Source organism: Enterobacter sp. PTB, from assembly GCF_051130085.1.
Classification (GTDB): domain Bacteria; phylum Pseudomonadota; class Gammaproteobacteria; order Enterobacterales; family Enterobacteriaceae; genus Enterobacter; species Enterobacter ludwigii.
The window spans coordinates 1-230,686 of the sequence record NZ_JBDKEE010000008.1; the positions used below are offsets into that span (position 1 = coordinate 1).

Annotated in this window: 203 protein-coding genes, 1 pseudogene, 1 riboswitch and 1 other annotated feature (1 of these 206 cut by a window edge); of the genes and pseudogenes, 123 read left to right on the forward strand and 81 right to left on the reverse strand. The window is 55.1% G+C overall.

The window, feature by feature from the left end:
• Positions 1–227: 227 nt before the first annotated feature.
• Positions 228–1,256: a 16S rRNA (guanine(1207)-N(2))-methyltransferase RsmC gene (gene rsmC, locus AAIR21_RS11780; protein ID WP_014168516.1), complete on the reverse strand. Its 1,029-nt coding sequence runs from the start codon at positions 1,254–1,256 to the stop codon at positions 228–230.
• Between the two features lie 102 nt (positions 1,257–1,358).
• Between rsmC and AAIR21_RS11785 the strand changes: the two genes are divergently transcribed.
• From AAIR21_RS11785 to AAIR21_RS11820, 8 genes are all read left to right on the forward strand, one after another.
• Entirely contained in the window at positions 1,359–1,772 is a 414-nt protein-coding gene (locus AAIR21_RS11785) for a DNA polymerase III subunit psi (protein ID WP_014168517.1), read from the forward strand.
• On the forward strand, positions 1,741–2,184 hold the full coding sequence (gene rimI, locus AAIR21_RS11790; RefSeq protein WP_025205607.1) for a ribosomal protein S18-alanine N-acetyltransferase: 444 nt from the start codon (positions 1,741–1,743) through the stop codon (positions 2,182–2,184). Before AAIR21_RS11785 ends, rimI begins: the two co-directional genes overlap by 32 nt.
• A 19-nt stretch (positions 2,185–2,203) precedes the next feature.
• A complete protein-coding gene (gene yjjG, locus AAIR21_RS11795) occupies positions 2,204–2,881 on the forward strand; it encodes a pyrimidine 5'-nucleotidase (RefSeq protein WP_014168519.1) in 678 nt (225 codons plus the stop codon).
• Positions 2,882–2,972: 91 nt separating this feature from the next.
• Complete coding sequence (gene prfC / locus AAIR21_RS11800) at positions 2,973–4,562, forward strand: peptide chain release factor 3 (protein WP_014168520.1); 1,590 nt, start codon at positions 2,973–2,975, stop codon at positions 4,560–4,562.
• 303 nt (positions 4,563–4,865) lie between these two features.
• Positions 4,866–5,483, forward strand: coding sequence for a molecular chaperone OsmY (osmY, locus tag AAIR21_RS11805; protein WP_020885287.1), 618 nt, complete (start codon positions 4,866–4,868; stop codon positions 5,481–5,483).
• Between the two features lie 129 nt (positions 5,484–5,612).
• Positions 5,613–5,774, forward strand: coding sequence for a DUF1328 domain-containing protein (locus AAIR21_RS11810; protein ID WP_003856556.1), 162 nt, complete (start codon positions 5,613–5,615; stop codon positions 5,772–5,774).
• Positions 5,775–5,894: 120 nt separating this feature from the next.
• Positions 5,895–6,947, forward strand: a complete 1,053-nt coding sequence (locus tag AAIR21_RS11815) for a patatin-like phospholipase family protein (RefSeq protein ID WP_020885286.1) — start codon at positions 5,895–5,897, stop codon at positions 6,945–6,947.
• A complete protein-coding gene (locus AAIR21_RS11820) occupies positions 6,944–7,726 on the forward strand; it encodes a TatD family hydrolase (RefSeq protein ID WP_183516779.1) in 783 nt (260 codons plus the stop codon). The genes AAIR21_RS11815 and AAIR21_RS11820 overlap by 4 nt, the downstream gene beginning before the upstream one ends.
• Here AAIR21_RS11820 and AAIR21_RS11825 read toward each other — a convergent pair.
• Positions 7,721–8,581 (reverse strand): YjjW family glycine radical enzyme activase, encoded by an 861-nt coding sequence (locus AAIR21_RS11825; protein WP_044866206.1) that lies wholly within the window; start codon positions 8,579–8,581, stop codon positions 7,721–7,723. The two genes, AAIR21_RS11820 and AAIR21_RS11825, sit on opposite strands and share 6 nt — an antisense overlap.
• Positions 8,556–10,103, reverse strand: a complete 1,548-nt coding sequence (locus AAIR21_RS11830) for a YjjI family glycine radical enzyme (RefSeq protein WP_183516778.1) — start codon at positions 10,101–10,103, stop codon at positions 8,556–8,558. The genes AAIR21_RS11825 and AAIR21_RS11830 overlap by 26 nt, the downstream gene beginning before the upstream one ends.
• Positions 10,104–10,364: 261 nt before the next feature.
• On the opposite strand from AAIR21_RS11830, the gene deoC reads away from it, so the two are divergent.
• From deoC to deoD, 4 genes are all read left to right on the forward strand, one after another.
• Entirely contained in the window at positions 10,365–11,144 is a 780-nt protein-coding gene (deoC, locus tag AAIR21_RS11835) for a deoxyribose-phosphate aldolase (protein WP_020885282.1), read from the forward strand.
• 56 nt (positions 11,145–11,200) lie between these two features.
• On the forward strand, positions 11,201–12,523 hold the full coding sequence (gene deoA, locus AAIR21_RS11840; protein ID WP_014168528.1) for a thymidine phosphorylase: 1,323 nt from the start codon (positions 11,201–11,203) through the stop codon (positions 12,521–12,523).
• Positions 12,524–12,576: 53 nt separating this feature from the next.
• On the forward strand, positions 12,577–13,800 hold the full coding sequence (gene deoB, locus AAIR21_RS11845; protein ID WP_020885280.1) for a phosphopentomutase: 1,224 nt from the start codon (positions 12,577–12,579) through the stop codon (positions 13,798–13,800).
• Positions 13,801–13,904: 104 nt separating this feature from the next.
• Positions 13,905–14,627, forward strand: a complete 723-nt coding sequence (gene deoD / locus AAIR21_RS11850; protein ID WP_013095492.1) for a purine-nucleoside phosphorylase — start codon at positions 13,905–13,907, stop codon at positions 14,625–14,627.
• Between the two features lie 46 nt (positions 14,628–14,673).
• On the opposite strand, the gene AAIR21_RS11855 is transcribed toward deoD, so the two are convergent.
• The 9 genes from AAIR21_RS11855 to AAIR21_RS11895 form a co-directional block, all read right to left on the reverse strand.
• Positions 14,674–15,375, reverse strand: a complete 702-nt coding sequence (locus AAIR21_RS11855; RefSeq protein WP_014168530.1) for a DUF1120 domain-containing protein — start codon at positions 15,373–15,375, stop codon at positions 14,674–14,676.
• A gap of 117 nt (positions 15,376–15,492) precedes the next feature.
• On the reverse strand, positions 15,493–16,062 hold the full coding sequence (locus AAIR21_RS11860; protein ID WP_350223475.1) for a hypothetical protein: 570 nt from the start codon (positions 16,060–16,062) through the stop codon (positions 15,493–15,495).
• Positions 16,059–18,473: a fimbrial biogenesis usher protein gene (locus tag AAIR21_RS11865; protein ID WP_183516776.1), complete on the reverse strand. Its 2,415-nt coding sequence runs from the start codon at positions 18,471–18,473 to the stop codon at positions 16,059–16,061. Before AAIR21_RS11865 ends, AAIR21_RS11860 begins: the two co-directional genes overlap by 4 nt.
• Before the next feature lie 15 nt (positions 18,474–18,488).
• Positions 18,489–19,193 (reverse strand): fimbria/pilus chaperone family protein, encoded by a 705-nt coding sequence (locus AAIR21_RS11870; protein WP_044867940.1) that lies wholly within the window; start codon positions 19,191–19,193, stop codon positions 18,489–18,491.
• A 71-nt stretch (positions 19,194–19,264) separates the two neighbouring features.
• Entirely contained in the window at positions 19,265–19,981 is a 717-nt protein-coding gene (locus tag AAIR21_RS11875; RefSeq protein WP_014168534.1) for a DUF1120 domain-containing protein, read from the reverse strand.
• Between the two features lie 252 nt (positions 19,982–20,233).
• Complete coding sequence (locus tag AAIR21_RS11880; protein WP_020885275.1) at positions 20,234–20,944, reverse strand: DUF1120 domain-containing protein; 711 nt, start codon at positions 20,942–20,944, stop codon at positions 20,234–20,236.
• Positions 20,945–21,215: 271 nt separating this feature from the next.
• Positions 21,216–21,908 carry a DUF1120 domain-containing protein gene (locus tag AAIR21_RS11885; RefSeq protein WP_113656601.1) on the reverse strand — a complete coding sequence of 231 codons (693 nt, stop codon included), beginning with the start codon at positions 21,906–21,908 and terminating at the stop codon, positions 21,216–21,218.
• A 408-nt stretch (positions 21,909–22,316) separates the two neighbouring features.
• Complete coding sequence (gene lplA, locus AAIR21_RS11890) at positions 22,317–23,333, reverse strand: lipoate--protein ligase LplA (protein WP_014168539.1); 1,017 nt, start codon at positions 23,331–23,333, stop codon at positions 22,317–22,319.
• Positions 23,334–23,372: 39 nt separating this feature from the next.
• Entirely contained in the window at positions 23,373–24,017 is a 645-nt protein-coding gene (locus tag AAIR21_RS11895; RefSeq protein ID WP_020885273.1) for a YtjB family periplasmic protein, read from the reverse strand.
• 117 nt (positions 24,018–24,134) lie between these two features.
• Between AAIR21_RS11895 and serB the strand changes: the two genes are divergently transcribed.
• From serB to nadR, 3 genes are read left to right on the forward strand one after another with little or no spacing between them, the layout of a single operon-like run.
• Complete coding sequence (serB, locus tag AAIR21_RS11900) at positions 24,135–25,103, forward strand: phosphoserine phosphatase (protein WP_020885272.1); 969 nt, start codon at positions 24,135–24,137, stop codon at positions 25,101–25,103.
• An 11-nt stretch (positions 25,104–25,114) separates the two neighbouring features.
• Entirely contained in the window at positions 25,115–26,500 is a 1,386-nt protein-coding gene (gene radA / locus AAIR21_RS11905; protein ID WP_014168542.1) for a DNA repair protein RadA, read from the forward strand.
• 35 nt (positions 26,501–26,535) lie between these two features.
• Positions 26,536–27,768: a multifunctional transcriptional regulator/nicotinamide-nucleotide adenylyltransferase/ribosylnicotinamide kinase NadR gene (gene nadR / locus AAIR21_RS11910; protein WP_014168543.1), complete on the forward strand. Its 1,233-nt coding sequence runs from the start codon at positions 26,536–26,538 to the stop codon at positions 27,766–27,768.
• 58 nt (positions 27,769–27,826) lie between these two features.
• Here nadR and AAIR21_RS11915 read toward each other — a convergent pair whose 3' ends face one another.
• Entirely contained in the window at positions 27,827–28,828 is a 1,002-nt protein-coding gene (locus tag AAIR21_RS11915; RefSeq protein WP_020885270.1) for a zinc-binding alcohol dehydrogenase family protein, read from the reverse strand.
• Between the two features lie 108 nt (positions 28,829–28,936).
• Here AAIR21_RS11915 and AAIR21_RS11920 point away from each other — a divergent pair, with 108 nt between their 5' ends.
• On the forward strand, positions 28,937–29,836 hold the full coding sequence (locus AAIR21_RS11920; RefSeq protein ID WP_014168545.1) for a LysR family transcriptional regulator: 900 nt from the start codon (positions 28,937–28,939) through the stop codon (positions 29,834–29,836).
• Between the two features lie 67 nt (positions 29,837–29,903).
• Here the strand turns inward: AAIR21_RS11920 and ettA are convergent, their stop codons facing one another.
• On the reverse strand, positions 29,904–31,571 hold the full coding sequence (ettA, locus tag AAIR21_RS11925) for an energy-dependent translational throttle protein EttA (protein WP_014168546.1): 1,668 nt from the start codon (positions 31,569–31,571) through the stop codon (positions 29,904–29,906).
• A 227-nt stretch (positions 31,572–31,798) separates the two neighbouring features.
• Between ettA and sltY the strand changes: the two genes are divergently transcribed.
• Positions 31,799–33,736 (forward strand): murein transglycosylase, encoded by a 1,938-nt coding sequence (gene sltY, locus AAIR21_RS11930; protein WP_014168547.1) that lies wholly within the window; start codon positions 31,799–31,801, stop codon positions 33,734–33,736.
• Between the two features lie 54 nt (positions 33,737–33,790).
• On the forward strand, positions 33,791–34,120 hold the full coding sequence (trpR, locus tag AAIR21_RS11935; RefSeq protein ID WP_020885267.1) for a trp operon repressor: 330 nt from the start codon (positions 33,791–33,793) through the stop codon (positions 34,118–34,120).
• Here trpR and yjjX read toward each other — a convergent pair.
• Positions 34,111–34,626: an inosine/xanthosine triphosphatase gene (yjjX, locus tag AAIR21_RS11940; RefSeq protein WP_014168549.1), complete on the reverse strand. Its 516-nt coding sequence runs from the start codon at positions 34,624–34,626 to the stop codon at positions 34,111–34,113. The genes trpR and yjjX overlap by 10 nt on opposite strands.
• A 50-nt stretch (positions 34,627–34,676) precedes the next feature.
• Between yjjX and gpmB the strand changes: the two genes are divergently transcribed.
• Positions 34,677–35,324 (forward strand): 2,3-diphosphoglycerate-dependent phosphoglycerate mutase GpmB, encoded by a 648-nt coding sequence (gpmB, locus tag AAIR21_RS11945; RefSeq protein WP_014168550.1) that lies wholly within the window; start codon positions 34,677–34,679, stop codon positions 35,322–35,324.
• On the opposite strand, the gene robA is transcribed toward gpmB, so the two are convergent.
• Entirely contained in the window at positions 35,321–36,190 is an 870-nt protein-coding gene (robA, locus tag AAIR21_RS11950; protein ID WP_014168551.1) for an MDR efflux pump AcrAB transcriptional activator RobA, read from the reverse strand. The genes gpmB and robA overlap by 4 nt on opposite strands.
• Before the next feature lie 211 nt (positions 36,191–36,401).
• On the opposite strand from robA, the gene creA reads away from it, so the two are divergent.
• Genes creA through creD form a run of 4 tightly spaced genes read left to right on the forward strand, consistent with a single transcriptional unit; the run spans position 36,402 to position 40,409 of the window.
• Entirely contained in the window at positions 36,402–36,872 is a 471-nt protein-coding gene (creA, locus tag AAIR21_RS11955; protein WP_014168552.1) for a protein CreA, read from the forward strand.
• 14 nt (positions 36,873–36,886) lie between these two features.
• Positions 36,887–37,576 carry a two-component system response regulator CreB gene (gene creB, locus AAIR21_RS11960; protein ID WP_044857571.1) on the forward strand — a complete coding sequence of 230 codons (690 nt, stop codon included), beginning with the start codon at positions 36,887–36,889 and terminating at the stop codon, positions 37,574–37,576.
• Positions 37,576–39,000, forward strand: coding sequence for a two-component system sensor histidine kinase CreC (gene creC / locus AAIR21_RS11965; protein ID WP_059306845.1), 1,425 nt, complete (start codon positions 37,576–37,578; stop codon positions 38,998–39,000). The genes creB and creC overlap by 1 nt, the downstream gene beginning before the upstream one ends.
• 56 nt (positions 39,001–39,056) lie before the next feature.
• Positions 39,057–40,409, forward strand: a complete 1,353-nt coding sequence (gene creD, locus AAIR21_RS11970) for a cell envelope integrity protein CreD (RefSeq protein WP_183516775.1) — start codon at positions 39,057–39,059, stop codon at positions 40,407–40,409.
• Positions 40,410–40,453: 44 nt separating this feature from the next.
• Here the strand turns inward: creD and arcA are convergent, their stop codons facing one another.
• Positions 40,454–41,170 carry a two-component system response regulator ArcA gene (gene arcA / locus AAIR21_RS11975; RefSeq protein ID WP_003856501.1) on the reverse strand — a complete coding sequence of 239 codons (717 nt, stop codon included), beginning with the start codon at positions 41,168–41,170 and terminating at the stop codon, positions 40,454–40,456.
• 95 nt (positions 41,171–41,265) lie between these two features.
• Between arcA and yjjY the strand changes: the two genes are divergently transcribed.
• The 7 genes from yjjY to AAIR21_RS12010 all read left to right on the forward strand — a co-directional run bounded on the left by yjjY (position 41,266) and on the right by AAIR21_RS12010 (position 48,047).
• On the forward strand, positions 41,266–41,406 hold the full coding sequence (gene yjjY, locus AAIR21_RS11980; RefSeq protein WP_001541509.1) for a protein YjjY: 141 nt from the start codon (positions 41,266–41,268) through the stop codon (positions 41,404–41,406).
• Positions 41,407–41,805: 399 nt separating this feature from the next.
• A complete protein-coding gene (locus tag AAIR21_RS11985; protein ID WP_183516774.1) occupies positions 41,806–42,492 on the forward strand; it encodes a tRNA/rRNA methyltransferase in 687 nt (228 codons plus the stop codon).
• A 211-nt stretch (positions 42,493–42,703) separates the two neighbouring features.
• Complete coding sequence (gene thrL / locus AAIR21_RS11990; RefSeq protein WP_015572623.1) at positions 42,704–42,772, forward strand: thr operon leader peptide; 69 nt, start codon at positions 42,704–42,706, stop codon at positions 42,770–42,772.
• Positions 42,711–42,828: a sequence feature (Thr leader region), on the forward strand. It overlaps the preceding gene by 62 nt.
• Positions 42,829–42,852: 24 nt before the next feature.
• Positions 42,853–45,315 carry a bifunctional aspartate kinase/homoserine dehydrogenase I gene (gene thrA / locus AAIR21_RS11995; protein WP_025205479.1) on the forward strand — a complete coding sequence of 821 codons (2,463 nt, stop codon included), beginning with the start codon at positions 42,853–42,855 and terminating at the stop codon, positions 45,313–45,315.
• A 1-nt stretch (position 45,316) separates the two neighbouring features.
• Positions 45,317–46,246: a homoserine kinase gene (gene thrB / locus AAIR21_RS12000; RefSeq protein WP_014168558.1), complete on the forward strand. Its 930-nt coding sequence runs from the start codon at positions 45,317–45,319 to the stop codon at positions 46,244–46,246.
• Positions 46,247–46,249: 3 nt separating this feature from the next.
• Positions 46,250–47,536 carry a threonine synthase gene (gene thrC, locus AAIR21_RS12005; RefSeq protein ID WP_020882536.1) on the forward strand — a complete coding sequence of 429 codons (1,287 nt, stop codon included), beginning with the start codon at positions 46,250–46,252 and terminating at the stop codon, positions 47,534–47,536.
• A gap of 211 nt (positions 47,537–47,747) precedes the next feature.
• Positions 47,748–48,047, forward strand: coding sequence for a DUF2502 domain-containing protein (locus AAIR21_RS12010; RefSeq protein ID WP_020882537.1), 300 nt, complete (start codon positions 47,748–47,750; stop codon positions 48,045–48,047).
• Positions 48,048–48,078: 31 nt separating this feature from the next.
• Here AAIR21_RS12010 and yaaA read toward each other — a convergent pair whose 3' ends face one another.
• Complete coding sequence (gene yaaA, locus AAIR21_RS12015) at positions 48,079–48,852, reverse strand: peroxide stress protein YaaA (RefSeq protein ID WP_183516773.1); 774 nt, start codon at positions 48,850–48,852, stop codon at positions 48,079–48,081.
• Between the two features lie 66 nt (positions 48,853–48,918).
• Positions 48,919–50,349 carry an alanine/glycine:cation symporter family protein gene (locus AAIR21_RS12020; protein WP_183516772.1) on the reverse strand — a complete coding sequence of 477 codons (1,431 nt, stop codon included), beginning with the start codon at positions 50,347–50,349 and terminating at the stop codon, positions 48,919–48,921.
• A gap of 262 nt (positions 50,350–50,611) precedes the next feature.
• On the opposite strand from AAIR21_RS12020, the gene tal reads away from it, so the two are divergent.
• The 3 genes from tal to AAIR21_RS12035 all read left to right on the forward strand — a co-directional run bounded on the left by tal (position 50,612) and on the right by AAIR21_RS12035 (position 53,709).
• Positions 50,612–51,565 (forward strand): transaldolase, encoded by a 954-nt coding sequence (gene tal, locus AAIR21_RS12025; RefSeq protein WP_014168563.1) that lies wholly within the window; start codon positions 50,612–50,614, stop codon positions 51,563–51,565.
• Between the two features lie 111 nt (positions 51,566–51,676).
• Entirely contained in the window at positions 51,677–52,264 is a 588-nt protein-coding gene (gene mog, locus AAIR21_RS12030) for a molybdopterin adenylyltransferase (protein WP_020882540.1), read from the forward strand.
• Positions 52,265–52,386: 122 nt separating this feature from the next.
• Complete coding sequence (locus tag AAIR21_RS12035) at positions 52,387–53,709, forward strand: MFS transporter (RefSeq protein WP_032681686.1); 1,323 nt, start codon at positions 52,387–52,389, stop codon at positions 53,707–53,709.
• Here AAIR21_RS12035 and satP read toward each other — a convergent pair.
• Positions 53,686–54,252, reverse strand: a complete 567-nt coding sequence (gene satP / locus AAIR21_RS12040) for an acetate uptake transporter (protein WP_183516771.1) — start codon at positions 54,250–54,252, stop codon at positions 53,686–53,688. The two genes, AAIR21_RS12035 and satP, sit on opposite strands and share 24 nt — an antisense overlap.
• Before the next feature lie 297 nt (positions 54,253–54,549).
• Here satP and dnaK point away from each other — a divergent pair, with 297 nt between their 5' ends.
• The 4 genes from dnaK to nhaR all read left to right on the forward strand — a co-directional run bounded on the left by dnaK (position 54,550) and on the right by nhaR (position 60,010).
• Positions 54,550–56,463, forward strand: coding sequence for a molecular chaperone DnaK (gene dnaK / locus AAIR21_RS12045; protein ID WP_014168568.1), 1,914 nt, complete (start codon positions 54,550–54,552; stop codon positions 56,461–56,463).
• Between the two features lie 87 nt (positions 56,464–56,550).
• Positions 56,551–57,696, forward strand: a complete 1,146-nt coding sequence (dnaJ, locus tag AAIR21_RS12050) for a molecular chaperone DnaJ (protein ID WP_020882543.1) — start codon at positions 56,551–56,553, stop codon at positions 57,694–57,696.
• 181 nt (positions 57,697–57,877) lie between these two features.
• Positions 57,878–59,053 (forward strand): Na+/H+ antiporter NhaA, encoded by a 1,176-nt coding sequence (gene nhaA, locus AAIR21_RS12055; protein ID WP_014168571.1) that lies wholly within the window; start codon positions 57,878–57,880, stop codon positions 59,051–59,053.
• Between the two features lie 57 nt (positions 59,054–59,110).
• The gene (nhaR, locus tag AAIR21_RS12060) at positions 59,111–60,010 is read left to right on the forward strand and encodes a transcriptional activator NhaR (RefSeq protein WP_014168572.1); all 900 of its coding nucleotides are present in this window, start codon (positions 59,111–59,113) and stop codon (positions 60,008–60,010) included.
• A gap of 59 nt (positions 60,011–60,069) precedes the next feature.
• On the opposite strand, the gene rpsT is transcribed toward nhaR, so the two are convergent.
• Positions 60,070–60,333, reverse strand: a complete 264-nt coding sequence (gene rpsT / locus AAIR21_RS12065; RefSeq protein WP_008502037.1) for a 30S ribosomal protein S20 — start codon at positions 60,331–60,333, stop codon at positions 60,070–60,072.
• A gap of 102 nt (positions 60,334–60,435) precedes the next feature.
• Here rpsT and AAIR21_RS12070 point away from each other — a divergent pair.
• The 8 genes and pseudogenes from AAIR21_RS12070 (at position 60,436) to AAIR21_RS12105 (ending at position 67,921) form a co-directional block, all read left to right on the forward strand.
• Positions 60,436–60,654: pseudogene (locus AAIR21_RS12070) on the forward strand (DUF2575 domain-containing protein).
• Positions 60,655–60,661: 7 nt separating this feature from the next.
• Positions 60,662–61,600: a bifunctional riboflavin kinase/FAD synthetase gene (ribF, locus tag AAIR21_RS12075; RefSeq protein WP_014168574.1), complete on the forward strand. Its 939-nt coding sequence runs from the start codon at positions 60,662–60,664 to the stop codon at positions 61,598–61,600.
• A gap of 34 nt (positions 61,601–61,634) precedes the next feature.
• On the forward strand, positions 61,635–64,451 hold the full coding sequence (gene ileS, locus AAIR21_RS12080) for an isoleucine--tRNA ligase (RefSeq protein ID WP_047356964.1): 2,817 nt from the start codon (positions 61,635–61,637) through the stop codon (positions 64,449–64,451).
• Positions 64,451–64,951: a signal peptidase II gene (gene lspA / locus AAIR21_RS12085; RefSeq protein ID WP_020882545.1), complete on the forward strand. Its 501-nt coding sequence runs from the start codon at positions 64,451–64,453 to the stop codon at positions 64,949–64,951. Before ileS ends, lspA begins: the two co-directional genes overlap by 1 nt.
• Before the next feature lie 92 nt (positions 64,952–65,043).
• Positions 65,044–65,493 carry an FKBP-type peptidyl-prolyl cis-trans isomerase gene (fkpB, locus tag AAIR21_RS12090; protein ID WP_183516770.1) on the forward strand — a complete coding sequence of 150 codons (450 nt, stop codon included), beginning with the start codon at positions 65,044–65,046 and terminating at the stop codon, positions 65,491–65,493.
• Position 65,494: 1 nt separating this feature from the next.
• Positions 65,495–66,445: a 4-hydroxy-3-methylbut-2-enyl diphosphate reductase gene (gene ispH, locus AAIR21_RS12095; protein ID WP_020882547.1), complete on the forward strand. Its 951-nt coding sequence runs from the start codon at positions 65,495–65,497 to the stop codon at positions 66,443–66,445.
• Positions 66,446–66,603: 158 nt separating this feature from the next.
• A complete protein-coding gene (locus AAIR21_RS12100) occupies positions 66,604–67,158 on the forward strand; it encodes a glucose-6-phosphate isomerase family protein (protein WP_047955031.1) in 555 nt (184 codons plus the stop codon).
• On the forward strand, positions 67,151–67,921 hold the full coding sequence (locus AAIR21_RS12105; protein ID WP_073397153.1) for a glucose-6-phosphate isomerase family protein: 771 nt from the start codon (positions 67,151–67,153) through the stop codon (positions 67,919–67,921). The genes AAIR21_RS12100 and AAIR21_RS12105 overlap by 8 nt, the downstream gene beginning before the upstream one ends.
• A gap of 26 nt (positions 67,922–67,947) precedes the next feature.
• Here the strand turns inward: AAIR21_RS12105 and AAIR21_RS12110 are convergent, their stop codons facing one another.
• From AAIR21_RS12110 to AAIR21_RS12130, 5 genes are read right to left on the reverse strand one after another with little or no spacing between them, the layout of a single operon-like run.
• Positions 67,948–68,766 carry a PTS system mannose/fructose/sorbose family transporter subunit IID gene (locus tag AAIR21_RS12110; RefSeq protein WP_025205463.1) on the reverse strand — a complete coding sequence of 273 codons (819 nt, stop codon included), beginning with the start codon at positions 68,764–68,766 and terminating at the stop codon, positions 67,948–67,950.
• Positions 68,766–69,563: a PTS mannose/fructose/sorbose/N-acetylgalactosamine transporter subunit IIC gene (locus tag AAIR21_RS12115; RefSeq protein WP_025205460.1), complete on the reverse strand. Its 798-nt coding sequence runs from the start codon at positions 69,561–69,563 to the stop codon at positions 68,766–68,768. The genes AAIR21_RS12110 and AAIR21_RS12115 overlap by 1 nt, the downstream gene beginning before the upstream one ends.
• Positions 69,564–69,573: 10 nt before the next feature.
• On the reverse strand, positions 69,574–70,068 hold the full coding sequence (locus AAIR21_RS12120; RefSeq protein ID WP_025205458.1) for a PTS system mannose/fructose/N-acetylgalactosamine-transporter subunit IIB: 495 nt from the start codon (positions 70,066–70,068) through the stop codon (positions 69,574–69,576).
• Between the two features lie 9 nt (positions 70,069–70,077).
• Positions 70,078–70,506 carry a PTS sugar transporter subunit IIA gene (locus tag AAIR21_RS12125; protein ID WP_025205457.1) on the reverse strand — a complete coding sequence of 143 codons (429 nt, stop codon included), beginning with the start codon at positions 70,504–70,506 and terminating at the stop codon, positions 70,078–70,080.
• 2 nt (positions 70,507–70,508) lie between these two features.
• The gene (locus AAIR21_RS12130) at positions 70,509–72,251 is read right to left on the reverse strand and encodes a class I mannose-6-phosphate isomerase (protein WP_183516769.1); all 1,743 of its coding nucleotides are present in this window, start codon (positions 72,249–72,251) and stop codon (positions 70,509–70,511) included.
• 188 nt (positions 72,252–72,439) lie between these two features.
• On the opposite strand from AAIR21_RS12130, the gene AAIR21_RS12135 reads away from it, so the two are divergent.
• The 8 genes from AAIR21_RS12135 (at position 72,440) to folA (ending at position 82,708) form a co-directional block, all read left to right on the forward strand.
• Positions 72,440–73,447 carry a LacI family DNA-binding transcriptional regulator gene (locus AAIR21_RS12135; RefSeq protein WP_020882554.1) on the forward strand — a complete coding sequence of 336 codons (1,008 nt, stop codon included), beginning with the start codon at positions 72,440–72,442 and terminating at the stop codon, positions 73,445–73,447.
• Positions 73,448–73,580: 133 nt separating this feature from the next.
• Positions 73,581–74,402, forward strand: coding sequence for a 4-hydroxy-tetrahydrodipicolinate reductase (gene dapB / locus AAIR21_RS12140; RefSeq protein ID WP_138613259.1), 822 nt, complete (start codon positions 73,581–73,583; stop codon positions 74,400–74,402).
• Positions 74,403–74,856: 454 nt separating this feature from the next.
• Entirely contained in the window at positions 74,857–76,005 is a 1,149-nt protein-coding gene (gene carA, locus AAIR21_RS12145; protein WP_020882556.1) for a glutamine-hydrolyzing carbamoyl-phosphate synthase small subunit, read from the forward strand.
• An 18-nt stretch (positions 76,006–76,023) separates the two neighbouring features.
• On the forward strand, positions 76,024–79,248 hold the full coding sequence (gene carB / locus AAIR21_RS12150; protein WP_014168589.1) for a carbamoyl-phosphate synthase large subunit: 3,225 nt from the start codon (positions 76,024–76,026) through the stop codon (positions 79,246–79,248).
• Between the two features lie 138 nt (positions 79,249–79,386).
• Positions 79,387–79,620: a YgdI/YgdR family lipoprotein gene (locus AAIR21_RS12155; protein ID WP_010427047.1), complete on the forward strand. Its 234-nt coding sequence runs from the start codon at positions 79,387–79,389 to the stop codon at positions 79,618–79,620.
• A 105-nt stretch (positions 79,621–79,725) separates the two neighbouring features.
• A complete protein-coding gene (gene kefF, locus AAIR21_RS12160) occupies positions 79,726–80,256 on the forward strand; it encodes a glutathione-regulated potassium-efflux system oxidoreductase KefF (RefSeq protein WP_020882557.1) in 531 nt (176 codons plus the stop codon).
• Positions 80,249–82,114, forward strand: coding sequence for a glutathione-regulated potassium-efflux system protein KefC (gene kefC, locus AAIR21_RS12165; RefSeq protein ID WP_020882558.1), 1,866 nt, complete (start codon positions 80,249–80,251; stop codon positions 82,112–82,114). The genes kefF and kefC overlap by 8 nt, the downstream gene beginning before the upstream one ends.
• A gap of 114 nt (positions 82,115–82,228) precedes the next feature.
• Positions 82,229–82,708, forward strand: a complete 480-nt coding sequence (gene folA / locus AAIR21_RS12170; RefSeq protein WP_008502023.1) for a type 3 dihydrofolate reductase — start codon at positions 82,229–82,231, stop codon at positions 82,706–82,708.
• A gap of 39 nt (positions 82,709–82,747) precedes the next feature.
• On the opposite strand, the gene apaH is transcribed toward folA, so the two are convergent.
• From apaH to lptD, 6 genes are read right to left on the reverse strand one after another with little or no spacing between them, the layout of a single operon-like run.
• The gene (apaH, locus tag AAIR21_RS12175; protein WP_025205445.1) at positions 82,748–83,596 is read right to left on the reverse strand and encodes a bis(5'-nucleosyl)-tetraphosphatase (symmetrical) ApaH; all 849 of its coding nucleotides are present in this window, start codon (positions 83,594–83,596) and stop codon (positions 82,748–82,750) included.
• 4 nt (positions 83,597–83,600) lie between these two features.
• The gene (gene apaG / locus AAIR21_RS12180; RefSeq protein ID WP_014168594.1) at positions 83,601–83,978 is read right to left on the reverse strand and encodes a Co2+/Mg2+ efflux protein ApaG; all 378 of its coding nucleotides are present in this window, start codon (positions 83,976–83,978) and stop codon (positions 83,601–83,603) included.
• Positions 83,979–83,981: 3 nt separating this feature from the next.
• Positions 83,982–84,803, reverse strand: coding sequence for a 16S rRNA (adenine(1518)-N(6)/adenine(1519)-N(6))-dimethyltransferase RsmA (rsmA, locus tag AAIR21_RS12185; protein WP_014168595.1), 822 nt, complete (start codon positions 84,801–84,803; stop codon positions 83,982–83,984).
• Entirely contained in the window at positions 84,800–85,786 is a 987-nt protein-coding gene (gene pdxA / locus AAIR21_RS12190) for a 4-hydroxythreonine-4-phosphate dehydrogenase PdxA (protein WP_014168596.1), read from the reverse strand. Before pdxA ends, rsmA begins: the two co-directional genes overlap by 4 nt.
• Positions 85,786–87,072, reverse strand: a complete 1,287-nt coding sequence (gene surA, locus AAIR21_RS12195) for a peptidylprolyl isomerase SurA (RefSeq protein ID WP_014168597.1) — start codon at positions 87,070–87,072, stop codon at positions 85,786–85,788. Before surA ends, pdxA begins: the two co-directional genes overlap by 1 nt.
• A gap of 53 nt (positions 87,073–87,125) precedes the next feature.
• Positions 87,126–89,477 carry an LPS assembly protein LptD gene (gene lptD, locus AAIR21_RS12200; RefSeq protein ID WP_434681100.1) on the reverse strand — a complete coding sequence of 784 codons (2,352 nt, stop codon included), beginning with the start codon at positions 89,475–89,477 and terminating at the stop codon, positions 87,126–87,128.
• 239 nt (positions 89,478–89,716) lie between these two features.
• Between lptD and djlA the strand changes: the two genes are divergently transcribed.
• On the forward strand, positions 89,717–90,532 hold the full coding sequence (gene djlA, locus AAIR21_RS12205; RefSeq protein WP_014168599.1) for a co-chaperone DjlA: 816 nt from the start codon (positions 89,717–89,719) through the stop codon (positions 90,530–90,532).
• Positions 90,533–90,562: 30 nt separating this feature from the next.
• Here the strand turns inward: djlA and rluA are convergent, their stop codons facing one another.
• The 6 genes from rluA to araB all read right to left on the reverse strand — a co-directional run bounded on the left by rluA (position 90,563) and on the right by araB (position 100,672).
• Positions 90,563–91,222 (reverse strand): bifunctional tRNA pseudouridine(32) synthase/23S rRNA pseudouridine(746) synthase RluA, encoded by a 660-nt coding sequence (gene rluA, locus AAIR21_RS12210; RefSeq protein ID WP_014168600.1) that lies wholly within the window; start codon positions 91,220–91,222, stop codon positions 90,563–90,565.
• A 12-nt stretch (positions 91,223–91,234) separates the two neighbouring features.
• A complete protein-coding gene (rapA, locus tag AAIR21_RS12215; protein WP_183516768.1) occupies positions 91,235–94,141 on the reverse strand; it encodes an RNA polymerase-associated protein RapA in 2,907 nt (968 codons plus the stop codon).
• Between the two features lie 128 nt (positions 94,142–94,269).
• Positions 94,270–96,627 (reverse strand): DNA polymerase II, encoded by a 2,358-nt coding sequence (gene polB / locus AAIR21_RS12220; RefSeq protein WP_148576535.1) that lies wholly within the window; start codon positions 96,625–96,627, stop codon positions 94,270–94,272.
• 74 nt (positions 96,628–96,701) lie between these two features.
• Complete coding sequence (gene araD, locus AAIR21_RS12225; RefSeq protein ID WP_032679615.1) at positions 96,702–97,397, reverse strand: L-ribulose-5-phosphate 4-epimerase; 696 nt, start codon at positions 97,395–97,397, stop codon at positions 96,702–96,704.
• 52 nt (positions 97,398–97,449) lie between these two features.
• The gene (araA, locus tag AAIR21_RS12230) at positions 97,450–98,952 is read right to left on the reverse strand and encodes an L-arabinose isomerase (RefSeq protein ID WP_014168604.1); all 1,503 of its coding nucleotides are present in this window, start codon (positions 98,950–98,952) and stop codon (positions 97,450–97,452) included.
• 10 nt (positions 98,953–98,962) lie between these two features.
• A complete protein-coding gene (araB, locus tag AAIR21_RS12235) occupies positions 98,963–100,672 on the reverse strand; it encodes a ribulokinase (protein WP_032681674.1) in 1,710 nt (569 codons plus the stop codon).
• Between the two features lie 336 nt (positions 100,673–101,008).
• On the opposite strand from araB, the gene araC reads away from it, so the two are divergent.
• Together araC and AAIR21_RS12245 are read left to right on the forward strand one after the other, a co-directional pair.
• A complete protein-coding gene (gene araC / locus AAIR21_RS12240; RefSeq protein WP_106503726.1) occupies positions 101,009–101,854 on the forward strand; it encodes an arabinose operon transcriptional regulator AraC in 846 nt (281 codons plus the stop codon).
• A 128-nt stretch (positions 101,855–101,982) separates the two neighbouring features.
• Positions 101,983–102,750, forward strand: coding sequence for a DedA family protein (locus AAIR21_RS12245; protein WP_014168607.1), 768 nt, complete (start codon positions 101,983–101,985; stop codon positions 102,748–102,750).
• 27 nt (positions 102,751–102,777) lie between these two features.
• Here AAIR21_RS12245 and thiQ read toward each other — a convergent pair whose 3' ends face one another.
• From thiQ to sgrR, 4 genes are all read right to left on the reverse strand, one after another.
• On the reverse strand, positions 102,778–103,479 hold the full coding sequence (gene thiQ, locus AAIR21_RS12250) for a thiamine ABC transporter ATP-binding protein ThiQ (RefSeq protein ID WP_183516767.1): 702 nt from the start codon (positions 103,477–103,479) through the stop codon (positions 102,778–102,780).
• Positions 103,463–105,073: a thiamine/thiamine pyrophosphate ABC transporter permease ThiP gene (thiP, locus tag AAIR21_RS12255; RefSeq protein ID WP_183516766.1), complete on the reverse strand. Its 1,611-nt coding sequence runs from the start codon at positions 105,071–105,073 to the stop codon at positions 103,463–103,465. Before thiP ends, thiQ begins: the two co-directional genes overlap by 17 nt.
• The gene (thiB, locus tag AAIR21_RS12260; protein ID WP_020882569.1) at positions 105,049–106,032 is read right to left on the reverse strand and encodes a thiamine ABC transporter substrate binding subunit; all 984 of its coding nucleotides are present in this window, start codon (positions 106,030–106,032) and stop codon (positions 105,049–105,051) included. Before thiB ends, thiP begins: the two co-directional genes overlap by 25 nt.
• 31 nt (positions 106,033–106,063) lie before the next feature.
• A riboswitch (TPP riboswitch) is annotated at positions 106,064–106,164 on the reverse strand.
• Positions 106,165–106,200: 36 nt separating this feature from the next.
• A complete protein-coding gene (sgrR, locus tag AAIR21_RS12265) occupies positions 106,201–107,856 on the reverse strand; it encodes an HTH-type transcriptional regulator SgrR (protein WP_079231409.1) in 1,656 nt (551 codons plus the stop codon).
• Between the two features lie 88 nt (positions 107,857–107,944).
• Between sgrR and sgrT the strand changes: the two genes are divergently transcribed.
• Both sgrT and AAIR21_RS12275 read left to right on the forward strand, forming a co-directional pair.
• Positions 107,945–108,097, forward strand: coding sequence for a glucose uptake inhibitor SgrT (gene sgrT / locus AAIR21_RS12270; protein ID WP_014168612.1), 153 nt, complete (start codon positions 107,945–107,947; stop codon positions 108,095–108,097).
• 119 nt (positions 108,098–108,216) lie between these two features.
• Positions 108,217–109,395, forward strand: coding sequence for a sugar efflux transporter (locus AAIR21_RS12275; protein ID WP_020882570.1), 1,179 nt, complete (start codon positions 108,217–108,219; stop codon positions 109,393–109,395).
• A gap of 202 nt (positions 109,396–109,597) precedes the next feature.
• On the opposite strand, the gene leuD is transcribed toward AAIR21_RS12275, so the two are convergent.
• The 5 genes from leuD to leuL form a co-directional block, all read right to left on the reverse strand.
• Positions 109,598–110,203, reverse strand: coding sequence for a 3-isopropylmalate dehydratase small subunit (gene leuD / locus AAIR21_RS12280; protein WP_183516765.1), 606 nt, complete (start codon positions 110,201–110,203; stop codon positions 109,598–109,600).
• A 10-nt stretch (positions 110,204–110,213) separates the two neighbouring features.
• Positions 110,214–111,614: a 3-isopropylmalate dehydratase large subunit gene (leuC, locus tag AAIR21_RS12285; protein WP_020882571.1), complete on the reverse strand. Its 1,401-nt coding sequence runs from the start codon at positions 111,612–111,614 to the stop codon at positions 110,214–110,216.
• 2 nt (positions 111,615–111,616) lie between these two features.
• Positions 111,617–112,708, reverse strand: a complete 1,092-nt coding sequence (gene leuB / locus AAIR21_RS12290) for a 3-isopropylmalate dehydrogenase (RefSeq protein WP_020882572.1) — start codon at positions 112,706–112,708, stop codon at positions 111,617–111,619.
• Entirely contained in the window at positions 112,708–114,279 is a 1,572-nt protein-coding gene (gene leuA, locus AAIR21_RS12295; RefSeq protein ID WP_014168617.1) for a 2-isopropylmalate synthase, read from the reverse strand. Before leuA ends, leuB begins: the two co-directional genes overlap by 1 nt.
• Before the next feature lie 91 nt (positions 114,280–114,370).
• The gene (gene leuL, locus AAIR21_RS12300) at positions 114,371–114,457 is read right to left on the reverse strand and encodes a leu operon leader peptide (RefSeq protein WP_071530973.1); all 87 of its coding nucleotides are present in this window, start codon (positions 114,455–114,457) and stop codon (positions 114,371–114,373) included.
• 635 nt (positions 114,458–115,092) lie between these two features.
• Here leuL and leuO point away from each other — a divergent pair.
• From leuO to mutT, 23 genes are all read left to right on the forward strand, one after another.
• Positions 115,093–116,037 (forward strand): transcriptional regulator LeuO, encoded by a 945-nt coding sequence (leuO, locus tag AAIR21_RS12305; RefSeq protein WP_032669418.1) that lies wholly within the window; start codon positions 115,093–115,095, stop codon positions 116,035–116,037.
• 380 nt (positions 116,038–116,417) lie between these two features.
• The gene (gene ilvI / locus AAIR21_RS12310; RefSeq protein WP_014168620.1) at positions 116,418–118,142 is read left to right on the forward strand and encodes an acetolactate synthase 3 large subunit; all 1,725 of its coding nucleotides are present in this window, start codon (positions 116,418–116,420) and stop codon (positions 118,140–118,142) included.
• Between the two features lies 1 nt (position 118,143).
• A complete protein-coding gene (ilvN, locus tag AAIR21_RS12315) occupies positions 118,144–118,635 on the forward strand; it encodes an acetolactate synthase small subunit (RefSeq protein WP_003856371.1) in 492 nt (163 codons plus the stop codon).
• A 179-nt stretch (positions 118,636–118,814) separates the two neighbouring features.
• Entirely contained in the window at positions 118,815–119,822 is a 1,008-nt protein-coding gene (gene cra / locus AAIR21_RS12320) for a catabolite repressor/activator (RefSeq protein ID WP_014168621.1), read from the forward strand.
• A gap of 598 nt (positions 119,823–120,420) precedes the next feature.
• A complete protein-coding gene (gene mraZ, locus AAIR21_RS12325) occupies positions 120,421–120,879 on the forward strand; it encodes a division/cell wall cluster transcriptional repressor MraZ (protein ID WP_025205427.1) in 459 nt (152 codons plus the stop codon).
• A gap of 2 nt (positions 120,880–120,881) precedes the next feature.
• Positions 120,882–121,823 carry a 16S rRNA (cytosine(1402)-N(4))-methyltransferase RsmH gene (gene rsmH / locus AAIR21_RS12330; protein WP_014168623.1) on the forward strand — a complete coding sequence of 314 codons (942 nt, stop codon included), beginning with the start codon at positions 120,882–120,884 and terminating at the stop codon, positions 121,821–121,823.
• Complete coding sequence (ftsL, locus tag AAIR21_RS12335; RefSeq protein ID WP_008501989.1) at positions 121,820–122,185, forward strand: cell division protein FtsL; 366 nt, start codon at positions 121,820–121,822, stop codon at positions 122,183–122,185. The genes rsmH and ftsL overlap by 4 nt, the downstream gene beginning before the upstream one ends.
• A gap of 15 nt (positions 122,186–122,200) precedes the next feature.
• Positions 122,201–123,967 carry a peptidoglycan glycosyltransferase FtsI gene (locus tag AAIR21_RS12340; RefSeq protein WP_014168624.1) on the forward strand — a complete coding sequence of 589 codons (1,767 nt, stop codon included), beginning with the start codon at positions 122,201–122,203 and terminating at the stop codon, positions 123,965–123,967.
• Positions 123,954–125,441: a UDP-N-acetylmuramoyl-L-alanyl-D-glutamate--2,6-diaminopimelate ligase gene (gene murE / locus AAIR21_RS12345; protein ID WP_047955043.1), complete on the forward strand. Its 1,488-nt coding sequence runs from the start codon at positions 123,954–123,956 to the stop codon at positions 125,439–125,441. The genes AAIR21_RS12340 and murE overlap by 14 nt, the downstream gene beginning before the upstream one ends.
• Positions 125,438–126,796 carry a UDP-N-acetylmuramoyl-tripeptide--D-alanyl-D-alanine ligase gene (gene murF, locus AAIR21_RS12350; protein WP_063156934.1) on the forward strand — a complete coding sequence of 453 codons (1,359 nt, stop codon included), beginning with the start codon at positions 125,438–125,440 and terminating at the stop codon, positions 126,794–126,796. Before murE ends, murF begins: the two co-directional genes overlap by 4 nt.
• On the forward strand, positions 126,790–127,872 hold the full coding sequence (gene mraY, locus AAIR21_RS12355; RefSeq protein WP_008501985.1) for a phospho-N-acetylmuramoyl-pentapeptide-transferase: 1,083 nt from the start codon (positions 126,790–126,792) through the stop codon (positions 127,870–127,872). The genes murF and mraY overlap by 7 nt, the downstream gene beginning before the upstream one ends.
• 2 nt (positions 127,873–127,874) lie before the next feature.
• Positions 127,875–129,191, forward strand: a complete 1,317-nt coding sequence (gene murD / locus AAIR21_RS12360) for a UDP-N-acetylmuramoyl-L-alanine--D-glutamate ligase (protein WP_020882576.1) — start codon at positions 127,875–127,877, stop codon at positions 129,189–129,191.
• Positions 129,191–130,435, forward strand: coding sequence for a cell division protein FtsW (gene ftsW, locus AAIR21_RS12365; protein ID WP_014168628.1), 1,245 nt, complete (start codon positions 129,191–129,193; stop codon positions 130,433–130,435). The genes murD and ftsW overlap by 1 nt, the downstream gene beginning before the upstream one ends.
• A complete protein-coding gene (gene murG, locus AAIR21_RS12370; RefSeq protein WP_020882577.1) occupies positions 130,432–131,496 on the forward strand; it encodes an undecaprenyldiphospho-muramoylpentapeptide beta-N-acetylglucosaminyltransferase in 1,065 nt (354 codons plus the stop codon). The genes ftsW and murG overlap by 4 nt, the downstream gene beginning before the upstream one ends.
• 58 nt (positions 131,497–131,554) lie before the next feature.
• Positions 131,555–133,030 carry a UDP-N-acetylmuramate--L-alanine ligase gene (gene murC, locus AAIR21_RS12375; protein WP_014168630.1) on the forward strand — a complete coding sequence of 492 codons (1,476 nt, stop codon included), beginning with the start codon at positions 131,555–131,557 and terminating at the stop codon, positions 133,028–133,030.
• Entirely contained in the window at positions 133,023–133,943 is a 921-nt protein-coding gene (locus tag AAIR21_RS12380; protein WP_020882578.1) for a D-alanine--D-alanine ligase, read from the forward strand. Before murC ends, AAIR21_RS12380 begins: the two co-directional genes overlap by 8 nt.
• Position 133,944: 1 nt before the next feature.
• Positions 133,945–134,787, forward strand: coding sequence for a cell division protein FtsQ (gene ftsQ / locus AAIR21_RS12385; protein ID WP_014168632.1), 843 nt, complete (start codon positions 133,945–133,947; stop codon positions 134,785–134,787).
• The gene (ftsA, locus tag AAIR21_RS12390; RefSeq protein ID WP_006173845.1) at positions 134,784–136,040 is read left to right on the forward strand and encodes a cell division protein FtsA; all 1,257 of its coding nucleotides are present in this window, start codon (positions 134,784–134,786) and stop codon (positions 136,038–136,040) included. Before ftsQ ends, ftsA begins: the two co-directional genes overlap by 4 nt.
• A 63-nt stretch (positions 136,041–136,103) precedes the next feature.
• Entirely contained in the window at positions 136,104–137,255 is a 1,152-nt protein-coding gene (ftsZ, locus tag AAIR21_RS12395) for a cell division protein FtsZ (protein WP_008501978.1), read from the forward strand.
• Between the two features lie 101 nt (positions 137,256–137,356).
• Complete coding sequence (gene lpxC / locus AAIR21_RS12400) at positions 137,357–138,274, forward strand: UDP-3-O-acyl-N-acetylglucosamine deacetylase (protein WP_014168633.1); 918 nt, start codon at positions 137,357–137,359, stop codon at positions 138,272–138,274.
• Between the two features lie 283 nt (positions 138,275–138,557).
• Entirely contained in the window at positions 138,558–139,061 is a 504-nt protein-coding gene (gene secM, locus AAIR21_RS12405) for a secA translation cis-regulator SecM (protein ID WP_165569255.1), read from the forward strand.
• Between the two features lie 60 nt (positions 139,062–139,121).
• On the forward strand, positions 139,122–141,827 hold the full coding sequence (gene secA / locus AAIR21_RS12410; protein WP_014168636.1) for a preprotein translocase subunit SecA: 2,706 nt from the start codon (positions 139,122–139,124) through the stop codon (positions 141,825–141,827).
• A 57-nt stretch (positions 141,828–141,884) separates the two neighbouring features.
• Positions 141,885–142,277: an 8-oxo-dGTP diphosphatase MutT gene (gene mutT, locus AAIR21_RS12415; protein WP_014168637.1), complete on the forward strand. Its 393-nt coding sequence runs from the start codon at positions 141,885–141,887 to the stop codon at positions 142,275–142,277.
• A 1-nt stretch (position 142,278) separates the two neighbouring features.
• On the opposite strand, the gene yacG is transcribed toward mutT, so the two are convergent.
• The 3 genes from yacG to coaE are packed head-to-tail and all read right to left on the reverse strand — an operon-like array spanning position 142,279 to position 143,846.
• Positions 142,279–142,473: a DNA gyrase inhibitor YacG gene (gene yacG, locus AAIR21_RS12420; RefSeq protein ID WP_020882580.1), complete on the reverse strand. Its 195-nt coding sequence runs from the start codon at positions 142,471–142,473 to the stop codon at positions 142,279–142,281.
• A 9-nt stretch (positions 142,474–142,482) separates the two neighbouring features.
• A complete protein-coding gene (zapD, locus tag AAIR21_RS12425) occupies positions 142,483–143,226 on the reverse strand; it encodes a cell division protein ZapD (RefSeq protein ID WP_014168639.1) in 744 nt (247 codons plus the stop codon).
• Entirely contained in the window at positions 143,226–143,846 is a 621-nt protein-coding gene (coaE, locus tag AAIR21_RS12430; protein WP_151712103.1) for a dephospho-CoA kinase, read from the reverse strand. Before coaE ends, zapD begins: the two co-directional genes overlap by 1 nt.
• 228 nt (positions 143,847–144,074) lie before the next feature.
• Between coaE and AAIR21_RS12435 the strand changes: the two genes are divergently transcribed.
• On the forward strand, positions 144,075–145,118 hold the full coding sequence (locus AAIR21_RS12435; protein WP_014168641.1) for a GMP reductase: 1,044 nt from the start codon (positions 144,075–144,077) through the stop codon (positions 145,116–145,118).
• A gap of 33 nt (positions 145,119–145,151) precedes the next feature.
• Here AAIR21_RS12435 and hofC read toward each other — a convergent pair whose 3' ends face one another.
• The 4 genes from hofC to nadC all read right to left on the reverse strand — a co-directional run bounded on the left by hofC (position 145,152) and on the right by nadC (position 149,223).
• Positions 145,152–146,336 (reverse strand): protein transport protein HofC, encoded by a 1,185-nt coding sequence (gene hofC, locus AAIR21_RS12440; protein ID WP_183516763.1) that lies wholly within the window; start codon positions 146,334–146,336, stop codon positions 145,152–145,154.
• Positions 146,326–147,708 carry a type II secretion system protein GspE gene (gspE, locus tag AAIR21_RS12445; protein WP_041162424.1) on the reverse strand — a complete coding sequence of 461 codons (1,383 nt, stop codon included), beginning with the start codon at positions 147,706–147,708 and terminating at the stop codon, positions 146,326–146,328. Before gspE ends, hofC begins: the two co-directional genes overlap by 11 nt.
• A 10-nt stretch (positions 147,709–147,718) precedes the next feature.
• Positions 147,719–148,156: a prepilin peptidase-dependent pilin gene (gene ppdD / locus AAIR21_RS12450; protein ID WP_047743422.1), complete on the reverse strand. Its 438-nt coding sequence runs from the start codon at positions 148,154–148,156 to the stop codon at positions 147,719–147,721.
• Between the two features lie 173 nt (positions 148,157–148,329).
• Positions 148,330–149,223: a carboxylating nicotinate-nucleotide diphosphorylase gene (gene nadC, locus AAIR21_RS12455; RefSeq protein ID WP_020882584.1), complete on the reverse strand. Its 894-nt coding sequence runs from the start codon at positions 149,221–149,223 to the stop codon at positions 148,330–148,332.
• Between the two features lie 87 nt (positions 149,224–149,310).
• Here nadC and ampD point away from each other — a divergent pair, with 87 nt between their 5' ends.
• Both ampD and ampE read left to right on the forward strand, forming a co-directional pair.
• On the forward strand, positions 149,311–149,862 hold the full coding sequence (ampD, locus tag AAIR21_RS12460) for a 1,6-anhydro-N-acetylmuramyl-L-alanine amidase AmpD (protein ID WP_020882585.1): 552 nt from the start codon (positions 149,311–149,313) through the stop codon (positions 149,860–149,862).
• Positions 149,863–149,871: 9 nt separating this feature from the next.
• Positions 149,872–150,726 (forward strand): beta-lactamase regulator AmpE, encoded by an 855-nt coding sequence (gene ampE, locus AAIR21_RS12465; protein WP_020882586.1) that lies wholly within the window; start codon positions 149,872–149,874, stop codon positions 150,724–150,726.
• 18 nt (positions 150,727–150,744) lie between these two features.
• Here ampE and AAIR21_RS12470 read toward each other — a convergent pair whose 3' ends face one another.
• The 3 genes from AAIR21_RS12470 to aroP all read right to left on the reverse strand — a co-directional run bounded on the left by AAIR21_RS12470 (position 150,745) and on the right by aroP (position 154,638).
• Positions 150,745–151,695, reverse strand: a complete 951-nt coding sequence (locus AAIR21_RS12470; protein WP_020882587.1) for a glycoside hydrolase family 43 protein — start codon at positions 151,693–151,695, stop codon at positions 150,745–150,747.
• Positions 151,696–151,705: 10 nt separating this feature from the next.
• Complete coding sequence (locus AAIR21_RS12475) at positions 151,706–153,103, reverse strand: glycoside-pentoside-hexuronide (GPH):cation symporter (RefSeq protein ID WP_014168649.1); 1,398 nt, start codon at positions 153,101–153,103, stop codon at positions 151,706–151,708.
• A gap of 164 nt (positions 153,104–153,267) precedes the next feature.
• Positions 153,268–154,638 carry an aromatic amino acid transporter AroP gene (gene aroP, locus AAIR21_RS12480; protein WP_014168651.1) on the reverse strand — a complete coding sequence of 457 codons (1,371 nt, stop codon included), beginning with the start codon at positions 154,636–154,638 and terminating at the stop codon, positions 153,268–153,270.
• A 537-nt stretch (positions 154,639–155,175) separates the two neighbouring features.
• Here aroP and pdhR point away from each other — a divergent pair.
• The 4 genes from pdhR to lpdA all read left to right on the forward strand — a co-directional run bounded on the left by pdhR (position 155,176) and on the right by lpdA (position 162,263).
• Complete coding sequence (pdhR, locus tag AAIR21_RS12485) at positions 155,176–155,940, forward strand: pyruvate dehydrogenase complex transcriptional repressor PdhR (protein ID WP_013095596.1); 765 nt, start codon at positions 155,176–155,178, stop codon at positions 155,938–155,940.
• Between the two features lie 123 nt (positions 155,941–156,063).
• Positions 156,064–158,727 carry a pyruvate dehydrogenase (acetyl-transferring), homodimeric type gene (gene aceE, locus AAIR21_RS12490; RefSeq protein WP_014168653.1) on the forward strand — a complete coding sequence of 888 codons (2,664 nt, stop codon included), beginning with the start codon at positions 156,064–156,066 and terminating at the stop codon, positions 158,725–158,727.
• A 14-nt stretch (positions 158,728–158,741) separates the two neighbouring features.
• On the forward strand, positions 158,742–160,640 hold the full coding sequence (gene aceF, locus AAIR21_RS12495) for a pyruvate dehydrogenase complex dihydrolipoyllysine-residue acetyltransferase (protein ID WP_434681144.1): 1,899 nt from the start codon (positions 158,742–158,744) through the stop codon (positions 160,638–160,640).
• A 198-nt stretch (positions 160,641–160,838) separates the two neighbouring features.
• Positions 160,839–162,263 (forward strand): dihydrolipoyl dehydrogenase, encoded by a 1,425-nt coding sequence (gene lpdA, locus AAIR21_RS12500; RefSeq protein ID WP_020882589.1) that lies wholly within the window; start codon positions 160,839–160,841, stop codon positions 162,261–162,263.
• A gap of 53 nt (positions 162,264–162,316) precedes the next feature.
• On the opposite strand, the gene AAIR21_RS12505 is transcribed toward lpdA, so the two are convergent.
• Positions 162,317–163,108, reverse strand: a complete 792-nt coding sequence (locus AAIR21_RS12505; protein WP_044858481.1) for a DUF2950 family protein — start codon at positions 163,106–163,108, stop codon at positions 162,317–162,319.
• Positions 163,109–163,118: 10 nt separating this feature from the next.
• Positions 163,119–164,657 carry a DUF3300 domain-containing protein gene (locus AAIR21_RS12510; protein WP_183516761.1) on the reverse strand — a complete coding sequence of 513 codons (1,539 nt, stop codon included), beginning with the start codon at positions 164,655–164,657 and terminating at the stop codon, positions 163,119–163,121.
• Positions 164,658–165,069: 412 nt separating this feature from the next.
• Here AAIR21_RS12510 and acnB point away from each other — a divergent pair, with 412 nt between their 5' ends.
• Together acnB and yacL are read left to right on the forward strand one after the other, a co-directional pair.
• Positions 165,070–167,667, forward strand: coding sequence for a bifunctional aconitate hydratase 2/2-methylisocitrate dehydratase (gene acnB, locus AAIR21_RS12515; RefSeq protein WP_020882592.1), 2,598 nt, complete (start codon positions 165,070–165,072; stop codon positions 167,665–167,667).
• A 188-nt stretch (positions 167,668–167,855) separates the two neighbouring features.
• Positions 167,856–168,218 (forward strand): protein YacL, encoded by a 363-nt coding sequence (gene yacL / locus AAIR21_RS12520; protein ID WP_014168659.1) that lies wholly within the window; start codon positions 167,856–167,858, stop codon positions 168,216–168,218.
• A gap of 31 nt (positions 168,219–168,249) precedes the next feature.
• Here the strand turns inward: yacL and speD are convergent, their stop codons facing one another.
• The 3 genes from speD to AAIR21_RS12535 form a co-directional block, all read right to left on the reverse strand.
• A complete protein-coding gene (gene speD / locus AAIR21_RS12525) occupies positions 168,250–169,044 on the reverse strand; it encodes an adenosylmethionine decarboxylase (protein ID WP_014168660.1) in 795 nt (264 codons plus the stop codon).
• The gene (gene speE / locus AAIR21_RS12530) at positions 169,045–169,914 is read right to left on the reverse strand and encodes a polyamine aminopropyltransferase (protein WP_014168661.1); all 870 of its coding nucleotides are present in this window, start codon (positions 169,912–169,914) and stop codon (positions 169,045–169,047) included.
• Between the two features lie 116 nt (positions 169,915–170,030).
• Entirely contained in the window at positions 170,031–170,378 is a 348-nt protein-coding gene (locus tag AAIR21_RS12535; protein WP_014882582.1) for a YacC family pilotin-like protein, read from the reverse strand.
• Between the two features lie 145 nt (positions 170,379–170,523).
• Here AAIR21_RS12535 and cueO point away from each other — a divergent pair, with 145 nt between their 5' ends.
• Positions 170,524–172,083, forward strand: a complete 1,560-nt coding sequence (cueO, locus tag AAIR21_RS12540; RefSeq protein ID WP_183516760.1) for a multicopper oxidase CueO — start codon at positions 170,524–170,526, stop codon at positions 172,081–172,083.
• Positions 172,084–172,179: 96 nt separating this feature from the next.
• On the opposite strand, the gene AAIR21_RS12545 is transcribed toward cueO, so the two are convergent.
• Positions 172,180–174,570: a glucose/quinate/shikimate family membrane-bound PQQ-dependent dehydrogenase gene (locus AAIR21_RS12545; RefSeq protein ID WP_020882595.1), complete on the reverse strand. Its 2,391-nt coding sequence runs from the start codon at positions 174,568–174,570 to the stop codon at positions 172,180–172,182.
• A gap of 207 nt (positions 174,571–174,777) precedes the next feature.
• Between AAIR21_RS12545 and hpt the strand changes: the two genes are divergently transcribed.
• Positions 174,778–175,314 (forward strand): hypoxanthine phosphoribosyltransferase, encoded by a 537-nt coding sequence (gene hpt, locus AAIR21_RS12550; RefSeq protein WP_025205381.1) that lies wholly within the window; start codon positions 174,778–174,780, stop codon positions 175,312–175,314.
• Between the two features lie 101 nt (positions 175,315–175,415).
• Here hpt and can read toward each other — a convergent pair whose 3' ends face one another.
• Positions 175,416–176,078 (reverse strand): carbonate dehydratase, encoded by a 663-nt coding sequence (gene can / locus AAIR21_RS12555; protein ID WP_020882596.1) that lies wholly within the window; start codon positions 176,076–176,078, stop codon positions 175,416–175,418.
• A gap of 107 nt (positions 176,079–176,185) precedes the next feature.
• On the opposite strand from can, the gene AAIR21_RS12560 reads away from it, so the two are divergent.
• The 4 genes from AAIR21_RS12560 to AAIR21_RS12575 all read left to right on the forward strand — a co-directional run bounded on the left by AAIR21_RS12560 (position 176,186) and on the right by AAIR21_RS12575 (position 179,736).
• Entirely contained in the window at positions 176,186–177,112 is a 927-nt protein-coding gene (locus tag AAIR21_RS12560; RefSeq protein ID WP_014168668.1) for an ABC transporter ATP-binding protein, read from the forward strand.
• On the forward strand, positions 177,109–177,879 hold the full coding sequence (locus AAIR21_RS12565; RefSeq protein WP_014168669.1) for an ABC transporter permease: 771 nt from the start codon (positions 177,109–177,111) through the stop codon (positions 177,877–177,879). Before AAIR21_RS12560 ends, AAIR21_RS12565 begins: the two co-directional genes overlap by 4 nt.
• Positions 177,880–177,984: 105 nt before the next feature.
• Positions 177,985–178,425, forward strand: a complete 441-nt coding sequence (locus AAIR21_RS12570; protein WP_025205377.1) for a PTS sugar transporter subunit IIA — start codon at positions 177,985–177,987, stop codon at positions 178,423–178,425.
• Positions 178,426–178,488: 63 nt separating this feature from the next.
• Complete coding sequence (locus tag AAIR21_RS12575; RefSeq protein WP_014168671.1) at positions 178,489–179,736, forward strand: polysaccharide deacetylase family protein; 1,248 nt, start codon at positions 178,489–178,491, stop codon at positions 179,734–179,736.
• Positions 179,737–179,776: 40 nt separating this feature from the next.
• On the opposite strand, the gene panD is transcribed toward AAIR21_RS12575, so the two are convergent.
• The 9 genes from panD to thpR form a co-directional block, all read right to left on the reverse strand.
• Entirely contained in the window at positions 179,777–180,157 is a 381-nt protein-coding gene (gene panD, locus AAIR21_RS12580; RefSeq protein ID WP_014168672.1) for an aspartate 1-decarboxylase, read from the reverse strand.
• A 57-nt stretch (positions 180,158–180,214) separates the two neighbouring features.
• Complete coding sequence (panC, locus tag AAIR21_RS12585) at positions 180,215–181,066, reverse strand: pantoate--beta-alanine ligase (protein ID WP_183516759.1); 852 nt, start codon at positions 181,064–181,066, stop codon at positions 180,215–180,217.
• A gap of 11 nt (positions 181,067–181,077) precedes the next feature.
• A complete protein-coding gene (gene panB, locus AAIR21_RS12590; RefSeq protein ID WP_014168674.1) occupies positions 181,078–181,869 on the reverse strand; it encodes a 3-methyl-2-oxobutanoate hydroxymethyltransferase in 792 nt (263 codons plus the stop codon).
• A 122-nt stretch (positions 181,870–181,991) separates the two neighbouring features.
• Positions 181,992–182,471 (reverse strand): 2-amino-4-hydroxy-6-hydroxymethyldihydropteridine diphosphokinase, encoded by a 480-nt coding sequence (gene folK / locus AAIR21_RS12595; protein WP_183516758.1) that lies wholly within the window; start codon positions 182,469–182,471, stop codon positions 181,992–181,994.
• Positions 182,468–183,865, reverse strand: a complete 1,398-nt coding sequence (gene pcnB / locus AAIR21_RS12600) for a polynucleotide adenylyltransferase PcnB (RefSeq protein WP_071605427.1) — start codon at positions 183,863–183,865, stop codon at positions 182,468–182,470. Before pcnB ends, folK begins: the two co-directional genes overlap by 4 nt.
• Before the next feature lie 42 nt (positions 183,866–183,907).
• The gene (gluQRS, locus tag AAIR21_RS12605; protein ID WP_014168677.1) at positions 183,908–184,798 is read right to left on the reverse strand and encodes a tRNA glutamyl-Q(34) synthetase GluQRS; all 891 of its coding nucleotides are present in this window, start codon (positions 184,796–184,798) and stop codon (positions 183,908–183,910) included.
• Between the two features lie 59 nt (positions 184,799–184,857).
• Positions 184,858–185,313, reverse strand: a complete 456-nt coding sequence (gene dksA, locus AAIR21_RS12610) for an RNA polymerase-binding protein DksA (RefSeq protein ID WP_001155232.1) — start codon at positions 185,311–185,313, stop codon at positions 184,858–184,860.
• A gap of 176 nt (positions 185,314–185,489) precedes the next feature.
• Positions 185,490–186,194, reverse strand: coding sequence for a DNA/RNA nuclease SfsA (gene sfsA, locus AAIR21_RS12615; RefSeq protein WP_014168679.1), 705 nt, complete (start codon positions 186,192–186,194; stop codon positions 185,490–185,492).
• The gene (thpR, locus tag AAIR21_RS12620; protein WP_014168680.1) at positions 186,184–186,738 is read right to left on the reverse strand and encodes an RNA 2',3'-cyclic phosphodiesterase; all 555 of its coding nucleotides are present in this window, start codon (positions 186,736–186,738) and stop codon (positions 186,184–186,186) included. The genes sfsA and thpR overlap by 11 nt, the downstream gene beginning before the upstream one ends.
• Positions 186,739–186,811: 73 nt before the next feature.
• On the opposite strand from thpR, the gene hrpB reads away from it, so the two are divergent.
• The 6 genes from hrpB (at position 186,812) to fhuB (ending at position 198,109) form a co-directional block, all read left to right on the forward strand.
• Positions 186,812–189,241: an ATP-dependent helicase HrpB gene (gene hrpB / locus AAIR21_RS12625; protein WP_183516757.1), complete on the forward strand. Its 2,430-nt coding sequence runs from the start codon at positions 186,812–186,814 to the stop codon at positions 189,239–189,241.
• A 176-nt stretch (positions 189,242–189,417) separates the two neighbouring features.
• Entirely contained in the window at positions 189,418–191,943 is a 2,526-nt protein-coding gene (mrcB, locus tag AAIR21_RS12630; protein WP_025205202.1) for a bifunctional glycosyl transferase/transpeptidase, read from the forward strand.
• 229 nt (positions 191,944–192,172) lie between these two features.
• Complete coding sequence (fhuA, locus tag AAIR21_RS12635; RefSeq protein WP_183516756.1) at positions 192,173–194,392, forward strand: ferrichrome porin FhuA; 2,220 nt, start codon at positions 192,173–192,175, stop codon at positions 194,390–194,392.
• Between the two features lie 50 nt (positions 194,393–194,442).
• Positions 194,443–195,240: a Fe3+-hydroxamate ABC transporter ATP-binding protein FhuC gene (fhuC, locus tag AAIR21_RS12640; RefSeq protein WP_020882606.1), complete on the forward strand. Its 798-nt coding sequence runs from the start codon at positions 194,443–194,445 to the stop codon at positions 195,238–195,240.
• Positions 195,240–196,130 (forward strand): Fe(3+)-hydroxamate ABC transporter substrate-binding protein FhuD, encoded by an 891-nt coding sequence (gene fhuD, locus AAIR21_RS12645; RefSeq protein ID WP_014168686.1) that lies wholly within the window; start codon positions 195,240–195,242, stop codon positions 196,128–196,130. Before fhuC ends, fhuD begins: the two co-directional genes overlap by 1 nt.
• Positions 196,127–198,109 carry a Fe(3+)-hydroxamate ABC transporter permease FhuB gene (gene fhuB, locus AAIR21_RS12650; protein ID WP_079231397.1) on the forward strand — a complete coding sequence of 661 codons (1,983 nt, stop codon included), beginning with the start codon at positions 196,127–196,129 and terminating at the stop codon, positions 198,107–198,109. Before fhuD ends, fhuB begins: the two co-directional genes overlap by 4 nt.
• 56 nt (positions 198,110–198,165) lie before the next feature.
• Here fhuB and hemL read toward each other — a convergent pair whose 3' ends face one another.
• Positions 198,166–199,446, reverse strand: coding sequence for a glutamate-1-semialdehyde 2,1-aminomutase (gene hemL / locus AAIR21_RS12655; protein WP_040018655.1), 1,281 nt, complete (start codon positions 199,444–199,446; stop codon positions 198,166–198,168).
• A gap of 177 nt (positions 199,447–199,623) precedes the next feature.
• On the opposite strand from hemL, the gene clcA reads away from it, so the two are divergent.
• Complete coding sequence (gene clcA, locus AAIR21_RS12660; protein WP_183516755.1) at positions 199,624–201,024, forward strand: H(+)/Cl(-) exchange transporter ClcA; 1,401 nt, start codon at positions 199,624–199,626, stop codon at positions 201,022–201,024.
• 85 nt (positions 201,025–201,109) lie between these two features.
• Positions 201,110–201,454 (forward strand): iron-sulfur cluster insertion protein ErpA, encoded by a 345-nt coding sequence (erpA, locus tag AAIR21_RS12665; protein WP_013095643.1) that lies wholly within the window; start codon positions 201,110–201,112, stop codon positions 201,452–201,454.
• A 56-nt stretch (positions 201,455–201,510) separates the two neighbouring features.
• Here erpA and AAIR21_RS12670 read toward each other — a convergent pair whose 3' ends face one another.
• Genes AAIR21_RS12670 through mtnN form a run of 3 tightly spaced genes read right to left on the reverse strand, consistent with a single transcriptional unit; the run spans position 201,511 to position 203,653 of the window.
• Positions 201,511–202,134, reverse strand: coding sequence for a TRIC cation channel family protein (locus AAIR21_RS12670; protein ID WP_014168690.1), 624 nt, complete (start codon positions 202,132–202,134; stop codon positions 201,511–201,513).
• A gap of 27 nt (positions 202,135–202,161) precedes the next feature.
• On the reverse strand, positions 202,162–202,962 hold the full coding sequence (gene btuF / locus AAIR21_RS12675) for a vitamin B12 ABC transporter substrate-binding protein BtuF (protein ID WP_183516754.1): 801 nt from the start codon (positions 202,960–202,962) through the stop codon (positions 202,162–202,164).
• The gene (gene mtnN / locus AAIR21_RS12680; protein WP_014168692.1) at positions 202,955–203,653 is read right to left on the reverse strand and encodes a 5'-methylthioadenosine/S-adenosylhomocysteine nucleosidase; all 699 of its coding nucleotides are present in this window, start codon (positions 203,651–203,653) and stop codon (positions 202,955–202,957) included. Before mtnN ends, btuF begins: the two co-directional genes overlap by 8 nt.
• 82 nt (positions 203,654–203,735) lie before the next feature.
• Here mtnN and dgt point away from each other — a divergent pair, with 82 nt between their 5' ends.
• The 3 genes from dgt to cdaR all read left to right on the forward strand — a co-directional run bounded on the left by dgt (position 203,736) and on the right by cdaR (position 208,130).
• Entirely contained in the window at positions 203,736–205,250 is a 1,515-nt protein-coding gene (dgt, locus tag AAIR21_RS12685; RefSeq protein ID WP_183516753.1) for a dGTPase, read from the forward strand.
• A gap of 131 nt (positions 205,251–205,381) precedes the next feature.
• Positions 205,382–206,818, forward strand: a complete 1,437-nt coding sequence (gene degP / locus AAIR21_RS12690) for a serine endoprotease DegP (protein ID WP_032679638.1) — start codon at positions 205,382–205,384, stop codon at positions 206,816–206,818.
• A 154-nt stretch (positions 206,819–206,972) separates the two neighbouring features.
• Positions 206,973–208,130 carry a DNA-binding transcriptional regulator CdaR gene (gene cdaR, locus AAIR21_RS12695; RefSeq protein ID WP_020882613.1) on the forward strand — a complete coding sequence of 386 codons (1,158 nt, stop codon included), beginning with the start codon at positions 206,973–206,975 and terminating at the stop codon, positions 208,128–208,130.
• A 90-nt stretch (positions 208,131–208,220) separates the two neighbouring features.
• Here cdaR and AAIR21_RS12700 read toward each other — a convergent pair whose 3' ends face one another.
• From AAIR21_RS12700 to map, 4 genes are all read right to left on the reverse strand, one after another.
• The gene (locus AAIR21_RS12700; protein WP_014168696.1) at positions 208,221–208,607 is read right to left on the reverse strand and encodes a DUF3461 family protein; all 387 of its coding nucleotides are present in this window, start codon (positions 208,605–208,607) and stop codon (positions 208,221–208,223) included.
• 111 nt (positions 208,608–208,718) lie between these two features.
• Positions 208,719–209,543, reverse strand: coding sequence for a 2,3,4,5-tetrahydropyridine-2,6-dicarboxylate N-succinyltransferase (gene dapD / locus AAIR21_RS12705; protein ID WP_183516752.1), 825 nt, complete (start codon positions 209,541–209,543; stop codon positions 208,719–208,721).
• A gap of 32 nt (positions 209,544–209,575) precedes the next feature.
• Positions 209,576–212,251: a bifunctional uridylyltransferase/uridylyl-removing protein GlnD gene (gene glnD / locus AAIR21_RS12710; RefSeq protein ID WP_113656567.1), complete on the reverse strand. Its 2,676-nt coding sequence runs from the start codon at positions 212,249–212,251 to the stop codon at positions 209,576–209,578.
• A gap of 63 nt (positions 212,252–212,314) precedes the next feature.
• Positions 212,315–213,109, reverse strand: a complete 795-nt coding sequence (gene map / locus AAIR21_RS12715; protein WP_183516751.1) for a type I methionyl aminopeptidase — start codon at positions 213,107–213,109, stop codon at positions 212,315–212,317.
• A gap of 321 nt (positions 213,110–213,430) precedes the next feature.
• On the opposite strand from map, the gene rpsB reads away from it, so the two are divergent.
• From rpsB to dnaE, 16 genes are all read left to right on the forward strand, one after another.
• Positions 213,431–214,156 (forward strand): 30S ribosomal protein S2, encoded by a 726-nt coding sequence (gene rpsB / locus AAIR21_RS12720; RefSeq protein WP_003856207.1) that lies wholly within the window; start codon positions 213,431–213,433, stop codon positions 214,154–214,156.
• A gap of 117 nt (positions 214,157–214,273) precedes the next feature.
• Positions 214,274–215,125 carry a translation elongation factor Ts gene (tsf, locus tag AAIR21_RS12725; protein WP_008501911.1) on the forward strand — a complete coding sequence of 284 codons (852 nt, stop codon included), beginning with the start codon at positions 214,274–214,276 and terminating at the stop codon, positions 215,123–215,125.
• A 150-nt stretch (positions 215,126–215,275) separates the two neighbouring features.
• On the forward strand, positions 215,276–216,001 hold the full coding sequence (gene pyrH, locus AAIR21_RS12730) for a UMP kinase (protein WP_003856194.1): 726 nt from the start codon (positions 215,276–215,278) through the stop codon (positions 215,999–216,001).
• A 166-nt stretch (positions 216,002–216,167) separates the two neighbouring features.
• Entirely contained in the window at positions 216,168–216,725 is a 558-nt protein-coding gene (gene frr, locus AAIR21_RS12735) for a ribosome recycling factor (RefSeq protein ID WP_014168702.1), read from the forward strand.
• Positions 216,726–216,820: 95 nt separating this feature from the next.
• On the forward strand, positions 216,821–218,020 hold the full coding sequence (gene ispC / locus AAIR21_RS12740) for a 1-deoxy-D-xylulose-5-phosphate reductoisomerase (RefSeq protein ID WP_020882617.1): 1,200 nt from the start codon (positions 216,821–216,823) through the stop codon (positions 218,018–218,020).
• 186 nt (positions 218,021–218,206) lie between these two features.
• Complete coding sequence (ispU, locus tag AAIR21_RS12745) at positions 218,207–218,965, forward strand: (2E,6E)-farnesyl-diphosphate-specific ditrans,polycis-undecaprenyl-diphosphate synthase (protein ID WP_014168704.1); 759 nt, start codon at positions 218,207–218,209, stop codon at positions 218,963–218,965.
• 12 nt (positions 218,966–218,977) lie between these two features.
• Positions 218,978–219,835: a phosphatidate cytidylyltransferase gene (gene cdsA, locus AAIR21_RS12750; protein ID WP_014168705.1), complete on the forward strand. Its 858-nt coding sequence runs from the start codon at positions 218,978–218,980 to the stop codon at positions 219,833–219,835.
• Positions 219,836–219,846: 11 nt separating this feature from the next.
• Positions 219,847–221,199: a sigma E protease regulator RseP gene (rseP, locus tag AAIR21_RS12755; protein ID WP_020882618.1), complete on the forward strand. Its 1,353-nt coding sequence runs from the start codon at positions 219,847–219,849 to the stop codon at positions 221,197–221,199.
• Positions 221,200–221,230: 31 nt separating this feature from the next.
• The gene (bamA, locus tag AAIR21_RS12760; protein ID WP_014168707.1) at positions 221,231–223,648 is read left to right on the forward strand and encodes an outer membrane protein assembly factor BamA; all 2,418 of its coding nucleotides are present in this window, start codon (positions 221,231–221,233) and stop codon (positions 223,646–223,648) included.
• Positions 223,649–223,770: 122 nt separating this feature from the next.
• Positions 223,771–224,265, forward strand: coding sequence for a molecular chaperone Skp (gene skp, locus AAIR21_RS12765; protein ID WP_020882619.1), 495 nt, complete (start codon positions 223,771–223,773; stop codon positions 224,263–224,265).
• 3 nt (positions 224,266–224,268) lie between these two features.
• Positions 224,269–225,294: a UDP-3-O-(3-hydroxymyristoyl)glucosamine N-acyltransferase gene (lpxD, locus tag AAIR21_RS12770; RefSeq protein WP_014168709.1), complete on the forward strand. Its 1,026-nt coding sequence runs from the start codon at positions 224,269–224,271 to the stop codon at positions 225,292–225,294.
• A 103-nt stretch (positions 225,295–225,397) separates the two neighbouring features.
• Complete coding sequence (fabZ, locus tag AAIR21_RS12775; protein WP_010426706.1) at positions 225,398–225,853, forward strand: 3-hydroxyacyl-ACP dehydratase FabZ; 456 nt, start codon at positions 225,398–225,400, stop codon at positions 225,851–225,853.
• A 3-nt stretch (positions 225,854–225,856) separates the two neighbouring features.
• Positions 225,857–226,645: an acyl-ACP--UDP-N-acetylglucosamine O-acyltransferase gene (gene lpxA / locus AAIR21_RS12780; protein WP_020882620.1), complete on the forward strand. Its 789-nt coding sequence runs from the start codon at positions 225,857–225,859 to the stop codon at positions 226,643–226,645.
• Entirely contained in the window at positions 226,645–227,793 is a 1,149-nt protein-coding gene (lpxB, locus tag AAIR21_RS12785; RefSeq protein WP_014168713.1) for a lipid-A-disaccharide synthase, read from the forward strand. Before lpxA ends, lpxB begins: the two co-directional genes overlap by 1 nt.
• Positions 227,790–228,386, forward strand: a complete 597-nt coding sequence (gene rnhB, locus AAIR21_RS12790) for a ribonuclease HII (RefSeq protein ID WP_014168714.1) — start codon at positions 227,790–227,792, stop codon at positions 228,384–228,386. Before lpxB ends, rnhB begins: the two co-directional genes overlap by 4 nt.
• A 38-nt stretch (positions 228,387–228,424) precedes the next feature.
• Positions 228,425–230,686, forward strand: partial view of a DNA polymerase III subunit alpha gene (dnaE, locus tag AAIR21_RS12795; RefSeq protein WP_014168715.1) — the 5' portion only. Its footprint extends 1,221 nt past the window's final position; 2,262 of the gene's 3,483 nt are visible here — the first part of the coding sequence; the start codon lies at positions 228,425–228,427; its stop codon lies off the right edge, out of view.

Genomic DNA, 230,686 nt, shown 5'->3' on the forward strand with positions numbered 1-230,686 from the left:
CGTAAGGACACTAACACCTGAAGCTAGCGCGTCTACCAATTCCGCCACCTTCGCATACCATCGACACTGTAAAAGTATCGTAACCACGGAGGCGCATTCTAGATGTTTTCAGCTTTACGTCAACAGAAAAATGCGCACGCTGTTTTGATTGCTGCAAAAATGGCCGATGGTAGCGCCAGGTTTTACCGGATAGCGGTTACGCGTATCCGGCCTGCCAGATAAGGGGATTACTTCTTAGCCTGACGCGTCATCACGGTGCGGTAAACCTTAAAGCGACCCGTCTGGGCGATGACTTCATGGAAGCCAAAGGTTTCATCCAGCACTTTCGGGTACGGTAAGAAGGCGTTAGCCACGATACGCAGTTCACCCCCGCTGTTCAGATGACGTACTGCACCACGGATCAGCGTTTGCGCCGCTTCAAGGCTGGTTTCCATGCCATCGTGGAACGGCGGGTTGGAGATGATCATGTCGAAACGGCCATTCACGTCAGAGAAGACGTTGCTGGCAAACACGTCGCCTTCCAGGCCATTTGCGGCAAGCGTTGCGCGGCTTGCTTCAACCGCCGGGGCGCTCACATCGCACAGGGTTAAGCGCACTTTTGGCGAATGGCTCGCCAGTACGGTCGCCAGTACACCCGCGCCACAGCCGACATCCAGCACTTTGCCTTTCGTATGCGGCGTCAGGGTGGAGAGCAGCAGCTGACTGCCCACGTCCAGACCGTCGCGGCTGAAGACGCCAGGCAGAGTTTTAATGGTCAGACCGTCAAGCTGATACTCATCCCAGAATTTCTCAGCATCAAAGGTCGCCTGTTTTTCCAGACGGCCGTGATACAGGCCACAGCGACGGGCGCTGTCGATTTTATTCAGCTGCGCATAGCCTTCCAGCATCTGTTCTGCGCTACGAACGCCGCTGCGGTTCTCACCGACCACGAAAATATCGCAGCCAACGGGCAGCAGAGAAAGCAGGTTCATCAGCTGGAACTGGGCTTCTGGCTTGTTCTTCGGCCAGTAGTAGATGAGCGTGTCGCAGTCGGCGATGTCGCTCTGTTCAGCGACCAGGCTAAAGCGCGCGCGGTCGTCCATCTGGCGGCTCAGTACCTGCCAGTGGTGGTAGTATTGGGTGTGGGCACGGCTTTCAGCACAGTCGAAACGTGCGGGCAGGTCATCCTGCATATCTCCGGCAAACAGAATACGGCTTTCTTCGAAATCATCACTGTGACGCAGCAAGACTTCACTTGCCGGGGTAAATGCAGACATGAATTGTTCCTCAATTAACTCAGGCGGGGATTATAGTAGGTAGATGGCGCAGTTTCGACACATTTGCTATATTTGCGCGCCTGAGAGACAGGAGTTTTCCCTATGACATCCCGACGAGACTGGCAGTTGCAGCAACTGGGCATCACCCAGTGGGCCTTGCGTCGCCCGACGGCGTTGCAGGGCGAAATCGCCATCTCCATCCCTGCGCACGTCCGGCTGGTGATGGTGGCGGAGGAACTGCCTGCCCTGAATGAACCCCTTATTGGTGATGTCCTTCGTAGCCTGAAGCTGACCACTGAACAGGTTTTACAGCTTACGCCAGATAGGGTCACCATGCTGCCATCCGACAGCCGCTGCAACAGCTGGCGTATGGGAGACATCGATGAGGTCTCCCTGGAAGGGAGCCAGATCTGCTCGCCAGCGCTGGACGAACTGAAAGCCAACCCAAAAGCGCGCAGCGCGCTATGGCAACAAATCTGCGAATATGAACACGATTTCTTCCCTCACGACGCCTGATCTGACCGCGGCGTACGCGATTGAAACGCGCGCCCATGCTTTTCCATGGAGCGAAAAAACCCTCGCCAGCAATCAGGGCGAGCGGTATCTGAATTACCGTCTGGACGTCGACGGCGCGATGGCCGCTTTTGCCATCACGCAGGTCGTTCTGGACGAAGCGACGCTGTTTAATATCGCGGTTGATCCCGCGTATCAGCGCCGGGGGCTGGGAAGAGAACTGCTTGAGCATCTCATTCGCGAGCTCGAAACCCGTGACGTTTTCACCCTGTGGCTGGAGGTGCGCGCGTCGAATGTCGCCGCCATCGCACTCTATGAAAGCTTAGGCTTTAACGAGGCGACTATCCGCCGTAACTACTACCCCACCGCAGAGGGACGTGAAGACGCCATCATAATGGCTCTGCCGCTTGGATAACTAAAATAAGGTTGTAACGATGAAATGGGACTGGATTTTCTTTGATGCCGACGAAACGCTGTTTACGTTTGACTCGTTTGGCGGCCTACAGCGGATGTTTCTCGATTATAGCGTTACCTTCACCGCTGAAGACTTTCAGGACTATCAGGCGGTAAACAAACCGCTGTGGGTGGATTACCAGAACGGTGCCATCACCGCGTTACAGCTGCAGCACCAGCGCTTTGATGTCTGGGCCGAGCGGTTAAACGTCAGCCCGGGTGCGCTTAACGATGCCTTCCTTAATGCTATGGCGGATATCTGCGCGCCGTTGCCGGGCGCGGTTTCCCTGCTGGACGCCCTGAAGGGCAAGGCGAAGCTGGGCATTATTACCAACGGTTTTACCGCCCTGCAGCAGATCCGCCTTGAGCGTACGGGCCTGCGCGATCATTTTGACGCGCTGGTGATCTCTGAAGAGGTGGGCGTACCTAAGCCGGATCCGCGTATTTTTGATTATGCGCTGGAACAAGCGGGCAATCCCGATCGTGAACGTGTGCTGATGGTCGGGGATACCGCGGAGTCGGATATTCGTGGCGGGATGAACGCCGGCCTGTCGACCGTCTGGCTGAATGCACACGGTCGCACGTTGCCAGAAGGTATCCAGCCGACCTGGACCGTCACGTCATTGAACGAACTGGAGCAGCTCCTGTGTAAACAATGATTGCCTGCCCCCCATTGATGGGTAAAATAGCAGCATTTTTCGTATCCCATGATGCGCGGCCTGACGCCGCGCTTATATAGAAGATTTCATTATGACGTTGTCTCCTTATCTGCAAGAGGTGGCCAGGCGCCGTACTTTTGCCATTATCTCTCACCCGGATGCCGGTAAAACGACCATCACCGAGAAGGTGTTACTGTTCGGACAGGCGATTCAGACTGCGGGTACCGTAAAAGGCCGTGGTTCCAACCAGCATGCAAAATCTGACTGGATGGAGATGGAAAAGCAGCGTGGTATTTCCATTACCACCTCCGTGATGCAGTTCCCGTATCATGATTGCCTGGTCAACCTGCTGGATACCCCAGGGCACGAAGACTTCTCGGAAGATACCTACCGTACGCTGACGGCGGTGGACTGCTGTCTGATGGTCATCGACGCCGCGAAAGGGGTAGAAGATCGTACCCGTAAGCTGATGGAAGTTACCCGTCTGCGCGATACGCCGATCCTCACCTTTATGAACAAACTCGACCGTGACATCCGCGACCCGATGGAGCTGATGGATGAAGTGGAAAACGAGCTGAAAATTGCCTGTGCGCCTATCACCTGGCCCATTGGCTGCGGCAAGCTGTTCAAGGGTGTCTATCACCTTTATAAAGACGAAACCTATCTTTACCAGACCGGCAAAGGCCATACCATTCAGGAAGTCCGTATCGTAAAAGGTCTGGATAACCCGGAGCTGGATGCGGCTGTGGGTGAAGAGCTGGCCGCGCAGCTGCGTGACGAGCTGGAGCTGGTTCAAGGTGCATCTCACGAATTCGACAGAGAGCTGTTCCTGAGCGGTGAAATCACCCCGGTCTTCTTTGGTACCGCGCTGGGTAACTTCGGCGTTGACCATATGCTTGACGGCCTGGTGGAGTGGGCGCCACAACCGATGTCACGTAAAACTGACACCCGTGAAGTGGAAGCGAAAGAAGAGAAGTTCACCGGTTTCGTCTTTAAAATTCAGGCTAACATGGACCCGAAACACCGTGACCGCGTCGCCTTTATGCGCGTGGTGTCCGGTAAGTATGAAAAGGGCATGAAGCTGCGTCAGGTACGTATCGGTAAAGATGTGGTGATCTCCGACGCGCTGACCTTTATGGCGGGCGACCGTTCGCACGTTGAAGAAGCCTATCCGGGCGACATCATCGGTCTGCACAACCACGGTACGATTCAGATCGGCGATACCTTCACCCAGGGTGAAATGATGAAGTTCACCGGTATTCCGAACTTCGCACCGGAACTGTTCCGTCGTATTCGCCTGCGCGATCCGCTGAAGCAGAAACAGCTGCTGAAAGGGCTGGTTCAGCTTTCCGAAGAGGGCGCTGTCCAGGTGTTCCGCCCTATCGCTAACAACGATCTGATCGTGGGCGCTGTCGGTGTGCTGCAGTTCGACGTGGTCGTTGCGCGTCTGAAGAGTGAGTACAACGTGGAAGCGATCTATGAATCGGTTAACGTGGCGACCGCGCGCTGGGTAGAGTGTTCTGACGTGAAGAAATTCGAAGAATTTAAACGTAAGAACGAAGTGCAGCTGGCGCTGGATGGTGGTGATAACCTGACGTATATCGCTCCAACCATGGTCAATCTTAACCTGACGCAGGAACGTTATCCTGATGTCCAGTTCCGCAAAACGCGCGAACACTGATCCCCTCTCAGAGCACGGCAATCGCCGTGCTCTTCTTTATTTCCTGTCTTATTAATCTCTTGCGGAATGTTCTTAATTCAACATTATTTCGCGTCTTTTGCTCGTTTTTTACCCAAATCTGAAAGCGGCACTGTGAGAGTGATCTATATTTAACTCAGTGTTTAACACCGGGCGTGGATGAATTAACTGTTCAATGCATGACTTTGGGTTCTCCATTTTGCCCGTGTGTTTATTCGCAATATATAAAACTAGCAATTAGGGAAGTATGTCGCCCGAATGACGGGTATACACAGGAATACATCGATGAATATGACAAGACTGAAGATTTCTAAAACTCTGCTGGCTGTGACACTGGGTAGCATCCTGGTAAGTGGTTCTGCTCTGGCTGAAACCAGCACTATGGATAAAGCGCAGTCCACCGCCGATACCGCAGGGCAAAAAATCGATAGCTCTATGAATAAAGTCGGTAATTTCATGGATGACAGCTCAATCACAGCAAAAGTGAAAGCCGCACTGGTGGATGATGAAGCTATCAAGAGCACCGATATTTCCGTTAAAACTGACAAGAAAGTTGTCACCCTGAGTGGTTTTGTAGAAAGCCAGGCCCAGGCCGAACAGGCGGTAAAAGTGGCGAAGGGTGTTGAAGGTGTAGCGTCCGTGAGCGACAAACTGCACGTTCGGGACAGCAAAAACGCGTCGGTGAAAGGGTATGCCGGAGATGCAGCCACCACCAGCGAAATCAAAGCTAAACTTTTAGCAGATGACATCGTGCCATCTCGTAAAGTGAAAGTGGAAACCACCGATGGTGTGGTTCAGCTTTCCGGTACGGTCGATTCTCAGGCGCAAAGTGAGCGCGCCGAGTCCATCGCGAAAGCGATCGATGGTGTTAAAAGCGTTAAAAACGATCTGAAAACGAAGTAAATCTGCACCATTCGCCCGTCTGGCTAACGTCAGCGGGCGAAATAAAAATGACTCTGGAAAATCGCCGGTGAGTGACCTGAGCGCGCTCACATTTAGCGGCCGACATTAACTATGGTAAAGGAGAAGCTTATGTTTCGTTGGGGCATTATATTTCTGGTTATCGCGTTAATTGCCGCCGCATTGGGCTTTGGTGGTCTGGCAGGTACAGCGGCATGGGCAGCAAAAATTGTCTTTGTCGTGGGTATTATTCTGTTCCTGGTCAGCCTGTTTACGGGTCGTCGACGTCCGTAGCAAACGCAATATTCCTTCAACAAAAAAAAGCCAGTCCTCGTGACTGGCTTTTTCTTGTTTCAGTCGCTGGTCGGGTGCGCTACTGTGTCATAACAGAAAAATGAAAACAGGAAAGCAGAGGTGGGGCAACGAATTCCCGTTACGCTCGGCAATATTGCGCCGCTGGCGTTAAAGCCGTTTCGCGCAGGCCCGCTTGCGCTGGTGTGTGAAGGTGGCGGACAGCGCGGCATTTTTACGGCCGGTGTGCTGGACGAGTTTATGCGCGCGCAATTCAACCCGTTTGACCTGTACTTCGGGACCTCTGCCGGGGCGCAAAACCTCTCTGCTTATGTCTGTAACCAGCCCGGCTACGCGCGAAAAGTGATCATGCGCTACACCACGGCGAAAGAATTTTTCAACCCGGTGCGCTTTGTGCGCGGCGGGAATTTGATTGACCTCGACTGGCTGCTGGATTCGACCTCAAGCCAGATGCCGCTGGCAATGGATACGGCGGCGCGCCTGTTCGACAGCGGAAAAGAGTTCTGGATGTGCGCCAGCCGTGGTGATGACTACACGCCGGGGTATTTCTCTCCTCAAAAAGAGAACTGGCTGGATATCATTCGCGCCTCCAGCGCCATTCCCGGTTTCTATCGTTCCGGCGCACTGCTGGACGGCATCAGCTATCTGGATGGCGGCATCAGTGACGCGGTGCCGGTACAGGAAGCTGCGCGACGCGGGGCAAACACCATTGTGGTGATCCGCACCGTCCCGTCGCAAATGTACTATACCCCGCAGTGGTTTAAACGCATGGAGCGCTGGTTAGGCGACAGCAGCCTGCAACACCTGGTCAACATCGCGAAGCAGCATGAAACGACCTATGGCGCCATGCAGCGCTTTATTGAAAAACCGCCGGGTAAGCTGCGTATATTTGAAATTTATCCGCCTAAACCGCTGGTCAGCATGGCGCTGGGCAGCCGCGTTCCTGCGCTGCGTACCGATTACAAAACGGGGCGTCTGTGCGGGCGTTACTTCCTGGCGACAATAGGCAAACTGCTGGCTGAACAACCGCCTATACATCGTCATAAAGCCATTATTACCCCACCGGCGGTGGTGGCGAATGATGCGCTGGCGATGCCGCTGGTGGATGCTCCGCAGGCGAATGACGCATTGTTAGATAATGAGGATCTGGCGTGACGTACCGGTTTATCGATACCCACTGTCATTTTGATTTTCCACCGTTTACGGGGGATGAAGAGCAAAGCATCACGCGAGCTGCACAAGCCGGCGTAGAGGCGATAATTGTGCCGGCGGTTGAAGCGGCATACTTTGAGCGGGTAATGGATCTCTCAAGGCGGCACCAGGCGCTGTACGCCGCGCTCGGCCTGCATCCCATTATGATTGAACACCATCTTGATGAGCATATCGACGCGCTGGACGCCATTGTGCAGACGGCTGGCGACAAACTTGTCGCCATCGGTGAGATCGGCCTCGATCTCTATCGCGACGATCCGCAATTTGCGCGCCAGCAGACGATCCTTGATGCGCAGCTGCGTCTGGCGAAGCGCCACGATCTGCCGGTGATCCTTCACTCCCGTCGGACCCATGACAAACTGGCAATGCAACTGAAGCGTATCGATCTTCCGCGAAGGGGGGTTGTGCACGGCTTTTCAGGGAGCCTGCAGCAGGCGCAGCGCTTTATTGCGCTGGGCTATAAAATTGGCGTCGGGGGTACCATCACCTATCCACGCGCCAGTAAAACCCGCGATGTGATGGCGCAGCTGCCGCTCGAAGCATTATTACTGGAAACCGACGCACCGGATATGCCGCTCAACGGTTTTCAGGGGCAGCCAAATCGCCCGGAGCAGGCCGCTCGGGTCTTTGACGCGCTTTGTGAGCTGCGTGAGGAGCCGGAAGAGGTGATTGCGCATGCCCTGCTGGAGAATACCCGCGCGGTATTTGGTATCACGCTATAGATAAAGCGCCGGTCGGATTACCACAATCTGCTGTTGTTCCAGCGCCCGCGCCAGCGGCTCAATATCTTCTGGCGTGGCGCTGCGCCAGGACGCCGCCTCACCGTAAACGCCGTGAGCATGAAAGGCGTTAATGCGTACCGGGACATTTCCCAACGCGTGGATAAACGCCGTCAGCGCTTTGAGATGCTCCAGATAATCACATTGCTCCGGGATCACCAGTAATCGCAGTTCCGCCAGCCGCTGGTGGTGTGCCAGCCAGCGGATACTGTGCTTAATCTGCGGATTTTCGCGTCCGGTCAGGAAGCGATGGTGTTCGTTCCCCCAGGCCTTCAAATCCACCATTGCCCCGTCGAATACCGGCAGCAGTTTTTGCCAGCCGGTTTCCCCTAACAGACCGTTGCTGTCCACCAGGCACGTCAGGTGTTGCAGGGCGGGATCGGCTTTGATCGCCGTGAAGAGCGCTACCAGGAACGGTAGCTGCGTTGTCGCTTCACCGCCGCTCACGGTAATACCTTCAATAAAGGGCGCGGATTTAGAGAGCTGAATGAGGATCTCGTCGACGCTAAAACGGTGCGCCATTGGCGTTGCCTGCTGCTGGCACAACTGCAGGCAGGTATCACACTGCTGACACTGACTCTCCTGCCACCAGACCCGCCCGGCCTGTATGTTCAGCGCATCGTGCGGGCAGTGGGGTACGCAGTCGCCGCAGTCGTTGCAGCGTCCGATGGTCCACGGATTGTGGCAGGTTTTGCAGCGCAGGTTGCACCCCTGGAGAAACAGAGCCAGGCGGCTGCCCGGCCCGTCCACGCAGGAGAAGGGGATCACCTGACTAACTAAAGCGCATCTGCTGTTCATGGCTTATCACGCGTGGCTGGCGCTCCAGGATGCGGGTGTGTCGGGCGGCTTCTTCTCCAAGCCAGGTGGTGTTAGTGCGTGACCCTGCTTCACGGTATTTCTCCAGGTCGGACAACCGCACCATATATCCGGTCACGCGTACCAGATCGTTACCGGCCACGTTGGCGGTGAACTCCCGCATTCCCGCGTTGAACGCACCCAGACACAGTTGCACCACGGCCTGCGGGTTGCGTTTGACCGTCTCGTCCAGCGTCAGGATGTCGCTAATCCCGGCGTGATAGTGCTTGTGGTGTGGCGCCACGCTCAGCAGGTGGCTAATCGGGTCCGGCTCCTCCCCGTAAGGCAACCGCGCGCCCGGCGTCGTACCGATATCAGAGCTTATTCCGGACTGGGCATGCAGCATCGCACGCTGTTTCCAGCCGTATTTTACCGGTGTGCTTTCAACAAACGCCGCGAGCTGTTCGCTGATCCGATACCCCAGCGCGTTGGCTTGGTCGTCTTTACCGTAACGGCCCGGGGAACCCGCTTTCTCACACAGCACGTTCACCGCTTCGGCCAGGCCGTACATGCCGAACATCGGCACAAAGTGGTCGGGATCAATCAGTCCCTCTTTGACGAGGAAGCTATTCTCAAAGAAGCCGGATTTTTGATACAGGAACTCGCAGCGGGCATTGATGACGGCCAGTTGCTGCTGGCAGTAGTGGGGCAACGTACGGCTAAAAAAGTCTTCGGGCGAGTCGCTGTGTTCGGCAATGGCCTTCAGGTTCAGGCGCACCAGCGTGCTGCCGCCGCCTGCCAGCGGCAGGGAGTTGTAACAACTCACGATGCCATAACGGCCTTTTGTGAAAATTTTATCATTCACCGGGCCGTTATAAATATGGGGTTTGCTGCATTCACAGAGGTTTTCGGCCACCCTGAGCAGCAGCGAATCTGGTGTGATATCGGGATCATAAATAAAGGTCAGATTCGGTGCGACCTGCTTCAGCTCTGCATCAGCGCGTAAAATCGCGCGGGTAACGGGCGTGTCCGCCGGGCCAATATTGGCATGCATAAACGCATCCGGAAGCGTTCTGTCGAGATAGCGCCAGAAACGTTTTATTCGGCTATCGATTTCTTCTTGTGTTAGAATATTAACATACGGTTGCAGTAATGCATCAAGATGACCGAGGAAGACCGGCATCGATGTGACAGAAGGAACATGGTGGTACAGGATGGTCAGCAGTGAGAGCGCGTCATCCAGATCCTTTGCCCCTTCCAGTTCCAGCCATGCCGAGCCGTTGGCGAGGAATCTGGCGTAATCAGGCAGAACATAGCGCGGTTTATAAGGCGCATGGCCTTCGAACATGTCGCAGATAAATCCCTCTTCCAGCGCGGTGCGAGCGGCCTGAGGCAGCGCGGGGTAGGGAAGATGGTTCTCCGCCTCCAGCGCCAGAAAATGACGTTTTTGCTCGGGGGTCAATACCGGGCTTGTCACAATTTGCTGGCAACGTTGTTGCAGTGCGTGAGGGCTGGCGTGGGACATATTCGCTTCCTTTATGGTTCTGCGGATGATGACCGAATTGTAGGAAGTCATCCCGGGGGGACTTTTGATCCCACACCGGGTATCGCTGCTTTAATCAGCAGCGACAGCAGTAAAATTTGAAGTTCATCTCATTACAGTAATGCAAATTTGTACGCAGTTTTCATTAACTGTGATGAATGTCGAAGTGTAAGTGCGGCTGGATGTTAGAATAGTCACAGACCGCAAGGTGAAATTTATACGGCGATGCCGTTGGAGAATGTTATGACCGATTTAACTGCAAGCAGCCTGCGCGCGTTGAAACTGATGGACCTGACCACCCTGAATGATGACGACACCAATGAGAAAGTCATCGCCCTGTGCCATCAGGCGAAAACGCCCGTCGGGAACACTGCAGCCGTCTGTATCTACCCGCGCTTTATCCCCATTGCCCGTAAGACGCTGAAAGAGCAGGGCACGCCGGATGTACGCATTGCAACCGTGACTAACTTCCCGCACGGCAATGACGACATCGAGATTGCGCTGGCTGAAACCCGCGCGGCCATCGCGTACGGCGCTGACGAAGTGGACGTGGTATTCCCGTACCGTGCGCTGATCGCCGGTAACGAGCAGGTTGGTTTTGACCTGGTGAAAGCGTGTAAAGACGCTTGTGCTGCGGCAAACGTGCTGCTGAAAGTGATCATCGAAACCGGTGAGCTGAAAGAAGAAGCGCTGATCCGTAAAGCGTCTGAAATCTCCATCAACGCGGGTGCGGATTTCATCAAAACCTCTACCGGTAAAGTGCCGGTGAACGCAACGCCGGAAAGCGCGCGCATCATGATGGAAGTGATCCGTGATATGGGCGTGGAAAAAACCGTAGGCTTCAAACCTGCGGGCGGCGTGCGCACGGCTGAAGATGCGCAGCAGTTCCTGGCGATTGCCGACGAACTGTTTGGCCCGGCGTGGGCGGATTCCCGTCACTATCGCTTTGGTGCATCCAGCCTGCTGGCGAGCCTGCTGAAAGCGCTGGGTCACGGCGACGGTAAGAGCGCAAGCAGCTACTGATTTTTATCCTGCGGCGGGCCATCCGCCGCATTTAACCTGTTTTCTCGGGGGTTACCGTGTTTCTCGCACAAGAAATTATTCGTAAAAAACGTGATGGTCATGCATTAAGCGACGAAGAGATCCGCTTCTTTATCAATGGCATTCGTGATAACACCATCTCTGAAGGGCAGATTGCTGCTCTGGCGATGACCATTTTCTTCCACGATATGTCGATGCCTGAGCGTGTATCGCTGACCATGGCGATGCGAGATTCAGGAACCGTTCTGGACTGGAAAAGCCTTAACCTCAACGGCCCGATTGTGGATAAACACTCAACCGGCGGTGTAGGTGACGTGACGTCGCTGATGCTGGGCCCAATGGTGGCGGCCTGTGGTGGTTATATCCCCATGATCTCCGGGCGTGGCCTGGGACATACCGGCGGTACGCTGGACAAACTGGAAGCCATCCCGGGCTTCGATATCTTCCCGGATGACCATCGCTTCCGCGACATTATTAAAGACGTTGGTGTGGCGATTATCGGCCAGACCAGCTCTCTTGCTCCTGCAGACAAGCGCTTCTACGCGACCCGCGATATCACCGCGACCGTTGACTCTATTCCCCTGATTACCGCCTCTATCCTCGCCAAGAAACTGGCGGAAGGCCTGGATGCGCTGGTCATGGATGTGAAAGTGGGCAGCGGCGCCTTTATGCCGACCTATGAACTTTCCGCGGCGCTGGCAGAAGCCATTGTGGGCGTCTCCAACGGTGCGGGCGTGCGTACTACCGCCCTGCTGACGGACATGAACCAGGTGCTGGCGTCCAGCGCAGGCAACGCCGTGGAAGTGCGTGAAGCCGTGCAGTTCCTCACCGGTGAATACCGGAACCCGCGTCTGCTCGATGTCACCATGGCCTTGTGCGTGGAGATGCTGATCTCCGGCAAGCTCGCCAGCGATGATGCCGACGCACGCGCCAAACTTCAGGCGGTGCTGGATAACGGCAAAGCGGCAGAGATCTTCGGCCGCATGGTAGCGGCGCAGAAAGGCCCAACCGACTTCGTGGAACACTACGCGAAATACCTGCCAACGGCGACGCTCAGCAAAGCGGTCTACGCCGATACCGAAGGCTTTGTCTCGGCGATGGATACGCGCGCGCTCGGCATGGCGGTCGTGTCGATGGGCGGCGGTCGTCGTCAGGCCTCGGACACCATTGATTACAGCGTCGGCTTTACCGATATGGCGCGTCTGGGTGACAGCGTCGATGGTCAACGTCCGCTGGCCGTGATCCACGCGAAAGATGAAGCCAGCTGGCAGGAAGCGGCGAAGGCGGTGAAAGCGGCCATTACGCTTGATGATAAAGCACCGCAAAGCACACCGACTGTCTATCGCCGTATCACCGAATAGCGGTATACTGATCTGATCGATAATTTTTGAAGCACTACGTACGGAGAACAATTATGAAACGTGCATTTATTATGGTGCTGGACTCATTCGGCATCGGCGCAACCGAAGATGCAGAACGTTTTGGTGACGTGGGTTCCGATACCATGGGTCACATCGCTGAAGCCTGTGCGAAAGGCGAAGCGGACAACGGTCGTAAAGGCCCTCTGACTCTGCCAAACCTGACCCGTCTGGGTCTGGTGAAAGCCCATGAAGGTTCTACCGGTAAAATTGCAGCCGGTATGGACGGCAATGCGGAAGTGGTAGGCGCGTACGCCTGGGCGCACGAGCTCTCTTCCGGTAAAGATACCCCGTCTGGCCACTGGGAAATCGCCGGCGTGCCGGTTCTCTTCGACTGGGGTTACTTCTCCGATCACGAGAACAGCTTCCCGCAGGAGCTGCTGGACAAGCTGGTTAAGCGTGCCAATCTGCCGGGCTACCTCGGTAACTGCCACTCTTCCGGTACCGTGATTCTGGACGAACTCGGTGAAGAGCACATGAAAACCGGCAAGCCGATTTTCTACACCTCTGCCGACTCCGTGTTCCAGATTGCCTGCCACGAAGAGACCTTTGGCCTGGATAAGCTTTACGAGCTGTGCGAAATCGCACGTGAAGAGCTGACCGAAGGCGGCTATAACATCGGTCGCGTGATTGCACGTCCGTTTATCGGTGATAAAGCGGGTAACTTCCAGCGCACCGGTAACCGTCATGACCTGGCCGTTGAACCACCGGCACCGACCGTACTGCAGAAGCTGGTTGACGAGAAAGACGGCCACGTGGTGTCCGTGGGGAAAATTGCAGACATCTATGCCAACTGCGGTATCACCAAAAAAGTGAAAGCCACTGGTCTGGATGCGCTGTTTGACGCCACCATCAAAGAGATGAAAGAAGCGGGTGACAAGACTATCGTCTTCACCAACTTCGTGGACTTCGACTCCTCCTGGGGCCACCGTCGTGACGTGGCCGGTTATGCCGCGGGACTGGAACTGTTTGACCGCCGTCTGCCGGAGCTGATGGAGCTGGTGGGGGAAGATGACATTCTGATCCTGACCGCCGACCACGGCTGCGACCCAACCTGGACCGGTACCGATCACACGCGCGAGCATATTCCTGTGCTGGTGTACGGCCCGAAAGTGAAACCTGGCTCACTGGGCCACCGTGAAACCTTCGCCGATATCGGTCAGACTATTGCGAAATACTTTGGTACGTCCGACATGGAATATGGCAAGGCCATGTTCTAAACACATCCGGGCGTATCCCCTCTCCCTCCGGGAGAGGGAGAACACCATGCAGGCCGGGCAGGCGCCGCCGCCACCCGGCAAAAACACGATAAAAGGAACTGAAGATGGCAACTCCTCACATTAATGCCGAAATGGGTGATTTCGCTGACGTCGTATTGATGCCGGGCGACCCGCTGCGCGCGAAGCATATTGCAGAAACTTTCCTCGAAGACGTGCGTGAAGTGAACAACGTTCGCGGCATGCTGGGCTTCACCGGTACGTACAAAGGCCGCAAAATCTCCGTGATGGGTCACGGTATGGGTATCCCATCCTGCTCCATCTACACCAAAGAGCTGATCACCGATTTTGGCGTGAAGAAAATCATTCGCGTAGGCTCCTGCGGTGCAGTACGTATGGACGTTAAGCTGCGTGATGTGGTTATCGGCATGGGCGCGTGCACGGACTCTAAAGTTAACCGTATGCGTTTCAAAGACCATGACTTTGCCGCCATCGCTGACTTCGGCATGGTGCGTAACGCGGTTGACGCCGCAAAAGCGCTGGGCGTAGACGCACGCGTGGGTAACCTGTTCTCTGCTGATCTGTTCTATGCACCAGACGGCGGCGAGATGTTCGACGTGATGGAAAAGTACGGCATCCTGGGTGTGGAAATGGAAGCGGCAGGGATCTACGGTGTCGCGGCTGAGTTTGGCGCGAAAGCACTGACCATCTGCACCGTGTCTGACCATATCCGTACGCACGAGCAGACGACCGCTGCTGAGCGTCAGACCACCTTCAACGACATGATCAAAATCGCGCTGGAATCCGTTCTGCTGGGCGACAAAGAGTAATGTTGTACTGCCGGGCGGCGTTCGCTGCCCGGCATGCTCTTCCCGGTTACAAATACACCACGCTGATGGTCGCCTGACCGTCAAACTCCGTATCTTCCGTTAAAGACAGATTCTTCAGATTCTCGACCGCCAGCGACACGTTCAGCGGGAAAGAGACGCTGGTGACCGCCATCGGGTCGTTTTTGCCCGCCGGCGCAACGCTCATCAGACCCAAATCTTTATTGGCGATGGTACCACCGTTGGCTTTCTGCCAGCGGCTCACGCCCGCTCCCGCGGTCACGGCCGTACGGATAGGCTCAGCGTTATTGCCGTTCGCCGTCACATCGCCTGGCGTGGTGTAGATGGAGTACGCGCCGATGTTTTTACCATCGTGCGTTTTGCCCAGCCCAAAGGTGTTCATCGCACCGCGAAGCTCACCGCCGTTAGCATTGGCGTTTTTCACCTTCAGGTTACTGCTGCCCGTGCTGGCGTTGGAATCGGTACGGTTATCCGCGATACTCCAGCCCACCTTTGTTGGCGTGGGGCAGTTGATCGTCAGCATCACCCCTTTTTCGCCCAGCTGCGTAGCCTGGGTTTGCGACAAATCGCCAATATGAATCCTGCCAAAATCGATCACGCCATTATTGCTCAGCTCCGGTACACACGAGGCACCGGCAAGCGAGGCTTTGACTTTCAGCACGGCGGTATCGCCCGCGTGTGCGGATGTGGCCGCCAGGGCCAGCGCGACAACGAGTAAACATTTTTTCATTGTTAATCCTTAACATAAATAAAAAGCATGACATTGCGGGGTATTAACCCGTCAGTATTTGTAACGGTAGTGCTTTTCTACGCTTCACGCAGGCAGGTACCTGACGCGTGAATGGGGTTATTCCTGTGTTAATAATTCCCAGGCCATATTGCTCTCAAGAAGGGTATTGTCAGCAACATGACGAAGCTGGCTGTTATTAATGACGGGAACAATCTTAAGGGTGAAGCTCATGTGTTTACCCCGCACCGGCACGGCATTTTGCCGGGCAACGAGACCTTCATTATTTTTGATAAACGCGCGTTGCGTCGGGCTGGAGGAGGGCGTAAAACCGATACGGTCCGTCGTTTTCGCCAGCGTGCAGGCATGCCCGTCAACCACCATACTGTCGGCAATAATGGCCAGTCGCCCGTCCTGACCAAAGAGAACCCCCCCGTTGACGCCGGCAGTGGACTGCACAAACAAGGCCATCACTCTCGGCTCCGGGCAGAAAACGTTGGCCGTAATTTCTTTGGCCGGCATTCGGTTCCAGTTCTTCTGCGAGGCGGCGATATCCGACGGTTTGAGTTGTCCAAACGAGACAACAGGCTGCGAAAACGTAACCTGACACTCTTCACTGGACGCGCGTGCGGAGAAGAGCAAAATCATGCTGGCAAACGCCGCGAATAAAAGGGAATAACAGGTTTTCACTGGCACATTCCTTCTGCTTTTTCGTAATAGGACTCGGTATTTTTGTCTTCGCTGAGCGAATACGTGATGTGGCAAATTTTTGCCATGTTGTCGTCCACCACATACAGGGCGGGCGCATCCGTGGCGTCGGGAATAAACACGCTGCCGTTATCCATTACGCTGACGATATAACGGCTGTCTTTATCCACCACGCTAAGCCCTCTGGCGAGCCATGACCCGTCAGGGCGTTTCACGCTCAGCATTAGACGACGCGTGTTCAGCACGTGGAAATCCACCTGCGCGAATGAGCCGTAAGCTGCGGAAACGGTCTGTATCCCGTTCGATAAATCCATTCCCTGTGGCAGGGAGCTGGCATCAATGACAATCTGAGAGGTTTGCCACTCGCGCAGACCCGGCACCACGGCTTGTCCCCACGCATCGGTCCAGACGGTTCCATCGGGCGTGGTGATTTGAATACCGCTTTCCGGCTCGCTTAATCGCGCAATGCCAAAGGTGTCTTTAATCGGGTAGGGTGCAAACGTAATGCCATGACCATGCAGGGCGATGCCGCCGCTGAGGGAGGTGCTGTAATTATGCTGGTTCCCGTCATTCAGCCCTGCGGCCATGCCCAGCTGTGCGTAGTGCAGGTTGGTGCTGACATTGCCGTTAAACGACTGGGTCTTGTCCTGATTGTCGCGATCGACCGAGAGGTTGTAATTGGTGTTTTGACCCCACGATCCGCTATCCTGAATACCGAGGTTTTGTTTTTCACCCTGGCTGCGCATATAGGTACTGATGCGCTCAGTGCCAAACGGAATGACCAGATTAAGATAGAGCAGGTCGCCATCACTTGTGCCGCCCTTCTCCGTCTCACTGCTGCTGAGGGCGTGCTGCCAGTTCACTGAGAGCGACGTGTGCCCCAGACTCTTGCCCCAGGAGACCATCAGGTAGCGGGAGCTACTGCTCTCTTCATCCCCGGCATTCTCGCTGTACTGGAATGAAAGCGAGCCAACCCACGCGTTGTTCCAGTTGAGGCTGGTATTCCAGGCGCTTTGATAGCGCTGGGATTCAGCGTCCATCGCCTCGTTTAACTCCCGGTAGCCGGTGCTGTAGGTTGATGCGCTGACCCCAAGCGTGAGTTGCTCGGGCAGGGAAAGGTGACTTTGCAATTCTATCTTGCGGCCATTTTGTTGACCGTAGAACTGCGCGCGGCTCATCTGAACGCTGGGAGAAAGCAGCCAGTATTCGGCTGGCGACCATTCCAGTATCGCCCCGAGGGCCTGATACTGCTCTGCCAGCACGCCCGCCGTGACGCCGGTGAGCTGGGGCGTAAACCGGGTTCCGTCAGAAAAATTAAATACCCAGGGCGACCCTTGTTCATCCCCGGTATCGCGAACTTTACCCAACGAGACGCTGAGCCCTTCAGTGCGCGTCATCCCGCTCACGTTCAGTGAGGAGGAGGGAACCGTAAACGTCGTGGTGGAACCGTCGGTTTCGACCACGCTGATGTCCAAATCCACGTTGCCACGCACCACCGGGACATCGGTCAGAGTAAACGGACCGGCATTCACCAGCGAAGAGTAGATAACCTGCCCGGACTGACGAACGTCAACGCGCGCCTGGTTGGTGCGGGCGATGCCGGAAATGGTCGTCGCCGGAATATTCGGTTGCAGGCCCGTTTCCGGCATGAACTGTACGCCATTAATTTGTGCGCCACTGAACAGCGCCGAGTTGACGTTAATCTGCCCCGCCTGAATGCGAAGTTTCCGTTCTTCGAAGACGTGTTCCGCGTAGGTATAGAGATTCTCTGTGCTGCGGGTTCCGTTATCGTCGGTCAGGATAAAGTTGCTGCGCAGCGTCCAGTTCGCCACGTTGAGACCGGCGCCAATATTGCCCTGGGAAAAGGTACTGTTTCCGCCGCTGCCGTACTCGTTGTAGTTGCTGAACGCACTGTAATTGATAAGACCCGCCGCACCGCCGTGCGCGTAGTATTTCGCGGCATAAAAACCATTGTCCATCGCCTCTGCGGGAACATAAATCTCAAGCGACTCCGCGTTGGGCAGCAGCGTGACGGTGGCCGTCGGGTAATCTTGCAGAAGATTATGGCAGGGCTCTTTTGCATCGATATTCAGCGGAAGAAGACCTGCCGCACGGGTAAAGTCATCATCCAGACACAGTTGCCCTTCCTCTCCCACGCGGATCGCAAGCGTGCCTTTATCGACGCCGTTAATTTTTACCTGCACGGCATGCGGCCCCGGCAGGTATCGCTGGGCCTGGGAGAAGTAGTGGGCGAGGTTGGTGCTGATACCGCGGGTCGCCAGAATATCGGTATTAAAATCCATACCGGCCGCCGATACCGACTGGGCGGGCAATGTCAAAGCCCCCAGTATGGCGGCGCGAAGCGTCTGATTACGCAAAGAGAACTCAATCACCAAAACATCCCTGTCTTACTGGCGCGTCAGGGAAGCGGTAAAGCTCTCAACTTCAATCCCGTAGCGGCTGGCCGGATTGAACTCAATGGCGTTATCGGTGCCGTTAACCGGGGTGTCGGTCTGCACCGTCATGGTCTCTCCCGGCAGGATAAACGTCTTGTTGACCAGACCTTCCGTATGCGAAGGCAGTAAGGTGACAGAGGTGGAGAAACGGACCACGTAGGCGGACGGATTCTGCACCTTGACCTCTTTCCCGGTGACTGACCAGGTCAGTAATTTCCAGGCGTCGGTGACCACCGGCAGATCTTTGGGATGGATCAGGACCGGTAAATCCTGACGCAGGTTGATCCCGACCTTCACGTTTTTATCCGTGCTCTTGGGCGGAATACCTTCGAACACCACGCGTTTGTACTGTTCAACGCTAAGCGGTTTGTCGGTTTCAAGAATAAAGCGAACCTGTTGCTCCTGGCCTGGCTCGAGGCGCACCACCGGCTGGGTGACGTTGAGTTTTACCCCCTGGTCGCCCCCGATATCCCGGATGGAGGTATAAAGCAGGGTGGGAATGCTGTCGGTGTTTTTCACGCTCATGACGCCGCCGTGGTTCGCTTCGTCAATCAGCAGCAGGGTGGTTTCAGGCACCATTCCGGCGGCAAAAAGCGAAGCCGGAAGGGCGAGGCACAGTGAGCAGATCAAACGTGTTGATGTGTGGATCGTAGACATAGTGGGTTTCATTCGCTGGTCAGGAAAAAAACTCCCCATGTAACTGGAGAGTTTTGCGTCAGGGGGCTGGATTAGAGGTAAACCAGGGTGATCGTTGACTGGCCTTCAAGCTCGGTTTTGTCGGTCAGGGTCAGCTTGTCGCTTGGGGCTACGGCCAGCGCAATCTTCAGCGGGAATGCCGCGCTCATGAAGGCTAAAGGTGCACGCTGGCCGCTTTTGGAAACGGTCATGACGTCGGTGCCATCGTTGGAGAGGATGCCGCTGGTCCACATGTTCATCCAGCTTCTGCTGCTGATCGTGCCGCCGGTATAGAGGGTAGCCGCGATAGGCTGTACCGCCGCGCCGTCTGCGGTAACGGAGGTCAGGTAGGTAGAAATGGCATACGCACCGATGTTCTCGCCGGCGCTGGTTTTACCTACGCCGTTCAGTTGGCTGGAGCCAGATGCCTGGCCACCGTTTGCGGTAGCGTTATCCACGTGGAACTGGTTGGCTGGCAGGCTGGCACCGGCGTTGGAGTCCGCGCGATCGTCGTGAAGCGTCCAGCCCACGCGTGTGGCGGACTGGCACTTGATGGTCAGGGTGACATCTTTATGACCTGCCTGATATGGCACGCTGGAGGAGAGGGAGTCCAGACCGATTTCACCGAAGTTGGCCAGACCCCCGTTGCTGATTTCCGGCACGCAGCCTGCGCTGGTCAGTGAGCCCTGTACTTTGAGCATGGCGGTCGGTTCTGCGCAAACGGCTGTTGCCGCCATGGATAGCACGGTGGCAAGAAGAAGCTTTTTCATTGTTATTCCTTAACCTGAAAGAGAGTGACTAAAAAAGATATTTTTAGTCCGCAAAGTGCTTGCATGAATACACGTGTTAAATAACAAGCGCCGCTGATTCTATTAATGATTCACAGAATGCAATAATTAGATTTTCTAACGAGCACATTGAGATTTTATTAAGTCATTACAATCAGATATGAATGGATTTATATTCTGCTTTAAAACGGCGGAATATCTCCGCCGGAGAAAAGAAAACATGACCTTAACGTATCAGAGATAAACCAGCGTAATGGTGGTTTCGCCGCTCAGTTGAGCTTCATCAGTCGTGGTCAGGCGATCGGTATTCACAATGGCCATCGAGACTTTAAACGGGAAGACGACGTTGGTAATCGCCAGCGGAGAAGATTTGCCTGGGGTGGTCGCCGTCATAATTTCTGCGTTACCGTTGGCAATAATACCGGTACTCAGGTTACGCCACATGTATTCGCCATTGCTGTTGACGTACGCCGGGGCATAAATGGCCTGAGCCGGAAGACCATTGGCGGTAACTTCATTCACGCGCGTTGCGATGGCATACGCCCCAATCTTTTCGCCCGCCGCCGTGGTGCCAACGCCATAGGTCGTACCAGCGCCCCAGGCATCACCCCCGTTATCCGCCGCATCGCGGATGTAGAACTGGCTGGACGTCAGGTCATTTGCCGCATTGGTATCTTCTTTATTGTCCGCGATGCTCCAGGCCACTTTGGTCGCTGAAGGGCAGGTAATGGTTAACGACATGTCCTTTTGACCCATCTGATTCGTCTGGGTAGGCGAAAGTTGATCCAGGGCAATGGTGCCAAAATCGATAGAACCGCCATTGCTTAATTCAGGCGTACAGGACGCATTATTCATTTTGCCCTTCACCTTCATCACAACGGTAGAGTCGGCGAGCGCAGCGTGAGAAGCCACGGCAATCAGAGTGGCGAGAAGAAGTTTTTTCACTGTTATTCCTTAACCAAAAAGTGGACATTTTCTTGTGTGCGTGTAATTAACGTATTGATTCACAAGCGCGGGAATTCTATTAATGGTCAGAGTTATTTGTGAAATGAGAAATTCTACACTCGGTTGTGAGTTTAATTAAGGGCTGTAAATACAATCATGTATGTATTTACGTCTTGCGAATAATATGATGGATGCAGTATGAATAAAGGAATAAAAAACGGCGAATTAAATTCGCCGTCAGAGATACGTTATCGCCTGAGCGATAATTTAATTAGAGGTATTTCAGCGTAATGGTCGCCTGACCATCCAGTTCGGTATCTTCGGTAATGCTCAGTCTGTTGGTATTCCTGATTGCCATGGAGACTTTCATTGGGAATACGGCTTCGGTAAAGGCCATCGGCACGAGTTCACCCGGTTTGGCGACGGACATGGTTTCGTAGTCATCCAGAACAAGACGACCCGTCGTATTTTTATTCCATTTAGTCAGATTAGTGCCTCCCGCGGTAATCGCATCAGCAGGTGCGCCGTCTACCGTGACATATGGCAGGTTGGTATACACTGCCCATCCGCCAATCTTCTGGCCCTCTTTGGTAAAACCTAAACCGCTTGTGTACTGAGGGCTGAATGTCGAGCTGCCATCAACGGCAGAATCATCGACTTCAATATAATGGCCATCAGCCAGACTGTCTTTGCGGTTGTCGTACATTGTCCAGCCGACTTTGGTCGCAGAATTACAGGTAATTGTCATGGTGATATCACGCTGGCCGAGCTGGTTATCCTCAGTCGCGCTCAGTGAGCCCATTGATATTTTGCCATAATCTACTGCACCGCCGTTGCTCATTGTAGGAGTACATGACGCGTTGGTCAGTTTGCCTTTCACTTTCATGACGGCGGTGTTAGCCGCATGGGCTGCGGTCATGGACGTTGCCGCAGCGATGGCCGCGACAAGAAGAATTTTTTTCATTGTTGTTCCTTAACGAAGAGAAATTATAGAACTGTCGACTAGTAATGTAATCAATAGGTTTTATATATGGGTATAACCACGGGCGGTAGTATATTGTGGCTGCTCTAAATGGTGTATTTAGAATTTCTAAACGGGCAGTAATGAAAATATAAAAGCATAGATGGTGTGAATATTTTCACGCATTTTACGGGCATATTTCCGCTTTTATTGTTCAATTTATTATTGAAAGTTATTAGCGGTTTTCGTAAGGCCGGGAAGCATTCAATGCCCTTCCCGACGATAATATAATATTTTTTAATAAGATGGGGCAGGCTGGATCCCTGAAGCCTGCTTAAAAAATAAGAATAAGAGGTTATCGCGTAAACAGGTTACATCACTCACCCGGCGAAGCACGCCGGGCAACATAGTTTAGCGTACGGCCTGCGAAAGCCAGGCAGAAAGCTCGCCCAGCTCGATTGCCTGATCGGGGAACTCGCCACGTAACGCCTCACATGTCAGCTGCACCGTGTCGGCACGATACAGGCAGCCCTGTAAGCGGCTGGCCAGCGCCTCCAGCGGCGCAGGGTTCAGGCTGTCCGTAAAGACCTGTGCCCGGGTAATGTGGCCTTTTTCCACGTCAAAATGAAGCTCCACGCCGCCCCAGGTGAAGCGCTCGTCCAGCAGGTGCGAGAAGGCCGGCGCCTGACCAAAGTTCCACTCCCAGCTGCTCTGACGGGCAAAGGTTTCCGCAAAGTTTGGCAGGTCAGGGGTGTTATCCGGGGAGATCACTTCGGCTTCGACCCGCTCGCCGTAGTGATCGAAAAACGCTTCGCGGATGGCATCGCAGATCTGTTCGTGGGTGATGCCCGGCAGTAATTCGATCAGGTTGGCGACGCGGCCTCGCACGGAGGTGATACCTTTGGCCTGCAGCTTTTTCTTATCGGGATTAAGGTAATTCGCAAGACGGCTGAGGTCGGCGTTCAGCAACAATGTCCCGTGATGGAATCCCCGGTCCAGGGTTTCACGGTAGGCGGAGCCGGAGACTTTGCGATCCCCGTCGGGGGTTTTGACGACCAGATCGTTGCGGCCTGACGCTTCGGCAGTCACGCCCAGCGATGTCAGGGCGTTAAGCACAATCGCGGTAGAAATGGTTTTATCGTATTCAGGTTTGCCCGCCATAAAGGTAAAGCAGGTATTGCCGAGGTCGTGAAATACCGCGCCGCCGCCGCTGCTGCGTCGCGCCAGGCGGACGTTATCCTCTTCCATACGCCGGGTATTACACTCTTTCCAGGGATTCTGCGCACGGCCAATCACCACCGTATCGGCGTTGCGCCATAAAAATAACACCCGTTGAGTGGCTGGCATCTGACGGAAGATGCACTCTTCTACCGCGAGATTGAACCAGGGATCGTGAGAGTCAGAGATAAGCAGGCGTAACGTCGTCATGGCAAAGTTCCTTTTCCGAATCGTAAGCCTACTTTATCACTATTCTTTCTTATCGCCCTCGTCCTCTTCGGGCACCGATTTACTGGCGGTCAGGAGGAAAGGCGATTGCTGCCAGCGGGTGCGTTTACCCTGCAGCAGCGTGCGTGCCAGCACCACACCGATGGCCAACGAGAGCAGCAGCATCAGGCGCAAAATATTGGTGGTGTTGTCCACCTGTTTTGCTTCGGTGGGCAGGGTGTGGGTGTCGAGCGTCAGGCGCAAATACCCGAGCGGACCATTTTTCCCCTGCACGGGTTCGACGATCTGCTGATTGAAATAGCCGCCGGCTTTTTTGCCGTCCAGCGCCAGCCTGTCACGGACGTCAACGTGCTCACCGGCACGGGCGATCAAGTCGCCCTGTTCGTCGTAGACACCAGCATCAAGAATGCGGCTGTTTTCGGTTAACTGGCGTAATATCTGACCTATGCGCTTCTCGTCCGGCGTTTCGGTGCGCATCGCCGGGGCGATGTTGAGCGTGACCTGACGCGCCAGAGTACGCGCCAGTTCCTCAAACTGCGGGTTACGTTGCCGCTGGTGGTTCTGGCTGAACCACGATGCTCCTTGCATCAGCGCGACCAAGAGTGCGAGACATATCAGGACAATCACGGCACGATGAAGTCGGAATTTCAGTTTTGCGCGAGCCATATTCCACCTGCTGAAAATTTACGGCTTAATGTTGCCAGAAGTGATGGTTACAAGGTAGCCTCATGCGTTATTTTCCCTCTGGAACCTTCCGGCGCGAACGAATTCACAGGAGCTTCAATGCCGAACATTACCTGGTGCGACCTGCCTACGGATGTCTCTTTATGGCCAGGATTGCCGCTCTCTTTAAGTGGTGATGAGGTGATGCCTCTGGATTACCACGCTGGCCGTAGCGGCTGGCTGCTGTACGGACGCGGCCTGGACAAACAACGCCTGACCCAATATCAAACCAAACTGGGTGCAGCGATGGTCATCGTGGCGGCCTGGTGCGTAGAGGATTATCAGGTCATCCGCCTGGCAGGTTCCCTGACGCAGCGCGCGACCCGCCTGGCGCATGATGCCGGCCTGGACGTGGCGCCTCTCGGCAAAATTCCACACCTGAAAACGCCGGGTCTGCTGGTGATGGACATGGATTCCACCGCCATCCAGATCGAGTGCATCGACGAGATCGCCAGGCTTGCCGGCAGCGGCGAGCTGGTGGCCGATGTGACCGAACGGGCAATGCGCGGCGAGCTAGATTTCACCGCCAGTCTGAGACAGCGCGTGGCGACCCTGAAAGGGGCGGACGCGAACATCCTGCGCCAGGTGCGTGATGAGTTGCCGTTAATGCCGGGGCTGACGCAGCTGGTGCTGAAGTTAGAAACGCTGGGCTGGAAAGTGGCTATCGCCTCGGGCGGGTTCACCTTCTTCGCCGACTACCTTCGCGACACGTTGCGCCTGACCACCGTGGTGGCGAATGAGCTGGAAATCATGGACGGCAAGCTGACCGGCCAGGTGATCGGCGATATCGTGGATGCCCAGTACAAAGCCAATACCCTGACCCGTCTGGCGGAAAAATATGAAATTCCTGTCGTCCAGACCGTTGCCATCGGTGATGGCGCGAACGACCTGCCGATGATCAAAGCGGCAGGCCTTGGCATTGCCTACCATGCCAAGCCTAAAGTGAATGAAAAGACGGAAGTCACCATCCGTCATGCTGACCTGATGGGGGTGTTCTGCATTCTCTCCGGCAGCGTGAATCAGAAATAACGAGGTAAACCGTGGCGAAAGCTCCAAAACGCGCATTTGTCTGTAATGAATGTGGTGCGGATTATCCGCGCTGGCAGGGGCAATGTAGCGCCTGTCATGCCTGGAACACCATCACCGAAGTGCGTGGTGTGGCGGCTTCGCCGAGCGTGGCCCGCAATGAACGCCTGAGCGGTTATGCCGGCAACGCCGGTGTCGCGAAAGTGCAAAAGCTCTCGGATATCAGCCTCGAAGAGCTGCCGCGTTTCTCGACCGGCTTCAAAGAGTTTGACCGTGTGCTCGGCGGGGGAGTGGTGCCGGGCAGTGCGATCCTGATCGGCGGTAACCCGGGAGCGGGTAAATCAACACTGCTGTTGCAAACGCTCTGCAAGCTCGCCGAACAGATGAAAACCCTGTACGTCACCGGTGAAGAGTCCCTGCAGCAGGTGGCAATGCGTGCGCACCGTCTTGGCCTGCCAACCGGCAACCTCAACATGCTTTCGGAAACCAGCATCGAGCAAATCTGCATGATTGCCGAAGAAGAGCAGCCGAAGCTGATGGTTATCGACTCCATTCAGGTGATGCACATGGCGGATATCCAGTCTTCACCGGGGAGTGTGGCGCAGGTGCGTGAAACCGCCGCCTATCTCACGCGCTTTGCCAAAACGCGCGGTGTGGCGATTGTGATGGTCGGCCACGTCACGAAAGATGGCTCGCTGGCGGGGCCGAAAGTGCTGGAGCACTGTATCGACTGCTCCGTCATGCTCGACGGCGATGCCGATTCCCGTTTCCGTACGTTGCGCAGCCACAAAAACCGTTTTGGTGCGGTGAACGAGTTGGGCGTGTTTGCCATGACCGAGCAGGGGCTGCGTGAAGTCAGCAACCCGTCTGCCATCTTCCTCAGCCGGGGCGATGAAGTGACCTCCGGTAGCTCGGTGATGGTGCTCTGGGAAGGGACGCGTCCGCTGCTCGTGGAAATTCAGGCGCTGGTGGATCACTCAATGATGGGTAACCCACGGCGTGTGGCCGTTGGCCTGGAACAAAACCGCCTGGCGATCCTGTTGGCCGTACTGCACCGCCACGGCGGCCTGCAGATGGCGGATCAGGACGTGTTCGTCAACGTGGTCGGCGGGGTCAAAGTCACTGAGACCAGTGCGGATCTGGCGCTGCTGCTGGCAATGGTCTCCAGCCTGCGTGACAGACCGCTGCCCCAGGACCTGGTGGTGTTTGGTGAAGTGGGTCTGGCCGGGGAGATACGCCCGGTGCCAAGCGGCCAGGAGCGCATCTCCGAGGCGGCGAAGCACGGCTTTCGCCGCGCCATTGTGCCCGCCGCCAACGTGCCGAAAAAAATCCCGGAAGGGATGCAGGTCTTTGGCGTGAAGAAACTCGCAGATGCGTTAAATGTCTTTGACGACTTATAATTACGTATTCGATTTTGCAGGAGGCACCGTAATTTATGTCATCATTTGACTACATCAAGACCGCAATCCGCCAGAAAGGCTGCACGCTGCAGCAGGTGGCGGATGCCAGCGGCATGACCAAAGGCTACCTGAGCCAACTGCTGAACGCCAAAATCAAAAGCCCCAGCGCACAAAAGCTGGAAGCGTTGCACCGCTTTCTGGGGCTTGAATTCCCGCGTATGCAAAAGAACGTCGGCGTGGTATTTGGCAAGTTTTACCCGCTGCATACCGGGCACATCTATCTGATCCAGCGTGCCTGTAGCCAGGTGGACGAGCTGCATATCATCATGGGTTACGATGAAACCCGCGACCGTCAGCTGTTCGAGGACAGCGCCATGTCGCAGCAGCCAACCGTGCCGGATCGCCTGCGCTGGCTGCTGCAGACCTTTAAGTACCAGAAAAACATTCGTATTCATGCTTTTAATGAAGAGGGCATGGAGCCGTATCCGCACGGCTGGGATGTGTGGAGCAATGGCGTCAAAGCGTTCATGGACGAAAAGGGGATCACCCCGAACTGGATCTACACCTCTGAAGAGTCCGATGCGCCGCAGTTCCGCGAGCATCTGGGCATTGAAACCGTGCTGATCGATCCAAAGCGTACCTTTATGAACATCAGCGGGGCGCTGATCCGCGAAAACCCGTTCCGCTACTGGGATTACATCCCAACCGAGGTAAAACCGTTCTTTGTGCGCACCGTTGCGATTCTGGGCGGCGAGTCGAGCGGGAAATCGACGCTGGTCAACAAGCTGGCCAACATCTTTAACACCACCAGTGCGTGGGAGTACGGGCGTGATTACGTCTTCTCACATCTGGGCGGTGACGAGATGGCGTTGCAGTACTCCGACTACGATAAAATCGCGCTCGGTCATGCGCAGTACATTGATTTCGCGGTGAAATACGCCAATAAAGTGGCCTTCATTGATACCGATTTCGTCACCACCCAGGCGTTTTGCAAAAAATACGAGGGACGCGAGCATCCGTTTGTGCAGGCGCTGATAGACGAATACCGTTTTGACCTGGTGATTTTGCTCGAAAACAACACCCCGTGGGTTGCCGACGGGATCCGCAGCCTCGGCAGTTCCGTCGACAGAAAAGAGTTCCAGAGCATGCTCATCGACATGCTGCACGAAAATAACGTGGAGTTTGTGCATGTGGAGGAGTCAGATTACGACAGCCGTTTCCTGCGCTGCGTAGAGCTGGTGAAAGAGATGATGGGGGAGCAGGGGTAATTCCCTCATCCTAACCCTCTCCTGACGGAGAGGGCCGGTGTGAGGGGGAACCCCCCCCTCAATACTCAACCACCACTTTGCCACGCATATGCCCGTCCAGCACTTTTCGGTGCGCTTCGGTGATGCTTTCGACGCTCAGCCCGTGCAGCGTTTCGCTCAGTGAGCTTTCCACCACGCCGTTATCCACCAGCTTCGCAACCTCGTTTAAGATCTCGCCCTGACGCGCCATGTCGGCGGTCTGGTACATGCTGCGGGTGTACATAAACTCCCAGTGCAGCGCGGCAGATTTGGATTTCAGTTTATCCTGGTTCAGCGGGTGTGCGTTCTCAACGATGGAGCAGATATGCCCCTGTGGTGCGATCAGTTCACTGACGGCATCCCAGTGGCCGTCGGTATCATTGAGAATGAAAATGTAATCCACAAACGTCAGGCCCTGTTTAGCCAGTTCACCTTTCAGGTCACGGTAATTCACCACGTGATCGGCACCGCGATCGCGACACCACTGAGCAGAATCTTCCCGCGAGGCGGTCGCGACGATCTTCACGTTGCTGCGATGTTTCGCAAACGGGATCGCCAGCGATCCTACGCCGCCCGCGCCGCCAATAATGAGCAGCGTTTTGTCCGGGCCGGCATCCTGGATATTCAGCCGTTCAAACAATCCTTCCCAGGCGGTGAGGGCGGTTAACGGCAAGGCGGCTGCGGCTGCCCAGCCGAGGCTTACCGGCTTATGCCCGACAATGCGCGCATCGATCAGCTGATGGGTGGTATTGCTGCCCGGGCGGGTAATATCGCCCGCGTACCACACTTCATCCCCCGGTTTAAAACCGCTAACGCCTGCACCCACGGCTTTCACAATGCCGCTGGCGTCCCAGCCGAGAACGCGTGGTTCTGTCAGGCCGCTTCTGACGATGCCCGCGTGAACTTTGGTATCGACCGGGTTGATGGAAACGGCTTTTACCTCAACCAGCAGATCGTGCTCGCCGGGCTGCGGCATCGGTTGGGTAATTTCAATGAAATCAGCAGGACTGTCTGGATTAACGGCAATGGCTTTAACTGACATGGTGAGCTCCTTTATGGAAAGCGTGTTGTTGAGACTAGTCTATTAAGTGCTCAGTCGCGTGATAAGATGGACAATTGAGAACGAAGTGTTCGTACAGGATGAACAATCATGTTTAAACAGCTTCAGGATATGGCGCTGTTTGCGCTGGTGGCAGAGCTGGGCAGTTTTACCGCGGCGGCACAGAAAGCTGAGCTGCCGAAATCCAGCGTCAGTCAGCGAATCAGCCAGCTTGAGCAGCAGGTGGGGATCCGCTTGCTCAATCGTACTACGCGCAGGCTGAACCTGACGTTCGCCGGCGAGCACTATCTGGTTCACTGCCGCGAGATGCTGGCGGCAAGTGAACGGGCGGAGTACGCCATTCAGCGGCTGCGTGAAAACCCCAGCGGTCGACTGCGCATCACCTGCCCGGCCGGGATCGGCGCGACGCTGCTGGCGCATTTGAATGCGGAGTTCCAGCTCCGCTATCCGGACGTTTCGCTTGACGTGTCCATTTCTGACGACGTGCTCGACCTGGTCGAGTCAGGTTTTGACGTGGCGCTGCGTACCGGTAAGCCGCAGGACTCCTCTCTGATTGGCCGTATGATCGGTCATTGCCCGCGTTATATGCTGGCCTCACCGACTTACCTGGCGCGCCGGGAGCCGCTGACGCATCCCCGGCAGCTGGTGGAACACCGCTGTATTACCCACAAGGCGTGGTCTGAATGGCTGCTGCAAAGCGAAAGTGAGGATTACCGTTATCTGCCGGATAACGCCCATCTGACGGATAATCTGGTGTATGCGCGCGAATGTGCCATCGCCGGCGCCGGGATCACGCTGCTTCCCGCTTTTTTGCTTGAGGATAAGGTTGAAAAGGGCGCGCTGGTGAAGGTGCTGCCGGAGTGGAACGTCGAGGGGAACGATTTGTGGCTGGCTTACCCGAGCCGCAAGCTGAACTCGCCGGCGCTGATGCGTTATATCGACTTTGCGATGCAGTGTGATGAGGTGAAGCGGTTTTACGTGGGGGGGTGAACGGTGCGTCACTCACAGAGTGTAGGAACAAACAAAAAAAACGGCAACTGACGTTGCCGTTTTACATTTATTTCGCGATACGTTTGTACTTAATACGTTTCGGCTCCAGCGCATCCGCGCCCAGCGTACGTTTCTTGTACTCTTCGTATTCGGTGAAGTTACCTTCGAAGAACTCCACTTTCCCTTCGTCCTGGTAGTCCAGGATGTGGGTTGCGATACGGTCAAGGAACCAACGGTCGTGCGAGATAACCATTGCACAGCCCGGGAACTCCAGCAGGGCGTTTTCCAGTGCGCGCAGGGTTTCAATGTCCAGGTCGTTGGTCGGTTCATCGAGCAGCAGCACGTTACCGCCAACCTGCAGCAGTTTGGCCAGGTGCAGACGACCACGTTCACCACCGGAGAGCTCGCCCACGCGTTTACCCTGGTCGGTGCCTTTGAAGTTAAAGCGGCCAACGTAAGCGCGGCTTGGCATTTCGGTGTTACCGATACGCATGATATCCAGTCCGCCGGACACTTCTTCCCACACGGTTTTGCTGTTATCCATGGCGTCACGGAACTGGTCAACGGAAGCCAGTTTCACGGTTTCACCCAGAGTGATTGAACCACTGTCTGGCTGTTCCTGACCGGACATCATGCGGAACAGGGTGGATTTACCCGCGCCGTTCGGACCGATGATCCCCACGATGGCACCTTTCGGTACGGAGAAGGTCAGGTCGTCAATCAGCAGGCGATCGCCATAAGACTTACGCAGATTGGTGACTTCAACCACTTTATCCCCCAGACGTGCGCCAGGCGGAATAAACAGTTCGTTGGTCTCGTTACGTTTCTGGTATTCGGTGTTGTTCAGCTCTTCAAAGCGTGCCAGACGGGCTTTGCCCTTAGACTGACGGCCTTTAGCGCCCTGACGAACCCACTCCAGCTCTTTCTCGATAGACTTACGACGCGCGGCTTCCTGAGAGGCTTCCTGCGCCAGACGCTGGTCTTTCTGCTCCAGCCAGGAGGAGTAGTTGCCTTCCCATGGAATGCCTTCACCACGGTCAAGCTCCAGGATCCAGCCTGCAACGTTGTCGAGGAAGTAACGGTCGTGGGTGATCGCCACAACGGTGCCTTCGAAATCGTGCAGGAAACGCTCCAGCCATGCCACGGATTCCGCATCCAGGTGGTTGGTCGGTTCGTCGAGCAGCAGCATGTCTGGCTTTTCCAGCAGCAGACGGCACAGCGCCACGCGGCGGCGTTCACCCCCGGAGAGGTTCGCGATTTTCGCATCCCAGTCTGGCAGACGCAGGGCGTCAGCGGCGCGCTCGAGCTGCACGTTCAGGTTGTGGCCGTCATGCGCCTGGATAATCTCTTCAAACTTGCCTTGCTGAGCGGCCAGTTTATCGAAGTCCGCATCCGGTTCAGCGTATTTGGCATACACTTCATCCAGACCTTTCAGTGCGTTAACGACGTCAGAAACCGCCTCTTCAACGGATTCACGAACGGTGTGTTCCGGGTTGAGCTGAGGCTCCTGCGGCAGGTAGCCAATTTTGATGCCAGGCTGCGGACGGGCTTCACCTTCGATGTCTGTATCGATGCCGGCCATGATGCGCAGCAGGGTGGACTTACCGGCACCGTTGAGACCCAGAACACCGATTTTTGCGCCCGGGAAGAAGCTCAGCGAGATATTTTTAAGAATATGACGTTTCGGCGGGACAACTTTGCCGACACGATGCATGGTATAAACGAATTGAGCCACGTTGGACTTCGCCTCTTTTATCGTGATGAGAAAGAATATCAGCCTCGAAGTGTAGCCTTTTTCACGTCCTAATCCCAGCCAGGAACGTCGGGAGTGTTAAAACGCGCAAGAAAGGTAAAAAAGTGTCCGCGACGTGGCGCGTTGCAGGATGCCTGGTTAGCATAAGTTAATTAGACTTTGACGTGGCAAGACGCTGCAATTGACGAAAAAACAATGAGGAAGAGCTTGTGGGAAAAGCCAAACAGGTGGTCTGGCGTCTGCTGGCTGCCAGCGTATGCGTGATGGCGGCAAGCCAGGCGGTGCATGCCGATTCACTGGATGAACAACGTAATCGCTACGCCCAGATTAAACAGGCGTGGGACAATAAGCAGATGGATACCGTGCAGGCGCTGATGCCGACCTTAAAAGCGTATCCTCTCTATCCGTATCTGGAGTATCGGCAGATCACTGACGATCTCATGAATCAACCCACGGTCACCGTGAATAACTTTATTCAGGCGAACCCGACGCTGCCGCCCGCGCGGACGCTGCAGTCTCGTTTTGTGAACGAGCTGGCACGTCGTGAAGACTGGCGTGGGCTGCTGGCGTTTAGCCCGGAAAAACCGAACACCACCGAAGCCCAGTGTAACTATTACTATGCGAAGTGGGTTACCGGACAGCAGGAAGAGGCCTGGGCGGGCGCGAAAGATCTGTGGTTGACCGGAAAAAGCCAGCCAAATGCCTGTGATTCCCTCTTTGGCGCATGGCGTGCGTCAGGTAAGCAGGATCCGCTGGCGTACCTTGAACGTATTCGCCTGGCGATGAAAGCCGGAAACACGCGGCTGGTTACCACGCTTGCGGGACAAATGCCGTCTGATTATCAGACGATCTCAACCGCCGTCATCGCCCTGGCGAACGATCCGAACAGCGTACTGACCTTTGCCCGCAGCACCGGTGCGACCGATTTTACCCGCCAGATGGCCGCGGTGGCTTTTGCCAGCGTGGCGCGTGACGACGTGGAAAATGCGCGGCTGATGATCCCGCAGCTGGTGCAGGCGCAGCAGCTCAATGAAGATCAAACTCAGGAGCTGCGCGACATTGTGGCGTGGCGACTGATGAGCACCGATGTAACCGACGAGCAGGCGCGCTGGCGAGACGATGCGATTATGCGTTCGAACTCCACGTCGCTGGTGGAGCGCCGCGTGCGTATGGCGCTGGGGACGGGCGATCGCCGGGGGCTGAATACCTGGCTTGCGCGTCTGCCAATGGACGCCAAAGAGAAAGACGAATGGCGTTACTGGCAGGCGGATCTGCTGATGGAGCGCGGGCGTGACGATGAAGCCAAAGAGATCCTTCATGCGCTGATGCAGCAGCGTGGATTCTATCCGATGGCGGCCGCGCAGCGTCTGGGTGAGGAGTACACGTTCCGCATTGATAAAGCCCCTGCTAACGCCAACCCGGCGTTGACTCAGGGGCCAGAAATGGCGCGCGTTCGCGAGCTGATGTACTGGAACATGGACAATACCGCCCGTAGCGAATGGGCGAATCTGGTGACCAGCCGTACGACCGATGAGAAGGCACAGCTTGCCCGCTATGCCTTTGATAACCACTGGTGGGATCTGAGCGTGCAGGCAACGATCGCCGGCAAGCTGTGGGATCATCTCGAAGAGCGTTTCCCGCTGGCCTATAAAGATCTGTTCGAGCGCTACACCAGCGGTAAAGACATTCCGCAAAGCTACGCCATGGCCATTGCCCGTCAGGAGAGTGCGTGGAACCCGAAAGTCCGTTCCCCGGTCGGGGCCAGCGGCCTGATGCAGGTGATGCCGGGAACCGCGACGCATACGGTGAAGATGTTTAACATCCCGGGATACAGCAGCCCGTCACAGCTGCTGGATCCGGAGACCAACATCAACATCGGTACCAGCTACCTGCAGTATGTTTATCAGCAGTTCGGCAATAACCGCATCTTCTCCTCAGCGGCGTATAACGCAGGTCCGGGCCGCGTGCGCACCTGGCTTGGCAACAGCGCCGGGCGCATTGACGCCGTCGCGTTTGTGGAAAGTATTCCGTTCTCGGAAACCCGCGGCTATGTGAAGAACGTATTGGCTTATGACGCCTACTATCGCTATTTCATGGGACAAAAAGATACCCTGATGAGCGATGCTGAGTGGCAGAGACGTTACTGATGGGGCGGGTTGTGTTATGCTGTACTCGTTAATGAGTACAACAGGCGGCATAACATGACCCAGCATTCCCCGTATTCCTCGGCAATGGCCGAACAACGTCATCAGGAGTGGCTTCGTTTTGTGGAGTTGCTCCGCCAGTCTTACGACCAGGATCTGCATTTGCCTTTATTGCAGCTGATGCTGACGCCGGATGAGCGTGAAGCCCTGGGCACACGCGTGCGGATCATCGAAGAGCTGTTGCGCGGTGAGATGAGCCAGCGTGAGCTCAAAAATGAACTGGGCGCGGGTATCGCGACGATCACCCGCGGATCGAACAGCCTGAAATCCGCGCCGGTGGAGCTGCGTCAGTGGCTGGAGTCTGTGCTGCTGGGCGCTCAGCGATAAATCGCGTTATGGAACGGGCTCAGGGCCAGAATCACCGCCTGGTGGTAAACGCCTGAACGCGTTAGTGCGCCAGCGGTAAAGACGCCAATCGCGCCTTCTTTGCGGCCAATTTCATCGATGCCGGTGTACTGAGACATCACCGGCCCGAGCGCTTCACCCGCGGATACTTTTTCCAGAATGATTTTTGGCAGCGGCAGGGTTGCTGAACGCGCTTCTCCACGCTGTTCACGGTTCTCGATGACCACCCAGCTGAACGTCGCGCCTTCGTCGATACCCGCTTCAATTGCCACCCAGAAGTCAGCATCCGGTGCGGCAGCCCTGGCGTTTGCCACGCGATTTCGTGCGCCAGCGCGCGTTTCCTCGCTGCCAAACGGCTGTTCAGGCACGCCGCTCTCGACGCCGATGGCATCAATATGGCAGGATCCTTCGCCGAAAATCTCTTCGAATGCCCTTAGAATTGCCTGAATTTTGGCAGGATTGGTGGTAGCAGAGACAACATGGTGCATAATTAAGCTCGATTCAAAAAAAACTCATCGCAGTATAACGGAAAAAAAGCATGTTACAGGTATACCTTGTTCGCCACGGTGAGACGCAGTGGAACGCCGAGCGACGTATTCAAGGCCAGTCAGACAGTCCTCTTACTGAAAAGGGTGTGCAGCAGGCGTGGCAGGTGGCAGAACGCGCCAGAACGCTGGGCATTACGCATGTTATCACCAGCGACTTAGGTCGCACACAGCAGACGGCGCGCATCATTGCCGATGCCTGTGGTTGTGATGTCATGATCGAGCCGCGTCTGCGCGAGCTGGATATGGGCGTGCTGGAAAAACGGCATATCGATACGCTGACGGAAACGGAAGAGGGCTGGCGTCGCACGCTGGTCAACGGCACCGAAGATGGCCGTATTCCGGAAGGCGAATCCATGCAGGAGCTGAGCGTGCGCATGCATGCCGCGCTGGCGGAATGCCTGAAGCTTCCGGCCGGGAGCCGTCCGCTGCTGGTGAGTCACGGTATTGCGCTGGGCTGCCTGGTGAGCACGATTCTGGGGTTACCTGCGTATGCAGAGCGCCGTTTGCGTCTGCGCAACTGCTCTATTTCCCGTATCGACTATCAGGAAAGCGCGTGGCTGGCGTCAGGTTGGGTCGTAGAGATGGCAGGGGACATTTCGCATCTTGATGCCCCTGCACTTGACGAACTTCAGCGTTAACGACGTATCGGAATTAAGAATTCCATACGCAGATTGATGGGGCCTTCTTCCGGTTTAGCATCGCTTGCCGGATAGTAGCGCTCAATATCCTGACCTTTACGGCGATTCAGGTTCAGCATTGGCATGCAGGTTCCGTAAACGGTCAGGATAAATTCCTGTACACCCGTTCCCAGCCCTTCATAAGCGAACATCACGTATTCGCCGCCTTCCAGCACCACGGGCTTTGAACCCTGAATATAGCCATTCGCCAGCTCTGGCGTTAACGCGGTGGTGTAGAACACCTCCTGCTCGTCGTCTTTTTCCTGGCTTGGGTGCGTTTCGTTGAGACCATACAGGATGGGCGGGATCGCCGGTGCATGGCTCAGGAAGTCGCGCCAGAACTGAACGCGCATCTGATGACGGAATTCTGAAATCTGCTCCAGCGAACAGGAGTAGCTTTGCGTCGTACCAATCAGGTGCGTTTCTGGCAGGGTGATAAATTCATATTTCGGCATTGCAAACTCACCCAGACGCAGCGGCGGACGCATGCCAAACGAGCTCCAGTCAGGCGAGCGGCGATAGAGCGCTGGCGTTAACGAGAACTGTTTTTTAAAGGCGCGGGTAAAGGTTTGCTGCGAGTCGAAACGATATTGCAGTGCAATATCCAGAATCGGCCGCGCGGTCAGGCGTAATGCCACCGCTGATTTTGACAGACGACGTGCGCGGATATAGGCCCCGATAGCATGACCGGTGACATCCTTGAACATCCTTTGCAGATGCCACTTGGAATAGCCTGCTTTAGCCGCCACATTATCCAGTGACAAAGGCTGGTCGAGATGACCTTCCAGCCAGGTGAGCAGGTCGCGAATAATTCCAGCCTGATCCATATACTATCCTCATCCTTAAAACAGCAGGTGCCTGATAACAGGTTAGCGGATAATAGCATTTTTTGATGTTTTAGCATTCAGTGTTTTTTTTGCTCATTAATGCCTTTTGTTCCTCGTTTTGGGTGAATATATTCTAATCCTGTGATCTTGCTACATTTTTGTCTACAGTGTTGAATAATCGCTCAGCGTAATTCTTAAAAATGGTAACAATATGAAATACAAGACTTTGATCTTCACTGCCCTGATGTTGACGGTGGGGCACGCCGCGCAGGCGGAACAGATTGGTTCTGTCGATACCGTTTTCAAAGTGTTCGGCCCGGACCACAAGATTGTGGTGGAGGCGTTTGACGATCCGGACGTGAAAAACGTCACCTGCTACGTTAGTCGGGCGAAAACCGGGGGCATTAAAGGCGGGCTTGGGCTGGCTGAAGATACCTCCGATGCGGCAATCTCCTGCCAGCAGGTCGGTCCTGTGGAGCTGAGTGACAAAATCAAAAACGGCAAAGCGCAGGGCGACGTTGTGTTCCAGAAACGGACCTCGCTGGTGTTTAAAAAGCTGCAGGTGGTGCGTTTTTATGACGCCAAACGCAACACGCTCGCCTATCTGGCCTATTCCGACAAAGTGGTTGAAGGCTCACCGAAAAACGCCATCAGCGCCGTGCCGATCATGCCATGGCACTAATTCAGGGATGAATCATGCAGCAACCTCTGGTCTGGCTGGTTGAGGACGAAATCAGTATCGCCGACACGCTACTCTACATGCTTCAGCAGGAGGGGTTTGCGGTGAAGGCTTTCGGGCGTGGGTTACCGGTACTGGAAGAGGCGCGGCGGCAGGTCCCCGCGCTGGCGATTCTGGATGTCGGGTTGCCTGACATCAGCGGCTTTGAACTCTGCCGTCAGCTTCTGGCGCAGCATCCGTCACTGCCGATCCTGTTTCTGACGGCGCGAAGTGACGAGGTGGATAAGCTGCTCGGACTGGAGATGGGCGCGGATGATTATGTCGCTAAACCCTTCTCCCCGCGTGAAGTCTGTGCCCGGGTGAGGACTATTCTACGGCGGTTACAAAAATCCACCGCCCCCACCGAGATCGTGCGTATCGGGCAGTTTGAACTGAATGAACCCGCCGCCAGAATCAGCTGGTATGGGGAGCCTTTACCGCTCACGCGCTACGAATTCCTGCTGCTCAAAACATTGCTGCAGGCGCCGGGCAGGGTCTTTTCTCGCCAGCAGCTTATGGACAAAGTGTGGGGCGAAGACGGCGATAGCTTCGATCGTACCGTGGATACGCATATCAAAACCTTGCGCGCCAAGCTGCGCGCGGTCAATGACGGGCTTTCGCCCATCAGTACCCATCGCGGGATGGGTTACAGTCTGGGGCTTTATTAATGCGTATTGGCATGCGTCTGCTGCTGGGCTATTTCCTGATTGTCGCTATCGCCGCGTGGTTTGTGCTGTCTATCTTCGTGCAGGAGGTCAAGCCCGGCGTGCGCAGAGCCACCGAAGGCACGCTGATTGACACCGCGACCCTGCTGGCGGAAGTGGGGCGAGACGACCTGCTCGCAGGCGATCCGCAGCAGGGCCAGCTGGCTCAGGCCTTTTCACGGCTCCATCAGCGGCCGTTTCGCGCCAACATTGGCGGCATTCATAAAGTCCGCAACGAGTACCACGTCTACATGACCGATGCCACGGGCAAGGTGGTGTTTGATTCGGCGGGCCTGGCGGTAGGAAAAGACTACTCCCGCTGGAATGACGTCTGGCTGACGCTTCGCGGGGAATATGGCGCGCGCAGCACCCAGAGCAACCCTGACGATCCGGAAAGTACGGTGATGTATGTTGCCGCACCGGTAATGGACAGGGGCAACATTATCGGCGTGCTGTCGGTCGGAAAACCTAACAGCGCCATGGCACCGGTTATTCACCGTAGCGAGCGGCGGATCCTGTGGGCGGGTGGGGCGCTGCTCGGCATTGCCCTGCTGATTGGTCTGCTGGTGGCGGGATGGATCAATCGTTCCATTGGCAGATTGTCGCGCTACGCCGATGCGGTGACCACGGACACGCCTCTCCCGCTGCCTAACCCCGGCAGCAGTGAGCTACGAAAGCTGGCGCAGGCGCTGGAAAATATGCGCATTCGCCTCGAGGGTAAGAATTACATTGAGCATTATGTGCATGCGCTTACTCACGAACTCAAAAGCCCGCTGGCGGCGATCCGCGGCGCGGCAGAGATCCTTAATGAGCAGCCGCCGCCGGCGGTGGCCGCGCGGTTTATCGATAATATTCTGGTGCAAAACGCGCGTATGCAGTCGCTGGTGGAAAAACTGCTCTCTCAGGCGCGTCTTGAAAACCGGGTAGAGATAGAGCCGGTGAGCGTGAGTATCAGCACGCTGTTTTCACGGCTTGCGGATTCACGCTCCGCCGTTATCACGGCGAAAAATATCATCCTGACCTGCCAGCCCACGTCGCTGCAGGTGCAGGGCGACCCCGAGCTGCTTGAACAGGCGCTGGGCAATTTGCTGGATAACGCCATCGATTTTACTCCACAGGGCGGGACGCTTCAGCTGGCTGCCGAGGAGACGCCAACCGAGATTCGGCTTACCGTAAGCGACAGCGGAAGCGGGATCCCGGACTATGCCATGGCGCGTATTTTTGAACGTTTTTACTCGCTCCCTCGCGAGAACGGGTTGAAAAGCAGCGGGCTGGGTCTGGCATTCGTGCAGGAGGTGGCGCGTCTGCATCAGGGGGACATTGCTCTGCATAACCAGCCAGAAGGCGGCGTGAAAGCCACGCTGACACTTCACCGTCACTTCACATAACTTCAAACTGGCCCCACATAGCCCCGGTACGCTCTCCACATCACAAAGGAGACGTAATGATGAAATCACCCCTGTTCTGGAAAGTAAGCACCCTGCTGGGGTGCATTCTGCTGTTATTAGTCCCGCTCTTTATGGTCAGTAACCTGATTTCGGAGCGTGAGAGCTACCGTAACGATGTTGAACACTCGCTTCGCCAAAGCACCAGCGGGCCGCAAAAGCTGGTAGGACCGCTGATTGCCATTCCTGTCACCGAGGTTTTTTACAAACTAGAAGATGAAAAAAAGGTCGAATACAAAAAAAGCTACCTGCACTTTATCCTGCCGGAATCTCTGCTCGTTGAGGGAAATCAGCGCGTGGAGTCCAGAAGCATCGGTATCTATGACGGACAAATCTGGAAAACCGATCTCAAAATAAAAGCGCAGTTTTCGACGGAGAAAATGGCGCAGCTGAAGGGCGAAACCATGACGCTGGGGCAACCATTCCTGGTGATTGGCGTGGGTGATGCCCGGGGCATTGGTACGGTGAAGGTCGCAAAAATCAACGGTGAGGCGCTCAGCGTAGAACCGGGAACCGGCGTGTATGGCACACTTGCCGGTATTCATATTCCGCTGAGTGATAAAGCCCTTGAGCCGAAAACGCTCGCCCTTGATATGTCGTTTAACCTGGCGGGGACGGGCAGTTTTGCGGTGGTGCCTGTCGGGCGTAATAGCGAAATGACGCTGAGCAGTAACTGGCCGCACCCGGGATTTATGGGATACTACTTGCCTGTTAAGCATCAGATTAGCGAGTCTGGTTTCCAGGCAAACTGGCAGAGCAGTTGGTTTGCTAACAACATGCAAAGCTGGTTCGCTGAGGGCGAGTCACCGGAGTGGAGTTCTATCCCGGCCTTTAGCGTGACGGTTGCCACGCCAGCGGATCAGTACCAACTAACAGACCGCGCGATCAAGTACGCTATTTTACTGATTGCCCTGACGTTTATGGCCTTCTTCGTGTTCGAAACCCTCACCGGATTGCGTCTGCACCCAATGCAGTATCTGCTGGTGGGGTTGTCGCTGGTCCTCTTCTATCTCGTCTTACTTGCCCTGTCTGAGCATGTCGGGTTTACGCCGGCCTGGATTATGGCAAGCCTTGTCGGCGCGATGATGAATGGTGTGTACCTGCAGGCGGTACTGAAAAGCTGGAGGCGAAGCGGGGTGTTTATTCTGGCGCTGCTGGGGCTGGATGTCGTGATGTGGTTCCTGCTGCGTTCTGAGGACAGCGCGTTGCTGCTGGGAGCTGCCGTACTGGCGATGGCACTGTTTGCAGTCATGTACCTGACGCGTCACCTTGACTGGTATTCACTCTCTCAGCCGAAGCGTCCTGTCCCCCCCGTTGAATCTGATGCGGATACGATGCGAGTCTGGAAATAAAAAACGGCGCGAAAGCGCCGTTTTTTTTTACTTCAGTTGCCGGATTACTCCTGCAGGTCGCCGCAGAAACGATAACCTTCACCGTGAATAGTGGCGATAATTTCCGGCGTATCAGGCGTAGATTCGAAATGTTTACGGATACGACGGATGGTCACGTCTACGGTACGGTCGTGCGGCTTCAGCTCACGGCCGGTCATTTTCTTCAGCAGTTCTGCACGGGACTGAATTTTGCCCGGATTTTCACAGAAGTGCAGCATCGCGCGGAATTCACTGCGCGGCAGTTTATACTGCTCACCGTTCGGGCTAATCAGTGAACGGCTATTGATATCAAGTTCCCAGCCGTTGAACTTGTAGCTGTCTACGCTACGACGCTCTTCGCTGACCGTGCCCAGGTTCATGGTGCGGGACAGCAGGTTGCGTGCACGAATGGTTAACTCGCGTGGATTAAACGGTTTAGTGATGTAGTCATCCGCACCGATTTCCAGGCCAAGGATTTTATCAACTTCGTTATCACGGCCTGTCAGGAACATTAACGCGACATTCGCCTGTTCACGCAGTTCGCGCGCCAGAAGAAGGCCGTTTTTGCCCGGCAGGTTGATATCCATGATCACCAGGTTGATATCATTTTCAGAAAGGATCTGATGCATCTCTGCGCCATCGGTCGCTTCAAAGACATCGTAGCCTTCTGCTTCGAAAATGCTCTTTAACGTGTTGCGTGTTACCAACTCGTCTTCAACGATAAGAATGTGCGGGGTCTGCATGTTTGCTACCTAAATTGCCAACTAAATCGAAACAGGAAGTACAAAAGTCCCTGACCTGCCTGATGCATGTCGCAAATTAACATGACCGGCCTAACGTGACTAAAGTACGTAATTGCGTTCTTGATGCACTTTCCATCAACGTCAACAACATCATTAGCTTGGTCGTGGGTACTTTCCCTTTGGACCCGACAGTGTCAAAAACGGCTGTCATCCTAACCATTTTAACAGCAACATAACAGGCTAAGTGACACCAGACACCCAATAAAACTACGCTTCGTTGACATATATCAAGTTCAATTGTAGCACGTTAACAGTTTGATGAAATCATCGTAGCCGAATGCTAGCCTTTGTCACAATTTTTCAATAAACCAACTAGTTGCGTACCTTGATTTATAAACGATACGAATCCAATCAGAAAAGAGTATTCATGAGGTCATTACCATTATAAAACATAAGGATAATAGCCTTCTGTTAACATTCTAACTGATTGTTCAGCCACAAAATAGTTTAGCGTTTTTAATTTGTTCTGAAACGCTATTTCGGTGATTTGTGTTGCATTTTTGTAAATTCGCGCCGCGTAATATGTTGAAGTGCATCACATTTTTATCCGCTAACTGATTAAAAAGAGAGCATAAATGCATCTGTCGATTGTACTGGTCGCCCCAGCCAGAGCCGAAAATATAGGCGCTGCGGCGCGTGCCATGAAGACCATGGGGTTTACCGATCTTCGCATCGTGGACAGCCAGGCGCACCTCGAGCCCGCGGCCCGTTGGGTGGCGCACGGTTCAGGGGATATTCTCGATAATATAACCACTTACGACACGCTCGCCGCTGCGCTGCACGACATTTCTTTTACCGTGGCGACCACGGCACGCAGCCGGGCAAAGTTCCACTATTACGCCACGCCGGCGGAACTGTTGCCGATGTTAACGGAGAAAAGCCAGTGGCTGACGAAGGCCGCGCTGGTCTTTGGGCGGGAAGATTCCGGTCTGACGAACGAGGAGCTGGCGTTGGCGGACGTCCTGACCGGTGCGCCGATGGTGGCGGATTATCCGTCGCTGAATTTAGGCCAGGCGGTAATGGTGTATTGCTATCAATTAGCCTCCCTAATACAAATTCCTCAACCCCAGGCTGAAGGGGCAGATGAAAACCAGCTGGCCGCGCTGCGCGCTCGCGTTGACCAACTGTTATTACAACTCGGTGTCGAGGAAGATCAAAAAATGGCGGACTGGCTGCATCAGCGACTTGGGCGTCTTGAACAGCGAGACACGGCAATGTTGCACCGTTTGCTGCATGATATTGAAAAAAAATTGGCCGAGTAAAATGCTGTCATAAGTTTTTACTATGGCGTATCCGTCTGTCTGGGTGGGGTGCGTCTGGGGGAATCGGATGAAAATAAATCTGCAAGCAGCGGGACGTGAGAGCGTCCCGAATTGTGATCAAATTAAAAATTCATTGACTTAAGGTGCCCAATCCTTTAACCCTAAAAGAATACAGCACAGACAGATAATAATGACAGAGTACACAACATCCATGAAACGCATCAGCATCACCACCATTACAACAACCATCATCATTACCACAGGAAATGATGCGGGCTGACGCGTACAGGAAAAACAGAAAAAAGCCCGCACCCAAACAGTGCGGGCTTTTTTTTCGGCTAAAGGAAACGAGGTAGAACCATGCGAGTGTTGAAGTTCGGCGGTACATCAGTGGCAAATGCAGAACGTTTTCTGCGTGTTGCCGATATCCTGGAGAGCAACGCCAGGCAGGGGCAGGTCGCGACCGTGCTCTCTGCCCCGGCAAAAATCACCAACCACCTGGTGGCGATGATTGAAAAGACCATCGGTGGCCAGGATGCACTCCCGAACTTGAGCGACGCCGAGCGTATCTTCGCTGAGCTGCTGCAGGGACTGGCGGAGGCGCAGCCGGGTTTCCCGCTCGCACAGCTGAAATCCTTTGTTGATCAAGAGTTCGCCCAAATCAAACACGTGCTGCACGGTATCAGCCTTTTAGGTCAGTGCCCGGATAGCATCAACGCGGCGTTAATCTGCCGTGGTGAAAAATTGTCGATTGCCATCATGGCGGGCCTGCTGGAAGCGCGTGGCCACAATGTGTCGGTTATCGATCCCGTTGAAAAACTGCTGGCAGTGGGTCACTACCTCGAGTCTACCGTTGATATAGCCGAATCAACCCGTCGCATTGCCGCGAGCAAAATTCCGTCTGACCATATGATCCTGATGGCGGGCTTCACCGCCGGAAACGAGAAGGGTGAACTTGTCGTACTGGGCCGCAACGGCTCCGACTACTCTGCTGCCGTGCTGGCAGCCTGTTTGCGCGCCGACTGTTGTGAGATCTGGACTGACGTCGATGGTGTATACACCTGCGATCCGCGCCAGGTACCGGACGCCAGGCTGCTGAAGTCGATGTCATACCAGGAAGCGATGGAGCTTTCCTACTTCGGCGCTAAAGTTCTTCACCCTCGCACCATCTCTCCCATTGCCCAGTTCCAGATCCCTTGCCTGATTAAAAACACCGGTAACCCGCAAGCGCCGGGCACGCTGATTGGCGCCAGTACTGATGAAGACGGCCTGCCGGTGAAAGGCATTTCTAACCTGAACAATATGGCCATGTTCAGCGTTTCCGGCCCGGGAATGAAAGGCATGGTCGGTATGGCGGCCCGCGTTTTCGCGGCCATGTCCCGCAACGGTATCTCGGTTGTGCTGATCACTCAGTCCTCTTCTGAATACAGCATCAGCTTCTGCGTACCGCAGGGGGATTGTCTGCGCGCCCGTCGTGCGCTGGAAGAAGAGTTTTACCTTGAGCTGAAAGAAGAGCTGCTGGAGCCGCTTTCTATCCAGGAACGCCTGGCGGTTATCTCGGTGGTGGGCGACGGTATGCGTACGCTGCGCGGTATCTCGGCCAAATTCTTTGCGGCGCTGGCCAGGGCCAACATCAACATTGTGGCCATCGCCCAGGGGTCATCTGAGCGTTCAATCTCGGTGGTTGTTGATAACGACGATGCAACAACCGGCGTTCGCGTGGTTCATCAGATGCTGTTCAACACCGATCAGGTGATCGAGCTGTTCCTGATTGGCGTGGGCGGTGTGGGTGGCGCGCTGCTGGAGCAGGTGAAGCGTCAGCAGGAGTGGTTGAAGAAAAAGCACATTGATCTGCGCGTGTGCGGTATCGCGAACTCTAAAGCGCTGCTGACCAACGTTCATGGCCTGAACCTGGAAAACTGGCAGGCTGAGCTGAATGATGCCAAAGAGCCCTTTAATCTGGGCCGGTTAATCCGTCTGGTGAAAGAGTATCACCTGCTTAACCCGGTCATTGTCGATTGTACCTCGAACCAGGCGGTGGCCGATCAGTACGCCGATTTCCTGCGCGAAGGTTTCCACGTGGTGACGCCAAACAAAAAGGCCAACACCTCGTCGATGGATTACTATCACCAGCTGCGTCTGGCGGCGAGCAAGTCACGGCGTAAGTTCCTCTACGACACCAACGTGGGCGCGGGCCTGCCGGTGATCGAGAACCTGCAAAACCTGCTGAACGCGGGGGATGAACTGCAGCGTTTCTCCGGCATTCTTTCCGGCTCGCTGTCGTTTATCTTCGGCAAGCTGGATGAGGGCATGAGCCTGTCGGAAGCGACCCGTGCCGCGCGTGAACTGGGGTACACCGAGCCGGATCCGCGAGACGATCTCTCCGGTATGGATGTGGCGCGTAAGTTGCTCATACTGGTGCGTGAAACGGGCCGTGAGCTGGAGCTTTCCGATATCGTGATTGAGCCTGTTCTGCCTGCCGGGTTTGACGACAGCGGTGACGTGAACACCTTTATGGCCAATTTAGCGCAGCTAGACGACGCTTTTGCCGCACGCGTTGCGAAAGCCCGTGATGAAGGTAAGGTATTGCGCTATGTTGGCAATATTGAAGACGATGGTATGTGCCGCGTGAAGATTGCTGAAGTGGATGGCAACGACCCGCTGTTCAAAGTAAAAAACGGCGAAAACGCCCTTGCGTTTTACAGCCACTATTATCAGCCACTGCCGCTGGTGCTTCGCGGCTATGGCGCAGGGAATGATGTTACCGCGGCGGGTGTATTTGCCGATTTGCTGCGTACCCTGTCATGGAAGTTAGGAGTTTAACATGGTGAAAGTTTATGCCCCGGCTTCCAGCGCCAATATGAGCGTCGGATTTGATGTGCTGGGTGCGGCGGTGACGCCGGTGGATGGTTCGCTGCTGGGCGATACGGTAACGGTTGAAGCGGCAGAGAGCTTTAGCCTGAATAACGTGGGCCGCTTCGCCAGCAAACTGCCGACAGACCCGCGCGAGAATATCGTTTATCAGTGCTGGGAGCGGTTCTGTCAGGAGATCGGCAAAAATGTGCCGGTCGCCATGACGCTGGAGAAAAGTATGCCGATTGGCTCTGGTCTGGGTTCCAGCGCCTGCTCCGTGGTCGCCGGACTGGTGGCTATGAATGAGCACTGCGGCAAGCCGCTGAATAATAACCGTCTGCTCGGGTTAATGGGCGAGCTGGAAGGGCGCATCTCCGGCAGCATTCATTATGACAACGTCGCCCCCTGCTTCCTCGGCGGTATGCAGCTGATGATTGAAGAAAATGGCATCATCAGCCAGCAGGTGCCAGGGTTTGATGAGTGGCTGTGGGTGCTGGCCTATCCCGGCATTAAGGTATCTACCGCTGAAGCGCGTGCGATCCTGCCTGCGCAGTATCGTCGTCAGGACTGTATCGCTCACGGACGTCATCTGGCCGGCTTTATTCACGCCTGCTACACCCGTCAGCCGCAGCTGGCAGCAAAATTAATGAAAGACGTTATCGCCGAGCCGTACCGCACTAAGCTGTTGCCTGGCTTTAACGAGGCGCGACAGGCGTCAATGGATACCGGCGCACTGGCGTGCGGTATCTCCGGCTCCGGCCCGACGCTGTTCGCCCTGTGCGATAAGCCAGACACGGCGCAGCGCGTGGCGGACTGGCTCTCTAAACACTACCTGCAAAATCAGGAAGGCTTTGTTCATATTTGCCGTCTGGACACGGCTGGCGCACGAGTACTGGGATAACGAATGAAACTCTACAACCTTAAAGATCATAACGAGCAGGTCAGCTTCGCGCAGGCGGTGACTCAGGGACTGGGCAAAAATCAGGGGCTGTTCTTCCCCCATGACCTGCCGGAATTTCAGCTGACCGACATTGATGAACTGCTGAAGCAGGACTTTGTCACCCGCAGCACTAAAATTCTCTCTGCCTTTATCGGCGATGAAATCCCGCAGGAGCTGCTGGAAGAGCGCGTGCGTGCAGCGTTCGCTTTCCCGGCACCGGTTAAGCAGGTTGAGCCGGATGTCGGCTGCCTTGAGCTGTTCCATGGTCCAACCCTGGCGTTTAAAGACTTCGGTGGCCGCTTTATGGCGCAGATGCTGACCCACATCAGCGGCGACAAACCGGTAACGATTCTGACGGCGACCTCCGGCGATACCGGTGCGGCCGTTGCCCATGCGTTCTACGGTCTGAAGAACGTTCGCGTGGTGATCCTCTACCCGAAAGGCAAAATCAGTCCGCTGCAGGAGAAACTGTTCTGTACGCTCGGGGGCAACATTGAAACCGTGGCGATTGACGGCGATTTCGATGCCTGTCAGGCGCTGGTCAAGCAGGCCTTCGATGATGAAGAGCTGAAAGTGGCGCTGGGTCTGAACTCGGCGAACTCCATTAACATCAGCCGTCTGCTGGCGCAGATCTGCTACTACTTCGAAGCGGTTGCACAGCTGCCACAGGAGGCGCGCAATCAGCTGGTCGTTTCCGTACCAAGCGGCAACTTTGGTGACCTGACGGCGGGCCTGCTGGCGAAATCGCTCGGCCTGCCGGTAAAACGCTTTATCGCCGCCACCAACGCCAACGACACCGTGCCGCGCTTCCTGAAAGACGGTAAATGGGCGCCGAACGCCACGCAGGCGACGCTTTCGAATGCGATGGACGTAAGCCAGCCGAATAACTGGCCGCGTGTGGAAGAGCTGTTCCGCCGTAAGGTCTGGCGTCTGGGCGATCTGGGTTATGCCGCGGTGACGGATGAGACCACCAAAGCCACCCTGCGTGAGCTGAAAGCGGTGGGGTACACCTCTGAACCGCATGCGGCGATCGCTTACCGTGCGCTGCGCGATCAGCTGAATCCGGGGGAGTATGGCCTGTTCCTGGGAACGGCTCATCCGGCGAAGTTCAAAGAGAGCGTGGAAGTGATTCTGGGTGAAACGCTGCCGCTGCCAAAAGAGCTGGCCGAGCGTGCGGACCTGCCGCTGCTTTCGCATGAACTGCCCGCGGATTTCGCCGCGCTGCGTAAGTTGATGATGACGCGCGGATAACGGTTCTGTCCTCCTGTGCAGGCCGGGTAAGGTGAAACTTACCCGGCTTTTTTTATGGAGAAATTAAGGAGAAAAATAGCAGTAAAAAAGCAGAAATTCCCAATAAATGCGGTCACTTAGCGATTAGGATTGCAGAGAATAACATCCCCCGTCCTCCTCACGTATTCTCCTTACATCGGCCCACATCGGGTAAATGAATAAGGAGTCACCTATGTCTAAACTGAAACCTGCTCTGCTGGTGCTTTCAATGATGCTGGTCGCTCCGATGGCGGTTCAGGCCTCTGAAATCACCCTCGTCCCTGCGGTAAAACTGCAGATTGGCGATCAGGATAATCGTGGTCACTACTGGGATGGTGGTCGCTGGCGCGACCATGACTGGTGGAAGGCTCACTATGACTGGCGCGATAATCACTGGCGCCCACATGACGAGCATCACGATCGTCATCATGATGACCACCATCACGATCGTCACGACGACCCGCGTCCTGGCCCGGACTGGAAACACCATTAATGCAAAACCCCGCCATCTGGCGGGGTTTGTTTTACTGCTCGTGGCGCTTAAACACCAGTTCGCCTTTTCCTGACGCTTCTTCATCGAAGAAGTAGCCTTCGCTGTTGAAGCCGGTCAGTTGCTCCGGCTTCGTCAGGCGGTTCTGAATGATGTAGCGGCTCATCAGCCCACGCGCTTTTTTGGCGTAGAAGCTGATGACCTTGAACTTGCCGTTTTTCTCATCGAGGAAAACGGGCTTGATAATTTCCGCATCCAGCTTTTTCGGCTTCACCGATTTGTAGTATTCATCGGAGGCCAGATTGATCACCACATTATCGCCCTGAGCACGCAGCGCAGCGTTCAGTTTGTCGGTGATGATATCGCCCCAGAAATGGTACAGATCTTTGCCTTTAGGGTTTTCCAGGCGGATACCCATCTCCAGACGATATGGCTGCATCAGGTCCAACGGGCGCAGCACGCCGTACAGACCTGACAACATGCGCAGATGCTGCTGGGCGAAGTCGAAATCGGCTTCGCTAAAATCTTCCGCCTGCAGGCCGGTATACACATCACCTTTAAACGCCAGAAGCGCCTGGCGGGCGTTGTTCGGCGTGAAGTCCGGGTGCCACTCGTGATAACGGGTCGCGTTAAGATCCGCCAGTTTGTCGCTGATACTCATCAGCGAGGCAATTTGTGGCGCAGAGAGCTTACGCGCGACGTGAATCAGCTGTTGCGAATAGTCCAGCAGTTCAGGCTGGGTATAGCGCTCGGTGGCGAGCGGGCTCTGGTAATCGAGCGTTTTAGCAGGTGAAATCAGAATCAGCATATCCAGTCCTTGCAGGAAATTTAGAGCGACTTTAGCAAAAAATCGCCCTCAATTGATCGATAGCTGTTATTGCCGTGGCAAATCATCCCAGGTGCCGGGCGCAATTTGCGCCTGGATGTCGGGATAGCGCGAGGCATCAAAGACCGGCGGTACGCCCAGTTTGCGCTGACGAAGATAGTCCCGTGCGATAAGCGTAACCACGGGTGAGAGCAGCAGGATCGCCGTCAGGTTAGTGATGGCCATGAGCGCCATAAAGACATCCGCCAGTTGCCAGACCAGCGGCATGCTGAGCAGCGAACCTGCTAACACCATCAGTATCACCCCGAGGCGCAGCAGCGTGATCATACGGCGGGAGTCCACTTTCAGGAAAATAAGGTTATTTTCGGCGTAGAGGTAATTCACAACAATCGAGCTGAAGGCGAATAACAGCAGGATGAGCGAGACAAACCCGGCTCCCCAGCCGCCCGTCAGATTCACCAGTGCCTGTTGAAGCAGTTGTATGCCGGCTGTTTCCGATGAGTGAGGTACCGGGCCGGCCAGCAGCAGGATCATGGCGCTGGCGGAACAGATAATAATGGTGTCCGTAAAAACGCCAATCATCTGAACAATGCCTTGTGCCGCCGGGTGAGGCGGCCAGGACGCGGCGGCGGCTGCGGCATTGGGCGTTGATCCCATACCGGCTTCATTGGAGAACATTCCGCGCTGAAAGCCCGACATCAGCGCCTGGCTGAAGGTATAGCCCAGTGCGCCCGATGCCGCCTCGCGCCAGCCAAATGCGCTTTTGAAGATGGTTGCAATCACTTCCGGCACCTGCTCGATATGCCGTGCGGCGACGAACAGGCTGGCGGCAACCCACAGCAGCGCCATGACAGGCACCAGCCACTGCATCAGGCGGGCGACACCTTTTAGGCCGGTCGAAATGGTCAGCAGGATACAGAGGGCTAAAACAAGCCCGGTGATCCACTCCGGACATGCAAAGGCATAGCGCAAAGCATGGGCGACAGAATTCGCCTGAACGGTATTGAAAATCAGACCGTACGCGAGCAGTAAAAACAGCGAAAACAGCACGCCCATCCAGCGCATTCCCAAGCCACGCGCCATGTACCAGGCCGGGCCGCCGCGAAACTGTCCGTTTTTATCTTTTTCTTTGTAGAGTTGGGCGAGGGCGCTTTCGGCAAAGGAGGTAGCCATCCCGATAAGCGCCGTGACCCACATCCAGAAAACGGCGCCCGGGCCACCGGCGCTGATGGCCAGTGCCACCCCCGCCATATTACCGCTGCCGAGGCGTGCGGCAATGCTGGTGCAGAGGGCCTGGAAAGAGGTTAATCCGCCCGGCTGGAGAGTGACGCTGTTTTTCAGACTTCTGCCAAATTTGCGAATATAACGAAACTGGATAAACCCGCTGCGTAGCGTAAACCAAATACCTGCACCCAGTAGCAGGTATATCATTATCGAACCCCAAAGGACTTCATTAATAAAGAAAAGGAAATCAGGCATTAACGTCCCTCTTGTTGATGCCAAAATGAATATGTAAGCGCTACCACTGATTGGACATGCTGTTACTTAGCAGCCTGTTAATATTCTGAGTTTATCATACTCTGTCTAAGCGCACTGTCTGCGGTTGCGCTACCCCTCCGTCGTGTTATCATCAGGGCAGACCGGTTACATCCCCCTAACAAGTAAACCTGTCATTTTTCCGCTGCAGGCATGCTGTCGGTAGCGTGAATTATCCAGGGCACGTTAAAAGAGAAACACTATCATGACGGATAAATTGACCTCCCTTCGTCAGTTCACCACTGTCGTAGCTGACACCGGAGATATCGCGGCAATGAAGCTGTACCAGCCGCAGGATGCCACCACCAACCCTTCTCTGATCCTTAACGCCGCACAGATCCCTGAGTATCGCAAACTGATTGACGACGCAGTGACCTGGGCGAAAGCACAGAGCAACGACCGCGCGCAGCAGGTTGTTGATGCCACTGATAAACTGGCCGTGAACATTGGTCTGGAAATTCTGAAACTGGTTCCTGGCCGCATCTCTACCGAAGTTGACGCACGTCTCTCCTACGACACCGAAGCGTCTATCGCCAAAGCAAAACGTCTGATCAAAATGTACAACGATGCCGGCATCAGCAATGACCGCATCCTGATCAAACTGGCGTCAACCTGGCAGGGTATTCGTGCAGCTGAACAGCTGGAAAAAGACGGTATCAACTGTAACCTGACGCTGCTGTTCTCCTTCGCACAGGCGCGTGCATGTGCGGAAGCCGGCGTATACCTGATTTCTCCATTCGTTGGCCGTATTCTGGACTGGTACAAAGCCAACACGGATAAGAAAGAGTACGCGGCATCTGAAGATCCAGGCGTCGTTTCCGTGACCGAAATCTACGAATACTACAAACAGCACGGTTATGAGACTGTGGTGATGGGCGCAAGCTTCCGTAACGTAGGTGAAATCATCGAACTGGCTGGCTGTGACCGCCTGACCATCGCCCCGGCACTGCTGAAAGAGCTGGCTGAAAGCGAAGGTGCTATCGAGCGTAAACTGTCCTACACCGGTGAAGTGAAAGCGCGTCCGGAGCGCATCACTGAATCTGAGTTCCTGTGGCAGCATAACCAGGATCCAATGGCTGTAGATAAACTGGCGGACGGTATCCGTAAGTTTGCTATCGACCAGGAAAAACTGGAAAAAATGATCGGCGACCTGCTGTAATCATTCTGCGTGACCGGGTCCCCGGTCACGCTACTTCTTTCGTACTCTGTCTGAATTTCCCCTCTGCGTGTATCATTCCCTTTAATCAGTACTTTTTTGAATGGAATGGATATGAATACCTTACGCATCGGCTTAGTGTCGATTTCTGACCGCGCCTCCAGCGGTGTTTATCAGGATAAAGGCATCCCCGCGCTGGAAGAATGGCTGGGCAGTGCGTTGACAACCCCCTTTGAGATCCAGACCCGCCTGATCCCTGACGAGCAGCCAATTATCGAACAGACACTCTGTGAGCTGGTGGATGAGATGAGCTGCCACCTGGTATTGACCACGGGAGGCACCGGACCTGCGCGCCGGGACGTCACTCCGGATGCCACGCTGGCGGTTGCCGATCGTGAGATGCCTGGCTTCGGTGAGCAGATGCGCCAGATCAGTCTACACTTTGTCCCGACGGCGATCCTCTCCCGTCAGGTCGGGGTGATCCGCAAGCAGGCATTGATTCTGAATTTGCCGGGCCAGCCGAAGTCCATCAAAGAGACGCTTGAAGGACTGAAAGCGGAAGATGGCAGCGTGATCGTGCACGGGATTTTTGCAAGTGTACCGTATTGTATACAGTTACTTGACGGCCCGTATGTGGAGACCGATGAGAAAGTGGTAGCAGCTTTTCGTCCGAAAAACGCCCGTCGCGAGACAATCTCCTGAAATTAATCAATATGTGACATTAGCTGAAGCGACGGTAGCGTGGTAAGGGTTTTACGGTATAGTAATATTTTCTTTACGTTTGCTGTAAAAATAAATCCACAACACAAGCCAAATGGTTCGCTATGTCACATAACACCCGACCTCTGAATCGACAGGACTACAAAACCCTCACGCTCGCGGCCTTAGGCGGTGCGCTGGAGTTTTACGACTTTATCATCTTCGTCTTCTTCGCCGCCGTGGTGGGGGAGCTTTTCTTCCCGGCAGATATCCCGGAGTGGTTGCGCCAGGTGCAAACCTTCGGCATTTTTGCCGCCGGGTATCTGGCACGACCGCTGGGTGGCATTGTGATGGCCCACTTTGGTGACCTGGTCGGGCGTAAGAAGATGTTCACGCTCAGCATTTTACTGATGGCCGTGCCGACGCTGGCCATTGGTCTGCTGCCTACTTACGCCTCAATGGGCATTGTTGCTCCGCTGCTGCTGTTGCTGATGCGCATTCTTCAGGGGGCGGCAATTGGCGGCGAAGTGCCGGGGGCCTGGGTATTTGTGGCGGAGCATGTGCCGGCGCGCCGCATCGGCATCGCCTGTGGAACCTTAACGGCGGGGCTGACTGTCGGTATCCTCCTCGGTTCAGTGGTGGCCACTATCGTGAATACCAGCATGACGCAACAGGCGGTTCACGACTGGGGATGGCGCGTACCGTTCCTGCTCGGCGGGGCGTTTGGCCTGGTGGCGATGTATCTTCGCCGCTGGCTGCAGGAGACACCCATTTTCCTTGAGATGCAGCAGCGCAAGGCGCTGGCGCAGGAGTTGCCGGTAAAAGCCGTGGTGGTGCGCCACCGAAGCGCGGTTGTGGTGTCGATGCTGCTCACCTGGCTGCTGTCGGCGGGCATCGTGGTCGTTATCTTAATGTCTCCGGTATGGCTGCAAAAGCAGTACGGTTTTGCGCCGGCGGTAACGTTGCAGGCAAACAGTATCGCCACCATTATGCTCTGCTTTGGCTGTCTGGCCGCGGGGCTGGCCGTTGATCGTATCGGTGCCGGCCTGACTTTCATCATCGGCAGCCTGCTGCTGGCTGCGTCGAGCTGGGCGTTTTACCACCTGGCAGGCAGCCATCCTGAACAGCTGTTCCTGCTCTACGGTACGGTCGGGCTGTGCGTGGGGGTTGTCGGTGCAGTGCCGTATGTGATGGTGCGAGCTTTTCCGCCGGAGGTCCGCTTCACCGGGATCTCTTTTTCCTATAACGTCTCTTACGCCATCTTTGGCGGGCTGACGCCGATTGCGGTCACGGTGTTGATGGGAGTATCCCCGATGGCACCTGCCTGGTATGTGCTCGCGCTGTCGGTGATGGGGCTGGTGTTAGGCATTTGGCTTCGGCAGAAACAGGGATGTCGTGCCCGCGAGGCGGACACGACAGATGGATCAGTGTTTTTCACCAATCGGTAGGATGGTGCGGTCAAACTGCTCGTTCAGCACTTCACCCATTGCCAGGTAGATAGCGCTTGCACCGCACACCAGACCAATCCAGCCGGCAATATGCACGATGCTTGCGTTATCCACGAGGTGGCCGATCGCCAGCAGGGCGAACAGCACGGTCAGGCTCAGGAAAACAAACTGCAGTGCGCGGTTGCCTTTCAGGGTGCCGAAGAACATAAACAGCGTGAAGATGCCCCACAGACCAAGGTAAACGCCCAGGAAATGTGCGTTTGCCGCGTCTGCCAGGCCCATTTTAGGCATCAGCAGGATCGCGACCAGGGTCAGCCAGAAAGAACCATAAGAGGTAAATGCGGTTAAGCCGAAGGTGTTGCCTTTCTTATATTCCAGCAGGCCCGCGAAGATTTGCGCGATACCGCCGTAAAAAATGCCCATCGCCAGGATAATGCCATCCATCGGGAACATCCCGATGTTGTGCAGGTTCAGCAGGATAGTGGTCATGCCAAAACCCATCAGGCCCAGCGGAGCCGGATTAGCCAACTTAGTGTTGCCCATAAGTCCTCAAAAAAATCATCATTAATATGGTGAAATGGTTAAACCCGCGTCAGTTCTCCCTGACGGGGCGCGGCATCATAATGGGCGCAATCAATGCCGTCTATGATCTCATCAGGGTGAAATTAAAAATTTTTTTTACCGTTCCCCCTTGATGGACGCTGGCGCGACCCCATCTTGTAGTCAACCGCAGTGTGTGGACCTGAAAAAAATCAATTGTGGGCAGTTGAAAAAGCACGTTCTGCCCTTATTACAGGTACACAACCACATGTTGACTGAATTTTAAGTGGAGACGTTTAGATGGGTAAAATTATTGGTATCGACCTGGGTACTACCAACTCTTGTGTAGCGATTATGGATGGCACTACCGCACGCGTGCTGGAGAACGCCGAGGGCGATCGCACCACGCCTTCTATCATTGCTTATACCCAGGATGGTGAAACTCTGGTTGGTCAGCCGGCTAAACGTCAGGCAGTGACAAACCCGCAAAATACCCTGTTTGCGATTAAACGCCTGATTGGCCGCCGCTTCCAGGACGAAGAAGTTCAGCGTGACGTTTCTATCATGCCTTACAAAATCATCGCAGCAGATAACGGCGATGCATGGCTTGATGTGAAAGGCACCAAAACGGCACCACCGCAGATCTCTGCTGAAGTGCTGAAAAAAATGAAGAAAACCGCAGAAGATTACCTGGGTGAACCGGTAACTGAAGCTGTTATCACCGTTCCTGCTTACTTCAACGATGCTCAGCGTCAGGCTACGAAAGATGCTGGCCGTATCGCAGGTCTGGAAGTAAAACGTATCATCAACGAACCAACCGCAGCGGCACTGGCTTACGGTCTGGATAAAGAAGTTGGCAACCGTACTATCGCGGTTTACGACCTGGGTGGTGGTACTTTCGATATCTCTATTATCGAAATCGACGAAGTTGATGGCGAAAAAACCTTCGAAGTTCTGGCAACCAACGGTGATACCCACCTGGGTGGTGAAGACTTCGATACCCGTCTGATCAACTACCTCGTTGATGAGTTCAAGAAAGATCAGGGCATTGACCTGCGTAACGACCCGCTGGCAATGCAGCGCCTGAAAGAAGCCGCTGAGAAAGCGAAGATCGAACTGTCTTCCGCTCAGCAGACCGACGTGAACCTGCCGTATATCACTGCAGACGCGACCGGTCCTAAACACATGAACATTAAAGTGACCCGTGCGAAACTGGAAAGCCTGGTTGAAGACCTGGTGAACCGTTCCATCGAGCCACTGAAAGTCGCTCTGCAGGATGCTGGCCTGTCCGTGTCTGATATCAACGACGTTATCCTCGTCGGTGGCCAGACCCGTATGCCAATGGTTCAGAAGAAAGTGGCTGAATTCTTTGGTAAAGAGCCACGTAAAGACGTTAACCCGGACGAAGCAGTGGCTATCGGTGCTGCTGTTCAGGGTGGTGTGTTGACGGGTGATGTGAAAGACGTTCTGCTGCTGGACGTTACCCCGCTGTCTCTGGGTATCGAAACCATGGGCGGTGTGATGACGGCGCTTATCACCAAAAATACCACTATCCCTACTAAGCACAGCCAGGTGTTCTCTACTGCTGAAGACAACCAGTCTGCAGTAACCATCCATGTGCTGCAGGGTGAGCGTAAGCGTGCGGCGGATAACAAGTCACTGGGTCAGTTCAACCTGGATGGCATTAACCCGGCGCCACGCGGTATGCCGCAGATCGAAGTAACCTTCGATATCGATGCTGACGGTATCCTGCACGTTTCCGCGAAAGACAAAAACAGCGGTAAAGAGCAGAAGATCACCATTAAGGCCTCTTCCGGTCTGAACGAAGAAGAGATCCAGAAAATGGTTCGTGAAGCAGAAGCGAACGCGGAATCTGACCGTAAGTTCGAAGAGCTGGTTCAGACCCGCAACCAGGGCGACCATCTGCTGCACAGCACCCGTAAGCAGGTTGAAGAAGCCGGCGATAAACTGCCAGCTGAAGACAAAACGGCTATCGAAGCTGCACTGAGCGCGCTGGAAACGTCTCTGAAAGGCGAAGATAAAGCGGATATCGAAGCGAAGATGCAGGAGCTGGCACAGGCTTCTCAGAAGCTGATGGAAATCGCTCAGCAGCAGCACGCCCAACAGCAGGCTGGCGCTGACGCTTCTCAGAACAACGCGAAAGACGACGACGTTGTCGACGCTGAGTTCGAAGAAGTGAAAGACAAAAAATAATCGCCCTGATGCAGGGTAATTAATCGGCACGGGCGTAGGAGAACTCTCCACGCCCGTGCTCGCATGTTAAGGGGCTTAAAAAAACCAATGGCAAAGCAAGACTATTACGAGATTTTAGGCGTTCCGAAAACTGCGGAAGAGCGTGAAATCAAAAAGGCGTATAAGCGCCTGGCCATGAAATTCCACCCGGACCGCAACCAGGGTGACAAAGAGGCTGAAGCCAAATTTAAAGAGATCAAAGAAGCCTACGAAGTCCTGACCGATGCACAGAAACGTGCGGCCTATGACCAGTACGGCCACGCAGCCTTCGAACAAGGCGGCATGGGCGGCGGTGGATTCGGTGGCGGCGGCTTTGGCGGCGGCGCTGACTTCAGCGATATCTTTGGCGATGTTTTCGGCGACATTTTTGGCGGCGGTCGTGGCCGTCAGCGCGCGGCGCGCGGCGCCGACCTGCGCTACAACATGGATCTGACGCTGGAAGAGGCCGTACGTGGCGTCACCAAAGAGATCCGTATTCCGACGCTGGAAGAGTGTGACGTTTGCCACGGCAGCGGCGCGAAAGCAGGCACCCAGCCGCAAACCTGTCCAACCTGTCACGGTTCCGGTCAGGTACAGATGCGTCAGGGCTTCTTCGCCGTGCAGCAGGCGTGTCCGCACTGTCATGGTCGCGGTACGCTGATTAAAGACCCCTGCACAAAATGCCACGGTCATGGTCGCGTTGAGAAAACCAAGACGCTGTCCGTTAAAATCCCGGCTGGCGTGGACACGGGCGACCGTATCCGTCTGGCAGGTGAAGGTGAGGCCGGCGAGCACGGTGCACCGGCAGGCGATCTGTACGTTCAGGTTCAGGTCAAGCAGCACGCCATCTTTGAGCGTGAAGGCAACAACCTGTACTGTGAAGTGCCCATCAACTTCGCCATGGCGGCACTCGGTGGCGAAATTGAAGTGCCAACGCTTGATGGTCGCGTCAATCTGAAGGTTCCAGGCGAAACCCAGACCGGCAAGCTGTTCCGCATGCGTGGTAAAGGTGTTAAATCCGTTCGCGGTGGTGCGCAGGGCGACCTGCTGTGCCGCGTGGTGGTTGAAACCCCGGTTGGCCTGAACGACAAGCAGAAACAGCTGCTGAAAGAGCTGCAGGAAAGTTTTGGCGGCCCGACGGGTGAGAAAAACAGCCCGCGCTCCAAAAGCTTCTTCGATGGCGTCAAAAAATTCTTCGACGATTTGACCCGCTGATCCGTTAGCTGGTGTTCATCTCAAAAGCCCGGAAGCGATTTCGGGCTTTTTCTTTTTGTAGCTGTCCTCATGGCTATCATTCGGTAAAACTGAATATATACTCAACATTAATCTGCTTTTGCCGAGCTGTTTGGCCTGGTATTATGGTTTTACCGAAGTATTGCTGTAAGAGAGAGCCTACGTGAAATTAATACACCGTTTTTTTAGCAGTGAAGCATCAGGCGGCATCATCCTGATTATTGCCGCTGCGGCCGCGATGGCGCTGGCCAATATGGGTTTCACACGCGACTTTTACCACGCGTTTCTGGAAACTCCCGTCGAGCTGAAAGTCGGGGCGCTGGAAATTAACAAGAACATGCTGCTGTGGATCAACGATGCACTGATGGCCGTGTTTTTCCTGCTGGTAGGGCTGGAGGTTAAGCGTGAGCTGGTCCTGGGCTCGCTTGCCAGCCGTCAGCGTGCCGCGTTCCCGGTGATTGCCGCATTCGGGGGGATGGTCATTCCGGCGTTGCTCTTCCTGGCGTTCACCTGGCAGGATCCGGTATCGCGTCATGGCTGGGCCATTCCGGCGGCAACGGATATCGCGTTTGCCCTGGGTGTGCTGGCCTTGCTGGGAAGCCGCGTGCCGGTGGCACTGAAAATCTTCCTGATGGCGCTGGCGATCATTGATGACCTGGGCGCGATTGTCATTATTGCGCTGTTCTACACCAGCGACCTGTCGATCCTGTCGTTGAGCGTTGCCGCAGGAGCGATTGCGGTACTGGCGCTGTTGAACATTTGCAACGTGCGCCGCATCGGGATCTACGTGCTGGTGGGGATGGTGCTGTGGACCGCGGTACTGAAATCAGGCGTGCACGCTACGCTCGCCGGGGTCATCGTCGGCTTCTTCGTTCCGCTTAAGCCGCAGGAGGGGAAATCGCCTGCCAAACAGCTGGAGCATGTACTGCACCCGTGGGTCGCCTTTATGATCCTGCCGCTGTTTGCTTTCGCTAATGCAGGCGTTTCGCTGGAAGGGGTAACCCTTGAGGGACTGACCTCAATGTTGCCGCTGGGCATTATTGCCGGACTGTTTATTGGTAAGCCGCTGGGTATTAGCCTGTTCTGCTGGCTGGCGCTGAAGCTGAAGCTGGCCTCACTGCCGCACGGCACCACGTTTAAGCAGATCATGGCGGTGGGCGTGCTGTGTGGCATTGGGTTTACCATGTCGATCTTTATCTCAACGCTGGCTTTTGGTGCCCATGCGCCTGAGCTTATCGTCTGGGCGAAGCTGGGTATCCTTATCGGATCGTTACTGGCCGCAGTCACTGGCTATACCTTATTGAAGGTCAAACTGTCCGGACCGGTCGTTCAGGCATAACAGGAAACCGGGAGAAGAACACCTTCTCCCGCTACACGATCAGGGAGCGAAGACACGATGTCTCATTTGAATTACAACCACCTTTACTACTTCTGGCACGTCTATAAGCAGGGCTCGGTCGTGGGGGCGGCAGAGGCGCTCTACCTGACGCCGCAGACCATCACCGGGCAAATCAAAGCGCTGGAAGAGCGGCTGCAGGGCAAGCTCTTTAAGCGCAAGGGCCGTGGGATTGAGCCAAGTGAGCTGGGCGAACTGGTTTTCCGCTACGCGGATAAGATGTTCACCTTAAGCCAGGAGATGCTGGATATTGTTAACTACCGCAAAGAGTCAAACCTGCTCTTTGACGTCGGCGTGGCGGATGCGTTGTCAAAACGGCTGGTCAGCGGCGTGCTGGATGCGGCGGTGGTCGAAGATGAGCAAATCCATCTGCGCTGTTTTGAATCCACGCACGAGATGCTGCTGGAGCAGCTGAGCCAGCATAAGCTGGATATGATTATCTCGGACTGCCCGATTGACTCTACGCAGCAGGAAGGGCTGTTCTCGGTGAAGATTGGCGAATGCGGGGTCAGCTTCTGGTGCATTAACCCGCCGCCGGAAAAACCGTTTCCAGCCTGTCTGGAAGAGCGTCGTTTGCTGGTGCCAGGCCGGCGCTCCATGCTTGGGCGCAAACTGCTGAACTGGTTTAACTCTCAGGGACTGAAGGTGGAGATCCTCGGCGAGTTTGACGATGCGGCGCTAATGAAAGCCTTTGGTGAGGCGCATAACGCCATCTTCGTTGCACCGACGCTGTACGTGCACGATCTCTATTCAGATAACAAGATTACGGAGATTGGCCGGGTCGATAACGTGATGGAGGAGTATCACGCGATATTTGCAGAAAGGATGATTCAACATCCGGCGGTACAGCGCATCTGTAACCGCGACTACTCGGCGCTGTTTACGCCACCGGCAATCTGAAGATATAAAAAAACCCGCGTTAAGCGGGTTCTTTTAAAACAAGCAACAACAAGTGGCGATTAAGCCAGTTTGTTGATCTGCGCGGTCAGGTTTGCTTTATGACGCGCTGCTTTGTTTTTGTGGATCAGACCTTTAGCAGCCTGACGATCCACGATTGGTTGCATTTCATTAAATGCGTTCTGCGCAGCAGCTTTGTCGCCAGCTTCGATAGCTGCGTATACTTTCTTGATGAAAGTACGCATCATAGAGCGACGGCTTGCATTGTGCTTACGAGCCTTTTCAGACTGGATAGCACGTTTCTTAGCTGATTTGATATTAGCCAAGGTCCAACTCCCAAATATGATCTATGTGGACAATTCAAAGGCCGAGGAATATGCCCTCTATACCTTCTTTTGTCAATGGATTTGTGCAAATAAGCGCCGTTGATTGGCGACGCTACGTTACGTAGTGATGGCGCAGGATTCTACCAGCTTGTCGCTCGTGAATACAGCTTTTCGGCACAAAAAACGCAGTTCACGGGCAGATTTTTTTGCTGTGAAAGGTCAGCCTGATGAAATCATTACGGCTTTCTGTTTTGCGCGAACAATCGCCGGTTAACCTTAACCGCTGTACAAGGTATACTTTGGCGATTTTCACTGTTTTGAGCCAGACATGAAGCTGATACGCGGCATACATAATCTCAGCAGAGCACCGCACGGGTGCGTGCTGACCATTGGTAATTTCGACGGCGTGCATCGTGGTCATCAGGCGCTGCTGCAGGGATTGCGTAAAGAAGGGGAGGCGCGTGGCCTGCCCGTTGTAGTGATGATTTTTGAGCCGCAGCCGCTGGAGCTGTTTGCCGGCGATAAATCACCGGCTCGCCTCACTCGCCTGCGCGAGAAGTTGCGCTACCTGGCAGAGTCCGGGGTGGACTACGTATTGTGCGTGCGTTTCGATCGCCGCTTTGCCGCGCTCACAGCACAAAATTTCGTCAGTGACCTGCTGGTCAGGCGCCTTGGCGTGCAGTTTCTGGCCGTGGGGGATGATTTCCGCTTTGGCGCTGGTCGTCAGGGCGATTTCTTGCTATTACAGAAGGCTGGCCTCGAGTACGGCTTTGATGTCACCAGCGCAATGACCTTTTGCGAAGGTGGCGTCCGGGTTAGCAGCACTGCGGTGCGTCAGGCGCTGGCCAACGATGAACTGGATACGGCGGAAACGCTGCTGGGACATCCGTTTAGCATTTCAGGCCGTGTGGTCCATGGCGATGCGCTGGGCCGCACCATAGGTTTCCCGACGGCGAATATACCGCTACGTCGTCAGGTCTCCCCGGTTAAAGGGGTATATGCGGTGGAAGTGGCTGGTCTGGGCGATAAACCGTATTTCGGTGTCGCCAATATTGGCACACGTCCTACAGTCGCCGGTGTCCGTCAACAATTAGAAGTGCACCTGCTGGACGTTGTAATGGACCTTTATGGTCGCCATATAGATGTGATACTGCGTAAAAAAATACGCAATGAGCAGCGATTTGCTTCGCTGGATGAACTAAAGGCGCAAATCGCGCGAGATGAATTAACGGCCCGCGAGTTTTTTGGGCGAGTAAACCCGGCTTAAATGCCTACGTGAAAAATACGGAACCGAGAATCTGATGAGTGACTATAAATCAACCCTGAATTTGCCGGAAACAGGGTTCCCGATGCGCGGCGATCTCGCCAAGCGCGAACCGGGAATGCTGGCGCGTTGGACCGATGATGACCTGTACGGCATCATCCGTGCAGCCAAAAAAGGCAAAAAAACCTTCATTCTGCATGATGGCCCTCCATATGCGAATGGCAGCATTCATATTGGTCACTCTGTAAACAAGATTCTGAAAGACATTATCGTGAAGTCCAAAGGCCTCGCGGGATATGACTCGCCTTACGTTCCGGGCTGGGACTGCCATGGTCTGCCAATCGAACTGAAAGTTGAGCAAGAGTTTGGTAAGCCGGGTGAGAAGTTCACCGCGGCAGAATTCCGCGCAAAATGTCGCGAATACGCGGCTACGCAGGTTGACGGTCAGCGTCAGGACTTTATCCGCCTGGGCGTGCTGGGTGACTGGTCACGTCCGTACCTGACCATGGACTTCAAAACCGAAGCCAACATCATCCGTGCGCTGGGTAAAATCATCGGTAACGGCCATCTGCACAAAGGCGCGAAGCCGGTGCACTGGTGCGTGGACTGCCGTTCTGCGCTGGCAGAAGCGGAAGTGGAGTATTACGACAAAACCTCTCCGTCTATCGACGTGGCCTTCCACGCGGTCGATCAGGAGGCGGTGAAAGCCAAATTTGGCGTGACCTCTGTCAACGGCCCCATCTCGCTGGTTATCTGGACCACCACCCCGTGGACGCTGCCAGCAAACCGCGCGATCTCCCTGTCCGGTGAGTTCGAGTACGCGCTGGTGCAGGTTGACGGTCAGGCGCTGATCCTGGCGAAAGATCTGGTCGAAAGCGTGCTGAAACGCGCGAACATCGCCGACTATACCGTGCTGGGCACCGTGAAAGGTGACGCGCTGGAGCTGATGCGCTTCAAACACCCATTCCTGGACTTCGATGTGCCGGCGATCCTGGGCGATCACGTGACGCTGGATGCGGGTACCGGTGCGGTACATACCGCCGGTGGTCACGGTCCTGACGACTACAGCATCAGCCTGAAATACGGTCTTGAAATCGCTAACCCGGTGGGTCCTGACGGTTCTTACCTGCCAGGCACCTACCCGGCGCTGGACGGTATCAACGTCTTCAAAGCGAACGACATCATCGTTGACATGCTGCGCACCAGCGGCGCGCTGCTGCACGTTGAGAAAATGCAGCACAGCTATCCGTGCTGCTGGCGTCACAAATCACCGATCATCTTCCGTGCGACCCCACAGTGGTTCATCAGCATGGATCAGAAAGGCCTGCGCGAGCAGTCCCTGAAAGAGATCAAAGGCGTGCAGTGGATCCCGGACTGGGGTCAGGCGCGTATCGAATCCATGGTTGCTAACCGTCCTGACTGGTGTATCTCCCGTCAGCGTACCTGGGGCGTACCAATGTCTCTGTTCGTGCACAAAGAGACACAGGAACTGCACCCGAACACCCTGGCGCTGATGGAAGAAGTCGCGAAGCGTGTTGAAGTTGACGGCATTCAGGCATGGTGGGATCTCGATTCCCGCGACATCCTGGGCGCTGATGCAGACAACTACGAGAAAGTGCCTGATACCCTGGACGTGTGGTTTGACTCCGGTTCAACGCACGCGTCTGTTGTTGACGTGCGTCCGGAATTTGCCGGCCACGCGGCAGATATGTATCTGGAAGGTTCTGACCAACACCGCGGCTGGTTCATGTCATCGCTGATGATTTCCACCGCCATGAAAGGTAAAGCACCGTATCGCCAGGTGCTGACCCACGGTTTCACCGTGGATGGTCAGGGCCGTAAGATGTCTAAATCGATCGGTAACACCGTCTCTCCGCAGGACGTGATGAACAAACTGGGCGCGGACATTCTGCGTCTGTGGGTTGCTTCTACCGACTATACCGGCGAAATGGCGGTGTCGGACGAGATCCTGAAACGTGCTGCCGACAGCTATCGTCGTATCCGTAACACCGCGCGCTTCCTGCTGGCGAACCTGAACGGGTTCGATCCGGTAAAAGATATGGTGAAACCGGAAGAGATGGTGGTGCTGGATCGCTGGGCGGTAGGCTGCGCGAAAGCGGCACAGGAAGATATCCTGAAGGCTTACGAATCTTACGATTTCCACGAAGTGGTGCAGCGCCTGATGCGCTTCTGCTCCATCGAGATGGGCTCGTTCTACCTCGACATCATCAAAGACCGCCAGTACACCGCGAAAGCGGACAGCGTGGCGCGTCGTAGCTGCCAGACTGCGCTGTTCCACATCGCAGAAGCGCTGGTTCGCTGGATGGCACCGATCATGTCCTTCACCGCAGATGAAATCTGGGGTTACCTGCCAGGCGACCGTGAGAAGTATGTCTTCACCGGCGAGTGGTATGAAGGTCTGTTCGATCTCTCCAGCACCGAAGCGATGAACGATGCCTTCTGGGACGATCTGCTGAAAGTGCGTGGCGAAGTGAACAAGGTTATCGAGCAGGCGCGTGCTGACAAGAAAGTCGGCGGCTCGCTGGAAGCGGCAGTTACCCTGTACGCCGAGCCAGAGCTGGCGGCGAAACTGACGGCGCTGGGCGATGAATTACGATTTGTCCTGTTGACCTCCGGTGCGAAAGTTGCGGATTATGCCCAGGCGTCTGCTGATGCACAGCAGAGCGAACTGCTCAAAGGACTGAAAGTCGCACTGAGCAAAGCCGAAGGTGATAAATGCCCGCGTTGCTGGCATTACACCACTGATGTCGGCCAGGTGGCGGAACACGCAGATATCTGCGGACGCTGTGTCAGCAACGTCGCCGGTGACGGCGAGAAACGTAAGTTTGCCTGATGAGTAAAACTCTCTGTTCAACAGGATTGCGCTGGCTGTGGCTGGTGGTGGTAGTGCTGATTATCGATCTGGGCAGCAAGTTCCTGATCCTCCAGAATTTTGCTCTGGGGGAGACGGTGTCGCTGTTCCCGTCGCTTAACCTGCATTACGCACGTAACTACGGTGCGGCGTTTAGTTTCCTTGCTGACAGCGGTGGCTGGCAGCGCTGGTTCTTTGCAGGTATCGCTATCGGTATCTGCGTGGTGCTATCGCTGCTGATGTACCGTTCGAAGGCAACACAAAAGCTAAATAACATCGCCTATGCGCTGATTATCGGTGGCGCGCTGGGCAACCTGTTTGATCGCCTGTGGCACGGCTTTGTGGTCGATATGATCGACTTCTATGTCGGCGACTGGCACTTCGCGACCTTTAACCTCGCCGACAGCGCAATTTGCATCGGCGCGGCGTTAATCGTGCTGGAAGGCTTCTTGCCGAACGCGGCCGCGAAGAAACAGGCTTAAATGTAAATGCCGGGTGGCGCATGCGCCCCCGGCCTACAGAATGTCTGGCCTCCCGTCTCTCACCGGTGGGTCAAAACAAGCGAGCAATTTGCATGTCTAAATCCATACAGAGCAACAGCGCGGTTCTCGTTCATTTCACGCTGAAACTGGATGATGGCTCCACGGCTGAATCCACCCGCAATAACGGCAAACCCGCCCTGTTTCGTCTCGGCGATACCTCCCTGTCCGAAGGTCTTGAGCAACAGCTGCTTGGCCTGAAAGAAGGCGAGAAAAAGGCATTTTCGCTGGAGCCAGATGCCGCGTTTGGCGTGCCAAGCCCGGACCTTGTTCAGTACTTCTCGCGCCGCGAGTTTATGGATGCAGGTGAGCCGGAAATCGGGGCGATCATGCTCTTTACCGCTATGGATGGCAGCGAAATGCCTGGCGTGATCCGCGAAATCAATGGTGACTCCATCACCGTTGACTTCAACCATCCGCTTGCCGGGCGCTCCGTCCATTTTGATATTGAAGTGCTGGAGATCGATCCGGTACTGGAGGCCTGAAATGCAGATCCTGTTGGCTAACCCGCGCGGCTTTTGCGCCGGTGTAGACCGCGCTATCAGCATTGTTGAAAACGCGCTCGAGATTTACGGCGCGCCGATTTATGTGCGTCACGAAGTGGTGCATAACCGTTATGTCGTCGACAGCCTGCGCGAGCGTGGCGCGATCTTCATTGAGCAGATCAGCGAAGTGCCTGACGGCGCGATCCTGATTTTCTCCGCACACGGGGTTTCTCAGGCGGTGCGTAACGAAGCGAAAAGCCGCGATCTGACCGTGTTCGACGCCACCTGCCCATTAGTGACCAAAGTGCATATGGAAGTGGCGCGCGCCAGCCGTCGTGGTGAAGAGTCGATCCTGATTGGCCATGCCGGCCACCCGGAAGTCGAAGGTACCATGGGCCAGTACAGCAACCCGGAAGGGGGGATGTACCTGGTGGAGTCGCCGGAAGATGTGTTTACGCTGAACGTCAAAAATGAAACGCGTCTCTCGTTTATGACCCAGACGACGCTCTCCGTTGACGATACGTCGGACGTGATTGACGCCCTGCGCCAGCGTTTCCCGAAAATCGTCGGCCCGCGTAAGGACGACATTTGCTACGCCACCACCAATCGCCAGGAAGCGGTGCGTGCTCTGGCTGAACAGGCGGACGTGGTGCTGGTTGTCGGTTCGAAAAACTCTTCTAACTCCAACCGTCTGGCTGAACTTGCGCAGCGAATGGGGAAAGCGGCCTATCTGATTGATGATTCCAGCGATATCCAGGAAGCGTGGGTGAAAAACGTGGCCTGTGTCGGGGTAACCGCCGGCGCCTCGGCTCCGGATATCCTGGTGCAGAACGTGATTTCCCGTCTGCAGGAACTGGGCGGCGGCGAAGCGGTCCCGCTGGAAGGACGCGAAGAGAATATTGTTTTCGAGGTCCCGAAAGAGCTGCGTATCGACGCACGCGAAGTCGAGTAAGTTTCCTCGCGCATGACCCGAATGCCGGCCACGTCAGTGGCCGGCATTTTTATTGCTGATTAACTGTGATTCACCTGACACATTGCGCCTTTGATGCGCAGGTTAATCGTTTAAATTGTTATGCTGGGCGGGTTGTTCTCCTCGGGCCGGAGAAGACGATGACTTCAGATATTATCCTGCCGCCTCTGGTGGCCTGGGCCAGTGGTACACTTGCCCGCGGCGCACTTATTCTTAAATCCACACGCCTTGCCGATCTCAATGGTTTGTTTGCCGATCGAGACGCCTGGGCACAATGCGATCCGCATCAGACGGTGTATGACGTCGAAATGCTGGAATCGCCTGCACAAGAAGGGGCGTTGTTTGTCGGCGTTACCCATTTACATGCAGGTAAAATTGGCCGGGAATTTTTTATGACCCGCGGCCATTTTCATCAACGTCGTGAACAGGGCGAAGTCTATTTTGGACTGCGGGGAAGTGGCCTGCTTTTACTCCAGACGACATCCGGCGAAACCCATCTGGAGTGCGTGATGCCGGGATCCGTCCATATTATTGCGCCTTTTACCGCCCACCGTTTGATCAATACCGGTGAGACCACGCTCTCTTCACTCGCGGTCTGGCCCGCCGTCGCCGGACACGACTATGCCGCATTACCCCACGGTTTTGCCGTGCGGGTATTGGCCACTGACGGTGGCTGGGAGGTTCAGAATGGATAACTTTGGGCTCGACATGACCATCACCCGACACCCGCTGGGGTTCAGCTACGGTGAGGACGTCACTGGCCCGATGCCAGAGATCCGTAAGCTTGATGAGATCCGCGCGTCGTTACGGGACCCTGACTGCTCAGGCCCGGAAGACGTTTATGCTATTGCGATGGATGTCGCCCGTCTGGCAGACCGGCAGGAGCTGAAAAAACGCATGCTGCTGTTTGGGGTCGTGACCTACGCGACGGGAACGCTGGGTGAAGAGCCGATCCGCAGCCAGGGGCATGTTCACCGTAAAAGCCGTCACAGCGGCTGGTCTCCGCCCGAGCTGTATGAAATCTGGCAGGGGCGCGCCATTATCTATATGCAGGAGTATGTTGCGGACGATCCCGGGCGCTGTTTCGCCGTACTGGCCGGGCAGGGTGAAAAGGTGCTGGTTCCGCCTGGCTGGGGGCATGCCACTATCTCTGCCTCGCCGGATGAACCGCTGACCTTCGGTGCGTGGTGCGACAGGGAATATGGTTTTGAATATGATGCCGTGCGGGCGCGTAAAGGACTGGCCTGGTATCCGCTGCTGCAGGGGAGCCATATCATCTGGCAGCACAACACGCATTATCTGCCGGGGCGGCTACAGATGATCACACCGCGTCGCTACAGCGAATTCGGCCTGACGGATGAGCCTGTCTATACGCAATTTATTGCCGATCCTGCTCGCTTTCAGTTTATCTCTCGCCCGGATAAAGTGGCCGAGCTGTGGCATAACTTCCACCCATAAAAAACCGGGGCATTGCCCCGGCTGTCTTATCCGGCAAACAGACCTGACGCGACGCCCAGCGCCGCCAGCGCAAGCAGCACAATCATGGCCCTGACCGGGGAGACGCCACGTTTTGCCATCAGATACCAGGTGCCCAGAACCACCAGAAGCGGTAATAGCTGCGGGAAGATACCGTCAAGCATCTGCTGAACATGGATGTTAACCCCGTCACGGGTGATAAATTCCAGTCCGGTGCCCAGCTTAACGTAGCTTGCCGCCACGCCGCCCATCACAAATACACCCAGCAGAGACAAAGCTTCGCGCAGTCGCGTTGACTTGCTGCTCACCAGCATCTCGACCGATCCTGAACCCATCTGGTAGCCTTTCAGAAACAGGAACCAGGATCCCGGGATAATGATGGCAAGCCAGGCGACGGTGTAGAACAACGGGCCAAGAACATTTCCTCCGGCGGCAAGCGCCATACCGATGCTCAGCAAAATGGGGATCAGCATGCCGGGGATCATTGAGTCACCAATCCCCGCGATTGGTCCCATCAGCCCTACCTTCAGGGTATTGATCGTTTCGCCATCAATGGGCTCGCCGTTGGCTTTTTTCTCTTCCAGCCCAAGCGCCATACCGTTTACGATGGCACCGATCTGCGGCTCCGTGTTGTAAAACGAGGCGTGTCGGCGCAGCATCTCGGTGCGCTGGGCGGCATTCGGGTAGAGTTTTTTGGCGACCGGTAACATGCTCAGACAGAAGCCGAACGATTCCAGACGCTCGAAGCTCATCGAAGAGAGGTTATGCATCATCCACGCTCGCCAGCAGCGGCGCAGATCTTTTCGGGTCAGTTTACGGTCTTCCATCAGAACTCATCCTCATCGTCGGCGGGCCTACCCGGCGTGACAGCCTGCGGCGCTTCCGGCTTGTAGTTGTAATGAATTAACGCCAGCAGGGCGCCCACAATCACCAGCGCCACCATGTTGAGCTTCAGGAACACAATGCATATGAAGCCCACCAGGAAGTAGATCAGCATGCTGTAGCTTTTGATGATCTGCTTAAGCAGGATGGCGATCCCAACGGCCGGTAAGATGCCCCCCAGCACGTTCATGGTCGAAAGCACGATGCCGGGTAGGCTGTCCATAAACCCGCTGATGTACTGCGCGCCAAAATAGACGGCGATAAACGTCGGCACAAAGCGCAGAACAAAGTTCATCACCTGCGGCCAGACCGCGCTGTTAAGATAAATTCCGCGCTCATCACCGAGCTCAAGCGCCACGTCGGCGCGGTGGTTCCAGAACGAGTTCAATACCATCATGGCGTTAAACAGGATCGTTCCGGCAATGCCAATGGTCGCCGCCAGCGCCACGGCCACCTCTGGCCCTTTGCCCGACAGAATCCCCAGCGCGATAGCAGGATAAGCGACAAAATTGAGGTCGGCAGGCATTGAACCGCCGGGGGTGACCATCGCGATATAAACGGCCTGCACCGCCACACCAATCATGATCCCGGTTTTAACGTCGCCCAGAATCAGGCCCACCAGCATCCCCGAAACCAGCGGGCGGGAGATGAGATACCAGCCGCCCGTCAGGCCAAACAGCCAGGGACTACTGAGTGCACCGAGATAGCAAAGCAGACCGATGAGAGAAGCTTCGAAAATCATCATGCGCTCCTTATTTCAGTTTTTGCCGGGCGTCCTGCCAGCTGTAAAAACTGGCATCGGGCACCAGACGAAACTCGATGGCATGCCCCTGTTCAGTCAGCCAGTCAAAGGCTGCTGCCTCCTCTGGCGTTACGGACTGATTAGGGCCAATGGTGGTGGTGTTGGCGCGGGCACTCATTGGCCCGACGTTAATTTTGCCATTGCCGTTCTTCAGGCTTATGCCTGCCTGTTCAAGACGTTGCAGGGTGACAGGCGATTTGCCAATCACGAAGTAGCGCTTATCGCTGGCAATCACTTTCGGCAGCTTTTCGATGGCGGTCAGGGTATCGAACAGCCACACTCTGGTATCTGACACCGCGCCTTTCATTACCGACGAGAGCAGCGGATCGGCCGCGACGGCATCGTCAATTGCCACGATGCCATCACAGGGCAGCTCTTTGGCCCAGCGCGTGACGAGCTGCCCGTGAATCACCCGGTCGTCAATACGTACAAACGAAATGCTCATATAAGCTCCTTAGAAATCGTCGTTCTGGGCGGATTCCACCCGTTTTGCCTGAACCAGGGTGGGCTGCGTTAATTCGATGAGCTGCGCCGCGGCGGCATGGACATCCCGGGCCATCAGAATGTCGTCGGTGAGCAAGAGCATGGGGAAGTTGACTCCTGCCACCACGGCGACCGGCGGATGCGTCTGGGGATTAAACGCGTATTCACAGGCCACATTCCACGGCGTTCCGCTCTGCATATCGCACAGGACGACGATGCCGTCTGCGCCCGCACCTGCGCGGTGGTATGCCGCAGCGAAATCACGGCGAAACCCCGCTATGCCAGCCTGTGCGTTCAGACATACCGCCTGTCGATGAGGAAGATCGCCATACACCATTTTTCCGCTTTCCAGCAGGGCGGTGGCCAGCGGGCCGTGTGTCGCCACAATAATGTGAATCATGGTTAACCTCTTACCCAGGCTTTAATGGTGGCAATGGATTTACCGCAGCTCGGCCCTGACGGAGAAATACGGTATTCGCCTGCGTCAGCGGGGACGATAAACGTTTCTGCGTAGTGCACGACGAACGGGGCGAATGCGCCGCCGGGGCTGTCTACCGTCGCCTCTTCACCTTCAACAAGATTAAGGACATTCACGCCTCCGTGGGGGGAGTGCGTCACCGGTTCACTGAACCAGTGGCGACGCGTTTCGATGAATTCACGCTCGTGAAGCCCGGTCCGCTCTTCGCGCCAGCCGGTGCCTTCGCCGAGGGGTTCACACTGATTCACAAGATGCTGTTCGACCCACTTCGTATCGCGTTGCCAGTCGATCACCTTTTCGCCATGCGCCAGATGAACCGGGCGGGGCTGCCCATCCATTCCCAGTCGTCCCCAGTCCCAGAGCTTGAAGGTGAAAATGTAAGGCGTGGCGCTGATCTCAAGTACCACGGTTCCTGCTCCAGAACAGTGAACCGTACCGGCGGGGATCAAAAAATGATCGTGCTTGTTCGCCGCAAGATGATTGACGAAGCGGGCGTCGTCGAACGGCTTTTCACCGCGGCTGGCCCGTCTGAGGTCGTCCATCATCTCTTCGGGCCGGGTACCCGTTCGGGTCCCCAGATACACCTGAGCCCCTGGTTCTGCCTCAAGGATGTAATAGCTCTCATCCTGGGTGTAATGCATACCAAAATGCTGCTGTATGTACTCCGTGGTCGGATGCACCTGAAAACTCAGGTTCTGCCCGCCGAGGGTATCAAGCAGGTCAAAGCGGATGGGAAATTCCGCACCAAAACGGGCATGCACTTTTTCACCCAGCAGCGCCCGGGGATGCAGCAGCACCAAATCCTGAGAGGGGATCTCGATCCGCACCGCGCCGTAACGAAGCAACAGGCTGTTTTCCTCGGGCACGCAGTCAAAACACCATGCGTAGTTAGGCGCAGAGGGATCGAGATCGAATTTCTGTTTCATCCATTGTCCGCCCCAGACGCCGGGGTCGAAAAAGGGCACTACACGAAAAGGACGTTGGGTGGTGTGTTGCAACCCGGCGCGCAGTGCATCGCCGCCGACCATCGCCGGATTATCCGCCTGGGTGGTATCCAGGAGATAATCAGTACGCCGTAGCAGCGGGGTTTTGTGACGATCGAATACGCGCCATTCAATGAAAAAGGCGCGTTTGTAGCGACGCAGAATATCCTCGTGTTGGTTCGCCGCGCCCCAGTTAGCCAGTTCACCGCTGCGCATGCGCTGCTGGATCTCCCAGCGCGGTAAATCGGCGTAGACCAGAATATCGCCTGCATTAACCAGCGCGGCACCCGGCCCGTAAATAACGATTATCCCTTCGCGGCACCGTTCGACCTGCGCCTGCAACGCCTCGCGTTTCACCGGGTCGATGAATTCCTCGAGCTGGTGGCAGGAGAGCACGCCGAAGACGCGGTCGTCAGTGAGATGTCGGGCCAGCAGCCGGCTTAAAGCGTGTTCGTCGAGACGCATCTGTTCGGCATTGAGCGTCAGCGTAGCCCCCAATGCTGGCAGCAGTTTTGTCTCCAGTTCCTCCAGCCTGACGCCGGGGTAGCAGTCAATGACCAGCACGGTGCGTGTATATTGACCCGCTCTGTGGGTAAGCTCGCGCACAATCGCGTCCCAGCCCTGCCAGGCACAATCGTCATACCCCTCTACTGCGACTTCCGGGATTTTATCGTAAGTTGCCATCTTTTCTCTCCGTCTTCGTTGCTTAAGGTTATTCGATTAACCTTGTTTGGGAAGGGTGATTAACGCGATTAACCCGCCAGTTCTGGCGATAAGTGGCGAAAAGGCGGCCATTATGTGAAGAGGCTCACGCGCAAAAGTGCAAAATTGAGGTTATTCGATTAATCTGATGTGAACGACAAGGAGCGATCATGACGGGTATCACGCTGGCTGATGTGGCAAAACGCGCCGGGGTTTCAACCGCCACCGTATCAATGGTGCTGTGTAATAAAGGGCGGATCTCGCAACGGACCCGGGAGCGCGTACTTCAGGCGCTCGATGAATCGGGCTATGTTTACAATCAGACGGCAGCCAACCTGCGAAACCGCAGCAGTAATCAGGTGGGGCTCCTGTTGCATGACATCACGAACCCTTTTTATGGCGAAATGACGGCAGGTCTAAGCCATGAGATGGAACGCCACGACCTTCTGCTGTTTCTGGCAAACAGCGAAGAGTCGTCCGAGCGACAGCAAAAGTTTGTGGATTCGCTGATGCGTAACAACGTCTGTGGCATGGTGCTGTGTGCCGCGCGAGAAACCCCGCAGGCCTTTTTCGATGGTCTTAAGCGACGCAATATTCCGGCAATTATGGTCGTGCGACCGCTAAACGATCCGGACTTTGATTTTGTGGGAACCGATAACTTCCTTGGCACCCAAATGGCGACAGAGCATCTTCTGAGGATGGGGCATCGTCAGATTGCCTTTATCGGCGGTAGCCTGAATTCGGGGTCTCGCGCTCAGCGTATCGGCGGATTTACCAGTAAATTACTGGAGTATGGTGTGACGCCGAATCCCGAATGGATCGTCACCTCACAGGCAAGCCAGAGTGATGGCGCGCGCGTGGCGGAAGCGTTGTTGATGAACCATCCGCAGATTACCGCTGCAGTGTGTTACCAGGACATTGTTGCCCTTGGCGTTATGCAGTGTTTACGCAAAATGGGACGCGAGCCGGGACGCCATTTTGCCCTGGTGGGCTTTGACGATATTACCGAGGCCGGGCTGGTACAGCCTGCACTGACTACCGTCTCCGTTGCCGCGAAGGAGATAGGACGTAAGGCCGGCGAACTGCTTTTCAGCCGGATACAGGGGAACCGGGAGCCGGCGAAACGCATTATTTTACCGCCCGCGCTGGTGGTCCGCGAATCGTGCGGTTTTCGCTGAAGATTATGCCTTTTGCTGATATTTCTTCCTGTTTATCATTAAATTCTAATTATCGTCGTTTTCAGTTGGCAGCATCTGCAAAGGCTGGTTAATCTGAAAACGGTTTACATCATTTTAACGTAAGAGAATAACTATGCATGATGCACAGATCCGTGTCGCCATTGCGGGCGCGGGTGGACGTATGGGTCGCCAGCTGATTCAGGCGGCACTACAGATGGATGGCGTGGAACTGGGCGCGGCGCTGGAGCGTGACGGCTCATCGTTGCTTGGCGCTGACGCGGGTGAGCTGGCGGGCGCGGGTAAGACAGGCGTTACCGTGCAGAGCAGCCTGGAGGCGGTAAAAGATGACTTTGATGTGTTCATCGATTTTACCCGTCCGGAAGGCACGCTCACGCATCTGGCATTTTGCCGTCAGCACGGTAAAGGAATGGTGATCGGCACCACCGGTTTTGATGATGCCGGGAAGCAGGCTATTCAGGATGCCTCACACGAGATTGCGATTGTCTTCGCCGCAAACTTTAGCGTGGGGGTGAACGTCATGCTGAAGCTGCTGGAGAAGGCAGCGAAGGTCATGGGCAGTTATACCGACATTGAGATTGTTGAAGCGCACCATCGTTATAAAGTCGACGCGCCATCCGGTACGGCGCTGGCGATGGGGGAAGCGATTGCTCATGCACTGGATAAAGATTTGAAAGACTGCGCGGTCTACACCCGTGAAGGGCACACCGGTGAACGTGTTCCCGGCACGATTGGTTTTGCTACCGTCCGCGCGGGCGATATCGTCGGCGAACATACGGCGATGTTCGCCGATATTGGGGAACGCGTCGAGATTACGCATAAGGCATCCAGCCGGATGACGTTTGCAAATGGCGCTGTACGCTCCGCCTTGTGGTTAAAAGACAAGAAAGAGGGTCTTTTTGATATGCGAGATGTGCTTGATCTCAACAATTTGTAACCGTTATTACCCATCGTGATGTGGTTATTGCAGTCGTAATGCTTTGATTGCATAGGGCAATATTTTATTGCCCTTTTATTTTATGTCTTTCATCATGATTTCCTGAATTTACACGCTAAAGTTCATCTCTTCTTCGTGTTTTGTGTTATCTGAATGTAAATTTTGACCGTCTGGTCCACTTTTTGATGCCACGAAGCGGCCTTTCCCATTAAACTTGCCGCGCAAGCGTTTTCCGTAGTGATTTACCTGATCTTTTTGCCGCTTAAGCTCTCCTGGCTCTCTCAGGCTCGCAAAAGAATATGACAAATCTCCGTTTTAAGTTGACTTTTAGCCACCAAATCCCCAGAATGCCGCCGTTTGCCAAAAATCCGCTGGCAACACATTTGCATTGATTCATGACGCGGTTATGAATTAATATGCAAATAAAGTGATTGAATATTCTCTGGAGGGTGTTTTGATTAAGTCAGCGCTATTGGTTCTGGAAGACGGAACCCAGTTTATCGGTCGGGCCATAGGGGCAACGGGTTCGGCGGTTGGGGAAGTCGTTTTCAATACTTCAATGACCGGTTATCAAGAAATCCTCACTGATCCTTCCTATTCTCGCCAAATCGTTACTCTTACTTATCCTCATATCGGCAATGTCGGCACCAATGCTGCTGACGAAGAATCCTCTCAGGTACATGCGCAAGGCCTGGTCATTCGCGACCTGCCGCTGATTGCCAGCAACTACCGCAATACCGAGGACCTCTCTTCCTACCTGAAGCGCCATAACATCGTGGCGATTGCTGATATCGATACCCGTAAGCTGACGCGTCTGCTGCGCGAGAAGGGTGCACAAAACGGTTGTATCATCGCAGGAGATAACCTCGATGCAGCCCTGGCGCTGGAAAAAGCGAAAGCTTTCCCGGGTCTGAACGGCATGGACCTGGCGAAAGAAGTGACCACAGCAGAAGCCTACAGCTGGACGCAGGGAAGCTGGACGCTGGCGGGAGACCTGCCGGAAGCGAAAAAAGAGAGCGACCTGCCATTCCACGTTGTGGCGTACGATTTTGGTGCCAAGCGCAACATCCTGCGTATGCTGGTCGACCGCGGCTGCCGCCTCACGGTTGTCCCGGCGAAAACCTCTGCTGAAGAGGTACTGAAGATGAATCCGGACGGTATCTTCCTGTCCAACGGTCCTGGCGACCCGGCACCATGCGATTACGCTATCGACGCCATCAAATCCTTCCTGGAAACCGATATCCCGGTATTCGGCATCTGTCTGGGTCATCAGCTGCTGGCGCTGGCGAGCGGTGCCAACACCGTGAAGATGAAGTTCGGTCACCACGGTGGGAACCACCCGGTGAAAGATATCGATAACAACACGGTAATGATTACGGCACAGAACCACGGCTTCGCAGTGGATGAGGCGTCAATGCCTGCTAACCTGCGCGTGACCCACAAGTCTCTGTTCGATGGCACCCTGCAGGGGATTCATCGTACCGATAAGCCAGCGTTCAGCTTCCAGGGCCACCCTGAAGCCAGCCCGGGCCCGCACGATGCCGCGCCGCTGTTCGATCACTTCATCGAACTTATTGAGCAATACCGTAAGACCGCTAAATAATCAGGAGCCGAGAAGACCATGCCAAAACGTACAGACATAAAAAGCATCCTGATCCTTGGCGCTGGCCCGATTGTGATCGGCCAGGCCTGCGAATTCGACTACTCCGGTGCCCAGGCGTGTAAAGCCCTGCGCGAAGAGGGTTACCGCGTTATCCTGGTGAACTCTAACCCGGCCACCATCATGACTGACCCGGAAATGGCAGATGCAACCTACATCGAGCCGATTCACTGGGAAGTGGTACGCAAAATCATCGAAAAAGAGCGTCCGGACGCGGTTCTGCCTACCATGGGCGGCCAGACGGCGCTGAACTGCGCGCTGGAGCTGGAGCGTCAGGGCGTGCTGGAAGAGTTCGGCGTGACCATGATTGGTGCGACAGCCGATGCCATTGATAAAGCTGAAGACCGTCGTCGCTTCGACGTGGCGATGAAGAAAATCGGCCTCGACACCGCGCGTTCCGGTATCGCACATACCATGGAAGAAGCGCTGGCTGTGGCGGCTGACGTTGGTTATCCGTGCATCATCCGTCCATCCTTCACCATGGGTGGCACCGGCGGCGGTATCGCCTACAACCGCGAAGAGTTCGAAGAGATTTGTGAACGCGGTCTGGATCTCTCCCCCACCAAAGAGCTGCTGATTGATGAATCGCTGATTGGCTGGAAAGAGTACGAGATGGAAGTGGTGCGTGATAAAAACGACAACTGCATCATCGTCTGCTCCATCGAAAACTTCGATGCGATGGGTATCCACACCGGCGACTCCATCACCGTAGCGCCAGCCCAGACGCTGACCGACAAAGAGTATCAAATCATGCGTAACGCCTCGATGGCGGTACTGCGTGAAATCGGCGTAGAAACGGGTGGCTCTAACGTTCAGTTTGCGGTGAACCCGAAAAACGGTCGCCTGATTGTTATCGAAATGAACCCGCGTGTTTCTCGCTCCTCCGCGCTGGCCTCGAAAGCCACCGGCTTCCCGATTGCGAAAGTGGCCGCGAAACTGGCGGTAGGATATACCCTCGATGAGCTGATGAACGACATCACCGGTGGCCGCACTCCAGCGTCCTTCGAGCCGTCCATCGACTACGTTGTGACCAAGATCCCTCGCTTTAACTTCGAGAAGTTCGCCGGCGCAAACGACCGTCTGACCACGCAGATGAAATCTGTTGGCGAAGTGATGGCGATTGGGCGTACTCAGCAGGAATCCCTGCAGAAAGCGCTGCGTGGCCTGGAAGTGGGTGCCACGGGTTTTGACCCGAAAGTGAGTCTGGAAGACCCTGAAGCGCTGACCAAAATTCGCCGCGAGCTGAAGGACGCAGGCGCAGAGCGTATCTGGTACATCGCCGATGCGTTCCGTGCGGGCCTCTCTGTTGATGGCGTGTTCAACCTGACCAACATCGACCGCTGGTTCCTGGTGCAGATTGAAGAGCTGGTACGTCTGGAAGAAAGAGTCGCGGACCTGGGCATCAATGGCCTGGACGCTGACTTCCTGCGCGTACTGAAGCGTAAAGGCTTCGCCGATGCGCGTCTGGCCAAGCTGGCGGGGGTACGTGAAGCGGAAATCCGCAAGCTACGTGACCAGTATGACCTGCACCCGGTCTACAAACGCGTGGATACCTGTGCAGCGGAGTTCGCGACCGACACCGCTTACATGTACTCCACGTATGAAGATGAGTGTGAAGCGAATCCGTCCGTCGACCGCGACAAGATTATGGTGCTGGGCGGCGGTCCTAACCGTATCGGCCAGGGCATCGAGTTTGACTACTGCTGCGTTCACGCCTCCCTGGCACTGCGCGAAGACGGTTACGAGACCATCATGGTCAACTGTAACCCGGAAACCGTGTCGACCGACTACGATACCTCCGACCGCCTCTACTTTGAGCCGGTAACGCTGGAAGATGTGCTGGAAATCGTGCGTATCGAGAAGCCTAAAGGCGTAATCGTGCAATACGGTGGCCAGACCCCACTGAAACTGGCGCGCGCGCTGGAAGCCGCTGGTGTGCCGGTAATCGGTACCAGCCCGGATGCAATCGACCGTGCAGAAGACCGTGAACGTTTCCAGCAGGCGGTTGACCGTCTGAAGCTGAAACAGCCGGCCAATGCCACCGTCACCGCTATCGAGATGGCTGTTGAGAAGGCGAAAGAGATTGGCTACCCGCTGGTGGTACGTCCTTCGTACGTGCTGGGCGGCCGCGCGATGGAAATCGTCTACGACGAAGCTGATCTGCGTCGCTACTTCCAGACGGCAGTGAGCGTGTCCAACGATGCGCCGGTTCTGCTCGACCGCTTCCTCGACGATGCCGTTGAAGTGGATGTGGATGCCATCTGTGACGGCGAAATGGTGCTAATTGGCGGTATCATGGAGCACATCGAACAGGCAGGCGTTCACTCCGGTGACTCCGCATGTTCCCTGCCAGCGTACACCCTGAGCCAGGAAATTCAGGACGTGATGCGCCAGCAGGTGCAGAAGCTGGCCTTCGAACTGCAGGTTCGCGGTCTGATGAACGTCCAGTTCGCTGTCAAAGACAACGAAGTCTACCTGATTGAAGTGAACCCGCGTGCAGCACGTACCGTACCGTTCGTCTCTAAAGCTACCGGTGTTCCGCTGGCGAAAGTGGCGGCGCGCGTGATGGCGGGCCAGACGCTGGCACAGCAGGGCGTGACGAAAGAAATTATCCCACCGTACTACTCGGTGAAAGAAGTGGTACTGCCGTTCAACAAATTCCCGGGCGTCGACCCGCTGTTAGGGCCAGAAATGCGTTCTACCGGGGAAGTGATGGGCGTGGGCCGCACCTTCGCAGAAGCGTTCGCGAAGGCGCAGTTAGGCAGTAACTCCACCATGAAAAAATCTGGCCGTGCGCTGCTCTCTGTTCGCGAAGGCGATAAAGAGCGCGTGGTTGACCTGGCGGCTAAGCTGCTGAAACAGGGCTTCGAGCTGGATGCAACCCACGGCACGGCCATTGTGCTGGGTGAAGCGGGCATTAATCCGCGTCTGGTGAACAAGGTGCATGAAGGTCGTCCGCACATTCAGGATCGCATCAAGAATGGCGAATACACCTACATCATTAACACCACCGCAGGTCGTCAGGCGATTGAAGACTCCAAGCTGATTCGCCGCAGCGCGCTGCAGTACAAAGTGCATTACGACACTACCCTGAACGGTGGTTTCGCCACCGCGATGGCACTGAACGCTGATGCCACCGAGAAGGTGATTTCCGTTCAGGAAATGCACGCCCAGATTAACAAGTAAGCCAACATACCCGGCAGTATTCGCTGCCGGGTATTATTCCCACCTTCAGAACCTTCTGGTTTTCCAACCGCATTCAGTCAGTTAGCCTAAAATGGTTAGGTCGATAACGAAATTCAACTGAGAGCAGGGGAAAACACCATGCAAAATAAACTTCTGATCGCGTCCGTTCTGGCTGCCACCGCCATGTTTACCGTTGCGGGCTGTTCATCTAATCAGGCAGTAAAAACCACGGATGGCCGTACGATAGTGACTGACGGTAAGCCGCAGGTCGATGATGACACCGGTCTGGTTTCCTATAAAAACGCCGAAACGGGTCAAACTGAACAGATCAACCGTGACCAGGTGAAATCCATGGGCGAACTGGATAACTAGTTCAGATTTCTGACGTTAGCCCGTCAATAATATTCACTATTAGCCTGTTGAATTACTGACTACACTCTTTTGGTAAAAGAAGGCAGTAAAACAACAGGCTAATTAATGATTCTGATAATTTACGCACATCCGTATCCGCATCACTCGCATGCAAATAAACGGATGCTTGAGCAGGTAAGGACGCTTGATAACGTAGAGATACGTTCCCTCTATCAACTTTATCCCGATTTTAATATCGATATCGCCGCCGAACAGGAGGCGCTCTCTCGTGCCGATTTAATTATCTGGCAGCATCCGATGCAATGGTACAGCACCCCTCCGCTCCTCAAACTGTGGATCGATAAAGTCTTTTCCCACGGCTGGGCGTATGGCCACAACGGTCACGCGCTTAAAGGTAAAAGCCTGATGTGGGCCGTGACCACCGGCGGGGGAGAAAGCCACTTCGATATTGGTGCTTTCCCGGGCTTTGAGGTGCTGTCACAGCCGCTGCAGGCGACGGCGCTCTATTGTGGGCTGAACTGGCTCCCTCCTTTTGCGATGCACTGTACGTTCGTTTGCGATGATGAGACGTTGCAGGCGCAGGCACGCCATTATAAACAACGGTTACTTGAGTGGCAGGAGGCGAACAATGGATAGCCATACGCTGATACAGGCGCTGATTTACCTCGGCGCGGCTGCGCTGATTGTACCCGTGGCGGTACGTCTGGGGCTGGGTTCGGTGCTGGGCTACCTGATTGCCGGCTGTGTCATTGGACCGTGGGGCTTCCGTCTGGTGACCGATGCCGAGGCGATTCTCCATTTCGCTGAGATCGGCGTCGTGCTGATGCTGTTTGTAATTGGCCTGGAGCTGGATCCCCGGCGGTTATGGAAACTGCGCGCTTCGGTATTTGGTGGGGGAGCGTTGCAGATGGTGGCCTGTGGTCTGCTGCTGGGTGGGTTCTGTATCCTGCTGGGCATGGACTGGAAAGTCGCGACACTCATCGGCCTGACGCTGGCACTCTCCTCAACGGCCATTGCCATGCAGGCAATGAACGAGCGTAACCTGACGGTCTCTCAGATGGGGCGCAGCGCGTTTTCGGTGCTGCTGTTCCAGGATATTGCCGCCATCCCGCTGGTGGCGATGATCCCGCTGCTGGCCGCAAGCGGTGCCTCAACGACCATGGGAGCTTTTGCGCTTTCCGCGCTGAAAGTGGTTGGTGCCCTGGCGCTGGTTATTCTGCTTGGCCGCTACGTGACCCGTCCGTTGCTGCGCTTTGTCGCTCGCTCCGGCCTGCGTGAAGTTTTCAGTGCCGTTGCGCTGTTCCTGGTGTTTGGCTTTGGTTTGCTGCTCGAGGAAGCCGGCCTATCGATGGCTATGGGGGCGTTCCTGGCAGGGGTGCTGCTGGCCAGTTCTGAATATCGCCATGCGCTGGAAAGTGATATCGAGCCGTTTAAGGGATTATTGCTGGGGCTGTTTTTCATCGGCGTGGGGATGTCTATCGACTTTGGCACGCTGGTAACGCATCCGCTTCGGATCCTCATCCTGCTGGTCGGTTTCCTGGTCATTAAGATGGGCATGTTGTGGCTGATAGCGCGTCCATTAACGGTGCCCAACAAGCAGCGTCGTTGGTTTGCCGTACTGCTGGGGCAGGGGAGTGAGTTTGCATTCGTGGTCTTTGGCGCGGCGCAGATGGCCAACGTACTGGATGCTGAGTGGGCGAAAGCGCTGACGCTTGCCGTCGCACTGTCGATGGCCGCAACGCCTGTTCTGCTGGTGGTGCTGGCGCGTCTGGAAAAAACGGGGAGCGAGCAAGAACGCGAAGCCGACGAGATCGACGAGGAGCAGCCACGGGTGATCATCGCCGGGTTTGGTCGCTTCGGGCAGATCGTGGGCCGTTTGCTGTTGTCGAGCGGGGTCAAAATGGTGATCCTCGACCACGATCCCGACCATGTTGAGACCCTGCGGAAATTCGACATGAAAGTGTTTTACGGGGATGCAACGCGTGTCGATCTGCTGGAGTCCGCCGGGGCGGCGAAAGCCGAAGTGTTGATTAACGCAATCGACGATCCGGAGACCAGCATGCAGATGGTGGAGCTGGTCAAGGAACACTTCCCCGAGCTGACCATTATCTCTCGCGCCCGCGATGTGGATCACTACATCCGGCTGCGTCAGGCAGGGGTGGAGGCGCCAGAGCGTGAAACGTTCGAAGGTGCGCTCAAGTCTGGCCGGATGGCGCTGGAAAATCTGGGGCTAGGTGCCTATGAAGCCCGTGAACGTGCGGACCTGTTCCGCCGCTTTAACACCGAGATGGTGGAAGAGATGGTGGCGATGGCGGGCAGCACAGCCACCGAGCGTGCAGCGGTGTTTAAACGCACCAGCGCGATGCTGACGGAAATCATTAACGAGGACCGCAATCACCTGTCGCTTATCCAGCGTCACGGCTGGCAGGGCACGGAAGAGGGCAAGCATACCGGCGATCCGGCGGACGAACCGGAGAGTAAACCTTCCGCGTGAAGTGGAGTTGCCAGCAATATTAAAAAATTTCTCTATCTTTACTCAGCCGCCAGTCGACGAAAGATTAAGCTTTCCGTATAGTGGCGGCAATTTTTTGCATCCGGGAAATTTTCAATGATCAGTCTGATTGCAGCGCTGGCGGTGGACCGTGTTATCGGTATGGAAAATGCCATGCCGTGGAACCTGCCTGCCGATCTCGCATGGTTTAAACGTACTACGTTAAACAAGCCGGTAGTGATGGGCCGCCTGACCTGGGAGTCGATTGGTCGTCCATTACCGGGCCGTAAAAATATCGTTATCAGTAGCCAGCCTGGCACTGACGATCGCGTCGAATGGGTGAAGTCCGTAGACGAGGCCATTGCCGCATGCGGTAATGCCGAAGAGATCATGGTGATTGGCGGTGGGCGTGTGTACGAACAGTTCCTGCCGAAAGCACAGAAGCTGTATCTGACCCACATTGATGCGGAAGTGGAAGGGGATACGCATTTCCCGGACTACGATCCTGATGAGTGGGAATCTGTCTTCAGTGAATTCCACGACGCGGATGCGCAGAACTCCCACAGCTACTGCTTCGAAATTCTGGAACGTCGCTAAGTGAATGTCCCTCTCCCGTCCGGGGGAGGGAAATCCTCATCAGGAGGCAACGGCCTCGTCTTCCCCTAAGTCCAGCTGTCGGTTGGATGGCTGAACAAAGTACGTTTTATCTTCCCAGCGCAAGCAGGTTAACTCTCCACCCCAGCAGCAGCCGGTATCGAGACCGTAGATCCCCTCCGGTGTGCCTTTTCCTTCAAGCGACGCCCAGTGGCCAAACACCACGTTATAGGCGTTGGTCACCGGACCGGGAATGGCAAACCACGGTTTAAGAGGCGCAGGGGCGCTTTCCGGTGTCTCTTTGCAATACATATCCAGCTGCCCGTTCGGGAAGCAAAAACGCATGCGGGTGAAAGCGTTCGTAATAAAGCGCAGGCGGGCCAGACCGCTAAGATCTTCGCTCCAGTGATTCGGCATATCGCCGTACATCGCGTCGAGGAAGAAAGGATACGAGTCGCTTGCCAGCACCGCTTCAACGTCACGCGCACAGGTTTTCGCCGTCTCAAGATCCCACTGAGGGGTGATCCCGGCATGCGCCATGACCAGTTTTTTCTCTTCATCGATCTGCAGCAGCGGCTGGCGGCGTAGCCAGTTGATGAGAACATCTGCGTCCGGGGCTTCCAGCAAAGGCGAGAGACGATCTTTGGGTTTGTTGCGACTGATCCCGGCAAAGACGGCCAGCAAATGCAGATCATGATTGCCCAGTACCATGCGCACGCTGTCGCCCAGTGATTTGACGAAGCGTAGAACGTCCAGCGAGCCAGGGCCCCGCGCCACTAAATCGCCCGTCAGCCAGAGCGTATCTTGTCCAGGCGTAAAGTCGACCTGTTTTAACAATGCGATCAGTTCATCGTAGCAACCGTGAACGTCGCCAATCAGATATGTAGACATTAGATTAATGAATGAGTGTTGTAACGGCGAGACGGAACACAGGAATAGCAACGCGGAACACATTGCCATCGACGTCGACCATTTCGTAATGGCCCTGCATGGTACCCAGCGGCGTTTCGATCACGGCACCGCTGGTATATTGATACTCTTCGCCAGGGTCGATGTGGGGCTGTTCACCAACCACACCTTCACCCTGAACTTCGATTTCGCGGCCGTTGCCGTTGGTGATAAGCCAGTAGCGCCCAAGCAGTTGCACAGGCATCCGCCCCAGATTGCGAATGGTCACGGTGTAAGCGAAGACAAAACGTTCTTCATCCGGTGAGGACTGGGATTCAACATAAACGCTTTGTACATGGACACATACGCGGGGCGAATCAATCATGGCTTAACTCTCCTTCGGCGGCGCATTTTCGCTGATGTAATTAGCCAGCTTGCAGTACTGTTCTACGGAAATATTTTCTGCACGCATTGCCGGGTCAATACCCAACTCAGTCAGCACTTCAACGGTAAACAGATTGCCCAGGCTGTTACGGATCGTTTTACGGCGCTGGTTAAACGCTTCCGTAGTAATGCGGCTCAGCACGCGCAGGTCTTTCACCGGGTACGGCATTATTTTATGCGGTACAAGACGCACTACCGCAGAGTCCACTTTTGGTGGCGGCGTAAAGGCGGTTGGCGGTACTTCGAGCACCGGGATCACGTTGCAGAAATATTGCGCCATCACGCTCAAACGACCATACGCTTTACTGTTCGGCCCTGCAACCAGACGGTTAACCACCTCTTTTTGCAACATGAAGTGCATGTCGGCAATGGCATCAGTATAGCTAAACAGGTGGAACATTAGCGGTGTGGAAATGTTGTACGGCAGGTTACCGAACACGCGCAGCGGTTGGCCCATTTTTTCCGACAGCTCACCAAAGTTCATGGTCATGGCATCCTGCTGATAAATCGTCAGCTTTGGCCCCAGGAACGGATGAGTTTGCAGGCGTGCGGCGAGATCGCGATCGAGTTCGATAACGGTCAGTTCGTCCAGGCGTTCGCCTACGGGTTCAGTCAGAGCGGCAAGACCCGGGCCGATTTCGACCATAGCCTGACCTTTCTGCGGATTAATGGCAGACACGATACTGTCGATCACGAACTGATCGTTGAGGAAGTTTTGCCCGAAGCGTTTTCGGGCTAAGTGGCCCTGATGGACTCGATTAGTCATTGAGTATTAACAATCATTTTGATGGCGAGATTAAGCGCCGTAATAAAACTGCCGACATCCGCTTTCCCCTGGCCTGCCAGATCCAGCGCAGTACCGTGGTCAACGGACGTTCGAATAAAAGGTAAACCGAGGGTGATATTCACCCCGCGGCCAAAGCCCTGGTATTTTAGCACGGGCAGGCCTTGATCGTGGTACATCGCGAGCACGGCGTCCGCATTATCCAGGTATTTTGGCTGGAAAAGGGTATCGGCAGGCAACGGCCCGCTTAAGTTCATCCCTTTTGCCCGCATTTCTTGAAGCACCGGAATAATGGTGTCGATCTCTTCGGTACCCATATGTCCGCCTTCACCGGCGTGCGGGTTCAGGCCGCAGACCAGCACATGCGGCTGTTTGATGCCGAATTTGGTTTGCAGGTCGTGATGCAGGATCCCGATGATCTCCCGTAAAAGAGACGGAGTAATGGCATCCGGAATGGCCCTGATGGGCAAATGGGTCGTCACGAGGGCAACGCGCATTGCTTCTGTCGCCAGCATCATGACCACTTTCGGGCTGTGCGAGCGCTCTTCAAAGAACTCCGTGTGCCCGGTAAACGGTATCCCCGCCTCGTTGATAACGCCTTTGTGCACGGGACCGGTGATCAGGGCGGCAAATTCGCCCTTCAGGCAACCGTCGCAGGCACGCGCCAGCGTCTCTACAACATAGTGGCCGTTTTCGGTACTGAGCTGACCCGGGATGACGGGAGTACGAAGTGGAACAGGAAGAAGCGTAAGCGTGCCGGCTTGCTGTGGTGCAGGCTGCTGGCCTTCAACGTAGGGGATGAGCGTTAAAGGCAGACCGAGCAGCGTTGCCCGGTCTTGTAACAGTGTTGCATCAGCGCAGACAACCAGTTCCACCGGCCAGCTGCGCTGGGCGAGCTGGACAACGAGGTCAGGCCCAATCCCGGCAGGTTCGCCGGGAGTGATCACAACACGATGCTGTTTCATTAGTTGCTCAGTACTTTCACATAAGCGCTGGCGCGTTGTTCCTGCATCCAGGTTGCTGCTTCTTCAGAGAACTTACGGTTAAACAGCATGCGGTAGGCTCTGTCTTTCTGCGCCGCGTCCGTTTTATCAACATTGCGGGTATCCAACAGTTCGATCAGATGCCAGCCGAAGGAGGAGTGCACCGGGGCGCTCATCTGGCCTTTGTTCAGCTTCATCAGTGCGTCACGGAACGCAGGATCGTAGATATCCGCGGCCGCCCAGCCCAGATCGCCGCCCTGATTAGCAGAGCCGGGATCCTGAGAGAACTCTTTCGCGGCATTCGCAAACGAGGTTTTTCCGCTCTTAATGTCTGCGGCAATCTGTTGCAGTTTCACGCGCGCCTGATCGTCAGTCATGATAGGTGACGGCTTGAGGAGAATATGGCGAGCGTGAACTTCGGTAACCGAAATGTTCTGACTCTGACCGCGCAGATCGTTCACTTTCAGGATGTGGAAGCCCACGCCTGAACGGATGGGACCCACGATGTCACCTTTCTTCGCCGTGCTCAGCGCCTGAGCAAAGATGGAAGGCAGCTCCTGGATACGTCCCCAGCCCATCTGGCCGCCTTTCAGCGCCTGTTGGTCAGCGGAGTAGGTGATGGCCAGTTTGCCAAAGTCACCGCCGTTACGTGCCTGCTCGACAATCGAACGCGCCTGGCTTTCAGCTTCCGCAGCCTGGTCGGAGGTTGGGTTCTCTGGCAGCGGGATCAGAATGTGGCTCAGGTTCAGTTCGGTGCTGGCGTCGTTCTGGTTACCCACCTGTTTTGCCAGCGCGTCCACTTCCTGAGGCAGGATCGTGACGCGGCGACGGACTTCATTGTTACGTACTTCCGAAATCAGCATCTCTTTACGGATCTGATTACGGTACGTTGCATAGCTGATGCCATCATAGGCCAGACGGCTGCGCATCTGGTCCAGGCTCATGTTGTTCTGCTTCGCGATGTTAGCAATGGCCTGATCGAGCTGCTCGTCAGTGACCTTCACACCCATTTTCTGACCCATTTGCAGGACAATCTGATCCATGATCAGACGTTCCAGGATCTGATGGCGCAGGGTAGCGTCATCCGGAAGTTGCTGACCTGCTTCACCCGAATTGAGCTTCACAGATTTCATCAAACCGTCAACGTCGCTTTCGAGCACGACGCCGTTGTTAACCACAGCGGCGACCTTATCAACAACCTGGGGGGCCGCGAAGCTGGTATTCGCGACCATAGCGACACCGAGCAGCAGCGTTTTCCAGTTCTTCATACTTTTTCCATTTCAATTAACCGCAAAGCGGATTACGTTGCAAATTAAGCACATTACAAGGAACTGCGGTACGGCAGAATGTTCGAGCGCAGCATCTGCTGCGTGCCCAGGCCGTAGTTGGAGCTCAGGCCGCGCAGTTCGACATTAAAGCCAATCACGTTATCGTATTTGCCCTGTTCATTCTTGGTATCCCAGCCGTTAAGCTTACGTTCGTAACCGACACGCAGCGCGTAGCAGCAGGAGTTATATTGCAGACCAACCATCTGGTCAGCAGGTTTACTGGTGTTGGTGTCAAAGTAGTAAGCACCGACGATTGACCAGCGATCGGCGATTGGCCAGCTCGCTGCGCCACCCACCTGCGAGATGCCGTCTTTGTACTGATCCGTATTCGCATAGTTTGGCAACGTGGCCTGAATATATTCCGGGCTGGCGTAACGATAGGTCAACTGCAGCATACGGTCTTCATCACGACGGTATTCAATCGCCGCACTGCTTGTCGCAACGTTGTTGAGACGCGTATCGTACTGCACACCCCCGCGTAAACCCCAGCGATCGGTCATACGCCAGTAGGTATCACCCGCCCACACCAGAGAACCCGTTTTGTTGTCTTTTTCCCAGTTAATGTCGTCATCACCGGTCCGGGACTCGGTGAAATAGTAGATTTGACCAACAGAAACGTTAAAACGTTCAACGGCGGCATCATCATAAACGCGCGTTGTGACGCCGGTCGTTAACTGGTTTGCTGACGCAATACGGTCGAGGCCACCGTAGGTACGGTCGCGGAACAGACCGCTGTAGTCAGACTGCAGGAATGAGGAGTCATAGTTCTGAATGTTGCTCTGATCGCGATACGGGACGTACAGATACTGCATACGTGGCTCAAGCGTCTGGGTATAACCCTCCGCCAGAAGACCCATATCGCGTTCGAAGATCAGTTTGCCGTCCATTTTGAACTGCGGCAGGACGCGGTTCACGGATTCTTCGAGATCGGTGCCGTAACGGTTGTTATACCAGTCGAGATTCTTCTGCTGGTAATGGGTGGCCATCAGTTTGGCCTCGGTATTCAGGCTCGACCAGTCATTTGACACCGGCAAATTGATGGTTGGCTCGAGGTGAACACGCGTGGATTCCGGCATATCCGAGTTGGTGTTAACGAAGTGCACGGCCTGGGCGTACACGTGGGTGTCAAACGGGCCAACATCGTTCTGGTACCAGTTAACGTCCAGCTGCGGTTCTGCACCATAAGTGCTTCTCGTCTGGGTATCAAAGACCTGGAATTGCTTGGTAGAGACCGTGGCGTTGAAGTTCTCAATAGCGTATCCCACGCTGAATTTCTGCGTGGCGTAGCCATCGGTACTGGACCCGTATTTGGAGTCAAAGTCGTTGAAATAGTAAGGGTCGCTGATTTTGGTGTAGTCGACGTTAAACCGCCAGACCTGGTCCATCACCCCGGCATGTTTCCAGTAGAACAACCAGCGGTGTTTATCACCTTCTGTTGGATGCTCATCCTGGAAGACTTTATCCGACGGCAGATAATCCAGTTCCATCAGGCCAGTACCCGCCTGCGTCAGGTAGCGGAACTCGTTTTCCCACATAACGTTGCCGCGCTTATGGATATAGTGCGGCGTGATCGTGGCGTCCATGTTGGGCGCGATGTTCCAGTAATACGGCAGATAGAACTCAAAGTAGTTCGTGGTGCTGTATTTGGCATTCGGGATCAGGAAACCTGAGCGGCGTTTGTCACCCACAGGAAGCTGCAGGTAAGGGCTGTAGAAAACGGGTACCGGACCGAGCTTGAAGCGGGCGTTCCAGATCTCGGCAACCTGCTCTTCACGGTCATGGATGACTTCACTTCCGACCACGCTCCAGGTATTAGACCCGGGCAGACAGGACGTGAAGGAGCCGTTTTCCAGAATCGTATAGCGGTTTTCACCGCGCTGTTTCATCAGGTCCGCATCACCGCGCCCCTGGCGACCTACCATCTGGTAATCACCTTCCCAGACGTTAGTGTCTTTGGTATTCAGGTTTGACCAGGCTTTCGGACCTTTCAGGATGACCTGATTGTCGTCATAGTGCACATTACCCAGCGCATCCACCGTTCGTACCGGCTCGGCCGCACCTTCCGGCTGCTTCTGGTGTAATTGCACTTCATCTGCCTGCAGACGGCTGTTGCCCTGGTTAATATCCACATTGCCAGTAAATGTCGCATTGTCAGGATATGTGCCTTTAGAGCTATCGGCAGTAATGGTTACCGGCAAGCTATTCGTATCGCCCTTTACCAGTGGACGATTATAACTTGGGACGCCAAGCATACACTGCGAGGCGAGATCGGCCGCCAGTCCCTGTTGGCTGTACAGGGCGGTGCCAATCATTGTGGCCAGGAGGGTGGGGATACGTTTTTTCATACGTTGTATTTTATTGTTCCGTCATCAGTGGCTACGGCTTACAAACGCTCAGAGACTATCTTACTCATCAGCGCAGTACCAGCGTTAATCCTGCCCGTTTGCGCGCCAGAGTGTTAGGCTCGCTATCGAATGACGAGTATGATAAAGCAAATTATAGGCGATGTCCTTCAATTGACCGTGGCTTGAACACTGTGATGATGACGTTGCGTCGGCCAGGAACATGACTAACCGGGGAGTATATGCAGTATTGGGGTAAAATAATCGGCGTTGCGTTCGCCATCATCATGGGTGCCGGGTTCTGGGGGATCGTACTGGGGCTTATTATCGGCCATATGTTTGATAAGGCTCGCAGCCGCAAAATGGCCTGGTTTGCCAATCAGCGTGAGCGTCAGTCCCTCTTTTTCTCCACCACGTTTGAGGTGATGGGGCACTTAACCAAATCAAAAGGGCGTGTGACGGAAGCCGATATTCAGATAGCCAGCGTCTTTATGGACCGCATGAATCTGCATGGTGACTCCCGTCTCGCGGCACAAAATGCGTTTCGCATCGGCAAAGCGGATAACTATCCGCTACGCGATAAAATGCGTCAGTTCCGCAGCATCTGCTTCGGCCGTTTTGATTTAATTCGGATGTTTCTGGAGATCCAAATCCAGGCGGCGTTTGCCGATGGTTCACTTCATCCTAATGAACGCGATGTTTTATATGTTATTGCGGAAGAACTGGGCATCTCCCGTATGCAGTTCGACCAGTTCCTGCGCATGATGCAGGGCGGTGCGCAGTTTGGCGGCGGCTATCACCAGCAGTCCTCTGGCGGTGCCTGGCAGCAGGCGCAGCGGGGGCCGACGCTGGAGGATGCCTGTAACGTGCTGGGGGTGAAGCCATCGGACGATGTGACCACCATCAAGCGTGCCTATCGTAAGCTGATGAGTGAGCACCACCCGGACAAACTGGTCGCGAAAGGCTTACCGCCGGAGATGATGGAGATGGCGAAGCAAAAAGCGCAGGAAATTCAGAAAGCGTACGAGTTGATTAAAGAGAAGAAAAGTTTCAAATAAAAAAAGGCCCGACACTGTCGGGCCTTTTTTTCAGAAGTCGACTGGGGCTTTAAACGTCATTGCATTGCCAAAAACCGGATGGGTGATGGTGAGCGTCTGCGCATGCAGCTGCAGGCGTGGCGCCAGCGCCAGTGCATCGGGCGGCGCGTAAAATCTGTCCCCCAGAATCGGGTGCCCCAGCGCAAGCATATGGACACGCAGCTGGTGCGAGCGCCCGGTAATCGGTTTAAGCAGCACGCGCGCAGTGTTATCTGGCGCGTACTCCAGCACTTCATACTCGGTTTGCGCTGCTTTGCCGGTTTCGTAACAGACCTTTTGTTTTGGTCGGTTTGGCCAGTCGCAGATCAGCGGTAAATCCACCAGACCTTCCGCCGGTTGAGGATGCCCCCAGACACGTGCGACATACTGCTTTTTCGGCTCGCGATCGCGGAACTGGCGTTTCAGCTCGCGTTCCGCCGCTTTATTCAGCGCCACTACAATCACACCGCTGGTGGCCATGTCCAGACGATGGACAGACTCCGCCTGAGGATAATCACGCTGAATACGCGTCATCACACTGTCTTTGTGCTCATCCAGACGCCCTGGCACGGACAACAAGCCGCTGGGCTTGTTGACCACCATAATGTGCTCATCCTGATAAAGCACCACCAGCCAGGGATCCTGAGGTGGATTGTAAGGCTCCATCACCATCTTGCGCTCCGTTTACTGATGCGTCACAACGATAAGACGCAGGGCATCCAGACGCCAGCCTGCCTGATTAAGGCTTTCCAGCACCTGCTGACGGTTGCTCTCGATCGCCGCCAGTTCGTCATCGCGGATGTTTGGGTTTACCGCTTTCAACGCTTCCAGACGGGAGAGTTCCGCGGACAGTTTGTCGTCGGCTTCTTGACGTGCGGCATCAATCAGCGCCCGGGCCGCTTTTTCGATCTGCGTTTCACCCAGCTGCAGAATAGCGTGCACATCCTGCTGTACCGCGTTGACCAGCTTACTGCCGGTATGGCGGTTCACGGCGCTCAGCTGGCGGTTAAAGCTCTCGAATTCAACCTGAGCGGCGAGGTTCGTGCCGTTTTTGTCCAGCAGCAGACGCACAGGCGTTGACGGCAGGAAGCGGTTGAGCTGCAGCTGTTTCGGCGCCTGCGCTTCGACAACGTAAATCAGTTCCAACAGCAGGGTACCCACTGGCAGCGCTTTGTTTTTCAACAACGAGATGGCGCTGCTGCCGGTATCGCCTGAGAGGATCAAATCCAGACCGTTGCGGATCAGCGGGTGCTCCCAGGTGATGAACTGCGCATCTTCGCGCGACAGCGCCACATCACGTTCAAAGGTGATGGTGCATCCATCTTCCGGCAGGCCAGGGAAATCCGGGACCAGCATATGGTCGGACGGGGTCAGGACAATCAAATTCTCGCCACGATCGTCCTGGTTTATGCCAACGATGTCGAACAGGTTCATGGAGAAGCTGATCAGGCTGGTGTCATCATCCTGCTCTTCAATGCTTTCAGCGAGCGCCTGGGCTTTTTCACCGCCGTTGGAGTGGATCTCCAGCAGGCGGTCACGGCCCTGTTCCAGCTGAGATTTCAGCGCTTCATGCTTATCACGGCAGGCTTTGATCAATTCATCAAACCCGTCGGTGTTCTCTGGCGCGGCCAGATAGCCGATCAGATCGGCGTGCACCTGATCGTAAATCGGGCGGCCGGTCGGGCAGGTGTGCTCAAACGCATCCAGACCTTCGTGGAACCAACGCACCAGAACGGACTGGGCGGTTTTTTCCAGGTAAGGAACGTGGATCTGAATATCATGCGCCTGGCCAATACGATCCAGACGGCCGATACGCTGTTCCAGCAGATCCGGGTTGAACGGCAAATCGAACATCACCAGGTTGCTGGCAAACTGGAAGTTACGGCCTTCAGACCCGATTTCAGAGCACAGCAGAACCTGGGCACCGCTGTCCTCTTCTGCAAACCATGCCGCGGCACGGTCACGCTCGACGATGGACATCCCTTCGTGGAACACGGCGGCGCGAATACCTTCGCGTTCGCGCAGGACCTGCTCCAGCTGCAGTGCGGTGGCTGCTTTGGCGCAGATCACCAGCACTTTCTGAGAGCGGTGCGCGGTCAAATAGCCCATCAGCCACTCAACACGCGGGTCGAAGTTCCACCAGGTGCCGGTATCGCCTTCAAATTCCTGGTAAATCTGTTCCGGGTAGAGCATGTCGCGTGCACGCTCTTCAGCAGTTTTGCGCGCGCCCATAATGCCGGAAACTTTAATGGCCGTCTGGTACTGCGTCGGCAGTGGCAATTTGATGGTATGCAGTTCGCGTTTCGGGAAACCTTTCACCCCGTTACGGGTGTTACGGAACAGGACGCGGCTGGTGCCGTGGCGATCCATCAGCATATCGATCAGTTCTTTACGCGCGGAATCCGCGTTGTCACTGTCGCTGTTGGCCGCCTGCAGCAGAGGCTCAATATCCTGCTCGCCAATCAGATCGCTCAGGGTGTTGAGCTCGTCATTCGAGAGATGTTTACCCGCCAGCAGCAGGGCAACGGCATCGGCGACCGGACGGTAGTTATTCTGCTCTTCAACGAACTGCTCAAAGTCATGGAAGCGGTTTGGATCGAGCAGGCGCAAACGGGCGAAGTGGCTCTCCAGACCTAACTGCTCCGGCGTTGCGGTCAGCAGCAGGACGCCTGGCACGCGCTCGGCAAGCTGCTCGATAGCCATGTATTCCCGGCTTGGTGCATCTTCGCTCCAGACCAGATGGTGCGCTTCATCGACCACCATCAGGTCCCATTCGGCATCGCACAGGTGCTCAAGACGTTGCTTGCTGCGGCGTACGAAATCCAGAGAGCAGATCACCAGCTGTTCCGTTTCAAACGGGTTGTCCGCATCGTGCTGGGCTTCTGCATAGCGCTCGTCATCAAACAGAGCGAAACGCAGGTTAAAGCGGCGCAGCATCTCGACCAGCCATTGATGCTGCAGGGTTTCGGGTACCACAATCAGCACGCGCTCGGCTGCGCCGGAAAGCAGCTGTTGATGCAGGATCATGCCCGCTTCAATGGTTTTCCCCAGGCCCACTTCATCTGCCAGCAGAACGCGAGGTGCGTGACGGCGGCCCACGTCATGGGCGATGTTCAGCTGGTGGGGGATAAGGCTGGTACGCTGACCGCGCAGGCCGCTCCACGGCATACGATACTGTTCACTCTGGAACTTGCGCGCGCGATAGCGCAGGGAGAAGCGATCCATACGGTCGATTTGCCCGGCAAACAGGCGATCCTGCGGCTTACTGAATACCAGTTTGCTGTCGAGCAGCACCTCACGCAGGATGACATTGGCCTCGTCGGTGTCCAGGCGAGTCCCGATGTAGGCGAGCAGTCCATTCTCTTCTTTTACGTCTTCGACCTTTAGCTGCCAGCCGTCGTGGCTGGTCACGGTGTCACCCGGGTTGAACATCACGCGGGTCACTGGGGAATCATTGCGGGCGTACAGGCGGTTTTCACCGGTAGCAGGGAAAAGGAGGGTAACCATTCGTGCATCCACGGCAACCACGGTTCCTAATCCAAGTTCGCTTTCTGTATCGCTGATCCAGCGTTGACCAAGTGTAAAAGGCATATTTGTTCGGCTCTAATCGTAAATTGCAGGCAATAGTTCAACCACCGTCAAAAAAGACAGTCATTGAAAAATGGGTCCGGGAATGGAAAGGGCGCTATGGTACTGGATGGCAGCCATTTCGTCACGTGTCAAAATAGGCCAAGTTGCCCTGTCACTAGTGTAGCAAAGTCGTCGTCGATGAAGGGCAAAATTCCGTCCGCGACCGGCTGAAGCTGACGCGTAAGATAGTGCTCGTAATCCAGAGGCGAGTGCTGGTAATCCACGGGTTCCGGGCCGCTGGTTGTCCAGAGGTATTTGATGGTTCCCCGGTTCTGATACTGCGGGGCACGTCCCCGGCGCACGTTCTCCTCATCCGCCAGGCGCGCGGCGCGGACGTGCGGCGGAACGTTGCGCTGGTATTCCGCCAGCGGGCGACGCAGGCGCTTGCGGTACACCAGCTGGGCGTCGAGTTCACCGGCCATCAGACTGGCAATTGTTTCACGCACGTAGTCCTGATAAGGCTCGTTGCGAAAGATACGCAGATAAAGCGTTTGCTGAAACTGCTGTGCCAGCGGCGTCCAGTCGGTGCGTACGGTTTCCAGCCCTTTAAAGACCATTCGCTGCTTGTCACCTTCCTGAATAAGACCGGCGTAGCGCTTCTTACTGCCCTGGTCCGTACCGCGAATGGTGGGCATTAAAAAGCGGCTGAAATGGGTTTCAAACTCCAGTTCTAACGCGCTGCTTAACCGCTCTTTTTGCAAACTTTCCTGCCACCAGGCGTTCACAAAAGTCACCAGTGATTTGCCGATTCGCGCGGCATCCTCTTCTGAATGCGCGCCCTTAAGCCAGACAAAGGTGGAATCCGTATCGCCATAAATAACGTCATAACCCTGGGATTCAATCAACGCTTTGGTCTGGCGCATGATGTCGTGCCCGCGCATGGTGATAGATGACGCCAGTCGTGGGTCGAAGAAGCGGCAGGCGCTGGTCCCCAGAACCCCGTAAAACGCGTTCATGATAATTTTCAGCGCCTGAGAAAGGGGCTTGTTGCCATGACGCTTAGCCTCGTCGCGACCGTGCCAGATGTTTCCCACGATTTCCGGCAGACAGTGCTTTTCCCGTGAGAAGCGGGCCCCGAGAAAACCTTCTGTGCTGTGCAAATCGTCAGGCTGCGCCATCCCTTCCACCAGCCCGACGGGATCAATCAGGAAGGTGCGAATAATGGACGGATAGAGGCTTTTGTAGTCCAGCACCAGCACGGAGTCATACAACCCGGGCCGGGAATCCATCACGTAACCGCCCGGGCTTGCCTGCGGCGGCACGTCACCGAGGTTGGGGGCGACATAGCCCGCCCGGTGCATACGCGGGAAATAGAGGTGGCTAAAGGCCGCCACGGAGCCACCGTGCCGGTCAGCGGCGAGGCCGTTCACCGTCGCGCGCTCGAGCAGGAAGGGCATGATCTCCGTTTTGTGGAAAATCTGCGTCACCAGTTCACAATCTTTCAGGTTGTAGGTGGCGAGCGCCGGTTTGTCTTCGTTAAAACGCCGGTCGATTTCATCCATTCTGTCCCACGGGTTGTCGATGGATTTCCCTTCGCCGAGCAGCTCCTGCGCCACCGCTTCCAGAGAGAAAGAGGAAAAATTCCAGAAGGCAGATTTGAGCGCCTCAATGCCGTCGATAATCAGGCGGCCATTGGCCTGCGCGAAAAACACACCGTTTTTAAAACCGTGCTCGCGCCATTCCAGCTCGCTGTTTCCGCGCCCCAGCATCAGGGGGATGCGGTAACGTTCAGCATGTTTTTGCAGCACGCGCAGATCGAACTGCACCACGTTCCAGCCGATCAACACATCGGGATCGCGATCGGCAAACCACTGGTTTAGCTTTTCCAGAAGCTGTGGCCGGCTGTTGACATACTCCAGCCGGAAATCCAGCGCGGACGCGTTGCCATTCGGGGGGCCAAGCATATAAACAACCCGATCCCCGCAGCCTTCAAGGCCGATACAGTACAGCTCACCGTGGCGAGTGGTTTCGATATCCAGCGAGACCCATTTCAACGGCGGCCGGTAGGTAGGGTTGGGTTTGAGACGGGCGTTAATAAGGCTGCCGTTTTGCGCGGTGCCGTCGACCCAGACGGGGGCAGTAATAAACCGCTCCATCAAAAAACGTTCTGGCGGGCGGATATCGGCTTCATACAGCGTCACGCCAGCGTCGCGCAGCAGTTTTTCATAACGCATCAGCTGGCGATGGGCGCGGCAGTAAAGGCCATGTACGGGCTGACGGTGGAAATCTTTCAGTTCAAGCGGCGTCAGGTGCCAGCCATTTTCACCGCGCAGCAGTTGCTTTACTTTCTCAACATGATCGTTCGGGATAAAAGCCACGGACTCCTGCGGCGGCAGGGTCACGTGCAGCGGGCCGTTGTCCGTCGCCAGCCAGAATGCCACCTCGGTGCCCTGAGGAGTATCCCGCCAGTGTCGGGTAAGTAAAAAACCTTCTTGCGCCTGCGCCACGCCGCTATCCCATAAAACAAAACCAGGCTTGATTATAGCCTGGTTGAATATTTTATACTGGGTATATATACAGTTTACTGCCCGTAATAGGCTTTTGCGCCATGTTTACGCAGGTAGTGTTTATCCAGCAGGGTTGGCTGCATATCCGGAAGCTGCGGAGCCAGCTGGCGGCAGAAGATGCCCATATACGCGACCTCTTCCAGCACAATCGCGTTATGTACCGCATCTTCGGCGTTTTTGCCCCAGGCAAAAGGTCCATGGGAGTGCACCAGCACGCCGGGCATTTGCGCAGCATCGATACCCTGTTTTTCAAACGTTTCGACGATAACGTTGCCGGTTTCCCACTCATACTCGCCGTTGATCTCTTCATCAGTCATCAAACGGGTGCAGGGAATGGTGCCGTAAAAGTAGTCTGCGTGCGTGGTTCCGGTCGCCGGAATGGACTGGCCGGCCTGCGCCCAGATGGTCGCATGACGCGAATGGGTATGCACAATACCGCCAATGGTCGGGAAGGCCTGGTAGAGCAGGCGATGCGTTGGCGTGTCGGAGGAGGGTTTTTTCTTTCCTTCCACCACTTCGCCCGTGGCGATGCTGACGACAACCATATCTTCTGCGGTCATTACCGTGTAATCCACTCCTGACGGCTTTATCACGAAGACGCCGTGCTCGCGGTCAACGGCGCTGACGTTGCCCCAGGTCAGCGTCACCAGATTGTGTTTGGGCAGCGCCAGGTTGGCTTCAAGTACCTGACGTTTGAGATCTTCTAACATGCAATCCTCCAGGAAAAGAGGCCCGCCCTGCGGCAGGCCAAAGGTTCCCCTGTTAACGTTTTGAACCGTAATAGACTTCATTCCAGCGCAGCGCGTCTTTGAACGCGGGCAGGCGGGTATCGTTATCAATGACGGTCAGTTCGATGTCGTGCAGTTCGGCGAACTGACGCATGTCGTTCAGATCCAGCGCGTGGCTGAAGACGGTGTGGTGCGCGCCACCGGCCAGGATCCAGGCTTCCGAGGCGGTTGGCAGGTCAGGCTGCGCTTTCCACAGGGCGTTGGCGACCGGCAGTTTTGGCAGAGAATGCGGGGTTTCAACCGCATCCACACAGTTCACCAGCAGGCGGAAACGGTCGCCCAGGTCAATGAGGCTGGCGTTGATGGCAGGACCGGTACGGGTGTTGAAGATCAGACGTGCCGGGTCGGCTTTTCCGCCAATGCCAAGGTACTGCACGTCGAGGATCGGTTTCTCTTCAACGGCAATGGAAGGACACACTTCCAGCATATGCGAGCCCAGTACCAGGTCGTTGCCGTTTTCGAAGTGGTAGGTGTAGTCCTCCATAAAGGAGGTGCCGCCCTGCAGACCGGTTGACATCACTTTCATAATGCGAAGCAGAGCGGCAGTTTTCCAGTCGCCTTCGCCGGCAAAGCCGTAGCCCTGCTGCATCAGACGTTGTACCGCCAGGCCGGGCAGTTGTTTCAGACCGTGGAGGTCTTCAAAGGTGGTGGTAAAAGCATGGAAGCCACCCTGTTCCAGGAAGCGTTTCATGCCCAGTTCGATACGTGCTGCATCCAGCACGTTCTGGCGTTTGTCACCGTGAATTTGTGCCGCAGGCGTCAGACGGTAGCTGCTTTCGTATTCGTCGACCAGCGCGCTTACGTCGCCATCGCTGATTTCATTCACCACCTGCACCAGGTCGCCCACGGCCCAGGTATTCACCGAGAAACCAAATTTAATCTGTGCGGCAACTTTATCGCCGTCGGTGACCGCCACTTCACGCATGTTGTCGCCGAAACGCACCACTTTCAGGTGACGAGTATCTTGTCGGGACACCGCCTGGCGCATCCAGGAGCCGATACGTTTTTGCGCATGCTGATCCTGCCAGTGGCCGGTGACGACCGCATGCTGCTGGCGCATACGTGCGCCGATAAAGCCGAACTCGCGGCCGCCGTGCGCGGTCTGGTTCAGGTTCATAAAGTCCATATCAATGCTGTCCCACGGCAGGGACGCGTTGAACTGGGTATGGAACTGCATCAGTGGTTTATTGAGGATGGCCAGACCGTTGATCCACATTTTGGCCGGTGAGAAGGTGTGCAGCCACACTACCATGCCGGCGCATTTATCGTCGTAGTTCGCGTCGCGGCAGATGTTCGTGATCTCATCCGGGGTCGTGCCGAGCGGTTTGAGCACCAGTTTGCACGGCAGTTTAGCCTCTGCATTGAGCGCGTTGACCACGTGCTCAGCATGTTTCGTCACCTGTTGCAGCGCTTCCGGCCCGTACAGATGTTGGCTGCCAATGACAAACCACACTTCATAATTATTAAAAATGGTCATTATTGTGTCCTTAATGTGTCAGGGTTGCCGTAGTGTCCGCGGTGTGTTTGGCCGGGGCGGCGACAGGGAGATAGTGAAGTTCGGCGCTTTTTGCCCATTGCTGATAGCGCTGATAAAGCTGTTCAAAACGCTGCGCCTGCTGAGCACGCGGCTGGAGGGTATTTTCGACAGCGCTCGCCATGTGCTGCTGCGCGGTCGGGATATCGGCATGAACGCCTGCCGCAACGGCCGCGAAGATCGCTGCACCGAGGGCGCAGCACTGATCGGAGGCGACAATCTGCAGTGGACGGTTCAGCACGTCACAACAGGCCTGCATGATTACCGGGTTTTTACGGGCGATGCCGCCCAGTGCCATCACGTTGTTGACGTCGATGCCCTGCTCGGTGAAGCACTCCATAATGGCGCGCGCCCCAAAGGCAGTTGCGGCAATCAGGCCGCCAAACAGCGCTGGCGCGTCGGTGGCGAGGTTAAGATCGGTGATCACCCCTTTCAGGCGCTGGTTGGCAAATGGCGTACGGCGACCGTTGAACCAGTCGAGCACCACCGGCAGGTGATCGAGAGAAGGATTCTTTGCCCACGCGGCGGTGAGCTGCGGCAAAAGCTGCTTTTTACTTTCGGCAATCTGGGTCTTCAGCTCAGGATGCGCCGCCGCCAGCTGATCCAGCGGCCAGCCCAGCACGCGGCCAAACCAGGCGTAGATATCGCCAAAGGCGGACTGACCCGCTTCCAGACCGATAAACTCCGGTACGACGCTACCGTCAACCTGGCCGCAGATGCCTTTTACCGCCCGATCGCCTACGCTGGCTTTATCCGCGGTAAGAATGTCGCAGGTGGAGGTGCCGATTACCTTCACCAGCGTGTTTGGCTGGGCGCCAGCGCCCACCGCGCCCATGTGGCAGTCAAACGCCCCGCCGGAGATCGCCACGTTTTGCGGCAGACCCAGGCGCGTCGCCCACTCTTCACAAAGCGTACCCACCGGAATATCGGCGGTGAAGGTGTCGGTAAACAGCGGGTATTGCAGACTCTTGTTGATGACGGGATCGAGTTCATCGAAGAACGCCGCCGGTGGCAGGCCACCCCAGCTTTCATGCCACAGGGATTTGTGTCCGGCGCTGCAGCGGCCGCGGCGGATATCCTGCGGACGCGTGGTACCGGAGAGCAGGGCTGGTACCCAGTCGCACAGTTCAATCCACGATACCGCGGCCTGCGCAACGGATGCGTCCGCGCGGGTTACGTGGAGGATCTTGGCCCAGAACCATTCACTGGAGTAAATACCGCCGATGTAGCGCGAGTAGTCCGTTTTACCGGGCTGGTGACACAAGCGGGTAATGGCCTCGGCCTCTTCAACGGCGGTGTGATCTTTCCACAGCACGAACATGGCGTTCGGGTTATCAGCAAACTCCGGACGCAGCGCCAGAACATGGCCTTCGGCATCCACAGGGGCAGGCGTTGAGCCGGTACTGTCGACGCCAATCCCGACGATCTCTGCCCGCTGTGCGTCGGTCAGTTCAGCCAGCACGGTTTTGATTGCCGCTTCCATCGACTCAATGTAGTCACGTGGATGGTGACGGAACTGGTTATTTGGCGCATCGCAGTAGCGCCCCTCTTGCCAGCGCGGGTACCACTCAACGCTGGTTGCTATTTCCTGGCCGCTTGTACAGTCCACTGCCAGAGCGCGAACCGAGTCGCTGCCAAAATCGAGGCCAATCGCAATTGCCATGGTGTTGCTCCATCAAAAAACAGGTATGAGAGAACATTAGAGACTGGAGGCGAAAATCGTCAGGCAGGATCCGCTAATCTTATGGACTAAATTGCTGTTGCAATAGAAAGTGTGACGCCGTGCAAATAATCAATGTGGACATTTCTGCCGCACTTATAGACACTTTTGTTACTGCTGATCTGCCCCCGTGGGCGGATAAATCAGGGGGAAAGGCTGAAACATGGCGGACGTAAAAGAGGCGTGATGCTTTTTGGATCTTTTCGCGGGCCATTTTTATACTGCTTTTATCGATATGGACAATTGGTTTCCTTCAGGACCCTTGGGAGAACTGAATCTATGGCCGAAACGCAAAACGATCCCTTATTACCGGGCTACTCGTTTAATGCTCACCTGGTGGCGGGGCTGACCCCTATCGAGGCTGAGGGATATCTCGATTTTTACGTCGACCGACCGCTCGGGATGAAAGGGTATATTCTGAACCTGACGGTGCGTGGGGAAGGGATTATCAAAAATAACGATCAGCAGTTTGTCTGCCGTCCGGGCGATATGCTGCTGTTTCCGCCGGGGGAGATCCACCACTACGGGCGCCACCCGGAGGCCAAAGAGTGGTATCACCAGTGGGTCTACTTCCGCCCGCGCGCCTACTGGCAGGAGTGGCTCTCGTGGCCGGCAATTTTTGCGCACACCGGTTTTTATCGCCCGGACGAGGTTCATCTGTCTCAGTTCCGCGAACTCTTTGCCCAAATTATTGAAGCGGGGCAGGCGGGTGGCCGGTATGCCGAACTGCTGGCGATTAACCTGCTTGAACAGGTGCTGTTGCGCCGGATGGAGGCGATAAACGCGTCACTTAATCCTCCGCTGGACAACCGCGTGCGCGACGCCTGCCAGTACATCAGCGACCATCTGGCCGACAGCCAGTTCGATATCGCCAGCGTCGCCCAGCATGTGTGTCTCTCACCGTCGCGGCTGTCACATCTGTTCCGTCAGCAACTGGGCGTTAGCGTCCTGAGCTGGCGTGAGGACCAGCGTATCAGCCAGGCGAAGCTCCTGCTCAGCACCACCCGCATGCCCATTGCCACCGTGGGGCGCAATGTGGGCTTTGAAGACCAGCTCTATTTCTCGCGGGTATTTAAAAAATGCACCGGTGCCAGCCCCAGTGAATTCCGGGCAGGATGTGAATAAACGGTAAAAAAAGATAAACAAGCAGGTGAACTGTGGAAGCAACCTGTAAACTATTCAGACAATTGTTGTCTTGACGCGGTGCAGGGCGCTAAGCAGAATCCCTGATTCGTTTTCTGACCGGAATAGTTATGCAGGCATTGCTGGAACATTTTATCACCCAGTCCGTTATGTATTCGCTTATCGCCGTTGCGCTGGTGGCGTTTCTGGAATCGCTTGCACTTGTTGGGTTGATCCTCCCCGGCACGGTGATGATGGCGGGGCTGGGCGCGTTGATTGGCAGCGGTGAAGTGAATTTCTGGCAGGCGTGGATGGCGGGGATTATCGGCTGTTTACTGGGGGACTGGATCTCCTTCTGGCTGGGCTGGCGCTTTAAGAAACCGCTGCACCGCTGGTCGTTCATGAAAAAGAACAAAGCCTTGCTGGATAAAACCGAACACGCGCTGCATCAACACAGCATGTTCACGATCCTCGTCGGTCGCTTTGTTGGACCAACGCGTCCGCTGGTGCCGATGGTCGCGGGGATGCTGGATCTGCCTGTTGCGAAATTCGTGGTGCCGAACATCATCGGCTGTGTTTTCTGGCCGCCGTTCTACTTTCTGCCGGGGATCCTGGCTGGGGCCACCGTTGATATTCCTGACGGAATGCAAAGCGGTGAGTTTAAGTGGTTGTTGCTGGCTACGGCCCTGCTGTTGTGGATCGCTGCCTGGTTGTGCTGGCGACTGTGGCGCAGCGCGAAAGCAAATGTTGATCGCCTGACGCGTTATCTGCCACGCTCGCGCCTGTTGTGGCTCGCGCCGTTAATGCTGGGGGTTGCCGTGGTGGCGCTGGTCGCCCTGATTCGCCACCCGCTGATGCCGGTGTACGGTGAAATCCTCTTGAAGGTGGTGAGCCGTTAATCTGTTTCCCTCTCCCGTGGGAGAGGGTCAGCCCGCACTAATGCCCAACAATGAAGACGCCCCTGCGTGACCGCTGAGCAGTTCCTCAGTGCCGCCATCCCAGGCAATTCGCCCTTCTGCAATGACCACCGATCGTGGCGCAATCCGCGCGGCATCCTCAATGCTGTGCGAAACCATCAGCATTGTCAGTTGCTGACGCTGGCACACGTCCTGCACCAGGGTAAGCATCTCCTGGCGCAAGGCAGGATCGAGTGCAGAGAAGGGCTCATCCAGAAGCAGTATGGGCTGCTCGCGCACCAGGCAGCGCGCCAGCGCCACCCGCTGACGCTGCCCGCCGGAGAGCGCTTCAGGGAGGCGGTCAATAAACGCGGTAATGCCCATCTGAGCGGCAATCAGCTCCAGCTTCTGGCGCTGACCGTCGTTGAGTTTCAGGCCAGGATCCATACCCAGGGCGATGTTTTGCCGCACCGTCAGATGCATGAACAGATTGTTTTCCTGGAACAGCATCGACACCGGACGTCGGGCGGGTGGCGTGCGCGTATGGTCGCGGTTTTCAATCACTATCGACCCGCTCGTCGGTTGCAGAAAACCGGCAATCAGATTGAGCAAAGTACTCTTTCCGGCCCCGCTCGGACCCAGAACCGCAATCATCTCTCCCTGACGAACCGAAAGGGAGAAGCGCATTGGCAGATGCTGGTAGAGCCAGGTTACATCAGTCAGTTTTAACATTACGCCCCGGAAGTTTTTCGATAACGGTAAATAAGGCAAAGCAGAGCATCAGTAACAGCAGCGCCGTGACGGCTCCCTCCTGGCTACGATAGGAGCCAATTTGCTGGTACAGCCAGTACGGGAGGGTGCGGAAATCTTCATTACCGAAGAGCGCCACGACACCAAAATCACCAATTGAGAGCACACAGGCGAAGGCCAGGGCCTGGGCCAGCGGGCGTTTCAGCGCACGCAGTTCGATAATCTTTAGCCGCTGCCAGCCCTGCAGACCGAGCGACTGGCACAGCAGCGCGTAGCGGCTGTTGATGTCTCGCATCGGATTTTCCAGCACCTTCAGCGCGTAGGGGATCGCCATCAGGGCATTGGTGAAAATCACGATGCCGTCAGCGTTTTCCGGCAGGCCAATAGTGCTGTTGAACAGTAAAAAGAACCCCGTCGCCAGTACAATGCCGGGCATCGCCAGGATCAGCATGCCTGTCAGCTCCAGGGCATGCCCGGCTTTACGGGCCTGACGCGCGTAAAGCTCGCGGCTGCTCCATAAAAGCATCATGGTCAGCATGACACACAGCAGCCCGGCGGCCAGCGCGATCCGTAACGAGGTCCACGTTGCCTGCCAGAGAACGGGCTGCTGCAACACGGTAACGAGATTCAGGTTCAGGCCATCGACGATGACGGCCATCAGCGGCGGAAGCAGCAGCAGCAGCGCCAGCGTGATAAGCAGCAGGTCAGCGATCCGGCTATGCATGCTGTCCTGCGGGTCGCGCCAGCCGGTTATCTGATTACTGCCCGGCGGGATGGCTTTGCTCAGACGCTGGCTCAGCAGCACAAGGCACAGGCAGCAAACCATCTGCACCATCGCCAGCAGCGCGGCGCGGCCGGGGTCATAGTCGTAACTGAGCGCCTGGTAAATTGCCAGTTCGATGGTGGTGGCCTGCGGGCCGCCGCCGAGTGAAAGCACGGTGGCAAAACTGGCGAAACAGAGCATAAAGATCAGAGCCGCAACCGGCGGGATCTGACGACGCAGCCACGGCCATTCGACCAGGCGGAAGAAGGATACGCCGCGCATGCCCAACTGGGCGGCAAGCTGGCGCTGTTCACCGGGGATGTTTTCCAGTGCCTGTAAAAAGAGTCTGGTCGCCATCGGCATATTGAAAAAGATGTGCGCCAGCAGAATGCCCTTCAGTCCGTAGGGCGAGATGCGCCACTCCAGACCCAGCAGGCTGAAAAGTGAAGCCAGCCACCCCTGACGGCCATAGACGCTCAGGATGCCAAACACGGCCACCAGGACCGGCAGGATCAGCGTCATGGCGCACAGGCGCAGCAGGGCCTGCCTGCCGGGGAAACGGCGGCGATAAAGCGCGCGTGCCAGGAAAATGGCGGGGATAACCGACAGCAGCGCAGAGAGAAAGGCCTGCCAGAAAGAGAAACGGATAACGTGCCAGAGATAACTGTCGTGCCAGAGCGCGAACAGGTCGCTCTCTGGCGCGTTAAACCACAAGGCAAGGAATGCGCCCAGACTGACCGCCACCATCAATACGGCGGCGAGCAGCCCAGGAATTAACCAGCCGGGAATTAACGGCTGACGGCGCGTTGCCATTCACTTACCCATGCTGCTCGCTGCGCGGCAACCTGCTGAGGCGTAAACTCCAGCGAGGTTTGCGGTTTGGTCAGTTTCTCAAAGCCCGCTGGCAACGTCACGCTGGTCACGGGGTACATCCAGTTACCCGCTGGAATGGCGTTCTGGAATGCCGGGGAGACCATAAATTTCAGGAACTTCTCGGCCAGTTCGGGCTGTTTGCTGGATGCCGTGCGGGCTGCCACTTCGACCTGCAGATAGTGCCCTTCAGCAAAACTGGCGGCGGCGTAATTGTCTTTCTTCTCGGCGATGATGTGGTAAGCCGGGGAGGTGGTGTAGCTCAGAACCAGATCACTTTCCCCTTTCAGGAACAGACCGTAGGCTTCGCTCCAGCCTTTTGTCACGGTGACGGTTTTGGCGGCCAGCTTCTGCCACGCTTGCGGAGCGTCATCGCCGTAGACTTTCTGCATCCACAGCAGCAGACCCAGGCCTGGCGTACTGGTGCGAGGATCTTCATAAATAACGCGCCATTTCTGCTCGCTTTCGACCAGTTCCTTCAGGCTTTTCGGCGGGTTTTTAAGCTTGTTTTTGTCGTAAACAAACGCGAAGTAACCGTAATCGAACGGCACAAAGGTGTCGTTCTGCCAGCCGCCCGGGACGCTGACGGCATCGGTGGCGACGCCGCTTTTGGCAAACAGTCTGGTTTTCGAGGCGGCCTCCAGCAGGTTGTTATCCAGCCCAAGCACCACATCGGCTTTACTGTTTTTGCCTTCCATGCGCAGGCGGTTAAGCAGCGAGACGCCATCTTCCAGCGCCACGAACTTCAGTTCGCACTGACAGTCAGCTTCAAAGGCTTTTTTCACCACCGGACCCGGACCCCAGTCGGCTGAGAAGGAGTCGTAGGTGTAGACCGTCAGGACGGGCTTCGCGACAGCAGGCAGCGCAAACAGCGCCAGAAGGGGGAGAACTTTTTTTAACACTTTGCACCTCAAGGTTGAGTGGCAAAGGATTTTGAGTGACAGCCTCAAATCCCTTCGCCGGCGTTATCCGGATCAGGTTCGACGGGTATTATCTCAGCGCACATCAGTGATGCAGCACCCCGTTGAGAACGGCGCTATTGTAATGATTTGGCAAATATTACGAAAGTGTTATGGCTCCGGCGGCGAAAACCAGGCGGATTTAAAATCAAACCAGCCCAGCGTATTCATTCTGACACCGCGCATACTACGCTGCCCCTGGATCATCAGCCAGTGGTGGATCAACGGCACGATCGCTTGTTCAGCCAGCAACCGCTGGCACCATGAGGCCAGATTCATGTCGCCGGCGCGCCAGCGTGCCGCGTCCTGCTGCCAGTCCCGGTCTATGCAGTGCTGGATAAGCGGGACCTCATACAGATGAGAGAAGAGCGAGAAATCAAGCGGCAGGGTAAAGTTGGCGCTGTTGAGCCAGATGTCGCTGACGATTTCTCCCTGATGCCATTCATCGTAATCCACCTCTTTGACATCCAGCCTCACCCCAACGGCGGCCAGCAGTCGGGTCATGATTCTGGCGATAAAGCGGTGTTCAACGTGCTCGCGATAGTAGGTCAGGGTGATGGACTCCAGCCCGGCAGGCTTGTCGCAGTATGTCGGACGGGCGTGATGCCAGCGAGGAAGCAGACCATACGCCGGGAACCAGTAGGTCTGGTACTGCTCCTCCGCATGATAAATCAGGCTGGAGGGCGACAACACGTGGCTTATCCATTTACGCACTTCATGGTTTGCCCCGCGATGGGTACGGCTGTCGAACAGCAGGTAGTAGCACCCTTCTTCGAGCCGGCTCTCCACGGCCTTTTCGCCCGTGGTAGGCCCTTCCAGCGTCAGCCCGGCGCTCAGCTCTTCGTTGAGATCCGGTAATACCCACACGTTCACTTCGTCGATCAGCGCCCGGTAGCCAAAATAGTCATCAAAAGCGCGGATTTTCAGCTGGTTGTTGTTATTGCGCGATACAGAGTAGGGGCCGGTGCCAATCGGCAGGCTGGCAAAATTATTCATCGACTCCCATTCACCGGGCAAAATCATCGACGGTACATAGCCCAGCAGCCACGGAAGCCATTTGTCCGGCTGAGACAGTTCAACATCCAGTGTCCATGCCGTAGGGGAGTGAACGCGTGAAATATGGGAATAGAGCGGTAGCGTGCAGGCGCGCTCTAAAGAGGCAATCACATCGACCATCTCCAGCTCGCGGCCGTGATGGAAATGAATACCAGGACGTAGAAAGAAGCGCCAGTGAAGAGGAGAAAGTTGCTGCCAGTGGTGCGCAATATCCGCTTCCAGTTCCCCATTTTCCTCATTTATGCGCGTCAGGCCGCTGAATATTTGTCGGGCCATATGGGTTTCAGAGCGGCGTAACGCCGTGCCGGGTAACAGGTTTTTCATCGGTCGATAGTAGAGCACCCGCAGAATGTGGCGACCCTGACGGAAGCTGCGCCCGAGATGCGACACCAGCATCTGGCGTACTGCCGCTTTGTCCCCCACCAGCTGCACCAGCTGGTCGATGCGGTCCTGTTCCAGCAGGTCTTCCGCCCGCTGCTGCTGCAACGCCAGCCCGGTATACAGGAAGGTCAGGCGCGAGCGTTTTCCGCGACCCGCCTCGGCCTCCCAGTTGAGCCAGCCCTGCTGCTGCATGGTATTAAGCAGCGTGCGCATGTGCCGGCGCGAACAGCTGAGCAGGTCCGCCAGCGCGTTCAGCGTGGTCTCCTGCGATCGCCCCTCGCAGCATTGCCAGAGGCGGATAAATTGTTGTTGCAGACGACCAGAGGGCATAAAAGGGGAACTCCTGACAAAAAATCAGCAATTTATTAATCCCTATATTAGGCCAATAATTCTTCCCGATGAAGTGAGGAGGTAAATTATGAAGAGGTCTACCGCACGTCAGTTTTATCAGCGTTATTTTTCAGCGACGCAGGGAGCGTCCTGGCTGGCCCGCCAGTGTGCAGAGCAACGGTTGAAAATCCTGGAAGATCTGATGCAGTGGGACGTTACGAAACCGACCTCTTCTTGCTAACTCGCCTCGATCATGTGTGACTGAGTATTGGTGCTTATCACCCGCCAGCAAAATGTTTTTGCTGGCTTTTTTCGTTTACTATTCACCCACTTTCGATTCGCTTTCACAAGGACTTGCGCATGCTCTGGTTGATGACGATGGGGCGACGCCTGAACGGCGTGTATGCCGCTTTTATGCTGGTGGCCTTTATGATGGGCGTGGCAGGGGCATTGCAGGCTCCGACGCTGAGTCTGTTTCTCAGCCGTGAGGTGGGGGCGCAGCCGTTTTGGGTGGGGTTGTTTTATACCGTGAACGCCATCGCCGGGATCCTGGTCAGTCTGGCACTGGCAAAACGATCGGACAATCGGGGCGATCGTCGCAAACTGATCCTCTTTTGTTGCGCCATGGCCGTGGGTAATGCGCTGCTGTTTGCCTTCAATCGCCATTACCTGACGCTGATTACCTGCGGCGTGCTTCTGGCGTCGCTCGCCAATACCGCCATGCCGCAGCTGTTCGCGCTGGCCCGTGAATACGCGGATAACTCGGCGCGGGAAGTGGTGATGTTCAGCTCGGTCATGCGTGCGCAGCTCTCTCTGGCCTGGGTGATCGGCCCGCCGCTGGCGTTTATGCTGGCGCTGAACTATGGCTTTACCACCATGTTTTCCATCGCTGCCGGCATTTTTGTCATCAGCCTGATATTGATTGCCTTTGCGCTACCCTCGGTGGCGCGAGTGGAGCAGACGACGGATAAACCCATCACCCAGGTGAGTGGCTGGCAGGATAAAAACGTCCGCATGCTGTTTATCGCGTCCATGCTGATGTGGACCTGCAACACCATGTACATCATTGATATGCCGCTGTGGATCAGCAGCGATCTGGGGTTGCCGGACAAGCTTGCGGGGATCCTGATGGGGACGGCTGCCGGCCTGGAAATTCCGGCGATGATCCTGGCGGGTTATTACGTTAAGCGTTTTGGAAAGCGCCGCATGATGATCGTCGCCGTGGCGGCGGGAGTGCTTTTTTATCTGGGGCTGATCGTCTTCCATTCGCGCGAAGCACTGCTTGCGCTGCAGCTGTTTAACGCCGTGTTTATTGGCATCGTGGCCGGGATTGGGATGCTCTGGTTCCAGGACTTAATGCCGGGACGGGCAGGCTCTGCCACTACGCTCTTTACCAACAGCATTTCAACGGGCGTTATTCTGGCAGGGGTGATTCAGGGGGCGTTGTCGCAAACCTACGGCCACGCGTCAGTGTACTGGATGATTGCGGCCATTTCCGTGGTGACGCTGGTGCTAACCTGCCGGGTAAAAGATGTGTGATTCTGAAAGGCGGCTTCACGAAATAAAACGATTTTCTGACAGGGTCTGAGAAGGCGCATAGCGCGCGTGGCGTCAGCCAAGGCTGTTTGCCTCAGGCTGACGCAAGAGGCAAACAGTGGAGAGTCCCACATCAATTAACACTGAGGGTGTACTGCACCCATTATGTTGGGCGATGTTGAGCTTCACCGGGATGGTACGCAGCCTACCCCATAAACGCAGGCTGTTTTTGCTCATAGGCGGAGATGGCATCTTCGTGCTGCAGCGTCAGGCCAATACTGTCCAGGCCATTCAGCATGCAGTGACGACGAAAGGCGTCAATGCTGAAGCTGTAGGATTTATCACCCGCTTTCACCACTTCCGCTTCCAGATCCACTTCAAACGAAATCCCAGGATTTGCCTTCACCAGGGCGAACAATTCGACCACCTGCGCATCGCTCAGCGTCACCGGCAGCAGCTGGTTATTGAAGCTGTTGCCGTAGAAGATATCGGCAAAGCTTGGGGCGATAACCACTTTAAACCCGTAGTCGGTGAGCGCCCAGGGTGCATGTTCACGGGAAGAGCCGCAGCCAAAGTTTTCACGCGCCAGCAGAATCGATGCGCCTTTAAATTCCGGGAAGTTCAGCACGAACTCGGGATTGGGCACTTCGCCTTTGTCGTCCAGGAAGCGCCAGTCGTTAAACAGATGCGCGCCAAACCCGGTACGGGTCACCTTCTGCAAAAACTGCTTTGGAATGATGGCGTCAGTGTCGACGTTAGCCGCGTCCAGTGGGACAACCCGGCCCGTATGTTGGGTAAATTTCTCTGCCATGATTGTCTCCTTATTTCAGGCTGCGAATATCGGCGAAATGACCGGTCACTGCCGCAGCGGCGGCCATTGCCGGGCTGACCAGGTGAGTACGCCCACCGCGGCCCTGACGGCCTTCAAAGTTACGGTTACTGGTGGAGGCACAACGCTCGCCAGGATTCAGGCGGTCATTGTTCATGGCCAGGCACATGGAGCAGCCAGGCAGGCGCCATTCGAAGCCGGCTTCGATAAAGATCTTATCCAGGCCTTCAGCTTCCGCCTGGGCTTTCACCGGGCCAGAGCCCGGCACAACCAGCGCCTGAACGCCAGGTGCCACTTTACGGCCTTTGGCAATCTCGGCCGCCGCGCGTAAATCTTCGATACGGGAGTTGGTGCAGGAGCCGATAAACACTTTATCAATGGTCACGTCAGTCAACGGAATGCCTGGCTTCAGACCCATATAGGCCAGCGCTTTTTCCGCACTGGCGCGCTCGACCGGATCGCTGAAAGAGGCCGGGTCAGGAATGTTATCGTTAACGGAAATCACCTGGCCCGGGTTGGTTCCCCAGGTGACCTGTGGCGCAATGTCTTCCGCCTGCAGCGTAACCACGGTGTCAAACGTCGCACCATCGTCGGTTTTCAGGGTTTTCCAGTACGCAACTGCCTCAATAAAATCCTGGTCTTTCGGCGCGTGCAGACGGCCCTTCACATAGCTGAAGGTTGTTTCGTCTGGCGCAACCAGGCCCGCTTTTGCCCCCATCTCAATGGCCATGTTGCAGAGCGTCATACGGCCCTCCATGCTCAGTGCCTGGATGGCTTCACCGCAGAATTCAACCACGTGACCGGTGCCGCCTGCGCTGCCGGTTTTACCGATGATGGCCAGCACGATGTCTTTGGCGGTAATGCCCGGGGCCGCTTTGCCTTTCACTTCAATCTTCATGGTTTTGGCGCGGCCCTGTTTCAGGGTCTGCGTCGCAAGAACATGTTCAACTTCAGAGGTACCAATACCGAACGCCAGGGCCCCAAACGCGCCGTGGGTGGCCGTGTGGGAGTCACCGCAGACAATAGTCATGCCTGGCAGGGTGATGCCCTGTTCTGGCCCCATTACGTGGACGATACCCTGATACGGGTGGTTCAGATCGTAGAGCTCGACGCCAAATTCATTGCAGTTTTTGATCAGCTCCTGCATCTGGATACGCGCCATTTCACCCGACGCATTGATATCTTTGGTTTGCGTGGAGACGTTGTGATCCATTGTCGCGAAGGTTTTACCAGGCTGGCGCACCGGGCGCTTATGCGCACGCAGTCCGTCGAATGCCTGAGGGGAGGTAACCTCGTGCACCAGATGGCGATCGATATACAACAGTGGGGTTTCGTTCGGTGCCTCGTAAACTACGTGCGCATCAAACAATTTTTCATATAACGTTTTCGCCATGATTACACCCCTTCAGCGACATAGCGGGCAATAATGTCGCCCATTTCATCGGTACTGACTGCCGCCGTGCCGCGTGCTAAATCACCGGTACGGACACCTTCTTCTAACGCACGGTTAATGGCGTTTTCAATTGCGGTTGCTGCATCACCGGCATCAAGGCTGTAGCGCAACAGCAAGGCCAGGGAGAGGATCTGCGCAATCGGGTTGGCAATGTTTTTGCCAGCGATATCGGGCGCGGAGCCGCCAGCAGGTTCGTACAGGCCAAATCCCTCTTCATTGAGGCTGGCTGATGGCAACATCCCCATAGAGCCTGTGATCATTGCGCACTCGTCCGAGAGAATATCGCCGAACAGGTTGGAACACAGCAGAACGTCAAACTGCGACGGATCTTTAATCAGCTGCATGGTCGCGTTGTCGATGTACATATGGGACAGTTCGACATCCGGATACTGTTTCGCGACTTCACTGACGATTTCACGCCACAAAATAGAAGACTGCAGAACGTTCGCTTTATCGATAGACGTCACTTTATGACGACGTTTGCGCGCCGACTCAAAGGCGATATGGGCGATACGTTCAATTTCAAAACGGTGATAGACCTCGGTATCAAAGGCTTTTTCATGCTGACCGCTGCCTTCGCGCCCTTTAGGCTGCCCGAAGTAGATCCCGCCGGTCAGTTCACGCACGCACAGGATGTCAAAGCCGTTAGCCGCGATATCTGCACGCAGAGGACAGAACGTTTCCAGCCCCTGATACAGCTTCGCCGGACGCAGGTTGCTGAACAATTTAAAATGTTTACGCAGTGGCAGCAGCGCGCCGCGCTCAGGCTGCCCGGCGGGCGGCAGGTGTTCCCATTTAGGGCCACCCACGGAGCCAAACAGCACTGCATCCGCATTTTCACACCCTTCAACGGTCGCTTTTGGCAGCGGAGTACCGTGATTATCGATGGCGATACCGCCCACATCATAGTGGCTGGTGGAGATTTTCATCGCAAAACGCGAACGAACGGCTTCCAGTACTTTCAGCGCCTGTGCCATCACTTCCGGGCCAATACCGTCACCCGGTAACACAGCAATATGGTAATTCTTCGACATTACACGGTTTCCTTGTTGTTCTCTTTATTCTGAGCTTTGCGTTGCAACTCTTTTTCAACTTCAGCGGCGCGCCAGATGTTGTTCAGCACGTGGACCATCGCCTTCGCGGAGGATTCAACAATATCCGTCGCCAGGCCCACACCGTGGAAACGACGGCCATTGTGGGTAACCACGATATCAACCTGACCCAGGGCATTCTCCCCATGGCCCTTGGCCGTCAGGTCATATTTCACCAGCTCTACGTCGTACTCGGTGACGCGGTTAATTGCGCGGTAAATGGCATCAACCGGGCCATTGCCGTTTGCCGCTTCGGCCTTAATGTCTTCGCCACAGGCCAGTTTGACCGAGGCAGTCGCAATGTCGCTGGAGCCTGACTGCACGCTGAAGTAATCGAGGCGGAAGTGCTCAGGCTCTTCCTGCTGTTTATTGATGAAGGCCAGCGCTTCCAGGTCATAGTCGAATACCTGACCTTTTTTATCGGCCAGCTTCAGGAAGGCGTCGTACAGCTGATCCATGTTGTAATCGCTGTCCTTATAACCCATCTCTTCCATACGGTGTTTCACCGCCGCACGACCGGAACGGGAGGTCAGGTTCAACTGAACCTGGTTCAGGCCGATGGATTCTGGGGTCATGATTTCGTAGTTTTCACGGTTTTTCAGCACGCCATCCTGATGAATACCGGAGGAGTGCGCAAAGGCGCCGGTACCCACAATCGCCTTGTTAGCCGGGATGGGCATGTTGCAGATCTGGCTGACGGTCTGGCTGGTACGCCAGATTTCGTTGTGATTGATGCGGGTATGCACATTCATGATGTCTTTGCGCACTTTGATCGCCATGATCACTTCTTCCAGTGAACAGTTACCTGCACGTTCACCGATGCCGTTCATCGCGCCTTCTACCTGACGTGCACCGGCGTGCACCGCAGCGATGGCGTTGCCAACGGCCAGCCCCAGGTCATCGTGGGTATGTACGGAGATAATCGCTTGATCAATGTTTGGTACGCGTTCATACAGACCGGTAATGATGTTGGAGAACTCAAACGGCATGGTGTAGCCGACAGTGTCCGGGATGTTGATGGTTTTAGCGCCCGCATTGATGGCAGCTTCCACCACGCGCGCCAAATCTTCAATCGGCGTACGGCCAGCATCTTCACAGGAGAATTCAACGTCATCCGTGTAGTTACGGGCACGTTTGACCATGTAGACCGCGCGCTCAATGACCTCATCCAGCGTGCTGCGCAGCTTGGTGGCAATGTGCATAGGAGAGGTAGCAATAAAGGTATGAATACGGAATGCTTCGGCAACCTTCAACGACTCGGCTGCAACATCGATATCTTTTTCCACACAGCGTGCCAGGCCACAGACGCGGCTGTTCTTAATGGTACGCGCAATGGTCTGCACGGATTCGAAGTCACCCGGAGAAGAGACAGGGAAACCGACCTCCATCACGTCGACACCCATACGTTCGAGAGCCAGCGCGATCTGCAGTTTCTCTTTCACACTCAGGCTTGCCTGTAATGCCTGTTCACCGTCACGTAAAGTTGTATCGAAAATAATGACTTGCTGGCTCATGGGTTAGGTCCTTGTCAGTCTTAGGGCGCCTTGCTACGAGCATAAAAAAACCCGCGCAGTGGCGCGGGTTTTTAGTCTTACTGGTGACGATTCAACGCTGAATTTCGCCCGCCAGTCTACCGCGCACAGTGGATGCGTTTAGTAGTAGTAGACCGGTGAAACGAATGGTGCGAATCATGAATCGTGCTCCGTTAAATTCAATATGCTTTTAGTGGTACTGGATACGACTGTGCATGTCAACCCCTGCAGGCAAAAACGCACCCGGCTGGCCAGGTTGACAGGATATGTGCTTTAGCTAATTGTGCTGGGTTTTGCTTTTCCGACCCTACAAATTGTCTAATTTTGGACTGAGAAAAAGGTTGCAGAAATAATTGAATATAATTGTGATGAATAAATTAAAAGTTCGCTACCCAATTGTGTGGGACGCAAATGGGTTTGATATCATTAAGTTATAAATGCGGTGAATGTTTTTTCTCACTTCGGAGTTCTTATGGTTATTACAGATTGTTAACTTATTTAATCGGGGTTGCAATAACAGTTTAATAATACTTAAGACATCATTAACCCGCTGGCGATTGTATATTGGTCTAGTTTATGGTTTCATTCAAATCCTAAAGTGAAGTATATCATTTGCAGTGGTGTTTATTTTATCGTTTGTCAGCGGCGAAAAGTCATTTTCGCTAAACTGTTCTTTATATTTTCCGAATTTAAAATAATTCTCTTTCGCTGATCGTATATGCATGGTAAATCATATTCTTCGGAATTATTACAGTACGTTGGCAAAGGGAGTGTAGCGTGACAGTGGAGTCAGAAGTGCCAGAAATTAATATTAAACAACCTCAAACTACTGATGGGATTAAACCGCAGTTACGTACGGTGGACCTTAATCTGCTCACGGTATTTGATGCTGTCATGCAGGAGCAGAATATCACCCGGGCGGCACATACGTTGGGGATGTCTCAGCCCGCGGTCAGTAATGCTGTTGCCAGACTTAAGGTTATGTTTAACGACGAGTTATTCGTTCGTTACGGGAGAGGAATACAGCCTACCGCACGGGCATTCCAGTTATTCGGCTCTATCCGTCAGGCGTTGCAGCTGGTTCAGAACGAGCTGCCAGGGTCAGGCTTTGAACCTTTAAGCAGTGAGCGTGTATTCAATCTTTGTGTTTGCAGTCCGTTAGATAATTATTTGACGTCGATTATTTATAATAAAGTTGAAGAGATCGCTCCCAATATCCATCTGGTTTTTAAATCATCCTTAAATCAAAACACCGAGCATCAGTTACGCTACCAGGAGACTGAGTTCGTTCTGGGATATGAAGAATTTCGACGTCCTGAATTTTCTTGCGTTCCGCTGTTTAAAGATGAAATGGTGTTGGTCGCCAGTAAAAAACACCCCCGACTCAATTCTCCGCTTCGGGAAAGTGACGTTTATAGCGAGCAGCATGCTGTTGTTGCGCTCGACAGATATGCTTCCTTTAGCCTGCCGTGGTATGACACGGCGGATAAACAGGCAAGCGTTGCTTATCAGGGAATGGCAATGGTCAGCGTATTGAACGTGGTCTCGCAGACACATCTGGTGGCTATTGCACCACGCTGGCTGGCTGAAGAGTTTTCCGGTCAACTACAACTGCAAATGTTGCCGTTGCCGCTCAAGCTGAATAGTCGTACCTGCTATCTCTCCTGGCATGAAGCCGCCGGTCGGGATAAAGGGCATCAGTGGATGGAAGAGTTGCTGATCAGTATTTGCCGTCGATAAGCGCATCAGGATAAATTGCATCTTCGCGTGTGATTTATCCTGCTTTTTTCTCTGTTATTGTTATTTTATTCTGTTGTGAATTTTTTCTTACTGCTCTCTGGCTCGCAAAAATAGATGATTTCCTGAATCGATGCGCTTTTCAGCGATGATTAATCATCTCATCCTCTAATACCAGATGAATTGACCATATCCTTCGTTAATACCTGTTTTTTCTGCTTTGCGAACCGTTTAGCTCACCCGGTCTGCTAATTGCCTGCCTCATAACGAGCGGTTAAGGTAACGATCACTCTGCAAAATATAAGATTGGTTTAACCCAGTCGTAAGACGGTGCGGAAATGAATTCTGCAGCTCGTCTATAACAAAATGCCTGGAGGCAAAGCATGGAGATGTTGTCTGGCGCGGAAATGGTCGTCCGATCGTTAATCGATCAGGGCGTGAAGCAAGTGTTCGGTTATCCCGGAGGCGCAGTCCTGGATATTTATGATGCGCTTCATACGGTAGGCGGCATTGACCATGTTTTAGTACGCCACGAGCAGGCGGCGGTGCATATGGCTGACGGGCTGGCCCGCGCGACAGGTGAAGTAGGCGTGGTATTAGTGACGTCCGGTCCCGGCGCGACAAACGCCATCACCGGCATTGCCACGGCGTATATGGACTCTATCCCGCTGGTTATTCTTTCCGGCCAGGTGGCGACGTCACTGATCGGCTACGACGCGTTTCAGGAGTGCGACATGGTGGGGATTTCGCGTCCCGTTGTGAAGCACAGCTTCCTGGTTAAGCAAACTGAAGACATCCCCGGGATATTGAAAAAAGCCTTCTGGCTGGCAGCAAGCGGGCGTCCCGGCCCGGTGGTGGTCGATCTGCCGAAAGATATCTTGAACCCGGCGAACAAGCTTCCTTATGTCTGGCCGGAGTCGGTGAGCATGCGCTCATATAACCCAACGACGCAGGGCCACAAGGGGCAGATCAAACGTGCCTTGCAAACGCTGCTGGCCGCCAAAAAACCGGTAGTCTATGTCGGTGGCGGGGCAATCAATTCTGCCTGTGAAGGGCAGCTTCGGGAGCTTATCGAGAAACTCAATCTTCCCGTTGCGTCGTCGCTGATGGGGCTGGGCGCTTTCCCGGCAACTCACCGTCAGGCTCTGGGGATGCTGGGTATGCATGGTACCTATGAAGCCAACATGACGATGCACCATTCCGATGTGATCTTTGCCGTCGGCGTGCGCTTTGACGATCGCACCACCAACAATCTGGCGAAATACTGCCCGAACGCCACCGTGCTTCATATTGATATCGATCCCACCTCTATTTCGAAAACGGTGTCTGCGGATGTGCCGATCGTCGGTGATGCCCGCCAGGTGCTGGAGCAAATGCTGGATCTGCTGGCACAGGAGCCGCCTTCCCAGCCGCTGGATGAGATCCGTGACTGGTGGCAGCAGATCGAACAATGGCGCGCGCGTCAGTGCCTGAAGTATGACACGCAAAGCGACAGCATTAAGCCGCAGGCGGTGATCGAAACTATCTGGCGGCTGACGAAAGGCGAGGCATACGTGACGTCTGACGTGGGTCAGCATCAGATGTTTGCCGCCCTTTATTATCCGTTTGATAAACCGCGCCACTGGATTAACTCCGGAGGGTTAGGAACGATGGGCTTTGGCTTGCCTGCCGCACTGGGCGTCAAGCTGGCTCTGCCTGACGAAACCGTCGTCTGCGTGACGGGAGACGGCAGTATTCAGATGAACATCCAGGAGCTGTCGACGGCCCTTCAGTATGAGCTGCCAGTACTGGTGCTGAACCTGAATAACGGTTATCTCGGGATGGTGAAGCAGTGGCAGGACATGATCTACTCTGGTCGTCACTCTCAGTCCTACATGACGTCACTGCCTGACTTTGTTCGTCTGGCTGAAGCCTACGGCCATATTGGGATGCGAGTGACCGATCCGGCAGAGCTGGAAACGAAGCTCGGTGAAGCGCTTGAGCACGTTAAAAATAACCGCCTCGTTTTTATGGATGTCATTGTTGATGGCACCGAGCACGTATACCCGATGCATATTCGCGGTGGTGGTATGGATGAAATGTGGTTAAGCAAAACGGAGAGAACCTGATATGCGCCGGATATTATCTGTTTTACTGGAAAACGAGTCTGGCGCACTGTCGCGCGTCATTGGCCTTTTTGCACAGCGCGGCTATAACATTGAAAGCCTGACCGTTGCGCCGACTGACGATCCGACGCTGTCGCGCATGACCATCCAGACCGTCGGCGATGCCAAAGTGCTTGAGCAGATCGAGAAACAGCTGCATAAGCTGGTCGATGTTCTGCGCGTCAGCGAGCTGGGGCAGGGTGCCTACGTTGAGCGAGAGGTCATGCTGGTGAAAATCCAGGCCAGCGGTTACGGGCGCGAGGAAGTGAAACGTAACACGGATATCTTCCGTGGGCAGATTATAGACGTCACGCCTTCTATATATACGGTTCAGCTGGCCGGAACGAGTGACAAGCTGGATGCTTTCCTGGCATCTGTGCGGGATGTGGCAAAAATTGTTGAGGTTGCGAGATCGGGGGTTGTTGGCCTGTCACGCGGCGATAAGATCATGCGTTAGTTGTCTAAAAGGTTCGCCTCTTTCTGCCCGGTCACCAAAGCCGGGCTTTTTTTTGTGTAATCAGCCGACAACAGAGATAAAAGCGGTTGCCGCGAAGGCTATTCTGCGTTTAGATGTTAAAAGATTTAACCATAACCTTGCCAAGGCCATGGACTCTTTTCATTTTTTAAGGGGCAATTGTGAAACTGGATGAAATCGCCCGGCTAGCCGGCGTGTCACGAACAACGGCCAGCTATGTGATTAACGGTAAAGCAAAGCAGTACCGTGTCAGCGATAAGACCGTTGAAAAAGTTATGGCGGTGGTTCGTGAACATAACTACCATCCGAATGCTGTCGCAGCTGGCCTGCGTGCCGGACGCACCCGCTCTATTGGCCTGGTGATCCCGGATCTGGAAAACACCAGCTATACCCGTATCGCCAACTATCTTGAACGTCAGGCGCGCCAGCGTGGCTATCAGTTGCTGATTGCCTGCTCGGAAGACCAGCCCGACAACGAGATGCGCTGTATTGAGCATCTGCTCCAGCGTCAGGTCGATGCCATCATCGTCTCCACCTCTTTACCGCCTGAACACCCATTCTATCAACGCTGGGCGAACGACCCATTCCCGATTGTGGCGCTGGATCGTGCGCTCGACAGGGAGCATTTCACGAGCGTCGTCGGTGCCGATCAGGATGATGCCGAGATGCTGGCGGCAGAGCTGAGAACCTTCCCGGCTGAAACGGTGCTGTATCTGGGGGCGCTGCCTGAACTGTCAGTCAGCTTCCTGCGTGAACAGGGGTTCAGAACCGCCTGGAAAGACGATCCCCGTGAGGTGCACTACCTCTATGCCAACAGCTATGAACGTGAAGCGGCCGCACAGCTTTTCGAGAAATGGCTGGAAACGCACCCGATGCCGCAGGCGCTATTCACCACCTCATTTGCTCTGCTGCAGGGGGTGATGGATGTGACCTTACGCCGTGAGGGTAAACTGCCTTCCGACCTGGCCATCGCGACCTTCGGTGATAACGAGCTGCTCGACTTCCTCCAGTGCCCGGTTCTGGCGGTGGCTCAACGCCATCGTGATGTGGCTGAACGCGTGCTGGAAATTGTGCTGGCAAGTCTGGACGAGCCGCGTAAACCGAAGCCGGGTCTGACGCGAATTAAACGTAATCTTTACCATCGCGGAATTCTGAGCCGCCATAAATGAAATGACGGGGCGGAGAAATCTGCCCCCTTTTGACGAAATAATTCGCCGGGATAATTCCCGTAGAGAAATTAGGATAATTCTTGCGAATTTACCTTCTGCTATTTTTCTTAATTCATTTTGGCGTTTAAGGGTTCCTTTAAAGGACGTTTAAACGATTTTAAATGCTCGTCTTTGTATTATTTTGTTACAAACCCTCTTCCGGCGATGAATATTCAGACGTTTTTCCTTCTCCTGTGCCAGCTTGCACGGCAACCGCCGCGTTTCGCGAGCCCTGGGGTGAATCTGGCGCTGTTATCCCCTGAGAATCTGTCATAAAATGCTGCCCGCGTCGCAAACTGACACTTTATATTTATCTGCGATGATATTGAGTGAGCCTTAACGCTAGTGTGCATATTCGGTTTTTTTCTTACAAATATTCATAACGTTAATTTTGCCTCGCCAGTTGTGCAGTTATTAACCAGGGCTGTTTATCTCTGTAAATAGAGGCCTTTCGGGCCTGTATAGGGAGAGTCCTGGCTTGACAAGCTTTTCCCTCGCTCCGTAAACTCCTTTAGGTGGGAATTTGTGGGTTAAAGTGGTGAGGAGGGGTGAGACTGGCATGTTCCGTGGAGCTACGTTAGTCAATCTCGACAGCAAAGGGCGTTTATCGGTACCAACCCGATACCGCGACCAGCTGATTGAGAACGCTACGGGTCAAATGGTTTGCACCATTGACATCAACTCCCCCTGCCTGCTGCTTTACCCCTTACCTGAATGGGAAATTATTGAGCAAAAGCTGTCGCGACTGTCGAGCATGAACCCGCAGGAACGCCGCGTGCAGCGGTTGTTATTGGGACATGCCAGTGAATGTCAGATGGATAGCGCAGGCCGGTTACTGATTGCCCCTGTGTTACGGCAACATGCCGGTCTGACCAAAGAAGTGATGCTGGTCGGGCAGTTCAACAAGTTTGAACTGTGGGATGAAACGACCTGGTATCAACAGGTCAAGGAAGATATCGACGCTGAGCAGTCTGATTCCGCGACATTATCGGAACGGCTGCAGGACTTGTCTCTATAAATATGATGGAAAATTACAAACATAAAACGGTGCTGCTGGATGAGGCCGTTAACGGCCTGAATATTCGTCCGGACGGCATCTACATTGATGGCACTTTTGGTCGCGGTGGCCACTCGCGCTTAATCCTCTCCCAGCTTGGAGCGGAAGGGCGTCTGCTGGCAATCGATCGCGATCCGCAGGCGATTGCCGTTGCGCAAACCATCGATGACCCACGCTTTTCCATCGTGCATGGACCTTTCTCTGCGCTTGCTGATTATGTTGCCGAGCGCGGCCTGACGGGCAAGATCGACGGAATCCTTCTCGATCTTGGCGTCTCTTCACCCCAGCTTGATGATGCTGAACGCGGCTTCTCCTTTATGCGCGATGGTCCACTGGACATGCGCATGGATCCTACTCGCGGTCAGTCTGCCGCCGAGTGGTTACAGACCGCGGACGAAGCGGATATTGCCTGGGTGATCAAAACCTTCGGCGAGGAGCGTTTTGGCAAGCGTATCGCGCGCGCCATCGTTGAGCGTAACCGCATCGAGCCGATGACCCGCACGAAAGAGCTGGCCGAGGTGATCGCGGCGGCGACGCCGGTGAAAGATAAGCACAAACATCCCGCGACCCGTACCTTCCAGGCGGTTCGCATCTGGGTAAACAGTGAACTGGAGGAAATAGAGCTGGCGCTAAAAAGCTCGCTCGACGTGCTGGCCCCGGGTGGGCGGTTATCCATCATCAGCTTCCATTCGCTGGAAGACCGCATTGTGAAGCGCTTTATGCGTGAACAAAGCCGCGGTCCACAGGTTCCAGCGGGGCTGCCGATGACGGAAGAACAACTCAGGAAGCTGGGTGGCCGTCAGTTGCGAGCATTAGGCAAGTTGATGCCGGGTGAAGAAGAAGTGGCACAGAATCCACGCGCCCGTAGTTCAGTGCTGCGTGTTGCAGAGAGGACGAACGCATGATCGGCAGAGTGACAGAGACCCTAAGCAAAGTTAAGGATTCGTTAGGAAGCAACGAGCGCCATGCCTTGCCTGGCGTGATCGGCGACGATCTTTTGCGGTTTGGGAAACTGCCACTCTGTCTGTTCATTTGCATCATTGTCACGGCCGTCACGGTGGTCACGACTGCCCACCACACACGCTTGTTAACTGCGCAACGCGAGCAGATGGTACTGGAACGCGATGCGCTGGATATTGAATGGCGAAACCTGATCCTTGAAGAAAATGCGCTCGGCGATCACAGCCGGGTTGAACGGATCGCAACGGAAAAGCTGCAATTGCAGCATGTTGATCCTTCTCAGGAAAATATTGTAGTACAAAAATAAGGGAAAACGCGACGCATGAGAGCAGCGGCAAAAACGCTTAAACCAAAACGTCAGGAAGAACAGGCCAACTTTATCAGTTGGCGTTTTGCGTTGCTTTGCGGCTGCATTTTACTGGCGCTGGGTTTCCTGCTGGGACGCGTGGCATGGTTGCAAATCATCGCCCCTGACATGCTGGTTCGACAGGGCGACATGCGTTCCCTTCGCGTTCAGGAAGTGTCGACGTCCCGCGGGATGATCACCGACCGCTCAGGCCGTCCACTGGCCGTGAGCGTACCGGTTAAAGCCATCTGGGCCGATCCGAAAGAGCTGCACGATGCGGGTGGTATTACGCTTGATAACCGCTGGAAGGCGCTCTCGGATGCCCTGAAAATGCCGCTGGATCAGCTCGCTTCCCGCGTCAACGCCAATCCAAAAGGGCGTTTTATCTATCTGGCGCGTCAGGTCAACCCTGACATGGCGGACTACATTCGTAAGCTGAAGCTGCCGGGTATTCACCTTCGTGAAGAATCCCGCCGCTACTATCCTTCCGGCGAAGTAACCGCTCACCTCATTGGCTTTACCAACGTTGATAGCCAGGGGATTGAGGGCGTTGAAAAAAGCTTCGATAAGTGGCTCACCGGCCAGCCTGGCGAGCGAATTGTTCGTAAAGACCGCTACGGCCGCGTTATCGAAGATATCTCTTCCACGGACAGTCAGGCGGCACACAACCTGGCGCTGAGTATTGATGAGCGTCTGCAGGCATTGGTCTACCGCGAGCTGAACAACGCTGTCGCCTTCAACAAGGCGGAATCCGGCAGCGCCGTGCTGGTGGACGTCAGTACGGGCGAAGTGCTGGCGATGGCCAACAGCCCGTCCTATAACCCGAACAACTTTACCGGCACCGCAAAAGATGCGATGCGTAACCGGGCGATTACCGACGTGTTCGAACCGGGCTCCACGGTGAAACCGATGGTGGTCATGACGGCGCTCCAGCGTGGCATCGTCAATGAAAACACGGTTCTGAACACGATCCCTTACCGTATTAACGGCCACGAGATTAAAGACGTGGCGCGCTACAGCGAATTGACCCTGACCGGGGTTTTACAGAAGTCGAGTAACGTTGGCGTTTCAAAGCTGGCGTTAGCGATGCCGTCCTCAGCGTTAGTAGAGACTTACTCACGTTTTGGGCTTGGAAAGGCGACCAATTTGGGGTTGGTCGGAGAACGCAGTGGCTTATATCCTCAAAAACAACGGTGGTCTGACATAGAGAGGGCCACCTTCTCTTTCGGCTACGGGCTAATGGTAACGCCGTTACAGTTAGCGCGAGTCTACGCAACGATTGGCAGCTATGGCGTCTATCGTCCGCTGTCCATTACCAAAGTTGATCCACCGGTTCCGGGTGAGCGTATCTTCCCGGAATCCATCGTTCGTACCGTCGTTCATATGATGGAAAGCGTGGCGCTGCCTGGCGGCGGCGGCGTGAAGGCGGCGATCAAAGGCTATCGCATCGCCATCAAAACCGGTACCGCGAAAAAAGTGGGGCCAGACGGCCGTTACATCAACAAATACATTGCCTATACCGCAGGCGTTGCGCCTGCCAGTAATCCGCGTTTTGCGCTGGTGGTCGTCATTAACGATCCACAGGCGGGTAAATACTACGGCGGCGCCGTTTCCGCGCCTGTGTTCGGGGCCATCATGGGCGGCGTGTTGCGCACCATGAACATCGAACCGGATGCGCTGGCAACGGGCGAGAAAAGTGAATTTGTAATTAATCAAGGCGAGGGTACAGGTGGCAGATCGTAATTTGCGCGACCTTCTCGCTCCGTGGGTGCTTAATGCACCGGAGCGAGCACTGCGAGAGATGGTACTGGACAGCCGTGCGGCTGCTTCTGGCGATCTTTTTGTGGCGGTGGTCGGTCATCAGGCGGACGGGCGTCGTTATATCCCGCAGGCGATTGCGCAAGGTGTTGCTGCCATTATTGCTGAGGCCAAAGATGAGGCAACCGACGGTGAAATCCGTGAAATGCACGGGGTGCCGGTCATCTATCTCAGTCAGTTAAACGAGCGTCTTTCTGCGCTGGCCGGACGTTTCTATCACGAACCGTCCGATCGGCTGCGTCTGGTGGGCGTGACAGGTACAAACGGCAAAACCACGACCACGCAGCTCATGGCGCAGTGGGCGCAGCTGCTGGGTGAAACCGGTGCGGTCATGGGAACTGTCGGTAACGGTCTGTTGGGCAAAGTGAGCCCGACCGAAAACACCACCGGCTCCGCGGTCGACGTACAGCACGTGCTGGCAGGCCTGGCAGGGCAGGGGGCAACCTTTGCCGCGATGGAAGTCTCTTCCCACGGTCTGGTGCAGCACCGCGTGGCGGCGCTGAAGTTTGCCGCCTCAGTATTCACTAACCTGAGCCGCGATCACCTTGATTATCATGGTGATATGGAGCATTACGAAGCGGCGAAATGGCTGCTCTACTCCACCCACCATAGCGGACAGGCCATCATCAACGCTGACGACGAAGTCGGTCGCCGCTGGCTGGCGAAGCTGCCGGATGCGGTTGCGGTGTCGATGGAAGACCATATCAACCCGAACTGCCACGGCCGCTGGCTGAAGGCGGTTGCGGTGGATTATCACGACAGTGGCGCCACCATTCGTTTTACCTCTTCATGGGGTGACGGTGAAATTGAAAGCCGTCTGATGGGCGCGTTTAACGTCAGCAACCTGCTGCTGGCGCTGGCGACGCTGCTGGCGCTGGGTTATCCGATGAACGCGCTGCTGGAAACGGCTGAGCGTTTGCAGCCGGTATGTGGCCGTATGGAAGTGTTCAGCGCGCCGGGCAAACCGACCGTGGTGGTCGATTATGCCCACACGCCGGACGCACTGGAAAAAGCACTGGAAGCGGCGCGTCTGCACTGCACCGGTAAGCTCTGGTGTGTGTTTGGCTGCGGTGGCGACCGTGATAAGGGCAAACGTCCACTGATGGGTGCCATTGCTGAACAGTTCGCGGATATTCCGGTTGTAACCGATGACAACCCGCGTACTGAAGAGCCGCGCGCCATTATTAACGACATTCTGTCGGGCATGCTGGATGCAGGCCGCGCCCGCGTGGTGGAAGGCCGTGCGGAAGCCGTGACCAACGCCATCATGCAGGCACAGGAAAACGACGTTGTGCTGCTGGCCGGGAAAGGCCATGAGGATTATCAGATTGTTGGCAACCGTCGTCTCGATTATTCGGACCGCGTCACGGCCGCGCGTCTGCTGGGAGTCGTGGCATGATTAGCATCACCTTAAGTCAGGCCGCTGCGGTACTGCAGGGCGAGCTGCTGGGTCACGATCTGACCATCGAGGCCGTGACGACCGATACCCGCAAAGTGACCCCGGGTTGTCTGTTTGTGGCGCTGAAGGGCGAACGTTTTGACGCGCATGATTTTGCACAACAGGCCAGGGAGAATGGTGCAGGGGCGCTGCTGGTCAGCCGTAAACTCGCGGTCGATCTGCCGCAGATCGTGGTGAAAGATACCCGTCTGGCATTCGGCGAGCTGGCGGCCTGGGTTCGTCAGCAGGTGCCGACGCGCGTCGTCGCGCTGACCGGTTCATCAGGCAAAACCTCTGTGAAAGAGATGACTGCGGCCATCCTGAGCCAGTGCGGAAATACGCTTTATACAGCAGGCAACCTTAACAATGATATCGGCGTGCCGATGACATTACTTCGCCTGACCAAAGAGCATGAATTTGCCGTGATCGAGTTAGGGGCAAACCACCAGGGCGAAATCGCCTGGACCGTGAGACTGACGCGCCCGGAAGCAGCGCTGGTGAATAACCTGGCCGCTGCACATCTGGAAGGTTTTGGTTCGCTGGAAGGCGTGGCGAAAGCTAAAGGCGAGATCTATACCGGCCTGCCGGAAGACGGTATCGCCATTATGAATGCCGACAACAATGACTGGCTGAACTGGCAACAGATCATTGGTTCCCGCAAGACCTGGCGCTTCTCGCCGAACGCGGCCAACAGTGATTTTACCGCGACCAATATTCATGTGACTTCGCATGGCACGGAATTCACCCTTAATACCCCAACCGGGGGCATTGAGGTGCTTCTGCCATTGCCGGGTCGTCATAATATCGCCAATGCGCTCGCGGCAGCGGCGCTGTCGATGGCGGTTGGTGCGTCGCATCAGGCGATTAAAACCGGTCTGGCAAATTTAAACGCCGTGCCGGGGCGTCTGTTCCCGATCCAGCTTGCGGAAAACAAACTGCTTCTGGATGACTCCTATAACGCGAACGTCGGCTCAATGACCGCGGCGGTGCAGGTGTTGTCTGAGATGCCAGGTTATCGCGTGTTGGTGGTGGGCGATATGGCTGAGCTGGGTGATGAAAGCGAAGCCTGCCATGTCCAGGTGGGGGACGCGGCGAAAGCGGCAGGTATTGATTGCGTGCTGAGCGCCGGAAAACTGAGCCAGGCGATTAGCCATGCCAGCGGTGTTGGCGAGCACTTTGCCGATAAAGCCGCGCTGATTGAACGCCTTAAGGCATTGATGACAGAAAAACAAATTGTGACTGTGTTAGTGAAAGGTTCACGTAGTGCCGCCATGGAAGAGGTTGTGCACGCATTACAGGAGAACGGGACATGTTAGTTTGGCTGGCCGAACATTTGGTCAAATATTATTCAGGCTTTAACGTCTTTTCCTATCTGACGTTTCGCGCCATTGTCAGCCTGCTGACTGCGCTGTTCATCTCTTTGTGGATGGGCCCGCGCATGATTGCCCGTCTGCAAAAACTCTCCTTCGGTCAGGTTGTGCGTAACGACGGTCCGGAGTCGCACTTCAGCAAGCGGGGTACGCCGACCATGGGCGGGATCATGATCCTGACCGCGATCGTTGTTTCCGTACTGCTGTGGGCTTATCCCTCTAACCCGTACGTCTGGTGCGTACTTACCGTGCTGGTGGGCTACGGCATCATTGGGTTTGTTGATGATTACCGCAAGGTCGTGCGTAAAGACACCAAGGGCCTGATCGCCCGCTGGAAATACTTCTGGATGTCGGTGATTGCGCTGGGCGTGGCCTTCGCGCTGTATCTGGCAGGAAAAGACACCCCCGCCACCGAGCTGGTGGTGCCGTTCTTTAAAGACGTGATGCCGCAACTGGGGCTGTTCTACATTCTGCTGGCCTACTTCGTCATCGTGGGCACCGGTAACGCCGTAAACCTGACCGACGGTCTGGATGGCCTGGCGATTATGCCAACCGTCTTCGTCGCCGCCGGTTTTGCGCTGGTGGCGTGGGCCACCGGTAACATGAACTTTGCTAACTATTTGCACATTCCATACCTGCGACACGCAGGCGAACTGGTTATCGTCTGTACGGCGATTGTCGGGGCTGGACTGGGCTTCCTGTGGTTCAACACCTACCCGGCGCAGGTCTTTATGGGTGACGTCGGTTCACTGGCTCTGGGCGGCGCGCTGGGCATTATTGCCGTGCTGCTGCGCCAGGAGTTCCTGCTGGTGATTATGGGTGGGGTGTTTGTGGTTGAAACCCTTTCAGTGATTTTGCAGGTCGGGTCCTTCAAGCTGCGCGGTCAGCGCATCTTCCGTATGGCACCGATTCACCATCACTATGAACTGAAAGGCTGGCCGGAACCGCGCGTGATTGTGCGCTTCTGGATTATTTCGCTGATGCTGGTGCTGATTGGCCTGGCAACGCTGAAGGTACGTTAATCATGGCAGATTACCAGGGCAAAAAAGTCGTTATCATCGGGTTGGGGCTGACAGGCCTCTCCTGCGTGGACTTTTTCCTCGCGCGCGGCGTGACGCCTCGCGTAATGGATACGCGTGTTTCTCCGCCGGGTCTGGATAAACTGCCGGAACAGGTTGAACGCCACCTTGGTGGTCTGAATGATGACTGGCTGCTGGCAGCCGATCTGATTGTCGCCAGCCCCGGTATGGCGCTGGCACATCCTTCACTCAGCGCCGCGGCCGATGCGGGCGTTGAGATTGTCGGTGATATTGAGTTGTTCTGCCGTGAAGCGCAGGCACCCGTTATCGCGATTACCGGCTCTAACGGTAAAAGCACCGTCACCACCCTTGTGGGTGAGATGGCGAAAGCGGCGGGCATGAACGTGGGTGTGGGAGGCAATATTGGCCTGCCAGCGCTAATGCTGCTGGATAAAGGCTGTGAATTGTACGTCCTCGAGCTTTCCAGCTTCCAGCTGGAAACGACCTCCAGCCTTCGTGCGGCCGCGGCGACTATCCTTAACGTTACTGAAGATCATATGGATCGCTATCCGTTTGGTCTGCAGCAGTACCGCGCCGCCAAACTGCGCATTTATGAAAATGCGAAGGTCTGCGTCGTCAACGCGGATGACGCCCTGACCATGCCGGTGCGCGGGGCGGACGATCGCTGTATTAGCTTTGGCATTACCATGGGTGACTATCATCTTAACCGTCAACTGGGCGAAACCTGGCTGCGCGTGAAGGGTGAGAAAGTGCTGAACGTGAAAGAGATGAAGCTTACCGGCCAGCATAACTACACCAATGCTCTGGCGGCGCTGGCGCTGGCGGATGCCGTAGGGCTGCCGCGTTCGTCCAGCCTGCAAGCATTGACCACCTTTAACGGCCTGGCGCACCGTTTTCAGCTGGCGCTGGAGCACAACGGTGTGCGCTGGATTAATGACTCAAAAGCCACCAACGTCGGCAGTACCGAGGCCGCCCTGAACGGTCTGCACGTTGAAGGTACCCTGCATTTACTGCTCGGCGGCGACGGTAAATCGGCGGATTTCTCCACGCTGAAACCGTATCTCGCCGGGAATAATATCCGCTTGTACTGCTTTGGTCGCGACGGCAGTGAGCTGGCTGAGCTGCGTCCTGACATTGCCGAGCAAACCGAGACCATGGAGCAGGCGATGCGGCTGATTGCCCCTCGCGTGAAGCCGGGTGATATGGTCCTGCTCTCCCCGGCCTGCGCCAGCCTCGATCAATTCAAGAATTTCGAACAGCGTGGCGATCTCTTTACCCGTCTGGCGAAGGAGTTAGGCTGATGCGTTTATCTCTCCCTCGCCTGAAAATGCCGCGCCTGCCAGGATTTGGCGTTCTGGCGTGGGTGTTTGCGGCACTCAAAGGCTGGGTGATGGGCTCTCGTCAAAAAGATAACGACAGCCTGGTCATGTACGACCGTACGCTCTTCTGGCTCACGCTGGGACTGGCGGCGGTTGGTTTTATCATGGTGACCTCGGCGTCAATGCCTGTCGGGCAGCGGCTGGCGAACGATCCATTCCTGTTTGCGAAACGTGATGGCCTGTACATCATCCTGGCGTTCTGTCTGGCGCTGGTGACATTACGTCTGCCGATGGAGTTCTGGCAGCGGCACAGTACCGCGATGCTGATCGCCTCCATCATTATGCTGCTGATCGTGCTGGTAGTGGGGAGCTCCGTAAACGGGGCATCGCGCTGGATTGCCTTTGGCCCACTGCGTATTCAGCCCGCGGAATTTACCAAGCTCTCCCTGTTCTGCTACCTGGCTAACTACCTGGTACGTAAAGTGGATGAAGTGCGTAATAACCTGCGCGGCTTCTTAAAACCCATGGGCGTTATTCTGGTGCTGGCGGTCTTACTGCTGGCGCAGCCTGACCTTGGTACCGTGGTCGTGCTGTTTGTCACCACGCTGGCAATGCTGTTCCTGGCCGGGGCGAAGCTGTGGCAGTTCATCGCCATCATCGGAATGGGTATCTCAGCGGTTGTGCTGCTGATCCTCGCCGAGCCTTACCGTATCCGCCGTGTGACCTCATTCTGGAACCCGTGGGAAGACCCGTTTGGCAGCGGTTATCAGCTGACGCAGTCGCTGATGGCTTTTGGTCGCGGTGAAGTCTGGGGTCAGGGCCTGGGCAACTCGGTACAGAAACTGGAGTATTTACCCGAAGCGCACACTGACTTCATCTTCTCCATTATTGGGGAAGAACTGGGTTATATCGGTGTGGTATTAGCGCTATTAATGGTATTCTTCGTCGCTTTCCGCGCCATGTCGATTGGGCGGAAAGCGCTGGAGATCGATCACCGTTTTTCAGGTTTCTTAGCCTGCTCAATAGGTATCTGGTTTAGTTTCCAGGCATTGGTTAACGTCGGGGCCGCAGCGGGTATGCTGCCGACCAAAGGCCTGACGTTGCCGTTGATCAGTTATGGTGGTTCCAGTCTGCTGATTATGTCGACGGCCATCATGATGTTGTTACGCATAGATTATGAAACGCGTCTGGAAAAAGCCCAGGCGTTTACACGAGGTTCACGATGAATCAACCGAAGCGGTTAATGGTGATGGCAGGCGGTACCGGTGGACATGTGTTCCCGGGGCTCGCAGTTGCGCACCATTTAATGGATCAGGGCTGGCAGGTACGCTGGCTGGGAACCGCGGATCGCATGGAAGCCGACCTGGTACCGAAGCACGGTATCGAGATCGACTTTATTCGCATTTCCGGCTTACGCGGAAAAGGCATTAAGGCCCAGCTTCTGGCACCGGTGCGTATTTTCAACGCCTGGCGTCAGGCGCGCGCCATCATGAAGCGTTTTAAGCCTGATGTGGTGCTGGGGATGGGCGGCTATGTTTCTGGCCCGGGTGGGCTGGCGGCCTGGTCATTGGGCATCCCCGTGGTGCTGCATGAGCAGAACGGCATTGCCGGTCTGACCAATAAATGGCTGGCGAAAATTGCCACCAAAGTGATGCAGGCTTTCCCGGGAGCCTTCCCGAAGGCGGACGTGGTGGGTAACCCGGTGCGCGTAGACGTGCTGGCGCTGCCATTACCGGATGCGCGCCTGCCTGGTCGTGAAGGGCCGGTCCGTGTGCTGGTCGTTGGCGGCTCTCAGGGCGCACGCATTTTAAACCAGACGATGCCGCAGGTTGCAGCAAAGCTGGGTGATGCGGTGACAATCTGGCACCAAAGCGGAAAAGGTGCTCAACAGATGGTTGAGCAGGCTTACGCCGATGAAGGCCAGCCGCAGCATAAAGTGACGGAATTTATCGACGACATGGCCGCAGCGTATGCCTGGGCCGATGTCGTGGTCTGCCGCTCTGGCGCATTGACGGTGAGCGAAATTGCCGCCGCCGGGTTGCCGGCTCTGTTTGTGCCGTTCCAGCACAAAGACAGACAGCAGTACTGGAATGCGTTGCCGCTTGAGAAAGCCGGCGCCGCGAAAATATTTGAACAGCCACAATTTACCGCCGATGCGGTCGCCACCACCCTGGCGGGCTGGAACAGAGAGGCATTACTGGAGATGGCGCAACGCGCACGCGCGACCGCTATTCCTGATGCAACGGAACGGGTGGCAAAAGAAGTGAGCCTGGCAGCCCAGGCTTAACCCTCGCAGCGCGTGTTGCGCTGCACGAATTTTTTAAGTAGTCGATGGCGTTTAGAGAATGAATACACAACAACTGGCAAAACTGCGTTCTATCGTGCCCGAGATGCGTCGCGTCCGGCACATTCACTTTGTTGGCATCGGTGGTGCTGGCATGGGCGGTATTGCCGAAGTGTTAGCTAACGAAGGCTATCAGATCAGCGGGTCTGACCTGGCGCCAAACCCTGTTACGCAGCAGCTGGCGTCGCTTGGGGCGACTATCTATTTCAATCATCGCCCGGAAAACGTGCGCGATGCGAGCGTGGTGGTCGTGTCGAGCGCCATCTCCTCTGATAACCCGGAAATCGTGGCCGCGCACGAAGCGCGTATTCCGGTGATCCGCCGTGCGGAAATGCTGGCGGAGTTGATGCGTTTTCGACATGGCATTGCGATTGCCGGAACCCACGGCAAAACCACCACCACGGCGATGGTCTCCAGCATTTATGCAGAAGCGGGCCTCGACCCGACGTTCGTCAATGGTGGTCTGGTAAAAGCGGCAGGCGTGCATGCGCGTCTCGGACACAGCCGTTATTTAATTGCCGAAGCGGATGAGAGCGATGCGTCGTTCCTGCATCTGCAGCCGATGGTCGCCATCGTCACCAATATCGAAGCCGACCATATGGATACTTACCAGGGCGACTTCGAGAACTTAAAGCAGACCTTTATTAATTTCCTGCACAACCTGCCGTTCTATGGACGCGCGGTAATGTGTGTAGACGATCCGGTGATTCGCGAGCTGTTGCCGCGCGTCGGACGTCAAATCACGACTTACGGCTTCAGCGAAGACGCTGATGTCCGCGTGGAAGATTACAAACAGCTGGGTGCGCAGGGGCATTTCACCCTGGCGCGTCAGGACAAAGAACTGCTGCATGTCACCCTGAATGCACCAGGGCGTCACAACGCCCTGAATGCCGCAGCGGCAGTGGCCGTGGCGACAGAAGAAGGCATTGATGACGAAGCCATTCTTCGTGCACTGGAAAGCTTCCAGGGAACCGGGCGTCGCTTCGACTTCCTCGGTGAATACCCGCTGGAGGCGGTGAACGGTAAACCCGGTACTGCCATGCTGGTTGATGACTACGGTCACCACCCGACGGAAGTGGACGCGACGATCAAAGCCGCGCGTGCAGGCTGGCCAGAAAAAAATCTGGTCATGATCTTCCAGCCGCACCGTTTCACGCGTACCCGTGACCTGTATGACGATTTCGCCAGCGTCCTGTCACAGGTGGATACGCTCCTGATGCTGGATGTTTATGCAGCGGGCGAAACTCCTATTCCTGGTGCAGACAGCCGTTCTTTATGTCGTACCATCCGCGGACGCGGTAAAGTAGACCCTATTTTGGTTTCCGATCCTGCTCAGGTGGCTGAAATTCTGGCCCCGGTGCTGACCGGCAACGATCTAATTCTGATTCAGGGCGCGGGAAATATCGGCAAAATCGCCCGTACCTTAGCTGAAATCAAACTGAAGCCGCAAACTCAGGAGGATGAGCATCATGGCTGATAAGATTGCTGTCCTGTCTGGCGGCACATCCGCCGAGCGCGAGGTTTCCCTGAATTCAGGTGCCGCTGTACTGGCGGGCCTGCGTGAAGGGGGTGTGGATGCGCACCTGGTCGATCCGAAAGAGACTGACGTAACCCAGTTAAAGGCGATGGGCTTCGATAAAGTCTTTATCGCGTTACATGGCCGTGGTGGCGAAGACGGCACCCTTCAGGGGCTGCTGGAACTCACCGGCATGCCGTACACCGGCAGCGGTGTCATGGCCTCCGCCATTTCTATGGATAAACTGCGCAGCAAACTGCTGTGGCAGGGCGCGGGTTTACCCGTTGCCCCCTGGGTTGCCCTGACGCGTCGCGAATTTGAAATGGGCCTCTCCGATAGCGTTAATGCACGCATTGCTGAGCTGGGCTTACCGGTTATTGTAAAGCCCAGCCGCGAAGGGTCGAGCGTTGGCATGTCCAAAGTTGAGAAAGCTGAGGATTTATCTTCCGCTTTAGCCCTGGCATTTCAACATGATGAAGAAGTTCTGATTGAAAAATGGCTCAGCGGGCCGGAATTTACCGTCGCGATGCTTGGCGAAGAAATTTTACCGTCAATTCGTATCCAACCGGCCGGAACCTTCTATGATTATGAGGCGAAGTATCTCTCTGATGAGACGCAATATTTCTGCCCAAGTGGTCTTGAAGCTGAGCGTGAAACCGATTTACAGTCCCTGGTGGTTAAAGCCTGGCATGTTCTGGGTTGCCGTGGATGGGGCCGCATCGACGTGATGCTCGACAGTGATGGACAATTTTATCTGCTGGAAGCAAATACTTCTCCGGGAATGACCAGCCACAGCCTTGTGCCGATGGCAGCGCGTCAGGCGGGGATGAGCTTCTCGCAATTAGTCGTACGTATTCTGGACCAGGCGGGCTGATATGTCTCAGGCTGCATTGAACACGCGCAACCGCGATGACGAAGAAGAATACTCTTCTTCACGCCGGAGTAATGGAACGCGTCTTGCAGGTATTATTTTCCTGCTCGGGGTGCTGTGCACCGTGTTTATCAGCGGCTGGATGGTTCTGGGCTGGATGGAAGATGCGCAACGGTTGCCGCTTTCGAAGCTGGTGGTCACCGGTGAGCGTCATTACACCCGTAACGATGACATTCGCCAGACAATTCTGGCGCTGGGATCGCCTGGCACCTTTATGACGCAGGACGTCAATATTATCCAGAGTCAGATTGAACGTCTGCCATGGATAAAACAGGCGAGTGTCAGAAAGCAATGGCCTGATGAATTGAAGATTCATCTGGTTGAATATGTGCCCATTGCGCGTTGGAATGATCAGCACATGGTTGACGTAGACGGAAATTCCTTCAGCGTCCCGGCCGATCGTGTCAACAAGCAAAATTTACCGATGTTGTATGGCCCGGAAGGTAGCGAAAACGAAGTGTTACAAGGTTTTCGTGAAATGGGGCAGGTGCTGGCGAAGGACAGGTTTACGCTAAAAGATGCTGCAATGACGGCGCGCCGCTCCTGGCAACTGACGTTAACGAATGGCATTAAGCTCAACCTGGGTCGCGGGGACACAATGAAACGTCTGGCGCGATTTGTAGAACTTTACCCGGTTTTACAGCAGCAGGCACAGACTGACGGCAAACGGATAAGCTACGTTGATTTGCGCTATGACTCAGGCGCAGCAGTCGGTTGGGAACCGGCTCCGGTCGAGGAACCTAATCAGCAACAGAATCAGGCACAGGTACAGGCAGAACAACAATGATCAAGGCGACGGACAGAAAACTGGTAGTTGGACTGGAGATTGGCACCGCGAAGGTTGCCGCTTTAGTAGGGGAAGTTCTGCCCGACGGTATGGTCAATATCATTGGCGTGGGCAGTTGCCCGTCCCGTGGTATGGATAAAGGTGGGGTTAACGATCTTGAGTCGGTGGTGAAGTGCGTACAGCGCGCCATCGATCAGGCTGAATTGATGGCAGATTGCCAGATTTCCTCTGTTTATCTGGCGCTTTCGGGTAAGCACATTAGCTGCCAGAACGAAATCGGCATGGTGCCGATTTCCGAAGAAGAAGTGACGCAGGAAGACGTTGAAAACGTTGTGCATACGGCGAAATCCGTGCGCGTTCGCGATGAGCATCGCGTGCTGCACGTGATCCCGCAGGAGTATGCGATTGACTACCAGGAAGGGATCAAAAACCCGGTCGGTCTTTCCGGCGTACGTATGCAGGCAAAAGTGCACTTGATCACATGTCACAACGATATGGCGAAGAACATTGTAAAAGCCGTTGAACGTTGTGGCCTGAAAGTTGACCAACTCATTTTCGCCGGTCTTGCAGCGAGCTATTCCGTGCTGACCGAAGATGAACGTGAACTGGGTGTCTGTGTGGTCGATATTGGTGGTGGTACAATGGACATGGCCGTGTATACCGGCGGTGCGCTGCGCCACACCAAAGTGATCCCGTATGCCGGGAACGTTGTGACCAGCGATATTGCTTACGCTTTTGGTACGCCCCCGAGTGATGCAGAAGCGATTAAAGTACGCCACGGCTGTGCGCTGGGGTCTATCGTTGGCAAAGATGAGAGCGTTGAAGTGCCGAGCGTGGGCGGACGTCCACCGCGCAGCCTGCAGCGCCAGACGTTGGCAGAGGTCATTGAGCCGCGTTATACCGAGCTGCTTAACCTGGTCAACGAAGAGATTTTGCAGTTACAGGAACAGCTTCGCCAGCAGGGCGTGAAACATCATCTTGCAGCGGGGATTGTATTAACCGGCGGGGCAGCGCAAATTGAAGGTCTTGCGGCCTGCGCTCAGCGCGTGTTCCATACGCAAGTGCGTATCGGTGCTCCGCTGAATATCACCGGTTTAACGGATTATGCTCAGGAGCCGTACTATTCAACGGCCGTGGGCCTGCTCCACTACGGGAAAGAATCTCATCTCAGTGGTGAAGCAGAAGTGGAAAAACGCGTCTCAGTTGGGTCGTGGGTCAAACGACTGAACAACTGGTTGCGAAAAGAGTTTTAATTTTTTTAAGAGACCGGAGAGAATTAGCGGTCTCGGGCGACAGGCACAACGGAGAGAGAAATTATGTTTGAACCTATGGAACTGACCAACGACGCGGTGATTAAAGTCATCGGCGTCGGTGGCGGCGGCGGTAACGCCGTAGAGCATATGGTGCGTGAACGCATTGAAGGTGTTGAGTTCTTTGCAGTTAACACCGATGCACAGGCACTGCGTAAGACGGCTGTAGGCCAGACTATCCAGATCGGCGGTGGCATCACCAAAGGGCTGGGCGCTGGGGCTAACCCGGAAGTCGGTCGTAATGCGGCTGAAGAAGATCGTGAGGCCCTGCGCGCTGCACTGGAAGGTGCGGACATGGTCTTTATCGCAGCGGGTATGGGTGGCGGTACGGGTACCGGCGCAGCACCTGTTGTGGCTGAAGTAGCGAAAGATTTAGGTATCCTGACCGTTGCTGTCGTGACCAAGCCTTTCAACTTTGAAGGCAAGAAGCGTATGGCTTTCGCGGAGCAGGGTATCACTGAACTGTCCAAGCACGTGGACTCGTTGATTACCATTCCGAACGACAAACTGTTGAAAGTTCTGGGTCGCGGTATCTCTCTGCTGGACGCTTTTGGCGCAGCCAACGACGTGCTGAAAGGCGCGGTGCAGGGTATCGCTGAACTGATTACCCGTCCGGGTCTGATGAACGTTGACTTTGCAGACGTTCGTACCGTGATGTCCGAAATGGGCTACGCGATGATGGGCTCTGGCGTGGCAAGCGGTGAAGACCGTGCAGAAGAAGCGGCTGAAATGGCTATCTCTTCTCCACTGCTGGAAGATATCGACCTGTCTGGTGCGCGCGGCGTGCTGGTCAACATTACCGCTGGCTTCGACCTGCGTCTGGATGAGTTTGAAACCGTGGGTAACACTATCCGTGCGTTCGCCTCTGACAACGCTACCGTGGTAATCGGTACTTCCCTTGACCCGGAAATGAACGACGAGCTGCGTGTTACTGTTGTTGCTACCGGTATCGGTATGGACAAGCGTCCTGAGATCACCCTGGTGACCAACAAACAGACTCAGCAGCCGGTTATGGATCGTTACCAGCAGCACGGTATGTCTCCTCTGACTCAGGAGCAGAAACCGGCCGCGAAAGTGGTTAACGACCCCACTCCGCAAACGGCGAAAGAGCCAGATTATCTGGATATCCCGGCGTTCCTGCGCAAGCAAGCTGACTAAGAATTGGCTGGAATTTGGGGATTTTCGCTCTTTGTGCTAAACTGGCCCACCGTCAGTGATATACACTTTCGGTTGGATAGTTAATTTGGCGAGATTATACGATGATCAAACAAAGGACACTTAAACGTATCGTTCAGGCGACTGGTGTCGGTTTACATACCGGCAAGAAAGTCACACTGACGTTACGCCCTGCGCCGGCCAATACCGGGGTCATCTATCGTCGCACCGACTTGAATCCACCGGTAGACTTTCCGGCCGATGCCAAATCTGTGCGTGATACTATGCTCTGTACTTGTCTGGTGAACGAGCATGACGTGCGGATTTCTACCGTAGAGCACCTGAACGCCGCCCTGGCGGGTCTGGGTATCGACAACATTATGGTTGAAGTCGATGCGCCAGAAATCCCGATCATGGATGGTAGTGCTGCTCCGTTCGTCTATCTGTTGCTGGATGCCGGCATCGAAGAACTGAACTGCGCGAAAAAATTTGTTCGTATCAAAGAGACCGTTCGCGTCGAAGATGGCGACAAATGGGCTGAATTCAAACCGTACAATGGTTTCTCGTTGGACTTTACCATCGATTTTAACCATCCGGCGATTGATGCCAGCACCCAACGCTATGCGATGAACTTCTCTGCTGATGCGTTTATGCGCCAGATCAGCCGTGCCCGTACGTTTGGCTTCATGCGTGATATCGAATATCTGCAGTCCCGCGGCCTGTGCCTGGGCGGCAGCTTCGATTGTGCCATCGTTGTTGACGATTATCGCGTACTGAACGAAGATGGTCTGCGTTTTGAAGATGAATTCGTTCGTCACAAAATGCTGGATGCTATCGGCGACCTGTTTATGTGTGGTCACAACATCATTGGTGCATTTACCGCGTTTAAATCCGGTCATGCACTGAACAACAAACTGTTGCAGGCAGTCCTGGCAAAACAGGAAGCCTGGGAATATGTGACCTTTGAAGACGAAGCTGAGCTGCCGCTGGCCTTCAAAGCACCGAACACGGTACTGGCGTAACGGTTAAAGCCGTTTCGTAAAAAATCGACTGGTTAACCTGGTACTCTCTCCGACCAGGGAGACCAGTCGTTTTTATTTTTACCCTTCTTCATTTATTTGCCCCAGCGTCACTTCTCGTTTGCCCGGTGCAGAAAATCTGTGCGTTAGCTGCATTCTTGACCGTTTTTCCCCGCAGCAATACGTCATTCCTGCTGCTGTGTATTGGCTTTAGTGGTAATATCTGGGCGCTTAAAAGAATAATTGAATTCAGCCTGTTGAAGGCTGGCTTAATGTGGTGGAGCAAGTGAGCGGAATACTGACGCGCTGGCGACAATTTGGCAGACGTTACTTCTGGCCGCATCTCTTATTAGGGATGGTCGCGGCGAGTTTCGGCTTGCCTGCGCTCAGCAACAGTGCGGAAGCGGCGACGCCGACGAAGACCTCCACAACCAAACACGATCTCAACACGCGGGTTAATTTTACTAACCTGGCGTGGCTTGAAGCCAATCGCCGCCCGAATTTCTCGGTGGATTACTGGCACCAGCATGCGATCCGTACCGTTATTCGCCATCTGTCATTTGCGATGGCTCCGCAGGCACTGCCTGTTGCTGAAGAGACGCTGCCGGTACAGGCGCAGCATCTTGCTCTGCTGGACACGCTTAACGCGCTGCTTACGCAGGACAGTCAACCACCCGTCATGGTGCGTCAGACCTCGCAAATCGCTAACGTTCCTCCTGCGACCTTCTCCGTTTCGACATGGATTAGCCAGGCCCACGGCATCCGCGCCGGGCCTCAACGCCTCAGCTAAATTAACCTTTTTTCAATACCTTAATTTATCTGCCCAACCTGGGGCGTTTGAGAATTTATTATGCTAATCAAATTGTTAACAAAAGTTTTTGGTAGTCGTAACGATCGTACCCTGCGCCGTATGCGCAAAGCTGTTACCGTCATCAATGGCATGGAACCGGCGATGGAGAAGCTCTCTGATGACGAGCTGAAAGCGAAAACCGTAGAATTCCGCGCGCGTCTTGAAAAAGGCGAAACGCTGGAAAGCCTGATCCCGGAAGCCTTCGCCGTTGTGCGTGAGGCCAGTAAACGTGTGTTTGGCATGCGTCACTTCGACGTTCAGCTGCTGGGTGGTATGGTGCTTAACGAGCGCTGCATCGCGGAAATGCGTACCGGTGAAGGTAAAACCCTGACCGCAACGCTGCCCGCCTACCTGAACGCACTGACCGGTAAAGGCGTTCACGTCGTTACTGTCAACGACTATCTGGCACAGCGTGATGCCGAAAACAACCGTCCCCTGTTCGAATTCCTGGGCATGACCGTTGGCATCAACATGTCCGGTCTGCCGGCCCCCGCCAAACGTGAAGCCTATAACGCGGATATCACCTACGGTACCAACAACGAATACGGCTTCGACTACCTGCGTGACAACATGGCGTTTAGCCCTGAAGAGCGCGTGCAGCGTAAACTGCACTATGCGCTGGTGGATGAGGTGGACTCCATCCTGATCGATGAAGCGCGTACCCCGCTGATCATCTCCGGCCCGGCCGAAGACAGCTCCGAGATGTACCGTAAAGTCGATAAAATCATTCCGCACCTGCTGCGTCAGGAGAAAGAAGATTCCGACACCTTCCAGGGTGAAGGCCACTTCTCTGTCGATGAAAAAGCGCGCCAGGTGAACCTGACCGAACGCGGTCTGGTGAAAATTGAAGAGCTGCTGGTGGCTGAAGGCATCATGGAAGAGGGCGAGTCTCTGTACTCTCCGACGAACATTATGCTGATGCACCACGTCACTGCCGCGCTGCGTGCCCACGCGCTGTTCACCCGCGATGTCGACTACATCGTGAAAGACGGTGAAGTTATCATCGTTGATGAGCACACCGGCCGTACCATGCAGGGACGTCGCTGGTCTGACGGTCTGCACCAGGCCGTTGAGGCCAAAGAAGGCGTTGATATTCAAAATGAAAACCAGACGCTGGCCTCTATTACCTTCCAGAACTACTTCCGTTTGTACGAGAAGCTGGCGGGGATGACCGGTACTGCAGATACCGAAGCATTTGAATTCAGCTCCATCTACAAACTGGATACCGTGGTCGTACCCACCAACCGTCCAATGATCCGTAAGGATATGCCGGACCTGGTGTACATGACCGAAGCGGAAAAAATTCAGGCGATCATTGAAGATATTCGCGATCGTACCGCTAATGGCCAGCCGGTGCTGGTGGGGACAATCTCCATCGAGAAATCCGAAGTGGTTTCCAATGAGTTGACCAAAGCGGGCATCAAACACAACGTTCTGAACGCCAAATTCCACGCCAAAGAGGCGGATATCGTTGCGCAGGCGGGTTACCCGGCAGCGGTAACAATCGCCACCAACATGGCGGGTCGTGGTACCGACATTATGCTGGGTGGTAGCTGGCAGGCAGAGATTGCCGAGCTGGAAAACCCAACGCCGGAGCAGATTGCTCAGATTAAAGCGGACTGGCAGGTACGCCATGACGCGGTGCTGGCATCCGGTGGTTTGCATATCATTGGTACCGAACGTCACGAATCTCGTCGTATCGATAACCAGCTGCGCGGCCGTGCGGGTCGTCAGGGCGATGCCGGTTCTTCCCGCTTCTACCTGTCTATGGAAGATGCGCTGATGCGTATTTTCGCCTCCGACCGTGTTTCTGGCATGATGCGTAAACTGGGTATGAAACCTGGCGAAGCCATTGAACACCCGTGGGTCACCAAAGCGATTGCTAACGCCCAGCGTAAAGTGGAAAGCCGCAACTTCGATATTCGTAAGCAGCTGCTGGAATATGATGATGTGGCCAACGACCAGCGTCGTGCCATCTATACCCAGCGTAACGAACTGCTGGACGTGTCCGACGTGAGCGACACCATCAACAGCATTCGCGAAGACGTATTCAAAGCGACTATCGACGCGCATATTCCACCGCAGTCTCTGGAAGAAATGTGGGATATCGAAGGTCTGCAGGAACGCCTGAAAAACGACTTCGACCTCGAACTGCCAATCAAAGAGTGGCTGGACAAAGAGCCTGAGCTGCACGAAGAGACCCTGCGTGAACGTATTTTCGAAACCGCGCTGGACGTATACAAGCGTAAGGAAGAAGTCGTTGGCGCTGAGATGATGCGTCACTTCGAAAAAGGCGTGATGCTGCAAACGCTGGACTCCCTGTGGAAAGAGCACCTGGCGGCGATGGACTACCTGCGTCAGGGTATCCACCTGCGTGGTTACGCGCAGAAAGATCCGAAGCAGGAGTACAAGCGTGAATCCTTCGCCATGTTTGCGTCCATGCTGGAGTCACTGAAGTATGAAGTGATCAGCACCCTGAGCAAAGTTCAGGTACGCATGCCAGAAGAAGTGGAAGCAATGGAGCAACAGCGCCGTGAAGAAGCTGAGCGTCTGGCACAGATGCAACAGCTGAGCCACCAGACTGACGAGAGCGAAGCTGCGGCAGCGATCGCGGCCCAGACTGGCGATCGTAAAGTTGGCCGCAACGATCCGTGCCCGTGTGGTTCCGGTAAAAAATACAAGGCGTGCCACGGTCGTCTGAGCTAAATTCATAACAAAACAAAAAGGCGCAGAAATCTGCGCCTTTTTTATGGAAGTGACAATATGAAAATACTGCAAATTGCCGTCGGGATTATTCGCAACCCGCAAAACCAGTTCTTTATCACCCAGCGCGCCGCCGACGCCCATATGGCGAACAAATGGGAGTTTCCGGGCGGGAAAATCGAGTCAGGCGAAACGCCGGAACAGGCGCTGATCCGTGAGCTTCAGGAAGAAGTGGGGATCACCCCGCTTGGCGCAACGCTGTTTGACAAGCTCGAATACCAGTTTCCCGATCGTCACATTACACTTTGGTTCTGGCTGGTGGAAAACTGGGAGGGGGATCCCTGGGGCAAAGAGGGGCAACCGGGTAACTGGGTTGAACTGCAGGCAAGCGATGCCGACAAATTCCCGCCGGCAAATGAGCCTGTGATTACCCGGTTAGTGCAGGGCGTTTAATTTACTGCTGTTCTTCACTCCAGTCATCGCTGTCCGAAAGAGTGCCTTCACTCGGAATGCGTTTCTCTTCCGCCGCCCATTCGCCCAGGTCAATTAACTGACAGCGTTTACAGCAGAATGGGCGGTATGGGCTCACTTCGCCCCAGACAACACTTTTGCCACAGGTTGGGCAGTTTACGATGGTTACGTCAGACATTGGCACTCCTTAACAACAGGCCAGTTCAAAATCGAGGCGTTCCGGCACGGTGCCATTTTCACTGTCCAGCGGCATAAAGCGAATCGCAAAACGGCTCTTATGCCCGGAAATTTGCGGGTAAAGCTGCACGTCGAGCGAAAGGTTCAGTCGCAGCAGATCGGCATCGTCCCCGTTATCCTGGTAAAAACCGTTCAGGCTGGTCTGCTTGCGGAACGGCGCAGAGTTACGGATAAGATCGAGGATCAGCGATAACGTCCGGTGCATCGGCTCCAGGCTTTCCAGCCAGATATTCACCTGCGCATCACGCTGCGTTTGCGGCATGTGCAGCCACATATGAAGCGTCGGCAGGTCAAAGCTGCAGCATCCACCGGGAATACTCAGGCGCTGGCGTACCAGGGCAATCAAGCGATCTTCACGCAAAAACTGGCCAACGCGAGGGGCAGCCATTAACGTGCTGCTACTGCTTTTTAACTGCTGACGCAGGGAATCGATACGGCTTTGATCAACACCCGGAACTTCCGCCCATGCCTGCAGTTTACGCTGCTGACGCTCAAGTTCTTTCAGTAATTCGGTGCGAACATCTCCACGCTCAATCACATCCAGCAGGTCGCCCACATTGCGGAAGAAGTGCAACGCAGTGGCGTGATCGTTGACAGGCAGATGTTGCGAGAGTTGTTGAATAAGAAATTCGATACGCAGCCAGGTACGCATTTTTTCGTTAAGCGGATGCTCAAAAAGGATGTGAGTCGACATTATGGTTTTTCCTGTGCAACGGCCTGCGCGGCGAAGGTCAAATACTGCGCGTGCAGACGGGCAACATCCGATGCAATGGCATCTGGTGCGCCGTTATTATCAATAACATCATCCGCAACGGCCAGGCGCTGATCGCGCGTGGCCTGAGCGGCAAGAATTTGTTCGGCATGTTCGCGCGAGACGCGATCGCGCGTCATGGTTCGCTGGATTTGCGTTTCGGGAAGGACATCAATGACCAGAACCCGATCGGCTTTCTTCTGTAGCTGATTTTCTACCAGCAACGGAACTACCCACAGCACATACGGTGAGCGGGCGGCGGCAATCTGACGCTGAGTTTCCTGGTGGATAATGGGGTGGAGCAGGGCATTAAGCCAGACCTTTTCCGCAGAATCGGAAAAAATGCATTCGCGAAGCTGTCGGCGATTTAGCGTGCCGTCTGCATTGATGATGGCCGGACCAAAATGTTCTTCAATGGTCTTTAACGCGGGTGTATTCGGTTCTACCACCTGACGGGCAATGATATCGGCATCGATAATCGCGATACCCAGGCGAGCGAAAGCGTCCGCAACGGTACTTTTGCCACTACCGATGCCGCCGGTTAATGCGACGGTATACCCCATTAAATCAAATCCTGGGAATTATTCATTATTAAAATCAGTTGGTTGAAATTCAAACGTGTGCCAGCCAATGTTTAGCTCTCTTTACCGGCTTTTTACCAGGTAAATTTATAGGATTGTAGCGTAAAAAAAGAGAATTTCGCAGTCTTGCGGAGCAGGTATTAGTGCGTATGATAACGTCACTGGAGTTGTGCTTTTAACATATTTGCCTCTAACCCCAGGAATCCGCACATGCGTATCGAAGAAGATCTGAAGTTAGGTTTCAAAGACGTTCTTATCCGCCCTAAACGCTCTACACTGAAAAGTCGCTCAGACGTTGAACTCGAACGTCAATTCACCTTTAAACATTCCGGTCAGACCTGGTCTGGCGTGCCGATCATCGCTGCCAATATGGACACCGTGGGAACCTTCGAGATGGCAACCGCGCTGGCACAGTTCGACATCCTCACGGCAGTTCACAAACACTACAGCCCTGAAGAGTGGAACGCCTTTGTGGCATCCGCTTCTGCTGAGGTCGTGAAGCATGTGATGGTCTCTACCGGAACCTCAGATGCCGATTTCGAAAAGACCAAACAAATCCTCAAGAGTAACCCCGCGCTGAACTTCGTCTGTATTGATGTAGCGAATGGTTATTCCGAACACTTCGTGCAGTTCGTGAGCAAGGCGCGTGAAGCCTGGCCGAACAAAACCATCATTGCGGGTAACGTAGTGACCGGCGAGATGTGTGAGGAGCTGATCCTCTCTGGCGCAGATATCGTCAAAGTGGGCATTGGCCCGGGTTCCGTGTGCACCACGCGTGTGAAAACCGGTGTCGGTTATCCGCAGCTTTCTGCGGTTATTGAATGTGCCGATGCTGCGCACGGCCTGGGCGGCCAGATCATCAGTGACGGCGGTTGTACTACCCCGGGTGATGTCGCGAAAGCTTTCGGCGGCGGCGCAGACTTCGTGATGCTTGGCGGTATGCTGGCAGGCCACGAAGAGAGTGGCGGTACCGTGGTGGAAGAGAACGGTGAGAAATTTATGTTGTTCTACGGTATGAGCTCTGAATCGGCGATGACCCGTCACGTGGGTGGCGTTGCAAAATACCGTGCGGCAGAAGGCAAAACCGTGAAGCTGCCGCTGCGCGGCCCGGTTGAGAATACCGCGCGTGATATTCTTGGTGGCCTGCGTTCGGCCTGCACCTATGTGGGGGCATCCCGCCTGAAAGAGTTGACGAAACGCACGACCTTTATCCGCGTTCAGGAACAGGAAAACCGCGTTTTCAATAGCCTGTAATCGCGTAAGCTGGCGCACATCCGTGTGCCAGCGTTATCCCGCACTCATCGCATCCCCGAGATGGAAGATAGGCAAATACATTGCCACCACCAGCGTGCCGATAATCACACCCGTCACAATCAGCAGCACAGGCTCCAGCACGGCAGCCAGGTTATCTGCTGACTGAAAGGTTTGCTCCGTGTGGTGACGCGCCAGGTTTACCAGCATGATGTCGAGCGCACCTGACGTTTCACCGGTTCGCAATAGCTGAATACACAGCGGAGTAAAAACCGCCGCCTTTTGAAAGGATGCCCAAAGGGGATTACCCTTTTCAATGTCTTCCCGGATGGCGCGGAGTATCCCCTGCCAGTACCTGCTCTCAACCGTCTCTTCTGCACTCTCCAGACCCTTTAAAAAAGCGATGCCCGCCTGCTGCGTGAGCGACAGCACGGTAAAAATTTGCCCCAGCTTTTGTCCTTTAGCCAGCGCGCCCATGACGGGGATATGCAGCAGTACGTGTTGCCAGCGTGGATCCTGCCGCAAACCCCAGGCGATGATCACGGGAAGGAGTAGCCCCGCGAACAGCGCGAGGGCATAGGACTGTATAAACGTTGCCATTCCCATGACTATCTGTGTCAGCATCGGGAGCGGGGTATTAAACGTTTTGTAGATGGCGGCGAATTCGGGCAAGACCAGAGTGACCATGGCCAGCACCACGAGTACCGCCAGAGCCAGGATTACCATCGGGTAACGCAGTGCCTTTTTCACTTTCGCACTGAGTTGCTGCTGTGATTTTTGTTGCTGGGCAAGTTCACGGCAGCACGTCTCCAGCTTCCCGGTTAGCTCGCCGGTCTTCACCATCGACACATACAGTGGGCTAAATACCGCGGGCCAACGCTTCAGCGCCTCAGAAAAAGGGCATCCTTCACTCAGCTCATCGGCAAGGCTTTGCAAGAGTGCCTGCCAGGGGGTTATCGGATGCTGGTCCGCCAGCATCTGCAGGCTGTCAGACAGTGTCAGGCCTGCCTGCAAAAGCGTGGCGAGCTGGTGAAATACCTCGTAGCGGTGATGTGGTCGCCAGCGATACCTCTGCGTGCAGCGGGTGATTGTCAGAGGATGTAGCGCTTTGCGCATCAGCCTGTCGAAAGCCGCATTGCGGTCAGTTGCCCACAGAGCCCCGCTTCGGGGCTCTCCTTCAACGGATAACGCACGCCAGCGCCAGAGGTGATTAGCAGCCATCGGGCATTCCCAGGATACGCAGCAACTCTTCGAGCGTGGTCAGTCCCTGTTCAACAGCCATACAGCCATGTTCGAAAAGGGAGGTCATTCCTGCCTGACGGGCGCTGGCCTCAATCACCTCTGACCCCGCTCCGCTGGCAATGGCCTGCCGGAGTGTCTGGTCAATGACGAGCACTTCAAAAATGGCGACGCGACCATAAAAACCGTGATAACAGCGCTCACAGCCGGTGGGTTGCCAGCGCGGCAGCGGCCGGGGCCAAACGGAGCGAGGCAGTTCTGCCCGCTTGTCGGTTTCCTGGCGGCAATGGGGGCATAAACGGCGCACCAGCCGCTGGGCGATGACCAGCGAGAGGGCGGAAGAGATCATCCATCGCGCCACCCCCATCTGCTGCAGGCGGATCAGGGTTTCCGCCGTCGAGTTGGTGTGTAGCGTCGACAACACCAGATGCCCGGTTTGTGCGGCATTAATGGCAATCTCTGCCGTTTCGCCATCACGAATTTCGCCGACCATAATGATGTCAGGATCCTGACGTAGCAGCGCTCTCAGCACCGTCTGGAAGGTAAGGCCCGCACGCGGGTTTATCTGCGTCTGGTTTAATCCTGCAAGCGGGATCTCTATCGGGTCTTCCACGCTGCAGATGTTCACATCCGGCGTGTTTCGAGCCTGCAGCGCGCTGTACAGCGTTACGGTTTTACCGCTGCCGGTGGGGCCGGTAACCAGAATCAGCCCCTGCGGCTGGTGGAGCACTTCGCTAAAGCCGGCCAGCTGTTTAGTATTCATCCCCAACGTTTCTGGCTCAAGAGATTGCTGAACCTGATGCAGCAGGCGCAGTACAATTTTTTCACCGCCGCTGCAGGGAAGCGTGGCGATGCGAAATGAGACCGGCTCGTTTGCCAGCTCAATCGTAAACTGACCGTCCTGCGGTAAGCGGCGCTCCGCAATATCGAGGTTACCCAGCACTTTTAACCGGGCGCTGAGCATGGTGGCCAGCGCGGCTGAAAGTGGGGGCTGCGGGCAAAGCACGCCGTCGATGCGCAGGCGAATCTGGCAAGTCTGCTCCATCGGTTCAATATGAATATCAGAAGCGCGTTGGTTTATCGCCTGCTGCAGCGTGTGGTTAAGAATATCCACCGCTGAGTGTGTCGGCGTAACGACGGGCAGATGCGTTTGTGTGGTTAACTGCCGGTGCTTTTCCATGCGCTCGGCGCTCCAGCACTCGATATCAATCCGTTTCTGGGTAGCGAAACGCAGGGCTTCCATCAGTTCAGGACCGGGGTTTCCCACGACGGCAATGCTAATCATGTCGCTATCGCTGCTCAGCAGAAGGGCATGGTGACGCAGACAAAGTGCGACAAGCTGATCGGTATTCATCATCTGCTCCTCAGTGGGTGTCGAAGCGGAAAACGTCTTCACAGGCCTGCTTGAGCGCGCTGTCGGTACCGATGTTGCAGTCACGCGTCCAACCCGTCATGCCGTTGCCATCATTCCATTGTGGCGTCATGACCACCTCCAGCCCGTTAAGGCTCTCCTGGCCGGTTAAGGTCACGACGCCTTTCGCCACGTTCATGCCTGAAACGTAGCGGGTAGTGGTGGGGGACGGGATACCATTACTGCCTCCGTCACAGCTCTCCACGCCGCCGTGATCCAGGGCGCAAAGCTCAATGGCGGTGCGGTAGGGAATGAAGGTTTGCAGCATATCGGTCAACGCTGCTTTTCGCAGGTAGTTCTGGTACGCGGGAACGCCGATGGCGCTCAGAATGGCAATAATGCCGATCACCACCATCAGCTCAATGAGTGTGAATCCTTGTTGTCTGTCCATGTCTGCTCCTTACGTTAAGTAGGGCTACTCTGGCAGTGAGACAGCGCAGAAACGAGGGGCAAAAAAAGGAACGTGAAGGGGCTTTCAGGGAATTCGTGACGTGTTGCAGGGTAGGGCAATGGTTTTGCGAGCGGGAGTGAATTTCCCCTCTCCGCAACGAGAGGGGAGGGTCATTATTTGAAGCGCATCGAGAGGTCGAGGGCGCGAACGTGCTTGGTCAGCGCCCCAACGGAGATAAAATCAACGCCGGTCTCGGCGAATTCACGGATCGTATCAAACGTCACGTTGCCGGATACTTCAAGCTGGGCTTTGCCGTTGGTCAGTTTTACCGCCTCGCGCATCTGCTCGGTTTCGAAGTTATCAAGCATGATGATATCGGCGCCGGCCTTGATAGCCTGCTCCAGCTCCTCCAGGTTTTCGACTTCCACTTCGACGGGCACATCCGGATGCAGCCAGAAGGCTTTTTCGACCGCCTGACGCACGGATCCCGAGGCAATGATATGGTTCTCTTTAATCAGGAACGCGTCAGACAACCCCAGACGATGGTTTGCACCGCCGCCACAGAGCACCGCGTATTTCAACGCAGTGCGCAGACCCGGTAGCGTTTTGCGGGTATCCAGCAACTGCGTGCGGGTACCCGCCAGCAGGTCAACGTAGCGACGTACTTCGCTTGCCACACCGGACAACGTCTGCACGAAGTTCAGCGCGGTTCGTTCGCCGGTCAGCAGTACACGGGAAGGCCCATCAAGTTCGAACAGCGGCTGATTTGCCGTAATCGCATCACCGTCGTCGACATGCCAGGTGATCTGCACCTCATCGCCTGCCAGTTGGGTAAAGACCTCTTCAACCCAACGCTTACCGCAAAAAATACCCTCTTCGCGCGTAATAATGACCGCATGTGAGCGAGTCTCTTTTGGCAATAATTGTGCGGTAATATCCCTGTCGGCGCTGACGTCACCGCCCAGATCTTCTTTCAGGGCATGGGCAACGCTTGCCGGAATATCCATATTAATACGTTCCAGAAGCGCTTCACGTCGGTTGTCGGGGTTGTAACGGCGAGGCGGCATGATAAAACTCCAAATTGGTAACGAATCATAATATTGAAACATGCTACTCTGAACCGAGTAACAGCACCATACATAAGGAGTTCCAGCATGTTGTTAGAAAACGGATGGCTGGTGGATGCGCGGCATGTGCCCTCGCCGCACCACGACTGCCGCCCGGAGGATGAAAAGCCCACACTGCTGGTTGTTCATAATATCAGTCTCCCGCCGGGTGAGTTTGGCGGCCCGTGGATCGACGCATTATTCACGGGGAACCTGGATCCTGATGCCCATCCTTTCTTTGCTGAGATTGCGCATCTGCGCGTGTCGGCTCACTGTCTGATCCGTCGCGACGGCGAAGTGGTTCAGTACGTCCCTTTTGATAAGCGTGCCTGGCATGCCGGCGTGTCGATGTACCAGGGACGCGACCGCTGCAATGATTTTTCCATCGGGATTGAGCTGGAAGGCACTGACACCACCCCCTACACCGATTCACAGTATCAACAGTTGGTGGCTGTAACCCAAACGCTGATCGGGCTCTATCCCGCGATAGCCGGGAATATTACGGGACACAGCGATATTGCCCCGGCGAGAAAAACCGATCCCGGCCCGGCTTTTGACTGGCCCCGGTTTCGCGCCTTGCTTACCGCGTCGTCAGAATAAGGAGATAACATGACGTTGTTTACCATGCTGCTGGTTATCATCGCTGAACGCCTGTTCAAACTCGGTGAGCACTGGCATCTGGATCACCGGCTGGAGGTGCTTTTCCGCCGGATTAAACATTTTTCCATGCTGCGCACGCTGCTGATGACCGCTGGCGTGATGGTTATAACGTTTTTACTGCTGCGTTCGCTTTACGGCCTCTTTTTCAACGTGCCGCTGCTGGTGGTGTGGATCCTGCTCGGCGTGCTCTGTATTGGCGCGGGCAAGGTGCGTATGCACTACCACGCCTATCTGAAAGCCGCATCTCGTGACGATGTCCATGCGCGGGGCGCCATGGCGAGCGAGCTGACGATGATCCACGGCGTGCCGCCGGATTGCGATGAGCGTGAATTTTTGCGCGAACTGCAAAATGCGCTACTGTGGATCAACTTCCGTTACTACCTGGCACCGCTGTTCTGGTTTGTGGTGGGCGGTCCGTGGGGGCCGGTACTGCTGATGGGCTATGCGTTTCTGCGCGCCTGGCAGACCTGGCTTGCCCGTTACCTTACCCCGCATGAACGTTTATTGTCGGGTATCGATGCCATTCTGCATGTGCTGGACTGGCTCCCGGTACGTCTGGTGGGCGTCGTTTATGCGTTAATTGGCCACGGTGAAAAAGCGCTGCCGGCATGGTTTGCTTCGCTTGCCGACCGCCACACGTCTCAGTATCAGGTGTTGACACGTCTGGCGCAGTTCTCGCTGGCGCGTGAGCCGCATACCGACAAGATTGAAACGCCGAAAGCGGCTGTCTCCATGGCGAAGAAAACGTCGTTTGTGGTGGTCGTGGTCGTGGCGTTGCTGACTATTTACGGCACGCTGGTCTAAGCCAGCGCGCCGTACCGGTCAGATCGTATCAGCAGGCGGGATGCCAAAGTCAGGCATCCCGTTTTCGCCCCAGCGCACGTGTTTCAGACGCGTGTGACGATTCGGGTCATAGAGCGGGTCGCCTTCAATCTCGGTGTAGTTTCGCGCGTGGTAGACCAGCACGTCTTCTCCCTCCGGCGTTTGCGTAAAGCTGTTATGCCCGGGCCCAAACTGACGATTCTCGACGCTGGTTCGGAAAACCGGACGCGACGCTTTATGCCAGTTCGCCGGATTTTGCGGATCGGCATTCATGTCTATCCACAGTAACCCCATGCAATAGTTCTCATCCGTGGCGCTGGCGGAGTAGCTGATAAACAGCTTATCTTCGTGAAACAGCACTGCCGGACCTTCGTTGACCCAAAATCCGCGGCATTCCCAGTCATACTCCGGTTTACTGAGCATCACCGGCTCGCCTTTGAGCGTCCACGGATTCGCCATTTCGCACAGATAGAGGTTGGAGTTTCCGGAGATATCCGGGGCTTTTTGTGCCCACAAATACCAGCGTTTTCCCTGATGGACGAACGTGGTGGCGTCCAGTGCGAAGGTGTCGAACGGGGTGGTAATCTGGCCTTTCTCGATCCACGTCCCGGTGAGGGGATCGTGGTCCGCACACTCCAGCGCAAACATGCGGTGCTGGAACATACCGAGGCTGTCCAGCGCCTGGGTATGGGTGGCTGCAAAATAGATATACCACTTACCGTCAATGTGGTGCAGTTCCGGTGCCCAGATCAGCTGGCTCATCGGCCCGGTCTCCGGTTTACGCCAGACCACGACCTCTTCGGCATCGCGTAGTCCTTCCAGCGAGTCGGCGCGACGGATCTCGAGCCTGTCGTACTGCGGCACGGAAGCGATAAAGTAGTACAGACCCTCGTGGTGCAGAATGTAGGGGTCGGCACGTTGTTCAATAAACGGGTTTGGCCAGGTGTGCATTCGGCTTTCCTTATTTCGTCTCAGCGGCTTTGAGTTCCTGATAATTATTCAGCTCGCGATAATTGTTGCGACGCTTCTCGAGGTCTTCCTGGATCTGCTTCATCGTTTCGCGGTCAACCTTCAGCAGACGTACCACGCCTGCGGTAATGAGATACCCGACGCCCGGAATCACGGTAAACAGCAATACAATGCCGTTGATGGCATCCGGACTTTGCGCTTTCGCCCCCGCGTCATAACCGTACCAGGAGAGCAGGAAACCAACCATCGCACCGGCAATCGCCAGCCCCAGTTTGAGGAAGAAGATGTTACCGGAGAAGCTGATCCCGGTGATGCGCTTACCGGTTTTCCACTCACCGTAGTCATCGACGTCGGCCATCAGCGACCAGTGCAGCGGAGACGGGATCTGGTGCAGGATGTTCAGCAGGAAGTAGAGCACCACAATGGTGACCGTGGCTTTCGGATCGAAGAAATAGAAGGCGCAGGAGAAAATCGCCAGCACGATGTTGGTCCAGAAGAAGACTTTGAGCTTACACCAGCGGTCGGTGAGGACTTTCGCCAGCATACTGCCGAGCATCATGCCAACCACGCCCAGGCTGATAAACAGCGTGGCGAAATGGGTACTCTGGCCCATAACCCAGGTCACGTAGTACATCGTGGCCGCCATGCGGATAAAGCCCGGGCACACGTTGCACAGGGTCAGCAGCAGAATGCGCACCCACTGGTCGTTCTTCCACACGTCTTTCAGGTCGTTTTTCAGCTCGTCATGAGTCTGTACCGCCGGGCGTACACGCTCGCGAACGGTATAGAAGCAGAACAGGAACATACCGGTACCAATCAGCGCCAGCACGGTCATTGCCATCTGGTAGCCTTTGGCTTTGTTGTCGCCACCAAACCAGTCGGCCATCGGTAACAGCGTCAGCGACAGCAGCAGCGTGGCGATACCTACCAGCACAAAGCGATAGGACTGGCAGGCAACACGTTCCTGCGGATCGTTGGTAATCACGCCGCCTAACGAACAGTAAGGAATGTTGATTGCCGTATAGGTTAAAGAGAGCAGGAAATAGGTGACGAAGGCATAGATAACTTTGCTGTTGTAGCTCCACTCTGGCGTGGTGAACATCAGGATGCTGAACAGCGCATAGGGAAAGGCAATCCACAGCAGCCATGGACGAAACCGGCCATATTTACTGCGGGTACGGTCGGCGATGGCCCCCATAATCGGATCCGTTACGGCATCAATTACGCGGACAGACAGCAGCAGTACGCCGACCAGTGCAGGCGCCAGGCCAAAAATATCGGTATAAAAATAATTAACAAACAACATGATGGCGCCAAAGATGATGTTGCAACCTGCATCGCCCATCCCATAGCCGATCTTTTCTTTTACTGACAGTTTAGCGTTATCCATAGACTGCTCTCCGGGTTACGGTATGGAGAGAATTATTTGCTGGCAAACGAATATATGCGTTGCAGTATCAGGGCGGTGATATGGATAAATACGCTGTTGGCGTGAAACTGTGAGGGAGGTAACAACACGCGGTACCTGCAAAACGCAGATACCGCGGGGGAGACTTAGTGAGCTTTCAGGGCGTTGCGGCTTTTCTGGCTAAACAGATAGCCGATACCAAGAACGGCAACCCAGACTGGGATCAGGTACACCGAGATTGCCATACCCGGGGTCAGCAGCATGATGACCAGCACTCCCGCCATAAACAGCAGGCAGATCCAGTTGCCCAGCGGATAGAGCAGGGCAGGGAAGCGAGTCTTCACGCCCTGCTGATGCTTGGCACGGCGGAACTTGATGTGTGCCAGGCTGATCATCGCCCAGTTGATAACCAGGGCAGAGACCACCAGCGCCATCAGCAGGCCAAACGCCGATTCCGGTGCCAGATAGTTAATCAGGACACACAGCGCCGTTACGATCGCCGAAACGATGATGGTGTTCACCGGAACGCCACGCTTGTCGACGTTGAGCAGCATCTTCGGCGCGTTACCCTGCTGGGCCAGGCCGAACAGCATACGGCTGTTGCAGTATACGCAGCTGTTATAGACCGACAGCGCCGCCGTCAGCACCACGATGTTGAGCGCATTCGCCACGACGGTATCGCCCAGCTCATGGAAAATCAGGACAAACGGGCTGGTGTCGGCAGTAACGCGCGTCCACGGCAGCAGAGAGAGCAGAACGGCCAGTGAGCCCACATAGAAAATCAGAATACGGTAGATAACCTGGTTGGTCGCTTTCGGGATGCTCTGCTCCGGGTTGTCAGCTTCAGCTGCGGTGATGCCGACCAGCTCCAGACCACCGAAGGAGAACATAATGATTGCCATCATCATCACGAGGCCCGTCATGCCGTGAGGCAGGAAGCCGCCCTGTTCCCAGAGGTTGCGTACCGTGGCCTGCGGGCCACCGTTGCCGCTAAACAGCAGCCAGCCGCCAAAGATGATCATCGCCACGACGGCAACCACTTTGATGATGGCAAACCAGAACTCCATCTCACCGAAGACTTTAACGTTGGTGAGGTTGATGGCGTTAATAATGACGAAGAAGGCCGCAGCAGAAGCCCAGGTGGGGATCTCCGGGTACCAGAACTGAATGTATTTCCCGACGGCGGTTAGTTCAGCCATGGCAACCAGAACGTACAACACCCAGTAGTTCCAGCCTGACGCGAAACCGGCGAAACTGCCCCAGTACTTATAGGCAAAGTGGCTGAAAGAGCCCGCAACCGGCTCTTCAACGACCATTTCACCTAACTGGCGCATAATCAGAAAAGCGATAAAACCGGCAATGGCGTAACCCAAAATAATGCCGGGACCGGCAGACTGGATAACGGATGCACTTCCCAGAAACAGTCCAGTGCCAATAGCACCGCCCAGTGCGATTAGCTGTATATGGCGGTTCTTCAGACCGCGCTTTAGCTGATCGCCGTGCTGTTGAGCTTCCATTTGAAACCTCGTGTGTGGTTGTTATGTTCACGCGACGCGTGTGTAATTATGAATATCCGTTTTCTGTATTTATTTCTTTACAGTCAATGAGACCGAAAAAAGCGGAGATGTCTTCCGTAAGCGCCAGAATAGTGGTAAGCGCCAGCGATTGCACCTGCTTTATGACGGGGCGATGACGAGTTGAATAAAAAGAAAGCATTTGTAAATCACCCCGCTAACCCTTCATACCCCAACCTATAGAATAGAAATGCTCCGTAAGTGGGCAAAATTTCATATTTTGCGTTGTTGAATCGCTTCAGATTGCAAAAACCCTCGTTTCATTAAGGTTAAAACTCCCACTAAGGGAGTAACTAACTCATTTGTGCGAAGTTACATTTCTGAAACGTTATTTCTGTAAGGTTGTTAAAATGTGCAGGGTTTACTGATTTCAATCAAAACCAATATGGACAGAAGGTGAATACTTTGTTACTTTAGCGATACGAACTTGAAATTGGTAAGACCAATTGACTCCGGGCAAAAAGGCGTAAGACAGGGAATATGGCCTACAGCAAAATTCGCCAACCAAAACTATCTGATGTGATTGAGCAGCAGCTGGAGTTTTTAATCCTCGAAGGGACACTGCGCCCGGGTGAGAAACTTCCGCCAGAACGCGAGCTGGCAAAACAGTTCGACGTTTCACGTCCCTCTCTGCGTGAGGCGATTCAACGTCTCGAAGCAAAGGGCTTGCTGCTTCGTCGCCAGGGCGGCGGAACCTTTGTGCAAAACAGCCTGTGGCAGAGCTTCAGCGATCCGCTGGTAGAACTTCTCTCTGACCACCCAGAATCCCAGTTTGATCTGCTTGAGACCCGTCACGCGCTAGAAGGTATCGCGGCCTATTACGCCGCACTTCGTAGCACTGATGAAGATCGCGTGCGTATCCGCGAACTTCATCAGGCCATTGAACGGGCACAGCAATCCGGCGATTTAGACGCCGAGTCCAATGCCGTTGTCCAGTATCAAATCGCCGTCACCGAAGCTGCACACAATGTTGTGCTCCTCCATCTGCTACGCTGCATGGAGCCGATGCTGGCCCAGAACGTTCGTCAGAATTTTGAATTGTTGTATGCCCGTCGGGACATGCTCCCATTGGTAAGCAACCATCGCACCCGAGTATTCGAGGCGATAATGGCCGGGGAACCGGAGCAGGCGCGCGAAGCGTCGCACCGACATCTGGCTTTCATTGAGGAAATCTTGCTGGACCGCAGCCGTGAACAATCGCGTCGCGAACGTTCATTACGCCGCATACAGCAACGAAAGGATTAAGCGCCAGGGTTTTTTAGAGCGCGGCAACTAAACGCAGAACCTGTCTTATTGTGTTCTTGCCCAAGAGCACAATGGGACAGGTTCCAGACAAATCAACGTATTAGATAGATAAGGAATACCCCCATGTCAGAACGTCTCCAAAATGACGTGGATCCGATCGAAACTCGCGACTGGCTACAGGCGATCGAATCGGTCATCCGTGAAGAAGGTGTTGAGCGTGCTCAGTATCTGATTGATCAGCTGCTTTCTGAAGCCCGCAAAGGCGGTGTGAAGGTTGCTTCAGGTGCAGGGGCTAGCAACTACGTAAACACGATTGCCGTTGAAGACGAACCGGAATACCCGGGCAATCTGGATCTGGAACGCCGTATCCGTTCTGCAATCCGCTGGAACGCCATCATGACCGTTCTGCGCGCGTCCAAGAAAGACCTGGAGCTGGGTGGCCACATGGCGTCCTTCCAGTCTTCTGCGACCGTTTACGAAGTGTGTTTCAACCACTTCTTCCGTGCAGCTAACGAGAAAGACGGCGGCGATCTGGTGTACTTCCAGGGCCACATCTCTCCGGGCATCTATGCACGTGCATTCCTGGAAGGTCGTCTGACTGAAGAGCAGATGAACAACTTCCGTCAGGAAGTTCACGGTAAAGGTCTGTCTTCTTACCCACACCCTAAACTGATGCCAGAATTCTGGCAGTTCCCGACAGTATCCATGGGTCTGGGCCCAATCGGTGCTATCTATCAGGCTAAATTCCTGAAATATCTGGAACACCGTGGTCTGAAAGACACTTCTGAACAGACCGTCTACGCCTTCCTGGGCGATGGCGAGATGGATGAGCCAGAATCGAAAGGCGCAATCACCATTGCGACCCGTGAGAAACTGGACAACCTGTGCTTCATCATCAACTGTAACCTGCAGCGTCTGGATGGTCCGGTAACCGGTAACGGCAAGATCATCAACGAACTGGAAGGCATCTTCGCAGGTGCTGGCTGGAACGTGATCAAAGTGATGTGGGGTTCCCGTTGGGACGAACTGCTGCGTAAAGACACCAGCGGTAAACTGATCCAGCTGATGAACGAAACCGTTGACGGTGACTACCAGACCTTCAAATCCAAAGACGGTGCCTACGTTCGTGAGCACTTCTTCGGTAAATATCCTGAAACCGCAGCACTGGTTGCAGACTGGACTGACGAACAGATCTGGGCTCTGAACCGTGGCGGCCACGATCCGAAGAAAATTTACGCTGCACTGAAAAAAGCGCGTGAAACCAAAGGTAAAGCGACTGTAATCCTGGCCCATACCATCAAAGGTTACGGCATGGGTGATACCGCAGAAGGTAAAAACATCGCTCACCAGGTTAAGAAAATGAACATGGACGGCGTGCGTTATATCCGCGACCGTTTCAACGTTCCAGTGACCGATGAGCAGGTAGAAAACCTGTCTTATATCACCTTCCCTGAAGGTTCTGAAGAGCATAAGTACCTGCACGAACGTCGTCAGGCGCTGAAAGGCTACCTGCCAGCTCGTCAGCCTAACTTCACCGAGAAGCTAGAACTGCCAGCGCTGGAAGATTTCTCTCAGCTGCTGGAAGAGCAGAACAAAGAGATCTCTACCACTATCGCTTTCGTTCGTGCCCTGAACGTGATGCTGAAGAACAAGTCGATCAAAGATCGTCTGGTTCCAATCATTGCCGACGAAGCGCGTACTTTCGGTATGGAAGGTCTGTTCCGTCAGATCGGTATTTACAGCCCGAACGGCCAGCAGTACACCCCGCAGGACCGTGAGCAGGTTGCTTACTACAAAGAAGACGAGAAAGGTCAGATCCTGCAGGAAGGTATCAACGAGCTGGGCGCAGGCGCATCCTGGCTGGCTGCTGCGACCTCTTACAGCACCAACAACCTGCCGATGATCCCGTTCTACATTTACTACTCCATGTTCGGGTTCCAGCGTATCGGTGACCTGTGCTGGCAGGCAGGCGACCAGCAGGCTCGCGGCTTCCTGATCGGTGGTACTTCTGGTCGTACGACCCTGAACGGTGAAGGTCTGCAGCACGAAGATGGTCACAGCCATATTCAGTCTCTGACTATCCCTAACTGTATCTCTTACGACCCGTCTTACGCGTACGAAGTGGCAGTCATCATGCATGACGGTCTGCAGCGCATGTACGGTGAAGCGCAAGAGAACATTTACTACTACATCACCACGCTGAACGAAAACTACCACATGCCGGCCATGCCAGCAGGTGCCGAGGAAGGTATCCGTAAAGGTATCTACAAACTCGAAACCGTTGCAGGTAGCAAAGGTAAAGTTCAGCTGCTGGGCTCCGGTTCTATCCTGCGTCACGTACGTGAAGCGGCACAGATCCTGGCGAACGACTACGGCGTTGGCTCTGACGTGTACAGCGTAACGTCCTTCACTGAACTGGCGCGTGATGGCCAGGATTGTGAGCGCTGGAACATGCTGCACCCAATGGAAACGCCACGCGTTCCATACATCGCTCAGGTGATGAACGACGCGCCTGCGGTTGCGTCTACTGACTATATGAAACTGTTCGCTGAGCAGGTTCGTACTTACGTACCGGCTGATGATTACCGCGTACTGGGTACTGACGGCTTCGGTCGTTCTGACAGCCGCGAAAACCTGCGTCACCACTTCGAAGTGGATGCATCTTACGTGGTTGTAGCAGCACTGGGCGAACTGGCTAAACGTGGCGAAATCGATAAGAAAGTGGTTGCGGACGCAATCACCAAATTCAACATCGATGCAGATAAAGTTAACCCGCGTCTGGCGTAAGAGGTAAAAGAAGAATGGCTATCGAAATCAAAGTACCGGACATCGGGGCTGATGAAGTTGAAATCACCGAGATCCTGGTCAAAGTGGGCGACAAAGTTGAAGCTGAACAGTCGCTGATCACTGTAGAAGGCGATAAAGCCTCTATGGAAGTTCCGTCTCCTCAGGCTGGCATCGTTAAAGAGATCAAAGTCTCTGTTGGCGATAAAACCGAGACTGGCAAACTGATCATGATTTTCGATTCCGCCGACGGTGCAGCAGCTGCTGCTGCACCTGCGCAGGAAGAGAAGAAAGAAGCTGCTCCTGCGGCTGCTGCACCAGCAGCTGCTGCGGCAAAAGAAGTCAACGTGCCTGACATCGGCGGTGACGAAGTTGAAGTCACTGAAATCCTGGTGAAAGTGGGCGATAGCGTTACGGCTGAGCAGTCCCTGATCACCGTAGAAGGCGACAAAGCCTCTATGGAAGTGCCGGCGCCATTCGCGGGTACGGTTAAAGAGATCAAGATCAACACCGGCGACAAAGTTTCTACCGGCTCTCTGATCATGATCTTCGAAGTGGCAGGTGCTGCACCTGCTGCCGCGCCTGCTCAGGCTGCTGCGCCAGCGCCGGCCGCTGCACCTGCTGCTGGCGGTGCGAAAGATGTCAACGTACCTGACATCGGTGGTGACGAAGTTGAAGTCACCGAAGTGATGGTAAAAGTGGGCGACAAAGTTGCTGCTGAACAGTCACTGATCACCGTTGAAGGCGACAAAGCATCTATGGAAGTACCCGCGCCATTCGCGGGTACCGTTAAAGAGATCAAAATCAGCACCGGCGACAAAGTGTCTACGGGCTCTCTGATCATGGTCTTCGAAGTGGAAGGCGCTGCGCCAGCTGCTGCTCCGGCTGCCGCTGCTGCACCAGCACCTGCCGCTGCACCGGCTCAGGCGGCTAAACCTGCTGCTGCCCCTGCTGCAAAAGCAGAAGGTAAATCTGAGTTCGCTGAGAACGACGCTTACGTTCACGCTACGCCACTGATTCGTCGCCTGGCGCGCGAATTCGGTGTAAACCTGGCGAAAGTGAAAGGGACTGGCCGTAAAGGTCGTATCCTCCGCGAAGACGTTCAGGCCTATGTGAAAGACGCGGTGAAACGCGCTGAAGCTGCCCCTGCTGCTGCCGCTGGCGGCGGTATCCCGGGCATGCTGCCATGGCCGAAAGTGGACTTCAGCAAGTTCGGTGAAATCGAAGAAGTGGAACTGGGTCGTATCCAGAAAATCTCTGGTGCCAACCTGAGCCGTAACTGGGTGATGATCCCGCACGTTACGCACTTCGACAAAACGGATATCACCGATCTGGAAGCGTTCCGTAAACAGCAGAATGCCGAAGCTGAGAAGCGTAAACTGGACGTGAAATTCACCCCAGTCGTCTTCATCATGAAAGCCGTTGCTGCGGCGCTTGAGCAGATGCCACGCTTCAACAGCTCCCTGTCCGAAGATGGGCAGAAGCTGACGCTGAAGAAATACATCAACATCGGTGTTGCGGTTGATACGCCAAATGGTCTGGTTGTTCCGGTCTTTAAAGACGTGAACAAGAAGAGCATCACTGAGCTGTCCCGTGAACTGACCACCATCTCCAAAAAAGCGCGTGATGGTAAGCTGACTGCCGGCGAAATGCAGGGCGGCTGCTTCACTATCTCCAGCATCGGCGGCCTGGGAACTACCCACTTCGCACCGATTGTTAACGCGCCGGAAGTGGCTATCCTCGGTGTGTCCAAGTCCGCGATGGAACCGGTATGGAATGGCAAAGAGTTCGTGCCGCGTCTGATGATGCCAATCTCTCTGTCCTTCGACCACCGCGTGATCGACGGTGCTGATGGTGCGCGTTTCATCACCATCATCAACAACACCCTGAGCGACATTCGCCGCCTGGTGATGTAATCGAAAAGCCGGCCAGTCGGCCGGCTTTTTTCTGTTAATCTCATGTGGTCTGTGAGGTTATTGGCGAAAAGCGACAATTCGTGAGCCGTTTGTTGTTTCAAAATTGTTAACAATTTTGTAAACTGCGGGCGGATAGAACGTCCCGGTGGATGAAGGGCGACAAGTACCTGGACCGCCGGAAATCAATAAGAGGTCATGATGAGTACTGAAATCAAAACTCAGGTCGTGGTACTTGGGGCAGGCCCGGCGGGTTACTCTGCTGCCTTCCGTTGCGCTGATTTAGGTCTGGAAACCGTAATCGTAGAACGCTACAACACCCTCGGTGGTGTTTGCCTGAACGTAGGCTGTATCCCTTCTAAAGCTCTGCTGCACGTTGCGAAAGTTATCGAAGAAGCCAAAGCACTGGCTGAACACGGTATCGTCTTCGGCGAGCCGAAAACCGATATCGACAAGATTCGTACCTGGAAAGAGAAAGTTATCACTCAGCTGACCGGTGGTCTGGCAGGTATGGCCAAAGGCCGTAAAGTGAAAGTGGTAAACGGTCTGGGTAAATTCACCGGCGCGAACACCCTGGAAGTGGAAGGCGAAAACGGCAAAACCGTTATCAACTTCGACAACGCGATCATCGCTGCGGGTTCCCGTCCAATTCAGCTGCCATTCATTCCACATGAAGATCCACGCGTGTGGGATTCCACCGATGCGCTGGAGCTGAAATCCGTGCCTAAGCGTATGCTGGTTATGGGTGGCGGTATCATCGGTCTGGAAATGGGTACCGTGTACCATGCGCTGGGTTCAGAGATCGACGTGGTTGAAATGTTCGACCAGGTTATCCCGGCTGCCGATAAAGACATCGTTAAAGTCTTCACCAAACGTATCAGCAAGAAATTCAACCTGATGCTGGAAACCAAAGTGACTGCCGTTGAAGCAAAAGAAGACGGTATTTACGTTTCCATGGAAGGCAAAAAAGCCCCTGCCGAACCACAGCGTTACGACGCAGTGCTGGTGGCTATCGGCCGTGTGCCGAACGGTAAAAACCTCGACGCGGGCAAAGCAGGCGTGGAAGTAGACGACCGTGGCTTCATCCGCGTTGACAAACAGCTGCGCACCAACGTGCCGCACATCTTTGCTATCGGCGATATCGTCGGTCAGCCAATGCTGGCGCACAAAGGTGTTCACGAAGGTCACGTTGCCGCTGAAGTTATCGCCGGCATGAAACACTACTTCGATCCGAAAGTGATCCCATCTATCGCTTACACCGAGCCAGAAGTGGCATGGGTGGGTCTGACTGAGAAAGAAGCGAAAGAGAAAGGCATCAGCTACGAAACCGCCACCTTCCCGTGGGCTGCTTCTGGCCGTGCTATCGCTTCCGACTGCGCAGACGGTATGACCAAACTGATCTTCGACAAAGAGACTCACCGTGTGATCGGTGGTGCGATTGTCGGTACCAACGGCGGCGAGCTGCTGGGTGAAATCGGTCTGGCTATCGAAATGGGTTGTGACGCTGAAGACATCGCGCTGACTATCCACGCTCACCCGACTCTGCACGAGTCTGTTGGCCTGGCGGCAGAAGTGTTCGAAGGTAGCATCACCGACCTGCCTAACGCGAAAGCGAAGAAGAAATAAGTTTCTTCATGATTGCGAAACGCCTCCTCCGGAGGCGTTTTTTTTTGCCTGCGTTATGGGGCGACCGGTTGCCAGGTGTGGTCCAGGTGATAAGCAGGTAACGCCTGCGCTTTCTTCTCTGACTCGCTGCCGAGGTCCGACTGATACACTTTGTCGGTCTGGTTTATTACAAAGCTCATCACGCCCGTCTGACCGTAGCTGACTGGCCATGCCACCATGGCAAAACCATTTTTATCCGGCAGGATGCGAAAACGGTAGCCGTGATAGCCAGTGCCGGGTTCTTTCGGGCTGAAGGCCGGACCGAGTGGGCTGGGGGCTTCGCCGGGCGAGGCCGGCCAGTATAAGCCGTCTTTTTTGCCGGCTGAGCTGACAATCTTCTGTGCATATTTCTGGTTCAGCGCAAAATAGCTTTGCTGTGCATCCACATACGCGTGCAGCGCCTCGATGGCGGCGAGTTCGTTGCGGCCAATCTCGCGGGTCAGGATCTCTTCAGCCCCTTCTTTGATATCAAATTGCCAGCCAGAGGCGGTTTTGATCACCGGAATCGGTAGCTGCCAGTCGCTGTCACCGACCACAAGATGTGCCTTATCCCCGTCAACGACCGTATTGTGCCGAACTTTCCAGTCGCGCAGGAAGCGATCCACGGCATCAGGATCCACCCCTTCCGGCGGCAGAAAATCACGCCAGTTCTCACCGAGCAGGGTGTTCATCGCGCTTTCATTTTGCTCACTGATGGCGCTGGCCAGCGCATCGGTTGCCTGGTCTGGCGTGCTGAAAGATTGCTGCGCCATTGCGGCGGCCGACAGCATGAATAACGCGATCCCACTGAGTAATTTGCTTTTCATGTCGGCTTCCTTAACGGTGACGGAATTCACGGTGTTCAGCACGCCCGGTAGACGTCTGGCGCGGTTGCTGATGGCGGGCAGCCTGTTGCCGGCTCTGGGCGCCTCGCTGCTGCTGGGCTTGCCAGTTGGCGGAACGACTGTCGTTACCGCTGAGCGCATTGGCGCGCGGCTGGCTACTCCGCGCAGGCTGCGAAACCCGTTTCTCTTGCCTTTGGGTGGTGGTCGGGCGGCTGTCTCGCGTCTTAGCGGCTGTCCGCTGTGCCGTTTGCGGTTTGGTGTCGTAGCCCCGGTAGTTGTTGCGCTGGGAAATTTGCTTCAGCTGGGCGGTTGACGCCTGGCGCTGTGCATCTTTGGTGCCCGGACGCGCGGTTTGCGGGAAGGTTTTTCCCGTTGATTTCTCCATCTGGCTCAGCGCAGCCTGCCGTTGGCTGTCCCGGTTGACCGGTTTTTGCTGCGTCGCGCTTAGCCCCGTTGCCGTGTTCGTTGAGTGGAAGCGATTGTTGAGCGTGTTAGTGGGATAGGGCACTCCTTCACGATAGGCCGGGTTATGCTGCCAGGTGCGGTTGGCGTCCGTCAGGCGCTGGCCGCTGATTTTATTAAAGTTCTCAACGTTGATATTGATGTTGTTATCACCGTTGCGGTTATAGCCGCCGTGGTGATCCCAGTCGTCATCATGGTGGTGATCCCAGTCATCGTCATCATCCCAGTCGATGTTGCTGAAAATAGCGTAGGTTGTCGCCACACCCAGGCTGAACCCTAAGCCTTTGACCAGGCTGTCCGTAAACTGCTCTCCCGGAGAGGGCGGTAAATAGACGGGCGGATAAGCGGTGTTCGGCCAGGTGCCATACACGGTATTCGGGTTGTAGGTGGGCACGTAAACCACCTGCGGGTCGGCGGACTCAATTTTAATGACCGTCGGGGCTGACGTCGTGGCGGTGCTTGTTGTCTGGCCGGTGGCCGTTTTCGCCGGGGCTGGTTTTGTCTCGGTGGTGACCGTTTGCTGCGGTGTTGATTGCAATGCACCGGTTTGCTGCGCCAGCAAACGCAGACGTTGCACGGAATCCATCACATCTTTCGGCTGCGCGAGAAACGCGTCGCCCAGGCTCTGCACCCAGGGTGGATTTTCGCCCATCAGGGACATCAGCTGAGGAAACGCCACCAGTGATTTTACGCTCGGATCCCAGGGTTGATTCGCCACGGCCTGAATGGCGGCATCGCCCTGCAGTTTAGGGTTGTCTTTTGACCACTGTGCCGCCTGGATGACGTTGGCCGGGTAAGTCGAAGCCATCAAAATTTGCGATAGCAGGGCATCCGGGTAGAGCGCGATGGGGGCGACCCACTGATCAATTTGCGCGGCCGTGTAGGCTGGCGCGGCGACCGGTGCTGGCTGAACGGCAGGGGCGGCAGGCGGCGCAGCCGGTTGTTGTGCGACGGGGGCAGGAGCCACAGGCTCCGTTGCGCGGCTTTTAACGAACATGACGCCTGAGGCGGCAAACAGCCCGACACTGCACAGAAGGACAAGCAGTTGTGGCTTAAAGGGCAACTTCATAAAATGACTCCAACGAGACAAGCGCTGTGCCGTGAGGCGTTACGGTTGGCGTGAGTATCAATCACCCGTCTTTTACTGTTTTGACTTTTGTGGGGAATCATCCGGTACGTCCGGATAAAGAGTGTGGGTATTTATTACACGATTATATCGGATGGCTGAAATGCCGCCGGAATATTCAGAAGGTCGCACTCACGGTTTTTGCAGTCAGAATTCGTTGCACCTGCCCGCTACACCATGCTTAACGATTCAGCAAATTTTTTAATGTTGCTTTTTTGTAAACGGATTAACACTGTGCAGAAATCCTGCTATGCTGCCCGACGCGGTATCGGGCATTTACCCTACAAACTGCTGTCTCACAGGAGCGTGAAGAGAACGCCCGCCGCATATGACAATGAGAGCGAGGAGAACCGTCGTGCTAGAAGAATACCGTAAGCACGTAGCAGAACGTGCCGCCGAGGGAATTGTACCCAAACCTTTAGATGCAACCCAAATGGCCGCGCTCGTCGAGCTGCTGAAGAACCCGCCTAAGGGCGAAGAAGAATTCCTGTTAGATCTGTTGATCAACCGTGTACCGCCTGGCGTAGATGAAGCTGCCTACGTAAAAGCCGGATTCCTTGCCGCCGTCGCCAAAGGCGAAGCAACCTCCCCACTGGTTACTCCTGAAAAAGCTATTGAACTGCTCGGTACCATGCAGGGTGGCTACAACATTCATCCGCTGATTGACGCACTGGATAACGACACGCTGGCACCGATTGCCGCCAAAGCGCTCTCCTCAACGCTGCTGATGTTCGATAACTTCTACGATGTGGAAGAAAAAGCCAAAGCCGGCAACGCCTACGCGAAACAGGTTATGCAATCCTGGGCCGATGCCGAATGGTTCCTGAACCGTCCTGCACTGGCTGAAAAAATCACCGTTACCGTCTTCAAAGTGACCGGTGAAACTAACACCGATGACCTCTCTCCGGCACCGGATGCGTGGTCTCGTCCTGATATTCCTCTGCACGCGCTGGCGATGCTGAAAAATGCCCGTGAAGGTATTGAGCCGGATCAGCCGGGCAGCGTTGGCCCGATCAAACAGATCGAAGCTCTGCAGGAAAAAGGTTTCCCGCTGGCATACGTCGGTGACGTAGTGGGTACCGGTTCGTCCCGTAAGTCCGCGACCAACTCCGTACTGTGGTTCATGGGCGATGACATCCCTCATGTGCCTAACAAACGTGGCGGCGGCCTGGTGCTGGGCGGCAAAATTGCGCCAATCTTCTTCAACACCATGGAAGATGCGGGCGCACTGCCGATCGAAGTGGATGTCTCTAACCTGAATATGGGCGACGTGATTGACGTTTACCCGTTCAAAGGTGAAGTGCGCAACCACGAAACCAACGAACTGCTGGCGAGTTTTGAGCTGAAAACCGACGTGCTGATTGACGAAGTGCGTGCCGGTGGCCGTATTCCGCTGATTATCGGTCGTGGCCTGACGACCAAAGCGCGTGAAGCGCTGGGTCTGCCGCACAGCGACGTGTTCCGTCATGCGAAGGATGTGGCGGAAAGCAATCGTGGTTACTCCCTGGCGCAGAAAATGGTGGGTCGCGCCTGCGGCGTCGCCGGTGTCCGTCCTGGCGCGTACTGCGAACCGAAGATGACCTCCGTGGGGTCTCAGGACACCACTGGCCCAATGACCCGTGATGAACTGAAAGACCTGGCGTGCCTGGGCTTCTCTTCTGACCTGGTGATGCAGAGCTTCTGTCACACTGCCGCGTATCCGAAGCCGGTTGACGTGACCACGCACCACACGCTGCCTGACTTCATCATGAACCGTGGCGGTGTGTCGCTGCGTCCGGGTGACGGTGTTATTCACTCCTGGCTGAACCGTATGCTGCTGCCTGATACCGTCGGTACCGGTGGTGATTCCCATACCCGTTTCCCAATCGGTATCTCCTTCCCGGCGGGCTCGGGGCTGGTGGCGTTTGCTGCTGCGACCGGCGTGATGCCGCTGGATATGCCAGAATCGGTTCTGGTGCGCTTCAAGGGCAAAATGCAGCCGGGTATCACCCTGCGTGACCTCGTGCATGCTATCCCTCTGTATGCCATCAAACAGGGTCTGCTGACCGTTGAGAAGAAAGGGAAGAAAAACATCTTCTCTGGCCGTATTCTGGAAATTGAAGGTCTGCCGGATCTGAAAGTCGAGCAGGCATTCGAACTGACCGATGCGTCCGCGGAGCGTTCTGCTGCTGGCTGTACCATCAAGCTGAACAAAGAACCGATTATTGAGTATCTGACCTCTAACATCGTGCTGCTGAAGTGGATGATTGCAGAAGGCTACGGCGACCGTCGTACGCTGGAGCGCCGTATCCAGGGCATGGAAAAATGGCTGGCGGATCCACAGCTGCTGGAAGCCGATGCTGACGCAGAATACGCGGCAGTGATCGACATCGATCTGGCGGATATCAAAGAGCCGATCCTGTGTGCACCAAACGATCCGGACGATGCGCGTCTGCTTTCAGACGTTCAGGGCGACAAGATCGACGAAGTGTTCATTGGATCCTGTATGACCAACATCGGCCACTTCCGTGCTGCCGGTAAGCTGCTGGATACCCACAAAGGCCAGCTGCCAACGCGTCTGTGGGTGGCTCCGCCAACCCGTATGGATGCGGCTCAGCTGACCGAAGAGGGCTACTACAGCGTGTTCGGTAAGAGCGGTGCGCGTATCGAAATTCCTGGCTGTTCCCTGTGTATGGGTAACCAGGCGCGTGTGGCTGACGGTGCGACGGTGGTTTCCACCTCTACCCGTAACTTCCCGAACCGTTTAGGTACCGGTGCTAATGTCTACCTGGCCTCTGCGGAGCTGGCGGCGGTTGCGGCACTGATTGGTAAACTGCCAACGCCGGAAGAGTACCAGACCTTTGTGGCTCAGGTGGATAAGACGGCGGTAGATACCTATCGCTATCTGAACTTCGACCAGCTCTCTCAGTACACCGAGAAGGCTGACGGGGTTATCTTCCAGACGGCGGTATAAACAGCTAAACCGTCTCCACGGAGGCGGTTTTGTGTTTGCACCCTCTCCTGTGGAGAGGGACAGGGTGAGGGCATCAGACCGCAAGGTCTTGCTCTCACCTTTTTATTTTCATTCCTCCTGCCTCCCACGCTTTTTTTCTTCCTCTCTGCTGCGATAATTAGCGTAATGGCTTTGCAGAGGAAAATACTATGGATTACGAATTTCTGCGCGACATCACCGGAGTGGTGAAAGTGCGTATGTCGATGGGCCACGAAGCTGTTGGACACTGGTTCAACGAAGAGGTGAAAGAGAATCTCGCCCTTCTGGACGAAGTTGAACAGGCGGCAAATACGGTGAAAGGCAGTGAACGCTCCTGGCAACGTGCCGGGCACGAATACACGCTGTGGATGGATGGCGAAGAGGTGATGGTGCGTGCCAACCAGCTTGAATTCTCCGGTGATGAGATGGAAGAGGGGATGAGCTACTACGATGAAGAGAGTCTGTCGCTGTGCGGCGTAGAAGACTTTTTGCAAGTCGTGACGGCGTACCGGGCGTTCATGAAACAGAAATAGCACACCGGAGCGTCCTTGCTCCCTGCGCGGCTTACACGGTCGGAATATTGCGGCCGTAGTAGATTTCGCGCATCTCTTTCCAGAGCAGGTCAGTAATGGCCTTGCGCTCTTCTTCGCTTAAATCTTCTGGTCGGGTATGGAACATGTAGTGCTTAAGGTCGAACTCCTTAAGTAACATCTTGGTATGGAAGATATTTTCCTGATACACGTTCACATCCATCATGTCATACAGCGACTTCATGTCGTCGGACATAAAGTTCTGAATGGAATTGATCTCGTGATCGATAAAGTGCTTCATGCCGTTAATGTCACGGGTAAAGCCTCGCACGCGATAATCAATCGTCACGATATCGGATTCCAGCTGGTGGATTAAATAGTTCAGCGCGTTCAGCGGGGAGATCACGCCGCAGGTCGACACTTCGATATCGGCACGGAAGGTACACAGACCGCCTTCAGGATGGCTTTCCGGGTAGGTGTGCACGCAGATGTGGCTTTTATCGAGATGGGCGACGACCACTTCCGGCAGCGGGCCCGGATGTTCTGTTTTATCGATAAGTTGAGGGTCGACCGGCTCTTCGCTGACCAGAATCGTGACGCTGGCACCCTGAGGTTCATAATCCTGACGGGCGATATTCAGGATATTCGCGCCGATAATCGAACAGGTTTCTGACAGGATCTCGGTCAGACGGTTGGCATTGTAGAGTTCATCGATATAGGCGATGTAACCATCGCGTTCTTCCGCTGTTTTGGCATAGCAGATATCGTAAATACAAAAACTCAGGCTTTTGGTCAGGTTGTTAAAGCCATGCAGTTTAAGCTTTTTCAATTAGCTCACCCCCTTAGTGGATAATGCGTCTTGCAGGTACTGCGGTAAGGCAAACGCTGCGGTATGAACTGCCGGATTGTAGTAACGGCACGTAAGACCGGCCTGGTGGAAGCGGGCCTGAATAATTTCGGTGGAGAGATGGCGCAGTACGTCGTTATCTGTCGCCCAGGCAAAGGTCATGATCCCGCCGTAGTACGTCGGAATAGCGGCCTGATAGAAGCTGACATCGCCAAAATAGGTGCTCAGCTTGCGATGGCTGTCGAGGGCTTCATCCTGCTGCAGGAAGCAGACGCCGTTTTGTGCCACGAAAATCCCGCCCGGCTTCAGGCAGCGCTTGCAGCCTTCGTAGAAATCGGAGGTAAACAGCGACGCGCCGGGACCGATCGGGTCGGTACAGTCGGAGATAATAACGTCGAAGGTCTGGGTCGTCTGATTAACGAAGTTAACCCCATCATCAATGACCAGACTGAAGCGCGGATCGTCATAGCTACCGGCGTTATGGTTCGGCAGGTACTGACGACAGAAAGAGACCACGCCGGCATCAATTTCCACCATCGTAATGGTTTCGATGGATTGATGGCGGGAGACTTCACGCAGCATTGCGCCATCACCACCACCGATAATCAGAACATGCTTCGCATGCCCGTGTGCCAGCAGCGGAACGTGGGTCATCATCTCATGATAGATAAACTCGTCGCGCTCGGTCGTTTGCACGACACCATCCAGCGCCATCACGCGGCCAAAGGCGGCATTCTCGAAGATGATCAGATCCTGGTGATCGGTTTTCTCATGATAGAGCACGTTATCAACGGCAAAGTACTGACCAAACTGGTCATGCAGTGTTTCATGCCACAACGTGTGGTCGGCCATACGCGGACTCCTCCTTTGTTAACATCCGTTACGCTCACAAAAAATGAGCGAAACATGATAGCTAACTATAACCGTGGTTGCACGGCTATAGGCTCAACAAGGGGGCGTCGGGAAGGTTATTTCACGTAGGCGAGCAGGCTGAGTGAATCGCGAGCCAGCGCTTTGCATTTTTTGGCGGTAGGGATACCAATACCGCTTAAATCGCGGTAGCTGTCTTCGCCGAGCGCCTTCATGTCGAAGCTATCGTAGTTGCTGAGATCCCATTGGTTTTGCTGGGCAAAAAAGACCAGTGCGCGACGAATCTGCCCGTTGGGCAAATTCTGGTAACCACAATCGTTTTTCAGAAAGACAAAAACTGCCGTCAGATCGGCCATATCTTCCGCTTCATTTTCACTCAGCGCGTAACTGTTCGCACACATCGCCATCAGGCTACCGAACAAAATTGTTCTGAAAAACGTCTTCATTGCTTCTACCACTGCATCACGGAAAATTAACGTTAGCATACTTGATGCCAGGCCGACGATCTTTATTATTGCCGCTTTACTTGACCTTCCGGTAAGGGGAGGGTTTATGCTCAAAAGATCGCCTGCTGGAAATAAGGAAATGAACATGCAACGCCGTGATTTTTTAAAATATTCCGTTGCGCTTGGCGTAGCCAGCGCTTTACCGCTGTGGAGCCGCGCGGCTTTTGCGGCCGACAGACCTGCCTTACCGATCCCTGATTTACTCACCGCGGATGCCCGAAGCCGCATCCAGCTTGTTGTCCAGTCCGGTAAAACGACCTTTGGCGCACACAGTGCGACAACGTGGGGTTATAACGGCAATCTTCTCGGCCCGGCACTTCAGTTACGTAAAGGGAAAGCGGTGACGGTGGATATCCATAACACGCTGGCAGAGGAGACCACGTTGCACTGGCACGGACTGGAAGTGCCGGGCGAGGTGGATGGGGGGCCGCAGGGCATCATAAAACCGGGCGGTAAGCGAAGCGTGACCTTTACCCCGGACCAGCGCGCCGCGACCTGCTGGTTCCACCCCCATCAGCATGGCAAAACGGGCCATCAGGTGGCGATGGGGCTGGCGGGGCTGGTGCTGATCGAAGATGACGAAAGCCGTTTGCTGCGCCTGCCCAAACAGTGGGGCATCGACGATGTGCCGGTCATTGTGCAGGACAAAAAATTCACCGCTGACGGGCAAATTGATTACCAACTGGACGTCATGAGCGCGGCGGTAGGCTGGTTTGGCGACACCCTGCTGACCAACGGTGCCATTTACCCGCAGCATGCGGCACCGAAAGGCTGGCTGCGCTTACGCCTGCTCAACGGCTGTAACGCCCGCTCACTGAATTTCGCCACCAGCGATAAACGCCCTCTGTACGTGGTCGCAAGCGACGGGGGGCTACTGCCTGAACCGGTGAAGGTGGATGCGCTACCGATGCTGATGGGGGAGCGTTTTGAGGTGCTGGTGGATATCAGCGACGGCAAACCGTTTGACCTGGTCACGCTACCGGTCAGTCAGATGGGAATGGCGGTTGCACCCTTTGATAAGCCGCACCCGGTGCTGCAGATCCAGCCGCTGCAGGTCACGGCCTCGGGCATGCTGCCGGATACCCTGACCACGCTCCCGGCGCTACCTTCTCTCGAGGGCCTGACCCAACGCAAGCTGCAACTGTCCATGAACCCGATGCTCGATATGATGGGCATGCAGGCACTGATGGCGAAATATGGCAATCAGGCGATGGCGGGTATGCACCACGGAGAGATGATGGGCCATATGAATATGGACCACGGTAAAATGGGCGGCATGGGGCACGGTGGCCATGATTTCGATTTCCACAATGCCAACATGATCAATGGCAAAGCGTTCGACATGAACACGCCAATGTTTGCTGCCACAAAAGGGCAGTTTGAACGCTGGGTGATTTCAGGCGAAGGCGACATGATGCTGCATCCGTTCCATATTCACGGCACCCAGTTCCGCATCCTTTCTGAAAACGGTAACGCGCCACAGGCGCATCGCGCGGGATGGAAAGACACCGTCAGGGTTGAAGGTGGCGTCAGTGAGGTGCTGGTGAAATTTGACCACGAGGCACCGAAGGCGTTTGCCTATATGGCGCACTGCCATCTGCTGGAGCATGAAGATACGGGCATGATGCTGGGGTTCACGGTTTAATATCGTGTGGCCTGATGCCCAGACCCCGGTCCAGAGGGGATAAGCAATAAAAACGGCAACCGAAGTTGCCGTTTTTTTTACCGTTGGCGGTGTTAATTATTTAGCGTCGTCGGGTAAAGCATAAGCCACAATGTAGTCGCCCATCTTCGTACCAAACGAACCATGACCACCCGCAGAGATGACAACGTACTGCTTGCCATTCACTTCATAGGTCATCGGCGTTGCCTGTCCACCTGCTGGCAGACGGCCTTGCCACAGTTTTTCACCGTTGGTCATGTTGTACGCGCGCAGGTAGTTATCGGCGGTTGCCGCGATGAACAGCACGTTACCGGCGGTAGAAATTGGACCACCCAGCATTGGCATACCCATATTGAACGGGACAGGAACCGGCATCGGGAACGGCATGCTGTCCTGAGGCGTACCAATACGTTTTTTCCAGACGATCTGGTTAGTTTTCAGATCCAGGCCGGAGATATAACCCCAGGCAGGCTGTTTACACGGCAGACCAAACGGCGACAGGAACGGGTTCAGCGTGACACCGTATGGCACGCCATACTGTGGCTGAATACCCGCTTCAGTACCGCTGCCTTTAGCATCTTTAGGCTGCTCCATTGGGTTGCCTGGACCGCGTGGAATAAGCTTAGAGACAAACGGCAGAGCCATCGGGTTGGCAATCGCCACCTGACGGTTAGGGTCAACGGAGATCCCACCCCATTCGAACATGCCCAGGTTACCCGGGAAGACCAGCGTGCCCTGCTCAGAAGGTGGCGTGAAGATACCTTCATAGCGCAGCTGATGGAACATCACGCGGCACACCAGCTGGTCAAACATTGTGGCACCCCACATGTCTGCACCGCTGAGATCTTTCTTCGGACGGAAGCTCAGGTCAGAGAACGGCTGTGTTTTGGTGACATAGTCGCCTTTGGCAGCGCCCTGCGGAACGGGTTTTTCGGGTGCCGGGACAACCAGCTTACCGTTGCTGCGATCCAGCACAAAGATGTTGCCCGTTTTCGCGGGTGCATAAATCACCGGAACGGTTTTGCCGTTAACGGTAATGTCAGCCAGCGTCGGCTGGGACGGCATGTCCATATCCCACAGGTCGTGGTGAACAGTCTGGTAGCTCCAGGCCAGTTTACCGGTGGTCGCGTTCAGCGCCACGATAGAGCTGGCATAACGCTCTTGCTCAGGTGTACGGTTACCCCCCCAGATATCTGGCGTGGTGACGCCCATCGGCAGGTAGACCAAGTCCAGCTTCGCGTCATACGCCGCCGGTGCCCAGGAGTTAGGTGAGTTAAAGGTAAAGGTGTGTTCGTCCGATGGGATCGCGTTTGGATCTTTCGCGCCCGGGTCGAAGGCCCACAGCAGTTTACCGGTGTTCACGTCAAAACCACGGATAACGCCAGAGGTTTCGCGGGTGGAGAAGTTATCGGTTACCGAGCCGGCAATCACGATAGTTTTATCGGTGATGATCGGCGGTGAGGTTGGCTCATACAGACCCGGCGTGGTGTCCGGCATGTTGGTCTGCAGATTCAGGATACCTTTGTTGGCAAAGGTCTCACACAGCTTACCGGTTTCGGCATTGATCGCGAACAGGCGGCCATCGTTTACCGGCAGCATGATGCGGCGAGGACAGTCGGCAATGACTTCAGGGCTCGCATTATCAGCACGCGCTTCGTGGTAAGAGACGCCGCGGCAGGTGATGTGCTGGAACGACGGGTTGGAGTTCAGCTGTGGATCGAAGTGCCATTTCTCTTTACCGGTGGCCGCATCAAGCGCGAACAGACGCTGGTGCGCGGTGCACAGATAAAGCATGTTACCGACTTTAATCGGCGTCACTTCGTTGGTCAGTTCACCCGGATCGTTTGGCATCTTCAGGTCGCCGGTACGGAATACCCAGGCTTCCTTCAGGTTCTTAACGTTGTCCGCGTTGATCTGCTTGAGCGGGGAGTAGCGCTGACCTTCCTGATTACGGCCATAAGCTGGCCAGTCGCCATCCGCGACCTGCGAGATAGCCGCAGCTGGGGTGGATTCGGCATTCAGCGTACCGTTAATCTCCTGCGGATCGTTAAAACCGGCCCAGGTGAGAATGCCGCCGCTGATCAGCAGGGCAACCACCAGCGCCGCAACGGCACCGCTTGAAGGAACAATCAGGCGACGCCACACGAACGGCAGGATCAGCCAGATACCAAAGAAGACCAGGATGTCACTGCGCGGCGTCAGTGCCCAGAAGTCGAAACCGACTTCCCAGACGCCCCAGATCATGGTTGCGAGGAGTAAAGCAGCATAAAGCCATAGCGCGGATTGTTTTCTACGCCACAACAGGACGGTTACGCCAAGCATAACCAGACCCGCAATAGGGTAGTACCAGGAGCCGCCAATTGCGGCCAGCCAGACGCCACCGATTAACAGATACAGGCCGCAGAAGGCGGCGAATAGCGCTGTTAATGTCACCAGTAGACGTGGCTGTTGAGTTTTTATTTCAGCCATAGAAAGTGTACTCGTCAGTTTTGTTAATTATTTGCTAGCAACTAATTATAGGTATTAACAAGTGTGATCGGAATCACAATATTTGCTTTTTATAACTCATGCGCCAGGTGTATCCATTTACTGATATAATGGCTGGCTTGCGTATCGATGCCGGAGTAACATTCATCCGCATTGAGAGATTTTCATTAAAATCATATGGTTAGTAATATGAAACATACTGTTGAAGTGATGATCCCGGAAGCCGAGATCAAAGCGCGTATCGCCGAACTGGGTCGTCAAATCACCGAACATTACAAGGACAGCGGCAGCGAAATGGTGCTGGTCGGTCTTTTACGTGGCTCTTTCATGTTCATGGCAGACCTGTGCCGTGAAGTGCAGGTGTCCCATGAGGTCGATTTTATGACCGCCTCCAGCTACGGCAGCGGCATGTCCACAACCCGTGATGTGAAAATCCTGAAAGATCTGGATGAAGATATTCGTGGCAAAGATGTGTTGATCGTTGAGGACATCATCGACTCCGGCAACACGCTCTCTAAAGTGCGCGAGATCCTGAGCCTGCGTGAGCCAAAATCCCTGGCGATCTGCACCCTGCTGGATAAACCCAGCCGCCGTGAAGTGCAGGTGCCGGTAGAGTTTGTCGGCTTCTCTATCCCTGACGAGTTCGTCGTGGGCTATGGCATTGACTACGCGCAGCGTTACCGTCATCTGCCGTATGTGGGTAAAGTGATCCTGCTCGACGAGTAAGGTTTGTGACGTGCGGCCTGTTGCCCTCTGACGAGGGGACACACAGTAAAAACGGCAACCCGGGTTGCCGTTTTGTTTTTATCTGAACCGCTTACAGGCAGCTATTTATGGTTGACGTGCTTGAGCTTCAGGTTGGCGATCCCGGAACGATAGCGCTGCTCCAGCGTTTCACGGTTGGTGGCGGTCACTTCCAGGTTACGAAGCAGACCATCGTGAATACCGTACGCCCAGCCGTGGATCGAGACTTTTTGCCCGCGTTTCCACGCCGATTGCATGATAGTGGAATGGCCAAGGTTATAAACCTGCTCCATCACGTTCAGCTCGCAAAGGGTATCGAGACGACGCTCCTGCGGCATTTCACCCAACAGTGAGCTATGTTTGAACCAGATATCGCGGATATGCAGCAGCCAGTTATCGATTAACCCGAGTTCGGTATTTTCAATCGCGGCCTGCACACCGCCGCAGCCATAGTGGCCACAAATAATGATGTGCTCGACCTCCAGAACGTCAACGGCGTACTGAACAACCGAAAGGCAGTTGAGGTCGGTATGGATCACCAGGTTGGCAACATTACGGTGCACAAACAGTTCGCCAGGCTCGAGACCTGTCAGGCGCTCTGCCGGAACGCGGCTGTCGGAACATCCAATCCAGAGAAAGCGTGGGTTTTGCGCCTGCGCGAGCTTTCCAAAAAATCCGGGGTCTTCCTCCACCAGCATTTTTGACCATAGTGCATTGTTGCTGATGAGTGTATCTATGTCGTTCATGGAGGTTAGCGACCTGTAACCGAGTGATTGCGTTGCGCTAATATAGGGTAACTCGACTTTTAATGAAACCACACAACGTGTGTCAGAACCTAAGGTAAGTTTAATTCATGGCGATTGCACTGGAGCTTGAGCAGCTCAAAAAAACCTATCCAGGCGGCGTTCAGGCGCTGCGTGGGATAGATCTCAAAGTGGAAGCGGGGGATTTCTACGCGCTTCTGGGGCCGAATGGGGCGGGGAAATCCACCACCATTGGCATTATCAGTTCGCTGGTCAACAAAACGTCCGGCCGGGTGAGCGTGTTTGGTTACGACCTACAAAAAGATGTGGTGAATGCCAAGCGCCAGCTCGGACTGGTACCGCAGGAGTTCAACTTCAACCCGTTCGAGACAGTGCAGCAAATCGTGGTTAATCAGGCGGGTTACTACGGTGTTGAGCGCAAAGAAGCGGTGGAGCGCAGCGAAAAGTACCTCAAACAGCTCGATCTGTGGGAAAAACGCAATGAACGTGCGCGCATGTTGTCTGGCGGGATGAAGCGCCGTCTGATGATTGCCCGTGCGCTGATGCATGAGCCAAAGCTGCTGATCCTTGATGAGCCCACCGCGGGCGTGGATATCGAACTGCGTCGTTCAATGTGGGGCTTCCTGAAGGACCTCAACGACAAAGGCACGACCATTATTTTGACCACGCACTACCTCGAAGAGGCGGAGATGCTGTGTCGCAATATCGGCATCATTCAGAACGGTGAGCTGGTGGAAAACACCTCGATGAAGAGCCTGCTCGCCAAGCTAAAATCCGAAACCTTCATTCTCGACCTGGCGGCGAAAAGCCCGTTGCCGACGCTGGAAGGCTATAACTATCGTCTGGTGGATACCTCAACGCTGGAAGTGGAAGTGCTGCGCGAGCAGGGCATTAACAGCGTGTTCTCACAGCTGAGCGCGCAGGGTGTTCAGGTATTAAGTATGCGTAACAAAGCGAACCGACTGGAAGAGCTGTTTGTCTCTCTGGTGCAGGATAAACAAGGAGACAAGGCATGACGCATCTTTACTGGGTCGCGCTGAAAAGCATCTGGGCGAAAGAGATTAACCGCTTTATGCGTATCTGGGTGCAAACCCTGGTACCGCCGGTGATCACCATGACGCTCTACTTCATCATCTTCGGTAACCTCATCGGTTCCCGCATTGGTGAAATGCACGGCTTTACCTATATGCAGTTTATTGTGCCGGGCCTGATCATGATGGCGGTGATCACCAACGCCTATGCTAACGTGGCATCATCATTCTTTAGCGCCAAGTTCCAGCGTAACATTGAAGAGCTGCTGGTCGCGCCGGTACCAACGCATGTGATCATTGCGGGTTATGTGGGCGGCGGCGTGGCGCGCGGTCTCTGCGTGGGGATTCTGGTGACTGCAATCTCCCTGTTCTTTGTGCCGTTCCAGGTGCATTCATGGCTGTTCGTGGCGCTCACGTTACTGTTGACGGCCATCTTGTTCTCGCTGGCCGGTCTGCTGAACGCGGTGTTTGCTAAAACGTTCGATGATATCAGCCTGATCCCGACCTTTGTGCTGACGCCACTGACCTATCTTGGCGGGGTGTTCTACTCCCTGACGCTGTTGCCGCCGTTCTGGCAGGCGCTGTCACACCTGAACCCGATTGTTTATATGATCAGCGGCTTCCGCTTTGGTTTCCTCGGCATTACGGATGTGCCACTGATTACCACGGTTGCGGTGCTGGTGGTGTTTATTATCGCCTTCTACCTGCTGTGCTGGTCTCTGATTCAGCGTGGACGCGGTCTGCGCAGCTAATCTTCCGCCCGGCGACATTCTGTTTGCCGGGCGCTTTTCTTTGATTGTTATCACCGTACGCTAACCTTCACTCCGCTAAACTACTTGCCTGCTAAGGAGAGAGTGATGCTGGGATGGGTGATCGCCTGCCATGATGAACAGGCGCAGGATATGCTGGATAAACTGGAGGCCAGATTTGGTCCGCTGGCGCAATGCCGTGCGGTTAACTACTGGCGTGGATTGAGCACCAACATGCTCAGCCGCATGATGTGCGATGCCCTGCATGAAACCGACACCGGTGACGGCGTCATCTTCCTGACCGATAAATCCGGCGCGGCACCTTATCGCTCTGCGGCATTGTTGAGCCACAAGCACGACAACTGTGAAGTGATATCAGGCATTAACTTTTTGCTGCTGGAATCCATGTATCCCTTCCGGGAAACCTTAAGCAGCGCTGAATTCCGTCATGCGATCGTCGACAAAAAAGTGGCCGGCGTCAGCAGCCTGTGGCATCAGCAGCAAAAAAATCCTCCCTTTGTCTTGCTCCATGATTTGTATAAGAATTAAACATTGGTATTGATGCTGCTTTTGTTACAATGGTGGCTGATTTTTCGTGTCGATTAATATTCCATGTTCATGCGCGTTGTGTTCCTTCTGTTGCTGCTGGTTTCCGGCGGCGCATCTGCCAGCCTGATCGCTCAGCAAGGGCTTCCCGCCCGATATATGCAAACCACCGAAGATGCGGCTATCTGGGCGCAAGTAGGTAACAATGTGGTCAATGTCGGCAATATTCGTGCCGGGCAAATCCTGGCCGTCGTCCCCACATCCGCTGATTACTACGAGTTTCGTTTTGGCTTCGGCACGGGCTTTATTGATAAAGAGCACCTGGAAGACGTGCAGGGCAAACAGCGCGTGGAAGACAGCCTTGGCGATTTAAATAAACCGCTGAGTAACCAGAACCTGATAACCTGGAAAGACACGCCTGTCTTTAACGCCCCCAGCAGCGGAAGCGCCCCTTTCGGCACGATGAGTGCTAACCTTCGCTACCCGATTCTGAATAAACTTAAAGACCGTCTGAACCAGACCTGGTATCAGATCCGCATCGGCAATCGTCTGGCGTGGATCAGCAGCCTGGATGCGCAGGAAGATAACGGCATCCCGGTCCTGACCTATCACCATATCCTGCGTGATGAAGAGAACACCCGTTTCCGACATACCTCCACGACCACCAGCGTGCGTGCGTTCAGCAACCAGATGACCTGGCTTCGCGATCAGGGCTATACCACGCTGACGATGGCTCAGCTTGAAGGGTATGTGCGTAACAAAATGAACCTGCCGGCGAAGTCTGTGGTGATCACCTTTGATGACGGGCTGAAGTCGGTGAGCCGCTATGCGTATCCCGTCCTCAAAGCGTATGGATTCAAGGCGACGGCGTTTATCATCTCGTCGCGTATAAAACGTCATCCGCAGAAGTGGGCGCCGAAATACCTGCAGTTTATGAGTGTCTCTGAGCTTGAGCAGATCCAGGATGTGTTTGATATCCAGTCCCATACCCACTTCTTGCATCGGGTGGACGGCAATAAACACCCGATCTTACTGAGCCGTAGCCATCACGTGATTTTGTTCGATTTCGCGCGTTCACGCCGGGCGCTGGCCCAATTTAACCCGCACGTGCTCTATCTCTCTTATCCGTTTGGCGCCTATGACGACAAAGCGGTAAAAGCAGCGAATGACGCAGGGTTCCACCTGGCGGTGACAACGGTAAAAGGCAAAGTGAAGCCCGGGGACAATCCGTTCCTGCTTAAGCGACTGTATATTTTAAGGACGGATTCGCTGGAGACGATGTCGCGGCTTATCAGTAATCAGCCGCAGGGATGAGATGAGAGAAGGCTGTGAGCGGTTCACAGCCTTCAGGATATCAGGCAACCTGGACCGGAATGGCTTTCGCAGTGCGTTTCATTTCGTTGTCGCCTTCGAAGTACGCCACTTTTGGCTGCCAGCGACGGGCTTCTTCGTCAGACATCATCACGAAGCTGGCGATGATAACGATATCACCGACGTCAGCACAGTGAGCGGCAGCACCATTCACGGAGATAATTCTGGAGCCGCGTTCCGCCGCGATCGCATAGGTAGAGAAGCGCTTACCGTTATTCACGTTCCAGATATCAATGGCTTCGTTTTCAAGGATGCCCGCTGCATCAAGAAAATCCTGATCAATGGCGCAGGAGCCTTCATAGTGCAGGTCGGCCTGAGTGACTTTCACACGGTGAAGCTTACCTTGCAGCATTTTGCGAATCATTACGTTTACCTTTAATCATCATGCGTTAACCCCCCGCGAACGAGGGGAGGTAGAGAGTTATGCCAGCTCAACCACTTTATTGTCGATAAGGCGTGCCTGACCGAGCCATGCAGCCATCAGAAGCACCGCGCGCTTGCTGGTATCGGTCAGCTCAAGCAGCGTATCGGCATCACGGATTTGGATATCGTCAGCGCGGAAGCCTTTGTCGTTCAGCGCCTGTTCGGCGAGGGCAACGATCTCTTCTGCGCTCAGCTCTTTAGCTACAAGCTGTTCCGCCATGGTATTCATGACCTTGCTCAATCCCGGCGCGATTTTACGCTCATCCGCGGTAAGGTACCCGTTACGGGAACTGAGCGCCAGACCGTCTTTGGCACGCACAATCGGCACGCCCACGATCTCAATATCATAACCCATGTCGGCGACCATCTTACGGATCAACGCCAGCTGCTGGAAGTCCTTCTCACCGAAGCAGGCAACGTCGGGCTGCACCAGGTTAAACAGCTTGCTGACGATGGTTGAAACGCCGCGGAAATGGCCCGGACGGCTGGCGCCTTCCAGCATGGTTGAAATGCCCGGCACGTCCACGTAGGTCGCGTCCTCGGTCCCCTGCGGGTAGACGTCTGCAGATGCCGGAGAGAAGACAATGTCGGCGTGGCGTTTTTTGAGTTTTTCGCAATCTTCCTGCAGGGTGCGCGGATAGCGCGCCAGGTCGTCGGCACGGTCAAACTGCATGGGGTTCACGAAGATACTGACCACCACGATATCTGCACGCGCTCTGGCTTCATCAACAAGCTTCATATGGCCGTCATGCAGGTTACCCATCGTGGGAACCAGTGCGATACGTTTACCTTCCTGACGTGCACGACGGATATGCTGGCGAAGCAGCGGCAGGGTTTCAATGATTAGCACAACAAGACTCCTTAATGGAAACTGTGTTCTTCACCCGGGTAAACACCGGATTCAACGTCGGCAATATACTGCCGCACAGCAGCACGCATGTCGCCTGCTTCTGCCAGGAAATTTTTGGCGAATTTAGGGATATGGCCGCCGGTAATACCAAAAGCGTCGTGCATCACTAAAATCTGACCGTCGGTAACGTTGCCTGCGCCAATGCCAATCACCGGAATCGACAGCGCTTCGGTGATGCGTTTTGCCAGTTCAACCGGCACACACTCCAGCACCAGCAGCTGTGCGCCAGCGGCTTCCAGCGCCAGGGCATCCTCAAACAGTGTCTGTGCCGCGTCACCGCGGCCCTGCACCTTATAGCCGCCAAAAATATTGACGGATTGCGGCGTCAGACCCAGGTGGCCGCAGACCGGCACGGCACGTTCGGTGAGCATTTTCACGGTCTCTGCAAGCCAGGCTCCGCCTTCGATTTTGACCATATTGGCCCCGGCACGCATGACGGTTGCCGCATTCTCGAACGCTTGCTCTGGGGTCGCGTAGGCCATAAAAGGCAGATCGGAAAGCAGCAGACAGGCAGGTGCTCCGCGGCGCACGGCACGGGTATGGTAGGCAATATCTTCGACCGTCACCGGCAGGGTGGAATCATGGCCTTGTACCGTCATCCCTAACGAATCTCCGACCAGCATGACAGTGATACCCTCTTCGGCAAAAAGCTTAGCGAAGCTGTAGTCATACGCAGTAATGGTGGCGAAGCGTCTCTTTTCCTGTTTGCATTTCTGCAGTAAGGAGATGGTGGTTGGTTTCATACTGTTTCCTGATAGCCCAAAAGCGAATCTTTGCGCATTCTAACAGTAACATTTGAGGGAACAATGATTTTAGGCAACCGATTAACCACAATTCCGTGAGGGTTAACCGGTAAAAACGCGGATCACCAGCGGGCTGGTTTTTCTGCGTCGAGGCTATCCAGCACTGCCTTCAGCGCGAGGCCGTCAGGGAAGATGAGGTCAGGGGCAACGTCGAACAGCGGCCAGAGCATAAAGCCGCGATTTTTCATGTCGTAGTGCGGAACGGTGAGACGGGGGGTGTTAATCACCTCGTGGCCAAACAGCATAATGTCGAGATCGAGGGTGCGCGGCCCCCAGCGTTCGGCTTTGCGTACGCGGCCCTGCTGCAGTTCGATTCGCTGAGTATTATCCAGCAGCGTGTCGGCATCCAGCGCAGTGTCCAGCACCACGGCGGCATTCAGGTAATCAGGCTGATCCTGTGGCCCCAGCGGCGGTGTCCGGTAGAAAGAAGAGACCGCCACAATACGGCTTTGTGGGATTTCACCCAGCGCCTGAACGGCAGCATTAACCTGCTCCAGCGGAGAGGCCAGATTGCTGCCGATGGCAATATACGCCAGGGTCATGCCGTACCTTCACGGCGCGGCGCACGTTTGCGCGGACGACGGTGGCGACGACGCGGCGTCGGTTCGTCATCGAGGTCGACGAGCATATCTTTCTGCTCTGGCGGTGCTGAAACCTGGAATTCTCCCCACCACTGCGCCAGACGCTGCAGTTCCTGGTTCCGTTCAATTTCAGCACGCAGCGACAGTAAATCGAACGCAGCGCGGAATTTAGGATGCTCCATCAGCTTCCAGGCGCGTTTACCCTGACGACGAGACATGCGCAGCTGAAGCTGCCAGATATCACGCACCAGCGTCGTAATACGTTTTGGAATGGCGAGCGTGCGGCAGGCTTCATCCAGCACGTCATTTGCGGCCAGCGCAAACGCATCGTAGTAGGCCAGACCGCTTTCCTGCGCAATTCTCTGCGCCGCTTCCAGCAGCGGATACCAGAACATCGCGGCAAACAGGAACGCCGGGTTCACACGCATATCGTTGTGAATGCGGGTATCGGTATTCTTCAGCACCTGCGCAATCATGCGTTCCATTGGGCTGTCACCGTTTTCGGTAAAGCAGCGCGTAATGGTCGGGAACAGGGGCTGGAAAAGGCTGTATTCGCGTAGCAGCTTGTAGGTTTCGTAGCCGTAACCGGCCTGCAGCAGCTTCAGCGCCTCTTCAAACAGACGGGCTGGCGGCACGTCGTTAATCAGCGTCGCCAGACGCGGTATCGGCTCTGCGGTTTCCGGGCTGATGCGCATTGAGAGTTTGGCGGCGAAACGTACGGCGCGCAGCATACGCACCGGGTCTTCACGATAACGCGTTTCCGGCGTGCCGATCAGGCGAATCAGACCGTCTTTCAGGTCCTGCATGCCACCGACGTAATCACGGACGGTGAAATCTGCCACGCTGTAGTAAAGGCTGTTGATCGTGAAATCGCGACGCTGGGCATCTTCTTCGATAGAGCCGAAGATATTGTCCCGCAGCAGCATGCCGTTCTGGCCGCGCTGGGAGGTGGTGCGATCGGATTCGCCCGCTTCGTGGTGACCGCGGAAGGTCGCCACTTCAATAATTTCCGGCCCAAACATGACGTGAGCAAGACGAAAACGACGGCCAACAAGGCGGCAGTTACGGAATAATTTGCGCACCTGCTCTGGCGTGGCGCTGGTCGTCACGTCGAAATCTTTTGGTTTTTTGCCCAGCAGTAAATCACGCACCCCACCGCCAACGAGATAGGCCTCGTAGCCTGCTTTATTCAGACGATAGAGCACCTTGAGGGCATTTTCACTGATATCTTTGCGGGAAATATTGTGCTGCTCACGTGGAATAACCGACATGCGGTTTTGCGCAATAGCGTCGTTCGCCATGCTCTCTTCGCGGCTTAGCACTTTACGGCAAAAATTAGCGACTCGGGTAAAAATAGTACACCTCGTAGTGTGTTTTGTTATGAAAAAAGCGGCTAATCATAGCTCAGCGCAACGCATTTGAGAATGCTGGATTTTTGGCACGGTCGTCAGCGTCCAGTTGGCGATCGCCATTTTCAGCAGTTCGTCAATTCGCAAATCCTGCCATTCGTTGGTTACATTCTGGTTGAGAAATCGCAGCGCGTCGATCAAAACAGGGCGCGGATCGCCGTCTGGCAGGGCGGGCGCATGATTTTGTTTTGACAGTTTAAAGCCCTGTTCATTGACCGCCAGCGGCAGATGAATGTAATCCGGCGCGTTCCAGCCAAACTGGTGATAGAGCGATATTTGTCGCACGGTAGGTTCCACCAGGTCAGCCCCGCGCACAATTTCCGTCACGCCCTGGAAATGGTCATCAACCACAACCGCCAGGTTATAGGCGAACAGGCCGTCACGGCGGTGGATAATAAAATCTTCGCGTGCAAGACGTTCATCCGCATGGATCTCGCCGGAGAGTAAATCAGTAAAGTGCGTCACCGGGGCATGCTGCTTTATGCGCACGGCGGCCAGTTCTGGGCCGTTATTGCGCGTGCGGCAGTGGCCGTCATAGACGCCACCCACGCTCTGAATACGCGCGCGGGTGCAGGTGCAGTAGTAGGAGAGCCCTTGTGCGTGGAGCCACGCCAGGCGTTCCCGGTAGGCATCATGTCGCCTTGACTGCCAGAGGACGTCGCCGTCCCAGTGAAGACCGTAATGTTCCAGCTGACGCAGAATGGTATCTGCTGCACCGGGAACTTCACGCGGAGGATCAATATCTTCAATGCGGACCAGCCATTTACCGTGACGGGCGCGAGCCTGCAGGTAGCTGCCGAGGGCGGCAATTAATGAGCCGAAGTGTAATTCACCAGAAGGGGATGGCGCGAAGCGCCCAATATAGTGTGATTCAGACATATCAACAGTAACAAGGCGGGAGAAACTCCCGCCTTTAGAGTGTGTAAACAGCGCTGGTATTAACCGGCCATCTGTTTTTCGCGGATTTCTGCCAGCGTTTTACAGTCGATGCACAGATCGGCGGTTGGACGCGCTTCCAGGCGACGAATTCCGATTTCAACACCGCAGGATTCGCAGTAGCCAAAATCTTCGTCTTCGACTTTTTTCAGCGTTTTTTCGATCTTTTTGATCAGTTTGCGTTCGCGGTCACGGTTACGCAGTTCGAGGCTGAACTCTTCTTCCTGAGCGGCACGGTCTACCGGGTCCGGGAAGTTAGCAGCTTCATCCTGCATATGAGTAACGGTGCGATCGACTTCATCCCTGAGTTGATTACGCCATGCTTCAAGAATACGCTTGAAGTGCGACAGCTGGGCTTCGTTCATATACTCTTCGCCCGGCTTCTCTTGATACGGCTCCACCCCAGCGATGGCGAGAATACTCAGGGACGATGTTTTACGGTTTTGCCCTTCTTGCATGTTGCTTCTCCTTAACACGCACTATCGATCCCCGTGTTGGGGGAAAAATCAGGTCGCTATAAATAGCAGATGCTTTTCCGTATGGCAATTATCTAAACGTAACACTTGACAAGCCTGTGAGGAAAAGCGTATTTGCGCACGCGGCCAGAACACTTAATAGTCAATCGTCTAATCCCTTATAAGACAATGGGAAGAGAGGATCTCAGAGTCATATTATCGGCAGAAAGTTCCGCTTTATAAGCCAAAACCTCCACCCCCTGCTTTTGTGCCTCATTCAACAATTGCGCGTATTTGAGATCAATATGGCGGGCTGGAGAAAATCGTTCAATGGCTGAATGTAAAACCGCAAACAGCAATACGGCGCGTTTGCCCGCCGCCGCAACACTCATCAGCTCCCGCAGATGCTTCTGCCCCCGTAGCGTGACCGCATCCGGGAAGTAGCCGTTTTCCTGTTCCGCTAACGTCACTGATTTTACTTCAATATAGCACTCGGGCCGGTCTTCCGCCTGTAACATGAAGTCAATTCTGCTGCTTTCATCGCCATATTTAACTTCACTTTTATGCGTGCCATATCCCACCAGTTCGGGCAGGGTGCCAAGGGTCAATGCTTCCTTAACTAATTGATTGGCGCGCAGGGTATTCACGCAAATAAATGCCCCGTTTTGCGTCTCGGTCATTTCCCAGGTATGGGCATATTTGCGTTTAGTATTTTCTGAAGTGGAATACCAGACCGTGTCACCCGGCGTCGCACAGCCGGTCATGGCACCGGTGTTCGGGCAGTGCAGCGTGAGCTGTTCACCTTCGGGGGTGATCACGTCAGCGAGAAAGCGTTTGTAGCGTTGAACCAGCGTGGCGTGCTGCAGGGCAGGACTAAACTTCATCAGAATTCCTTAGGGTATCGCCCAGCGACCAGCGCTGTAGCGGCGTGTAACGGGTGCGTCCTTGGGTAAAGACCGATTCGTAAAGCGCGAAGGTATTGACCTCAACGTCCCAGTGAAAGCCGGGTGGCGGAATGGCAACGGCCTGACCGGCATCGCGCAGCAGGGTGATATGCGGATGAAACGGCTGCGGACTCTGGTAACACCCACTGCGAGCCGCCTGGGCGCGCAACATACTCGCAAGCTGTAAAAGCCCGCGGGGCGGCTGGCGCGTGCCCAGCCAGACCACGCGTGAGCGCAGCCACTGGCCCGCGTCGTCGAGGTGCAGCGTAAACGCCGGCTGAGAAATGCGGCCAGCCATTGCTGCCAGCGCGCGCTGTTTTTCGGCGCTGACATCGCCCAGAAAGGCCAGCGTCAGGTGCAGGTTTGCCGCCGCGATCGGACGGCCTGCGTCCTGGGGAAAATGGCTGGCTCGCCAGCGAACGATTTTTCGCTGCAGCGTGGAGGGCAATTCTATGGCAAAAAACAGCCGTTTCGACTCAGACATACAGGGGACTCGGTAATGGTATGCGCCGATGCTACAATGTACGCCGACTAATGTTAACCCTCTGGAGCTGTTAGTGTCCTCATTGCCGGTCGCCGTCGTCCTTCCTGAGCTTCTTGCTGCCTTACACCATGCACCGCAGGTTTTACTTAACGCCCCGACGGGCGCAGGTAAATCCACCTGGCTGCCGCTGCAGATCCTCAAAGAGGGCACTGTCCGCGGGAAAATTATCCTGCTGGAGCCGCGCAGGCTGGCCGCACGGAACGTGGCGCAGCGCCTGGCGGAACTGCTTGGTGAAAAGCCGGGCGAGACGGTGGGTTACCGTATGCGCGCCGAAACCTGCGTTGGCCCGTCCACGCGCCTTGAGGTGGTGACCGAAGGGATCCTGACCCGCATGCTGCAAAACGATCCGGAGTTAAACGGCGTCGGATTGGTGATTCTGGATGAATTCCACGAGCGTAGCCTGCAGGCAGATCTGGCACTGGCGCTGTTACTTGATGTTCAGCAAGGGCTACGCGACGACCTCCGGTTGCTTATCATGTCCGCTACGCTGGATAACGAGCGACTGCAGCAGACGTTGCCCGACGCGCCGGTTATCGCCTCCGAAGGCAGAGCATTTCCCGTTGAGCGTCGCTATCAACCATTGCCTGCCCATCAGCGTTTTGACGACGCGGTAGCCATCGCAACCGCCGAATTGCTCCGCCAGGAATCGGGATCGCTACTGCTGTTTTTGCCAGGCGTAGGCGAGATCCAGCGCGTGCAGGACCAACTGGCTTCCCGGGTGGGAAGTGACGTGCTGCTTTGCCCGCTCTACGGCGCGCTGTCACTGGCGGATCAGCGTAAAGCAATCCTGCCCGCGCCCGCGGGGCAGCGTAAGGTGGTGCTGGCAACCAATATTGCCGAAACCAGTTTAACCATAGAAGGCATTCGCCTAGTGGTGGACAGTGCGCAGGAGAGGGTGGCGAGCTTTGACGCGCGTACCGGGCTGACTAAACTGCTGACGCAGCGCATAAGCCAGGCGTCAATGGTCCAGCGAGCAGGCCGTGCGGGACGTCTTGAGCCCGGTATCTGCCTGCATTTGACCAGCGCGGAGCAGGCTGAGCGCGCTGCACAGCAAAGCACGCCGGAAATTTTACACAGCGATCTGGCGGGGCTGGTGATGGATCTTCTGCAGTGGGGATGCCCGGATCCGGCACAGCTGACCTGGCTTAATCCTCCACCCGCCACGAACCTTGCTGCTGCGCGGATCTTACTGAACCGCCTGGGGGCGCTTGATGGTGAGCGATTGTCATCCCGCGGGCAAAAAATGGCCGCGTTGGGCAATGACCCTCGCCTGGCGGCGATGCTGGTGGCCGCGCAGGGGGAGGATGAAATTGCTACGGCGGCGAAACTGGCGGCTATTCTTGAGGAGCCACCACGCGGTGGCAGCAGCGATCTGGCGCAGGCCTTTTCCCGCAATCAGGGGAACTGGCAGCAGCGGGCGCAGCAGCTTTGCCGGCGACTTAACGGCAAAGCCGGGTCGCCAGACAGCGCGGCTATCGCGCCTCTGTTAGCGCAGGCGTTTCCCGACAGAATCGCGCGTCGTCGCGGTCTGGACGGGCGATATCAACTGGCCAATGGCATGGGTGCGATGCTGGACAGCGATGACGCCATGACGCGTCACGAATGGCTGATTGCGCCGTTACTGTTACAGGGTAGCCACTCCCCGGACGCGCGTATTTTACAGGCTATCGCGGTGGATATAGATGCCCTGACGCGTGCCTGTCCGCAGTTGGTCCAGCAATCCGATACCGTGGAATGGGATGAGGCTCAGGGCACGCTGAAGGCGTTTCGTCGCAGCCAGACAGGTAAACTGATCCTCGGCACCACGCCGCTGGCAAAACCGTCGGAAGAGGTGCTGCATCTGGCCATGCTGAACGGCATCCGGGACAAAGGGTTAGGGGTGCTGAACTGGACGCCAGAGGCGGAACAGTACCGTATTCGTCTTCACTGTGCCGCGCGCTGGCTACCGGAGTATGACTGGCCCGCGGTCGATGATGAGACATTGCTGGGCTCGCTGGAACGCTGGCTGCTGCCGCAAATGCACGGTGTACACTCGCTGCGTGCGCTAAAAGCGCTTGATGTTAAGGTCGCGTTACAGAATTTACTGGACTGGTCATTACGTCAACGTCTGGATAGTGAACTGCCAGGGCATTACACTGTGCCGACCGGAAGCCGGATTGCCATTCGTTATCACGAGGATAATCCTCCGGCGCTGGCGGTACGTATGCAGGAAATGTTTGGAGAAGCCACCACGCCTTCTGTGGCGCAAGGGCGCGTCTCTCTGGTGCTGGAGCTGTTGTCGCCAGCCCATCGCCCGTTACAGATTACCCGCGACCTGGGGGCATTCTGGGCGGGGAGCTACCGTGACGTGCAAAAAGAGATGAAGGGGCGGTATCCCAAACATGTCTGGCCGGACGATCCGGCAAATACGGCACCGACACGACGGACGAAGAAATATTCGTGACGGGTGTGGCTGGGAACGTGCGGCTTGATGCCCTCACCCGCAGGGTGCGGGAGAAAATACTAAAGACGTTCCTGTCTGGAAGGTCTTGCTGTTTACTTTGAGAGATTTCTTCTTTCACAGGCCAGTGGAAGAAAAGAGAATCGGGCCCTTGCGCCTGAAAGTTGCGGAGAAAAAGCATGGCGGGGAATGACCGCGAGCCAATAGGACGTAAGGGAAAACCAACGCGTCCGGCGAAAGAAAAGGTAAGCCGTCGTCGCCTCAGAGATGAGGACTATGACGATGACTATGAAGACGATTATGAGGATGAAGAACCGATGCCGCGTAAAGGGAAAGGCAAAGGGCGTAAGCCTCGGGGCAAGCGCGGCTGGTTCTGGCTGCTGCTGAAGCTGTTCATTGTATTTGTTGTGCTGATGGCGATTTACGGCGTCTATCTGGATCAGAAGATCCGTAGCCGTATCGACGGAAAAGTCTGGCAACTGCCTGCGGCGGTGTATGGCCGCATGGTGAACCTTGAGCCAGATATGTCCATCAGCAAGAACGAGATGGTGAAACTGCTGGAAGCCACCCAGTATCGTCAGGTGTCGAAAATGACGCGTCCTGGCGAATTTACCGTGCAGGCGAAAAGCATTGAGATGATCCGCCGTCCGTTTGATTTCCCGGACAGCAAAGAGGGCCAGGTGCGTGCGCGTCTGACCTTTGACGGCGATCGTCTGGACACCATCGAGAACATGGATAACAACCGTCAGTTCGGTTTCTTCCGTCTCGATCCGCGTCTGATCACCATGCTCTCGTCGGCGAACGGCGAACAACGTCTGTTCGTTGCCCGTAACGGCTTCCCGGACCTGCTGGTTGATACCCTGCTGGCAACCGAAGACCGTCACTTCTATGAGCATGATGGCATCAGCCTTTACTCGATTGGCCGTGCGGTGCTGGCTAACCTGACCGCCGGACGGACGGTGCAGGGGGCGAGTACGCTGACCCAGCAGCTGGTGAAGAACCTGTTCCTCTCCAGTGAACGCTCTTACTGGCGTAAAGCCAACGAAGCGTACATGGCCGTACTGATGGATGCGCGTTACAGCAAGGATCGTATCCTTGAGCTGTACATGAACGAGGTGTACCTCGGTCAGAGCGGGGATAACGAAATCCGCGGCTTCCCGCTGGCAAGTCTGTACTACTTTGGTCGTCCGGTGGAAGAGCTGAGCCTTGACCAGCAGGCGCTGCTGGTGGGCATGGTGAAAGGGGCGTCCATTTATAACCCGTGGCGTAACCCGAAACTGGCGCTGGAACGTCGTAACCTGGTGCTGCGTCTGCTGCAACAGCAGCAGGTGATTGACCAGGAGCTGTACGACATGCTGAGCGCACGTCCACTCGGCGTTCAGCCGCGCGGTGGCGTGATCTCACCTCAGCCTGCGTTTATGCAGCTGGTGCGTCAGGAGCTGCAAAGCAAGCTCGGTGATAAGGTGAAAGATCTCTCCGGCGTGAAGATCTTTACTACCTTCGATTCCGTGGCGCAGGAAGCCGCTGAAAAAGCTGCGGTGGAAGGCATCCCGGCGCTGAAGAAACAGCGTAAGCTGAGCGATCTTGAAACCGCGATGGTGGTGGTTGACCGTAACACCGGCGAAGTTCGCGCCATGGTGGGCGGTGCTGAGCCGCAGTTCGCAGGCTACAACCGTGCAATGCAGGCGCGACGTTCGATTGGTTCACTGGCAAAACCGGCAACCTATCTTACCGCCCTGAGTCAGCCTAACCAGTATCGCCTGAATACCTGGATTGCCGATGCGCCGATTTCCCTGCGCCAGCCTAACGGCCAGGTATGGTCTCCGCAGAACGACGATAAACAGTTCAGCGGCCAGGTCATGCTGGTGGATGCGTTGACCCGCTCGATGAACGTGCCAACGGTGAACCTGGGTATGGCGCTCGGTCTGCCGGCGATTGTCGACACCTGGCAGAAACTGGGTGTGCCGAAAGATCAGCTCCATCCTGTTCCGGCGATGATCCTGGGGGCGCTTAACCTGACGCCGATCGAAGTGGCTCAGGCGTTCCAGACCATTGCCAGCGGGGGTAACCGTGCACCGCTCTCTGCTCTGCGTTCAGTGATTGCTGAGGATGGCTCCGTGCTGTATCAGAGCTTCCCGCAAGCGGAACGTGCCGTGCCAGCGCAGGCGGCTTATATGACGTTGTGGACGATGCAGCAGGTTGTGCAGCGGGGGACCGGACGTCAACTGGGTGCGAAGTATCCGGGCCTGCATCTGGCAGGTAAAACCGGGACCACCAACAATAACGTGGATACCTGGTTCGCCGGTATCGATGGCCGTGAAGTGGTGATCACCTGGGTAGGCCGCGATAACAACCAGCCAACCAAACTGTACGGTGCGAGCGGGGCGATGTCGATTTACCAGCGCTATCTGGCGAATCAGTCTCCGGTACCGCTGAATCTGGTGGCGCCGGAAGATATTGTCGATATGGGCGTGGACGGTTCTGGTAACTTTGTCTGTGGCGGTGGTATGCGTACCTTGCCTGTCTGGACCACCAACCCGGATTCGCTGTGCCAGCAAAGCCAGCCAGAGCAACCGACGGGTAACCCGTTCGAGCAGTCTTCTCAGCCTCAGCAGCAGCCGCAACAACAGCCGCAGCAGCAGAATGAGAAAAAAGACAGCGACGGTGTCGCGGGCTGGATTAAAGATATGTTCGGCGGTAACTAACGCTTCACATCCCCCCGAAAGGGGGGATTTTTTTACCTGTACTTTCCATTTCCTTAACTCTCGTTTTCATTCTGATTAACCCTTCGTTTTCTCTTGTTTATTTCTTAAACCCTTAATTCTCGTAGGGCCGCTTACTGCTTGCTATGCAACCAGCGTTTCGCATATTATTCTGCGGTCATAATAATAATTCTCGTTTACGTTATCATTCACTTTTCCATCAGAGATAAACATGGCGCTTTCCAATACTGCTCAGCCAATTCACACGTCGCTGCGAAAAATCGCGGTCGTCGTAGCCACAGCGGTTGCCGGCATGTCTACGTATGCACATGCGGCTGAAACCCAGAAAAAAGAAGAAACCATCACCGTCACTGCCGCGCCTGCCGCCCAGGAAAGTCCGTGGGGGCCTGCGCCAACGATCGCAGCAAAACGCACGGCAACGGCGACCAAAACCGATACCGCGATTGAAAAGACCCCGCAGTCTATTTCCGTGGTGACGCGTGATGAAATGGAACGCCGCCAGCCAGCGACCGTAAAAGAGGCGCTGGGCTATACGCCGAGCGTGTTTGCGACCCGCGGCAGCTCCACCACCTATGATGTGGTCTCAATTCGTGGTTTTACCGCGCCTTCGACGGTAAACACCAACCAGTATCTCGATGGCATGAAGCTGATGGGGAATAACTACTCCGAAGCTTCCATGGATCCGTACTTCCTTGAGCGCGTAGAAGTGATGCGCGGACCTACGTCTGTGCTCTACGGCAACAGCAATCCAGGCGGTATCGTCAGTATGGTGAGCAAACGCCCACTGACCGAGCCGCTGAAAGAAGTCCAGTTTAAAATGGGGACCAATAACCTGTGGCAAACGGGCTTCGATTTCAGTGATGCAATCGATGAAGATGGCGTGTGGTCGTACCGCCTGACCGGTCTTGGCAGTAGTCAGAACGCACAGCAGGAGATGTCAAAATCAACCCGCTATGCGATTGCGCCCTCCTTTAGCTGGCGTCCGGATGACAAAACCGATTTCACCTTCCTGAGCAATTTCCAGAACGATCCGGAAGCGGGCTACTACGGCTGGTTGCCACGGGAAGGGACCGTGGTGCCATACCGTGACGCAAACGGCAATGAGCATAAGATCCCAACCGATTTCAACGAAGGTGAAGCGGATAATAAGATGGCTCGTCGCCAGCAGTTGATTGGTTACAGCTTCTCGCATCAGTTTGATGACACGTTTACCGTGCGTCAGAATCTGCGTTACGCAAAAGTTCATACGCTCTACCGCTCTGTTTACGGCAATGGCTACGCTGAGCCTGGCAAGATTAACCGCGCTTACGTGCGTTCAGATGAAGATCTGAATATGTTCACCGTGGATACTCAGCTGCAGTCGACATTCGCGACGGGCGCCGTAGACCACACGCTGCTGACGGGTGTTGATTACTCGCGTATGCGTAATGATATCAATGCGCTGTACGGTTCCGCCGACCCTATTGATATCCAGAACCCGGATTACGGCAACGCGAACATCAACACTAACCTGCCATGGTCTAACTATTCCGTCGTTAACCGTAATGAACAGACCGGGCTCTATGCTCAGGATCAGGCGGAGTGGGATAAGTGGGTGCTGACGCTGGGCGGACGCTACGACTACGTGATGGCCTCAACGCTGACGCGCGGTAAGGCCGATTCGCTGGCTGAAAACCACGACCAGGCTTTCACCTGGCGCGGGGGAATTAACTATCTCTTTGATAACGGTATTTCACCTTACTTCAGCTACAGCGAGTCGTTTGAGCCGGTATCGGGCGCCGATCGTAACGGCACACCGTTCGACCCTTCCCGCGGTAAGCAGTATGAAACGGGTGTGAAATACGCGCCGAAAGACCTGCCGGTTGTGGTCACCGCGTCGCTGTTCCAGCTGACGAAGGATAAGAACCTGACGGCGGATCCGAACGATCCAACGAATACTCACAGTATCCAGACCGGTGAGATCCGTTCTCGTGGTTTCGAACTGGAAGCGAAGGCAGCGGTTAACGCCAATATTAACGTGACCGCGGCGTACAGCTTTATTGATGCTGAGTACACCCATGACAGCACCTTTGAAGGTAAACGTCCGGCGGAAGTGCCGCGTAATCAGGCGTCATTGTGGGCAGATTACACCTTCACCGACACGGCCTTAAGCGGCCTGACGATTGGTGCCGGTACCCGTTACATCGGTAACACGGTGAGCTACTACTCAAGCGGCGACAAAAAAGATCAGCCGTTTAACGTCGCGAGCTACACCCTTGCCGATGCGATGGTGAAATACGATCTGGCCCGTCTGGGTCTGCCGGGGTCATCTGTGGCGGTGAACGTGAATAACCTGTTCGATCGGGAATATGTCTCCAGCTGCTACAAGGATTATGCATGCTACTGGGGTGCTGAACGTCAGGTTGTCGCCACCGCGACCTTCCGCTTCTAATCTCTCTTCGGGCACGGTTCGCCGTGCCCTTTTTATTTAAGTTGGCCGATATGCAGGATAATCAAACGCAATCCGACACCACCTTCACGCTCAATAATCTCTCCTTTCGCGTGCCCGGACGCACCCTGCTGCATCCGCTCTCTTTGACCTTCCCGGCAGGTAAAGTGACAGGCCTGATTGGTCACAACGGCTCTGGTAAATCAACGCTGCTCAAAATGCTTGGCCGCCATCAGCCGCCGTCAGAAGGCGATATCCTGCTGGACGGTCAGCCGCTGGAGAGCTGGAGCAGTAAAGCCTTTGCCCGCAAAGTGGCGTATCTGCCGCAGCAGTTGCCGCAGGCGGAGGGGATGACCGTGCGTGAACTGGTGGCGATTGGGCGTTATCCGTGGCACGGCGCGCTTGGCCGTTTCGGCGTGGCCGACAGAGAGAAAGTGGAAGAGGCGATTGCGCTGGTGGGGCTAAAACCGCTGGCCCACCGTCTGGTAGACAGCCTGTCAGGAGGGGAGCGTCAGCGCGCGTGGATAGCAATGCTGGTGGCCCAGGACAGCCGCTGCCTGCTGCTCGACGAACCGACCTCTGCGCTGGACATTGCCCATCAGGTCGACGTGCTTGCGCTGGTGCATCGTTTAAGCCAGCAGCGCGGTCTGACGGTTATCGCGGTCCTGCATGATATCAACATGGCCGCGCGTTACTGCGATTACCTCGTTGCCCTGCGCGGCGGTGAAATGATCGCCCAGGGGACGCCGTCTGAACTGATGCGCAGTGAAACGCTGGAACACATTTACGGTATTCCAATGGGGATTTTGCCTCACCCTGCCGGGGCTGCACCGGTGAGCTTTGTGTACTGATGCTGGATTCTATGTTGATGAGTCGCCGTCGTCTGCTGACGGCAATGGCGCTTTCACCGCTGCTGTTAAAAATGAATACCGCGCGTGCGGCTGCGGTCGATCCACACCGCATTGTGGCGCTGGAATGGTTGCCGGTAGAGCTGATGATGGCGCTGGGCGTTACGCCCTATGGTGTGGCGGATATTCCCAACTACAGGCTGTGGGTGAATGAGCCGAGGCTACCGGACTCGGTAATCGACATCGGCCTGCGCACCGAGCCAAACCTCGAACTGCTCACCCAGATGAAGCCGTCATTCCTGTTCTGGTCTGCAGGTTACGGCCCGTCAGAAGAGACAATGGCACGGATTGCGCCCGGCCGTGGTTTCTCCTTCAGCGACGGTAAAAATCCGCTGGCGATGGCGAAAAACTCCCTCCACGAGATGGCACTGTTCCTTAACCGTGAGGTTGAGGCCAAAAAACATCTCGACGATTTTGATGCCCTGATTAACGCCCTGAAGCCGCGTTTTGCTCACCGGGGCGATCGCCCGCTGCTGATGGTGACGCTGCTGGATGCCCGCCATATGCTGGTCTTTGGGAAAAACTGCCTGTTCCAGGACGTGCTCGACAGTTTTGGTATTCGTAATGCCTGGGAAGGGGAGATGACCTTCTGGGGCAGCACCGCCGTGGGGATTGACCGTCTTGCGGCATTTCGCGATGTGGATGTGTTGTGCTTTGACCACGGCAACGAGCGGGAGATGCAAACCCTGATGGCGACGCCGCTCTGGCAGGCAATGCCGTTTGTGCGTGAAAAACGGTTCCTGCGCGCACCTGCGGTATGGTTCTACGGCGCGACGCTTTCTGCCATGCACTTTGCCCGCGTGCTGGACAACGCGCTGGGAGGCCAGGCATGAGTACGCGTATTGCCCGTTTCCCGGCACTGTTGCTTTGCCTCATTTTCCTGTGCGCGCTGGCATTGACCTGGTTCAATCTGTCGACGGCCTTACCGCGCGACCAGTGGCGTGCGGCGCTGGTGACGCCAGATATCGATAATATTCAGCAAATGCTGTTCCACTACAGTCTGTTGCCGCGCCTTTCGATTTCGCTGCTGGTCGGTGCGGGATTAGGGCTGGTGGGCGTTTTATTCCAGCAGGTACTGCGTAACCCTCTGGCCGAGCCGACGACGCTTGGCGTGGCGACCGGGGCACAGCTTGGAATCACGATTACCACACTCTGGGCGTTGCCTGGGGCATTGACCTCGCAGTTTGCTGCCCTCGCCGGTGCGTGTGTAGTGGGCGCGCTGGTATTCGGCGTCGCCTGGGGCAAGCGTCTCTCCCCCGTCACGCTTATTCTTGCGGGGCTGGTGGTGAGCCTGTACTGCGGCGCGATTAATCAGCTGCTGGTGCTGTTCCATCACGATCAGCTGCAGAGCATGTTCCTCTGGAGCACCGGTACGCTCACCCAGACCGACTGGAGCGTCGTGCAGCGTCTGTGGCCGCAGCTCGTCGGTGGCGTCGTGTTGACGCTGCTGCTCTTGCGCCCGCTGACGTTGATGGGTCTTGACGATGGCGTGGCGCGTAATCTGGGGCTGGCGCTGTCGCTGGCCCGTCTGGGGGCGCTGACGCTGGCGATTGTGCTCAGTGCCCTGCTGGTTAATGCGGTAGGCATCATCGGGTTTATCGGACTGTTTGCGCCGCTGCTGGCAAAAATGCTCGGTGCGCGCCGCTTGCTGGCGCGCCTGATGTTAGCCCCGCTGATTGGCGCGTTGATCCTCTGGCTTTCCGATCAAATCATTCTCTGGCTGGCACGCGTCTGGATGGAAGTGTCTACCGGTTCGATGACGGCGCTTATCGGTGCACCGCTGCTGCTGTGGCTGCTGCCGCGTCTGCGCAGTATCAGCGCGCCAGCGATGGATGCTGGCGATAAGGTCTATGCTGAGCGCCAGTCAGTGCTGGGGTTCAGCCTTGCCGGGCTGGCAGTGCTGATTGTTATCTCATTTGCCGCGCTCGCTTTCGGACGCGATGCGGTGGGCTGGCACTGGGCGTCTGGGGATCTGCTTAACGAACTCATGCAGTGGCGCTGGCCGCGCATTCTCTCGGCGTTAATCGCCGGGGTCATGCTGGCGGTGGCGGGCTGTATTATCCAGCGTCTGACCGGTAACCCGATGGCCAGCCCGGAGGTTCTGGGTATCAGTTCTGGTGCCGCCTTTGGCGTGGTCCTGATGCTGTTCCTGGTGCCGGGAAATGCCTTCGGCTGGTTGATGCCTGCCGGGAGCGTTGGCGCGGCGGTGACGCTGCTGATCATCCTCATTGCCTCCGGGCGTGGCGGGTTTTCCCCTCACCGGATGCTGCTTGCCGGGATGGCGCTCAGCACGGCATTTACCATGCTGCTGATGATGCTGCAGGCGAGTGGCGATCCGCGCATGGCCAAGATCCTGACCTGGATCTCCGGTTCAACGTACAGCGCCACCGGCAGCCAGGTCGTGCATTCCGGGATTGCAATGATCGTATTGCTGGCGATGGTGCCGCTATGCCGTCGCTGGATGACCATTCTGCCGCTGGGCGGCGAGACCGCGCGTGCGGTGGGGATGGCCCTGGCGCCATCCCGTATCGGGTTACTGCTGCTGGCCGCATGCCTCACGGCAACGGCCACCATGACCATCGGCCCGCTGAGTTTTGTCGGCTTAATGGCGCCGCACATTGCCAGAATGATGGGCTTTCGTCGCACGATGCCGCACATTGTGATGTCGGCGCTGACGGGGGGCGTAATACTGGTAGTGGCTGACTGGCTGGGGCGGATGGTGCTGTTCCCGTACCAGATACCTGCCGGGTTGCTGTCGACGTTTATCGGTGCGCCGTACTTTATCTATTTGTTGAGAAAGCAAAGCAGGTAGAAGGGCGGTGGGGTATTGCCCTCTCCCGGTGGAGAGGGCAGCAGATCGTTTCTGTCTTACAACTTCGCAAAGACCCTGCGCGCAGCATCGATAGTCTTATTGATATCGTCTTCGCTGTGCGCGACGGACATAAAGCCTGCTTCAAACGCGGATGGTGCCAGGTAGACGCCTTCTTCCAGCATCAGATGGAAGAAGCGTTTGAAGCGTTCAACGTCACATTTCACCACATCCTGATAGCAGGTCACGGTTTTCGCATCGGTGAAGAAAATCCCGAACATCCCACCAACATGGTTTACCACCAGAGGAATACCGGTTTCTTGCGCGGCCTCCAGCAGGCCGTTGGCCAGTTGAGATGTCAGATCGGTCAGGGTTTCGTGAATACCCGGCTGCGCGACTTCGGTCAGACAGGCGAAACCTGCGGCCATCGCAATCGGGTTGCCGGAAAGGGTACCCGCCTGGTAGACCGGGCCAGTCGGCGCCAGCGCTTCCATCACCTCTTTACGTCCCCCGAATGCACCGACAGGCATGCCGCCGCCGATGATTTTGCCAAGGCACGTCAGGTCCGGCTCTACGCCGTAGTAAGACTGTGCCCCCGCCAGCGCGACGCGGAAGCCGGTCATCACTTCGTCGATGATCAGCAGAGCGCCAAACTCATCGCACAGGGCGCGCAGACCCGGCAGGAACTCCGGCTGCGGTGGAATGCAGTTCATGTTGCCAGCGACAGGTTCAACGATGATACAGGCAATCTCCTGCGGATACTGCTCGAAGGCTGCCCGAACGGTGTTCAGATCGTTATAGGTGCAGGTCAGGGTATGCTTCGCAAAGTCAGCCGGTACGCCCGGTGAGTTCGGCTGACCGAGGGTCAGCGCGCCGGAGCCGGCTTTTACCAGCAGGCAGTCCGCATGACCGTGGTAGCAGCCTTCAAATTTGATGATCTTGTCGCGGCCGGTAAAGCCACGTGCCAGGCGGATCGCGCTCATGGTGGCCTCGGTACCGGAGTTCACCATACGCACCATGTCCATAGTCGGGACCAGTTCGGTGACCAGTTCCGCCATTTTCACTTCCATCTCGGTTGGCGCGCCGAAGCTCAGGCCGCGCTGGGCGGCTTCAATCACCGCATTGCGGATAGCAGGATGGTTGTGACCCAGCACCATCGGACCCCAGGAGCCGACATAATCGATATAGGCTTTGCCATCGACATCATACAGATACGCGCCGTCAGCACGTTCGATAAACAGCGGCGTACCGCCTACGCCGGTAAAGGCGCGAACAGGCGAATTCACGCCACCTGGGATAAGCTCGCGGGCTGCACTGTAGAGGTTTTCAGACTTGCTCATGGCGTCGTTCCTGGTTCGTATAAAATGATTAAGCACACTATTCTAAGTGATCCTCGGAAGGTAATGAAATTTTTGCCCCCTTTCATGCCCAAACAATTGTTAAGTATTTTTCACGGGATGATATTACGCACTCTGGTAAAATCCCTGCGGTTATTTGTATGACGAAAAGAAACGGTAATGAAAGCAGACACTCATTCTTATACTGAACAGCAGTTCAGACGTGCGCAGCACCGTATCAGCATCCGGCGCTTGCTTAATCGTGATAAAACGCCGCTGGCTATCCTGCTGGCTGCTGCCGTGGTCGGCGCAGTTGCCGGGCTGGTGGGTATCGCCTTCGAAAAAGCGGTTAACGCGATAATGAACTGGCGAATTGGAACCGTGGCGGGTTTTGCCTATAGCGGTGGATGGGTATGGGTGTGGGCCTTTGGCTTTTCTGCGCTGTTTGCCATGGTGGGCTATTTCCTGGTCCGTAAATTTGCGCCGGAAGCGGGCGGTTCCGGGATCCCTGAAATAGAAGGCGCACTGGAAGAGCTGAGGCCGGTTCGCTGGTGGCGCGTCATCCCGGTAAAATTTATCGGTGGCATGGGAACGCTCGGGGCAGGCATGGTGCTCGGGCGCGAAGGGCCAACGGTGCAGCTGGGCGGAAACGTTGGGCGCATGGTCGGCGATCTGTTTCGCATGCGCAGCGCGGAGGCGCGACATACGCTGCTGGCAACGGGGGCGGCGGCCGGCCTTTCGGCGGCGTTCAACGCACCGCTCGCGGGGATCCTGTTCATTATTGAAGAGATGCGGGCACAGTTTCGCTACAACCTTATCTCGATAAAAGCGGTATTCACCGGCGTCATTATGTCGAGCATTGTCTTTCGCATTTTTAATGGCGAAGGGGCGGTGATTGAGGTGGGGAAACTGACCAATGCGCCGGTGAATACGCTGTGGCTGTACCTGATCCTCGGCATGATTTTTGGCGTGGTTGGCCCGCTGTTTAACACGCTTATCTTACGCGCCCAGGATATGTTCCAGCGCATTCACGGTGGGAATACCACCCGCTGGGTATTGATCGGCGGACTGCTGGGCGGCGCCTGCGGCGTGCTCGGCTTCATTGAGCCCAATGCCGCAGGCGGTGGCTTCGGGCTGATACCGATTGCCGCGGCGGGTAATTTCAGCATTGGTCTGTTGCTGTTCATGTTTATTTCGCGGGTGATTACCACCGTATTGTGCTTCTCCTCCGGTGCGCCTGGCGGTATTTTTGCACCGATGCTGGCGCTGGGTACGCTTCTGGGAACCGCGTTTGGCATGGTCTCTGCTGCCGGATTTCCGGCCTATCATCTGGACGCCGGGACCTTTGCTATTGCCGGAATGGGCGCGCTGCTGGCGGCGTCTCTGCGCGCGCCGTTGACCGGCATCGTGCTGGTTCTGGAGATGACGGATAATTACCAGCTCATTTTGCCAATGATCATTACCTGTCTCGGCGCGACACTATTAGCCCAATTCCTGGGTGGAAAACCGCTATACTCCACCATTCTTGCCCGTACCCTGGCAAAACAAGAGGCCGAGCGGGCCCCGACGCAGAATACTTGAATGAATTACCAGGGTATTAGATAATGACATAAAGAATTGGGTGAATTTTACCCAATAGCAGTAGCAGTATTCATGGGAGCATAAGATGAGTGATGACGTAGCGTTGCCGCTGGAATTTACCGAAGCAGCAGCCAACAAAGTGAAAACCCTGATTGCCGACGAGGACAATCCGGATCTGAAACTGCGTGTCTATATTACCGGTGGCGGCTGCAGCGGCTTCCAGTATGGTTTTACCTTTGACGATCAGGTCAACGACGGCGATATGACTATCGAGAAGCAGGGCGTTGCGCTGGTGGTTGACCCGATGAGCCTGCAGTACCTGGTGGGTGGTTCGGTGGATTACACTGAAGGCCTGGAAGGTTCGCGCTTCGTTGTGACTAACCCGAACGCGACAAGTACCTGTGGATGTGGCTCTTCGTTCAGCATCTGACAGGGATGCAGTCGTAAGCCCGGTAAGCGTAGCGCCACCGGGCTTATAAACAACGCTTATCGTGCATTATCATCCAGCGCAAACGTCGGCAGCTTCAGATGCCAGCGTATCGCCGCTAACCGTATCCCCAGCGTGACCACCATACCCAGCATGGCTGCATTTTCTAGCGGCATCGCAAAGGTGTAATACGCCGTCGCGTGAACAATCCCACCAATAATACACGCCGTGGCATAGATTTCGGTACGCAGGATCATGGGAACTTCACGCGCCAGAATGTCGCGAATAATCCCGCCGCCGACTCCGGTTAACACGCCCATGCAGATGGCCACCATCGGGCCCGTTCCCGCATTGAAGGCTTTATTGACCCCGATGCCCACAAAGACGGCCAGACCGACGGCATCCAGCACCGGGAGTATCCATTTCGGTAACCGGCGGGGCTGGCGAACCAACACGATGGTCAACAGACAAGTGACCATCGCCACCACCAGATCGGTTGGATCTTTTACCCAAAATACCGGGCCATTCGCCAGGGCCATATCACGGATTGTCCCGCCACCCACGGCGGTGACCACGCCCAGCACCAGTACGCCAAACGGATCCATGCGCAGTTTTCCGGCGAGTAAAACGCCGGAGATAGCAAAAACGGCTGTGCCAAGAATATCCAGCCAATAAACGAGCATCGTTAAATCCTCGAGCGGGGTATGTTGTTAGTGACTCTCTGCCAGCGCGGCACAGAGCTGTTTTGCGGCGAGGATAATACGCGGGCTGGCGCGTTCAAACCAGTCACTGGTGAGGGGGATCACCGGTATTTTTAGCTGACGTTGCCAGAATTGTTCAATTTTAGGAATCTCGCTCGCATTTCCGACCACCACGATGGCCTGTGGCTGGCGTGCGAGCACCTGTTCCCGGCTGACCTGAGGCCACGGCACCCGGCTGGCTGCAAAGATGTTTTCACCGCCGCAGATTTCCAGCACCTGATTCTGAATGGATCCTTTCCCGGTGGTGAACAGCGGCTGGCTGCCAAATTGCAGGAAGATGCGTTTTTTGACGGGGGTATCGTAGCGGGATTTCAGCGCGGCATAGTCGCTGAGCATCTGTTTCGCGGCATTCTCGGCTTTTGCTGGGATAGGGCTGTAGGGGGCCAGAGAACGCAGTGCCTGAGCGACCTGCTCAATGCTCACCGCATCAATCCACATCACCTTGATCCCAAGCGAGGAGAGCTGGTTGACCTGCCGCTCGGCGTTACCGCCGCGCCAGGCGAGCACGAGATCGGGTTTAAGCGCCACGATGCGCTCAATGTTCATCCCTTGCCAGGTCGCCACCTGTTCAATATGGGCCGCTTGCGGAGGGTAATCCGAAAAGCTGCTCACGCCGACAGGCGTGATCCCGGCGGCAAAGGCCAGTTCGGTGTTTGCCGGAGAGAGCGTAATCACACGCGGCGCGGCAAATAGCCATGCCGGTGCGAGAAAAAGCAGGGCGACCAGCGCCCTGATGTATGGGTTACCCACGAGCCAGTTTCTGCACCAGGCGCTCCACCATCACGGTGGACTGTTTTGCCGCAACGGTCAGGAACTCGTCGAAGCTGATATGAGACTGCTGGTCTGCCACGTCGGAGATGGCGCGGACCACCACGAACGGAACGTTGAAGTTATGGCAAACGTGAGCAATGGCGGTCGCTTCCATCTCAACGGCAACGGCCTGAGGGAAGTTATGACGAATTTTCGCCAGGCCGACGGAGCCATTGATGAACGCATCACCGCTGACGATCAGGCCGCGCACCGCGTTGAGGTTCAGCTCAGCGATGCAGCTTTCAGCCGCCGCAATCAGTTTGTCATCGGCTTTAAACCCGGCCGGGCAACCCGGAAGCTGACCGTATTCGTAGCCGAATGCGGTAACGTCTGCATCGTGGTAACGCGCTTCATCGGAAACAACGATATCACCCACTTTCAGCGTCGACGCCAGGCCGCCTGCAGAACCGGTGTTAATGATAACGTCCGGCTTGCAGCGTTCGAGCAGCAGGGTCGCGCCCAGCGCAGCAGCAACCTTACCGATGCCTGATTTCAGCAGAGCGACGTCAACGCCATTCAACTGGCCGGTGTAGATCTCACAGCCACCGAGGGAGAGAGTCTGACGGTTCTCAATTTTGTCACGCAGCAGCGTAACTTCTTCTTCCATTGCACCAATAATGCCGATTTTCATAGATTTACTCGCGATGTGCCTTGTTAAGATGCATAGTCTATCATGCGGTTAAGAGGAAACGCATTCTCACGCGGGGGAGCACATGTCACCAATCGATTTTCGCATCAAAATTAACTGGCACCGACGTTTCCGTTCGCCGCAGGGCGACAAGAGCGAGCATGAGATCCTGCGTATCTTCGAAAGCGATCGCGGGCGGATCATAAACTCGCCGGCAATCCGTCGGTTACAGCAAAAAACCCAGGTGTTTCCGCTTGAACGTAACGCTGCGGTGCGCACGCGCTTAACGCATTCTATGGAAGTTCAGCAGGTTGGCCGCTACATTGCCAAAGAGATTTTAAGCCGTCTTAAAGAGCAGCAGCTTCTCGAAACCTATGGGCTGAATGAGCTGACCGGGCCGTTTGAGAGTATTGTTGAGATGGCCTGCCTGATGCATGACATCGGTAACCCGCCCTTTGGTCATTTTGGCGAAGCCGCCATAAATGACTGGTTTAAACAGCGGCTTTATCCTGCTGATGCGGTAAGCCAGCCTCTGAGCGATGACCGCTGCCTGGTGCGGGATTTACGCCTGCGCGAAGGTGAAGACGCGCTGAACGACCTGCGGCGTAAAGTCCGTCACGACCTCTGTCACTTCGAAGGCAATGCGCAGGGGATCCGGCTGGTCCACTCCCTGATGCGTATGAACCTGACCTGGGCACAGGTGGGGTGCATCCTGAAATATACGCGACCGGCCTGGTGGATGGGCGAGACGCCCGCGTCGCACAGTTATTTGATGAAAAAGCCGGGCTATTATCTTTCTGAAGAAGCCTATATTGAGCGCCTGCGTAAAGAACTTTCTCTGACACCAAACGGCCGCTTCCCCTTAACCTGGATTATGGAAGCTGCCGACGACATTTCATATTGTGTTGCCGACCTGGAAGACGCCGTTGAGAAAAGAATATTCAGCGTCGAAGAACTTTATCAGCATCTTTATGAGGCCTGGGGAACGCATGAAAAAGGCTCGCTGTTTGCTCAGGTTGTCGAAAATGCCTGGGAGAAATCGCGTTCAAATACATTAAGCCGCAGCACGGAAGATCAGTTCTTTATGTATTTACGGGTCAATACATTAAATAAACTGGTGCCTTATGCCGCCTCGCGCTTTATAGACAACCTGCCGTTAATTTATAGCGGCGAATTCAACCATGCGTTGCTGGAAGATGACAGCAGCTTTAGCCAGCTTCTTGAGCTCTATAAAAACGTGGCCGTGCGTCATGTTTTCAGCCATCCGGATGTTGAACAGCTTGAGCTGCAGGGATACAGGGTTATCAGTGGGTTACTCGAAATCTATCGGCCTCTGCTGCAGTTATCCTTCGACGAGTTCAGCGAGCTGGTGGAAAAAGAGCGCGTGCGGCGAATACCGATTGAATCCCGGCTTTATCAGAAACTTTCAACCCGCCACCGTCTGGCTTATGTCGAAGCCATCGGCAAGCTGGATCGGCAGTCGCCCCAGTGGCCGGTGCTGGAATATTATTATCGCTGCCGTCTTATCCAGGACTATATCAGCGGGATGACAGATTTGTATGCCTGGGATGAATACCGCAAGCTCATGGCGGTGGAATAAGCACGGAGTTTTGTAAAGACGGCCAATAAATTTTTACCTTTTCCATAAACTTATGGCCGGAACTAAGCGGTATAAAATGAATCTGAGTTACACAGCAATTTTGCGTTATCTGTAAATCGAGATTAAGACACATGAAAAAAACCACATTAGCAATGAGTGCACTGGCTCTGAGTTTAGGTTTAGCGCTGTCTCCTCTGACTGCTACTGCAGCTGAGACCGCATCGTCGGCAGCGACCGCGCAGCAGATGCCAAGCCTGGCACCGATGCTCGAAAAAGTGATGCCATCGGTGGTGAGTATTAACGTTGAGGGCAGCACAACCGTCAATACGCCGCGTATGCCGCGTAACTTCCAGCAGTTTTTTGGTGATAACTCACCTTTCTGCCAGGACGGTTCGCCATTCCAGAGCTCCCCGTTCTGTCAGGGCGGTGGTGCAGGGGATGACACCCAGGGGGGTGGCCAGCAGCAGAAATTCATGGCGCTTGGCTCGGGTGTGATTATCGATGCGGCGAAAGGCTACGTCGTGACCAACAACCACGTTGTTGATAACGCCAACAGCATTAAGGTTCAGCTGAGCGACGGGCGTAAATTTGATGCCAAAGTGGTCGGGAAAGACCCGCGCTCCGATATCGCGCTGATCCAGATTCAGGATCCGAAAAACCTGACGGCGATTAAAATTGCCGACTCCGATGCGCTGCGTGTCGGTGATTATACCGTCGCTATCGGTAACCCGTTCGGTCTGGGTGAAACTGTAACCTCGGGGATTGTTTCCGCGCTGGGTCGTAGCGGCCTCAACGCCGAAAACTATGAAAACTTCATCCAGACGGATGCCGCCATCAACCGGGGTAACTCCGGCGGCGCGCTGGTGAACCTGAACGGTGAGCTGATTGGTATCAACACCGCGATCCTTGCACCAGACGGTGGCAATATCGGGATCGGCTTTGCTATCCCAAGTAACATGGTGAAAAACCTGACCGCGCAGATGGTGCAGTATGGCCAGGTGAAACGCGGTGAACTGGGGATTCTGGGTACCGAACTGAATTCCGAACTGGCTAAGGCGATGAAAGTTGACGCCCAGCGCGGCGCATTTGTCAGCCAGGTGATGCCGAACTCCTCCGCGGCGAAAGCGGGCATTAAAGCAGGTGATGTCATCACCTCCCTGAACGGGAAACCGATCAGCAGCTTTGCCGCGCTGCGTGCTGAAGTGGGCTCCATGCCGATTGGCAGCAAAGTCACCCTCGGCCTGCTGCGTGACGGTAAACCGGTTAACGTGAGCCTGGAACTGCAGCAAAGCAGCCAGAATCAGGTTGATTCCAGCACCATCTTCAGCGGCATTGAAGGCGCCGAGATGAGCAATAAAGGTCAGGACAAAGGCGTTGTGGTGAACAACGTTAAAGCGAACAGCCCGGCTGCGCGCATTGGCCTGAAAAAAGGCGATGTGATCATGGGTGCGAACCAGCAGCCAGTGAAAAACATTGCTGAACTGCGCAAAATTCTGGACAGCAAACCTTCCGTGCTGGCGTTGAATATTCAGCGTGGTGATACCTCAATTTACCTGCTGATGCAGTAATCCTCTCAGGCCCCTGTTTCAGATGAGCAGGGGCTTTTCACCTTTCTGTGACCTTTTCCACAACTCCATACTTCTCCCTTTCACTTTGTGCATTCGCACAATGCAGCGGTAGCTGAACTTCCCTATGCTTGAGCTCTGCTCACAGGAGGGTTACATGGCTGGCTGGCATCTCGATACCAAAATGGCGCAGGATATTGTGGCACGCACCATGCGCATCATTGATACCAATATCAACGTAATGGATGCCCGTGGGCGCATTATTGGCAGTGGCGATCGTGAGCGTATTGGGGAATTGCACGAAGGGGCGCTGCTGGTGCTCTCCCAGGGGCGGGTGGTGGACATCGACGATGCGGTGGCGAAACACCTGCACGGTGTCCGTCAGGGCATCAATTTACCGCTGCGTCTTGAGGGGGAAATTGTTGGCGTTATCGGCCTGACCGGCGAGCCGGAGTCGCTGCGAAAATATGGCGAACTGGTCTGTATGACGGCGGAGATGATGCTTGAGCAGTCGCGCCTGATGCATCTGCTCGCCCAGGACAGCCGTCTGCGTGAAGAGCTGGTGATGAACCTGATTCAGGCGGATGAGCATACCCCTGCACTCAATGAATGGGCGCAGCGCCTGGGAATCGATCTGAATCAGCCGCGCGTCGTGGCGGTAATTGAGGTGGACAGCGGCCAGCTTGGCGTCGACAGTGCGATGGCTGAGCTGCAGCAGCTGCAAAATGCGCTGGCGACGCCGGAACGCGATAACCTGGTGGCGATTGTCTCTCTGACGGAAATGGTGGTGCTCAAGCCCGCGCTGAACGCGTTCGGGCGCTGGGATGCAGAAGATCATCGTCGTCGCGTGGAGCAGTTGATTGCCCGCATGAAGGAGAATGGTCAGCTTCGTTTTCGCGTCGCGCTGGGCAATTACTTCACCGGTCCGGGCAGTATTGCCCGCTCCTGGCGTACTGCCCGCACCACCATGATGGTGGGTAAGCAGCGGATGCCGGAAAGCCGCAGTTATTTCTATCAGGATCTGATGCTCCCGGTGCTGCTCGACAGCCTGCGCGGTGGCTGGCAGGCCAATGAGCTGGCACGTCCGTTAGCGCGCCTCAAGGCAATGGACAACAACGGTCTGCTGCGTCGGACGCTGCAGGCGTGGTTCCGTCATAACGTACAGCCGCTGGCAACGTCGAAAGCGTTGTTTATACATCGCAATACGCTGGAATATCGACTGAACCGGATTTCGGAACTGACAGGGCTGGATCTGGGGAGCTTTGACGACAGGCTGCTGCTTTATGTGGCGTTACAGCTCGATGAGCAGAGATGAGTGAAATACGGCCTGATGCCCTTACGCCATCCCTTTCCGCGGGAGAGGGCGCAAACACTAAAACGGCAATCAAAGATTGCCGTTTTGCGTTTATTTCCGGGTAAGCTTTTCAAGATCCGCTTCGATTTCGCTAATCTTGTTGGTGACAACGCTTTCAAGGTGACGCAGATCGTCGAGGATCTTACGTTTGAGATCGACTTCAGTGCGGTCGCGCTGACAGATCTGATCGAGTTCATCGATCACATAGCGCAGATTAGGGCTGATTTCCTGAACTTCTTTGTATCCCTGTCCTACACCGTCAGCGACGACGGTCTTACGCTGGCGTGGATATTTAAACTTCACGCTCTTGGCGAAAAACTCTCCTTTGTCCTTGTGAAAATAGATTTTCAGAATGTCGTTATTAGCTTCCTGGCGAAGGCTGTAACGATCAATTTCATCAGGATTGGTAATGCCCAGACTTTTCAGATTATCGTACATAGCGGTACCCTTGATCTCAACATAACCTTTGAATAATTAACGAAAAAATCTATTTTCGCCACCCTCAGATATGAAAAAAGCGGAGTGGCCCCCGCTTTTTGTTATATCCGATTAATCGATGGTGCGCAGCAACTCATTGATGCCCACCTTACCGCGGGTTTTCGCATCAACTTTCTTCACGATAACCGCACAGTACAGGCTGTACTTGTCATCTTTTGACGGCAGGTTGCCGGAGACCACAACGGAACCGGCCGGCACGCGACCGTAGTGAATTTCACCGGTCTCACGATCGTAAATACGGGTGCTCTGACCGATGTAAACGCCCATCGAGATAACGGAGCCTTCCTCAACGATCACGCCTTCCACCACTTCAGAGCGCGCGCCGATGAAGCAGTTATCTTCGATGATGGTTGGGTTAGCCTGCAGTGGCTCCAGTACACCACCGATACCCACGCCGCCGGACAGGTGAACGTTTTTACCGATCTGCGCGCAGGAGCCGACGGTTGCCCAGGTATCCACCATGGAGCCTTCGTCTACGTAAGCACCGATGTTAACGTAGGAGGGCATCAGCACGGTGTTACGCGCGATGAACGCACCCTGACGTACGGCCGCTGGCGGTACTACGCGGAAGCCTTCTTTCTGGAAGCGAGCTTCGTCGTAGTCAGCGAATTTCATAGGGACTTTATCGAAGTAGCGGCTTTCTGCTCCGTCGATAACCTGGTTATCATTGATACGGAAAGAGAGCAGCACGGCTTTCTTCAGCCATTGATGAGTTACCCACTGACCGTCGATTTTTTCTGCTACACGTAGCGCGCCGGAATCCAGCAGAGAAATAACCTGATTAACCGCTTCACGGGTAACGGTATCCACATTTGCCGGAGTAATCTCGGCGCGACGCTCAAAAGCGGACTCAATAACGTTCTGTAACTGCTGCATTGTTTACTCTTTCCATTTCACTAAAAAACACGTCACCCTTTATCGTTTGGATTGAGGGCTGCTGTCAACCGTTGTTGCACTTCAAGTTGCAGGTCATTATTAAGGGCACGCCGGTCGGCGGTGGCGATTATAAATAAATCTTCTACTCGTTCGCCAATGGTTGTAATTCTGGCGCCGTGAAGCGAAATTCCCAGATCGGCAAAAACCTGGCCGACGCGGGCGAGCAGCCCTGGCTGGTCGAGCGCGATCAGCTCCAGGAACGATTTACGATCGGTGTGGGTCGGCAGGAAATTGACCTCGGTATCGACGGTAAAGTGGCGTAATTTCGACGGCTGACGACGCGGCTGTGGTGGCTGCCAGCTGCGCTGGGTGATCGCCTGTTCCAGGCCAAAACGTATTCCTTCATGGCGGTCCGAGGATAGCGGGCTTCCGTCTGGCTCCAGCACAATAAAGGTGTCCATCGCCATGCCGTCCCGGGTGGTGAAAATCTGCGCGTCGTGAACGCTCAGGTTACGCCTGTCCAGTTCGGCACAAACCGCAGCAAACAGATAAGGCCGATCCGGGCTCCAGATAAAGATCTCGGTACCGCCGCGCGTGGCCTGCGGACTGAGGAGGATCATCGGCTGCGATAAATCATGCTGAAGCAGATGTCGCGCATGCCAGGCAAGCTGGTTTGGGCTGTGGCGGACAAAATAGTTGGCACGACAGCGCGCCCAAATCTGATGCAGCGCCTCTTCATCAATATTATCCATCCGCAACAGCGCCAGCGCCTGCAGCTGATGATGGCGTACACGCTCGCGCATGTCCGGGGTGTTTTGCATCCCGCGGCGCAGCTGTTTTTCGGTGGCAAAGTACAACTCGCGCAACAGGCTTTGCTTCCAGCTGTTCCACAGCGTTTCGTTGGTGGCACAAATATCGGCTACCGTCAGGCAGACCAGATAGCGCAGGCGGTTTTCCGTCTGAACCTCTTCTGCAAACTGCTTGATGACCTCCGGATCCTGAATGTCACGACGCTGCGCGGTGACGGACATCAGCAGGTGGTGGCGTACCAGCCAGGCAACCAGCTGCGTCTCGCGAGAGTTCAGTCCATGCAGTTCGGCAAATTTCAGCACGTCCTGCGCGCCGAGCACCGAGTGGTCACCACCGCGACCTTTGGCGATGTCGTGGAACAGGGCGGCAATCAGGATCAGTTCCGGGTGGGTAAGACGTGGCCACAGTTCGACGCACAGTGGGTGACGTGAGCGTGTCTCTTCTCTGGCAAAGCTCTCCAGCTTGAGCATGACGCGGATCGTGTGTTCATCCACCGTGTAGGCGTGGAACAGATCGAACTGCATCTGCCCGACGATATGTGACCACTGCGGCATATAGGCCCACAGCACGCTGTGGCGATGCATCGGCAGAAGCCCACGGCTGACGGCCCCCGGATGGCGCAACATACTGAGAAAAAGGGATCGGGCTTCCGGGATATAGCACAGTGGCTGCGTCAGATGACGGCGCGCATGGCGCAGATGACGCAGCGTTGTGGAGTAGATCCCGGTGATCGTGCTATTGCGAACCATGATGTAGAACATCCGCAGGATCGCTTCCGGCTCACGGATAAACAGCGTTTCGTCGCGCAGATCGATAAGCGTGCCGCGCAGCTGGAATTCATCATCGATTGGCCGCGGTTTTTCGTCTGCCGTCAGGGCCAGGATCGCTTCGTCGAACAGCTGCAGCAGCATCTGGTTCAGTTCAGTGACGCGACGGGTAACGCGGAAGAAATCCTTCATCATGTGTTCAACCGGCTCGTTACCTTCACCACGGTAGTTGAGGCGCTGCGCTACGCTGAGCTGACGGTCAAACAGCAGACGGTTATCGTAGCGGCTAAGCTCGAGATGCAGGGCAAAACGGATCCGCCAGAGCAGGTGCAGACACTCATTCAGCTCGTTTCGCTCAGCCTCGGTTAAAAAGCCGAAGCCAACCATCTCGTCCATTGAGGTGGCGCCAAAGTGGCGGCGGGCCACCCACTGCAGCGTGTGAATGTCGCGCAGTCCGCCCGGACTGCTTTTAATATCCGGCTCCAGGTTATAGCTGGTGCCGTGGTAGCGCTGGTGACGCTGATTCTGCTCCTCGACCTTCGCGGCGAAGAATTTTTCTGAAGGCCAGAAGCCGTCGCTGAAAATGTGTTTTTGCAGTTCCAGGAACAACGCAACGTCGCCAATCAACAGGCGGGTTTCAATCAGGTTGGTGGCGACGGTCAGGTCAGATAATCCTTCGAGCAGGCACTCTTCCAGCGTGCGCACGCTGTGGCCCACTTCAAGCTTCACATCCCACAGCAGCGTCAGCAGTTCACCAATTTTCTGCGCCTGTTCATCCGGCAGTTTTTTGCGGCTTAAAATCAGTAAGTCGATATCGGAAAGCGGATGAAGCTCACCGCGGCCATAGCCCCCGACGGCGACCAGTGCCACGTCACTGATCTGCCCAAACCCGTAATCAATCCACAGACGCTGCAGGAGCTGGTCGATAAACTCGGTGCGTGCTTCAATGAGCTGCTCCGCGGAGATGCCGGCATCAAATGCGCTTCCGAGCCAGCGCTGGAAGACATCCATATGCGCCTTGATACCGGCGCAGGTCAAATCCTGCTGGGGCCAGACGCCCGGGTTATCGGGCTGGTCGGGTAGGGTGGGAAGTGCTGTGTTAGCATACTGTTCGGGTAAAAGATTACTCATCGTGCGCCACCCATAAGAAAAAGCTATAGCCATTAAAAAAGCCGGCATCTGCCGGCTTTTTTATCATTCATCGTGCGTGAGTATCGCCGGGATGGTGTCATCCTTGCGCAACGTCATAATTTCGCAGCCGTTGTCTGTTACCACAATAGTATGCTCGTACTGCGCAGACAAGCTTCTGTCTTTGGTTTTCACCGTCCAGCCATCTTTCATGGTGCGGATGCGGTAATCACCGGCGTTGACCATCGGCTCGATGGTGAAGGTCATGCCTTTTTGCAGTACCACGCCGCCGTCATCCGCATCATAGTGCAGAACCTGTGGCTCTTCGTGGAAGACACGACCAATGCCGTGGCCGCAGTATTCACGCACAACGGAGAAACCTTCCGCTTCAACGAATTTCTGGATAGCGGCCCCGATGGTGCGCAGGCGAATGCCGGGTTTAACCATTTTCAGCGCCAGGTAGAGGCTTTCTTGCGTCACTTTGCACAGACGCTCGCCCAGAATCTTCGGCTTGCCCACGATGAACATCTTAGAGGTGTCACCGTGGTAGTCATCTTTAATGACCGTCACGTCGATGTTGACGATGTCGCCATCTTTGAGCAGTTTTTCGTTGTCCGGAATACCGTGACAAACCACTTCGTTAATCGAAATGCAGACGGATTTCGGGAAACCATGGTAGCCAAGGCAGGCGGAGACCGCGTGCTGCTCATTGACGATATAGTCGTTACAAATGCGGTCCAGTTCACCCGTGCTAACGCCCGGCTTCACGTACGGCTCGATCATTTCCAGCACGTCTGCGGCCAGACGACCGGCGACGCGCATCTTTTCAATTTCTTCAGGTGTCTTAATAGAGATAGCCATGTAATCTGTCCATCAGTGTCGATTTTTTCGACAATACTAGTCTAAGTGTCGTTAATGGTATCAGTCAGGCGCACCCCGTGCCAAATTGAGAATCATTAACAGCACACTCGGCCAACAACTGTTGGTTTCTGGTCGTGTTTTGTGGTATAAAGCGCGCCGGACTTCCGATCCATTTCAGATACACAGGCTGGACGGAAGCGACAAATCTCACTTTGTGTAACAACACACACGTATCGGCACATATTCCGGGGTGCCCTTCGGGGTCGGTAATATGGGATACGTGGAGGCATAACCCCAACTTTTAATATAGAGGTTTTAAACATGGCAACTGTTTCCATGCGCGACATGCTCAAGGCTGGTGTTCACTTCGGTCACCAGACCCGTTACTGGAACCCGAAAATGAAGCCTTTCATCTTCGGCGCACGTAACAAAGTTCACATCATCAACCTTGAGAAAACTGTACCAATGTTCAACGAAGCCCTGGCTGAGCTGAACAAGATCTCTTCCCGTAAAGGTAAGATTCTGTTCGTTGGTACTAAGCGCGCTGCAAGCGAAGCTGTGAAAGATGCTGCTAACAGCTGCGATCAGTTCTTCGTGAACCATCGCTGGTTGGGCGGCATGCTGACTAACTGGAAAACCGTTCGTCAGTCCATCAAGCGCCTGAAAGATCTGGAAACCCAGTCTCAGGACGGTACTTTCGACAAGCTGACTAAGAAAGAAGCGCTGATGCGCACTCGTGAACTGGACAAGCTGGAAAACAGCCTGGGCGGTATCAAAGATATGGGCGGCCTGCCAGACGCGCTGTTCGTAATCGATGCAGACCACGAGCACATCGCAATCAAAGAAGCTAACAACCTGGGTATCCCGGTATTCGCTATCGTTGATACCAACTCCGATCCGGACGGTGTTGACTTCGTTATCCCGGGTAACGACGACGCAATCCGTGCTGTTAGCCTGTACCTGAGCGCTGTAGCTGCTACCGTTCGTGAAGGCCGTTCCCAGGATCTGGCTTCTCAGGCGGAAGAAAGCTTCGTAGAAGCTGAATAATAAGGTTTCACCCCTTATTAGTACCGTGTATGAATAGGGGCCAATTATCGGCCCCTTTTTTCAATTTACACTGTTTGGCCTCAGGCCGGGCAGTTCACATCTCCCGAGGATTTAAGAATGGCTGAAATTACCGCATCCCTGGTAAAAGAGCTGCGCGAGCGTACTGGCGCAGGCATGATGGATTGCAAAAAAGCGCTGACTGAAGCGAACGGCGACATCGAGCTGGCAATCGAAAACATGCGTAAATCCGGTGCGATCAAAGCAGCTAAAAAAGCAGGCAACGTTGCTGCTGACGGCGTGATCATCACTAAGATCGACGGCAACTACGGCATCATCCTGGAAGTTAACTGCCAGACTGACTTCGTTGCTAAAGATGGTGGTTTCCAGGCGTTTGCTAACAAAGTTCTGGACGCAGCTGTTGCGGGCAAAATCACTGACGTTGAAGTTCTGAAAGCACAGTTCGAAGAAGAACGTGTTGCTCTGGTTGCTAAAATCGGTGAGAACATCAACATCCGTCGTGTTGCTTCTCTGGAAGGCGACGTTCTGGGTTCATACCAGCACGGTGCACGTATCGGTGTTCTGGTTGCGGCTAAAGGCGCTGATGAAGAGCTGGTTAAACAGCTGGCTATGCACATCGCTGCAAGCAAACCAGAATTCGTTAAGCCAGAAGACGTGTCTGCTGAAGTGGTAGAGAAAGAGTACCAGGTTCAGCTGGACATCGCGATGCAGTCTGGTAAGCCAAAAGAAATCGCAGAGAAAATGGTTGAAGGCCGCATGAAGAAATTCACCGGCGAAGTTTCTCTGACTGGCCAGCCATTCGTTATGGATCCAAGCAAGTCTGTTGCTCAGCTGCTGAAAGAGCACAACGCTGACGTGACTGGCTTCATCCGCTTCGAAGTGGGCGAAGGCATCGAGAAAGTTGAGACTGACTTCGCAGCAGAAGTTGCTGCAATGTCCAAGCAGTCTTAATGATTGAAAAGGAGCCGCCTGAGGGCGGCTTCTTTTTGTCACCCGTCACACGAAATCAGACAGGCTCCAGTATCCCTGTGCTGATATGCGACATATCATGTCGCCAGAATTAACCCCCATCTTAATCGTTGACAGTCTCAGGAAAGAAACATGGCTACCAATGCAAAACCCGTGTACAAACGCATTCTGCTTAAGCTGAGTGGCGAAGCGCTGCAGGGATCGGAAGGCTTCGGTATTGACGCAAGCATCCTTGACCGCATGGCACAGGAAATCAAAGAACTGGTCGAACTGGGTATTCAGGTTGGCGTGGTCATTGGCGGTGGCAACCTTTTCCGTGGTGCTGGTCTGGCGAAAGCGGGGATGAACCGCGTTGTGGGCGACCACATGGGTATGCTGGCAACCGTGATGAATGGCCTGGCAATGCGTGATGCGCTTCATCGCGCCTATGTGAACGCCCGCCTGATGTCCGCAATCCCATTGAATGGCGTCTGCGATAACTACAGCTGGGCAGAGGCGATTAGCCTGCTGCGCAACAACCGCGTGGTGATCCTCTCCGCCGGTACGGGTAACCCGTTCTTTACTACCGATTCCGCTGCCTGCCTGCGCGGTATCGAGATCGAAGCCGATGTGGTTCTGAAAGCGACCAAAGTGGATGGCGTGTTTACTGCCGACCCGGCAAAAGATCCGTCTGCCACCATGTACGATCAGCTGAGCTACAGCGAAGTGCTGGAAAAAGAGCTGAAAGTGATGGATCTTGCCGCCTTTACGCTGGCTCGTGACCACAAACTGCCGATCCGTGTCTTCAACATGAACAAACCTGGCGCACTGCGTCGCGTGGTCATGGGTGAAAAAGAAGGCACTTTGATCACGGAATAATTTCCGTCGGCGATAAATACAGGTAAGATTCCGCTTTATTTTGTAGTGGTATCTTACCTGGGCGCGCCTTTGGCGTTGTCAGAATTAAACGCGACTATACTTAGCACACCTGTAGCGCTGTGCTGGCGGATAGTCTGCCTGAGACAAGTTTTCAAGGATTCGTAACGTGATTAACGAAATCAGAAAAGATGCTGAAGTACGCATGGAAAAATGCGTAGAAGCGTTCAAAACCCAAATCAGCAAAATCCGTACTGGCCGTGCTTCCCCAAGCCTGCTGGATGGCATCATCGTAGAATACTACGGCACGCCAACGCCACTGCGTCAGCTGGCGAGTGTTACCGTTGAAGATACCCGTACGCTGAAAATCAACGTCTTCGATCGTTCTATGAGCCCAGCGGTTGAGAAAGCGATCATGGCGTCTGACCTCGGTCTGAACCCAAGTTCTGCGGGCGCTGACATTCGCGTTCCACTGCCTCCACTGACTGAAGAACGTCGTAAAGACCTGATCAAAGTTGTTCGTGGTGAAGCTGAGCAGGGTCGCGTATCCGTGCGTAACGTACGTCGTGATGCGAACGATAAACTCAAAGCGCTGCTGAAAGAAAAAGAGATCAGTGAAGATGACGATCGTCGTTCTCAGGACGACATTCAGAAGATGACGGATGCTGCGATCAAGAAAATTGATGCGGCGCTGGCAGATAAAGAAGCGGAACTGATGCAGTTCTGATTTCTGTCGTACACTGATAAACGCCGTTCAGAAGGACTTCGGGTCTTGCTGGCGGCGTTTTGCTTTTATCTGGTCTAACTTTTTTCGGGCATCTCATGAAGCATTTAACACTCCTTGGCTCAACCGGCTCTATCGGTTGCAGTACTCTCGACGTTGTTCGCCATAATCCTGAACATTACACCGTGACCGCGCTGGTGGCCGGTAAGAATGTGCAGCGTATGATCGAACAGTGCCTGGAGTTTACGCCTCGCTATGCGGTTATGGATGACGAAGAGAGCGCCCGCCTGCTCACCGCGCAGTTGCGTGAGAAAGGCTGTCGTACCGAGGTCCTGAGTGGCCAGCAGGCGGCCTGCGACATGGCTGCGCTGGATGAGGTTGATCAGGTCATGGCGGCAATCGTCGGGGCTGCAGGGCTGCTACCGACGCTTGCCGCTATTGATGCAGGTAAAGAGGTTCTGCTGGCTAACAAAGAGTCGCTGGTGACCTGCGGACGTCTCTTTATGGAGGCGGTGAAACAGCGCGGGGCGCGTCTTTTACCGGTCGACAGCGAGCACAACGCGATTTTTCAGAGTTTACCGCAACCTTTTCAACAGAACCTGGGGTACGCTGACCTGGAGCAGAATGGCGTTGTATCGATTTTGCTTACCGGGTCAGGTGGCCCGTTCCGTGAAACGCCACTGTCTGAACTGAGCGCAATGACGCCTGAGCAGGCGTGCCGTCATCCGAACTGGTCAATGGGGCGTAAAATCTCCGTTGACTCCGCCACCATGATGAACAAAGGTCTGGAATACATTGAAGCGCGCTGGCTGTTCAATGCGTCGGCGAAACAGATGGAAGTGCTGATCCACCCGCAATCGGTGATTCACTCGATGGTGCGCTATCAGGATGGCAGCGTCCTTGCGCAACTGGGCGAACCGGACATGCGCACGCCTATCGCGCATGCCATGGCGTGGCCGAATCGGGTGAAGTCCGGGGCGAAACCGCTCGATTTTTGCAAGCTGAGTTCACTGACCTTTAGCGAACCGGACTACGATCGTTATCCGTGTCTGAAGCTTGCGATGAAAGCCTTTGACCAGGGGCAGGCGGCGACGACGGCACTTAATGCAGCTAATGAAATTACCGTTGAGGCATTTCTGAATCAGCAGATCCGATTTACCGATATTGCGACGTTGAATTTATCGGTACTGGAAATGATGGATTTGCGCGAACCACAAAGCGTGGAAGAGGTGCTGGCGGTGGATGCACAGGCTCGCGTTATTGCACGTAAGCAGGTGACACGCCTCGCAAGCTGGTGATAAAGCAAGCACTAGTGGTTGTGCTATTTGTTAGCGTTGGGCTTCAGTGATATAGTCTGCGCCACCTGATCGCAGGTATTTGACTTTACGTGGTCAGGTAAGCCGTGGTTTGACACGGCTTTTTTACGTATAGGCTTCAGTATTCCTGAGTACCGTTAAATCCTTTTCAGGGACCAAACACGCGTTATGTTGTCTGCGAATCAACCAATAAGCGAAAACTTGCCAGCTCATGGCTGCCGCCATGTAGCAATCATTATGGATGGCAACGGCCGCTGGGCGAAAAGACAAGGGAAGATACGAGCCTTTGGGCATAAAGCTGGGGCGAAATCTGTTCGCCGCGCCGTTTCTTTTGCCGCCAATAACGGCATTGATGCGTTAACGCTCTATGCTTTTAGCAGTGAAAACTGGAATCGACCGCCGCAGGAAGTGACCGCGTTGATGGAATTGTTTGTGTGGGCGCTCGATAGCGAAGTAAAAAGCCTGCACCGCCACAACGTCCGTCTGCGTATTATCGGCGAAACCAGTCGTTTTAACTCACGTTTGCAGGAACGGATTCGTAAAGCAGAAGCGCTGACTGAAAATAATACCGGTCTGACGCTCAATATCGCGGCGAATTACGGTGGACGCTGGGATATTATCCAGGGCGTTCGGCATCTGGCCGAACAGGTTCAGGAAGGGCTGTTGAGACCCGACCAAATTGATGAAGAGGCGCTGAGTAAGCAAATCTGCATGAATGAACTGGCACCTGTGGATTTGGTAATTAGGACAGGGGGAGAACATCGCATCAGTAACTTTTTGCTGTGGCAAATTGCCTACGCCGAACTTTACTTTACTGATGTTCTTTGGCCCGATTTTGATGAACAAGACTTTGAAGGTGCGCTGCATGCCTTTGCCAATCGAGAGCGTCGTTTCGGCGGCACCGAGCCAGGTGGCGACAAAGCCTGATGGGGGTAGCTTTTGCTGAAGTATCGCCTGATTTCCGCTTTTGTATTAATACCCATTGTCATTGCGGCGCTGTTTTTACTGCCCCCGGTGGGATTCGCTATTTTGACGCTGGTGGTCTGCATGCTCGCCGCGTGGGAATGGGGTCAGTTTAGCGGCTTTACCTCACGCACTCAGCGGGTATGGCTGGCGGTACTCTGTGGCTTTATCCTGGCCCTGATGCTGTTTACCTTGCCTGAATATCACCATGATATTCATCAACCGCTGGTTGCCGGTTCCCTTTGGATATCGCTGGGCTGGTGGGTTGCCGCGCTGCTGTTGGTGCTTTTTTACCCAGGTTCCGCGGCATTCTGGCGTAATTCAAAAGTGTTGCGTCTTATTTTTGGCCTGCTCACAATTGTTCCTTTTTTCTGGGGTATGGTCGCACTGCGCGCCTGGCACTATGACGAAAACCACTACAGCGGCGCGATCTGGCTGCTTTATGTGATGATTCTCGTCTGGGGGGCTGACTCTGGGGCCTATATGTTTGGTAAACTGTTTGGCAAACATAAACTGGCGCCAAAAGTGTCTCCGGGCAAAACCTGGCAAGGATTCATCGGCGGCCTGTTTACGGCAGCAATCATTTCCTGGGGCTATGGCGTCTGGGCGAATCTGGAAGTGGCACCGTCAATACTGCTGGTGTGCTCTATTTTTGCTGCGCTGGCCTCGGTACTCGGTGATTTAACCGAAAGTATGTTTAAGCGTGAAGCAGGGATTAAGGACAGCGGACACCTGATTCCAGGACATGGCGGTATACTGGATCGCATTGATAGCCTGACAGCGGCTGTTCCAGTGTTTGCGTGCTTGCTTTTACTGGTATTCGGGACGATTTAACGGAAGGTTTTATGCTGAGCATTCTCTGGAATCTGGCGGCGTTCATTGTTGCACTGGGTGTACTGATTACCGTGCATGAATTTGGCCATTTCTGGGTTGCTCGCCGTTGCGGTGTGCGGGTAGAGCGGTTTTCCATCGGTTTTGGTAAATCACTCTGGACGCGCACTGACCGCCACGGCACAGAATTTGTCATCGCTCTTATCCCGCTTGGCGGCTACGTTAAGATGCTCGACGAACGCGTTGAGCCTGTCGCCCCTGAGCTACGACACAGCGCATTCAACAACAAAACCGTTGGACAACGCGCCGCCATCATCGCTGCCGGGCCGGTAGCCAACTTCATCTTTGCTGTTTTCGCCTACTGGCTGGTGTTTATCATCGGCGTGCCTGGCGTGCGTCCGGTTGTGGGTGAAATTGCGCCTGATTCCATCGCGGCGAGTGCGCAAATTACGCCGGGGATGGAACTTAAAGCGATTGATGGCATCGAAACCCCTGATTGGGATGCCGTGCGTCTGCAGCTGGTAGCCAAAATTGGCGATCGGCAGACAACATTCAGCGTGTCGCCGTTTGGTTCTGACCAGCGCCAGGACAAAGTGCTCGATTTACGTCACTGGCGTTTCGAGCCAGACAAAGAAGATCCCGTCTCTGCGCTGGGCATTCGTCCACGCGGTGCGCAGATTGAGCCGGTATTAGCCGAAGTACAGGCAAACTCGGCTGCCAGCAAAGCAGGTTTGCAAGCGGGCGACAGGATCGTTAAAGTCGATGGTCAACCATTAACAGAGTGGATGACCTTTGTTACTCTGGTGCGCGATAATCCGGGCACGTCGCTCGCGCTGGAAGTCGAAAGGCAGGGCAGTCCGCTTTCGCTGACGCTGACTCCGGATACGAAGTCGGTCGGCAAAAAGGCAGAAGGGTTTGCAGGCGTTGTGCCGAAAGTCATCCCGCTGCCAGATGAGTACAAGACAATACGCCAGTATGGGCCGTTCAGCGCCATCCTTGAAGCCACGGATAAAACATGGCAACTGATGAAGCTGACGGTAAACATGTTGGGGAAATTGATAACCGGTGATGTGAAACTGAACAACCTCAGTGGGCCAATTTCAATAGCTCAGGGGGCTGGGATGTCAGCGGAGTTCGGGGTGATTTACTATCTCATGTTTCTTGCGCTCATTAGCGTGAACCTTGGGATAATCAACCTGTTCCCGCTTCCCGTTTTAGACGGGGGTCATCTGCTGTTTTTGGCGATTGAAAAGCTAAAAGGCGGGCCGGTATCCGAGCGAGTTCAAGACTTTAGTTATCGCATTGGCTCGATTTTGCTGGTGCTGTTAATGGGGCTTGCACTTTTCAATGATTTCTCTCGGTTGTAAGAGAGTTAGTTAGGAAGAACGCATAATAACGATGGCGATGAAAAAGTTGCTCATAGCGTCGCTGCTGTTTAGCAGCGCCACCGTATACGGTGCTGACGGGTTCGTAGTGAAAGACATTCATTTCGAAGGCCTTCAGCGTGTCGCCGTTGGTGCGGCCCTCCTCAGTATGCCTGTGCGCCCCGGCGATACGGTTAATGATGATGACATCAGTAACACCATCCGTGCTCTGTTTGCCACTGGCAACTTCGAGGATGTCCGCGTCCTGCGCGATGGTGATACGCTTCTGGTTCAGGTAAAAGAACGTCCGACGATCGCCAGTATCACCTTCTCCGGTAACAAGTCGGTGAAAGATGACATGCTCAAGCAGAACCTTGAAGCATCTGGCGTACGTGTGGGGGAATCCCTGGACCGCACAACCCTTTCAGACATAGAAAAAGGTCTGGAAGACTTCTATTACAGCGTGGGTAAATACAGTGCCAGCGTGAAAGCGGTTGTGACGCCGTTGCCACGTAACCGTGTTGACCTGAAACTGGTCTTCCAGGAAGGTGTTTCTGCGAAGATCCAACAGATCAACATCGTGGGTAACCACGCGTTCAGCACCGATGAACTGATCTCTACGTTCCAGCTGCGCGACGAAGTGCCATGGTGGAACGTGGTGGGCGATCGTAAATACCAGAAGCAGAAACTGGCGGGCGACCTTGAAACCCTGCGCAGCTACTATCTGGATCGCGGTTATGCCCGTTTCAACATCGACTCGACTCAGGTCAGTCTGACGCCAGACAAGAAAGGCATCTACATTACGATTAACATCACAGAAGGCGATCAGTACAAGCTTTCTGGTGTTGACGTGAGTGGTAACCTGGCAGGCCATTCTGCTGAGATCGAATCGCTGACCAAAATTCAGCCGGGCGAGCTGTATAGCGGGTCTAAAGTGACCAAAATGGAAGACAGCATTAAGAAGCTGCTCGGCCGCTATGGTTATGCTTATCCGCGTGTACAAACTCAGCCTGAAATCAACGACGCGGATAAAACTGTGAAGCTTCACGTTAACGTTGATGCGGGTAACCGTTTCTACGTGCGTAAGATCCGCTTCGAAGGTAACGACACCTCCAAAGATTCCGTCCTGCGTCGCGAAATGCGTCAGATGGAAGGCGCATGGTTAGGTAGCGACCTTGTTGACCAGGGTAAAGAGCGTCTGAACCGTCTGGGCTATTTCGAAACGGTTGATACCGATACCCAGCGTGTTCCGGGCAGCCCGGATCAGGTTGATGTCGTTTATAAAGTCAAAGAGCGTAACACCGGTAGCTTTAACTTCGGTGTGGGCTACGGTACTGAAAGTGGCGTCAGCTTCCAGGTCGGCGTACAGCAGGATAACTGGCTGGGTACGGGTTACTCCGTAGGTATCAACGGTACCAAAAACGACTACCAGACCTACTCTGAGTTCTCTGTTACCAACCCATACTTCACCGTAGATGGTGTGAGCCTGGGCGGTCGTATCTTCTATAACGACTTTAAAGCAGATGACGCGGATCTGTCTTCCTACACCAACAAGAGCTACGGTGTAGATGGCACGCTCGGCTTCCCGGTTAACGAATACAACTCGCTGCGCGCTGGTTTAGGTTACGTGCATAACGACCTGTCCAACATGCAACCGCAGGTGGCGATGTGGCGTTATCTGGACTCTATTGGCCAGTCAACCAGTAAAAATGGGGACAACAACGGCTTTGCTGCTGATGACTTCACCTTCAACTATGGCTGGACCTATAACCGTCTCGACCGCGGTTACTTCCCGACGGAAGGTTCTCGTGTCAACCTGAACGGTAAAGTGACCGTTCCGGGCTCTGATAACGAGTTCTACAAGGTAACGCTGGACACCGCGTCCTACTTCCCAATTGATGACGACCACAAGTGGGTAGTCCTGGGTCGTACCCGTTGGGGCTATGGCGATGGTTTAGGTGGCAAAGAACTGCCATTCTATGAGAACTTCTACGCCGGTGGTTCCAGCACCGTCCGTGGCTTCCAGTCCAACAACATTGGTCCGAAAGCGGTCTATTACGGCGGTAACGACACCGATAACTGTAATAAATCGTCGTCTTCTGAAGTCTGTAGCTCTGATGATGCGGTGGGCGGTAACGCCATGGCCGTTGCCAGCCTGGAGTTCATTACGCCTACGCCGTTCATCAGTGATAAATACGCAAACTCAGTCCGTACATCCATCTTCTGGGATGCCGGTACTGTATGGGATACCAACTGGGAGAATACTGCCCAGATGCGTGCGGCAGGCGTACCAGACTACAGCGATCCGAGCAATATTCGCATGTCTGCAGGTATCGCATTACAATGGATGTCACCGCTGGGGCCGTTGGTCTTCTCCTACGCCCAGCCGTTTAAGAAATACGATGGAGACAAAGCGGAGCAATTCCAGTTTAACATTGGTAAAACCTGGTAATAATCCGCTGCAATGGAATGCGTTGGCAGTGTAGCGCTGACAACTGGCGATCGGTAACACGATCGCCTTGCCACGCAAAGAACGGTACCTTCTGGTGCCAATGGGATGGTAAGGAGTTAATTGTGAAAAAGTGGTTATTAGCTGCAGGTCTCGGTTTAGCGATGGCAACCTCTGCTCAGGCAGCAGACAAAATTGCAATCGTCAACATGGGTAATTTGTTCCAGCAAGTTGCACAGAAAACAGGTGTTTCTGCGACGCTGGAAAACGAATTCAAAGGCCGTGCAAGCGAACTGCAGGGTATGGAAAACGATCTTCAGTCCAAAATGCAGCGTCTGCAGCGTGATGGTTCTACCATGAAAGCGAGCGACCGTAGCAAGCTGGAAAAAGACGTAATGGCTCAGCGTCAGACGTTCTCCCAGAAAGCGCAGGCTTTCGAGCAGGATCGTCAGCGTCGTTCTAACGAAGAGCGTGGCAAGCTGGTGACTCGCATTCAGACTGCTGTTAAAGCAGTTGCTGCCGATCAGAGCATCGATCTGGTTGTTGATGCGAATGCCGTTGCTTTCAACAGCAGCGATGTTAAAGACATCACCGCTGATGTTCTGAAACAGGTTAAATAAGTAATGCCTTCAATTCGACTGGCTGATTTAGCTCAGCAGTTGGATGCAGAATTACACGGTGATGGCGATCTCGTCATCACCGCTGTTGCGTCCATGCAATCTGCTAAAGCCGGCACTATTACCTTCATGGTAAGCCCTAAGTACCGTGAGCAACTGGCTCAATGCCAGGCGTCAGCTGTTGTTCTGACGCAGGACGATCTTCCGTTTGCCACTGGAAGCGCATTGGTAGTGAAAAATCCCTACCTGACGTATGCACGCATGGCACAAATTCTTGATTCCACGCCGCAGCCGGCGCAGGACATTGCTGCCAGTGCAGCGATTGATCCGACGGCTCAGCTTGGTCACAACGTGGCAGTTGGCGCAAATGCCGTTATCGAATCTGGCGTGGTGCTGGGCGATAACGTTGTCATTGGCCCAGGTTGCTTCGTTGGGAAAAATACGAAAATCGGCGCCGGGACCCGTTTATGGGCCAACGTGTCTGTTTACCATGAAGTAGAAATTGGCGAAAATTGCCTCATTCAGTCCAGCACAGTGATTGGTTCTGATGGCTTTGGCTACGCTAACGATCGTGGTAATTGGGTTAAGATCCCACAGCTTGGTCGCGTGATTATCGGCGATCGTGTTGAGATCGGTGCTTGTACCACCATTGACCGTGGTGCACTTGACGATACGATTATTGGCAATGGTGTTATCATCGATAATCAGTGCCAGATTGCGCATAACGTTGTGATTGGCGACAATACCGCGGTTGCGGGTGGCGTTATCATGGCGGGCAGCCTGAAAATTGGCCGTTACTGCATGATCGGCGGTGCGAGCGTGATTAATGGCCATATGGAAATATGCGACAAGGTGACCGTGACAGGAATGGGCATGGTAATGCGTCCTATCACCGAACCTGGCGTCTATTCCTCTGGCATCCCGCTGCAACCCAACAAGGTATGGCGTAAAACAGCTGCTCTGGTGATGAATATTGATGATATGAGCAAGCGACTCAAGTCTCTTGAGCGCAAAATCGATCAACAAGACTAAGCGTTCATCCGTTTAATGCTATATTCCCCGGCCTGTCGGCTTTCTTATAAACCGGCAGGCCGTGTTATTATTTTTATCAGTACATTTTGACAGGAAGAGTATTTTGACTACTGACACTCATACTCTGCATATTGAAGAGATTTTAGAACTTCTGCCGCACCGCTACCCGTTTTTGCTGGTAGACCGTGTGCTGGATTTTGAAGAAGGTCGTTTTCTGCGCGCAGTGAAAAATGTTTCCGTGAACGAGCCGTTCTTCCAGGGACACTTCCCGGGTAAACCTATCTTCCCGGGTGTGTTGATTCTGGAAGCGATGGCACAGGCTACCGGTATTCTTGCGTTTAAAAGCGTGGGCAAACTGGAGCCGGGTGAGCTGTACTACTTCGCGGGTATCGATGAAGCGCGCTTCAAGCGTCCTGTCGTGCCTGGTGATCAGATGATCATGGAAGTCACTTTTGAAAAAACGCGTCGCGGCCTGACTCGCTTCAAAGGCGTAGCTCTGGTTGACGGCAAAGTTGTTTGCGAAGCGACTATGATGTGTGCTCGTAGCCGGGAGTCTTGATACGTGATTGATAAATCCGCCTTTATTCATCCTACCGCCATTGTGGAAGTCGGTGCCATTATTGGTGCTAACGTCCATATTGGCCCATTTTGTATTGTTGGACCCCATGTCGAAATTGGTGAGGGTACAGTACTGAAATCTCACGTTGTCGTGAATGGTCATACGACTATTGGCTGCAATAACGAGATCTATCAGTTCGCTTCCATCGGCGAAGTAAACCAGGATCTTAAATATGCTGGTGAGTCGACCCGTCTGGAAATCGGCGATCGTAACCGCATTCGCGAAAGCGTCACCATTCATCGTGGAACAGTACAGGGTGGTGGATTGACGAAGGTGGGCAGCGACAACCTGTTTATGGTTAATGCGCATATCGCGCACGACTGTACGGTAGGTAACCGCTGTATTCTTGCCAACAACGCAACGCTGGCAGGACACGTATCGGTAGATGATTTCGCAATTATTGGCGGCATGACCGCAGTCCATCAGTTCTGCATCATTGGTGCACACGTGATGGTCGGCGGATGCTCCGGTGTGGCGCAGGATGTCCCACCGTTCGTCATTGCGCAGGGTAACCATGCCACGCCGTTTGGCGTGAACATCGAAGGCCTCAAGCGTCGTGGCTTTAGCCGCGAAGCGATTACTGCAATCCGCAACGCGTACAAACTGTTGTACCGTAGCGGTAAAACGCTGGAAGAGGCGAAGCCGGAAATTGCCGAGCTGGCGGAAAAGCACCCTGAAGTGAACGAGTTCATGACGTTCTTTGACCGTTCCACAAGGGGTCTGATTCGTTAATGGTCGACAGTCGTCCGCTTACGATAGCCCTGGTCGCCGGAGAAACCTCCGGCGATATTCTTGGTGCAGGTCTTATCCGTGCGCTCAAGGCCCGGGTACCCAATGCACGCTTTGTAGGCGTTGCTGGCCCGCTGATGCAGGCCGAAGGCTGTGAAGCCTGGTATGAAATGGAAGAGCTGGCTGTGATGGGCATCGTTGAGGTGCTGGGTCGCCTGCGTCGTCTGCTGCACATTCGTGCCGATCTCACCCGTCGCTTTACCGAACTCAAACCCGATGTGTTTGTCGGTATCGATGCACCGGATTTCAACATTACCCTCGAAGGGAATCTGAAGCAGAAGGGCATCAAAACCATTCATTATGTCAGTCCGTCCGTCTGGGCGTGGCGACAGAAACGCGTTTTCAAAATCGGACGGTCAACCAACCTGGTACTGGCTTTTCTGCCTTTCGAAAAAGCGTTTTACGACAAATTTAATGTCCCGTGCCGCTTTATCGGTCATACCATGGCGGATGCAATGCCGCTGGATCCGGATAAAAACGCGGCGCGCGATGTGCTGGGTATTTCCCATGATGCGCACTGTCTGGCACTGCTGCCCGGTAGCCGTGGTGCAGAAGTCGAGATGCTCAGCGCGGACTTCCTGAAAACGGCGCAAATCCTTCGCAAGACCTATCCTGACCTCGAAGTGGTTGTGCCGCTGGTGAATGCAAAACGTCGCGAGCAGTTTGAGCGCATCAAGGCGGAGGTTGCTCCGGATCTCCATGTTCATCTGCTGGACGGGAAGGGCCGTGAGGCGATGGTCGCAAGCGACGCCGCACTGTTGGCCTCGGGCACCGCTGCGCTGGAGTGTATGCTGGCGAAGTGCCCGATGGTGGTAGGCTATCGCATGAAGCCGTTCACCTTCTGGCTGGCGAAACGTCTGGTGAAAACGGACTATGTCTCTCTGCCAAACCTGCTTGCCGGGCGCGAGCTGGTGAAAGAGCTTCTGCAGGATGAGTGCGAGCCGCAGGCGCTGGCCGATGCGTTGTTACCGCTACTGGCCGACGGCAAAACCAGCCACCAGATGCATGATACGTTCCGCGAACTGCATCAGCAGATCCGCTGTAATGCCGATGAACAAGCGGCTGAAGCGGTGCTGGAGTTAGCAAAATGATGGAATTTATTTATCCTCACACCCACCTCGTGGCGGGTGTGGACGAAGTCGGTCGTGGCCCGTTAGTGGGTGCAGTGGTGACCGCTGCGGTGATCCTCGATCCTGCTCGCCCGATTATCGGGTTAAACGACTCTAAAAAATTGTCTGAAAAGCGCCGTCTGGCGCTGTTTAGTGAGATTCAGGAAAAGGCGCTGGCCTGGAGCCTGGGGCGTGCAGAGCCGCATGAGATCGACGAACTCAATATTTTGCATGCCACTATGCTGGCGATGCAGCGTGCAGTGGCGGGTCTGAAAATTACCCCGGAGTATGTCCTGATTGACGGAAACCGCTGCCCTGCGTTGCCGATGCCGTCAATGGCGGTGGTGAAAGGCGATAGCCGGGTCGCAGAAATCAGTGCGGCTTCTATCATTGCCAAAGTGACGCGTGATGCCGAAATGGCCGCGCTGGACCTCACTTACCCTCAGTATGGCTTCGCCCAGCATAAGGGTTATCCAACGGCCTTTCATCTGGAAAGGCTGGCTGAACATGGCGCAACTGAACATCACCGACGCAGCTTTGGCCCGGTGAAACGCGCGCTGGGACTGGTGTCCTGAATCAATACGCAAGCAATTAAGTAACGCGGAATCTGAAGATGGCTGAACCACGTTTCGTACACCTGCGGGTGCATAGCGACTACTCCATGATCGATGGGCTGGCGAAGACCGGGCCGCTGGTAAAAAAGGCGGCCTCGCTTGGCATGCCTGCGCTGGCGATCACCGATTTTACCAACCTGTGTGGCCTGGTGAAGTTCTACGGAGCGGCACATGGCGCGGGGATGAAACCCATCGTTGGCGCGGATTTTCACGTCCAAAGCGATCTTATCGGCGATGAATTGACACAAATCTCCGTGTTAGCGATGAATAACGTAGGGTATCAAAACCTTACTCTGCTTATCTCCAAAGCCTATCAGCGCGGCTATGGCGCACTGGGGCCGTGGATCGACCGGGACTGGCTGGCTGAGCTGAACGACGGGCTGCTGCTGATCTCCGGCGGCCGTATGGGTGATGTCGGCAAATGTCTGCTGCGTGGCAACAGTGCGCTGGTGGATCAGTGCGTGTCGTTCTATGAAGAACATTTCCCGGATCGTTACTACCTTGAGCTGATCCGCACCGGTCGGCAGGACGAAGAGAGTTACCTGCACGCCGCGGTTGCGCTGGCTGAAGAACGCGGCCTGCCCGTGGTGGCAACCAATGACGTGCGTTTCCTTGAGCCTGGCGATTTTGACGCGCATGAGATTCGCGTCGCGATCCATGATGGCTTCACGCTTGACGATCCGAAACGTCCGCGTAACTACTCGACGCAGCAGTATATGCGCAATGAAGAGGAGATGTGTGAACTCTTCTCCGATATCCCGGAAGCGCTGGAGAACAGCGTTGAGATAGCCAAACGCTGTAACGTCACCGTGCGCCTTGGCGAATACTTCCTGCCGCAGTTCCCGACCGGGGACATGACCACGGAAGACTTCCTGGTCATGAAGTCAAAAGAAGGCCTCGAAGAGCGTCTGGAATTCCTCTTCCCGGATGAAGAAGAGCGTAAAAAACGTCGTCCGGAGTATGACGAGCGCCTGGATATTGAACTCCAGGTGATCAACCAGATGGGTTTCCCGGGCTACTTCCTGATCGTTATGGAGTTTATCCAGTGGTCGAAGGATAACGGCGTACCGGTTGGACCGGGGCGTGGCTCCGGTGCGGGCTCGCTGGTGGCCTATGCACTCAAAATTACCGACCTCGACCCGCTGGAATTTGACCTGCTGTTCGAACGTTTCCTTAACCCGGAACGTGTCTCGATGCCTGACTTCGACGTCGACTTCTGCATGGAGAAACGCGACCAGGTTATTGAACACGTGGCGGACATGTACGGCCGCGACGCGGTATCGCAGATTATTACCTTCGGTACGATGGCAGCGAAAGCGGTTATTCGCGACGTTGGCCGTGTACTGGGGCATCCGTACGGTTTTGTCGATCGTATCTCTAAACTGGTGCCGCCTGACCCAGGTATGACGCTGGCAAAAGCGTTTGAAGCTGAACCACAGCTGCCAGAAATCTACGAAGCCGATGAAGAAGTTAAAGCGCTGATCGACATGGCCCGTAAGCTGGAAGGCGTCACGCGTAACGCCGGTAAGCATGCGGGTGGGGTGGTTATCGCGCCGACCAAAATCACCGATTTTGCGCCGCTATACTGCGATGAAGCGGGCCAGCATCCGGTCACCCAGTTTGACAAGAACGACGTCGAATACGCCGGGCTGGTGAAGTTTGACTTCCTCGGTCTGCGTACGCTCACCATCATCAACTGGGCGCTGGAGATGATCAACGCCCGTCGCGAGAAGAACGGCGAGCCGCCGCTGGATATCGCGGCCATCCCGCTTGATGATAAGAAAAGTTTCGACATGCTGCAGCGCTCGGAGACCACCGCCGTCTTCCAGCTTGAATCCCGCGGCATGAAAGATTTGATTAAGCGCCTGCAGCCTGACTGCTTCGAAGATATGATCGCACTGGTGGCGCTGTTCCGACCGGGCCCGCTACAGTCAGGGATGGTAGATAACTTTATTGACCGTAAGCACGGGCGTGAAGAGATTTCCTATCCGGATGTACAGTGGCAGCACGAGTGCCTGAAGCCCGTTCTGGAGCCAACCTACGGCATTATCCTGTACCAGGAACAGGTTATGCAGATTGCCCAGGTGCTCTCTGGCTACACCCTTGGCGGCGCGGACATGCTGCGTCGTGCGATGGGTAAGAAAAAGCCGGAAGAGATGGCCAAGCAGCGCGGCACCTTCGAAGAAGGCGCAAGAAAAAACGGTATTGATGGCGAGCTGGCGATCAAAATCTTTGACCTGGTAGAGAAATTCGCCGGGTAC

Bases quoted from the DNA above. Each gene is read 5' to 3' on its own strand.
- ampE (WP_020882586.1), top strand. From the start codon at position 149,872: ATGACGTTGTTTACCATGCTGCTGGTTATCATCGCTGAACGCCTGTTC.
- clcA (WP_183516755.1), top strand. From the start codon at position 199,624: ATGAAAGCAGACACTCATTCTTATACTGAACAGCAGTTCAGACGTGCG.
- yacL (WP_014168659.1), top strand. From the start codon at position 167,856: ATGGATTACGAATTTCTGCGCGACATCACCGGAGTGGTGAAAGTGCGT.
- yaaA (WP_183516773.1), bottom strand. From the start codon at position 48,852: ATGCTGATTCTGATTTCACCTGCTAAAACGCTCGATTACCAGAGCCCG.
- AAIR21_RS12670 (WP_014168690.1), bottom strand. From the start codon at position 202,134: ATGCTCGTTTATTGGCTGGATATTCTTGGCACAGCCGTTTTTGCTATC.
- AAIR21_RS11825 (WP_044866206.1), bottom strand. From the start codon at position 8,581: ATGAACAGCAGATGCGCTTTAGTTAGTCAGGTGATCCCCTTCTCCTGC.
- panD (WP_014168672.1), bottom strand. From the start codon at position 180,157: ATGATTCGCAAAATGCTGCAAGGTAAGCTTCACCGTGTGAAAGTCACT.
- lspA (WP_020882545.1), top strand. From the start codon at position 64,451: ATGAGTAAAACTCTCTGTTCAACAGGATTGCGCTGGCTGTGGCTGGTG.
- nadR (WP_014168543.1), top strand. From the start codon at position 26,536: ATGTCATCATTTGACTACATCAAGACCGCAATCCGCCAGAAAGGCTGC.
- pdhR (WP_013095596.1), top strand. From the start codon at position 155,176: ATGGCCTACAGCAAAATTCGCCAACCAAAACTATCTGATGTGATTGAG.
- coaE (WP_151712103.1), bottom strand. From the start codon at position 143,846: ATGGGGTATACCGTCGCATTAACCGGCGGCATCGGTAGTGGCAAAAGT.
- ribF (WP_014168574.1), top strand. From the start codon at position 60,662: ATGAAGCTGATACGCGGCATACATAATCTCAGCAGAGCACCGCACGGG.
- rluA (WP_014168600.1), bottom strand. From the start codon at position 91,222: ATGGTGATGGAGCCTTACAATCCACCTCAGGATCCCTGGCTGGTGGTG.
- dgt (WP_183516753.1), top strand. From the start codon at position 203,736: ATGTCACCAATCGATTTTCGCATCAAAATTAACTGGCACCGACGTTTC.
- AAIR21_RS12115 (WP_025205460.1), bottom strand. From the start codon at position 69,563: ATGATTTTCGAAGCTTCTCTCATCGGTCTGCTTTGCTATCTCGGTGCA.
- trpR (WP_020885267.1), top strand. From the start codon at position 33,791: ATGACCCAGCATTCCCCGTATTCCTCGGCAATGGCCGAACAACGTCAT.
- ftsW (WP_014168628.1), top strand. From the start codon at position 129,191: ATGCGTTTATCTCTCCCTCGCCTGAAAATGCCGCGCCTGCCAGGATTT.
- AAIR21_RS12020 (WP_183516772.1), bottom strand. From the start codon at position 50,349: ATGCCTGATTTCCTTTTCTTTATTAATGAAGTCCTTTGGGGTTCGATA.
- dapB (WP_138613259.1), top strand. From the start codon at position 73,581: ATGCATGATGCACAGATCCGTGTCGCCATTGCGGGCGCGGGTGGACGT.
- AAIR21_RS12470 (WP_020882587.1), bottom strand. From the start codon at position 151,695: ATGCACACCTGGCCAAACCCGTTTATTGAACAACGTGCCGACCCCTAC.
- lpxB (WP_014168713.1), top strand. From the start codon at position 226,645: ATGGTCGACAGTCGTCCGCTTACGATAGCCCTGGTCGCCGGAGAAACC.
- AAIR21_RS12035 (WP_032681686.1), top strand. From the start codon at position 52,387: ATGTCACATAACACCCGACCTCTGAATCGACAGGACTACAAAACCCTC.
- sgrR (WP_079231409.1), bottom strand. From the start codon at position 107,856: ATGCCCTCTGGTCGTCTGCAACAACAATTTATCCGCCTCTGGCAATGC.
- dnaK (WP_014168568.1), top strand. From the start codon at position 54,550: ATGGGTAAAATTATTGGTATCGACCTGGGTACTACCAACTCTTGTGTA.
- ftsQ (WP_014168632.1), top strand. From the start codon at position 133,945: ATGTCTCAGGCTGCATTGAACACGCGCAACCGCGATGACGAAGAAGAA.
- robA (WP_014168551.1), bottom strand. From the start codon at position 36,190: ATGGATCAGGCTGGAATTATTCGCGACCTGCTCACCTGGCTGGAAGGT.
- ampD (WP_020882585.1), top strand. From the start codon at position 149,311: ATGTTGTTAGAAAACGGATGGCTGGTGGATGCGCGGCATGTGCCCTCG.
- dapD (WP_183516752.1), bottom strand. From the start codon at position 209,543: ATGCAGCAGTTACAGAACGTTATTGAGTCCGCTTTTGAGCGTCGCGCC.
- rsmC (WP_014168516.1), bottom strand. From the start codon at position 1,256: ATGTCTGCATTTACCCCGGCAAGTGAAGTCTTGCTGCGTCACAGTGAT.
- osmY (WP_020885287.1), top strand. From the start codon at position 4,866: ATGAATATGACAAGACTGAAGATTTCTAAAACTCTGCTGGCTGTGACA.
- lptD (WP_434681100.1), bottom strand. From the start codon at position 89,477: ATGAAAAAACGTATCCCCACCCTCCTGGCCACAATGATTGGCACCGCC.
- deoB (WP_020885280.1), top strand. From the start codon at position 12,577: ATGAAACGTGCATTTATTATGGTGCTGGACTCATTCGGCATCGGCGCA.
- ileS (WP_047356964.1), top strand. From the start codon at position 61,635: ATGAGTGACTATAAATCAACCCTGAATTTGCCGGAAACAGGGTTCCCG.
- mraY (WP_008501985.1), top strand. From the start codon at position 126,790: ATGTTAGTTTGGCTGGCCGAACATTTGGTCAAATATTATTCAGGCTTT.
- ftsL (WP_008501989.1), top strand. From the start codon at position 121,820: ATGATCGGCAGAGTGACAGAGACCCTAAGCAAAGTTAAGGATTCGTTA.
- carB (WP_014168589.1), top strand. From the start codon at position 76,024: ATGCCAAAACGTACAGACATAAAAAGCATCCTGATCCTTGGCGCTGGC.
- AAIR21_RS12100 (WP_047955031.1), top strand. From the start codon at position 66,604: ATGACTTCAGATATTATCCTGCCGCCTCTGGTGGCCTGGGCCAGTGGT.
- ilvI (WP_014168620.1), top strand. From the start codon at position 116,418: ATGGAGATGTTGTCTGGCGCGGAAATGGTCGTCCGATCGTTAATCGAT.
- nhaR (WP_014168572.1), top strand. From the start codon at position 59,111: ATGTCTCATTTGAATTACAACCACCTTTACTACTTCTGGCACGTCTAT.
- araB (WP_032681674.1), bottom strand. From the start codon at position 100,672: ATGGCAATTGCGATTGGCCTCGATTTTGGCAGCGACTCGGTTCGCGCT.
- ftsZ (WP_008501978.1), top strand. From the start codon at position 136,104: ATGTTTGAACCTATGGAACTGACCAACGACGCGGTGATTAAAGTCATC.
- lpxD (WP_014168709.1), top strand. From the start codon at position 224,269: ATGCCTTCAATTCGACTGGCTGATTTAGCTCAGCAGTTGGATGCAGAA.
- thrA (WP_025205479.1), top strand. From the start codon at position 42,853: ATGCGAGTGTTGAAGTTCGGCGGTACATCAGTGGCAAATGCAGAACGT.
- aroP (WP_014168651.1), bottom strand. From the start codon at position 154,638: ATGGAAGCTCAACAGCACGGCGATCAGCTAAAGCGCGGTCTGAAGAAC.
- AAIR21_RS12380 (WP_020882578.1), top strand. From the start codon at position 133,023: ATGGCTGATAAGATTGCTGTCCTGTCTGGCGGCACATCCGCCGAGCGC.
- thpR (WP_014168680.1), bottom strand. From the start codon at position 186,738: ATGTCTGAGTCGAAACGGCTGTTTTTTGCCATAGAATTGCCCTCCACG.
- yjjX (WP_014168549.1), bottom strand. From the start codon at position 34,626: ATGCACCATGTTGTCTCTGCTACCACCAATCCTGCCAAAATTCAGGCA.
- leuB (WP_020882572.1), bottom strand. From the start codon at position 112,708: ATGTCGAAGAATTACCATATTGCTGTGTTACCGGGTGACGGTATTGGC.
- yacG (WP_020882580.1), bottom strand. From the start codon at position 142,473: ATGTCTGACGTAACCATCGTAAACTGCCCAACCTGTGGCAAAAGTGTT.
- lplA (WP_014168539.1), bottom strand. From the start codon at position 23,333: ATGACGACGTTACGCCTGCTTATCTCTGACTCTCACGATCCCTGGTTC.
- leuD (WP_183516765.1), bottom strand. From the start codon at position 110,203: ATGGCAGAGAAATTTACCCAACATACGGGCCGGGTTGTCCCACTGGAC.
- mog (WP_020882540.1), top strand. From the start codon at position 51,677: ATGAATACCTTACGCATCGGCTTAGTGTCGATTTCTGACCGCGCCTCC.
- speE (WP_014168661.1), bottom strand. From the start codon at position 169,914: ATGGCCGACCACACGTTGTGGCATGAAACACTGCATGACCAGTTTGGT.
- murD (WP_020882576.1), top strand. From the start codon at position 127,875: ATGGCAGATTACCAGGGCAAAAAAGTCGTTATCATCGGGTTGGGGCTG.
- pdxA (WP_014168596.1), bottom strand. From the start codon at position 85,786: ATGAAACAGCATCGTGTTGTGATCACTCCCGGCGAACCTGCCGGGATT.
- surA (WP_014168597.1), bottom strand. From the start codon at position 87,072: ATGAAGAACTGGAAAACGCTGCTGCTCGGTGTCGCTATGGTCGCGAAT.
- gspE (WP_041162424.1), bottom strand. From the start codon at position 147,708: ATGAATACCGATCAGCTTGTCGCACTTTGTCTGCGTCACCATGCCCTT.
- AAIR21_RS12135 (WP_020882554.1), top strand. From the start codon at position 72,440: ATGACGGGTATCACGCTGGCTGATGTGGCAAAACGCGCCGGGGTTTCA.
- AAIR21_RS12130 (WP_183516769.1), bottom strand. From the start codon at position 72,251: ATGGCAACTTACGATAAAATCCCGGAAGTCGCAGTAGAGGGGTATGAC.
- ispH (WP_020882547.1), top strand. From the start codon at position 65,495: ATGCAGATCCTGTTGGCTAACCCGCGCGGCTTTTGCGCCGGTGTAGAC.
- thiP (WP_183516766.1), bottom strand. From the start codon at position 105,073: ATGGCAACGCGCCGTCAGCCGTTAATTCCCGGCTGGTTAATTCCTGGG.
- mraZ (WP_025205427.1), top strand. From the start codon at position 120,421: ATGTTCCGTGGAGCTACGTTAGTCAATCTCGACAGCAAAGGGCGTTTA.
- fkpB (WP_183516770.1), top strand. From the start codon at position 65,044: ATGTCTAAATCCATACAGAGCAACAGCGCGGTTCTCGTTCATTTCACG.
- AAIR21_RS12010 (WP_020882537.1), top strand. From the start codon at position 47,748: ATGTCTAAACTGAAACCTGCTCTGCTGGTGCTTTCAATGATGCTGGTC.
- folA (WP_008502023.1), top strand. From the start codon at position 82,229: ATGATCAGTCTGATTGCAGCGCTGGCGGTGGACCGTGTTATCGGTATG.
- rsmH (WP_014168623.1), top strand. From the start codon at position 120,882: ATGATGGAAAATTACAAACATAAAACGGTGCTGCTGGATGAGGCCGTT.
- AAIR21_RS12105 (WP_073397153.1), top strand. From the start codon at position 67,151: ATGGATAACTTTGGGCTCGACATGACCATCACCCGACACCCGCTGGGG.
- apaG (WP_014168594.1), bottom strand. From the start codon at position 83,978: ATGATTGATTCGCCCCGCGTATGTGTCCATGTACAAAGCGTTTATGTT.
- deoD (WP_013095492.1), top strand. From the start codon at position 13,905: ATGGCAACTCCTCACATTAATGCCGAAATGGGTGATTTCGCTGACGTC.
- AAIR21_RS12125 (WP_025205457.1), bottom strand. From the start codon at position 70,506: ATGATTCACATTATTGTGGCGACACACGGCCCGCTGGCCACCGCCCTG.
- AAIR21_RS11920 (WP_014168545.1), top strand. From the start codon at position 28,937: ATGTTTAAACAGCTTCAGGATATGGCGCTGTTTGCGCTGGTGGCAGAG.
- AAIR21_RS11895 (WP_020885273.1), bottom strand. From the start codon at position 24,017: ATGGCTCGCGCAAAACTGAAATTCCGACTTCATCGTGCCGTGATTGTC.
- deoC (WP_020885282.1), top strand. From the start codon at position 10,365: ATGACCGATTTAACTGCAAGCAGCCTGCGCGCGTTGAAACTGATGGAC.
- AAIR21_RS12120 (WP_025205458.1), bottom strand. From the start codon at position 70,068: ATGAGCATTTCGTTTGTACGTATTGACGACCGGGTGATTCACGGGCAG.
- creD (WP_183516775.1), top strand. From the start codon at position 39,057: ATGATGAAATCACCCCTGTTCTGGAAAGTAAGCACCCTGCTGGGGTGC.
- hofC (WP_183516763.1), bottom strand. From the start codon at position 146,336: ATGGCTGCTAATCACCTCTGGCGCTGGCGTGCGTTATCCGTTGAAGGA.
- aceE (WP_014168653.1), top strand. From the start codon at position 156,064: ATGTCAGAACGTCTCCAAAATGACGTGGATCCGATCGAAACTCGCGAC.
- fhuC (WP_020882606.1), top strand. From the start codon at position 194,443: ATGCAGGATAATCAAACGCAATCCGACACCACCTTCACGCTCAATAAT.
- murC (WP_014168630.1), top strand. From the start codon at position 131,555: ATGAATACACAACAACTGGCAAAACTGCGTTCTATCGTGCCCGAGATG.
- glnD (WP_113656567.1), bottom strand. From the start codon at position 212,251: ATGAGTAATCTTTTACCCGAACAGTATGCTAACACAGCACTTCCCACC.
- fhuD (WP_014168686.1), top strand. From the start codon at position 195,240: ATGCTGGATTCTATGTTGATGAGTCGCCGTCGTCTGCTGACGGCAATG.
- can (WP_020882596.1), bottom strand. From the start codon at position 176,078: ATGAACGACATAGATACACTCATCAGCAACAATGCACTATGGTCAAAA.
- AAIR21_RS12110 (WP_025205463.1), bottom strand. From the start codon at position 68,766: ATGGAAGACCGTAAACTGACCCGAAAAGATCTGCGCCGCTGCTGGCGA.
- thrB (WP_014168558.1), top strand. From the start codon at position 45,317: ATGGTGAAAGTTTATGCCCCGGCTTCCAGCGCCAATATGAGCGTCGGA.
- serB (WP_020885272.1), top strand. From the start codon at position 24,135: ATGCCGAACATTACCTGGTGCGACCTGCCTACGGATGTCTCTTTATGG.
- map (WP_183516751.1), bottom strand. From the start codon at position 213,109: ATGGCTATCTCTATTAAGACACCTGAAGAAATTGAAAAGATGCGCGTC.
- rpsB (WP_003856207.1), top strand. From the start codon at position 213,431: ATGGCAACTGTTTCCATGCGCGACATGCTCAAGGCTGGTGTTCACTTC.
- sfsA (WP_014168679.1), bottom strand. From the start codon at position 186,194: ATGAAGTTTAGTCCTGCCCTGCAGCACGCCACGCTGGTTCAACGCTAC.
- fhuB (WP_079231397.1), top strand. From the start codon at position 196,127: ATGAGTACGCGTATTGCCCGTTTCCCGGCACTGTTGCTTTGCCTCATT.
- erpA (WP_013095643.1), top strand. From the start codon at position 201,110: ATGAGTGATGACGTAGCGTTGCCGCTGGAATTTACCGAAGCAGCAGCC.
- yjjG (WP_014168519.1), top strand. From the start codon at position 2,204: ATGAAATGGGACTGGATTTTCTTTGATGCCGACGAAACGCTGTTTACG.
- thiQ (WP_183516767.1), bottom strand. From the start codon at position 103,479: ATGTTAAAACTGACTGATGTAACCTGGCTCTACCAGCATCTGCCAATG.
- gluQRS (WP_014168677.1), bottom strand. From the start codon at position 184,798: ATGTCTGAATCACACTATATTGGGCGCTTCGCGCCATCCCCTTCTGGT.
- dksA (WP_001155232.1), bottom strand. From the start codon at position 185,313: ATGCAAGAAGGGCAAAACCGTAAAACATCGTCCCTGAGTATTCTCGCC.
- arcA (WP_003856501.1), bottom strand. From the start codon at position 41,170: ATGCAGACCCCGCACATTCTTATCGTTGAAGACGAGTTGGTAACACGC.
- mutT (WP_014168637.1), top strand. From the start codon at position 141,885: ATGAAAATACTGCAAATTGCCGTCGGGATTATTCGCAACCCGCAAAAC.
- creB (WP_044857571.1), top strand. From the start codon at position 36,887: ATGCAGCAACCTCTGGTCTGGCTGGTTGAGGACGAAATCAGTATCGCC.
- lpxC (WP_014168633.1), top strand. From the start codon at position 137,357: ATGATCAAACAAAGGACACTTAAACGTATCGTTCAGGCGACTGGTGTC.
- cueO (WP_183516760.1), top strand. From the start codon at position 170,524: ATGCAACGCCGTGATTTTTTAAAATATTCCGTTGCGCTTGGCGTAGCC.
- AAIR21_RS12435 (WP_014168641.1), top strand. From the start codon at position 144,075: ATGCGTATCGAAGAAGATCTGAAGTTAGGTTTCAAAGACGTTCTTATC.
- AAIR21_RS11885 (WP_113656601.1), bottom strand. From the start codon at position 21,908: ATGAAAAAAATTCTTCTTGTCGCGGCCATCGCTGCGGCAACGTCCATG.
- rsmA (WP_014168595.1), bottom strand. From the start codon at position 84,803: ATGACTAATCGAGTCCATCAGGGCCACTTAGCCCGAAAACGCTTCGGG.
- AAIR21_RS12505 (WP_044858481.1), bottom strand. From the start codon at position 163,108: ATGAAAAGCAAATTACTCAGTGGGATCGCGTTATTCATGCTGTCGGCC.
- zapD (WP_014168639.1), bottom strand. From the start codon at position 143,226: ATGTCGACTCACATCCTTTTTGAGCATCCGCTTAACGAAAAAATGCGT.
- AAIR21_RS12275 (WP_020882570.1), top strand. From the start codon at position 108,217: ATGCTCTGGTTGATGACGATGGGGCGACGCCTGAACGGCGTGTATGCC.
- ppdD (WP_047743422.1), bottom strand. From the start codon at position 148,156: ATGGACAGACAACAAGGATTCACACTCATTGAGCTGATGGTGGTGATC.
- araA (WP_014168604.1), bottom strand. From the start codon at position 98,952: ATGACCATTTTTAATAATTATGAAGTGTGGTTTGTCATTGGCAGCCAA.
- mtnN (WP_014168692.1), bottom strand. From the start codon at position 203,653: ATGAAAATCGGCATTATTGGTGCAATGGAAGAAGAAGTTACGCTGCTG.
- bamA (WP_014168707.1), top strand. From the start codon at position 221,231: ATGGCGATGAAAAAGTTGCTCATAGCGTCGCTGCTGTTTAGCAGCGCC.
- ftsA (WP_006173845.1), top strand. From the start codon at position 134,784: ATGATCAAGGCGACGGACAGAAAACTGGTAGTTGGACTGGAGATTGGC.
- murG (WP_020882577.1), top strand. From the start codon at position 130,432: ATGAATCAACCGAAGCGGTTAATGGTGATGGCAGGCGGTACCGGTGGA.
- pyrH (WP_003856194.1), top strand. From the start codon at position 215,276: ATGGCTACCAATGCAAAACCCGTGTACAAACGCATTCTGCTTAAGCTG.
- sgrT (WP_014168612.1), top strand. From the start codon at position 107,945: ATGAAGAGGTCTACCGCACGTCAGTTTTATCAGCGTTATTTTTCAGCG.
- tal (WP_014168563.1), top strand. From the start codon at position 50,612: ATGACGGATAAATTGACCTCCCTTCGTCAGTTCACCACTGTCGTAGCT.
- AAIR21_RS11985 (WP_183516774.1), top strand. From the start codon at position 41,806: ATGCATCTGTCGATTGTACTGGTCGCCCCAGCCAGAGCCGAAAATATA.
- gpmB (WP_014168550.1), top strand. From the start codon at position 34,677: ATGTTACAGGTATACCTTGTTCGCCACGGTGAGACGCAGTGGAACGCC.
- lpdA (WP_020882589.1), top strand. From the start codon at position 160,839: ATGAGTACTGAAATCAAAACTCAGGTCGTGGTACTTGGGGCAGGCCCG.
- AAIR21_RS11875 (WP_014168534.1), bottom strand. From the start codon at position 19,981: ATGAAAAAGCTTCTTCTTGCCACCGTGCTATCCATGGCGGCAACAGCC.
- AAIR21_RS12510 (WP_183516761.1), bottom strand. From the start codon at position 164,657: ATGAAGTTGCCCTTTAAGCCACAACTGCTTGTCCTTCTGTGCAGTGTC.
- prfC (WP_014168520.1), top strand. From the start codon at position 2,973: ATGACGTTGTCTCCTTATCTGCAAGAGGTGGCCAGGCGCCGTACTTTT.
- apaH (WP_025205445.1), bottom strand. From the start codon at position 83,596: ATGTCTACATATCTGATTGGCGACGTTCACGGTTGCTACGATGAACTG.
- djlA (WP_014168599.1), top strand. From the start codon at position 89,717: ATGCAGTATTGGGGTAAAATAATCGGCGTTGCGTTCGCCATCATCATG.
- AAIR21_RS12565 (WP_014168669.1), top strand. From the start codon at position 177,109: ATGACGCATCTTTACTGGGTCGCGCTGAAAAGCATCTGGGCGAAAGAG.
- creA (WP_014168552.1), top strand. From the start codon at position 36,402: ATGAAATACAAGACTTTGATCTTCACTGCCCTGATGTTGACGGTGGGG.
- fhuA (WP_183516756.1), top strand. From the start codon at position 192,173: ATGGCGCTTTCCAATACTGCTCAGCCAATTCACACGTCGCTGCGAAAA.
- cdaR (WP_020882613.1), top strand. From the start codon at position 206,973: ATGGCTGGCTGGCATCTCGATACCAAAATGGCGCAGGATATTGTGGCA.
- ilvN (WP_003856371.1), top strand. From the start codon at position 118,144: ATGCGCCGGATATTATCTGTTTTACTGGAAAACGAGTCTGGCGCACTG.
- creC (WP_059306845.1), top strand. From the start codon at position 37,576: ATGCGTATTGGCATGCGTCTGCTGCTGGGCTATTTCCTGATTGTCGCT.
- AAIR21_RS12570 (WP_025205377.1), top strand. From the start codon at position 177,985: ATGCTGGGATGGGTGATCGCCTGCCATGATGAACAGGCGCAGGATATG.
- AAIR21_RS11830 (WP_183516778.1), bottom strand. From the start codon at position 10,103: ATGTCCCACGCCAGCCCTCACGCACTGCAACAACGTTGCCAGCAAATT.
- AAIR21_RS12535 (WP_014882582.1), bottom strand. From the start codon at position 170,378: ATGAAGACGTTTTTCAGAACAATTTTGTTCGGTAGCCTGATGGCGATG.
- AAIR21_RS12545 (WP_020882595.1), bottom strand. From the start codon at position 174,570: ATGGCTGAAATAAAAACTCAACAGCCACGTCTACTGGTGACATTAACA.
- murF (WP_063156934.1), top strand. From the start codon at position 125,438: ATGATTAGCATCACCTTAAGTCAGGCCGCTGCGGTACTGCAGGGCGAG.
- mrcB (WP_025205202.1), top strand. From the start codon at position 189,418: ATGGCGGGGAATGACCGCGAGCCAATAGGACGTAAGGGAAAACCAACG.
- ispU (WP_014168704.1), top strand. From the start codon at position 218,207: ATGTTGTCTGCGAATCAACCAATAAGCGAAAACTTGCCAGCTCATGGC.
- leuL (WP_071530973.1), bottom strand. From the start codon at position 114,457: ATGATTCGCACCATTCGTTTCACCGGTCTACTACTACTAAACGCATCC.
- aceF (WP_434681144.1), top strand. From the start codon at position 158,742: ATGGCTATCGAAATCAAAGTACCGGACATCGGGGCTGATGAAGTTGAA.
- AAIR21_RS12700 (WP_014168696.1), bottom strand. From the start codon at position 208,607: ATGTACGATAATCTGAAAAGTCTGGGCATTACCAATCCTGATGAAATT.
- rnhB (WP_014168714.1), top strand. From the start codon at position 227,790: ATGATGGAATTTATTTATCCTCACACCCACCTCGTGGCGGGTGTGGAC.
- thrC (WP_020882536.1), top strand. From the start codon at position 46,250: ATGAAACTCTACAACCTTAAAGATCATAACGAGCAGGTCAGCTTCGCG.
- AAIR21_RS12575 (WP_014168671.1), top strand. From the start codon at position 178,489: ATGTTCATGCGCGTTGTGTTCCTTCTGTTGCTGCTGGTTTCCGGCGGC.
- panB (WP_014168674.1), bottom strand. From the start codon at position 181,869: ATGAAACCAACCACCATCTCCTTACTGCAGAAATGCAAACAGGAAAAG.
- secA (WP_014168636.1), top strand. From the start codon at position 139,122: ATGCTAATCAAATTGTTAACAAAAGTTTTTGGTAGTCGTAACGATCGT.
- AAIR21_RS11870 (WP_044867940.1), bottom strand. From the start codon at position 19,193: ATGTCTACGATCCACACATCAACACGTTTGATCTGCTCACTGTGCCTC.
- rseP (WP_020882618.1), top strand. From the start codon at position 219,847: ATGCTGAGCATTCTCTGGAATCTGGCGGCGTTCATTGTTGCACTGGGT.
- rapA (WP_183516768.1), bottom strand. From the start codon at position 94,141: ATGCCTTTTACACTTGGTCAACGCTGGATCAGCGATACAGAAAGCGAA.
- kefF (WP_020882557.1), top strand. From the start codon at position 79,726: ATGATTCTGATAATTTACGCACATCCGTATCCGCATCACTCGCATGCA.
- araD (WP_032679615.1), bottom strand. From the start codon at position 97,397: ATGTTAGAAGATCTCAAACGTCAGGTACTTGAAGCCAACCTGGCGCTG.
- AAIR21_RS12475 (WP_014168649.1), bottom strand. From the start codon at position 153,103: ATGGATAACGCTAAACTGTCAGTAAAAGAAAAGATCGGCTATGGGATG.
- folK (WP_183516758.1), bottom strand. From the start codon at position 182,471: ATGACCCTGGCGTATATTGCCATCGGCAGCAATCTGGCCTCTCCGCTG.
- leuC (WP_020882571.1), bottom strand. From the start codon at position 111,614: ATGGCGAAAACGTTATATGAAAAATTGTTTGATGCGCACGTAGTTTAC.
- AAIR21_RS12560 (WP_014168668.1), top strand. From the start codon at position 176,186: ATGGCGATTGCACTGGAGCTTGAGCAGCTCAAAAAAACCTATCCAGGC.
- tsf (WP_008501911.1), top strand. From the start codon at position 214,274: ATGGCTGAAATTACCGCATCCCTGGTAAAAGAGCTGCGCGAGCGTACT.
- rimI (WP_025205607.1), top strand. From the start codon at position 1,741: ATGAACACGATTTCTTCCCTCACGACGCCTGATCTGACCGCGGCGTAC.
- AAIR21_RS12340 (WP_014168624.1), top strand. From the start codon at position 122,201: ATGAGAGCAGCGGCAAAAACGCTTAAACCAAAACGTCAGGAAGAACAG.
- AAIR21_RS11915 (WP_020885270.1), bottom strand. From the start codon at position 28,828: ATGTCAGTTAAAGCCATTGCCGTTAATCCAGACAGTCCTGCTGATTTC.
- degP (WP_032679638.1), top strand. From the start codon at position 205,382: ATGAAAAAAACCACATTAGCAATGAGTGCACTGGCTCTGAGTTTAGGT.
- AAIR21_RS11855 (WP_014168530.1), bottom strand. From the start codon at position 15,375: ATGAAAAAATGTTTACTCGTTGTCGCGCTGGCCCTGGCGGCCACATCC.
- hpt (WP_025205381.1), top strand. From the start codon at position 174,778: ATGAAACATACTGTTGAAGTGATGATCCCGGAAGCCGAGATCAAAGCG.
- nadC (WP_020882584.1), bottom strand. From the start codon at position 149,223: ATGCCGCCTCGCCGTTACAACCCCGACAACCGACGTGAAGCGCTTCTG.
- kefC (WP_020882558.1), top strand. From the start codon at position 80,249: ATGGATAGCCATACGCTGATACAGGCGCTGATTTACCTCGGCGCGGCT.
- AAIR21_RS11810 (WP_003856556.1), top strand. From the start codon at position 5,613: ATGTTTCGTTGGGGCATTATATTTCTGGTTATCGCGTTAATTGCCGCC.
- AAIR21_RS12155 (WP_010427047.1), top strand. From the start codon at position 79,387: ATGCAAAATAAACTTCTGATCGCGTCCGTTCTGGCTGCCACCGCCATG.
- dnaJ (WP_020882543.1), top strand. From the start codon at position 56,551: ATGGCAAAGCAAGACTATTACGAGATTTTAGGCGTTCCGAAAACTGCG.
- AAIR21_RS12245 (WP_014168607.1), top strand. From the start codon at position 101,983: ATGCAGGCATTGCTGGAACATTTTATCACCCAGTCCGTTATGTATTCG.
- leuA (WP_014168617.1), bottom strand. From the start codon at position 114,279: ATGAGCCAGCAAGTCATTATTTTCGATACAACTTTACGTGACGGTGAA.
- satP (WP_183516771.1), bottom strand. From the start codon at position 54,252: ATGGGCAACACTAAGTTGGCTAATCCGGCTCCGCTGGGCCTGATGGGT.
- araC (WP_106503726.1), top strand. From the start codon at position 101,009: ATGGCCGAAACGCAAAACGATCCCTTATTACCGGGCTACTCGTTTAAT.
- hemL (WP_040018655.1), bottom strand. From the start codon at position 199,446: ATGAGCAAGTCTGAAAACCTCTACAGTGCAGCCCGCGAGCTTATCCCA.
- AAIR21_RS11785 (WP_014168517.1), top strand. From the start codon at position 1,359: ATGACATCCCGACGAGACTGGCAGTTGCAGCAACTGGGCATCACCCAG.
- ispC (WP_020882617.1), top strand. From the start codon at position 216,821: ATGAAGCATTTAACACTCCTTGGCTCAACCGGCTCTATCGGTTGCAGT.